Origin of the sequence: Carnobacterium sp. CP1, assembly GCF_001483965.1 — a bacterium.
In the GTDB taxonomy this organism is placed as follows: domain Bacteria; phylum Bacillota; class Bacilli; order Lactobacillales; family Carnobacteriaceae; genus Carnobacterium_A; species Carnobacterium_A antarcticum.
Genome location: NZ_CP010796.1, coordinates 1093429 through 1324114, shown reverse-complemented (window position 1 = coordinate 1324114; position 230686 = coordinate 1093429). Strand labels below are relative to the sequence as shown.

Genomic DNA, 230686 nt, shown 5'->3' with positions numbered 1-230686 from the left:
GACTGGTTATTACGGTCTGTAAAAGGAAATTTTAATGCACCAGCCTTGTACGAAAAACTTGGCATTTTATACCGTAAACAAAAACGTTATAATGATGAAGTAGAAATTTTGAAAATCGGAATAACAAATGTTGGATTTAATCCAAAATTAAACGAACGACTTGCTAAAGCAATAGAAATCAATGAGAAAAATAAACTCAAATCAAAAAAATAGGTCACAATGACTATTGAAATAATAATCTATTCTCATTGTGACAATCGAAGCTAGTCTTAATTGACTGTTTTTTTTATTATCTTACTGGCAATTTTGTATATTGCCCTTTGGAAAAGCTGGAAGTAACCAGTTAAACATAAATCCGTTGTGGCCTTAGCCGCCGTCTAAATACGAGAAAAGCGACTTACTCTTTATTGAGCAGGTCGCTTATTTTTATACACTGAACTAGTAAATCTTCTTTCTCTTTAGGAGATAGCTGTTTAACTTTCTCGATCTCGTTATCTTCATCAATATCAAATTAAAAAAATTCTGTGTATGACATACTAAAACCCTCAATTAACTTATCCAATGTTGGAACTGAAAGATTAAACTTTCCATTTTCAACTTATTAACATACCTAAAATTTAAAATAAGTGGTCGACTGAACAAACATTCAAAACAAAACAAGAGCTACTTGATTCATCAAATGCATTATTCGGAGGTGCTTAAAATGGGACAGTTATGGAAAACTGCTTCTGATGAAATATCTCGTAGGTCTAATCGTTCCGAAACTTCTGAGCATTTTGAATTTAAAGAACTATTTTTATTAAGTCCTCACTCACTGCTTGAACTTCAAAAAGTTAAAAAATGGCGACAAGAGAAGTTTCCACGTGAGAAAGGACGACCTACAGTTGGTCATGAATCACATAAAAAATTTTATGACAGATATAAGCTGAATTTCAAAAACTAGTTGACCCTCGCCACTCGCTTGATAAAATGCCATAAAGGAGCTAATTATTATGACCAAAAAAAATATACAGAACAACAGGAACACCGGGGATTTACATTTATGATGTTAAGGCAAAAGTGAAAAGATACTATATTCAGTTCCATTACGGTAAGAACACTCGTACTGATGAGCCTATTGTAATCAAACGAATGATCGACAGAGACAAGTCACCCATCACTTCTATTTCAAGAGCAAAAGAATACATGAAAGAGTTAAAAGAGGACGCTGAAAAAGATTTAAAGTTAAAGTATGATAATCACATGAGCTACACATGATTACATGAACAATATTTACATTCCCGCATACAAAACTGAAGTACAATCTAGTACTTTTGATACCAGACTAAAAAATCTAGAAAATATACGAGATAGATTCGGTCATTTAGCACTAAAAGACATCACTGCTCAACATACTCAAGATTTTAGAACCTATCTCTTAACTTTAAAAAAAGATGGTGGTTCTGGCTATTCACAGGTTACTTCTAGTTTAGTGTTCGGAATTTTCAGGAAAACGCTAGATAAAGCTGTCGAGTTAGACTATTTAGATGCAAATGTCTCAATGAAAATTAAAGCCGTTCCCAAAGGCAAAGCTAACGTCCCTTACTGGACAAAAGATGAGTTCGAACAAGTTGTTTCTCACATTTATATTGATGACTTCTACCAACATTTAAACTTCGTCATGTTGTGGACTTACTTTACGACTGGCCTCCGCGTAAATGAGGGATGTGCTTTGTACTGGGAAGATATCAATTTTAAAAAGAAAACAATGAGTATTAATCACACCATTGAAATTAAGAACAAAGATAATTGGACTCGTAAAACCGGCACGAAAACAAAAAGTGGCGTACGAATTATTTCACTTGATGATGACACTATCAACATCTTAAAAAAATGAAAAAACGACAAACTCAACAATGTTCCACTAATTTTATCTTTAGTTATAATGGTCATCCTATGCAAAAATCGACAATCGGATGAATCATTGAACGCTATGCAAAACTTGCTGGGGTCCATAGAATTCAAGCTAAAGGTTTAAGACACTCTCATGCATCGTACTTAATCAATGACTTTAATGTGGATATTCTTATGTTAAGTAAAAGACTAGGTCACTCTGGGCCTGAGATAACCCTACGTCATTATTCTCATATGTATCCTAATCGAGATGAAGTAATTGCAGAGAATATTACTGGTCATATTAATATTCAAACGTCTAAAACGAATCAAGTTAAGTTTAACGGGAATCAGTCTATTTAAAAATACATCACAATTAGGACTTACTTCACTCATTGCGTACTAATGTAATAGGAAGTATACTATAATAGTATATTTCTTATTACTTTTTATATTGGAGGATTTAAATATGGCCTTACCTAAAATATTTGTGAGCTCTACATATTATGACTTAATGCATATTAGAAATGATATCGAAACTTTTATTAAAAATCTTGGTTATGAACCTATTCTGCATGAACGAAATAATGTCACATATAACCAAATTGACACATTGGAAGATTCTTGCTATAGAGAGATTGAAAATTGTGAAATATTAGTTTGTATTATCGGAAACAAATTTGGAACTGAATCAAATTCAAATAACTATTCAATTACAATGAAAGAATTACAAACTGCAATAACTCAACAAAAAAAGTATATGCATTCATTCAAAAAGATGTATCTGTCGAAAATAGGGTGTATTTAAAAAATAAAGATAATACTCACTTCGTCCCAGCAGTAGTTGACGATGTCAGAGTTCATGATTTTATTGCTAATTTAAAAAGTACTGTGAAAAATTTTCCAATTACTGATTTTGAAAGCGTTAATGATATCATTAATTCTTTACGTTCGCAGTTCGCTGGGTTATTTCAAAATTTATTGCAGAGAGAAATGACTCTCACTGAGTCAAAAACTTTATATGATTTAAATACTGTTTCTGATAAGATGCATGGTATGATTGATTCAATGTCTTCAACAAACAAAGAAGTATTGGCTATGCTAAGTAGTACACTCTTTGTTACTCATGAGATAACTCAAAAATTAATGGACACTCTTTCAATATCTGATTTTAGAGTCTTAATTCATAATAAAATAGGAATGATACGTTTCATTGAATCTCTCGGTTTTACCGGAGATGATGATCCTTTCTCAGATGAATATCAAAGAACTCTACAAACATCTAAACAATATTTAAAAATATCACAAGATATATTTGATGAACATGGTAATCTCATAAGATATCCAGATAGCGAAACTATAAATAGTGCTTTTGAATTTCGAGTAGTAAAAACTCAGGAATCTATTGGACAAATTGATATAAACGATGATGATTTACCTTTTAATTACTTAACACGATATCAATACTAAATTAAAAACTCAATAAATACTATTAACATCCAAAATTAAACTAGTCTAAATATTATGGGGGGAAATATAATTGAAATTTGATTTAAACATAACGGATATACTCAACTTGCCTGTAAAAATAATGTCTGCTCTTGCTTTAGCAAGCGGATTAATGCTTTTATTACCAGCAAAGTTTTTAAAGGCACTTTATCTAACACCTTTCATTAACAAATACGGTTTCATAATTGGATTAATTTTTATTGTATCTTTTTCTATTTTGATAGTTACTTTATTTATCCAAATATTTAACTTCATATCAAAAAAAAGAAAATTGAAACTGTTCTACAAAAATGCTGAAAAGCGTTTAAGAAAGTTAAGTCCTTATGAAATTTGCATTGTACTAAGTTTATTTGAAAATGAAAATTACACAAACTTATTACCTTTAAATGATGGTGCTGTAAGAAAAATAGAAAGCGAAATGATTATCGGGAAAGCAACTAATCAATATATGATATCTGATCTAAATACTGCTAAATTCCCTTACCTGTTGCAACCTTGGGTAGTAGACGAGTTAAAAGGAAAATCTGAACTTCTTGATTTTTTTGAAAATACAGTGGAAGACTTTTTGAAAAGCGAAGACAATCAAAAACTAGTTTTCAATGCTCTTGTTAAACAATCAGATTACTATTAACAGCGCATTTAAGATTCAGAATAGATTAGTTGATGAAACGTAACCCTTGGTGTGTGACCTAGAATACTGTGGCAGCATCTTGTTAAATCATTTCAAACAAACTATATGAACACAAATGTTATTTATGCTGTTGAATAAAACAGACTAGTTCTGAGACCCTTACTATGACCTTCAACTTTTTCAAACTGTTCAAAAGTAGTACTCGATTGTCTTTTAACCTTAACGAATTGATTAGAGTGGGAATAACAAAAAAATCCTGTAAGTATTGGAAACAATACTTACAGGGTTTTTATTTGGAATGATTTCGGTTTATTTACTAATAACCTTTCAAAAATGAAAATAATAACTGTTCAATAAATACGTATTCTCATATTTTGCTGCCATTTTTAATAAGAGGCTTTTTATAGCCTTTATTGAATAGGTTCCTTTTTTAAATGATCCGATATAGGAAGCATACTTTTTCTTTTCGTTTTCTGTGGCTTCATCTTTAAAATAGCCCCATACATGAGAAGCAGCGTTTATCTGTGTTCCTTGGCTGGGTTCTATAGTAAGAGCTTGATCGATAAGCGCATAAAATTCTATCACAGGATAGCCTTCTTTACCTTTTAAAAGGCTCCTGATCTCTTGATAACGATTTGGATCGTGTTCGAGTATATTGTATTTATATCTAGCCCATTCTTTTTCTAAATTGCTTATCTTTTTATTACCGTCAATCAGATTATTAACTTTAACGGCAGAAAGGTTTTTATCTTTTACTTCAAGCATGATGTCGACGTCAGGAATAGCGTTCAAAAACTCATTAAACACTTCTAAATTGATTGTTTTAGAATGGCTGCCCGCTCTTTTTAAATGAGCCCCTTGGGAGTAGTGGATCTTTTGGACCCCGTCATCGGCTTTCCAAGTGTTATTTACTAAGGATATAAAATAATGATCATCTTTAGATCTATCAAATGGAAGGAGCTCATTATGAAGATTATCATACACTACAGGAATACGGTTAGCTGTGCCAATTTGTAATACATCGCCTATATTGTAAGATTTATCATCATTTTCAATGACGAGTCTATTTTTGACTCCTTGGCTCAACAGCTGATAGTTTTTTCCAAATCTTACAATAGCTGCTTTTTTATCGCCGTATACGCCTCCAATGTGCAAAATAATTTTACTGGATTTGCCTGTCCCAAGTGCATTTAAAAATCGATTATGATAGTTTAAGTCTTCTACAGCTCTTTTCACAACGTCTTCATTGGGGGAGTTTAAAACAGTGTATTGTCCAGGGTGCATAGATACTCTGATATTTTCCAGCTTTAATTTTTCGCCGATTAAACGAAATTTTTCTTTAAAGATTTCATCCCAAGGAAGGCTATTGACAGGGCTTGATCCGAACGGAATGATATCTGAACTGATTCTAAAAAGCGTAATGCCCATTTTTATGTTGTAATCTATAATTCTATCTAATGTTTCTAAGTTGTGTTCTGTAATGTTCAACAGATTTTCTTTCGTCGCGGTCTTAAGTGTACATGTTCTAAAGTTTGTGTTGTATACGCCAAGTGTTAAGCATGCATATCCGATTTTCATAAGCATCTCCTTTTAAACAATATACTATTCTATGGAAAGTTGTAAAAAAGCTTTTGGTAATAGGAACTATTTACTGCTCACTGATTTTATGAAAAAGGCTTAAAAAAGTTTCTTTTTCTTTTGACGAAAGAACGTTCAACAGGTTGGTATTGATTTTTGCTTCGGTAGCACGAGCTTCTTTTAATAATTCTAAGCCCTGTTCAGTAATCGCTAATCGTGTAATGCGACGGTCTTTATCGTCATAAATACGTTGTGCATAATTTTCTTTTACGATCATGGTAGCTATATTAGTCATTGCACCAGGCGTTACTTTTAAAAAGTTAGCCAGTGTAACTTGTTTTAGCGGTCCTTTTGTTTTTAATTCACCTAAGACTAACAATGCAGAAATACTAATTCGGTGAGGAAAAGAAGCTGACCATTGGTTCATGACCGTTTGTGTATACTGATTGACTGAGTAGAGCAATTCCAAATTTTGATGCATCATCCATTTCCTCCATCTGTTTAATATAGTAGGTTAAGTTTAATTCTTTTTAGTTTACTTATCAATAGTTTAGCGCTAAACTAATTATGGAGTTTTTCATGAATAGAAGGGTGGAAGTTTACATGTTACTAGAGAATAAGGTCGCCATTATTACAGGCGGTGCTGGCGGTATTGGAGCGGGTATATCAAGAGCGTTAGCTGCAGAAGGCGCCAATATTGCGATTATCGATTTGAATGAAGAAAAAGGTGCAGAACTTGTCAAAGAATTAGAAGGCGTGGGCGTTCAGGCATTATTTTTAAAAAAAGATATCTCATTAGAAGAAAATGCAAAAGAAATAAGAGCGGCTGTTATTAAGAAATTCGGCAAAATCGATGTTTTGATTAATAATGCGCATGCATCTCGACAAGCTGCTTTTATGGAGACTACAAACGAGATGTTTGAATTATCTTTTAAAACTGGCTTTTTAGCCACGTTATTTCTAATGCGTGCTTGTTATGAAGATTTAAAAGCAACAAAAGGCGCGGTGATCAACTTTGGATCAGGTTCAGCTATGAAGGGAATGGAAACACAAGCTTCATACGCAGCAAGTAAAGAAGCCATACGTGGTTTGTCTCGTGTAGTTGCAAATGAGTGGGCACCAGAAGGCATTCGAGTGAATATCATTTCTCCCATTGCAGAAACTGAAGGTGTAAAAGATTGGAAAGAGAAGTTCCCAGCTGAATTTGAAGCGATGATTGACCGAATTCCTCTTAAACGTTTGGGCGATCCGCAAAAAGATATCGGACAAGCAGCTGTTTTCTTAGCTAGTGATATGAGCAGTTTTATGACCGGTCAAACATTGATGGTCGACGGCGGTTCTATTCAACTTTATTAAATAAAACGATACCGAGATAGACGAAAAAAAAGATTCGCCAAAGCTAAAAATTTGGCGAATCTTTTTTTATTGAGAGTAGCTTTTTAAGCGAACCAAATAGAACGTTCTCTTGCAGCACTTTCTGGCGAATCAGAAGCATGTACTGTGTTTTCGGATAAACTAAGACCGTAAAGGGCTCGAATCGTATTATCCCCAGATTCTTCAGGGTCTGTTGTTCCATTCAACGTTCGAACCCGGTTAACCACATCTTCTCCTTCTAAAACAAGGGCAACCAATGGGCTTCTTGTAAGATAAGAAACCAATCTGTTAAAGAAAGGTTGGCCTTTATGTTCTACATAATGTTCTTCTGCCATTTCTGAAGAAGCTTGCAGTAACTTCATATCAGTGACTTTCAAATCATTTCTTTCGTATTCGGTTAAAATATTTCCAATCAGATTTCGTTCCACCGCATCCGGTTTCAACAATACAAGCGTTTTTTCTGTCATCTTTAAGCTCCCCCTAAAAGTAGTCTTAGAATGATATTAACATGTTCAGACTCTTTAGTGTAGAAGAGAATCGTATATTGAGTAAAAAAATAAAAACGCTTCCTTCTTATTTTTTTGCTCATAGAAAAAGCTTAGACATTTCACTTATTTTACAGCCCAGTTAGACACATCATGAATCAAAATGTGTCTAAGAAGGGGCGGACAAACGTAAGAGCAGCGCCTGTAGCAACAGCTTCGTTTTTGAGTTTTCCAATAAAAATAAGATTTTCTGATTCAGGAAATGCATTTTTCTCTTGAACTAAATGACGTAAATCAACTAGATCCTCTTCTGTAAAGTAGTGAAGGATCTCTCCGCCAAGGATAATTTTATTGTCCAGAAACATATGAAAGTTGTTTAAAGCGATAGCAAGTGAATTTAAATAAGTTGACCATTGTTTTATTGCTTGAATATCCCCAGATCTTAGTAAGGACATAAAAGAGTCTAGTTGTTGATTGCTCATTACCGTTAAAGTGTGCAGCGAACAAAAAACTTCTACACAGCCTTTTTTTCCACAATAACACATAGGACCTTTAGGATCGATAACAGTGTGTTCAATCGTTCCACTTCTTCTATTTGCACCGTTGTAGAGCTGCCCATCAATAATTAAGGCTCCGCCAAGGTGTTCACCAATAGAAAGAATCAATGCATCTTTTAAGGAGCTATCTTTCCATTGTTCAGCTAAAGCGACACTCTCGGCATCGTGTACGAAACGACATGGAAATTCAAAATAGTGAGAAATGACATCAATAGATAAGCCAGTGTTTTGCAAAATTGTGCCATAGATAATGTCGGTTCCTTCAGCAGAGACAAGCCCTTGAATGCCGAAACCCATTCCCAAAATATTTTTTTCATTTAACTCTTCTTTTTTTATGAATTCTGAAGTAATGGTTGCGATTCTTTGGTAATAGTCTGGGTCGTTTTGATAAGCAATCGTTCTTTTTTCTTTTGCAAAGGCTGTCCCTAATAAATCAATGGCAACGATTGTAATCGAGTCTCTGAAGATCTCGATGCCTAAAGCAATTTTAGCGAATCGATTGAGGGAATAAGCGACAGCTTTCCTTCCTCCTTTTGAAGAGAATTTGCCATCTTCTATAATAAGCGTTTTATCTAATAGTTTTTTTAAATTCTGTGTCACTGTAGGCAAACTCAAATTTGTTTGTAAAGCGATTTCTTGTTTGGACAGTTTTTCGTTCAATTGCTCCATTTGATAAATTAAATGGAAAATTTTTGAGTAATTATTTTTTTTGATAGCGCTCATTGGGAAAGTGGTCATTTTATCACTCCGTTTTATAAAAGTCGTTGGTTTAATTAGTTAAGTTGAAGATATCACTTACGTTGAAAAAAAGCAATGCAGCTGAAACGATTGACAAATAAATGTAAGCGTTATATAGTTAAATCAGTTTTATAAAACGATTTAACAAAACTATTTTATGAAAGAGGAGATAATGATGGGAATTATTGAGAAAATGAGATTAGACGGGAAAAAAGCTTATGTTACAGGAGGAGCTCGAGGAATCGGAAAAAGCATTGCGATAGCTTTAGCTGAAGCAGGAGCTGACGTAGCAATAGTGGATGTTGACATTAAAGAAGCTGAAAAGACAGCATCAGAAATTTCTGAATTAACGGCTGTAAAAACACTGGCTGTGAAAACAGATGTTACAAAGGAAGACGAAGTACAAAAAATGGTCGAAACGATTGTCAAACATTTCGGAAAAATCGATATCGCTTTCAATAATGCGGGCATTTGTTTAAACATCCCTGCAGCAGAAATGACCCTAGCTCAGTGGCAAAAAGTAATCGATATTAATTTAACAGGTGTATTTCTTACTTCACAAGCAGCCGGTAAAGTCATGCTTAAGCAAGGCGGAGGGTCTATTATTAATACAGCCTCGATGTCCGCTCACATCGTCAACTATCCGCAACCGCAAGTTTCTTATAATGCTTCAAAAGCAGCAGTTATTCAAATGAGTAAATCCTTAGCGATTGAATGGGCAAAATCTGGTGTACGCGTAAATACAATCAGTCCAGGTTATATGGGCACTGAATTAACATTGAATTCTCCAGAACTGAAACCGCTTATCCAACAATGGGAAAGCATGTCTCCATTAGGAAGAATTGGACGCCCGGAAGAATTACAAGCGATTGCTGTTTATTTAGCCGGCGATACTAGTCCATTCACAACAGGATCTGACTTTGTCATTGATGGAGCATTTACAGCTATTTAAAGGAGGATAACAATGAATTATTTAATAGGAACAGATATCGGTACTTCAGGAACTAAAAGTATTTTGATGGATACAAAAGGGAATTTGCTGGCACAAGATTTAATTGAATACGATGTATTGACTCCAAAAGCGTTATGGGCAGAACAATGGCCAGATGTCTGGTCAGAAGCAGTAAAAAAAACCATTCGTAATGTGGTGTTAAAAGCAAATGTTGATTCGAAAAATGTAAAAGGAATCGGAATCAGCGGATTGTATGGCGGATCTGGTATTCCATTAGACAAAGAAATGAAACCTGTCCGTCCATGCTTGATCTGGATGGATCGCAGAGCAACAAAAGAAACAGAATGGGTTGCTGAAACTATTGGTAAAGAGCGATTGCAAAAAATCACTGCAAATGGAGTAGATCCTTATTATGGGTTTACGAAAATGCTATGGATCAAAAATAATGAACCCGAAAATTGGGAGAAAATTGATTTATTTCTGCCGCCCAATCATTATGCTATTTATGAATTAACTGGTGAAATTGCAATTGATTATTCTTCAGCCGGAAACATTGGCGGAATTTTTGACATGAACGCTCATACATGGTCAGAAGAGTTAATGCAAGATATGGGAATACCGCTTGAAATGATGCCGCAAAGACTAGTCGATTCTACAGAAATTGTTGGCGGATTGACTTCAGAAATTGCAGCTGAATTAGGACTGGAACCGGATACTCCGGTTATCAGCGGCGGTGTAGATGCTGGAGCTGCTAATATCGGGATGGGGATTTTCGAACCAGGGGTGTATGCAGCGGCTATTGGTACATCTATGTGTGCCGCCCTAGTAGAAGAGGAAGTTATCAAAAATCAAGACTTGATCGTTTGGCCATACCCGTATAACTCTAAAAAGCTAAGTTACAATTTTAGTGGCGGAGCAACTGCCGGCGGAATTACAAAATGGTTTAGAGACAACTTTGCACAATTAGAAATGGAAGTTGAAAAAAACGGCGGAACCAACGCCTATGAACTTTTGAATAGAGGCGCAGAAAAAATCCCGGCTGGAAGCGAAGGATTAATCGTTTTACCTTATTTTATGGGAGAACGCAGTCCCGTTTGGAATCAAGATGCTAAAGGAACTATTTTTGGTCTATCGTTAGCTCATACGAAAGCGCACATTTATAGAGCCTTTATGGAAGCCGTGGCTTACTCATTAAGACATACAATTGAAAGCGTCGGGCGTGACCTCGGGGAGTACATTATTATTGCTGGTGGTGTAACCAAATCAGCCTTATGGAAACAAATTTTTGCAGATGTAACGGGTTATCCTATTGTCACGCCTATCAATGATACTGAAGCCAATTTAGGAGATGTAATGATGGCGGGCATCGCCACAGGAGAAGTAGGTATTGAAGATGTCAAGAAGTGGCAAGTGCTAAATGAAAAAATCATGCCGAATCCTGATAACAAACGTTTATACGATGAGTATTATGGACTGTATAGAAAACTTTATACGGATTTAGAAGAGGATATGAGCATTTTATCAGATTTGGCAGATCGTTACTAAGAATCGATAATAAGAAGAAAAGGAGCGATTAAAAGGAGTGAATATCGTTAATGAGAGTGTCTCCATAAATGAATACGAGTATCTTATTGAACAAATTGGCGGTAAGGAAAATATTCAAGCTTTCCATGAGGATGGGAGCAGAGTGATCATAGAGCTCGCCAACAAATTAGACGCTCAGAATCTTAAAAAGTTAAAAGAGTCGGATGGTATTCCGTCCTTTATTCAAATTAACAGCCAATTGGAATTTGTTCCAGATAAGGACTCTCCTAAAGAATTTGTGAACCTGTTAAAAACACTGAGCATAAAAACAGAACGAAAAAAGTTTTTAGATCAAGCCATTGAATTTGTTAGTTCTGTTTTCACTCCATTATTGCCTTTGTTTGCAGGTTCAGGGATCCTTAAAGGCCTTCTAATTCTTCTGATAACGTTTGGATGGATTTCTGAAACAAGCGGCACGTATATTGTTTTGTCAAGTGCTGCAAATGCGGTCTTTCAATTTCTACCGATTTTAGTGGCTTTTTCAACTGCCAGAAAGCTGAAGGTAAATCCATTTATAGCTGCTCTTTTAAGTGCAGCTTTAATGGAACCGGGAATCGTTGGTTTACTAAACGGGAATACTAGTGAAACAATTTCTTTTATTGGGCTTCCTATGGTATTAATGGAGTATTCATCGACCGTCATTCCAGCTATTTTAGCAACCAGTTTTTATGCTTTAGTTGAAAAGCAAATTAAAAAAATTGTTGGAGAGAGTTTTCAGTTAATTGTAGTTCCTTTAGTGGCGTTGACTATTGTTGTTCCTTTTACTCTAATTGTTTTTGGACCATTTGGTATCTACTTAGGAAACTTTTTAGGGTATATCGTGAACGGACTTTTGTCTTTTAACGGAATGATCAGCGGTGCGCTGATTGCAAGCGGCTGGTTAGTTTTCGTGATCTTCGGCTTACATTGGGCACTCTATCCGATTATTATTGGCAATATCGCTTCAGTAGGGTTCGATACCATTTTGCCATTAACCGGAGTAGCTAACTTTGCTTTAGCAGGAGCAACCTTAGCAGTGTTATTAAAAACTAAGAATAAGAACCGCAAATCGATTGCTACTTCTGGTTTAATGTCTTTGTTTCTGGCGGGAATTGGTGAGCCAAGTATCTACGGTGTCACACTGCCTTTGAAAAAACCCTTTATTGCTACGTGTATAGGCAGTGCTGTTGGTGGAGCAGTCGCAGGTTTCTTTCACACTAAAGCGTTGGCATTAGTTTTTGTTGGTATTCCAACTTTACCAGCTTTTTTAACAGATACCTTTATCTACTTCATTATCAGTATTTCTGTAGGTTTCCTGGTAGCCTTTTTGACAACTTGGATGATTGGCTTTGATGAAGAAATCTAATAGCAAAATCCAAATTATCAGCAATCGTTATCCAGAATCAGGGAAAAGGAAATGGAGAGATAAAAAAGGCATCTACAATAGGCAACTGAGATAATCCGGCTTGTCAGTTTTAGTGCTGAAGGCCGGATTTTTAGTACTAATTATATTTCCATTACAAGGTAGAGTAGTGCCATTCCAGTAGCTGATAATGGCATTTCCCTTTCTCTTTCTAGATAAGTCCAGTTAGTGGCAAATTCATACAGTCTATGGTAAAACGTATTTGAAAGGGAGGTTTTACGGATGGAAAAAGCATTTGATGTAATCGTTATCGGCAGCGGTGTTGGCGGAACAGCAATAGCAAACGGGTTGGCAGCAACTGGGGAAAAAGTAGCTGTCGTAGAAAACGACTTATGGGGCGGAACTTGTCCCAACCGTGGTTGTGACCCTAAAAAAGTATTGGTATCAGCTGTAGAAGCTAAAGATGCCGTCACTCAATTAGCAGGCAAAGGTTTTTCTGTTACTCCTCAAGTCAATTGGCCTGAACTAATGGCATTTAAAGAAACCTTTACTAAGCCAGTACCCAAAACAAGTCAAGAAAGTTTGCAGTCAGCTGGTGTAGAAACCTTTACTGGTAGTGCTCAGTTTACGGATGAAAAAACACTTCAAGTAAATGAGGATACACTGACGGCGGAACGTTTTGTTATTGCTGCAGGCGCTAAACCCTCTATTTTACCGATTGAAGGAAAAGAGCACTTCTTAACCAGTAATGATTTTCTATCTTTACCTGAAATGCCTGAAACTATTACTTTTGTCGGTGGAGGATATATTGCTTTTGAGTTGGCAGCTATCGCTAATGCTGCAGGAGCTAACGTTCATTTGGTTCATCACAATGGTCGTCCCCTGAAAGCTTTTGACGAAGAATATGTAAAAGAAATTGTGCATCAATTAGAAACAAAAGGCGTGACGTTTCATTTCAATATAGATATTAATAAAATCGAAAAAAAAGCCGACTCTTTCATTTTGACAGATGGTAAAGAATTTCATTTGACCAGCGATCTGGTATTTTGTTCAACCGGCCGGGTTCCAAATATAGATGAATTGAAATTAGAAAATGCCGGAGTAGCATTTGATAAAAAAGGCATCACAGTCAATGAGTATTTGCAAACCAGCAATGCTGCCATTTTTGCTTGTGGCGATGTGTTGTCGAAAACCCAGCCCAAACTGACACCCGTCTCTACTTTTGAGGGAAGTTATTTGGTTCATTATCTGACAGGCGAAGCAACAGAAAAAATTGCCTATCCAAGTATTCCGACCACAATCTTTTCCAGTCCTAAATTAGCTCAAACTGGAATGACAGCAGCACAAGCGTCTGAGCAAGAAGAGGATTATGACGTTTCTGACATTGATGCAACTTCTTGGTTCAGCTACCATCGGGTAAACGAGCCTGTTTCAAAAATCAAAATCATTACAGAACGTAAAACAGGATTATTAGTCGGAGCAACGTGTATCAACAAAAGAGCCGATGATTTGATCAACTTCTTTAGTCTGTTGATTGATCAAAAAACACCAGCAGAAGATGTAGCGCAATTGATTTTGGCTTACCCAACGATTGCTAGTGATTTAACGTCGATTTATGCTTAATTTTATTCTGTTTGAATCACACTAAACTAAAAAACCTCCAGCAACGGTTTTTAGACCGATTGTTGGAGGTTTTTAACAGAATAGGATATTATAAAAAATTAACGAAAAGAAGCTTATTTCTTCAACTGTTCACCTATTTGTTTTTTGTTTCACGGAGGATATAATAAAGGTATGAATAAGAATATTCTTCACGTATCTTTTTTGACGTAATGATAGGTGAAATAAACATAAAGCATAGAGGGTAGAGGGTTCCAATCCTTTTAAGGACCTTAAGTCATTTAAATCTCTAGCGATAAGGTCGTAAACTCTTTTGCGTGCCCTAAGTGTGAGAAATGCTATCACTTAAGGCACGCAAATTTTTTTGAATACGATAAAGGATGTCATCCCCTGCCAATTTTCGACTGAACCAATAGAATTCCTGCTATTAGCAAAAAACGACCTCTTTTTCCTGTTTTATTCAGGAGAAAGGGGCCATTTTTAACTGTCTTGGTTTAAACGGATTTTCTTTTAGTCAATTTTTAACAGCATAGCGTTTACGGCTACGATCACTGTGCTAAAGGACATGATAATGGCTCCTACTGCAGGGCTTAAGAGGATTCCCGCAAAAGCCAGCACTCCTGCTGCTAAAGGAATAGCGACGATATTGTAGCCAGCTCCCCACCATAAATTTTGAACCATCTTTTTAGAAGTATTTTTAGCTAGAGATAAGAAATGGAGAATATCTGCCGGATCGCTTTTGACCAGGATCACATCAGCTGAATCTACGGCTACATCGGTTCCGGCCCCAATCGCAACACCGACATTCGCTCTGACTAGGCTTGGAGCATCATTGACCCCATCTCCGACCATCATGACAACTAAACCGTTATTTTTGTATTCCTTAACGAGTTTTTCTTTGTCTTCAGGCAGTAATTCTGCATGGACATCATCAATTCCGAGTTGTTGAGCAACGGCAGCAGCTGCTTGCTGATTGTCGCCAGTCAACATGACCGGCTTGATGTTTTGATCTTTTAGGGCTTGGATCATGGTTTTGGCTTCAGGCTTGATTTGATCGCCTTGTGCGACTAAGCCGATATTTTTGTCATTGACTAGCAAGAAACTAACCGAATTGCCTTTAGTGGACAATTCAGAAAAAAGTTGCTGATCGTAAGAGATACCTTTTTTAGTCAGATAAGCGACGCTGACGATTTTAACCGTTTGGTGTTCAATGGTTCCTTCGATTCCCACGCCTGGTATGGTTGAAGTGTCTGTTGCTGCCGGAGTGGTTAAGTTTAATTCTTCCAATTTTTTTAGCACACCCACGGAAAGCGGGTGACTGGAGTCTTTTTCTAAAGCTCCCATATATTCCAAAACGTCATTTTCAGTATAGTCCGTTGAAAAAGATTTAAAGGCCGAGACTGCGAAATTGCCTTCTGTTAAGGTTCCAGTTTTGTCCATCATAACGACATCCACTTTTTTGGCAACTTCTAAAGCTTGTCTGTTTTTGACGAGTAATCCATTTTGAGCGCCTAAAGAAGTAGACCGGGCTGTTGCTAGCGGAATAGCTAAACCAAGGGCATGTGGACAAGCAATAATAAAGACCGTTACCATCCGTTCTAAAGCAATGTTCATATCTTTTGTAACCACGAGCCAGATAATAAAGGCTAAAATACCAACAGCTAAAGCTACATAGAAAAGCAGTTTAGCGACTTTGTCTGAAAGCGACTCTACTTTTGATTTTTCTTGTTGAGCACTGCTAACAAGTGCCATGACTTGCGACAAGTAGCCGGATTCGCCTGTTCCTGTCACATCGACGGAAATGGTTCCTGATCCGTTGATGGAACCTCCGATGACTTTGTCCTGCTCTTTTTTTGAAACATCTTTTGCTTCGCCAGTGACCATGGATTCATTAACGGTTGTTTGTCCATTAATAATGATTCCATCAGTCGGAATCTTTCCGCCGGCTTTTACAACGATTTTGTCTCCGATATGCACTTCTTTTAGAGCAACTTCAGTAGTGTTTCCTTCTTCATCAAGTACATTAGCTGTTCCGGGCAATAATTCGGCCATCTTTTGCAGAGCATTGCCCGCATTGCTAACAGCATTCATTTCAATCCAATGCCCAAGCAGCATAATTAAAATAAGCGTGGCTAGTTCCCAGAAGAAATCCATCACGTGATTTTGAGTGTGAAGGAGGTTATTCGCAATGAATGCATAAACACTGTAGAAATAAGAAACCGAGATTCCTAAGGAAATCAAGGTCATCATCGCTGGATTTTTTCCTTGAAGCTCCATCTTGGCTCCTTGTAAGAAAGGCATACCACCGTAAAAGAATAAAATAGAGGCTAAGATTAAAACGACCCAATCCGAACCATTAAATGAAAATTGAAAAGGCAAGGTAACGCCCATCATTGGCGAAAGCAAAATAATCGGAATGGCCAGAATCAAAGAAATAAAAAATTTCTGTTTTAAGTTTCCCATATGCATAGAATGGTCCATCGAACCGTGATCCATTGAGCCATGCTCCATTTTACTATGGTCCATCGCTTCGTGTTCCATCTTGGGATGATCTTGCTGGTGTTTGTCGGACATTTTAATTCCTCCTTGTAAGATTAACCTACTTATATAGTAATGACGTTTTTCGTTTACACACGTAAACGTTTGTTATCAGTAGCTTACAATGTTCAGTAATGAATGTCAAATGATTTGCAGCAGTACTGTTTTATTCTTATTTCCTCATCAAGACAATCATTTCGTGTGCATTTGCTTACGTGCAAGGTGTACAATCAAGGTGCAGACTAAACAGCGAGGGTAGGGATAATGATGAGAAGAATTATATTTGTGCGTCATGGATTAAGCGAATGGAATGCATTGAACCAATTTACCGGCTGGGTCGATGTAGATTTGAGTGATGCAGGATTGAAAGAAGCTCACGAAGCCGGGCGTAAATTAAAAGAAGCCGGGATCGAATTAGATATGGCTTTTACATCTGTTTTAAAACGGGCAATCAAAACTTGTCACATTGTTTTAGAAGAATCCGATCAGCTTTGGGTGCCGGAAATCAAAACGTGGCGCTTAAATGAACGCCATTACGGAGCGTTGCAGGGGTTAAACAAAAAAGCAACGGCGGATAAATACGGCATCGAGCAAGTTCAATTATGGCGTCGTTCTTATGATACGTTGCCGCCATTATTAAAACCAGATGACCCAAATTCAGCTTTAAACGATCGACGGTATGCGAACTTGCAAAAACGAGTGGTACCGATGGGAGAAGATTTAAAAAGCACATTAGCTCGTGTTATTCCATTTTGGGAAGATCAAATCGCACCAGCTATCTTAGAAGGGAAAACCGTTTTAGTAGCAGCACACGGCAACTCTTTACGGGCTTTAGCGAAGTACATTGAAGAAATCTCAGACGATGATATCATGGAATTAGAAATCCCGACTGGGCAACCGTTAGTATACGAATTAGATGATGAATTAGCGGTCATTAAAAAATATTATCTTTAAGCTAAAGGACTCGTGTAAAGGTGTATTCTGTCACTTTTGCACGAGCTCTTTTGTTTGGATCTATCATTTTTGATGTTGGGAAGCCAAATAAGTATATGTTTATTCTACAACTTTACAAAGAGCCTTTTTGTTTTTGATAAAAGAGAAAACTGTATTATAAAGTAACAGAATAGACGACTGTTTTTTAAAAGGTTATACTAGAATTAATCCAGTAATTTTAGTAGGCTTAATTAAATCAGGAAGGGTTGGATGCAATGAAAACCATTACGATATTAATTCCTGCCTATAATGAAGAAGCGGTCATTGTACCAATGTACGAAAGATTGAAGATAGTCTGTGCAACGTTACCCGATTACGCTTTTCAATTTTTGTTTGTTAATGACGGCAGTTCTGATGGTACTATAAACAAAATCAAACAATTCAAGCAGGTAGACCAGCGCGTTCAATATATTGATTTGTCTCGAAATTTTGGCAAAGAGATCGCGATGTTAGCGGGATTCGACCATGCCGCTGGCGATGCGACGATTATTATTGATGCTGATTTACAGCAGCCGCCAGAACTGTTCAGTGAAATGTTAGAATGGTGGGAAGCTGGTTACGATGATGTGTATGCTATACGCAAAGCGCGAGAAGGAGAAACTTGGTTTAAAAAGTGGGCTTCCAAAAAGTATTACCAGCTGTTGCAGAAAATAGCGAAAGAAAAAATTCACCCTCAAGCAGGCGATTTTCGCTTGTTGGATAAAAAGTGTGTTCAAGCGTTGATAACATTGCGCGAACAAGAGCGTTACACAAAAGGCATGTATGGCTGGATCGGTTTTAAAAAGAAAGAAATTGCTTATGTGGCTGAACCAAGAGGCGCCGGTGAAAGCAAATGGAAATTTTCCGAATTGGTCAAATTAGCTTTGGATGGGATCACTTCCTACAGTACAGTCCCTTTAAAAATCTGGTCGATTATCGGTTTTGTCATTTCGTTCTTTGCATTCGCATACTTATTATTTGAGTTAGTAAAAACGTTATTGTTTGGCATCGAAACGGCAGGATATGCTTCCATTATTGCTGGTGTTTTATTTATCGGAGGCATCCAGTTGATTTCTTTGGGAGTCATTGGCGAGTACTTAGGACGCGTATTTATTGAAACAAAAGAACGGCCCTTGTATTTTATACAAGAATATTCAGAAGAAAAAGAGGAAGAAGAAGAAGAAAAGAACCAGAAACAGTCTCACGCAGACTGATCGATCGAGTTCGCTAAAAGAATGAAAGTGGTGTTAAGTATCAATGTCAGCCTTGAAAAGATTTTATCAAAAAAATGAAGAAGTCCTCAGTTATTTAATTTTCGGTGGATTAACAACGCTAGTCAATATAATCGTGTTTTTTCTCTTTGATTCTGTTTTAGGGATTCAATATTTAATTGCAAACGCCATTTCAATTGGAGTGTCGATTCTTTTTGCATTTTTCACGAATAAAAAATTCGTATTTAAATCAGAAACGGAGACGGTTAATGCCTGGCTAAAAGAATTTCTTTTATTCTGCAGTTTCCGTTTGATCTCAGCGGGCTTTGACATGTTGAGCATGTGGCTGCTGATAGGCGGACTTCACTTAGAAGCGAATTTAGCCAAATTGGCTACACAGCTGATTGTTGTGTTATTAAACTATTTCTTTAGCAAATGGTTTATCTTTAAATAGAAAGGAATGACGCTATGTCTGTTTCCAACAAAAAAAGAGCAGCTTATCCTTTCTACTGGTATACTTTCTTATTTGCCCTTATGGTGTTAGTGATCTATGGTTATTTTTTTGTAGCACAAAAATCTTTTATCTGGGAAAGAGATGGGTTTAGCCAGCATTATTTAATTTTTAAAGAATACTTAGAAATCGTCCGTGATTTTTTACAGCAGCCATCGCTAGGTTTTAAATTATGGGATTGGAACATCGGGTTAGGGGCAGATACGATTCATTCGTACGGCTACTATGTCGTCGGGGACCCCTTTGTTTACTTAGGGTTGCTGTTTCCGGCAAGCCAAACGGAACTGGCTTTTCATGTCTTGATTCTTTTGCGTCTGTACGCTATCGGCGCAGTTTTTTTAATTTTTTGTCGAAAAATAGGAATAGCAATGCCTGGTGCACTGGTAGGATCGTTAATTTATACCTTTACTTATTACGTTATAATGAATGCCACACGCCATCCTTTCTTTCTGTTGCCGATGGTTCTGTTTCCGCTATTTTGCTTAGGGATAGAACGGATTTTACAACGTCAATCCAATACTCTTTTTATCATAGCTGTTTTTTTGGGAGCTTTTAGCAATTTTTACTTTTTTTATATGCTGACAGTATTGGTCTTTATTTACGCCTTAGTCCGTTATTTTTATATTTATGGAAAAAAAGACATAACCAAAATAGTCGGCTTTATCTGGACTGCTGTCTATTCTTATATCATTGGAGTATTGTTGTCGGGTATTTTGTTCTTTCCAGTTGTTGGAGGCTTTTTACAGTCTTCCAGAGAAGCTTCGAGCAAATTTGCCCAAGGGCTGCTAGTGTATCCGATAGAGTATTACATTGCTTTAATACGCAACCTTTTCATACCTGGAAGTTATTTATGGTCCACAATGGGCTTTTCAGCTTTCGTGATATTGTTGCTGCCGTGTCTTTTTTTGCATAAGAAAAGATATGGTTTTATCAAGATCATGCTGCTGATTTTTGGTGTTATGTTGCTGTTGCCTGCATTTGGATCAGTGATGAATGGTTTTTCTGGACCATACAATCGTTGGACTTTTGTTTTGCCTTTTTTCCTTGCGTGGGGCTCAGCACAGTTGTACAATTATCGATTTCAATTGTCCAAGCGCGACTTATCTGCTATGGCGGGTTCACTTATATTCTTTAGTTTGATTACGGGAGCTTCGGTATGGGTTACTGGTTACCGCTTTGCCTATGTGGCTCCGGTATTTTTTGCTTGGCTGATGTGGGGCGTTTTTTATATTGGCCATATTAAACAGCAAAATAGAACTTTGGGAACAATTGATAAAAAAGGCTTGTCTTTTTTATTAACTGCTTTAGTAATGGGCAATTTAGCCTATAATGCTATGGATTATTACTATCCATGGGGACAAAATACAGTATCTTCTTTACTGGATTACGGTACAGTAGATAAACTGTACACAGAGACTTTTGAGGGTGCAGAAAAACTGATCCAACCTCAAAAGGCAGAAGAAATTTACCGGATAGGAGTCACGTCTCAAGATAGAGAAGTCAAAAACCAGCTGGTTTTATTGGATAGGATGGGATTATCCTCTTATTTGTCTATTACAAATGGCGAAGTGGCAAATTTCGCTCGGAAACTGGAAAGCGGTCAATTTCAATTGATTCAACCCATTCGAAATGGTGTTGATGACCGCAGTATCATCAACCATTTCTTGAACGTACAAGCAATCGTGACAGAAGAAAAAAACGAAAAATACTTGCCTTATGGTTATCAAGTGACGGAAAAAAAATCAGGAAAAGAGCGTTCGTTTATTGTAGCTGAAACAACGTTAGCGTATCCTTTTGCTTACGCGGAAGATGTTTACTTGCCTGAATCAACCTTTGAAAAAATGAACCCGGTTGAAAAAGAAGCTTTCTTATCTTACGGTATCGTATTGGATGAGAAACAAGCACAAACGGAAGGGTTAAGCTTATTTGATAAAGAAACCGAATCGAAAAAATTAACCATTGATATTTTTTCAGAAGATGAAAACAAACTAACCATCGAAAACCAAACCATTAAAGTCCATGGTACATCTGGAAAATTGACGATTAAACTAAAAAATAAAAATGAAATGGAACAGTCAGCCATTTATGTTTACTTAGAGGGATTGCATTTTGAACCGGTTAAAAGCCAGGGTTGGAAGCGAGATCCCATCAATTATACAGCTGTGATGAAGATGGGGAAACAGCGGAAAAGCATTTACCAATCGGATCTATTAAGTTTCAGTGCCTACATGCCGCGAGACAAAATGCTGTTTCACTTAGGGTATCAATCAGAGGCAGCGGCTAGTGATACGATAAGTTTGCAGTTTGATCGGGAAGGGAGTTACACTGTTTCTGACATCAATGTGCTAGCTCTGCCCTTAAATCAGGACTATCAAGAAAGAGTAAGACAGAAACAGAAACAAGCTTTAGAAATCACGGCATTTACCAATCAGAAAGTTAGCGGGACGATCGAGCAAGAAAAAGCTAGTATCTTAACAACGACCATTCCTTATACGAGCGGCTGGCAAGCTGAAGTGAATGGAAAGGCTATCGAAACCTTGCGAGTCAATGAAGGATTCGTAGGGATTCCCTTAGAGGCGGGAAAATCAAAAATAGTCCTAACGTATCAGACGCCTCTATTGAAAGCTGGAATAGCCGCCAGTTCCTTAGGTGTTCTTTTATTAGCAGCAAATCAAATCATTCATCGGAAAAAAAGGAACGACCATTAAAAAAGCCCTCGAACCGCAATCTAAAAGATTGCGAGTCGAGAGCTTTTTTTGCTTAAATCAATCAGACGATTGTTTGTTCGATTGCTGCTGTTAATTGGATACTGACACCATAATGATCTGAGATGACCGGGTTGTTTTTGCCATCAAAAAAGACTTTTGAGGTATCAACTCCAATCGGATGATTCGTAAATATGAAATCGATTCTTAATTTATCATTGTTTTCAGCCCATCCGTCAATATTTTTTTCGACAGTGTGGCCTTTATCTCGTTTCATAGCTAGATGGAAAGTATCAAACCATTCTTTGGTTACCAATTCATAACCTTCGTTAGTCGCTTGCGCCGGATTATTGAAATCTCCCATTAAATAAATTGGTCCGGATAACGTTTGGAAAACAGCTGTACACACTGCCCATTGTTCTTTGAATGAATCGTCTTTATCTGTCCACCAGCCTAAATGGAGGTTAAAATACCAACTGTCTTCAATTTGAACGCCCAACACAGGACGCGTTTTATAATTCTCATAAGCTTTGCTTTTGGAAGCGTAAAAGGTTTTGATCTCTTGGATCGGATGAAGGCTCAAAAATGCTAAACCTTCATCATAAATATCGTAACCAATATGAGCCGGCAGCCAGGTCCAAGCATACCGCAACCCGGCTTGTTCCAATTTTTGCTGCACGAGGAAAGCAAAATTGTTTCGTTTGATTTGAATAGTAGGATCAGCAGCTTGATAAGCAAACTGATCCGATACATCTATAACGGATTCAGCAATGGATTGGTTTACTTCTTGGAAAGCAATCACATCAAATTGATTGGTTAGTATGGTTTCGACAAGCGTATCTAATTTATCATACGGCTGTTCTTCTAACCAGCTGTGAGTGTTTAAAGTCAATAATTTCAACTGTTTATTCTCCTAAAGCATCCAGGATATCTGATTTCAAAACGTCCGCTTTCGGACCATAGACAGCTTGGATACCGTTATTTTTTTTGATCAACCCTAAAGCGCCTAATTTTTTCCAAGCAGATTCATCGCCGACGATTGCCGGGTCTTTTACTGTGACCCGTAAACGAGTCATACAAGCATCGACATCAGAAATGTTTGTCGGGCCTCCCAAAAGAGTGATGATGTCTTGAACCTGTGCACTTGCTGCTGGAACGGTTTTTCCTGTTGAAACAGCAGCTGAATCAGTGGTGTCTTCAGTCGAAGATTCATCAATATAGTTGCCTAAACGACCAGGTGTGGCAATTTTGAAACGGCCGATCAAGTAATAAGAAACAAAATAAGCAAGTCCAAAGAAAACGATACTGCTAAGGACAAAGTTGATGACATCCCATGTTAGGCCAGCATTGACCGACATTGGAACACGAGTTAGGAATTCCAAGTTTCCAAACGAATGAACACGTAATGGAATAAGGTCAGCTAAAGCAAAAGACATTCCTTGAAGCACTGCGTAAACAACGTATAAGAGAGGTGCTGCAAACATAAACATGAATTCAAGCGGTTCAGTAACACCGGTTAAGAAGACCGCAATAGCTGCTGAGAAAAAGATGGATTTGTATTTTTTGCGTTTATCAGCATCTGTTCGGCGGTACATAGCCAAAGCTACACCCATTAATGTTCCGCTGGCACCAATCATTTGTCCAACTTTGAAACGGGCTGGGATAATAGACGTTAATAAATCTTTATAAGCAGTCATATCGCCGCCATTTTTCAAATTGACTAAATCGCTTACCCAAGCCAACCACAATGGGTCTTGACCAAATACTTGAGAGCCTGCGTTTGCACCCGTCAAAATCGTATATGTTCCGCCAAGAGCTGTATAGTTCACCGGAATGGTCAACATATGATGCAGACCAAAAGGCAGCAAGAGGCGTTCTAGCGTTCCGTAAACGAATGGTGCTAAAACAGGAGCGGTATCAGCAGAAGTTGCGATCCATTGACCAAAATTATTGATCCCTGTTTGAACGACTGGCCAAACAAGAGCTAAGCCGATAGAAACGATCACAGACCATAGGATGACTACGAAAGGAACAAAGCGTTTTCCATTAAAAAAGGAAAGAGCTTCCGGCAATTTCCGGTAGTTGTAGTATTTGTTAAAAACGATAGCTCCCACAAAACCTGAAATGATCCCTACAAAAACGCCCATGTTTAAAGCAGGAGCGCCAAGGACAGACGTGAAGTAGCCGTCGACTAAAATTTCTGAACCAAATAATGTTTTGGTTGTAGCGCCTTCAGTAACCAGCATTTCTGCCGAGATACCAAAAAGAGAACCGGTAGTGACATTGATTAAAATAAAAGCTAACAATGCTGCAAAAGCTCCGCCGGCCCGTTCTTTAGCCCAAGAGCCTCCAATAGCAGCGGCAAAAAGAATATGCAAATTCCCAATGACACCCCAACCTAAACTTTCCATCACATTTCCTATGACGGCTAATAATTGAATATCGCCTCCGAACATGACGATCATTTTACCGATACTAATCATTAAACCTGCAGCAGGCATAACAGCAATAACGACCATTAAAGCCTTTCCAAGTTTTTGCCAAAAATCAAATGAAAACATTTTTTTCATTTTTGTTCATCTCCTCAAATAGAATAAATAATGCAAACGATTGCTTTAATTATAAGCACTAAAAAATAAAGTTGCAAGCGATTTCCGGAGAAGCGAATGAAATGTTAAAGTTGTTACCGGTAACAGATTATCTCATTAATTCGCCATTTTTGAAAGTTTTCTCTATAGTACTCTAGGGTAGTTAGAGATGGAATTTGAATTGAAATGAAATTGACAACGCAATCGTTTGCGTTTATGATTGCGGTAGAACATTAAAAAGTCTGCTGTACAGTTTAAGGTATATGAATAAAGCAGTTTGAGGAGGAAGAAAATGGAAAACAAACGATTATTTGAATTAGACGAATGGAAAATCAAAACACAAACTTTGGATAAAGAACAAAGACGGTTACAAGAAAGTTTGACCAGTATTGGAAACGGTTATATGGGGATGCGAGGGAACTTTGAAGAGCGCTATTCAGGAGATCATCATCAAGGCAGCTACTTAGCTGGTGTTTGGTATCCAGATAAAACGCGTGTCGGCTGGTGGAAGAACGGTTATCCCGATTACTTTGGCAAAGTCATCAATTCCATGAACTTTATCCAATTGGATTTGTTTATAGATGGAGAGCCAGTAGATCTATATAGCGACACCATTCATGAATTTGAAATGGAGCTTGATATGCAGACAGGAATTTTATCGCGTCGTTACATCGTTGAGAAGAACGGAAAGCAAGTACAAGTTGAAGTTGAACGATTTGTCAGTCTGGCTCAAAAAGAATTGTGTGCGATTCGAATGAATGTGACGAGTTTGAATGAAGCTGTTGACGTACGTTTTGTGCCAGGTCTAGACGGAAACGTGACAAATGAAGATTCAAATTACGAAGAAAAATTCTGGCTGCCGGTAACGGCAATGAAAAACACGTTGATTGTTGAAACAAAACCAAATGATTTTGGGATCGAGCAGTTTACAGTAGCTGCCACGATGTTAAATCGTACCTTTGGCGTTGAAAAAATCTGCGATACTGTATCGGACATGTGCGTCAATGAGGAATTTGTTGGAAAACTAGCAGCAGGCGAACAAGCGTCTATTGAAAAGCTGATCATTTTGACGACTTCACGGGATAGTTCAAAAGAAGAAGTAGGAACACGCAGCCAGGCGATGAGTGCTGGTTTGGATTCTATCTCTTTTGCAGAATTGAGAAAACAGCACGCTGACTTATGGCAAGAGCGTTGGGCGAAAGCGGATGTGGTCATTGGAGGCGATAGTGCTGCGCAACAAGGGATTCGCTACAATCTATTCCAATTATTTTCAACTTACTATGGTGAAGATGAGCGTTTAAACATTGGTCCGAAAGGCTTTACAGGCGAAAAATATGGTGGAGCAACGTACTGGGATACAGAAGCGTATGCTGTCCCATTGTACTTAGCGTTGACCGATCAACAAGTGACTAAAAATTTACTGACTTATCGCCACAATCAATTGCCGCAAGCTGAACACAACGCGCGCCAACAAGGATTAAACGGAGCACTTTACCCAATGGTAACGTTCACTGGAGTTGAATGCCACAACGAATGGGAAATCACATTCGAGGAAATTCACCGCAATGGAGCGATGGCTTATGCTATTTACAATTATACAAATTATACCGGCGATGAAAGTTACTTGGTAGATAAAGGGCTGGATGTTTTGGTTGGAATCAGCCGGTTCTGGGCAGACCGTGTCCACTATCACCAAGGAAAAGATCAATATATGATGCATGGAGTTACCGGTCCCAATGAGTATGAAAATAATGTCAATAACAATTGGTACACGAACACGATCGCGGTTTGGACACTGAACTACACATTGACAGCTTTAAAAAAAGCACCAAACAAAAAAGAGGCCTTAAATGTAACGAAAGCTGAAGTAAAAGAATGGAAAGCCATTATTGAAAAAATGTATTATCCGTATGATGCTGAAAAAGGTGTCTTTATCCAGCACGATACTTTTATGGACAAAGAATTGCGTCCGGTTACTGAGCTCGCTCCAAGCGAATTGCCTTTGAGTCAAAATTGGTCGTGGGATAAAATCTTACGGTCGCCTTTTATCAAACAAGCCGATGTTTTGCAAGGGATTTATTTCTTTAAAGAAGAATTTTCTCAAGAAGAAAAACAACGGAATTTTGATTTCTATGAACCGATGACCGTTCATGAATCGAGTCTTTCACCAAGTATCCATGCGATTTTGGCAGCCGATTTACACCGAATGGACAAAGCGGTTGAATTGTATGGCCGCACAGCTCGATTGGATCTAGACAACTACAATAACGATACGGAAGATGGGCTGCACATTACATCAATGACCGGCAGCTGGTTAACGATCGTAGAGGGCTTTGCTGGTATGCGCACAGCGAATGAAACATTAGCGTTTGCTCCATTATTGCCGACAAACTGGACTCATTATGAATTTCATATCAATTACCGGGGGCGTTTATTGAAAATCACAGTGACCCAAACTGCTACAACGATTGAATTAGTGACCGGTGCTCCGTTAGAGATGAAAATCTACGAAGAAACTATTTTGTTGACCAGCCAATACAGTTGTGCAACAAAAGCTGCAAAAGTAGCAGTACAGTAGGATAGGAAGGCGGAGAAAAGATGAAAGCTGTATTATTTGATTTAGACGGTATCTTGACAGACACAGCCGATTACCATTATCAAGCATGGAAGAAGCTAGGTGCAGAATTAGGAATTGAATTAGATGAAGCCTTTAATGAACAACTGAAAGGCATCAGCCGTACAGAGTCTTTAGCTTTGATCTTAGCTAAAGGCGGTTTGGAAGCACAGTTTACGGTTGCAGAAAAAGAGGCATTGGCAACGAAGAAAAATGAGGTCTACAAAAAAATGATCGAGCAAATGTCTGCTAAAGATATCTTGCCCGGAATCAAAACTCTATTATATGAACTAAAAGAAAAAGGCGTTTTGTTGGGATTGGCTTCAGCGAGCCAAAACGGTCCCGTTATTTTAGAAAAGTTAGGACTAGAAGAATTATTTGATACGATCGTGGATCCGGCTAAATTATCCGCTGGAAAACCTCACCCGGAAATATTTGAAACAGGGGCTGAGCAATTGAATGTGTCGGTTCAAGAATGCATCGGAATCGAAGATGCAGCGGCAGGAGTTCAATCCATCAATAGTGCCGGTATGGCAGCAATAGCTGTTGGAGATGAAACAACGTTGGGGGCGGCTGCTAAAGTCGTTGCCTCGACGAATGAGTTGACTGTGGATTTGTTGACCGCTGTCTGGGCTGAGTCTGTTGGAGTTCACTAAACGACGATTCGGTTGGATAGGCGATCAAGAAATAACAGAATACCAGCTGACAACTACTAAAGGGGCCATTTTTCGGTGTTTAAATTACGGAGCGGTCGTGACCGGTATTGAAGTGCCCGATCGAAATGGAAACTATGAAAACGTCGTGTTAGGTTTTGACACACTCGAAGAGTACATTCAGGACTCACCTTATTTTGGTGCGCTAGTCGGGCGTGTAGCTGGACGGATCAAAAATGGCACATGGGGACCGCATCAATTGACTCAAAATGAAGGACCGCATCATATTCATGGAGGACAATCCAATTTCAGTCAAATTGTATGGGATGCTGAAGTGAATGAAACTGCTGACTTTATCGATATTAATTTTACTCATACGAGTCCAGCAGGAGACAACGGGTATCCCGGAAATTTAACGGTAAAAGTAACTTATCGATGGACTGAAAATGCCGTTTGGGATATGGTCATTCAAGCAGAAACGGATACAAAGACATTGTTTAACCCAACGAATCATACGTATTTCAACTTGAGCGGGACAGTAAAACGAACTATTTTAGACCATAAACTACAAATTTCCAGTGATGTTTATGCTGAAGTTGGTACTGACAAATGTCCAACGGGAAGGTTGTACCCAGTTGATGGAACACCTTATGATTTCCGGAAGCCTATTTTTATGCGCGAAGCATTTAAAAAACAGCCTGCTGGTTATGATACACCCTTTAAGTTGACGACAGGAGACATACGGCTTAGCGAACCGGAAAGCGGCCGGAAAGTAGCGATTCGTACGACTCGAGAAGCAGTCGTTGTTTTCTCAACAACAGGAATGGATGAAGACTATCTGGTGATGGGCAAAAAAATGTGCAGTCATCTGGGAATTGCTTTAGAAACCCAAGAGCTGCCGGATGCTGTTCATCATCCTCATTTTCAATCGATCGTTCTGAAACCCGGGGAACGGTACTTTTCACAAACAACCTATCATTTTTCTGCTTGAAAAGGCTTGCCAGTCACTAGTTTCTAACTTATGATAAGAGAAAGAAACAAAGACAATAGAGGTTGAAGGAGTGAGCAGATGGCGATCACGATTAAAGATGTTGCAAAAAAAGCAGGTGTGGCGACTTCAACTGTTTCTCGAACGATTCAAGATCATCCCAGTATTAGCGAAAAAACGAAAAAAAAAGTTCGCTTAATAATGAAAGAACTTGGGTATCAACCTAATTTGGCAGCACGAGGCTTGGTAAATAAAAATACTCGAACGATTGGAGTTGTTTTGCCTGTATCTGACGGAGCGGCCTTTCAAAATCCTTTCTTCTTAGAAATGATCCGCGGCATCAGCAAGACCTGTAATGAGAAGAAATACATGGTGGCGATCGCTTCAGGAACAACGGAAGAAGAATTACTGGAAAGTATCCGAATGATGGCAAAAGGCGGTCGGGCAGACGGTTTTATCGTCTTGTATTCTAAAAAAGAAGACCAAGTGATCGATTATCTGCACCAAGAGAATTTGCATTACGCCATTATTGGAAAACCGTATCAGTATGAAAATGAAATCTTATATGTTGATAACGATAACCAACTAGCAGGAAAAGATGCAGCAAATTATTTGATTGGATTAAATCATCAAAAAATTGCTTATATTTGCAGCGATATAGATGAAATGGTTACAGCTGAACGGCTATCTGGTTACCAACAGGCCCTTTCGGCAGCGAATATAGTCAATGACCCAACTTATATTGTGGCAGAAGCTTTTAAAGACACAGAGCATAAGCAGCAGCTGGCTTCGTTATTTCTGGCTGACGAACACCCAACAGCAGTAGTGGCGAGCGATGATATAGTAGCCATGAGTCTGACACATTTATTGAAAGATATCGGATTATCAGTTCCAAATGATATTTCAATCATCAGTTTCAATAATTCTATTTTTGCCGAAATGATCCAACCAGCCTTAACTTCTATCGATGTCCATATCGACTACTTGAGCAGTCAAGTAGTGGAGAAATTGGTTGAATTCATTGAAGGCAGACAAACAATAGCGATGAAAGTTATCTTGCCGCATAAAATCATTGAACGAGATTCGTGCAAAAGCAGAATAGACTAAGTTCTAACATTTCCATCAAAGAACATTCTTATCCAAAAGAATGTTCTTTTTTCTATCCTGAATGAACAACTAACGGTATACTAATGAAACAGGGTTCTTTGTCAAATCATGTTGGTAATTATTAAGGGAGTGAACTATCCTCCGGAATTTACGTGTTTGCTTGTAAAAAGGCATGGGACTCGCCTGGATCCTCTTAGGGTCTCCAGGATTTCAAGCCTCAAACGAAGCGTAAACGCTTCGTAATTCGCATTGAATCCTCTACATGGCTACAAGCAAACCCTATCCCTCTGAAAATTTCAAAATTGTAGAATAGGAATACATTTATTTGGCTGATCCATGCCAAAAAGGATAGAACTTGAAAAAGATGCATAAGGAGGAAAAGAAAATGAGCCATGGGCCAAAACGAATAAAAATTGGGATGAGCTTGCTTTTCTTAGCGTTATTCTTAATGAGTTGTTCCAAACCGTTAGAGAAAACCCCATTGGACGATAAACAAATTAATCAACGGGCAGGTGTGAGCATGTCTGCCGAGCAGGAGGCTTATCCTGTTGGAACGGATCAGATAACCGTTTTACTAAAAAATAAGTCTGTGGAAGACTATTATTACGGAAAAGCTTTTTCGCTTGAAAAAGAAGTGGACGATCAATGGTTCGTGGTGCCATTTGAAGAAGACGTTGCTTTTATCGAAATTGCCATTCTTTTAGAATCAGGAGAAGAAACAACGGAATCGATTGATTTGTCTTTATTTAAAGGGAAACTTGCAGCTGGAAAGTACCGAGTGCTTAAAGAAATTGCTGGAGAAACCTTAACAGCAGAATTTTTGATTGAAGACAATTAATTAAGTAGAAAAAGCGAAAGAAAGCAGAGGATCAAAAGATGATAACGTTTAGCCAGATTGACCATCCCGGCCGATTAGTAAAAGAGTGTGACTTATACCAGCATTTCCATAATCGACAAGCTCGGTTTATGTACGATTATAATTTTATTCGTTTTAAAAAAATGCCGACAGTACAAGAGTTTAAAGCGATTGAAGATCAGTTTAAACAGTTTCATGCAGAACGAAAGCAAGAATTTATTAAGTTCTATTGGCCTGAAAACGAGCCTTTCCCAACAGATCTTGAACATTATTTACAGCAAGAGAATTATGAACAAGGCGTCCTTGAATTGTTTTTATTAGAACCGCAAGACTTTAAAGCTGGAAAGTTGAATTCAGCGGTAACGGTTGAATTTGTTGATGACGGTACTTTTGGCGATTACTTGCAGCTTCAATACCAGCAAGATATTGAAATCAGCACCGCTTTTGCTTCTCAAAAAAGCCAATTGCATCGGACGCGTTTTGAATCTAAAACGACGAAACAAGTTATCGCTTATTTGAAAGGCGAACCTGTAGGAGCCGTTGATTTGATAGAGGGTGCAGCAACCATTGAAATAGACAATTTTTTCGTTAAAACACACTATCAAAAACAAGGCGTAGGAACAAAAATACAACAATTTGTGATGCAGCAGGCAGAGGGAAAAACGGTTGTTTTAGTAGCTGATGCGGAAGACACACCAAGAGAAATGTACCTTAAACAAAACTACCAATACAATGGGTTTCAATTAGAGTCTTTAAAAGATTTTACGCAAACTAAAAAATAATCAGTTTAAAGCAAAAAGCTCTCTTTTTTAGAGAGCTTTTTGCTTTAATTGTCTTTTATTGTACGTATTCCGACAATCGTACTCACATCAGTTAAGTTTTCCACGATAGCAGTAGTAGTCAATTCATCGGGCAGACTGAGCGTGTATACCATTAAATAGACGTTTTTATCTTCTTTATGGGAATCGACGGAATAATCTAAATCCATTATGCTGACTTTGTTTTGATCAAAATAGTCTTTGATTTTTTTTTCGGTCTCTTGGCGTTTGAAATAACGGATTTCGATTTTTTTGAAGTCTTGCACGCGAAACAACTTTCTGATCAATCGTAAAACCAATAACATGATGATGCATCCTGTAAAAGCAATAAAATAATACCCCATTCCAACAGCGATTCCCAAGCTGGCAATCGCCCAAATGGAAGCGGCCGTTGTTAAACCGGTCACACTTTTCTTGGTAACGATAATCGTTCCGGCTCCTAAGAAGCCAATACCGCTGACGATCTGAGCGGTCATACGAGTGAGATCGGTATTTAAAATTTGAAGCAGATCCGGATTTTCTAAAGCCATTTTGACTGTTGTATACGTTGCTTGCGTTTGAATTAAAGCGAAGAGCGTGGAACCTACACAAACTAAAATATGCGTTCGAAGGCCCGCATGATGGCCCTTGGTTTCTCGTTCATAACCAATAGCACTTCCAAAAAGAATAGAAGCAAGCAATCGGCCGATAACTTCAAAATGATCTAATTCGAACATCGCTGTACACCGACCTTTCAAAATCGTTAAAGGATTTATTGGGTTGTCATTACTAAAGAATGAGTGGTTATGCTTTCATTATAAGTGGAAGAAAAAATTAGCACCAGTAAAAACGCTTTTTAAGGTGTCGGAAACCAATCGAAAAAGCGTAAAAGCAGTTTCTGAAATCATTCAGCTGCATAGATTTTGGCCGTTTTTGAAAAATCACCCATGTGTGAATAAAGAGTTTCTCGTAATGCAGCTAAACTATAGCGGATCAATCGTTTATTTCGAACGACTGCCTCGCCATTGATAAAGACATCTCTCACATTGCTCGCATTAGCGGAATACACTAGAACAGCATACGGATCAAACAACGGGAACATATTGACCGAATCAGTTTCAACTAAAACCAAATCGGCTTTTTTGCCAGGTTCCAATGAACCAACTGTATCATCCAATTTTAAAGCCCGTGCACCGCCCATGGTTGCTAAATCGACGATCTCTGCTGCCGGAAATGCCCCTCGATCTTTTAAGGTCGTTTTATGGAAATTTGCAAACAATTTCATTTGGGTAAACAAATCTAATGTGTTGCCGCTGCTGGGCCCATCTGTGCCAAGTCCAACACGAATGTTATGAGCCAACATGTCGTGGATGCGAGCAACTCCTTTAGCTGACTTTGTATTAGCTCCAATGCAATGGGCTACTGCAACATCAAATTTTTCCAACAATTCGATATCCAGATCCGTTAGATGAATACAATGAGCAGCAATCAAACGGCTATTTTCTTTTAAGAAACCGATGCTTTCAAGAAATTCTACAGGAGTCGTTTTATAGTGTTCGTTAAAATACTGCATTTCATAATCCATTTCACTCAAGTGCATTGTGATAGGAACATTGTATTTTTCAGAGAGACGGCAAGCTTCTAATAAAGCTTCTGGGCTATTTGTATTAGGGGCATGAGGTGCAATGGCTGGTGTGATCAATTTATGGTTCAACCATTTAGGAATAAATTCTTCCGCAACTTTTAGCCCGCCATAAACTTCAGTTGTATCGCATGTTTCGAAGTCAATAACGGTTTCGCCTAATAGTGCTCGGGAGCCCATTTCATCTGTCGCTACAGCCAGTTCGTTTTCAAAATAATACATATCCATAAAAGTAGTGACACCGGCTAACTGCATTTCCGCAATAGCGTATTTAGCACTATGGTAGGCTAACTCTTTGGTCATGCAGGCTTTTTCTAAAGGAAAGAGAAAGCGGCGCAAACGGTCAGGGGAATCGTCGCCTAATGAACGAAAAGGGATCATCCCAATATGAGTATGGCTATTGATCATTCCTGGCATAGCGATGGCGTGTCCACCTTCAATGATTTTATCGTAAGCTGCTTCTTTAGTTAAATCTTGCATTGAACCTACTGCTAGAATCTGATCGTCTTCTAAGAGAACGTAGCCGTTTTTGTACACGTCTTTTTTGTTGTTCATGGTTAAGACATAAACGTCTTTAATAAGTGTCTTCATTATTTAACCCTCCATTAATGGTATCAATTCTTGGGTTCGTACATCCATCATACCCACGTCTGTAATTTTAATATTTGGTGAAACGGGTAAGGAAAGGGTAGAAAAGGACATAATTTCATTAGCATTTTTGTATCCTAAAGCAACCATCCCTTGCCGTACTTCTTTTAATTGGCGGCCTAATTCTTGAATAGGCTTATCGCTTAAGATACCGCCGATAGGCAACGGGCAGGATCCACTCACTTGTTTGTCTTGGATGACCACATAACCGCCTTCCATTTCTAATAACTGGTGTTGAGCAAGCATCATATCTTCAGCGGCCGTCCCCATAACCATCAAATTATGATGGTCATGAGCCCAAGTGGTAGCAATGGCTCCTTTTTTGCTAATCGTATTCTCTACTAGAGCGTAAGCGATATTCCCATTTTTCCCATAGCGCTCCATGACCATTAATAAAGCCAGTCCGCTTGTTTCCCAATCCAAGTATCCGTCTTTAACAGGAATTTCGCGTTGAACATGTTCTGTAAACGTACTGGTTTCCTGAATGCGGATCACATTGCATAATACAGCATCGGAAGTTGAATTTACTGGTATTTTGAAGTCTTCCAGCGTTGTTTTTTTACAATGTAGTGAATGATAAAAGTTTTCAGGAAATTGCGGTTTTATTTCAGGATAGCCTATTTGTTCTCCTTTAGTATGGACTAATTTTCCTGCTTTGTAGACCGCCGAAATATCCAGAGACTTAACATCGTCCAACAAAATAAAGTCGGCGATAAAGCCAGAGGCAATAGCTCCGCGATCTTGGAATCCCATTCTTCTAGCTGGCGTATAGGTACTCGTATAAATTGCTTGTTCGACGGGCATGCCACATTCAATAGCCAGCTTAACATTTGCGTTTAAGTGACCTTCCAGTAAATCATCAGCCATAATGTCATCTGTAATAATAGCTAGGTACTCATAAAAGTTGTACTTGGCAATCAACGCTAGATTTTCTTTAGTGAGCGACTTCTTTTGCAATTCAATAAACATCCCCGAGCTGATTTTTTCATAAATCGATTCAGGGGTTTGGTGAGTGTGGTCGGCTGTGATGCCTGTAAACATAAACTTAGCCAAATCGATTCCTGATACTCTAGGAATATGACCTTCAAGAGGAAGGAAAGGTTTTAAAGTCTGGGTTTCACGCAATATTTGTCGAATCAGAGAGTCGGGTTCGCTGGTGATGCCTTTAAAATTCATGGCTTCCCCCAGAGCGATCACTCGCGGGTCAGCAAGCAGTTCGCGAACTTCTTCAATACCAATAGTGCCGCCGGTTGTTTCTAGTTTGGAAGTAGTTGAAGGAACAGAAGAAGGAATGGCATAAAAGATATCCATTTCTGTTTCTTCAGCAAGGAAAGCTTGGATCCCTTTGATTCCGAACACATTAGCGATTTCATGCGAATCAGCAACAATAGTCGTTACGCCATGTGTCAAGCCAACTTTCGAAAAAATTGAAGGAGGAATCATTGAACTTTCAATATGCAAATGAATATCGATTAGGCCAGGAATCATTGTTTTTCCTTTAGCATCTAGTTGTTCGAGAAAATCAAAATCCATTTCAGAAACTGGACTCAAATAAAAAAACTTACCATCTTGAATAGCAACATTTTTAAGTTCAAATGTTTTTAAAAAGGTATTGAATACATTGGCATTAGTTATCAGTAAATCAATCGTCATGGATAACAAGTCTCCATTCTAAGCGTTTTTTTGCTTTAGTTTACAATAGTTTTAAAGGAGAAAAAAAGATAACCCTGCAAAAGATTATCTTTTTAATCCTTATTGATTTAGTGTGTGGTTCCATTCACTGATCCAGTCTGCTAGATTAGCATTAACGAAATCAAAATTGAGGGATGTTGTGCGCTCAGCAACTTCACCATATGTTTTGTGTTGAGCTGTTTCTTCATCTAAGACAACAGAAGTATTCGTAGGAGCTTCGTTTAGCGACTCAGCTGTTTTTTCTTGCAACTCTTGGCTAATTCTCCAGTTGATAAACTCATAAGCCAATTCTTTGTTTTTCGAGTTAGTATTCACGTTGATCGTATTGTAGTTAGCGTACGTACCGGATTCTGGAAAAACATATTGAACAGTTGGATTCGCTTGAGAAATCAGCGGGTAAGCAAAGTCTCCGACTACTGCCGCTACAATTTCACCAGATTGGAATAAATTCGCTAAATCGGAAGACTTGCTATACGTTTTTAAAACATTCGGTGCTAATTCAGTTAAGCCTTTAAAAGCTCCTTTGCCTTTATCTGTTTCAATGTCTGCTTTTTTGTAATCATTTGCTACATACATCATGGCGGGTCCATAAGTAGTCGTGATATCTGGAATAGATATTTTTCCTGCTAGTGAAGGGTCCCATAAATCTGACCAATTCTCGATTTTCATACCAGCTGCTTCTTCATTGTAAATGATGCCGATACTATTGACGGTCGTTGCCGGACCAGAACCATCTGCCGATAGTTCTTTTGCCTTTTCACTTAATTCGTCCATATTTGGAACTTTTTCAGCATCGATTTCAGCAAACAGCCCTTTTTCATAGCCTTTAGCAGCATTGGATTGCGACAATTCGATTACATCTACTGTTGAATTCGGATTGTTTTCAAATTTTGTATACCGCTCTGAGCTGGTTCCAGTTTCCATAACGATTTTTACGTCGTGTGCTTCTTCAAAAGGTTTTATAATATCGGCTTCAATAATATCTTCGCTTAAAGCAAATGTTGAGACTACCAATTCTTTTGATTTGTTATCTGCGCTCTCGTTGTTGCTGCAAGCAGCCAGCAAACCTACACTCAAAAACGTTAACCCTACTAAACTCCATTTTTTCTTCATGATCAATTGAACTCCTTTTGTTTTTTTTAGTTAGACCAGTATCAATTTGTCTTCAGGTATGTGAAGCAGCAGAGTGTCTCCTGCTTGATAAGGAATGGTATGTGTGCCATTCACTAATAACTTTCCGAATGCTGTTTCAACTTCATATTGGTAGCTTTTTCCTAAAAAGGTTCGAACTAAAACTGTGCCGAGGACCGTATTTTCCGGCGGATGGTTTTGCGTAGGCAAAATGCCAATGTCTTCAGGTCGAATCGTGCCGGTTTGTTTGTTTTTTTCCCATTGGCGAGAGCTGTGAAAAAGACTGCCGTCATTGGTTGTATAAGTTTGACCATCGTATTTATGTAAATCAAAGAAATTTTCAAACCCAATAAAGCGTGCGACAAATTCAGATTTTGGATGGTTGTAAATAACTTCTGGTGTATCGTATTGCTCGATGACGCCTTTATTCATGACAGCCACTTTATCAGAAATCGAAAAACATTCTTCTTGATCATGAGTAACGAAAACCGTTGTGATCCCTAATTGTCGCTGAATGCGTTTGATCTCGATGCGCATGTTGATTCGTAATTTAGCATCTAAATTGCTTAAGGGCTCATCCAGCAACAATAGTTTTGGTTCGATAACGAGAGCACGAGCCAAGGCAACACGTTGTCTTTGGCCGCCCGATAATTGTTTGGGGTAACGGTCGGAAAGCTCTGCTAAGCCGGTTACTTCTAACATGTCCATTACTTTTTGTTCAATAACGGCTTTTTTTTCTTTCCGCAGTTTTAAACCGAAACCAACATTTTCTTTAATCGTAAGGTGTGGAAAAAGAGCATAACTTTGAAAAACCATGCCAAAATTCCTTTTATGAACAGGAACTTTAGTCAATTCAGCCTGATCAACAATGAAACTGCCATCATTAGGCTCGATTAATCCGGCGATAACCCGAAGAGTTGTTGTTTTACCACATCCTGAAGGCCCCAAAAGAGAAACCAGTTCTCCTTTTTCCAAAGAAAGGTTTAAATCTTTTAAAATATTGTCTTTTCCATCGTAACTAACCCGAATATCTTTTAATTCAACGAATGACATCGTTTTATGATTCCTCCTTATTAAATACAAATAAACTTTTTGACGAATTTTATAGGGTTTAGGTAACGCTCGCAAGACCTAATGTCTTTTCAATCAAATACATCAACAAAATCGTGCCGATCATTAAAAGAACAGATAAAGCCGAAACAGTTGGATCGTAGTTGTATTCAATATAATTCATTAAAGACGTCGGTAATGTAGAGATTCCTGGACCTGACAAAAACTGAGAAACTGGAATGTTGTTAAAAGAGTTAATGAAAGCTAACATGAAGGAAGCGAAAATACCTGAAGTAATATTCGGCAACACGATTTTGATAAATGCAGTGATTTTAGTACAGCCTAATGTCCATGCTACTTCTTCGATAGAAAAATCTAGCTGTTCCAAACTGCCTCCCACTACACGGATAATATAAGGCAAACTGATCAGGAAATGTCCTAACAATAACCCTTGAAAAACGGGCAGTTGCCAGCGAATGACAATGAATTGAAAAAGAGAGTAGCCAACAACGACTCCTGGAACAATGGTTGGCGAAAGAAAGAAACTTTTGATCCATTTACGCCCTCGAACAGAGTAACGAGCCAAGGCGTAAGCTGCAGGAATACCCACGATCAAAGCGAGTCCAGTAGCCATTAGAGATAGTTGTAGACTTAAAAAGAAACTAGCCGTAAATGTTCCATTGGCAAAAATAGCCGTATACCATTTGAAAGTAAACCCTTCAATAGGGAATTGGATAGAGGGGTTTTCTCCAAATGAAGTAACAACAATAATGATTAATGGAATAAAAAGAAAAGCAAAAATAAAAGCCACTAAAGCAGTCAAACCTGTTTTTTTACGCATGTGTTTCACCTCGTTTATCTAACAATGCAGCAATACCATTGAAAACTTTCATAACTAAGAGAGTGGTGATGATCATAATTAACGCTATGACGCTTGCATCTTTCCAATTTCCAAGGGTCATAGCATTTTGGTAAAGGAACGTAGACAACATCATTTTTTTGTTTCCGCCTAATAATTGAGGAGTTGTATAAGCGGTCAAAGTCCCAGTAAAGACTAAAATACTGCCAACAATAATTCCTGGAATAGCTAAGGGTAAAATGACTTTCGTGAAAGCTGTCAGCGGACTGGCTCCTAATGTTTCCGCGGCTTCTGTTATTTCAGTATCAATATTCTCAATGATGCCGACTAAAGTGATGATCATTAGAGGCAAAAATAAATAAATAGAGCCGATAATAATAGAAAATTCTGTATACAAGAAAGTGAGTGGTTCATTGATAAGGTTAAATTTTAAGAGTATCATATTTAAAACCCCATTTTTACCTAGAATATTGATCCAAGCAAAACTTCGCACAACAGAATTGGTTAATAAAGGGAAAAGAGTCATCGACATCAACAAGCTGCGCCACTTTTTAGGACTGCGAGCGATATAATAAGCTGCTGGAACCCCAAACAAAATACAAATCAAGGTCACAATAAGTGAAACTCGTACGGTTCGAACAAAGATTCCTACGTTATAGGGGTCTTTAAAAAAAGATAAATAAGAACTGAACGATAAACCGCCGTCATAAAAAGTCGGCCAAATGATAGAAATCAATGGAAGAATTAAAAAGACGAACAAGAGAATAAATCCCGGTGCTAAAATGATATACGGGATTTTTTTATGCATAACCAACTACCTCCTTTTGAATGAATGGCATAAAAAAAGCTGGACAATTAAAAATATGGATGACTGAATTCAATCAGTGCTTCCCATACAGTCCAACACATAAATTTTTCATGGCAAATAATGATGTACAATGGAAGTATAATGAAAAAGTACTCAGAATTCAACATGAAAACGAATGAAGTTTTTATTTGTGATTAAATAGTTCGGTTATATGCGGTTATGATGTTGTTTTAACTGGTTTTATCCTAATTATAAGGAAAATGATAAGTTCCGTTCTCATTTTAATTTTTGGTATAAATAAAAAACGCCCTTAAAATTAGATTTGGTCTAATTTTAAGGGCGTATAGTATAAAAAGGTTATAGTTATTAAACAAGCGGAGTGAAGAGGTGTAAAAGCACTCCTAAAAATCCGGCGAATAGCATAATGTAAATAGGGTTCAATTTGAATTTTCTTAAAATAAACAAACTTAATAAAAATAAAACCAATGCAACCCAATTTAAATCAGCAAACTGAACCGGAAATGTTTCTTTATTGAACAAAGCAGTCAATAAGATAGACAGACCTGCGGAAGCAATCAAAGCAACGACAGCTGGCCGTAATCCTTTAATAACGCCTTGTACCATACTCAGTCCTTTGTATTTGTAATACAGAGTAGCTAAAGTCAAGACGAGGATAGCAGAAGGCGTCACACAACCGATTGTGGCAATTAAAGCTCCGGGAAGTCCCGCTATTTTTGTTCCGACAAAAGTTGAGGCATTGATCGCGATCGGACCAGGCGTCATTTGTGAAATAGTCAAAATATCAATAAATTCAGTTGAAGAGAGCCACGGGTGGACTTCGATCACTTGCTCTTGAATAAGAGGAAGCGCAGCATATCCGCCACCAAAACTAAACAGTCCAACTTGAAAGAAACTCCAAAATAATTGCAAATAAATCAATTTACTTCTCCTCCTTTTTAGCTAGAAGGTTGACGCGGTAAGTCGTATAAGCACCAATCAAGCCGCAAATGAATAAGATAAGGATAATGTTAACATCGAAGATAGCTGTAGCGATAAAAGCTAAAATCATAACAACAATGGGCAAAACATATTTGGCTTTAATAATAGCAGAACTCATATTGATGACCACATCCACGATAACGGCAGCTACTCCAGCTTGCATTCCAAATAAAAGAGCATTGATAAGGGGGTTATCGCGGAAAGCAATGTAAAAGTAAGAAATAATGGTAATGATGATCAAAGGGGGCAGAACCGTTCCAAATGTTGCTAAAAGAGCTCCAGGAATTCCGGCCATACGATACCCGATAATGATGGAGGTATTCACAGCGATCGGCCCCGGTGCGGATTGTCCGATAGCCACTAAATCCAGCATTTCTTCTTCGTCTATCCACTTTAATTCTTTAACAAATCGTTTTTGCATTAAAGGAACAATGACGTAACCTCCACCGAAAGTAAACGCACTTAACGTAAATGTGGATAAAAATAAAGTCCAATAAAATTGCTTGTCTTTTTTCAAGAAAATCCTCCTCCAGTTGATGTTTACTTATTTTCTTGTTTCCAGTATACCTTAAAAATCTGCCGACTAAGAGAGATTTGCTGTTTTTAGAATAAAATCCCTTTTGGCAAGGGTCTTTTGGTTACAAATAAGGTATCTGATTTGCAAAAAAAAAGCGGCTGCTTAATAATGAAGAGATAGAGGATGAGATAAATCAACTAAATTGAGAACTTAGGGTAATTATACGACTGATAATTAGAATGGAGAGTGGAAACATGGGAACGTGGGAAGTTTTTTTAATTATTGGTACCATTTCATTCGCACTGCAAGGCGGATTGATTGCTATGGAGAAAAAATATGATTTATTTGGCGTTTATTTATTTGGGATCTTAACGGCTTTTGGCGGCGGAGCTATCCGGAATACATTGATTGATGCCCCAGATTATGAATTGTGGAAACAAGGGTCGCTTTTTTATAGTGCTGTTATTGCCATCACCTTGATTTTACTGTTTCCTAAACCTTTTCTAGCAAGCAGAGAACTATGGGGCAATTTTTTAGATGCTGTTGGTTTAATAGCTTTTTCAATCCATGGTGCAACGGTTGCTGTAAAATTAGATTTGCCGGTAAGTGCTGTGGTCGTCTCTGCGTTATTAACAGCTACTGGTGGTGGAGTTATGCGAGACTTGCTTTCGCAAAGGCAGCCGATTGTATTAGGAGAAGTGGTTTACGGCTTATGGGTGTGTCTGATCGGTTTGATTATCGGAATGGGATGGGCGACGGAAACATGGCATTTGTATTTGTTGTTTATCGTTTTTACGGTATTGCGAGTGTTATCTTATCTCTATGACTGGAAAGTTCCGGTCCGCAGGTATTCAGAGTAACTTGAACTTCCGGTGAAAACCCCAGAAGAGTCAGAGATTTTTTCTTTTTTTATGAAACGGCCATTAAATTCAAGTAAAGCGAGCACCTTCCGCTTTCTTTTTAGGAGAATATTAACTATACTTAAATAAGTAATTTGGAGAAAGTAGGAGATGGAATAGTGAAACAGTATGATTATATAGCTATCGGCGGCGGGAGCGGCGGAATCGCTTCTATTAACCGTGCGGGAATGCATGGAGCTAAAGGAGCTTTGATAGAAGGAAATGCTATCGGAGGCACATGTGTGAATGTAGGGTGTGTTCCTAAAAAAATCATGTGGCACGGAGCGCAAATGATGGATGAAATGAACTTATACGCGTCAGGTTACGGCATTGACATTCCTTCAAAAAATTTGAATTTCGCCAAATTAGTTGAAAATAGAGAAACATTTATTGAACGGCTGCATGGCAGCTATCAAAACGGCTTAGCTAGTAATGAAGTGGATCTCATCCATGGATATGCTAAGTTTGTAGACAATAAAACTGTTGAAGTTAATGGTGAACAATATACAGCCGATCATATTTTGATTGCTACCGGCGGAAAACCGGTCTTTCCAGATATCCCGGGTGCTGAATATGGATTGGATTCAGATGGCTTCTTTGAAATGACGGAGTTGCCGAAACGGACAGCCGTCGTTGGAGCCGGTTATATCGCGGTAGAATTAGCAGGTGTTTTGCATGGACTAGGTTCCGACACACACTTATTCGTCCGCCAACATGCTCCTTTACGAAACTTTGATTCTATCATTGTGGAAGGACTAGTTGAAACAATGGAACGCGAAGGTGCAACATTGCATACGTATGCGGTCCCTGAAAAAGTTGAAAAAAACGAAGACGGCAGCTTGACGCTTTACTTGAAAGATGGAACAGCGCACGAAACCGATGCTGTTATTTGGGCAATCGGCCGGGAACCAAACACAGACAGTTTGAATTTGGCAGCAACGGATGTAGCAGTGAATGATGGAGGCTATATCAAAGTAGATGAATTCCAAAACACTTCTGTCAAAGGCATATACGCTGTCGGCGATGTCACCGGGCATATTGAATTGACACCTGTTGCAATTGCAGCTGGACGGCGCTTATCGGAGCGTTTATTTAACAATAAACCAATGGAACACTTAGATTACAATAATGTTCCAACAGTTGTCTTCACCCATCCGCCAATTGGAACAGTTGGAATGACGGAAGAACAAGCGGTCGATGTATACGGCAAAGCGCAAATTAAAACATATGAAACGCGTTTTACAGCCATGCACAGTTCTATTACTGAAAATCGGCAAAAGACTTATATGAAGCTGGTTTGTTGCGGACCGGAAGAAAAAGTTGTCGGCTTGCATGGAATGGGATCCGGCATGGACGAAATGCTGCAAGGCTTTGCAGTAGCGATTAAAATGGGGGCGACTAAAGCTGACTTTGATGACACCGTAGCTATTCACCCAACAGGAGCAGAAGAATTCGTAACCATGAGATAACAAGATGCGGAGTGCAGCAAGAGAGCATCGATTCAAAATTAGGAATTTTGATGGAAATGTTCCATTTCCTGAAAGATTATCTATTTTGGCACGCAGCTCAATTAACCAAGATGCGGAGAACGTAACTTAATTAAAAAGAGATGCTCTCAAAAGAGTCAATTATTTAGAAAAAACGTAGAAAGCCCCAAAATCATTTGGTAGCTTTCTACGTTTTTTTACTATTTATAGCTTTTGGGATCAGCTTCTTATATAAATCAGAGCGCTTGTCTCTCATTGTTTAAAAAAGAGCATTAAGTGCCTGTCTGATTCTTTTTTCCGCAACAGCTTCTGTTTGCATTATAAGGTATTCAAACAAAGTGGATCAAACAGATTTAAACCATTCTCCTTCAGGGGTATAGTTGATTACATCGCCATTTTTAAAATAAAGAGCCAGTGAATGTTGCTCTTGATTGCGTTTGATTTCGAGAATGTTTTCTTTAGCATATGCAGCGGGATCATCTAACGTATCCATATGGCGTGCATATACTAGACTGAGCCGTTCAATTTGATCTTCGTCTAATTGATCGTATCCTGGGATTTGATTCCATTCCATCTCTATTCCACCTCCTGTTTTCTTTCTGTACGTTTAGTATACAGGTATTGAGAAGAAAGAAAAAATAAAACGAATAGTGCAAAAAACAGGGCAGATGAGTCGATTCATTGTGTATAAAAATAGAAAACCAATAGTTGTACACAAACTGTTGATAACTATGTGCATAACCTGTGGTTAAACGGTCACTAAAATAAAAATAGTGTATTTTCGCTAATGTTAAAAAACTAAAAAGCTTAAAAAAACAGTTATCCACAAATGTTAGTGGATAACTTATCTCAACTTACGATGAAAAAAATGCATGTTATGCTTAGTTTTGTATAAAAATAACTATTATTGTAAAAAACAGTTTTGAAATAGATTTAATCGAAAAACAGGGAAAAAAGACCGCGACGAGACTCTATATAGAATCAGTTGAGAGGCTTCTGCTGGTGAACAGCTTCTTTCAAAGCTTTTTGCATCAGGCCGATTCCGCCAAGACCGATCAAAGGAAAAATAACGTTACGGTCAGTAATTTCATCCATTAAATGAATGAACTTCTTGCCGCCCAATAGAGTGATTTGATCGTCTTCTTCTATAGCCAGTTCAATCCACTGTTCCTTCAGCTTGCTCACTGGTATCGTATCTGGACCGACGCCTTTTACGGTAAATCGAACATCGTAAGAGTGTGAAACAAGATCATCGGGTCTTAAAAAACCGTAATAAGGTGAAAGAATCAGATAATTAGGACCAAACGTTGTGGCGTAATCTGTGCAAAGTTTGTGGAAAGTTCCTGTATAAGCCGTTTTTGCTGAAACGGCACCCGCATCCGGTACTTTATCCCATATTTTGGGTTTGCCGCTAGGGATAATAAACATTTTTCACCTGCTTTCAATTTAAGTATTATTATTAGTTTACCAAATAATCAGAGGAAAGCGATCGAATTCAAGAATGAATCTGGTAAACACGAACAATTATTCATGTTTTTATGCTAATATCTATATTTAACTTGTGTTTGTAAAAAGTCTCATTTATACTGATGAAGACAAATAAATACAATCTAATATAATCTAAGCGATATGGGCTTTAAGTTTCTACCGGACACCGTAAAACGTTCGACTATTAGTGAGATGAGTTTTTTGACTTGTCCATAAATAGGCGAATGATGACAACGAGTTGCATCATCCGTTTTTTTTGCTTGAAAAACAATGTAATTGCATTTATTTAAAACAACTCATACTAGTAGAATAAATAAAGCCCCATGAAACTTAGTATATATAGATAAAAGAAGGAAAAGTTCCTGTATTTCTTTGCAAATACTATCAGGGTGGGGAATAAAAAGATGGAAAATTTTTTCAAATTAAAAGAACATGGGACAACCGTTTCAACAGAGGTCATGGCAGGGATAACGACCTTTTTTGCCATGTCTTACATCATTTTTGTCAATCCAGCAATTTTATCTTTGACCGGCATGCCTTCGCAAGCAGTCTTTTTGGCCACACTTATTGCTTCAGCTATCGGGACGTTGGTGATGGGCTTATTCGCTAATGTGCCCTATGCACAAGCACCGGGTATGGGACTAAATGCCTTCTTTACTTATACAGTTGTTTTCGCTTTAGGTTTTACTTGGCAAGAAGCTTTGGCGATGGTTTTCCTATGCGGGATTTTTAATATTTTCATTACCGTAACCAAAATCCGTAAAATGATTATTAAATCGATTCCAGAACTCATTCAACACGCTATTGGAGGCGGGATCGGCGTTTTTGTTGCTTATATCGGGATCAAGAATGCAGGTTTTTTGCAATTCACTTCTGAAACAGCCAATATTCAAGCTATCAATAATGCGCCGTTTGATCCAAGTGCTGCGAATTATGACAGTGGAATAAATAGTGTACTAACAGATGGTGGGATTATTCCGGGATTAGTTGATTTTACAAGCAGCGGTGCTTTACTTGCTTTGATTGGTTTGATTATCACAGTCATATTGGTGGTATTAAATGTACGAGGAGCGGTTCTTATCGGCATTATCGCCACAACGATCATTGGAATTCCGATGGGCATTGTTGATTTGTCTGTCATCTCAAATCCAGAAAATTCATTAGGCCATGCTATCTCAGAGTTGCGTGTAACATTTGGAGCTGCATTAGGTTCTCAAGGAATGATCTCGTTATTTTCAGATGCATCTCGTTTGCCGCTAGTATTAATGACGATCTTTGCCTTTAGTTTATCTGATATTTTCGATACTATTGGGACCTTTATTGGCACAGGCCGCAAAACAGGTATCTTCACTGCCGAAGATGAAGCAGCTTTGGACAATAGTTCTGGAATCAAATCGAAAATGGATAAAGCCTTATTTGCAGATGCGATTGCTACGTCTGTTGGCGCTATTTTTGGAACGTCTAATACCACGACGTTTGTCGAAAGTGCTGCTGGAATCGGTGCAGGAGGAAGAACAGGGCTGACCAGTGTAGTGGTAGCTATTCTTTTCTTGTTGGCCAGTTTATTTTCTTCTTTGATTGCTATTGTTCCTGTTCAAGCTACAGCACCTTCATTGATTATTGTGGGAGTAATGATGATGTCGTCCTTTTTAGAAATTCAATGGGACGATTTAGAAGAAGCTATCCCAGCCTTTTTCACGTCTATTTTTATGGGATTAGCGTATAGCATTTCTTATGGAATTGCTGCTGGTTTTATCTTTTTCGTCATCGTTAAAGTAGCTAAAAAGAAAACCAATGAGATTCATCCGGTTTTATGGGTTTCGACAGGGCTTTTCATTTTAAACTTTATTGTACTTGCGTTTATTTAAAAGCTGAAAAAGATAAAAAATTCTCTATACTAGATGGTATAGAGAATTTTTTTGTTCATTAGAATAAGTACAAGAAAGAAGGAATACTATGACACCATTTACTGAGAAGACCATCAACGTGCTAAAACAAATTCCTGCTGGCAAAGTCATGACTTACGGTCAAGTTGCTGCTTTAGCTGGAAATCCGCGAGGCGCACGGCAAGTTGTGCGTATTCTGCATTCCATGAGCAAAAATCATCATTTGCCTTGGCATCGAGTTATTAACGCTAAAGGCGAGATTGGTTTAACAGATGAAGAAGGACGGTTCACTCAAAGGGAAAAATTAATGGCCGAAGGAGTTGAAACAAATGCTCAAGGGAAAGTCGATTTAACCATTTACCGCTATTGCCCCGTAAGATTTGAAGAAAAGAACGAAGATCAACTGTACTAAAAGATGATTGAATCTATTTAATGAAATGAGCTTATTTTAACAAATCGATTTTTCAGACTATCGAATCCTTTGCTTTGCTGAAACGAGAAAGATATAATCAACTTAATAAGTCTTGTGAACGCCTACAGATAAAAATAAGTTCTATTCGGCTTATTTTATTTACGGCGGAAAGAAAGCTTTTTAATTTATGTTTTGTACTTATTTACTAGGAAGGGAAGGAAGCAGTCATGGATAACGAGAAAAAAGAACAAGTAAAAGAACCGTTTTTTACCCAAGATGAAGCCGCTGTCTTAAAACAGATGCAGACTTCTGAAGAAGGCCTGACCAGTCAAGAAGCAGAAAAAAGAATAGCAGAGTATGGTCCCAATCAATTAGACGAGGGGAAAACCAAGAGTTTGCTAATGAAATTCTTGGATCAATTCAAAGACTTCATGATTATCGTTTTACTCGTTGCAGCAGTAGTATCAGGTGTTTTTGGAGACATATCTGATGCAGTCATTATTTTAGTTGTTGTTATTTTAAATGCTGTTCTAGGGGTAGTTCAAGAAGCAAAAGCTGAAGAAGCTATCAATGCTTTGAGAGAAATGTCTTCTCCTGAAGCAAAAGTTAGGCGAGACGGAACAGTTGTCTCACTAAAAAGCGATCAATTGGTTCCGGGAGACATTGTTTTATTAGAAGCTGGGAATATTGTTCCGGCTGATTTGCGGTTGATTGAAATTGCTTCGTTGCAGATAGAAGAAGCAGGACTGACCGGAGAATCTGTTCCAGTTGATAAAGAACTTACGATCCTTGAAGACGTCAAAGCAGGGATTGGCGATCGAACGAATATGGCCTTTATGAACAGCAATGTTACGTATGGTCGTGGCGAAGGGATCGTCGTTGGAACCGGAATGAGCACAGAAGTAGGGCACATCGCAGAGATGCTGGCTTCAACGGAAGAGACCATGACGCCCTTGCAAAATAATTTGAATCGTTTAGGAAAATATTTAACAGTGGCTATTTTGGTCATTGCTGTTGTAATGTTTGTAGTCGGAATGTTGAATGGCCGAGAGTGGTTAGATATGCTGCTGACGTCTATCTCTTTAGCGGTTGCCGCTATTCCGGAAGGGTTGCCAGCTATTGTAACCATTATATTAGCTTTAGGTACACAGAAAATGGCAAAACGAAAAGCTTTGGTACGTAAATTACCAGCAGTTGAAACGCTGGGCAGTACCGATATCATTTGTTCTGATAAAACTGGAACGCTCACAATGAATAAAATGACTGTTGAAAAGATGTATTTCAATGGGCAGATCCAAGATAATGAAGAACCGATAGATATGCAAACGCCTGTCTTACGGTCAATGGTTTACGCAAATGATACTCAAATCTCTGGAGATGGAACATTGATCGGAGATCCAACAGAGACGGCTTTGATCCAATTTGCACTTAATAAAGGAGTAGATGTTGTTGCAGCGCTCAAAAAAGAACCTCGAGTGGCAGAAGTTCCTTTTGATTCTGAGCGGAAATTGATGTCTACTGTTCACAAACAAGAAGACGGAAAATTTTTGATAGCTGCCAAAGGCGCTCCTGATGAATTGTTAAAACGGTGTACGCAAATTGACCGAAATGGCACAATTGAGCCATTAGATGAAGAAACAAAACAAGCCATTTTGGATATGAATCATGATTTAGCGACACAAGCATTGCGCGTATTGTCGATGGCTTACAAAGTAGTCGATAACATGCCGACGGACATCAGTTCAGCAGGATTGGAACAAGAGTTGGTATATGCTGGTATGACGGGAATGATTGATCCAGAACGTGAAGAAGCGAAAGATGCTGTTCGCGTGGCACGCGAAGCTGGAATCCGGCCGATCATGATCACCGGAGATCACCGCGATACGGCCGAAGCTATTGCGAAGAGATTAGGAATTTTAGAAGAGCAGCAAAAAGACGGTGTTATCACAGGAGCTGAATTAGATGAAATCAGCGATGCCGATTTTGCTACTAGAGTAAAAGATTATTCAGTTTATGCTCGAGTATCTCCGCAACACAAAGTACGGATCGTTAAAGCATGGCAAAAAGCAGGGAAAATCGTTGCCATGACTGGTGATGGTGTTAATGATGCACCTGCATTGAAAACAGCAGATATCGGAATTGGTATGGGGATAACGGGAACAGAAGTATCTAAAGGCGCCAGTGACATGGTTTTAGCCGATGATAACTTTTCAACAATTGTTGTAGCCGTGGAAGAAGGACGGAAAGTCTTCTCGAACATCCAAAAATCGATCCAATATCTATTATCTGCGAATTTAGGCGAAGTATTGACACTGTTCATTGCGACACTTCTTGGCTGGAGTATTTTAGCTCCTGTCCATATTTTATGGATCAACTTAGTAACAGACACTTTCCCGGCAATTGCTTTGGGATTAGAGCCGGCAGAAGCAGACAGTATGAAGCAACCGCCACGCGGCAAAAAAGCGACGTTCTTTTCAAATGGTGTACTGAGCAGTATCATTTATCAAGGGATTCTGGAAGGTGGAATCACGTTGTTCGTTTACTGGTGGGCAACGCATAACCCTGTACACGTTGGAAACAACGAACTGATTCATAGCGATGCTTTGACGATGGCTTTTATTACACTAGGCTTGCTGCAGTTGTTCCATGCCTTTAACGTTAAATCCGTTGAGAAATCTCTTTTCACAGTCGGATTTTTCAAAAATAAAATGTTTAATTTAGCGATTCTTGTTTCTGGAGCATTGCTGGCAGTTGTAGTGCTGGTACCAGGTCTAAACGATGCCTTTAAAGTTAGCCATTTGGACTTACAACAATGGTTGCTGGTATTGGGCGCTTCATTTTCCATCATTCCAATAGTAGAAATTATCAAAATAGGATTGCGTGCTGTTCACAAAAAAGGCTGATCCTTACAAATTGATGAAAAAAGAGAGTTTTGCTGATGGCTTACTGGGCCTAAGCAAAACTCTTTTTATTTTCATGCTTGCAAGGACCAATCATTTCTATTGAACTTCTTACAAAAATAAAGTAAAATGAGGAATCACTAAAATTGACTAGCTTTTCCTCATTTTTAGGGCCGTTGTTAGGAAAAAGCAGCGGTCTGAGACCTTTAATCTTATGATACACTCGCTTTCCCTGTCATAGGAGAGCAAAATAAAGGGAGGATCATCATGACAAATCTTTATATTATTATTGCACTACTTTTATTTGCGGCTGTCATTTACAGTTTTTGGCGTTTGCAAAAGAAACATGTTAAATTTTCAACACGTGTTTTTATCGCTTTGGGTTCTGGGATCGTATTTGGAGCTTTGCTTCAATTGCTTTTTGGAGCAACAGGAGATGTTACAACAGGAGCTATTGAGTGGATCAATATAGTCGGAACAGGGTATGTGCGCTTTTTACAAATGCTGATCATGCCGCTGATTTTTGTTTCAATCGTAGGAGCATTCACGAAAATTGAAGGCACCAAAGATTTGGGGAAAATCAGTATCACGGTTTTAACTACATTGTTAGCGACGACTGCTATTGCAGCATTAGTCGGGATTTCGAGCGTGATGCTTTTTAATTTGGACGGAGCAGAATTTGTACAAGGAGATGCTGAAACGGCACAGATCGCAGCATTGGACGAGCGTCAAGAAGCAGTAGCGGACTTGTCTATTCCAGAACAAGTAGTGAACTTCATTCCATCGAATGTCTTTGCGGACTTATCCAATTCTCGTTCAACAAGTACCATTGCAGTTGTGATCTTTTCAGCTTTCGTAGGAGTTGCTTATCTAGGAGTAAATAAAAAAGATCCGGAAAATGGCGCTTTTTTTGAAAAAATCATTAAAAGCTTATATGCAATCGTCATGCGGATCGTAACACTGGTATTAAGATTAACACCATACGGAGTTTTTGCGTTAATGACAAAAGCTTTAGCAACAAGTGACTTTAATGCTTTATTGAATCTAGGAAAATTTGTAATTGCTTCTTATGCGGCCATTATTGTGATGTTCCTGATCCATATGTTGATTTTACTAGGCGTGAAAGTAAGTCCAATCCAATACTTGAAGAAAACTTGGACGGTCTTAAGCTTTGCCTTTACTTCACGTTCAAGTGCCGGTGCGTTGCCGTTGAATATCGAAACGCAAACAAAAGCTTTAGGAGTTGACGATGCTTCTGCAAACTTTTCTGGTACATTTGGCATGTCGATCGGACAAAATGGTTGTGCAGGAGTTTACCCTGCCATGTTGGCGGCAATCGTTGCCCCAACGATGGGCATTGATCTTTTCAGCCCAACCTATATCTTGACGATTGTGGCTGTTGTGACCATTAGTTCGTTTGGGGTTGCCGGAGTCGGCGGCGGTGCTACATTTGCTGCTTTAATCGTTTTAGGCGCTTTAGACTTGCCAGTAGCTATTGTTGGTTTAGTTATTTCAGTTGAACCAGTCATCGATATGGCTCGGACTATGCTGAATGTAAATGATAGCATCTTAGCTGGAATCATCTCATCAAAACGAATCAATCGTTTTGATGCGGCAGTGTTCAATGATGATGAAGCAATCGTTAAGTCGGATATGTAATAAAATAAACAGCAAAAAGCTGAGGGTTCTCCTTTTTAAAAGAGAACCTTCAGCTTTTTTATTTGCGATTGTATGTGTTGATTGCAAATAAAAGAAAACCTAATCGAAACCAAGTAAGAAGAATTTAAAGTGACAGTAGAAAAATTTCCTTAACTTGATGGCGGTCAATTCCAAATGACCCAAGCCGCGATAAGATAAGAATGTAAAAGAAAGAAATGAGAAATTAAGAAAAAGAAGGAAACGAATGTGGTTGCTTATATAACTAAACATAAAAATCTTATTACTGTTTTATCAGGAATTTTGATTGCGATCGGTTTTGCTTCTGGTTTTATAGGGAGCGAAAACCTGCAAGATATCGCTTTGATCAGTGCGACTATTATTGCCAGCACCCCTATCTTTATTAAAGCTATCCAATCTTTGAGGATGAAAGCTTTCAGTATCGATCTTCTCGTTAGTATTGCCGTTCTCGGGGCTGTGTATATTGGTGAATACACAGAATCATCGATTGTTACATTTTTGTTCTTACTAGGAGATTATCTGGAAATGAGAACGCTGGAAAAAACTCGTTCTTCTTTGAGAGAGTTAGTAGACATGGCACCTCAAGAAGCAACGATTCTAAAAGCAGAAGGGAAAACGGAGACGATTCCGGTGGAAGAGGTCGAGAAAGGCAACCGAGTCATTATTCGTCCCGGCGGAAAAGTTCCGGTTGATGGTGTAATCATCTCTGGAAAAGCCTCTATTAACGAGGCCGCTATCACAGGCGAATCGGTGCCGGCTTTTAAAACGATCAACGATAAAGTCTTTAGCGGAACCATTTTGGATAATGGGTATATTGAAATCATTGCTGAAAGAGTGGGAGACGACACGACGTTTGCTAAAATCATTGAATTAGTAGAAGAAGCCCAAGAGACGAAATCTAAAGCCGAAAAGTTCTTGGACCGATTTGCAAATGTGTATACTCCCGCTGTAGTGGTTTTATCTATCTTGATCTATGCTGTCACACGCGACTTGTATTTGGCGATCACCTTTTTAGTGATTGCTTGTCCTGGCGCACTTGTTCTCGGAGCTCCTGTTTCTAATGTAGCGGGAATCGGAAATGGCGCAAAAAACGGCGTGTTGATCAAAGGTGGAGAGATCATGGATAAATTTGCTAAAGTCGATACACTCGTTTTTGATAAAACCGGAACGTTGACGAAAGGCAAGCCAGAGGTAACCGATATTCGAACTTTTAACAACTACAATTTGCAAACACTTTTAGGCTTAGCAGCCAAAGCTGAAACGATCTCGGAACACCACCTAGGTCAAACGATTGTCAAAGAAGCAAAAGCACAAGGAATGGATCTAACGTCTATTGAGTTGCAAGAAGGAGAAGCGATCAAAGGCAATGGCATAAAAGCTGTCGTGAATCACCAACGATTGGTTGCCGGAAATCGCAAATTGATGCTGGCTGAACGAATCAACTTGCCAGGACAAATCGAAAACTATGCTGTTGGCCGTGAAAAGGCTGGAAACTCGGCTATCTTTAGTGCAATAGATGGTGAAATCGCTGGAGTGATTTCTATCGCTGACCAAATCCGAGAAGATGCAAAAACGGCATTGGCACAAATGAGAGGAAACGGCGTCAAAAAAATTGTGATGCTGACGGGAGACAACGAACACACGGCTGAAGCTGTAGCTGCTGAATTAGGGATCGACGAATTTTATGCAGAACTTCTTCCAGAAAACAAAGTTGAATATGTAAAAAGGTTGAAAGAAAGCGGCCATGTCGTTGCTATGGCAGGCGATGGAATCAATGATGCTCCAGCTATTGCCACCGCCGATATTGGTTTAGCGATGGGTGAAGGGGGGACAGATATTTCGATGGAAACGGCTGATGTTGTTTTGATGGCAGATAAATTGATGCAATTTTCTCATGCTTATTCTTTAGCAAAAGCTACGACCCGCAATATGCAGCAAAATATCTTTATCGCAGTGGGAGTTGTTTTCTTTCTGTTAACAGGAGTACTGATGGGCGATGTGCACTTAGCCTCGGGAATGTTTATTCACGAAGCGAGTGTATTGATTGTTATCCTGAATGCCATGCGCTTGATCCGATTCAATCGCAAACAAACTAAACAAGCAGAAGAAGAAATCCAAGGGGCCGTGATGAAAGCTTAGATTTTACTAGGCAGAAACGATTATGTTTTAACAGAAGTAATAAACAATAGCAGATATAAAGTGATTTTTTCACTGTTATATCTGCTGTTGTTTTTTATTCGTATCGAAGAGCTTCAATAGGATCAAGTTTTGCGGCTTTTCGAGCTGGATAAATGCCGAAGAAGACTCCGACTGCAGTTGAAAAGACGAGTACTAAGACAATGGCACTAAGGGTGACGCTAGGTACAATGTTCAAAGCACCAGCAATCCCGTTGGCCAACAGAATGCCTAGAATCAAACCAATGATTCCTCCGATCAAACTTAAAATGACGGCTTCCATTAAAAATTGCATTAAAATGGTTCCAGTCGTTGCGCCCAGTGCTTTACGGGTCCCGATTTCACGTGTTCTTTCAGTGACGGAGACCAACATAATATTCATGACACCGATTCCTCCAACTAGAAGAGCAATCGCTGCGACTGCGGCAATAAAGTTAACGAATAAACTTAAAACGGAATTGACTTGATCTAAAGCTTGTAAGAAATTGGTTGCGGTATAGTAATCTTTGCCTAGAGCATCATGTCTGGTTTCCAATAAACGAACCATTTGATTGGAAGCTGATTCGATAGCTTCTTTATCGGCTACTTGAACGGTTAAACTGTCCATAGTGACGACGCTGGAATTTAATTTTTCCATCGTAGTTAAAGGTAAAGCCAGGTATACCGGTATTTGGCTTAAATCAAATGAACCTTGCAGCTGTTCAAAAGTTCCTTTGACAACTCCAACAATCTGCAAGCGGATGCTGTTGCCGGCATCTCCGCTGAGTTGCAATGACTCGCCGACCACGTTTGTGCGGTCATTAAACAATGCTTTAGCCGTGTCTTCACTGACGACCGCTACATTTTTAGCATCTTGATAATCTGTTTGATTAAAGTAGCGGCCATAAACGAGAGAACTATCCATCGTTTGGTTAGTGTATTGCATATCAGGAGTTCCGCTTAAAGCGAGAGCTGTTCGTTTATCAAATTCGGATTCGACTGAAGCGCCAATCGTTTTATCTGGAGAAATATGGGTTATCGCAGGGATAGCGGCTTTTAACGCTTTAATGTCCTCATCTGTAAATGCGTCTTGGCTGGTTGCTTCTTCGCTCAAAGTGACTGAGATGGTAGAAGCGCCTAAATCATCAAACGTTCCGGTGATTTCAGATGTCGCACCGTTGCCGACTGCTAAAATGGCAATTACTGCAGCGATCCCGATAATGATTCCCAACATCGTAAGAAATGACCGCATTTTATTCGCAAAAATACTGTCGATCGCCATCTTAAAATTTTCTTTAATATTCAAAGTCTTAGCTCCTTTCTACAAGATTTCTGGTTTTTGAAGACGGTCATCTTGAAGCGAACCATCAAAAAATGAAACGATGCGTTTCGTATAGATAGCGACTTCTGGTTCATGAGTTACCATGACGATCGTTGTGCCTTCCGCGTTAAGTTCTTGGAAAATACGCAAAATGTCGATGGTCGTTTTAGAATCCAAGTTGCCTGTTGGCTCATCGGCCATTAAAACAGAAGGGTTATTAACAATAGCTCGGGCAATGGCCACGCGCTGTTTCTGTCCTCCTGAAATTTCATTCGGTTTGTGTTTGACGCGGTCGCCTAGTCCCACGCGTTCTAAAGCTTTCAAAGCGCGTTTTTTCCGTTCTTTTGCTGGGACACCAGCATAAACCATCGGCAATTCAACGTTTTCTAAAATCGTCATGCGGGGCATTAGATTGAAAGACTGAAAAACAAAACCGATTTCTTTGTTGCGGACACGAGCACTTTCATTGTCTCGTAAATCACTGACATCTTTTCCATTCAACTGGTATGTCCCGGAATCGAAACGATCCAGCAGCCCAAGAATATTCATCATTGTGGATTTACCCGAACCGCTGGGTCCCATGATAGCTGTGAATTCGCCTTTTTCGATTTTTAAAGAGATATCATTTAATGCGATAAGTGTTTCGTCACCTGTTTGATACGTTTTGACGATATGGTTTAATTCAATCATCTTTTTGCCGCCTTTCTATTTCGCCGTTACTGCAACGCCATTTTTCACTTTTTCATCTGGTGATAAAATGACCGTTTGGCCTGCTGACAAACCTTCTTTTACCTCAACTGCTGAATCCGATTGAATGCCGGTTTCAATTGTTTGTGCATGAGCTTTGCCGTTTTCAACCGTATAAACAAAGGGTTGATTTTCTTCATTGTAAAGCAAAGCTTCAATCGGCAAAGAAATTGCCTGTTCAGCGGTATTGGTCGTAATGGCTACATCAATATCAAACCCTGCATATAGACCTTCGGGCGGAGTATCAAATTCAACCGTAGCAGCTAAGGCTGTTGTATTCCCAGTTTGAGCCGTTGTTGTTGTAGCAATCGGATCAATATGAGCCACTGTTCCGTCAAATGTTTTTGATCCATTTGTCAAGGTAACCGATTGACCTTCTTTAACAATAGGAGCATCTGATTTAGTCAACTGAATGCCCACTTTCAAATGGGACAAGTCAGCTACTGTAATGGCGGCTTCTCCGGTTTGTGAGCTTAAATCAACTTCGTCCGGTGTGATGGTGACGGCTGTCACGGTTCCATCAAAGTGAGCTGTTTGAGCAGTACCGTCTTGATACAGAACCAAACGGTCATCTTCTTCAACTTGATCGCCTACAGCGACATCAAGTTCAGAAACGACTCCTTGGCCGTAAACGTCTTGTGTTTTATCTGCTTCCAATATTCCGGTAGTCGTAAGAGTTTCGACAATTGTTTCTTCTGTTGCTTCATCGGTTCTGACGGAAAGTGTTTCTTCCTTATTAGAAGAGCTATAGACGGTGTATCCAATAAAAACGACAACAACTACAGCAGCAAGCAGGCCGATTATTTTCTTTGTGTTCATAAGTTAACGCATCCTTTCTGAATTCATCTAACGAGAAAATAACCTCTCGCGTAAGATTGTGACAGATTGTCACCTGTTTAGTATAGCGGTTTTGTTTTTCAACGTCTAGTGGAGAGCTTTATAGAAGCAAAAGCTTTCAAAATAAAAATAGAGTGAGCAAATGACTCAAATATTTTCAAAATAAAGTGTATAGTAAGAGCAAATGAATCAAAAGGTTATCAGACAAAAAAAGAGAGATAATGAGGAGGATTCTTATGAAATCGGAGTTGTTTGTGATCGGAGACATCCATGGTCAAATCACCCTTTTTAAAGAGATGTTGACCCATTGGAATGAATCTTCTCAGCAATTGCTTTTCATTGGAGATTTAGGTGATCGTGGAGAAAACCCAAAAGCTTGTTTCTTATTGGCTAAAGAACTGATCGAGCAAAAAGGTGCTATCTGTTTAAGAGGCAATCACGAAGAAATGTTGTTAAATTTCTTGAAAGAACCCGAAGAAAATTATGCTCTTTACCGTTTAAATGGAGGAATGCATACACTAGAAACTTTGCTGCATCCAGGATTGGATGAAGAATATTCTCCAACGGAAATGGTCATGATGATCAACAGCCGCTATCCGGAATTAAAATCATTTTTAGAAAGCTTGCCATTGTATTATGAATGGGGCGATTACCTTTTTGTTCATGCAGGCGTTGATTTAACTAAAAAAGATTGGAAAGATACTTCTGCAAAAGATTTTGTGTGGATTCGTGAACCGTTTCATCGGCTGAAAAATAAGACAGGAAAAATAATTGTTTTTGGGCACACTGTTACACCAGCTCTTTATGGAGACAACCAAACGACTGATTTGTGGATGCAAGACGGCAAAATTGGAATTGACGGCGGCGCCGTTTATGGCGGTGCTTTGCATGGGGTTGTTTTTACTTCAACTGAATTGCTTAAAGACTATAAACTGCCGAACAAAGGATATGTTTGGGACGGAATGAGTTAGTCATTCAGAAAAATACGCGGCATTAGGAGAATGAATATGATTGAGTTTAAAGATGTATCGAAAGCCTATACACCGGGTCAACCGGTCGTATCAAACCTGAATTTAGAAATAAGAGACGGCGAGTTTTTTGTGCTGATTGGTCCCAGCGGCTGCGGCAAGACCACGACGTTAAAAATGATCAACCGGTTGATCACGTTAACGACTGGGTATATTTATGTGGACAACAAACCCATCAGCAATTACAATATCCAAGAATTGCGTTGGAATATGGGATACGTTTTACAGCAAATTGCCTTATTTCCAAATATGACGGTCGAAGAAAATATAACGGTCGTACCAGAGATGAAAAAGTGGAGCAAAGAACAAATGCATGATCGTGTGACGGAACTGCTTGAAAGCATTGGGTTAGACGAAGACGATTACCGACAGCGTAAGATATCCGAGTTATCCGGTGGGGAACAACAACGCATTGGCGTAGTCCGGGCATTAGCAGCCGATCCTGATATTATTTTAATGGATGAGCCTTTTAGTGCATTGGATCCCATCAGTCGGCATAATCTTCAAAAAGATGTCGCCGATTTGCAAAAGAAATGGAAAAAAACAGTAGTGTTTGTAACGCATGACATGCAAGAAGCATTAACATTGGGCGATCGCATTTGTTTGATGAATGAAGGACAGATCGTACAAGTCGGCACACCTGATGAGATTCGAAACCATCCTAAAAACGACTTTGTTCGAGACTTTTTGAGATCCGGAAATATTGAAGCTGTTGAGACACAAACGATTGAACAACTAATTAAAATTGGTTATTTGTCAGCTATTAAACCAAATGCCGGTACTGTACAAGGATCTTTTTTAAGAAACAACGATACGATCGATCAATTGGTCCTTGCATTAGCAAAAGAATCTGAGGTTTTTATCAAAGATAAAAACGACCAAGTAATCGGTAAAGTAACCCAAGCACATCTGCTCAGTTATTTAGCTGAAACGATCGCGATTAGAGGTGAAGCTGAATGACGGAATTTATTGCTACCTTCCAGAACCGAAAAGAAGCACTGTGGACCGCATTGATCGAACATATGCAATTATCCTTTATTTCACTTTTGATTGCTGTCGTTATTGCAGTGCCTCTGGCTATTTATTTGACCAATCATAAAAAAATCGCCAGTCCGATTATTCAAGTAACAGCTATTTTTCAGACGATACCTTCTTTGGCTCTGCTTGGATTAATGATCCCATTAGTGGGAATCGGTTCTGTCCCAGCTATTATTGCTTTAGTTATTTATGCTTTGCTGCCTATTTTAAGAAACACTTATACAGGGTTAATGGAAATTGACCCTTCTCTAAATGAAGCAGCTGATGCGATGGGTATGGACCGATGGCGGAAATTGATGAAAGTGCAAATACCGATTGCAATGCCCATTATTATGGCAGGGATCCGTAACGCAATGGTTTTGATTATCGGAACTGGAACGATTGCTGCTCTGATTGGTGCTGGTGGTCTCGGAAGCTTGATTTTATTAGGGATCGACCGCGGAAATAATTATTTGATCTTAATGGGAGCTATCCCGGCAGCCATTTTGGCTGTAGGATTTGATTACTTGCTGAGTTATTTTGAGAAAGTTTCTTTTGAAAAAACCATTAAGATCCTTGGTGCTGTGACTGTTATCATTTTAGGATTATTGATTATTCCTTTGGTCACTGGCAAAGATAAAGAAATCGTTATTGCTGGCAAGCTGGGGGCAGAACCCGAGATCATCATGAATATGTACAAACAATTAATTGAAGAACAAACCGATTTGACAGTTAGTTTAGAACCCAATATGGGAAAAACGACATTTGTCTTTAACGCATTAGAAGCCGGAAATATTGATATTTATACGGAATACACCGGAACGATTCTGGCGACTTTTTTAAACGAAGAAGCCGTTTCAACGGATGAAAAAGAAGTATTCGAACAAGCCAAAACAGGTTTAACCGAACAATACGAAATGACCTTGTTGGAACCGATGGATTTTAATAATACTTATGCACTAGCAGTTACTAAAGACTTAGCAGAAGACTTCCAATTGAAGACGATTTCTGATCTGCTTCCGGTCGCCGATGAAGTAAAAGCCGGGTTCACACTGGAATTTGCTGACCGACAAGATGGGTACTTGGGGATTCAAGACTTATATGGTTTAACGTTTAATGATCTGCAGACGATGGAACCTAAGTTGCGCTATGCAGCCATTGAAACAGGCGACATCAATTTAGTAGATGCTTATTCGACGGATAGTGAATTAGCAGAATACGATTTGACCGTTTTGGAAGACGATAAAGGCTTATTTCCTCCTTATCAAGGAGCGCCGCTGCTGTTAACCGAGACGTTAGAGGAACACCCAGAGCTGGCAGAAATTCTAAATCAGTTGGGCGGTAAAATCACAGACGATGAAATGCGTCAAATGAATTATGAAGTGAATAAAAACAGTGTGCCGCCCCAAAAAGTTGCACATGATTATCTGCTCGAACATGAATTAATAGAAAATTAAAGGAACAAGACGTCCTAGCATATCGTTAGGACGTCTTGTTGATTAACTTGAGAAAAAAATGTATGGTAAACTAAGAAATTAATGAAAGAAACGGAGCGATTCAATGAAAATTGGCGTATTATCGGATTTGCATATTGATACTAACGGCAAACACTTGCCAGAAGGCGAAACGTTTGCAAGTTTGTTAAACAAACAAATAAAAAAACAAAATATTGAACTTTTTTTGATTGCTGGAGATATCAGCAGCGATTATCGGGAATCCCAAGCTTTTTTGGACGAACTGAAACAGTTAAGCGGGATCCAAATTTTATTTGTTCCAGGAAACCACGATTATTGGTCAAGAAACAATGGAGAAACCGATACGAAAAAGATTTATGACTTTTTAAAAAATCAGCCAGAAAGTGTTTTAGAACGCCCTTATATTATTAATGATGAGTGGGCAGTGGTTGGAAATTCAGGCTGGTATGATTATGGTTTTGCTGATCATGAGCAATACAATGAATTGGATTTTGAAAAAATGAAATTGCGTGTAGGAACATGGCAAGATAAACGCTATTGTGACTGGGGACAAACAGATCTGGAAGTAGCGCAGTGGATGCTCGATAAAATTGAAGAAGACATCGAAAAAGTAGGCGACAGAAAAATCATCTTGATGACCCATGTCGTAACCCATCCTAAATTTGTTGTCACATTGCCTCATAGAATTTATGATTACTTTAATGCTTTTTTAGGCAGCTCTTCTTATGGCAAACTATACGAAGAGCATCCTAATATCGTCTACAGTGTTATGGGGCATGTCCATTTCCGGAAAACTTTTTTTGCAGACCGTGTGCAGTTTATTTGTGCTTGTTTAGGCGGGAAAAAACACTGGCCAACAAAAAGTGTCGAATCTGAACTATTGAATTCGATGTTTACGTTTCAGCTGCCAGAAAAGGCAACAGCCGATTAATAAAAAGCGACGATGTCCTTATCGTCGCTTTTTATTGTTTTAAATGTGTAGGAAAAAGGACGGTGATTCCTTTGAAACATTTTTTTGTCCTAGAAGCGTGAAAACGGGACTCTAGCTCATTATTGGACAAGAAAGCGGAAGAGAATCGTTAGCTAGAGCTTATCTAGCTAATAAATGATCCGAGAAACAGATACCAATTCGTCGTTAGAAGGTGTTTATCTCATCATCGTGCTCAAAAATAAATTGGCATTATGAAGTAGTTTGTTGTCCAATCGGAAAATTTTCAAATTCGAAAATTTCACTGTCTTGAATTTGGCAAGGTTTGGTTAAATGCGCCTACTTATGCTAAAATAGAACGAGTAATGCGGAACGAGAGAGGAAGAAACGAATGACTGAAACAAATGATAAAATGATCTTAGATCTATTAAAAAAAGAACTAAAAACGTATTCAACTAAACAATTGACAACCGTTTTAGACTTACTGGCTGAAGGCAATACTGTGCCTTTTATTGCACGGTATCGAAAAGAAATGACGGGTACATTAGATGAAGTTCAAATTCGAGAGATTGAAGAACGCCACACATACTTACAAACATTAGAAAAACGAAAAAGCGATGTTATTCGAACGATTGAAGAACAAGGGAAGCTAACTCCAGAGTTAAAACAAAGCATTGAAAAAGCGGGTAAAATGCAGCTGGTAGAAGACTTATACCGTCCATACAAACAAAAGCGCCGTACGAAAGCAACAATTGCAAAAGAAAACGGCTTGGAACCTTTTGCAGAATGGCTGCTGACTTTTCCACATGCAGATATTTTAGCAGAAGCAGCCAATTATGTTGTTGAGGAAGAAGTCAAATCCGCAGAAGAAGTCCTTGCGGGAGCTCACGAAATTATTGCTGAAACGATCAGCGACGAGCCGCGTTATCGAATTTGGCTTCGAGAATTTACTGCCAAAAACGGAATCATGACTACGACCGTGAAAAAACAAGAAAAAGATGAAAAAGGCGTCTTTGAAATGTATTATGATTACAGCGAACCGGTTCATAAAATGGTTTCTCACCGGATATTGGCGATGAACCGAGGCGAAAAAGAAGACGTCTTGAAAGTGGCTTTGCTTATCGATGAAGCACGTGTTTTCAGTTATCTTCATAAGGAACTTATTAAAGATGAAGCTTCTCCAGCAACACCTTATGTGACTGCTGCTTATGAGGATAGCTACAAACGGTTTATTGGTCCATCAATTGAACGTGAGATTCGTTCAGAGTTGACAGAACAAGCAGGCGAACAGGCCATTAATATCTTTGGTGAGAATCTGCGCAATTTATTGCTGCAACCGCCATTAAAAGGCAAAATGGTGCTTGGTCTGGACCCTGCTTATCGGACCGGTTGTAAACTGGCAGTTATTGATCCAACAGGTAAAGTAAGTGCTATTGATGTTATTTATCCGCATAAACCAGCTGGGAATGAAGCTCGCGCACAAGCGGCTAAAAAATTCAAAGAGATGGTTGAACAATTCGGTATTGAGATGATTGCCATTGGAAACGGAACAGCGAGTCGTGAATCAGAGACTTTTGTAGCTGAGAACTTGAAAGAAATCGAACGAAAAGTTTATTACGTAATCGTTAATGAAGCAGGGGCATCTGTTTATTCTGCTAGCGATGTTGCACGTCAAGAGTTCCCTGACTTACAAGTGGAGCAACGAAGTGCGGTCAGCATTGCCCGGCGTTTACAAGATCCATTGGCTGAATTGGTTAAAATCGATCCTAAATCTGTCGGCGTTGGGCAATACCAACACGACGTATCGCAAAAACAGTTAGAAGGACGATTGGATTTTGTTGTGGAAACAGCTGTTAACCAAGTTGGAGTTAATGTTAACACTGCAAGTGCGCAATTGCTGCAGCACGTTGCGGGTCTAAATAAAACAACTGCTAATAATGTTGTAACCTATCGCGAAGAAAATGGACGTTTTGAAAGTCGAGCGCAATTAAAAAAAGTTCCGCGTTTAGGACCGAAAGCTTACGAGCAATCGATTGGGTTTATGCGTATTGTAGATGGAAAAAACATCTTAGACAATACCGGAATCCATCCTGAAACCTATAAAGAAGCAAAAGAAATTCTTGAAACAGCGGGGTTGACGTTGAAAGATGTCGGCAGTATGGAAGCGAAAAAAGCGTTGGAAAAACTTGATATTAATGAGTTAGCTGAAAAAATTGGTTTGGGTAAAGAAACCTTAAAAGATATGCTGGCAGCTTTATCTATACCAGGCCGTGATTTGCGTGATGAAATGCCCGCACCGCTATTGCGTACCGACGTATTGGGAATGGAAGACTTGCAAGAAGGTATGGAAATGGAAGGTACGGTTCGGAACGTTGTCGATTTTGGCGCTTTTGTTGATATCGGTGTTAAACAAGATGGCCTAGTCCACATTTCGAAATTAAGCAAAGGCTATGTGCAGCATCCGACAAATGTGGTCGCTGTTGGCGATGTTGTGACCGTTTGGGTAGAGGATATCGATGTGAAAAAAGGGCGAATTGCCTTGACCATGTTGCCGCCTAAAAAGAAAGACTAAACGAGCAAGCTAACAAGTAGATAGGGAAAAAGAATAGGGCAAGAAAAGCGGTTGATAATGACTGCTTTTCTTGCCTTATTTTGGTTGCAGTGGACGCTTGCAAGATTATATAGAGTATAAAGCCGTTTAGAAGAGCCGAAACTATTTAATTTTTAGAAAAATTGTATAATGTAGCTATACACTATATCTAGTTATTTTTAACACTTAACGAAAGAATTCTTTTAAGTTAGAGATTGATTTTAGTGGGAGGTATAGACCATGACAAGAGCGATCCAGTTTATTAAAGAGAAACAAGGTCTGTTGAAAAAGCTGCTTTCGATCCTTATATTGATTGCAATTATTGTACTGACCCGGCTTGAATTTAAAAGCATCGATATTCTTTCGTTAAGGAGTTTGCTGCGAAGCCTTTCGCTTACTGAACAAGCTATAATTCTCTTATTAGGTTTGGCTGCTTTTTCGTTCACTGCTGTTTACGATATCATTTTGTCAAAGTATTTTAAGCTGGCATTGCCATTAAAAGAAACCTTTAAAATCGGCTGGACTGCTCAAGCATTTAATAATTTTATCGGTTTTGGCGGATTGACCGGAACTTCCCTAAGATTTAGTTTATATAAAAAAAAACAAGTGTCCGATGCAATAGCTTTAAAGATTGGATTATCTGCACTCGTTTCTCCTATTGTTGGGGTATTTATGTTAGTACTATTAACAATTGGAAATCTGGGAAAATTACAGGGACATAAATACGGTTCGTTGTTACTGCTCATTTGTTTATATGTTCCCTTTTATCTGTTTTCTGGGAAGTTGAAATTAGGGCGTTTTATCGATGAACATTCGCCGTTTGTTTATTTAACCTTGAAGGTGAAATCGTTCATTCTATTGGTCTCTACTATCGATTGGTTAGCCGCTGCCCTGTTTTTTACCTACCTAGTAAAACTATATGAATCTTCATTAACTTACCCCATAGGCATTTTGATTTACGCTATTTCAACGATTGCCGGCATTGCTAGTTTCTTGCCGGGAGGAATCGGGACGTTTGATGTGGCTTGTATTTATTTATTCAGCCAACTAAATTACGATACAAATGGCGTCATATTGAGTATCCTGATTTACCGGATCGTCTATTACGTTGTTCCTTGGCTCGTTGCCCTTTTTATTATGCTAATTGATTTTTTACGTGAAAAGACCTCTTTGATCTCGCGCAATGTTATGATGCAAATCGAAGTAAAAGCGTTGTCGTTCAGTGTGTTGTTTGGTGGGGTAGTCCTGATTTTATCGGTTGATACACCTGATTTGGTTTCACGCGTGCACCTTTTGGAAGAAATCGTTCCTAAAGACGCACAAAATTTTTCGAGGATCACAACGTTAATAATCGGTATTTTGTTGATCGTGTTATCCAAAGGTTTGCGCGAAAGAGTGAAGACGATACATCATATTTCGATTGGTTTATTGCTTATCGGAGCAGTAACCTGTCTGATCAAAGGTCTAGATTATGAAGAAACTTTACTGATGGTTTTTTTCGCCGGATTTTTATTCTTCGCTCGAGACTATTTTACAAATCAAAGTATGGAACACACGAAAAGCAGTATCGCTGCAACGATTGGATTGGTTACAGGATTGCCGTTGATCTATGCAGGAATATACAATGCCACACATGGTATTTCTTTCTTACATGATACGGGTGCCTACAGTTTTGTTTATTTGAAAGAAAATAGTTGGAAGTTTCTGGTTTATGAGATCGTTGCGGTTTCAATTGCTCTGCTGTTACAATATAGCCAATCGAAAAGAATCGTATTTACACCGGTAAGCGAAGAAGATGTCACTAAATTCGAAGTGTTTATCAAAAAATACCCAGCGAATGAATACACCCATTTATTTTATTTAAAGGATAAAAATGTTTTCTACAATAGCTTGAACGACGTTTTGTTCCTTTATCGGCCAACGGGCAAATATCTGTTGGTCTTAGGAGACCCAATCGGCAATCCAGAACACTTTGAGGATGCTGTTGATGAACTGCTTAGAACCGCGCAAAAGTATAATATGTCTGTTAATTTTTACGAAGTAGAAGGAAAAAACTTGGAATTGTACAGCAACCAAGGATTTAGCTTTTTAAAAATAGGAGAAAATGCTAAAGTTGATTTATCGGATTTTTCATTTAAAGGGAAAAAAAACAGTGATTTACGCCATATCAGGAATCTTTACACAACAAAAAACTTTCAGTTTGAAGTAGTCTATCCACCGTACACTGAATCCTTTCAACAAACGTTAAAAACCATTTCTGATGAATGGCTAAAAGGCAGAAAGGAACATCAATTTTCGCTAGGTTTTTTTGATCTAGAGTATTTATCAAGAGAACCGGTGGCTATTTTGAGCAACGAAAAAGGCATTCAGGCGTTTGCCAGTATCTTGCCGATTGCCAATTCACAGTCTATTTCAATTGATTTGATGCGGTTTAGAAATAAAGCACCTAGTGGAACAATGGATGTGTTATTTATATCATTGTTTGAATGGTCTAAGAAAAGCGGGTATCATTCTTTTAATTTAGGTATGGCGCCCCTTTCAAATGTAGGAAATGAAGCTTATTCTCATAAAAAAGAAAAATTAGTCAAATATGCGTATGATTTTGGCAATAATATTTATCGTTTTCATGGATTGCGTTCTTATAAAGAAAAGTTTCATCCAGAATGGAGCAATGTGTACATTGCTTATCGAGAAGAATACAAACTGATCAGTGTATTACTAGCGTTGATCAAAATATCAAACTAAAGAGAGAACAGCAGGGAGAGAATCGGTTGGATCAAAAAGAATTACAATCATTAGTAGAAGAACTGTCTCTGACCTATTTTGGACGAGCTTTCAATCATCAAGCAACGTTTAATGCACGGTTGCGGACAACCGGCGGACGTTATCATTTGTTGACCCATAATTTAGATTTTAATTTAAAAATATTAACAACATTTGGTCTGCCCGAATTCATCGGTGTGATCAAACATGAGTTGTGCCATTATCATCTTCATTTGACTGGAAAAGGATACCAACACAAAGATGCCGATTTTAAGCAATTACTGAAACAAGTAGGAGGAACACGTTACGTTCAATCACTGGCGCCAGTAAAAAAGCCAAAATCTTTTTGGGTTTACCACTGTCTAAAGTGTCAGAATGCTATTTATAGGCAACGACGTTTTGACACGAAACGCTATGTTTGCGGAAAATGCCAAGGAAAATTGGTTTTACTAAACGAAACTCAGAAAGTAAAGCTCGAAAGCTAAATGGATTTAAAGAGGAAAAGGAAATAGAAAAAGTAGCGTAAATCAACTATCTAATACTCAATAATATATTATTAACCTATTATTTATAGAAGAGAGGCGAATCCATGAATCAAGCAGCTGTTATTCAAGAATTGATAGCGGAAACTTTTCCAGATTACCAAAACAATTCAGCAAAACAACAAGCGATCGGTGAGACGGAATCACTGTTTTCTCTCTTAAAAGGGATTAGCCCCCCAAAAAAATCCAGCGATAGGTTTTTTAGCAGATCCCTATTGTCGAAAGCGAAAAGAGATTTTACCGTCGATCCTCCAGTTTCAGTAGACAGTAACGGACAAATTTATCCCTATTGGAAAAAACAGTTGGATCATGCACTACGTCAGTTGAGTGAACGAGTCCAAACAGTCTCGCTGCTGGATTTCGGTGCGATTGGAGATGGGAAATTTGATTGTACCCAAGCTTTTAAAAAGGCTATCTCCAGTGGAAAACGCCGGGTCTTGGTTCCGCCTGGTGTTTACCGCACAAGAGGACTCAAATTGCCTTCTTATACCGAGTTGATCGGAAGCGGAACGGCTAAAACCAAGTTGATTTTAGTAGAAACAGCGCCCAAAAGAGAACGGTTGATTACCAACCAGCAGTATTTAAAAGGCAATCATCATATTCGCATCGAAGGAATGGAATTGGATTGGAATGTGAACCGACTATCTGAAAAAGAACGGACAGCTTCAGGCGGAACTGCTTCTAGTGGAATCACGCTAGCTCATGTGAAGTATGCCGTTATTCGCAACATCACCATTACGGATCCAGGGCTTCATGGCGTTGATGTGACTTCAGCTATTTACGATTATTCTGGCGATGGTCAACGAGCACGGCTGGGCAGCCGGTATATTTGGGTAGACCAAGTAGAAGTTAAGGGATTCGGTGATGACGGCATTACCACTCATCATAGCGATGATATTCTAATTTCAAACTGTTTTTTGCACCATCCAAGCGGACGGGCACATAAAGCAGGATTTTCTAATTCAAATGGAATAGAAGTTGATGATGGTTCTCAACATGTCACCTTAACGAATAATCTCACAGCGTATTGTTTCGGCGGTGTCGAAATTAAAGCTCATGAAACCAGCTCAGCAGCCTCAGATACACAATTGTTTGGGCATTATTCTTACCATGATAATCGCTCTTATAATTTCAGACATATTGGCCATCATCAAAAGGCTGATGCACAGACTCAATCAGCTTTTGGCATTCGTGGAACATATTTGGCTGCTTATTTTCCAAAGAAAACAGATCTCTACCTGGCTTCAACGCCAAGGGCTTTAGTGATATCAGCCTATCAAAAAGTAGCGATCAATCACTTCTTAGCGAAAACAACAGCAGAAACAGCTCCGGAAAAAATTGCCTTGTCAGTTCAATACCGTGCTGGAGAAGTTTATTTGAAAAATGTTCAATTGGAAAATTACGAAACAGCTAAAAAACCTCTACGGATCAGTCGAGAAACTGGAAGAGTAAGGATAGGCTAATATCAGAATAAAGAGGTGTCTATAGTTGTGTTGCTTAACTGGAGAACATCCTTCTGAACAATCGGCGGTGTTAAGTGAGATACACCGCCGTTTTTGTTGAATTCATCGATTGACAGAGTAGATACGGATTTGTATACTTGATTAGTAAGAGAAAAGTGCTTAAAAATCATAATAACGATTGTAATAAGCTGTAACTGTTGATACAATAAGGATGTTAAGCGGTCGTGGCGGAATTGGTAGACGCGCCAGCTTGAGGGGCTGGTCGAGAAATTCTTGGTGGGGGTTCGAGTCCCCCCGACCGCATATTGAGAATAGCAAGTTAATAGGGTTTTACCCTTACAGGTACTTTTTTCTCTTTTATTAAAAGGGAGAAAAGTACCTGTTTCTTTGTGAAGAGAGAAATGCAGGACCCTTTTTAGCAACTTGTTTTTGATTTTCTAAAAAGGAAGAGTGCTCGTTCAGAATTTGAACGAGCACTCTTATTTTATTAAAAGTTTAATTTTTCGATTCGATCAAAAGCTTCTTTCAATAATACAAGATTTTGTGTTGCTGCAAGTCGAATATATTGAGCGCCAGATTCGCCAAAAGCTTTGCCTGGAATTACGAGGACTTGAGTTTCTTTTAATAATTTTTCTGTAAAAGCAACAGAATCCAAATTGGTTTTTGAGATATTAATAAAAGCATACATACTGCCTTTAACTGGATGCAATGACAAAAACGAAATTTCAGCGACACGCTCAGCAATATATTCAAGACGTTCTTGGAAAACAGAGGTCACTTTAGGCACCAATTCATCTGCATGGTCTAAAGCATAAATTCCAGCACGTTGAGAGAGAGTTGGTGCCGAGTAAGTAATGCTTTCGTTGATAAGTTTGGCGGCTTCATTTAAATAGTCTGGGGCAATCATATACCCAATTCGCCAACCTGTCATCGCAAATGCTTTTGAAAAACTGCTGAAGGTAATTGTATGTTCAGGCGCGAATGTTGCCATAGGGACAAAATCATCATAAAAAGTAAAAGCTTCATACACTTCATCAGATAAAATATAAAAATTGTGTTCGATAGCCAAGTCAGCAATTTGTTTGAAGAGTTCCGGACTAAAAACGGCGCCCGTTGGATTATTTGGCGAATTGATGATGATAGCTTTGGTTTTATCTGTAATAGCAGATTTTAAAAGTTCGATATCAATTTGAAAACCATCTTTTTCATAAGTTGGCATGAAGACTGGAATCCCACCAGAAAAAATTACTTGATCCTTGTAAGGAGAGAAGTAGGGCTCGTGAATAATGACTTCATCACCAGGATTTAAAATAGTTTTCAACGTCAAATACATACCATGAAGTGCGCCGACTGTAGCCCGAACTTGATTCGGTTTGAACGTTAATTGGTAATGTTTTTCATAAAAATCAATCACTGCTTGTAAAAAGTCTTGGCTGCCGCCAGAAGCCGTATACTTCGTATGTCCTTGTTTTGCTGCTTCGAAGGCAGCATCAATGATAGCTTCATCGGTGATTAAATCTGGATCACCGATCGATAGATCAATGAGGTTTTCTGTTTCACTTGCGAGTGTCGCAATTTCCATCAGAATGTTTTCATCAGGAAACTGGTGAGCTAAGGCTGTATATGTTTTATCCACTTTTAAAACTCCTTTTCGATTTGCTTCTGCTTTATAGTACTTTGCTTAGAAAATCCTGTGTTCGGGCATGCTGCGGATTAGAAAAAACATCTTTTGGTTTTCCTTGCTCAACAATCATTCCGTCATCCATAAAAATCACTCGGTCAGCTACTTCACGGGCAAAGCCCATTTCATGCGTAACAACGACCATAGTCATACCGCCTTCAGCTAAGTTCTTCATTACAGCTAATACTTCGCCAACCATTTCTGGATCCAACGCTGAAGTCGGTTCATCAAACAACATGACGTCAGGTCCCATCGCAAGCGCACGAGCAATCGCTACCCGTTGCTGCTGACCACCAGATAATTGGACAGGAAAGCTGTCGCTTTTATCGCTTAGGCCAACTTTATTCAATAATTCTAAAGCATTTTTTTTGGCTTCTTCAGGATTTTGCCCTTTAACTTTAAGTGGACTGATGGTTAAATTTTCTACAACCGTTTTATGTGGAAATAAGTTGAAGCTTTGGAAAACCATTCCCATTTTTTGACGCAATTCATTGATGTCGGCATTCTTTTCTAACAGATTTTTACCTTCAAATTCAACGCTGCCCTCAGTTGGCTGCTCTAATAAATTTAAACAACGGAGGAAAGTACTTTTCCCGCTGCCAGAAGGGCCAATGATAACAACGACTTCACCAGTTTTGACTTCTAAATCAATGCCTTTTAATACTTCATTTTTACCAAAATTTTTCTTTAAGTTTTTAATATTAATCACTAGTATTCATGCCCCTTTCAGCAAAACCTAATAGACGAGATAAAGTAAAAGTCAAAATGAAATAAATGACCGAAGCAATCAAAATAGGTAAGAAGGGCTTGAAACTAGCACCGGTTACCACACCTGCTTGGAACATTAATTCAGATACTCCAATGACAGAAACAACAGAAGATTCTTTGATAACAGAGACAAATTCATTTCCTAACGCAGGTAAAATATTTTTAATGGCTTGTGGAAAAATAATATAGCGCATGGCTTGTGTATGGTTCATGCCTAGAGAACGAGCAGCTTCTAGTTGGCCTTTGTCCACAGCATTGATTCCAGAACGGATAATTTCGGCCACATAGGCACCGCTATTTAAAGCAATCGCGATACAACCAGCAGTGAATGCTGAAAGATCTAGACCTAGAAATGGCGAACCAAAGTAAACTAAGAAGATTTGAACTAAAAGTGGTGTGCCACGAACGTATTCAATATAAGCAACGGAAATAGCTTTTAAGGGAAGCTTCTTCGATAATTTCATTAAAGCCAGCGCACTGCCGATTATGGAACCGAAAAGTACCCCGATGAAGGCTAAGACTACTGTATAACCAGTTCCTTTAAGGTAATACGAACCGTATTTCTGGAAGAATGGACGATCGTCTCCCATATGAGTCGCAGCTTCTTCAATATAACCTGGTAAAAGATTTTCGTCACGAATGACTTTGATGGTTGAATTGATTTTTTCTAATAAATAAGGTGCTTCTTTAGAAATGGCGACAGCTGTTTGTTTATCCGCATCCTCAAATTGGACATCGGCAAACATAATATCATTATTTTGAGAAATATAAGCTTCCGCAACAGGTCCTTCTAAAATAATCGCATCAACTTTCTTTTGTTGCAGGTTAACGATAACGTCAGGTACTTTTTGAAGTGAGACAACAGTTGAACCGATTAGTTCGCTATGAGCTAATTCTTCTTGTGTGGATTGTTTTTGTGCACCTACTTTAACACCGTTGAAATCATCGACACTTGTAAAGCGATCTTTATCGGTTTTCCGAACGACAACTCTTTGCTGTACATCCATATAGGCGTCAGAGAAGTTAACTTCTTTTAATCGTTCAGGTGTTGGCGACATTCCTGAAATAATAATATCGATTTTGCCAGTTTCCATAGCCCCTAACAAACCATCGAATCCTAATTCTTCAATTTTTAATTCTACGCCTAAATCATCAGCGATCTTTTGGGCAATTGAAATATCGAAGCCAACGATTTTATCTTGCCCATCTACGGTAGCATGAAATTCATAAGGAGCATAATCGGCAGATAAACCAACAATCAACGAACCTCGTTCTTGAATTTTTTCATAGACTGGATCAGTATCCGCTGCAGAAACGGATGTGAGAGGTACTAAAGTTAATAGTAGTGTCATAACAGAAAACAGGATAGCAACTAAGGTGTTTTTTTTATTTTTCATTTATCTTTCGCTCCTTTTTTTATCTTGTTTCATACTATAAATGAAAGTGTGATAATATACAATCTTTATTCTTAATAAACATTATTTATGCATGGTTAAATACAATTCGAACGATTGTATTGATGAGTTAAATATCTTAATAATGCTTTTATTTATGCATTGTTAGGTTTTTTTTGTTTGGTTGAACTAAAAAAACACAAAATATAATATTCATTAAAATATTCATTTTAAAAAAGTTGTTATTTAGAAAGACTCATTACTAGAAGCTTAAAAGAAATTAAAGGCTAAAAAACAGCTGAATAAAGGCAGCAACTATGAAAAAATCAGAAGAATAACTTGATTGGTATTGAATAAATGAAACCGTTTACGTAGAATGGGTTTATAAGCTCTAAAAAGGGGGAAGCAGGGTTGTATTCAATTATGCTAGTAGATGATGAACAGGATATTCGTCAATCCATTATTGAACTCGTTCAATGGGAAAAAATGGGATTCCAGATTATTGGAGAAGCCAGTAATGGAGAAGAAGCATTAGAAGTGATGGAAAGCAACGTTCCCGATATATTGATCACGGATATTAAAATGCCGATTATGGATGGTATTGAGTTGTCTAAACGAGTAAGGGACGAAAACCCTTCTGTTAAAATTGTATTTTTAAGTGGATATGAGGATTTTGAGTATGCAGTCAGCGGCATAAAATTAACGATCCTTGAGTATTTATTAAAGCCGGTTTCCATTAGTGATTTAGAGAATATGCTTAGAAAAGTACGTAGGAAATTAGATGAAGAAAAACGGTCAGCAAATGATTTAGTGACTATTGAAAAAGATTTTTTGAAAAAATTTGATGTTAGTAAAATGTCGTTTTTGATTTCCTTGATTACTGATAATTACAGCGACGTATCAGAAAGTGAATTCAAAAAGCTGCTTCAAACTTATCAGTTAAATCTTACTGGAGAAAGGCAAGTCTTGCTAAATATCACTATTGATAAATCTTCTTTTTCAAAAAGTACTATCGGAAACCAAAACTTAGAACTTACGAAGTTTTCATTAACCAATACTGTCAGGAAAATAGTGGATAAGTATGTGCAAAGCGAAGTCTTTACTTTCACGTCAAACAGTGTTGTTATTTTATCTGATACAAAAGAAAATATCGAAATGTATACGGATATTCTTGTGAAAGAAATTAACGAAAGCGTACAAAAAATATTTGGATTTTCTATCGGTATTGGAGTTAGTGAAGAATATGTACGGATTTCAGATACAAAACGTGCTTTTCAATCTTCTGTTTCAGCTTTAAATTACCAGACAGCGCTTGGAGGAGACAAAGGAATTTATATTTCTGACATTGAAACCGTTCAGCAAAATGAAATAGTTTTTGATGAAGTTAACGAAGCGAAATTGGTTTCACTGATTAAAATAGGATCTAAAGATGAATTAGAGACTTTTATAGATCATCTATTCCAACGATTTTATTCCGGAATGAATAGTCAAGAACACCTTAAAATTTTTTTGATGGAATTATATGTATCAGTCTTAAAAGCCTATAAAACAACGATTTCAAAATACGATTCAGATATGCTTCAACAGGTGGAAGTTATTTCTGAGATTCATCACTATCAAGACAATCAAGTCATTAAAGAATGGTTTAAAAACTTTTGCTTGTCGACCATTGCAATCATCCAAGAGCAGCGTAAAAAGAAAACGGATTCTTTAGCTAAGCAAAGCTATGATTATTTAGCTGAACATTACTCAGATCCTTCGCTTTCTTTAAAACAAGTCAGTAAGCAGATGTTGATCAGTCCTAGTTATTTCAGTTCACTTTTTAAAAAAGAAAATGGGCTTTCTTTTACAGATGCATTGGTCAAAATACGCATGGAAAAAGCTAAAGAGCATTTATTGACGACTGACCATAAAATATTTGAAATAGCAATAGATTCAGGATATACCGACCAGCATTACTTTTCTTACTGCTTTAAAAAGTATTTTGGCGAATCGCCTAACAAAATCCGAGAAACATTCAAGAAAAATAAGCTTCTGGTCGAAACGAAAAGCTAATGGGAGAAATGAGATGAAATGATTCGAACCATTAAACAGATACTCAAAACAGTAATTGAGAGATTTAAAAGCTTGCGTATTATTTTAGCTTTATCATTAGGCGTCATCTCTATTTTTACGATTCTATTATTTGCCGGTTTTTTATCGGTCACTTTTAAAGAAACGTTGATCAATACCACTAAAACCACTACTCAACAAAGTGTAGTGCAATCCAGTATCACATTAGCTAACGAAATAGACAACATGACCGGAATGGCTTATGGCATCTTGGATGAATTGAAGAGTTCAACGTTACAAAAAAACGAAATAGCAGAGTTATTAGGGATAAGCTACCGTTTAAATCGCAATGTCGTATCGATTGGACTGATAAATGCTACAGGTCAATTAGTAGATTATGCACCGTCGCAATATACACCTAAAAAGGGAGCAAACGTTTATGAACAAGACTGGTTCCAAGAAGACTTGACACCAAACCAATTTTCTTTTTCATCTCCTCACGTACAGAACCTATTTGAAAAAAACGACCATTGGGTTTTATCGGTTACAGCACCGGTCATAGTAGATAAAGAAGAGTATCTGCTCCTAATTGATTTTAATTTTAATTCGTTAGGGAGCTATTTTGATAAAGTATCCATTGGAAAGAGAGGCTATTCTTTTATTGTAGACAGCCAAAATACACTAGTTTATCACCCACAGCAACAAACCAGACAAATAAACGCTAAAGAAGAAAATCTTGATTTTATCATAGATAAGCCGGATGGCGTATACATAACAGCGAATAAAAAAGATACGGTTGCCATTGCGTCAGTATCTTCAACCGGTTGGAAAATCATTGGGGTTTCCTATTTGCAAGAATCAATCAAAGAAGCCATGCAAGAAGTTCAAGGATATATGTTATGGGTCTTTTTTGTGATTGTTAGTTTAATCGTGTTGATCAGCATAGGAGTTTCTAAGTACATTGCACAGCCGATTACCAATATGGTCAAAGTGATGCGGAACTCAGATGAGAACCAATTTGATGTTTACACAGATGAAACCCGCTTCACTGAAGTCCAGCAGCTGTCAGGATCTTATAATCATTTAATTGATCATGTCAAAACGTTGATGCTTCAAGTAAAAGAGGAACAAGAAGAATTAAGGAAAAGTGAAATGAATGTTTTGCAAGCCCAAATCAACCCACATTTTTTGTACAATACATTAGAATCTATATTATGGATGTCAGAACGTGGAAACAATAAAGGAGCTTCTGAAATGGTTGCGGCACTCGGAAAGTTATTGCGCATTTCATTAAGCAAGGGTAATGATTTTATCTCTCTTCGTCATGAGTTAGCACATGCCGAGAGCTATCTAACCATTCAACAAATTAGATATAAGAACCAATTTCAGTATTCATTCGAAGTGGACGACACCATACTGGATTGTCTAACAGTGAAAATCATTCTACAACCGTTTCTTGAAAACGCGTTGTATCATGGCATTGAACGAATGGTTGACGAAGGACACATTGCTATCAAAGTGTTCGATAAACAAACCAAGATTCTGATACAAATCATAGATGATGGTATTGGAATCTTACCAGAGACACTTAATGAAATCGAAGCTGGGAAAAATAGCGGAAAAGTCGGCATTGGCATACGCAATGTTCACCAAAGAATTCAAATTTATTTTGGAAAAGAATATGGAGTAGAAGTTAAAAGCGAAATGGACGAAGGTACAACAATCAATATTTGGTTGCCAAAAATCGTTCGAGAAGAGAAGGGAAAAGAGGAGTAATTCAAAAATCTTTATTGCTTACCCCTAGGCTGATGGGAAGCCAATCATCCGCATCCTATTAGTTTATTTTCTATTAATGGGCAAAGCAAAAAACAACCTAAATTTATCAGTATCCTTTACAATGGGATATATAATAGCAAAAAACGATGATAAAGGGATTTAACGTTAAAGAGATAAAAGATGTGAGGAAGCGATGCAGATGAATAAAATTTTTTTCCTGAGATTAATATTAGCCAGTGTTCTCGGGGGAGCTATTGGAATCAATCGTGAGTTGCGCGCAAAAGAAGCCGGTATAAGAACACATTTTTTAGTTTCATTAGGAAGCGCATTAATAATGATTATTTCTCAACATGGCTTTAATGATGTGATTGATTTAGCTGGGTATGAGCTGGATCCGGCTAGGGTTGCAGCTCAAGTAGTAAGCGGAATCGGTTTTATTGGAGCTGGGATGATCATTATTCAAAAACACACGATCAAAGGACTGACAAGCGCAGCCGGAATATGGACAACAGCTGGAATTGGTTTGACAGTAGGCGGAGGTTTGTACTTTGTAGGAATCAGTGCGACTATTTTAACGCTTATCGGTTTTGAATTGACCACAATCATTTTCAAACAAATTGGCACAAAAACTACTGCTTTTGTCGTTTCGACAACCGAAAAAGAGGCGTTGCAAGAAGTCATCCAGCTGCTTCGAAAAAAGCACAAATATCTTCAAAAATATGAAGTGTCGGATAAAATGACTGGAGATGAAAAAGTATATTCTGCGACTTTTGAAGTGCGATCTAACAGTACGCGAGACGGAACGGTTTTGTTGGAAGAAATACAAGCTATTCCTCATGTGATCGTAGAAAAAGCTGATTTTTCTGTAGGCGAGTAAGCCAATCTTTTGACAGAAAACCGGAACATAGATAAACTGAGCATAGTTTAAAACAGCAACTGTAAGCGTTTAATTCTGTTGAATAGGACGTGAATAGAAAGGAAGAGTGTAATGAAAAAAAGAAAAATTTTAATGGGGTTGGTCACTTTGACTACTCTAACCGTTTTATCTGCTTGTTCATCCGGAGACAATAATGAAAATTCTAGCAGCGAATCAAGTATCGATTCCATCATACCTTCAGTTTCTAGTGAAATGAGTGATGCTGATATGGAAAGTATGGAGAGCATGGAACATGAAGATTCAGGAGAAATTCCAGATGGACTAAAAGAAGCAGAAAACCCTAAATATAAAGTAGGCGATAAAGCGATTATTGAAACAACGCATATGGCCGGTATGAAAGACGCTGAAGCAACGATTGTAGGTGCATTTGACACAATAGCCTATGAAGTCACTTATACTCCGACCAATGGAGGCGAAAGAGTAGAAAACCATAAATGGGTCGTCCAAGAAGAAATTGCGGATGCAGGTCAAGAAATGTTGGAACCTGGCACTGAAGTAGAGTTGGAAGCGAATCATATGGAGGGCATGAAAGGCGCAACAGCAACTATTGAAGACGCAGAACAAACGACAGTTTATATGATCGATTATATGCCGAAAAACGGCGGAAAAGAAGTCAAGAATCATAAATGGGTGACAGAAAGCGAACTTTCGGAAAAATAAGGTTTCAATAAATTAAACGAAAAGAAAAAACCATTCCGATAGGGTTCAGAGAATACTGAGCTCCATCAAGAATGGTTTTTTTATAGAAAATTATAGTTAATTGTTTTTTTAATTTACTTCGTTTAGTTAGTCTCGTCTTAACGATTCAACTGGATCTAATTTCGCAGCCTTAGTAGCTGGCATGACACCGGCAATCATACTGATCACGATACTTAAAACAATTCCAGCAATAGCAAACGTAGGTGTCAATGTAACAATACTGACATCGAATAAGTTATTGGTGGCAATGTTGGCTACTAAAGCCAATAGAGCAGCGATACCAACACCAATTGCTCCACTGAATAAGCCAATCAAAAATGATTCAGAAACGAAGATACGACGAATATCTTTTTTACGGCCGCCGATAGCTTTGATAACTCCAATTTCTTTCGTTCTTTCGACGACACTGATATACAAAACAGTTAAAATCATAATCGCAGAAACAACCAGAGAAATTCCGGCAACACCTGATAAGATGTACGTAAAGATATCTAACATTTCACTAAATGTAGAAGCGAGAGCTTCGGTAGAAGAACCTTCGTAACCCATTTCGCTTACATCGTCCTTTATTCCTTGAGTTGCGTCTTTGTCGTTGGAGATCAAGTAAACGACATTAGGCTCAAGTGACTCACCTTCATCTTCTAAATAGTTAGCTAGGCTAGTGTAATCTAAATAAATACTATCCATTGCTGCAGCAGGACCAGCAGCTGTATCACTGCCATAGATGCCGCTAACGATCAAATCTAATGTAAGAGCTTGTTCGTTTACGATGGTTTCAACAGTGATAGTTTTTCCTATTACTTCATCATCAAACGTTTGAGCTAAGTTATTAGTAATCATGACTTCTCCCTCAGCAGGCAAGGATCCTTCGAGAATATCAGAGCTGGTGATCATGGAAGATACTGTAGTTAAATACATGAAGGGCGCTTTAATATCATTAAATGTTGCATTATTGGTTCCAATTGAAAAACTTGTATACCCTTCTTCCACATCCGAAACGTTTTTGATACCGGCCAATTCGTCAATGTTTTTTTGTTCGAAAGGCGTTTGTTTGGTCATACTCATAATAGGATTGGCTTCCATCATCTCATTAGCAGGCGTGTCTGCTCCAGCTGACTCTTCTGGCGGCATATGCACTTCGCTGACTAACGGGTTGACTTGACTGTTCATTGTACTTGTCAAGTAGCTGTTTACGCCACTACCCAAAGATAACATTAAGATGACACTCATAATGCCGATACTACTGCCTAAAGCAATTAGGAGATTACGCGATAATTTTTCTTTCATATTTAGCAAAGCCAATTTAGCGGCTCCAAATATACTTAAGTTTTTATTGCGATTGGTTTTTTCGGTTTTAAAAACATTTTCTTTAACATGCAATTCGATACCAGGCTGATCGTTGATAACTTTACCATCGTCAATCGTTACCACACGGCTTGAATGAGCAGCTACTTTTTCTGAGTGAGTAACCATAATGACTAATTTGCCGGTTTCAGCAATATCTTTAATGATTTCCAAGACTTGCGCTGCAGTTTCAGAATCTAATGAACCGGTTGGCTCATCGGCAATAATAATATCAGGATCATTTACTAAAGCACGCGCAATGGCCACCCGTTGTTTTTGTCCGCCAGAAATGGCATCGGGTTTTTTATTTAATTGTTCTTGCAAACCAACTAAAGCCAATGTTTCTTTGGCTCTTTTTTCACGTTCAGCTTTGGGAACATTAGAAAGCGTCATGGCTAAAGCAACGTTATCCAAAACGGATAAATGCGAAATTAAATTAAAGCTTTGAAAAACGAAACCGACTTTTTCTTTATGGTATTCGGACAATTCACTTTCAGAATAGTGGCCAATGTTTTTCCCATCCACTAGAATTTCGCCATCAAAAGTAGTATCTAAACCACCGAGCAAATTCATTAAAGTAGATTTCCCACTTCCTGATTCACCAATGATGGAAACCAATTCGCCTTTTTCAAAAGATAAGTTGATGTCTTTTAAAGCGTGAAAGGTTCCTCCGCCGCCTATTTTATAAAATTTGTTGATTTGTTTAAGTTCCATTACTGACATACGTATATTCCCCTTTACCTTTGTAACTTGCTTTTAAGCAACTATTTCTATAAAAATAGCAACAAAATAAAAAAAGTGAGTGAACACTCACTTTTCGCTAAACCAATCGTACACCTCATATAAAAAGAAGTCAAATGAAAAAGGCAAGCAACCGAATTCATTCTAAAAAAAGTTATTCTTAATGACACATTAGTTTTCGTTTTTTTGTAACCCTTTGATAATAAACCGTTCAAGGTAAATGAGTTCTTTAAAGAACTGATCTTCCGATTTTGTTTGAGGAGAGATGTCTTTTTCAGAAATATAACCCATAATAGAAGACATAATAAAACGGAAGATAACAGGATTCGGCCAATCTTCGATTTGCCCATTTTTTTTGTAATGATCCAATATGTTGAAAAGCGAGGTCAAGGTATTATTCGGTACCAACGCCAGCATTTTTTTTCGCATGTCGTCATGATAAATGAGCTCAGTAAAGAAAATTTTTGTCATTTTATAGTGTTGATCAACTACTTGCAGTCGGTCGTAAACGATGTAATGTATAAAATCTTCGAAACTGAGTTCTTTTAAATTAGGTTGTTCAGCTTCTGCTTTTTTGATCATTTCAGGTAAAACGTCGGTCATCATTAAAGGAATAACCGTTGCGTACAACAAGTTTTCTTTATTTCCAAAATGCTTGAAAATCGTACCTTCAGCCACATTAGCTTGTTTGGCGATTTCACTCGTAGATGTATTGGCAAAACCTTTTTGTGAAAAAAGATCGATACTGACGTTTAAAATTTGCTGTTGTTTTAAAGTCATTTTTTTGTTATTGCTTACTTTCTGTTTGAACAATTCAATAAAAGAATCCATCGTTTGTGTCACCCGCTTTAATTGTAATTAGTGATTCATCTCTTACATCCTACTCTATTAAGAATCGTAAATGCAAGAGGTTGGGACAAAAGTCCCAACCTCTTTTGCATATCCGAATATTTATTCTAGAACGTGTTCCAAAAAGCAGACCCGACGTCCACTTCACGAATAATGCTCGATGGTCTGTGACCATACTGCGCTTATTCGTTCCATTGATTCGGGTCTAAACGCTTTTTGTCTCACTCCCTTTAAAACGAAGCTATTCAGTTTGCTTTCTAACTAATTTTCTTCGAAATAATTATTTTCTATTAAAAAGTTTTCTGCAACAATGGAAGGTTCCGTTAAGTTGTTGTCTGCTTGATAATTCAAATTCTGCATGGTTTCTGTTGTGATCTTTCCAGTTAATTTCGATAACGTAGCTTTTAGTCTGGGATATTTATTTAAAATTTCTTCGGTAGCAACTAGGCTGGCATCATAAGAGGGGAAGAACTGGTGATCATCTTCAAGAATCTGCAAATCGTAACTGCCGATTCGCCCATCTGTGGAATATCCTAAAACAACGTCCATCTCGCCAGCAGCTAGAGCATCATAAACCAATCCTATTTGCATTGGATAAACGCGTTTAAAGTCAAAGCCGTACTCTTTAATGAATGCAGGGTAACCATCTGCTTCTCGTTTCAGCCATGTGGCGTCGACAGCTGCTTCTAAGTCGCCTGCGACAGCTTCTAAATCACTTATAGTCGTTAAATCATACTTTTCAGCGGTTTCTTTAGTGACCATAAAAACGAAGTTGTTAGCAAATCCATAAGATGGAAAGTACACATGATGGTAACGTTCATAGAATTCTTTTTGAACTAATGCCATAGCTTTTTCAGGATCCTTTTCAGCAGGAAGTTGAAGCAGCCCGGTCACATCCGTTCCAGTATACCGCGGAGCAGCAATATCGACATCACCGCGTAATAAAGCATTGTGATTGATATTAGCAGAACCCAAATTGCTGACGATTTCAACGGGCAGGTCTAAATCATGCTCGATCATACCGCCTACAATACTTGCTAGGATTTGAGATTCTGATGTAACACCACCGGCTACTTTGATACTGTCTTTACCTGAACCAAGACCTGGTAAGGAACAGCCACTCAACACAAACAACATTAAGGCAAACAAACCAACGATTTTTAATTTCATATTTTAAATTCCTCCAAAAAAATTCTTAACAAAACATTATGACTTTACAGCTTCTTAGACAAGTTCTATTCTTTCCAACCTTTTAAGTATACCATTTTTAGCCTAAAAGATAAGAAATAGTTGCAGCGTATGACATTCCACTTACAGGTCACTTCTGTTATGATGGTAATTAGCATAGAGTTTAAAGAGAAAGAGGATGAGAATGAAGTATTTAGTAGATTTGTTAAAAGGCATGGTTATCGGAGTAGCTAATATTATTCCGGGTGTAAGTGGAGGAACGATGGCCGTTTCATTGGGCATTTATGATCGTTTAATTTCCTCAATCAGTCATTTATTTAAAAATTGGAAAGATAGTTTGAAAACCTTGCTTCCGATTTTAGCAGGAGCAGGCATTGGAATTGTTGCGTTTACCTATACAATTGAATTTTTATTGAGTGCCTATACGTTGCCGACCGCTTTGGCTTTTGTAGGATTGATTTTAGGCGGCGTTCCGATTTTATGGCAATCGCTTCAAGAAGGTCTAAAAAAGCACGGTCAAACCTTCTCGCTTACCCACGGTCTGGCTTTTGTTCTTATGTTTGCGGTAGTTACAGTCCTGCCACTACTGCAAGGGTCGGAAGCTTCTTTTACAGCGATTCAATTAGATCCTTTAAGTTTGCTCAAATTATTTGTTATAGGAATCATTGCATCGGCGACGATGGTGGTACCAGGGATGAGCGGCTCGTTAGTTTTGATGGTCTTAGGTTATTACTATTCGATCATCAATACAATCACAAGTTTCTTAACGGCTTTACGGACAGGTAATATGGATTTGATTCTGCCAAATTTCATTGTTCTGTTTATTTTCGGAATCGGTGTTTTGATTGGGATCTTTTTGATCAGTAAAGCGATAGAGTTTTTATTTGAAAATTATAGCTCGTTAACGTATAGCGGAATTTTAGGTTTGGTATTGGCTTCGCCATTTGCTATCTTGTACAACACACATGCACTGAATGATTTACAGAGTTCCGATGCATTACCGTTTGCTTTGGTGGGTATAGTGCTATTGGTTGGTTGTTTTTATGGAATTTACCAATTAGGCAAAAAAGAAGCTCGTTAAACAAAAAAACATTCATTTAATACAGCAGAACCAATGGTATAACATATTGGTTCTGTTTTTTTCTGCGAAGATCAATAAATATTGTTATCGTATCATTTTGAACAGAAAAAGTATGAAATCACATAGGCGATGAGCTAATAAAATGGTAACGTTTACATGTAAAGCAAATACATCTATTCGGAGGTTTGGAAATGAGTAAATTTAAAAAGTTTTTGTTGGGGTCAGCTGCATTATTAACTATTGGAACATTGAGTGCCTGTGGGGATTCATCCGCAGAAGGCAATGCAACAGGGGATGGAGATAAAATAGGAGTAGCTTTTTATAAATATGATGATACGTATATTTCTTCTGTTCGACAAGCATTAGAAGAGGCTTCAAAAGATAATAAAGATGTGGAGTTATTGATGAATGACTCTAAAGGAGACCAAGCCACACAAAACGATCAAATTGACGTTTTGATTCAAAAAGGCGTAAAAGTTTTATTGGTTAATGTCGTTGATACGGGAGCTGCTCAAACGGTTATTGATAAAGCTTCGGCAGCTGATATTCCGGTTATCTTCTTCAACCGTGAGCCAGATAGTGATGTGTTAAACGGCTATGATAAAGCTCGCTTTGTCGGAACGAAGCCTGAAGAGGCTGGTGTTATTCAAGGCGAAATGGCCGTTGAGTTGTGGAATTCAGATAAAGCTCTCGATAAAAACGGTGATGGTGTTTTGAATTACGTGATGTTAATGGGAGACGCTGATAATCCTGAAGCCATTGCTCGTACACAGTTCTCGGTTTCTACTATTAGAGATGCTGATATTGAAGTAAAAGAGATTGGTCAACAAGTAGCGAATTGGGATGCTGATAAAGCCAATACAGCTGTTTCAGCTTGGTTGTCACGTGAAGGCGACAACATTGAAATGGTTTTAGCTAACAATGACTCAATGGCATCAGGAGCTATTGCAGCTTTACAATCCGGCGGCTATAACAATGATGAGGATAAATTCATCCCGGTTTTTGGTGTTGATGCAACCGATGAAGCAGTGGATTTGATTGCTAAGAATTATATGTCAGGTACCGTTAAGCAAGATGCAGTTGGAATGGCTGACGCAATTTTTGCTTTAGGTGTAAATGCTGCACAAGGCAAAGACTATATTGAAGATACAGATTATGAATACGATGATACAGGTATCTCGATTCGTATTCCTTATCAAGCTTACTCTGGTGAGTAACCAGCTCATTTAGGACTCGGTTTCTTTATTCTCAAGAAAAGCCATCCTTTATATTCTACGAATAGTAGAACGTACTAAAAACTGCATAAGAATTGATAGGATTTTCCGTCTATCAATTCTTATTCTTTTAACAGAAAAAAGTTTGATAAAAGGCGGTGATTTCTATGGCAGCATCCAATTACATCCTGGAAATGCGAGATATTGACAAGGTTTTTCCAGGGGTGAAGGCGTTGGACCAAGCTCAGTTAAAATTAAGACCTGGAACCATCCATGCTTTAATGGGAGAAAACGGGGCGGGAAAGTCAACTTTAATGAAGTGCCTCTTTGGTATTTATATTGAAGACGCAGGAGAAATTTTAATTGATGGTATTCCGACAAACTTCACGAACCCTAAAGATGCATTGGAGCATGGTGTCTCAATGGTCCATCAAGAATTAAATCAAGTGATGCGCAGAAGCATTATGGAAAATATTTGGTTGGGAAGATTTCCAATGAAAGGTTTTTTGGTAGATGAAAAAAAAATGTACGAAGATACCCAAAAAATATTTAAAGAATTAGACATTGATATCAACCCTCGAAAAGAAATCGGTACATTGTCAGTATCCCAACGACAAATGGTAGAGATTGCTAAAGCTGTTAGTTATGGTGCAAAAATTTTAGTATTGGATGAACCGACTTCGTCTCTTTCTGAAAAAGAAGTGAATCATTTGTTCCGAATCATCAATCAATTAAAAGCAGAAGGCTGTGCGGTGGTGTATATCTCTCACAAAATGGAAGAGATTTTGCGAATTTCTGATGAAGTTACTATTATGCGTGACGGACAATGGGTCAGTACGACACCTTCAAAAGAATTAACAATGGGAAAAATCATTAATCTGATGGTTGGACGCGAATTAAACGATCGATTCCCGCCTAAAACGAATGTTCCTGGAGAAGTTGTTATGGAAGTGAAGAACTTAACGGCGACGTATCAACCGTCCATTCAAGGTGTCTCGTTTACTTTACGAAAAGGAGAAGTATTGGGTATCGCTGGTTTGGTTGGCTCAAGAAGAACGGAATTACTCGAAAATATTTTTGGAGTAGCTCGTCATGATAAAGGAGAAATTAAGCTGAATGGGAAAATCATCCATAATAATCATTCACGTGATGCAATTAATAACGGCTTTGCATTTGTCACAGAAGAACGGAGAGCTACCGGTATTTTTGGCGGGCTAAGCATTACATTTAATGCTGTGATCGCTAATTTAAATCAGTATACGAAGTATGGCATGGTCAGTGATAAAATGATGGCTATAGATACAGAACAAGTGATTAAAAGCATGAATGTTAAAACGCCAAGTGCTAAAACACATATTGGAAGTTTATCAGGCGGGAATCAGCAAAAAGTCATCATTGGCAGGTGGTTGCTAACGGATGCAGACATATACTTATTAGATGAACCCACACGTGGGATTGACGTAGGGGCCAAGTATGAAATTTATCAATTGGTTTTAGAATTGGCTAATCGCGGCAAATCAGTTATTGTTGTTTCCAGTGAAATGGCTGAACTGATTGGCATTAGTGACCGAATGCTCGTGATGTCTAATGGACGAGTAGCGGGAATAGATGAAACAAAAAATATGACCCAAGAAGAGATTTTAAGGTTATCAGCGAAGTTTATTTAAATCATCCACTAAGAAAATTCGCATAACTTACAAGATCTTTATAAGAGAGGTGCAACTATGGAAAACACTCGAAAGAGAATGAATCTAAACGATTTTTTACTAAATTATTCTTTGTACATGGTATTAGGAGCTTTAATGTTGGTGGTTATCATCATGGAGCCTTCCTTTATTTCATTGCAAAATATTACGAATATATTAGGACAAGCTTCTACGCGAATCATTATGGCGTTAGGTGCAGCAGGCTTAATTATTTTAAAAGGTACCGACTTATCAGCCGGACGGATTTTAGGTCTTTGTGCAGTAGTCGCTTCTTCGTTAGCACAAAGTACATCGTATGCGTCAAGAATGTACCCTGATTTGCCAGCGCTTCCTCTTATTCTGCCCTTATTAGCGGCTATTGCAGTAGGGATGATGTTTGGTGCTATTAATGGTTTTGGTGTAGCAAAATTAAAAGTACATGCTTTTATTATTACTTTAGGAACTCAGTTGATTGCTTACGGCCTCTCGTGTATTTACATCGATCGTCCGCCAAATGGTGCACAGCCGATTGGCTCACTAGACACACGCTACACCAGCCTAGTTCGTAACACCGTTGATATCGGACCGGTTAAATTACCTTATGTGATTTTTTACGCTGCTATTATCTCTGTAATCATGTGGTTTGTTTGGAACAAGACGAAATTAGGGAAAAATATGTATGCTATCGGTGGGAACACAGAAGCAGCTGAAGTTTCGGGTGTAAATATCGTTAAAAACATTATGATTATTTTCATTATTTCAGGTGTATTATACGGAATTGCTGGTTTCTTAGAAGCCGCTCGTATTGGTTCGACAACGAGTAATACAGGATTGAACTATGACCTTGATGCTATTTCAGCTAGTGTTATTGGCGGAGTTTCTTTCTCAGGCGGAGTTGGAACGATCCCCGGAGTCATTATGGGAGTTGTTATCTTACAGTTTATCAACTATGGTTTGACATTTGTTGGTGTCAGCCCGTATCTTCAATACATTATCAAAGGGTTGATCATTATTTTAGCAGTTTCGATTGACGTTCGTAAATACATTGTTAAAAAATAAGAACTAAAGGAAATGAGAGTGGTTCAATATGGAAGAAATAGAACACGTTGACCTCACACAACCAGAAGATCAAACGAAAGTAAAACAAACACTTGGAAAAGATTCGCTCTATGAAAAAATTGACGTTAGTGTTGAATCAATGAATAAGTTTATTTTGGGGATTGTTGTATCATTGATCGTCGTCTTAGGATTTGCATTATTGAGTTAAGTTATTAATAAAAAATTCGCAGTAGAGGTTAAAAAAACTCTAATGCGAATTTTTTCTGCCTAACAGTCTTCTCAAAATCTTTTTTATGTTAAAGTTAAAAGAAAAAGAACGGTTTATCCAAACATAAAAGAATTTCGTTCAAAAAAAGAGGAGGTCTACAATGCAAAGCAATCAAAACAGAATCAAAACATTTCTCGAAGATTTAAGTTTGTTTACTGCAACACCGGGAACAGGGACCACGCGGTTAACGTATAGTCCTGAAGATCAATTAGCTAGAACCTATCTGAAAGAACAGATGAAACAAGTGGGTTTAAAAGTTCGGGAAGATGCGGTTGGCAATATTTATGGTCGGTTGGAAGGGAAAGATGCATCTTTGCCAGCGGTTATTGTCGGTTCGCATTTTGATAGCGTACCCAATGGCGGTGCATTTGATGGTCCAGCTGGTGTTGTGACCGGATTGGAAGTTGCGGCTTTATTCCAAGAAAATCAACTACAACCGGTCTATCCATTGGAAATTATAGCAATGGTTGAAGAAGAAGGTTCCCGTTTTGGGTCTGGTTTATTAGGTTCCCGAATGCTTGCCGGTCAAGTTTCAGCAGAAAGTTTGATCAGTATGAAAGACGCTTCTGGAGTTTCAGTGAATGAAGCCATGCTTGCATTAGGCTTTAACGGCAATCAATTACCCGAAGCAAGACGGACAGGCAAAGATGTTAAAGCGTTCATTGAATTGCATATTGAGCAAGGGCCTGTTTTAGAAGATGCTGGTGAAGATGTAGGGATCGTAGAGACGATCGTCGGAATGACGGAACTTAAAGTCACCATCACTGGGCGAGCAGGACATGCTGGAACGACACCAATGGATGCTAGACGAGATGCGTTGGCTGCAGCGGTTCAGATACTAGCAGATTTGCCCCAGTTAGCAATAGAGGCTGAAGAAGCTACTGTACTGACAGTTGGCAAATTAACGGTTTACCCGAACGGTGCAAATGTGATTCCGAATATTGTTGTATTCACTGTAGACATCCGCTCTAAATCAGAAGCGTGTGTTCAAGCCGTTGACCAACAAGTTAGAACCATCATTCAAACAAGAACTCCCATGGGGATAACGGCTGAAATCGAAGAGATGTTGTATCAACAGCCGGTTCAATTATCTGGAAAAATTCACCAGCAATTAACGGCCAATTCTGAGGCATTAGGATTAAAATCACGGTCGATGGTTAGTGGTGCTGGACACGATGCTATGGTTTTTGCCGGGTTTACAGAAGTTGGATTAGTATTTGTTCCAAGTAAAGACGGTTTAAGTCATACACCTGAAGAGTGGACAGATTATGAGCAGATACAAAAAGGCATCGAAGTGGTCTATGAAACAGTTAAACAGTTGACAAAAGCGGAAATTTAAAAATACCCTAGAAAGCCCGTCTCAGTAATAGACACTGAGACGGGCTTTTGGTCTTATAATTTAAAAACAAAATCAGATAACATCAGTATCAGCGGCATAGTAATAATAGAGAGCGAAGTAGATAAAATGACTAATCGCGCTCCATACTCATAATCACCGCCGTAAATTTGTGAGAACAGTGCAGTATTAACGGCTATCGGCGCACAGGAAGCAATGGATAAAACCATCAAAATCAAATAATCGTCAATGGGCAGCAGCCAAAGAATGCCTAATCCAACGATTGGCAAAATCACTAAGCGTAAGAGACTCACCCAATAGGCTTTTAATGAAGTGAAAACCTCGAGCAATTTACTGCGGGCTACGTAACTCCCTAATAAAACCATCGCTAAAGGTGTGTTCAAATTTCCTATCGTGTACAATGCTTCAGAAACAACAAAAGGCAATTTTATTTGTAAGACATAGAGTGTTAAGCCGATAATAGCTCCAATCGTTGCAGGATTAAAGATAGCTTTTCGTGGTGTAATCAGGTTGCGGTCTCCTGACAGGGTATAGATGCCGTACGTCCACTGAGAGAGAGTCGTTGCAGTCATATAAGCGGTCATATAAAAAACACCTTCGTAGCCAAGAACAGCCATAACCAAGGGAATACCAACGAAAGCTGAATTCGAAAAAATAGCAGCATAACGGTCAATTCGCTCCTCTTTTTTTAAAACAAGTCGATTGACTGCGATTCTTGATCCAATTAAGAGAAAGCCAGTCCCCATGGTGATGAAGAGCCCTTTTAGTTGTGCCCACTCGTAGTCTTGTTGAAAAGACATGATCAGAATGGTGGGAGTTATGTAAGTTGTTAACATACTAGCGATTTGTTTGGTTACTGAAGTATCTAAGACCTCTTTTTTTACCAGCAAGTACCCAAATAAAATCAGCAGAAACATAATGCCTAATTGTTCTGAAATGATGCCAGAGACATTCACTTATTTTTCACATCCAGTCTTTGAAAAGTTACATAGTACTAGTATACATGATTCTTATTTTAAGAGAGTAAGAAAAAACCAATCGTTTGAACTACAAAACAAACAATGGTTTTCAGCAATATACTGAAAACCATTGTTACAGTAAAGGGTTCTTAGATTGATAACATTAATGGTTGCGGACTGGAATCAATTTTTTAGTGTGTACAAGACGGAAGAAATAAGAAGCAATGAAGAGTGGGAAAACTAAACTAAGAGTGAAAATGAATTTTAACAATAACATTGCATTCAAAGTAGTCATCATTGATCATCCTTTCTACGGCAGTACATCAAGTTTAAATCAAACGACAGTTGACAGAAGCAAGATTCTTTATAGGTTAATTATGTTGTTTAAACAAAGAATAATCAAACGATATGCAAAGCGGACCAAGAAAACCAAAAATCAAAAAATAGGTTCCTGGTCTTTATCTAAATGCAGATTCAATTGCCAATTGACACCGTATTTATCGGCGATCCAGCCGAATTTTTTTGCATACGGCAAAGGAGCAAGAGGCATCATCACAGTGCCGTTGTGTTTCAGTTTAGTAAAAGTCGTTTCCAGCTCTTCTTCGTTAGCACAAGTGACGAACAAAGACATAGCCGGTGAAAAGTGATGAGTATCTCCATTTGTATTATCGATGGCCATAATTTGCTGTCCTTTAATAGAAAAAATAGCGTGAAGCACAATACCGTCATTTTCTTTCATAGAAATCAGGTTGAAATCTTTGAAGACAGAGGAATAAAAGGTTAAAGCTTCTTTTGCATCGCCATTAAACATGAGAAATGGAAAAACAGATTGAGTCATAGAAATCGCTCCTTTTGATAGTAGTACCTTTATTTTCTCTCGAATAAAAAACAGAGTCAATTTTTAACACTCTAAAAAGAAAACTAAATTACTGTCACGAGTTATTAAGAACTTCTGTCTCCTCCAATAGATTGTTTTCTTTAGTTGAAAGCGTTATAATAAAAATGAAAGAGAATAGACCAAAGAACTGGAGTGGTTGAATGTATCAAGCAGCAGAAGATCGTTACAACAATATGATTTACAATCGTGTAGGGAACAGTGGATTAAAATTGCCAGCATTGTCTTTAGGAATGTGGCACAATTTCGGTGACGTGGATTTATTTGAAAACAGCCGTAAAATGGTTCACCGTGCATTCGACTTGGGAATCACGCATTTTGACTTAGCCAATAACTACGGTCCTCCAGCGGGCAGTGCCGAAGAAAATTTTGGCCGTATTTTAAAGAAAGATTTGCTTCCATACCGTGATGAACTGATCATCTCAAGTAAAGCTGGTTATTATATGTGGCCAGGTCCTTATGGCGAGTTTGGTTCTAAAAAGAATTTGACGGCTAGTATTGATCAAAGTTTGACACGGATGGGATTAGATTATGTTGATATTTTTTATTCTCACCGTCCAGACCCGGATACACCTTTTGAAGAAACAGCGCAAGCATTGGACTTAATGGTTCGCCAAGGCAAAGCCTTATATATTGGAATCTCTAATTATTCTGCCGAACAAACAGCTGAAATTTCAAAAATTTTCAAAGAATTAAAAACGCCATTCATTATTCACCAACCCTCTTACAGTATGTATAACCGTTGGATAGAAGATGGTTTACAAGACGTTTTACAAGAAAACCAATTAGGGTCCATTGCGTTTAGTCCTTTAGCGCAAGGTATGTTGACAGACCGTTATTTGAACGGTATACCGAAAGATTCACGAGCTGGTCGGACAACGAGTCAATTCTTAGATGAAGAAAAAGTGAAAGCTACGTTAGAGCAATCAAGAGCGCTAAATGAAGTTGCGAAACGCCGCGGTCAGACATTAGCTGAAATGGCTGTATCTTGGATTTTAAGAGATGGAAAAGTTACGAGCGTTTTGATTGGAGCCAGCAAAGTAAGCCAAATCGAAGATAATGTAAAAGCATTAGATAACCTTGATTTTTCTCTTTCAGAATTAGCAGAAATTGAAAAGATTTTGAAACGTTAGTCAAGTGAACTTTTAATTGGGCCTTTTTGTTCTAGATAACAATAGAATAAGAGGGTTCAATTTTATGGAGAGGTGTTTTAAATGAACTTTAAACGAATTCATCATGTCGCTATCATTGCTTCTGATTATCAAAAATCTAAAGACTTCTATACCAATATTTTGGGATTGGAAATTATTCAAGAAAATTACCGTCCTGAAAGAGACTCTTATAAATTAGATTTAAAAATTGGCGAAAGTGAAATTGAGTTATTTTCTTTTCCTGACCCGCCAGAACGTCCCTCTATGCCGGAAGCTGCTGGCCTGAGACATTTGTGTTTTTACGTTAACGATATTGATGAAGCAGTAGCTGAATTAAACCAAAAAGGAGTCGAAACTGAGCCGATTCGCCGAGACGAATATACAGGCGGGTATTTTACTTTTTTTAAAGATCCAGACGACTTGCCGATCGAGCTACATGAGTAACTTTTGTATAAAAGCGTGAGATACGTTAAAATGAGGATTGTAGGCAATAAAATAAGAGATAGGAGTTTTTGTTAAATGGCTAAAAAAATGTTGCACACTTGTGTGCGTGTAAGAGACTTAGACAAATCGATGGATTTCTATACGTCTGTTTTAGGGTTTAAAGAAGTTCGTCGCTTGGATTATCCAGAGTTTAAATTCACATTGGTTTATCTAGCTATCGAAGAAGGCGGCTATGAATTAGAGTTGACTTATAACTATGGTCAAACAGAACCATATGACTTAGGAAACGGTTATGGTCACATTGCTGTTGGTGTGGATGACTTAAAAGCAACACACGAAGAATATACAGCATTGAAGTGCGACATGACAGATATAAAAGGTTTATCTGACGGCGCAGCAAGTTACTTTTTTGTGATGGACCCAGATGGATATAAAATTGAAGTTATTCAAAACTAAAAAAGTTAAAAAGAAAAAACAGACCATTTTTATGGTCTGTTTTTTCTTTTTAAGAAGCTATTTTTCGGATCCGAATTGTTCAATTAAATGCATCAAGTTTTTGCTGTGCCAAGGAGTGGCGGTATATTCTTGTGGAATAAAATAATGTTCTGCAGGTTTTTGAGTGTTTTTATAATCCACAATCAATTCATTATCAGCTGCCGGCTTTTCAAACCGTATTTTTTCAATCTCACTTAAAGGGATTTGATTGTAAACTCCTTCTTTTAATGAATCAGTTTTTGTATCTAAGGGCATGAGTACGAGTTCATGTTTAGAAAAGTTAATGCAATAGGGTTTGTTTTTCTCCATTCCAAGTAACTTTTTAAACCAATTTTTTTTAGTGGGCAGTTTTTCAGCAAAGATTGTTTGTCCAGGTATGGCTTCTAAACCATGCCGTTTTAAATAATCCAAAATAGTCTTTTCGTTCATATTGTGATGCCTCCTCTTGCTATCTGACGTCACGGTTGAATAAGAAAACCCTAGACTAAGTATAGAGCAGAAAAATAGTAAATACCAATAAAACGCATATCAAAAGGAATAAAAAGATAGAATGTAAGGGTTTTACTTTTGTCTAGCTTTTTTTAAAAGAATAGCTTATTCTTATAGAGAGGAGTGTGACAAAATGACATTATTGACAATCGATATTGGCGGAACGTCTATCAAATATGGCGTTTGGGAAAATGAAGAGTTAAGCCATAAAGGCAATTTAAAGACGCCAGCTACTTGGGAAGAAATGAAAAGCAGTTTAATAAGAATCAAAGAGACAGCAGAAGAAACGTTTACGATCGATGGAGTGGCGTTCAGTTCTCCTGGGGCAGTGAACCAAGAAAAACGCATTATTGAAGGTGCGAGTGCTCTGCCTTATTTACATAACTTTCCAATCTATGATGAACTGGAAACCGTTCTTAACTGTCCCGTAACTTTTGAAAACGATGCCAATTGTGCCGCTTTAGCCGAAATTTGGAAAGGGGCGGCTAAAGGATTAAAAAATGTCTTATTTGTTGTGGTCGGAACAGGAATCGGCGGAGCGGTGATCGTAGACGGTCAAATTCAACACGGCAAGCACCTATTCGGCGGGGAATTTGGGTTTATGTTAATGACAGAAAATGAAACATTCAGTACTTTAGCGACAGCTGTTAATATGGCTAAACGTTATGCGAAAAGAAAAGGCTACGAACCTGAAACGATTTCAGGAAAAAAAATGTTTCAACTTGCAGATGAAGGCGACCAGATAGCGCAAGAGGAAGCAGCGACCTTCTATACCTATTTAGCCCGTGGTATTTATAACTTGCAATATAGCTTTGACCCAGAAGTTATTTTAATTGGAGGCGGAATTTCAAATAAGGCTGGTTTAGTAGAAAAATTAGAAGAAGAATTTGATAAAATTTTAGAAACAGTTAAAATTGCACCATTCAAACCATTGATTAGAACCTGTGAGTTCAAGAATGATGCAAATTTAATTGGCGCAGTAGCTAATTATTTACAGTAAGCGAAAAAACAGTCAGAAGGGTGTATTACATGGAACTAAAGAAAGAAGCGACCATTTTATTTATTGGAGACAGTATAACCGATGCAAATCGCAGACGTGAAGATCCAACAGATTTAGGCTACGGTTATCCTTTACTGGTAGCGGCTGCTTTATTGGAACGTTATCCTGAATTAAATCTGTCGCTAGTAAATCGCGGTATAGACGGCAATAAAATCACTGATTTGGCAAACCGGTGGGAAGAGGATTGTTTAGCTCTGGATCCTGATATTGTCTCGATTTTGATTGGGATCAATGATACCTGGCATAATGTGGGAACGGAAGCGTTTGGAACACAAGAGTCTATCGATAGATTTGAATTCTACTACCGTATCTTATTACAAACTGTTAAAGAACGAACCAACGCCCAAATTATCTTAATGGAACCTTTTGTTTTACCGCATCCCATATATAGAAAGGAATGGCGGATAGATTTAAATTCAAGAATTCAAGTTATTCGCAAACTAGCAAAAGAATATGAAACAGATTTTGTGGCATTAGATGAGAGACTGAATGCGCTGGGGATGAAACAAAGTTATGCTTATTGGACTGGTCAAGATGGCGTTCATCCAACGCTAGCAGGACATGCAGTCATTGCAAAAGCCTGGTTAGAACAACTTGAGAATTAATAGTTCGAAATATTTTGAGAGTTTTTTTAATTTTGTGCTTTTCGGCTACGCCCGAAAAGGTCCGTCTTGATTGGATTGGTGGAGCAATTCTTGTTAAGGACCCTATCAAGGATGGAATAACTGACTTAAGGTCCTTAAAACCAGGATATGGACCTTAACTAGTAGGGAAAACATTGGATAAGGTCCGCAAACTCCTTTTGAGTACTGTAGGATTTTAAATTCACATTTTTAATAAAGAGGTATAAGAAAGAATTTTTTGAAAAAAATTTATCCGCACATTTATTCCTTCTAATTCTATAAAATTTTCTATTGCAGTACGATCCTAAATATCACTCGATATATAAGGGGGATTTGACAAAGCAACAAGCTTCTATGAGCTTTTGAAGTGCTTTTTTGTATTCAAGGTCTCGCCTTGTTAGAACAACTTGGAAATCATTTTAAAAAAAATCAATAAGACTTGTAAATAAAGATATCCTGTGGTATAGTACTATACATGCGATGAGTTGACTCTGACCAGGTGACTTCGGTCATTTCGCTGCGGCGACTAGTGGTTAGAATTAGACAAGGCACACCGTACTTAGGTACAACTGCGAGATGCAGGTGTTTGGACCCCTCTGTTTTGTGGAATTCATGGGACCTATTTATGAAAATAAATATTGTCGGAAAAGGTACTGGCTTTTGTCAGTGCCTTTTTTTTTGCGATAAAAATAACGATTGTAATTAATGTTATTGCGAAATGAATTAAAGAGCAAGTTTAAGGCAATCATAAAAGAGTAGGAAAACCCTTCTTTTGATTGAAAACCATTCGTTGCAATTTGTGATCCACAAGGTAAAATAAAGAGAACAGTATCTGTTATCTTGAAGGGAGTACAAAAGTTGGAAACAAATGCATTAGGAGTTATTTGGTCATTGGTGTATGTGAGAGTCATCTTAAGCGGCGTTTCGCTGATGCAAAAAAATGGCACTTGAAAGAAGAAAGTTCACGCAAACTTATCCATATCCTATTAGGGAATTGGGTTTTTATTGCATTGTATTATTTTACGTCGCCTATAGCAGCAGCAATCGTTCCTATGCTAGCGATCATAATGAATTACCTGTCTGTTGAAAAAGGTTTGATCAAGGCCATGGAACGGTCAGAAAATAAAACATTTGGAACGGTCTGGTACGCAGTATCTTTGTTGCTGCTTATTAGCAGCGCTTTGTATTTGGATAAGCTTTATTTAGCTTTAGGCGGAATCTTGAGTATGGCTTATGGTGATGGTTTAGCAGCAGTCGTAGGAACAAAATGGGGCAAAATTAAATTACCCGCTAAATTTGGCGACAAAACACTAGAAGGTTCAGTAACAGTTTTTAGTGTAGTAGCCGTCATTACTGGTTTTCTTGCTTATATCTATTTACCGGTTCCTTTCATTCTGGTTGGAGTGGCGGCTGGCTTTTGCGGTATGCTTTTAGAGTTATTTACGACTAGGGGTTACGACAATTTAAGTTTTCCAATTGGAATAGCTGTTTTATTGTATTTATTTAGTTTTCCGCTGCTGACCGGTATGATTGTTAACAGTGTTTTGACTGTATTCATTCTATTTGTAGCTTGGTTAGTCGATGCACTAACGGCCAGATCTTGTCTAACAGCTTATCTAGTCGGAACAGTGTTGTATGTGTTCGGCGGGTGGACGGTTTATTCAGCAATGATCCTTTTTGCGGGTCTCGGAAGTGGTTTGAGCAAACTTGGCATAGAGCAAAAAGTTGCAGCGACTCAGTTACACGAACGAAAAGGCACACGTGGTTCTGTACAAGTGATTGCGAATGCTCTTCCAGCTGTTCTTTTTGTACTTATTGCCTGCTTAACTCAAAATGATGCGTTTAAATTGGCAGCGTTGGTTAGTTTTGCTGCAGCTAGTGCCGATACCTTTTCTTCAGAGGTAGGCATGCTGAGCAGCAAGCCGCCGATTTCGATTTTAACGCTGAAGCCTTTACAAACAGGGTTGTCTGGCGGAATAAGTGTGTTGGGTCTGCTTAGTGGTATCGTAGGTTCAGGTATAATCGCTTTATTAGCTTTAGGTCAGTATTCTGTCCAAATTTTTTTGATGGTGTGGTTATTCGGTTTTATTGGAACAGTGATAGACAGTGTATTTGGCAGTACTTTGCAAGCCAAATATAAAAGTGCAAGTGGGATAACAGAACGCAAAACTCAAAATGGTCAACTGCTCGAACAGGTTTCCGGCTTAGGGTTTATTACCAACGATGTGATTAACTTTGTGACCGTAATGGTGACGGGACTTTTATTTGTCTTATTTGTTTGAGTAGTTGCGTTCCATTAACAAGGATGTGTTAAAATAAAAGCAGTTAATGAAAAATGAGGAACCAATAGAAAGTAGGGAAAACGATGAATGTGATCGATTTGCATTGTGATGCATTATTAAAACTACAAGAAGCTAAAGGACAACTAAGTTTTAAAGATTCAAAAGAATTGAATGTCAACCTAAGCCGTCTAAAAGAAGGAAAAGTAAAAATCCAAGCTTTTGCTATTTTTCTTGATCCCGCTATTGTCGTAGAAGAAAAGTACGCAGCAGCTTTGGAACAAATCACTTATTATCAAGAAGAAGTATTAGCTAAGAATCCTGAAATGAAACAAATCAAGCAATGGGAAGATATACATACTCTGCAAGAAAGCGAAATTGGTTCCTTTTTAACGTTAGAAGGAGTTGAAGCGATTGGAAATGATTTGACAAAGCTAGACCACTTGTTAGATTTAGGGGTGTTATCCGTAGGGCTGACATGGAATCCTGCTAACTTAGCCGCAGACGGTATTCAAGAACCAAGAGGCGGGGGGTTAACATCTTTTGGTTTTGAAATCGTTAAACGCTTAAATGAACGAAAAGTCTTTACGGATGTGGCTCATTTAAGTGTCAAGGGTTTTTGGGACGTCATGGAAGCAGCGAAATATCCGATTGCGACACATTCCAATGTGTTGCGTTTATGCCGCCACGTTAGAAATTTAAACGACGATCAAATCAAAGCTTTGGTTAAAAGAGATGCCATGATACACGTCGTTTACAATCCGCCTTTTACAGTTGACGAAGGAGAATTAAAAGGAGCCGCGATACCGGACCTAGTGCGTCATATTGAGGCATTAGTGGATTTAGGAGCGGTTGCTAACATCGGTTTTGGATCTGACTTTGATGGAATCAGTTCGCATATTGAAGGATTGACACATGCAGGCGAAGTACAAAACTTGATTTTGGCTTTGTGCGAAACATTCACTAAAGAAGAAGTTGCAGGTTTTACCGGCCGAAATTTTTTAGAACATTTGCCTAAATAATGAACTGCTGGACTGAACTAGTTGTGATAGTTAAAACAACTGGTTCTTTTTTATCAAAATTATACTGATTTCATAAAGAATGAATTAGAACAAACTTTCACATGGCTGCTTTCTTATCCTTGAATTAATCCTTTTTTTGGCGTATGCTACTAAAAGAGCTGAAAAGAAATAAAGTAGGTGAGGAAGGTTATATGAAACAATTAAAAAAATACAGTTTGATCATCATTGGCTTGGCGTCATTTGTTCTTGGAGCTATTGGCTCGTTCTTACCGTTACTGCCTACTACGCCGTTCTTGCTATTAGCACTTTACTGTTTTACTCGGAGCTCAGAAAAGTTCAACTGGTGGTTGAAATCAACAAAACTTTACCAAAATTATGTGGGGGAATATTTAGAGCACCGCTCTATCTCAATTGATAAAAAAATAAAGATGTTGATCAGCATTTATATTATGGTAGGAATATCTATTTATTTTGTTCCTATTTTATTGATTAAAGTGATGTTGGGCCTGATGCTTGTTACTCAAACCGTTGTTTTATTATTCTTTGTTAAAACAAGAAAAATCAATGAAAACGAATAAATAAAAGGCTCAGTAAGGGTTATTCCCTTTGCTGAGCCTTTTTTAATTTTTTGTTGTTAATAGCCCATCGGCAATTGTTTTTGTAATTCTTGCAGTTCTAACTTCCGGACATCTCGAGGTAAGAACCGGCGAATATCTTCTTCGTTAAACCCGACTTGCAGCCTTTTTTCATCGATTAAGATGGGGCGGCGAATTAAACCTGGGTTTTTCAGAATCAATTCGAGCAATTCTTGTAAAGGCATCTCCTCTAAAGAAATATTTAAACTTTGAAAGACTTGCGAACGAAAAGAAATAATTTCTTCCGTACCATTTTCAGTCAGCCTTAGAATTGATTTAAGTTCAGCGATCGATAACGGTTCATTGAAGATATTCTTTTCTAAGTAATCTATGTGGTTTGCTTCCAACCATGCACGCGCTTTTCGGCAAGACGCACAACTTGGGGATGTATATAAAGTAATCATTTTTATGTCCTCCTTATTAAGTCAAAACAGATGTTGAGCTAAGCAAGTGGAGCGAAGAAGAAAGGATTAAGTAAACCCTTACAATTAATAGTATAAACTAAAAAAAAAAAAATACAATAGGTTTTGCCACATTTCGGCCACAATTTTAAACATTTATCCTAAAAAGAAACATTTGCCACGAACGCAATCTAGTTTCGTTAACTAGTTTGCATAGTTATGTGTTCTATGATAAAATAAAAAAACAAAGAACGTTGCTCTCGAAAGAAGCGCGTTGGAATCAAATGACAGGGAACGGAGGAAGCAAGATGAAAAAAAATGAAGTTTTTTCTAAACGATACTTAATCACAAATGAAGTTCTAAACGCGGTCACTCATGGTATTGGTGTCGGATTGAGTATCGCTGGATTAATCGTCTTACTCTTAAAAGGGGCGCAAACAGGTTCCACGTTGGAGATAGTATCCTATAGTATTTTTGGTGCTTCTTTGATTTTGCTGTACTTATGTTCGACCCTTTACCACAGTTTGATTTTCACGCGCGCCCGAAAATTATTTAAAATTTTTGACCATAGCAGTATCTATGTCTTGATTGCTGGAAGTTATACACCGTTGTGTTTGATCACAATAGGCGGCGCAAAAGGCTGGGCATTATTCTATGTCGTATGGGTCATTGCTATCTTAGGAATTATTTACAAGAGTCTTTGGATTGAAAAGTTTAAAAATTTATCGACAGTGTTGTATATTGGCATGGGTTGGTTGTGTATGGTAGCGATCAAAGAACTTTATGCGGGATTAGGCACGAATGGCTTTGGCCTATTGTTAGCTGGCGGATTGGCTTTTACCATTGGAGCAGCTTTCTACAGCATGCGTTCCGTAAAATTTATGCATGTTTTATGGCATTTGTTTGTAATGACCGGAACTGGATTTATGTATTTTGCAATCTTGTTATATACCTAAACAATAAAAAAACTAAAAAATGATCAACTCAAGTTCCTACATAAAAGAGAAAGGAGCTTGAGTTTTTTTGTCGGTTGGTTTATCTAAATTCTTTCATAAAGTAAGTACTTTAAAATTGACAGTCATAATTTAGAAAGCTAAGCTAAAACTATATGCTGTTAGGTTAGAAAAAGGAATGTTAAGCTCATAAAAGGAGGGTCTTTATGAAAAAGAAGTTGAGGGTTACCAGTTTTTTGATGATGGGGATTTTTATGTTAGCAGCTTGCGGCAATGGGGAAAGTTCAACAGGTTCAGATACTGCTGAAGTTCCGCAAAAAATGGTCGCAACGGCTACAGGAGAATTAGCTACATTAGATAGTGCTTTGTATAGCGATGTTACGAGTTCTGATGCTATTGGGCAAATTTTTGAAGGGCTGTATCGGATTGATGGCAAAAATAATCCCGAGCTAGGATTAGCTGAAAGTGAACCGGATGTAAGTGAAGATGGCAAAACGTATACATTTAAGTTGAGAGAGGCTGTGTGGTCAAATGGAGATGCTGTTACAGCAGAAGACTTTGTTTATGCTTTTCAAAAAGTCGTTGATCCTGAAAATGGTTCACCTAGTTCAAATCAAATGGATATCTTTAAAAATGCTGCAGCTATCCGTAATGGAGAAATGGCTTTAGAGGAATTAGGGGTAAAAGCAGTAGATGAAAAAACACTGGAGTTAACTTTAGAAAACCCGATTACTTATCTGCCAAAATTATTAACAGGCACCCCGTTTTTCCCGCAAAATAAAAATTTTGCTGGCGATCAAGGACAACAGTATGGAACGCATAGCGATAAAGTCGTCACGAATGGACCTTTTACCATTTCCAAATGGAACGGAACCAATTTGAACTGGACCTTTACCAAAAACCCTGAGTATTGGGATGCCGAAAACGTTAAAATGGAACAAATCGATGTTGAAGTTATTAAAGAAACCAGTACCGGCGTGAATTTGTTTGATAGCGGAGATGTTCAATACACCACGTTAGCCAATGAATATGCCAAACAGTACCAAGATTCACCGGATTATCATGATCAATTAAAGTTTTTATACGGATACGTTTCATACAATGAAAAGCGCGAGATCACTGGAAATGTGCACTTGCGAAGAGCTTTATCTTTAGCAGTCGATAAAGAAGTCTTTACCAATACTGTTTTGAATGATGGTTCTCAACCGTTAAATGGAATCATACCAGCGGGTTATGCCAGCAATCCCGAAACCGATGAAGATTTTCGTGCTGAAAACGGGGATTTTTTAGCCTACGATGTTGAAGCCGCACAAGCTGAATGGGAAACAGCAAAAAAAGAGTTGGGACAGACAGAAATACAATTGGAATTATTAACATCGGACACAGAAGCATCTAAAAAAACTGGCGAATTTTTACAAGCACAATTCGAACAGAATCTGCCAGGTTTATCCATTAGTTTGCGAAATGTGCCGTTAAAAAATCGTTTGAATTTAACCGAACAAGGCGAATTTGATATGGCCTTTTCAACTTGGACACCTGATTATGAAGACCCTATTAACTTTTTAGAAATTTATCAATCTACCGGCGGTTTAAATACAAGTGGATATGTGAGTGAAGCCTACGATCAAGGCATTAATGAGGTCAAATCTACATTAGCCATCGACCCATTAAAGCGTTGGGAAAAAATGTTGGAATTAGAAAAACTATTGATCGAGCAAGATGCCGTGATCACGCCTATTTACCAAGGCGCACAAGCTTACTTGTTGGCGCCTGAAGTTAAAAATTTATTAGTTTTGCCGTTAGGACGAACAGTTTCTTATCGCTTAGTCTCAATAGAGGAATAAACTGAAAAGTAAGTTTGATAAGAAAAGAGAGAAAACAGCTTGTTTTCTTTCTTTTTTTTGTTTAGAAAATATTTTCTTTTTAAATGTGTTGACGAAAACATTTTCATGAAGTAGAATAAAGCAACAGAAATGAAAAAGTTAAAGGAGCGAAAAAAATGAAAACATTCTTTGAAAAAGCACAACAATTTGGAAAATCATTTATGTTACCGATTGCAATCTTACCAGCAGCAGGTTTGTTGCTTGGAATTGGTGGCGCTTTATCAAACCCGAACACCGTTAGTGCTTATCCGGTTTTAGATGTGAGTTGGCTGCAAGCTATTTTTACAGTCATGAGCAGTGCCGGAAATATCGTCTTTGCTAATTTACCTGTCATCTTTGCGGTCGGTGTTGCTATTGGACTAGCTCGTAATGATAAAGGTACAGCTGCGTTGGCTGCGTTGATCGGTTACCTCGTAATGCATTCAACAACAAATGCTATTCTAGGGCTTACTGGCCAGTTGGTTACGGAAGATTTAGCTGCTGTTGGTCAAGGCGTTACACTAGGTATTCAAACTCTTGAGTCTGGTGTTTTTGGTGGTTTAGTAGTAGGAATCATGGCTTCTTGGCTGCATAACCGTTATTATAAAATTGAATTGCCGCAGTATCTCGGTTTCTTCGGAGGTTCACGTTTTGTTCCGATCGTCACTTCTTTAGGAGCCATTATTTTAGGTACGATCATGTACTTTGTTTGGCCTTTCTTCCAAGGAATTATTTTTAGTATCGGAGATGTCGTTAATGCAACTGGATACATCGGAACTTTCTTCTACGGCTTTATCTTGCGACTTTTAGGACCCTTTGGACTACACCATATTTTCTACTTGCCTTTCTGGCAAACCGCTTTAGGTGGAACATTGGAAGTTGGTGGCCATCTAGTTCAAGGAACACAAAATATCTTCTTCGCTCAATTGGCCGATCCTTCAACAACACAATTCTTTGAAGGAACTTCACGTTTCATGTCTGGCCGTTTCATCACAATGATGTTTGGTTTGGTAGGAGCTGCTTATGCGATTTACAAAACCGCTAAACCTGAAAATAAAAAAGTTGTCGGCGGGCTGATGTTATCTGCAGCTTTAACTTCTTTTTTAACAGGAATCACTGAACCGCTTGAGTTCTCGTTTTTATTTATTGCACCACCATTATATGTCGTACATGCATTTTTTGATGGCTTAGCCTTTATGATGGCTCACATTTTCGAAATTACCATCGGGCAAACATTCTCTGGCGGATTTATTGACTTTATCCTATTTGGAGTTTTGCAAGGAAATGCCAAAACACATTGGATGTATGTTATCGTTATAGGGATCGTTTGGTTCTTCTTGTATTATTTCACTTTCAAGTTCTTGATTTTAAAATTCAATTTCAAAACGCCTGGACGGACAGATAAACTAGAAGTAGCTGAAAGCAAAGAAAAGCCAGAAGGACGAGCACTTAATATCATCAACGCTTTAGGCGGAGAAGAGAACTTGGTCAATGTAGATAACTGTGCTACTCGTTTACGTGTTACTGTTAAGGATGGGACAAAAGTTAACGAAGCTCAGTTGCAGGAAACCGGCAGCAAAGGCGTCGTGATCAAAGGAAATGGAGTTCAAGTTATTTACGGCCCGCAAGTGACGGTCATCAAAAATGAAGTAACCGAATTATTAGGAGATGAATAAGTAAATGAATATGTTAAAACAAGTAAAATCAAAATTAATCGTTTCATGTCAAGCTTTAGCACACGAACCATTGCACAGTTCATATATTATGGGCCGCATGGCAGTAGCTGTTGAAGAAGGCGGCGCTAGCGGTATCCGTGCCAATTCAAAAGAAGATATCATTGAAATCAAGAAAAATACGAAATTGCCTATCGTTGGAATCGTAAAACGCGATTATGAAGATTCAGAAATTTTCATTACCGCAACAATGAAAGAAATAGACGAGTTAGCGGAAACGGGTTGTGAAATGATTGCGTTGGACGCAACTTGCCGCAAACGTCCCAATGGTGAAAAGTTATCAGATTTTGTTCAAAACATCCGTGTAAAATATCCAGATGTTTTATTGATGGCAGATATTTCAACAATCGAAGAAGCTGTTGAGGCAGAAAAATTAGGTTTCGATTGTGTTTCAACGACATTGATGGGTTATACAAAAGAATCAGAAGGCCACAATATCGCTGATGAAGACTTTGCCAGACTAAAAGAAATTTTAAAAACAGTCAAAATTCCGGTAATTGCAGAAGGACATGTGGATACTCCTGAAAAAGCAAAACGTTGCCAAGAATTAGGCGTTTATTCAATGGTGGTCGGAAGTGCTATCACAAGACCACAATTGATCACAAAAGCATTTGTAGACAAAATGAACAGTTAATAAATAAGCTCACAGCTAGAAGTCAAAACCGACTTCTAGCTGTGAGTTTATTTAGTTGTAAAGAGACGGATTTTTTAAATTGTTTTTTGGTCTTTTTTAAGTGAATGTGCAGACAGCTTCAAGAAATATCTAGAAAAACTGTTGCAAACTATTTGAACAAGTCATAAATTAAGGAAAGATGGCCCATTTTTTATTAAAAGAATCATATAGTTGCGAAAAAAAACTCCATCAGCTATGTTAAGACTAGAATGTTTACCTATAGAGTGATAATATAGCGCATGAATGGTTTTTCTGAAAAGCATTCTGTGACTATTTTGTTTCAATTTAAATAGGAAACAAAACCACATTTTTTATTCTTAAAAAGGATATATATAAATATAAAATAGCTTGGAGGATACAAGGTACTATGAAAATCGTTATTGTAGGTGGAGGGAAAGTTGGAGAATTTCTTTGTACTGCACTTTCCACAGAAGGAAATGATGTGGTCCTCATTGAAGCAAATAGTAGAATTTTAGATCGAATCACAAATAAAACCGATATTATCGGCATTGTTGGCAATGGAGCAAACTATGATGTCCTGATAGAAGCAGCTGTTTCTGAATGTGACATATTTATTGCAGTTACAGAAAAAGATGAAATCAATATGATTTCGTCTATTATAGCCAAGAAGTTAGGGGCTAAAAACACTATTTTAAGGGTCCGGAACCGAGAATACTCCTCTCATATGGATTTTGTACAAAAGAGTCTAGGTTTGACAATGATGATCAATCCGGAACTAGAAGCTGCTAAGCATATGGCTAATTTGATTAAATTTCCTTCAGCTCTAAGCGTCGAATCTTTTGTTAATGGTCGAGTAAGCATGGTAGAAATGGAAATTGGTGAAAATAGCTCATTAATTGATATTAGTTTAATTGATTTTAAAAATCACTATAAAAACATTATGGTTATGATCGTTCTAAGAGGGGAAACGGCTTTTATTCCTTCTGGTGATGCTATTTTAAAGAAGGGTGACCGCATTTATGTAACAGGAGCCCAAAAACACTTGAACAAGTTCTATAAAGCTGTTGGGACTTATAAGGAAAAAATCAAATCAGTTTTGATTATTGGAGGCGGCAGGATCACCTATTACTTGTTAACCTTACTAGCCCCTTCAAACTTAGATATTAAAGTCATTGAGCAAAATGAAGATAAAGCATTTGAATTAAGCAGTCATTTTCCAGAAGTTGTGGTGATCAATGGCGATGGAACCGATCAAAGCTTCCTAGATGAAGAACGAATGGAAATGTATGATTCAGTTATCAGCTTAACAGGTGTCGATGAAGAAAATGTCATTAATTCCATGTATGCTGCTAAAAAAGATATGAAAAAAATCATTACTAAAATCAACCGCATCTCATTGATGAAAATTTTAGGAAGCGTAGGGTTACAGTCTATTGTGACACCAAAACGAATTATCGCAAACAGCATCATTCGTTTTGTTCGTTCACTAGAAAATTCTCAAGGTTCAAATGTTGAAGCACTTTATCGTTTGGCCGATGACCAAGTTGAAGTTCTTCAATTCAGAGTAAAGGAAAATAGCCGCATCATTAACATACCGTTACATGAATTGAATACAAAAAACAATCTTTTGATTGCTTATATCATTAGGAAAAAGAAAGTCATTTTCGCTAGTGGAGAAGATGTAATTAAACCAAAAGATCATGTCATAGTAGTTAGTACACAGCGTACATTTAATGATATTGATGATATCTGGGAATCAAAGAAGGTTAAGAAAAATGAATAATGCTATGGTGAAATACATTATTGGCGGGATACTTAGAATAGAAGCTGTTTTAATGATCATTCCTCTAATTGTCAGTTTTATTTATCGAGAAGACAGTTTATATCAATTAAGTTTTCTGATTCCTATTTTATTTTTAACCGCAACCGGTTATTTGTTATCTAGAAGTAAAATAGAGGAAAGGCAGATTTACGCCAAAGAAGGTTTTGTGATCGTCTCATTATCGTGGGTTCTATTATCCTTTTTTGGTGCTTTCCCTTTCGTTATCAGCGGCGACATACCTTCTCTGATAGATGCTTTTTTTGAAACTACCAGTGGTTTTACTACAACGGGATCAAGTGTTATTCAAAATGTTGAAGCCCTTTCGCATTCCATGTTATTTTGGCGCAGTTTCACTCAACTTGTAGGCGGAATGGGAGTCCTTGTTTTTGCATTGGCTATCATGCCGCAAATCGGTTCGGAATCTGTTCATATCATGAAAGCAGAAGTGTCAGGTCCTGTTTTCGGTAAGTTAGTATCTAAACTTTCTTCTTCAGCAAGGATTTTGTACCTGATTTACCTTTCGATGACCGCTATAATGGTTGTCTTGCTGCTTTTTGGCGGAATGAATCTTTTTGAATCATTGCTGCATGCTTTTGGAGCAGCAGGAACTAGCGGATTTGGCATTCGTAATGGGAGTATAGAACCTTATGACAGCGCCTATATCGAGACAGTATTAAGTGTGGGAATGATTTTATTTGGTGTCAACTTCAACATCTATTACCTTATTTTGGTCCGACATGTCAAAGAAGCCTTCAGCAGTGAAGAATTGCGTTGGTATTTTATGATTATTGGTTCAGCCTTTTTATTGATTTGTTTGAACTTATTCAGTACCTACCATTCATTTGGAAGAATGTTTAGAGATGTATTTTTTTCAGTTTCTTCTGTGATCACTACAACAGGTTTTTTAACTGTAGATTTTGGACACTGGCCTTTATTTTCACGAGTGATTTTATTACTACTGATGTTTGTCGGAGCAAGTGCTGGTTCAACAGCGGGTGGTCTAAAAATTTCACGAGTTATCTTGCTGTTAAAATCGGCTTTTGCAGAATTTAAACGGATTCGTCATCCCAATCGCATTGTTGCTGTGCAATACGATAATAAAACAGTGGATCGCGATATCCTTCGTAGAGTACTAAACTATTTATTGGTTTATTTAGTTATCTTTATTAGTTTGATATTAATCGTTAGTCTAGACTTTTCCGACTTTGAAACAGCTTTTGGTACAGTTGTAGCGACGTTTAATAACATTGGCCTAGGATTTAGTACGTTAGGCTTGACCGGCGATTTTTCAGAATTATCAGGATGGCTAAAAGTGTTATTGTCTTTCGTGATGATTGCTGGAAGATTGGAAATATTTCCGATGATTATTTTATTTTCTCCAAGTACTTGGAAAAAATAAACAAATTGAAAAAAGTACTGCTTTTCGTTTATTCAGCGAAGAGCGGTACTTTTTTTCAATGAGGTATTAATGAATAAAATTAAAAAAGAGGCTTAATCTTCCAAGAATAAGCTGCCTTTTTCTATACCAACTTTTTGAGAAGCATAAATACTTGAGTTTCCCGAGCAAAGATAGCTGATGACACAAATCAAAAATAGATAGACAGCATTTTCAGACCCGAATAATTCAATCCCCATTATAAAACAAGCAATCGGCGTATTGGTAGCTCCTGAAAAAACACCTATAAAACCTAGTCCAGCTAAAAAGCTGATCGGTAAATGAAGCAAAACAGCTAATGAACTTCCCAAAGTAGCACCAATCACAAATAACGGCGTAACTTCTCCACCTTGGTAACCTGTACCAAGTGTAAAAACAGTGAAAATCAATTTTCCTAAAAAATCATAAGGGCCTGAATCACCGGTAAAGGCTTGAGCAAGCAAAGGCAAGTTCAACCCCAGATAAGCGCGGCCGATGACCCAGACGAAAATTAGAATAACACATCCGCCAATGAATGTTCGAACAGTAGGGTTTGGCATCCATTTAGCATAATATTTTTTTATCAAAACAATTGAGCGGCTAAAAATTAACCCAATAAGTCCAAATGCGATTCCTGCCGCAATCAATTTTACCAATAAAGTAGCGCTAGCATCAGGAGCTGCTTCCATTTCATACACTGCATGCGTCACGCCATAACTTTTAGTAACAAGGTTTGCGAAGTAAGCCGAAAAAAAGCTGGGCAGTAAAGCTTCATGTCTAATCAAACCTAAAGCCAATACTTCCAAACCGAATACAGTGCCCGCTATAGGCGTTCCAAAAACGGCACTAAATCCACCGCTGATGCCGCAAATCACAATGATTTTACGGTCAGATTTAGTTAAGCGGATCAGTTTTCCAATAGCTTCTGCCAACGCTCCACCCATTTGAACAGCGGTACCTTCGCGGCCAGCAGACCCGCCAAGCAAATGAGTGGTCAGTGTTCCAAACAAGGTTAGAGGAACCAACCGAAGAGGAATGTTCTCTTCATTTCCATTGGCTTGTTCGATAACCAAATTATTTCCGCGAATAGCATTTTTTCCGACTTTTTTATACAAAAAAGAAATTAAAGCCCCTCCAAAAGGCAATAAGTACAGCAGCCAAGTATAAGTAGTTTGTAGTTGAGTGACCCAATCCAAGCTTATTAAAAAGAAAGCTGAAACAGAGCCGATCAAAAGACTCAACACCCCAGCTATACTGATCCATTTAAAAAGATAAACAGCGATTGCTATAAAGCTGTTTTTTGAAAAAAATTCTTTCGTTACCATTTTTTTCCTCCTTTTTCTTGCTAGCTCGTTCTAATGAAAAAAAATGACGCCTACTTAAAAAAACATACGGACGTACGTTTTCTTAAGTAGGCGTCATTAATCATAAACTTACTATGATAGTTAAGGGCGAACACCATCGCCTATTTACTTTATTGCACTAAGATTAGCATGAAAAAAAATAAAATTCAAGAAATAAACGAATGCAGATGTGCAGCTTTACCCCTGCTTTTTCAAGAAACTAAAACGGTTTGATGAAACTATTCCAAGTTTAGGGAAGCTAATGTTTTTTTGTGCTTCGCTAAATAGGTCTCATTTTCGAGTAAAGCATAACATAAAATATCTAAAATAAAGTGAATAGGCAACTGACTATTGATAAAACGTTGGTCTGTAATGGTCCGGTTATCAGAAGCAAATAAAATACCGGTGGCAATATCGGTTAATTTGGTGTGATTGCGATTGGTTATAGCAAAAATAGTCGCAGCTTCCTTTTTAGCAACTTCACAGGCTTCAACAACAGCATCTGTTTCGCCAGAGTTAGAAATGCCAATGAGCAAATCGCCTTTTTGTAATAAAGTAGCACTCATCAACATCATATGCGGATCCGTGATGGCATCAACGGTCAGTCCCATACGTGTCAACCGGGATTTTAATTCCATGGCGCTCAACCCAGAACTTCCTAAACCACAAATCAAAATTTTATTTGACTGTTGAATGGCATTAACCAATTCTCCGATTTTTGTGTGGTCGATCAATTGAGAAGAAGAGTGAACCAATTGGGTATAATAATCGGTTATTTTCTCTGTTAAGTGAACTGGCGCAGGCGCAACAATGGATTCTTGACTGATAAATGTTTTGAATTCTGAAAAACTGCGGTACCCAAGTTTATGGCAAAATCTAGTGATTGTCGCATTGGAAGTTTCCGTGAGACGAGCTAAGTCTTTAATATTCCAGTGATCAATTTGATCTTGTTGTTCTAATATAAACGTTGCAATTTGTTTATCCTTTTTTGTCAAAAGACTATAATTCTGTGAAACTCGATTTGAAAGATTAAGATTGTTTACCATTTGAACTACCTGCCTATGGATTCATTTTCTTTTAGAATACCATTTAACCAGAGATTACACAAAGCGTGATGAAACGAAGCCGAATAATTATGTTGGTTCAAACAAAGTAATTTACCGCTCTTTTTTAACTTTGGTGCTATACTAAAAGAAAAATAAGCACAAGTGGAGGCGGCATCTGATGAGAGATAAAGTTACGCGAGAAGAATTGGCTCAAATCATTTTAGACGAAGAACTGTTAACCAATGATGCAGCAGAAATCATTGAAATTCTAAAGGATACTAAAGTCTCTAAAGAAGTTAATACAAAACGTACTTCCATGACATTTGGTCAACGCTTAGCCGATCGCATCACTCTTTTTGCTGGCAGTTGGAAATTTATCATTATTTTTTTAGCTACTCTCTTAGGTTGGATCGTATTCAATCAACTTACTGGAAATCATTCATTTGACCCTTATCCATTTATCTTGTTAAACTTGGTTTTGTCTTGTGTAGCAGCGATTCAAGCCCCAGTCATTTTAATGAGTCAGAACAGACAAGCCGAACGCGACCGCAAAACTGCTGAAAATGATTTTAAAGTTAACTTAAAATCTGAAATATTATCAGAAGACATTCATGACAAATTAGACAAGATTCTGATGCAGCAAGCTGATATGCAGAAAAGAATGGACAACTTAGAAAAAAAATACTAAAAATAAGCTGAGCATTGATATGCTCAGCTTATTTTATTGCTTTTCCTTACACGCGCGGATTGTCTTTTCCAACAACAAAAGCTAATGCCAGCATAGCTAAACCAACTAAAATAAAAATAGAGCCGATAATAGGGTCTCCTGATTTAACTGGTCCAAAGTAGCCAAAAATAATTAAAATAAGTCCGATAACGATCATGATCTTTCCAAATATATTAAACATATTCCACCTCCAACAACTGTTGTTTCTTCTTTTTCATTATAGCAAAAAAACTGAAGAAGAGTACTGATATGATTTTGTTCTTCATAAAGAGACGTGTTTATAGATGGAAAATTGCTGCGGTTTTCTAATTTTAAAAAGAGAGAACTATTTTTAAGCGGTCCATGGTAAACTGTTCAATGAAGAAACGCGTAAAGGAGTTAGAAAATGAAAAGAAATCTTGGAAGACTAGGATTATTGCTTGTCACTATTATTTGGGGAGCTGCATATGTTGTCAGTGATGTGGCACTAGATGTATTAAATCCTTACCAGCTTATGACTGGCCGCTTTTTGGTGGCGTTTGTCGTCATGGTGGTATTGTTTTTTAATATGTTAAAAAGAATCACTAAAACAACGTTAGTAAGAGGCGGGATACTAGGTATCTTGTTGTATTTAGCATTTGCTTTTCAAACGGTCGGTTTGACCTACACAACTCCTTCTAAAAATGCTTTTTTAACTGCAATCAGTGTCGTTCTAGTGCCCTTTATTGGTCTGTTGCTATTCAAAAACAAAATTTCTATCAGAGCTTATATTGGCGCTTTTTTATCTATTATCGGTATTGGTTTATTATCATTAGAAGGATTCCATGGTTTTAACATAGGCGACAGTTTAACGTTGATTTGTGCTGTGTTCTTTTCGCTGCAACTTATTTTTACAAGCCGATTTGTCCGCAAAGAAAATATTTTTGCCATTATGATCGTACAAATGGGAGTAGCAACCTTATGCGGCTTGGTTGTTAACGTTTTTAGAGGAGACGCATTTCCATCTCTAACGAATGTGACTGGCAGTTTATCCATTTTGTATTTAGGTGTTTTTTCTACTATGGTTGGATTTATGGTTCAAACAGCTGCACAACGCTTTACCACAGACACCGAAACAGCCATCATTCTTTCGATGGAGTCATTATGGGGCATGTTATTTTCGATGGTCTTATTAAAGGAACAGATAACCCTGCAAATGGCTATCGGGGCAGCAGTGATTTTAATGGGGGTTTTGGTTTCTGAAGTTGATTTTAAAAAAATGAAGCATAGAAAAACGACACATTATGAAAGAGATTAAGAATTTATTTGGAGGAAGGACCATAAAAACTGGCAAGGATGCACGTTAGAAACTCTCGGCTAATTGTAGTTCGTCCTTATCTTAGTTATAATTAAAACAGTTAGATCAAGCTGGGAAGAGTAGGAGCGGATAAAATTGATTGATGTCAGCAAATTGATTCAAGGAAAAAACCTAACTGAATTAGATATCAAAATTTTAAAGTACATCCTCGAAAATATTGACGATGTTTTACAAATGGGGGTTCGAGAGATTGCGAAAGAAAACTATACCTCTCCGTCCACTGTTATTCGGTTAGCTCAAAAATTAGGGTATACGGGTTTTATTGACCTTTATTACCAATTGCTGCCAATGGTGAAAAAAGCAGCAGTTGATCTCAATGATTACACAGATGGGCTATTTAGTATTAACCAACAAGATTTATTAAAAGATCAGACTTTACAAGATGTTGAATTGTTTATCTCCAACGTTTTATCTTTGCCGCAAAAACATATTTTTATTTATGCAACAGGTTTTTCCGCTATTGCTGGAGAATACTTATATAAAAAGTTATTGGTATTAGGAAGAAAAGCGACTATTGCAACAGGAACCGACTCAATAGGTGTTTTTGAAAACAATCTACAAGATATCGGTGCATTAGTCGTTATTTCAAAATCTGGGGAAACACAGCAAGTTATTGAAAAGTTGACGATTGCTAACGAAAGCAATATTTTTACGGTCTCCTTTACTAAGGAAACAAAGAACAGGGTTGCAGAATTGTCCGATCTCAATTTTAAAATAATGGACAACAATAAGTTAGACGATCGCAATATGTTGCCGACGGTCTTTTTTCCAAGATTGCTCATGTTGTTCGAGTACTTAATGAAAGAATACCTACAGCTATTAAATTCAGATAAAAATAAAATTGAGTTGTGAAACGTGTTTCAGTTTACTGGAACACGTTTTTTTAATGCCAAAAACGCTATACAACGAAGCGCTTACACGATAAACTGAAACCATAAAAGATAACAGGGGGGAAAAAATAATGAAGACAAAATTGATGGACGGCATGCAGCGATTTTCAAAAGCGATGTTCATTCCAGTACTGATTCTGCCGATTGCAGGGATTCTGATTGCACTCGGAAATTTGTTTACCAATGCAAAACTCATTGAAACAGTTCCGTTTTTTGACAATCCAATCACAACAGGATTTGGAATGATATTATCTGGATCATTGGTGTCGATCTTAAATAACTTAGGGCTGATATTTTGTGTTGGTTTAGCTGTAGGATTGGCTAAAAAGAAAAAATCAGAAGCAGGGTTTACCTCTTTGCTGGGTTACTTGGTATTTATCAATGCAATGAACAAATTTATGGAACTAAAAGGAATTTTAGTTGAAGCAGACTCATTACAAGGAACTGGACAATCATTAGTTATGGGTGTTCAAGTACTGGATATGGGTGTTTTCTTGGGGATCATCTTAGGAATCGTGACCGCATTCGTTCATAATAAATTTGCGGATAAAGAATTTAACAACGCTTTCCAAATCTATGGCGGTTCTCGATTTGTCTTTATTGTCTTGATTCCAGTTGTGGTCTTATTAGCAATTGCGTTTACTTATATTTGGCCCTTCTTCCAAAACGGAATTAACAGTTTAGGAACATTGATCAATCAAAGTGGAAACTTCGGTATTTTCTTATACGGTACATTAGAACGCTTGTTGATCCCAACGGGTTTGCATCATTTAGTGTACACACCGTTCTTGTATACTTCGTTAGGCGGAATTCAGGAAGTGGGAGGACAACTGCTAGAAGGAGCAAGAAATATTTATTATGCTGAAATTGCTGATCCAAGTGTAAGCGTTCTTTCTCCAAGCGTTATCTGGGATGCGCGTGGTATTTCTAAAATGTTTGGTTTGATCGGTGCCTGTTTAGCCATGTACCAAACAGCTAGTCCTGAAAATAAAGGAAAAGCTAAAGCCATTTTGATACCAGCTGTTGTGACGTCATTTATTGCTGGTGTTACAGAACCAATTGAATTCTCGTTCATGTTTATCGCACCTCTTTTATTTGTTATTCATGCGGTGTTTAGCGGACTAAGTATGGTCGTTCTGAATCTCTTAAATGTTAGAGCTATCGGGCCGAATGGGTTTATTGATTTCTTATTATACAATTTGCCATTGGGAATCGAAAAGACCGGCTGGCCAATGTATATTTTAGTTGGACTTCTGTTCTTTGTTCTTTACTATGTTACTTTCCGCTTTTTGATTTTGAAATTCAATTTTAAAACGATCGGACGCGAAGAAGCCGGCCAGGAAACAAAATTGTACTCTAAAAAAGAATACAATGAAGTAAAAGGCAAAAAAACTGCTGGTGTTCAACCTCAAGAAGGAACCGGCATGGCCAGTATTATTGTCAATGCCTTAGGAGGCGCGGGAAATATCAATACAGTAACCAACTGTTATACGAGGTTAAGGCTAACGCTGAATGAGCCTGGGATGGTTGATGAAGCTATTTTGAAAAATGAAACGGGAGCTAGCGGGGTCATCATTAAAGACCAAAATGTTCAAGTGGTTTATGGACTGCAAGTCAATAGTGTTAGAAAATCTGTAGACCAGTACTTAGGCAGAGAAGAAGACGATGAATAGAAATTAGAAAGGAAGATATAAATGAAGAATTTTTCAGTAGTGATTGCAGGAGGCGGAAGTACATTTACGCCAGGAATCGTCATGATGATGTTGGATAATTTAGATAGATTCCCAATCAGAACATTAAAATTATACGATAATGATGAAGCAAGACAAGCTGTTTTAGGAGAAGCGTTGGCAATCTTATTAAAAGAACAAGCACCAGAAATCGACTTTTCTTATACAACGGACCCTGAAGAAGCCTTTACGGATATGGACTTTTGTATGGCTCATATTCGGGTAGGAAAATACGCGATGCGTGAACAAGATGAAAAAATACCATTAAAACATGGGGTTGTCGGACAAGAAACATGTGGTCCTGGAGGCATTGCTTACGGAATGCGAAGCATAGGCGGCATGCTGGAAATTATTGATTACATGGAAAGGTATTCGCCAGATTGCTGGATGTTGAACTATTCTAATCCAGCAGCTATTGTTGCTGAAGCATGTCGTGTGCTTCGTCCAACGGCTAAAGTATTGAATATTTGTGATATGCCGGTTGGAACATTAAGAAGAATGTCTCAAATCATTGGCAAACAACCTGAAGATCTAGAAGTTCGGTACTTTGGATTAAATCATTTTGGCTGGTGGACAAGTGTGAAAGACAAGGAAGGGCATGAATATTTGCCGCAAATCCGCGAGTATGTTGCAGAGAATGGTTATTTGACTCAGGTAGAAGTTGATACGCAACACATGGATCAAAGCTGGCAAGAGACCCATAAAAAAGCCAAAGACCTCTTAGCTGTTAATCCAAGGTACTTGCCAAACACTTATTTAAAATATTACCTTTACCCTGATTACGAAGTAGAACATTCAGATTGCACGTATACTCGGGCGAATGAAGTAATGGATGGACGAGAAAAAACGGTCTTTACAGCTGCTAAAAACATTATTGAAAAGGGAACAGCTGAAAATAGCGGCTTTACAATTGATAGCCACGCTTCGTTTATCGTGGATTTAGCAAGAGCGATTGCGTTTAATACGCATGAAAGAATGCTGATGATCGTAGAAAATAATGGAGCGATTGCAAACTTTGATGACGACGCTATGGTAGAAGTACCTTGTATTGTAGGCACTGACGGACCAGAGCCGTTAGCTCAAGGGAAAATCCCACCATTTGAAAAAGCTTTGATGCATCAACAAGTAACCGTAGAAAAGCTAGTTGTAGCAGCCTATATCGAAGGCAGTTATCAAAAACTATGGCAAGCTCTAACGCTATCCAAAATGATCCCTAGTGCAAAAGTAGCAAAAGATGTACTGGATGATTTAATTGAAGCCAACAAAGGATTTTGGCCAGAACTAAAATAAGATAATTAGTTAAGACAAGAAAAGCGGGTTTGCTCCGCTTTTCTTGTCTTTTTCAATTTATAAAGTACTCACGAGCAATGAAACTGTGTTCCTATTTATAATCCTATTTAATTGGAAACCTTGGAGCAAAACTTATACAATAGAAGCAGGAGAAAATACTGGAGACAATTAAGGCAACTTGGACAAAAAAGGGGTACAATCAAATGGATATGAGAGATGTGAAAAAAGCGACTAGTGTATTGACCAGCGTAGTAGGTGTAACGATCGTTGCATATGGTATTTTCTTATTGACTGAAAGAAAAGATCCTCCACTAGAACCAAAACCGCCGTCTTCAATAGAATCCTTTAGGGAAGAAAGCAGAGAAAAAGCAGCATCTGAAAAAAATGATAAAGCATCTTCAACGAATTGAAAAATAGCGAGGCATAAAAGCGTTCTTTAAAGGGAATTTAAAAGGAAGACCAATCCTAATTTTAAATAGGTTAATTCAACGATAACCTTTAATAAACCGAAGATTTGAATTATAATTTACTTGAAGAACAAAATGTGTCTTGCTATTGATGTTTAAGTTACATAGTAAATTTTTTAACTAACGGAAGGAGCGAAATAATGTCTTCAGAAACCACATTAAAACAAACGCCAATGTTTGAATACTATAAGAAACAAGGGGTTAAATTAATTGATTTTGGTGGCTGGGCGATGCCAATCCAGTTTACAGGTATTATTGAAGAACATAAGGCAGTGCGCAGTCATGCCGGTTTATTTGATGCTTCTCATATGGGAGAGTTTTTAATTGAAGGAAAAGATGCAGAGTCTTATTTGAACCATCTCTTGACTAATGATGTAACCCAAGTAGCACTAAACCAAGCACAATACCATGCGATGTGTTATCCGGACGGAGGAACGATTGATGATTTGATTCTTTCAAAACTAGCAGAAAACCGTTATTTGATCACAACCAACGCCGGCAATACTGAAAAAGATTTCAAATGGATGCAAGAGCATTTGACGGGTGACGTGAAACTTGAAGACTATTCTGATTCGATTGGGTTACTGGCATTGCAAGGACCGTCTGCCGAAAGTATTTTACAAAAATTAACAGATGTTGATTTAGGTGTCATAGGTTCCTTTCGTTTTGTCCAACAAGCAACGGTAGCAGGGATCGAAAATGTTTTAATTTCTCGAACAGGGTACACTGGCGAAGAAGGATTTGAGTTGTATGTAGAAGCTGTTCAAACAGAGAATCTGTGGCGCCAATTGGTTGAGGTGGGAGAAGTTGAAGGATTAAAACCATGCGGACTGGGTTCTCGAGATACATTGCGTTTGGAAGCGGCGCTTTCGCTTTACGGACATGAATTATCAGCAGAAATCACACCACTGCAAGCTGGCATCGGTTTTGCTGTGAAAATCAAAAAGGACAGTGATTTTATTGGGAAAACGGTTCTTGCAGTTCAACGAGAGAGCGGAGTGAAGAAAAAAATCAGAGGATTTGAATTGACAGGTAAAGGAATTGCACGTGAAGGCTGCAAAGTTTATACTGAATCCGGCAAAGAAATTGGCGTAGTGACTTCCGGAACACGGTCTCCTTCTTTAGGGAAAAGCATTGGATTAGCGTTGTTGGATGCCGCTGAAAGCAACTTTGGAACATCTATAAAAGTTGAAGTGCGCAATAAACTGGTAGATGCACTAGTAATGAAAACGCCTTTTTATCGCAGATAGAACAATAAAATAAATTGTTTTTGAGTAGAGATAAAACATTGACTAAAATTTGATAATAAAAGAGGAGAAATGAAAATGACTGAAAACGATATGAAAAGATACTATACAGAAGAACACGAATGGGTGATGCCGATCGGAAAAGATAAAATACGTTTAGGTATCACTGAATATGCGGCGAAAGAGTTAGGGGACGTTGTTTATGTAGAGTTGCCTGAAGCAGACAGCAGCGTTAGTGCAGGAGACGAAGTGGGGACTGTTGAATCAACAAAATCGGCTTCCGTTATCTTCTCGCCTGTTTCTGGAAAAATTGTAGCTGTTAATGAAGAACTAGAAGATGCTCCTGAATTAGTCAACGAAGGACCGTTTAAAGAAGGCTGGATGTCTGAAATTGAATTGTCTGATGCAAGTGAACTTGAGGAACTGCTGAGTGAAGAAGACTATGCTGCATTAATTGCTGAATTGGCAGAAGATGAAGCGAACGCAGAGGAGGAATAACTGTGGGAAATGATTTTAGATACCTGCCGGATACGCAGCAAGATCAAGAAGAGATGCTGGCAGCCCTAGAGATTTCATCAATTGCTGAACTGTTTGCTGATGTCCCTGCTGATATTCGCCTAACAGAAGATCTAGCTATTCCAGCAGCTGTTCATGAATCTGCTTTAATGAAAAAAATGGAGCAGCTCGCGAATAAAAACAGCCATACGAATGGTTTTTCGCTGTTTTTAGGAGCTGGAACTTATGACCACTATATTCCAAGCGTAGTCGATCATGTGATTTCACGATCTGAATTTTATACAGCTTACACCCCTTATCAAGCAGAAGCCAGTCAAGGAGAACTGCAAGCTATTTTTGAATTCCAAACAATGGTCTGTGAATTGACGGGAATGGATGCTGCTAACTCATCATTATACGATGGGTTCACATCGATCGGAGAAGCGGCAACACTGGCTGTTCGAACAACTAAGCGTTCTAAAGTGGTCATTTCGAGAGGTGTCCATCCACAAGGCCGTGAAGTACTAAAAACCGTCTCTGGAGGATTCGATTATCAAATGGAAGAAGCTGTGTTAAGCAATGATATAACCGATTTAACTGCATTGAAAGCACAAGTGACTTCAGATACAGCCGCTATTATTGTGCAATACCCGAACTTTTTTGGTTCAGTTGAAGATTTAGCAGAGATCAAAGCTATTGCTGAAACGCAAAAAGCGTTATTGATCGTTGTTGCAAACCCATTAGCATTGGCTTTATTGGAAGCACCCGGAAATTTAGGAGCCGATATTGTTGTGGGGGACATGCAGCCAATGGGCTTAGCCATGTCATTTGGAGGACCGCATTGCGGTTATTTTGCTGTCAAGAAAAAATACATTCGCAAACTGCCTGGACGTATTGTCGGGCAATCGGTAGATAAAGAGGGCAAACGCGGATTTGTCTTGACCTTGCAAACACGAGAACAACACATCAAACGCGAAAAAGCAACGTCGAATATGAGTTCCAACCAAGCTTTGAATGCATTAGCTTCAGCTGTATTTATGTCAGCATTAGGAAAAGAAGGCATTCAAAAAATGGCTCAGTTGAATATCGAAAAAGCTGATTATATGGCAAAACGGCTACAAGAAAAAGGCTTTGCCATTAATAACCAGGCTCCATTTTTCAATGAATTCGTCGTTGAATTGCCTTTTTCAGTACGGCAAACCAATGAAAAACTGCTTGAACACAAAATGATCGGCGGATATGATTTAGAATCAGAGTATGGATTCAAAAATCATATGTTGGTAGCTGTGACGGAACAACGAACCAAAGAAGAAATAGATGGATTTGTTGAGGTACTGGAAGGGATGATAAATTGATGGACTACAATGACTTGATTTTTGAAATTAGCCAACCGGGTCGAATCGCTTCTAGTCTTCCTGAAAGCGATGTAGCTTCAATTGATTTGACAGCTAAATTTCCCGCGCATTTGGTTCGCAAAGCGCCTGCAGAATTGCCGGAAGTTTCAGAACCGCAATTGATGCGCCACTATACGGCTTTATCGAATAAAAATTTTGGTGTAGATAATGGTTTCTATCCTTTAGGCTCTTGTACAATGAAGTACAATCCGAAGATTAATGAAGACGTCGCACGTTTAGCTGGGTTTGCCAAGATCCACCCGTTCCAACCGGCTGAAACGGTGCAAGGCGCCTTTGAATTGATGTATGAGCTACAAGAAGATTTAAAAGTTATTTCTGGTATGGATGCCATCTCATTGCAGCCTGCTGCCGGAGCACAGGGCGAGTGGACTGGGTTGATCATGATGAAAGCCTTTCATCAAAAAAATGGAGATGGGGAGACGAGAACAAAAATTTTGGTGCCTGATTCGGCTCATGGAACCAATCCGTCTAGTGCTTTTATTGCTGGTTTTGATGTGATCGAAATTCCATCTAATAAAGAAGGTACAGTTGATTTGGAAGAACTGAAGAAACAGGTTGGACCGGATACTGCTGGACTGATGTTGACCAATCCAAATACTCTGGGGATATTTGAAAAAGATATTTTAGCGATGTCTGAAATCGTCCATGAAGCAGGCGGCTTGTTGTATTATGACGGAGCAAACTTAAATGCGATCATGGGAAAAGTAACGCCTGGAGCAATGGGATTCGATATCGTTCATTTGAATCTGCATAAATCTTTTAGTACACCTCATGGCGGCGGCGGTCCTGGTTCGGGTCCAGTTGGAGTCAAAGCCTTTTTAGAACCGTACTTGCCGATTCCTCGCATTGAAAGAAAAGGTGAACAATTTGGCTTAGCAGAAAATTATCCTCTGTCAATCGGACGTGTTAAAGGCTATTTTGGCAACTTTGGAGTGAATGTTCGTGCTTATACGTATATCCGTACAATGGGGCCTGTTGGGCTGCGTCAAGTAGCGGAAAGCGCTGTGCTGCACGCTAATTACTTGCGCAAACGACTAGAGCCGTATTTTGATGTCTCGCATAAACAGTTTTGCAAACACGAATTTGTTTTGTCTGGTTTAAGACAAAAGAAACTCGGAGTTCGCACGATGGATATGGCAAAACGTTTATTGGACTTTGGGTACTATGCTCCGACAGTCTACTTCCCATTGATTGTAGAAGAAGCGATGATGATCGAACCAACTGAAACTGAAACCAAAGAAACGTTGGATGCTTTTGCAGATACGCTGATCCAAATTGCTAAAGAAGTTGAAGAAACGCCGGAAGTTGTTTTGGAAGCTCCGCATCAAACATTTGTTAAACGGATGGATGAAGTACAAGCTGCTAGAAAATTAATCTTAACGTATAAAAAAGAATAAAGAATAGAGCTCTCTCAAACTAAAAGTTGAGAGAGCTCTATTCTGTTTAAATCACTTTAGATGGGTTCAAGCGCCCATCTGGATCGAAGACTTTTTTGATTTGGCGCATAAAATTCAAATAATTAGGATCGAACATTTTTTCGAAATGGCGTTTTTTGATAATACCAATGCCGTGTTCAGCAGAAGGCAAGCCGCCAAGTTCTTTTATTTTAGCGTACAACAAGTCCAAGACCTCATCGCGTTTGGTTTCCCATTCTGTTTGGTCAGTGATATCGCCACGTGTTACACACGTATGCAAATTCCCGTCACCAGCATGTCCAAAGCTGATCATTTTCAAGCCGCTATTTGCTTCAAGGTCTTTGGTGTACTGGTAAAGAGTTGAAATGTGGTTGATCGGAACCGATTCATCAAGAGTTACTTGTTCCGTATAGTTCACTACGGCAGTCAACAGTTTATCTCGCAACAACCAAGCCGTTTCTTCCAGCAGCGGATCCGTTAAAGAAATAAGTTCTACCGCATTATGCGGCAAAATACTGGCTTCGAGCAACGTTACACGGCGCTGGATCGATTCAAAATCATCGCCATCTAATGTGATCAATAAATAGGATTGACCTTTTTGGCTAGGAAATTTAAGGTTATTTTCTTTTTCGCTTAATTCAATGACATCGCGTTCAAAAAATTCTAATGCAGTGGGATCAACGCCGTTTTTCAAAATGGTCAAGACAGCATCTGTAGCTTCTCTTAAAGAAGGAAAAGCAGCTACCAAAGATAAGCTGGTTTTAGGCAGTGGAATCAGCTTCAATTTGATTTGAGTCGTGATGCCAAGTGTTCCTTCAGAACCAATGAATAAATCTTTCAAATCATAGCCTGAACTGTTTTTGATGTTCAAACTGCCTAAACTCAGCTCCTCGCCATTCGCTAAAATGACCTCTAATGCACGGACGTAATCTCTGGTCACGCCGTATTTGACAGCACGCATACCGCCAGCATTAGTCGCGACATTTCCGCCAATTGACGAATGTTTAGAACCAGGATCAGGAGGATAGAAGTATCCGCGGCTCTCAACGTATTCTTGAATATCTTGCAATAAAACTCCAGGTTCTACAGTCAACGTCATCGTTTCTGTATCTAAGTCAAGAATCCGGTTCATTAAGTGTAAATCAATGATCAATTCGCCTTTTACAGGAGAAGTTGCTCCAGATAACCCCGTTCCAGCACCGCGCGCAATAATCGGTAAATCTTCTTTATTAGCAAATTTAACTAATTCAAGAACTTCTTCTTTTGTTTTAGGCAATGCCACAGCATAAATCGCATCCGTTAAGCCGACGTATTCATCGTAACGGTAAGTATCGGGTATAGCCTTTCCAGTGAAAATTCGTTCTTCATCTTGAATGATGTCTGTTAATAACATATAAAAAACCTCCTTTAGTAACTAGGGAATGTGAAAAAGAAACCCTTTACATTCAGTGTGCACCATAAAAAAGCAAACTTCAAGAAAAAAGTAAGTTTCATTTTTATTTTTTGAAAACGAGCAGCTTAAAATAACATTGCGATGCAACGAACTAGCTAAATCTACAGTGGCTGGAGAACTAAACTCTATACAAAATAGATTAGGACCTTAAGAACTTTTTCAAAAAGAAGAGTGAATAGATTAAGTTTTTTTAATGTTTCTTTTTTTTTCTTGATTTCTTTTCTGAAAAGGAGTAAATTCAATCATAGACATTGAAAGTCCATAATGGATATTGAATGTATTTGAATATGAAGTGAAAATGAAAAGGGGCGAGAGTGTGAATTTGACTAAGGGATTGGAACAAGCAGTTTGTATCATCACTTTGTTGGCGACTCAAGACAAAAAATTTCCAATTGCTTCACATATTATTAACCAAAGACTAGAAGGAGCATCGCCTTCTTATGTAAAAAAAATTATTCGGAAATTAGTTGTGAATGGACTAGTAACATCTGTTTCTGGCAGCAATGGAGGCTTTCTGCTTGCGAAGAAGCCGGAAGAAGTAAACTTGTTAGAAGTCGTTGAAGCGCTGGAAGGACCGATTGTGACGTACCCCAATACAGGCATGATCAACCAGGTTTTTTCAGATATGGGGCCAACAGCAAACCAAGGAGAAAAAGTGCTGACAGAAGTTTTTAGACAAGCTGATGAGCAGTACACAAATCTTCTTCGTCAACAAACAGTGGCGCATTTGATTTACGAGTCTCTCGGACGTCGAGAAATTCCAGTAATAAATTGGAACGAAGTGATTGAAAGTTAACACACGTTAAGAAAGGCGTTGAATGGTTTTGATAGAAATGATAAAAAGCGAATGGAAAAAAATAACCAGCAACAAAATGTTGCTGATTTCTTGTTTGGTGATTTTATTTATCCCCATCTTATATGCCGGTTTCTTCTTGAAATCGAACTGGGACCCTTATGGCAATACGGACAAATTGTCAGTAGCAGTTGTGAATTTGGATGAAGCGGTCGACTACGAAGGCAAAGAATTGGATGTCGGTCATGAAATGGTGGATAATTTAAAAAACAATGACGCATTAGATTGGCATTTTGTTTCAGAAAGCGAAGCACAAAAGGGCTTGGCAGATCGTGATTACTATATGGTAATGACATTGCCCAAGGATTTCTCTAAAAATGCTGCTACATTGATGGACACCAAACCTGAAAAGATGAACATTACTTATGAAACAAACGGCTCATTGAACTTCATCGGTGAAGTTATCAGTAAATCGGCTGTTAAAGAGATTCAAACTGAAGTTTCAGCCAATGTGACCAAGGCTTATACTGAAGCTGTATTTGACCAAATCGGAACGATCGGTGAAGGGTTTTCAGAAGCTGCTGATGGTTCTAGTGAACTAGACGAAGGGGCAGATAAATTAAGTACAGGTAATGGAGAAATTACTGAAAACTTAAAAAAATTAGCGTCAAGTACACTGACCTTCAGTGAAGGAGCTGAAACGTTAGAAGTCGGTTTAGAACAATACACAGATGGTGTAGCCCAACTTAGTACAGGAGCTGCCCAATTGAATGAAGGGACCGGACAACTAGCTTCTAATGTCGGACCATTAAAAGACGGCGTTACTCAATTGAATAACGGCGCATCTGATTTGGCAGGTGGTTTAACGGCTTATACAGCAGGTGTCAGTCAGCTAGACGCTGGAGCAAGCCAACTAACGGCTAACAACGCTAAACTCCAAAATGGCGTTGCTAGTCTCAGCGGTGGAGTAGGTCAAGTCAAAGCAGGCAGCGACCAATTGTTGGCCGGCTTGAATCAACTATCAACACAAATCGGAAGCAGTATGTCTGATGAGAACCAAGATAATTTAGATGCTTTGACTGCTGGTTTGCCGCAGATCAATGCCGGTATTCAAGAATTAAATGCTGCTCTAAATGGAGAAGAAAGTTCAATAGATACCGAATCGATTACTGGATCGTTAACCAATGTCGGTGCAAATTTGGAAGGTATGAAAGCTGATTTGACAACAGCTGGTACAAACCTAACAGGTATGAAAGATAATTTAACGACTGCCGGCGCCAATCTGGCAGGCATTGGAACAGATACAGCAGCACTAGGAGAAAAAGCTCAAACGGATGCAGCCAGTACACTTAGTACCATTCAAAGTACTGCAGCGTTTCAAAGCTTAGACGAAACTCAACAAGCAGAATTGTTGGGAGCTTTACAAGAAGAACTGCAGGCACAAGGAACAGCTACTGCTGCTTCACTTGAAAGTATCGGTGAAAAAACAGCAGCAGCAGCTGAACATGTGTCAGCTGTAGGGAAACAAGCAGCAACAACTGGAGAGAGTGTTGCTGCAGTCGGAGAAAAAGCTACCAATGCAGGAGCGGCGGCTACCGAACTAGCAAATCAAATGACAAGTCTAAAGAAATTGACTGAAGAATTGCCTACGTTAATGGCTTCGGTCAATGAATTAGCTGAAAGCTCAAATGTTGCTTTACCTGGCGCAGCTCAAGCTATTACAGAATTGCGTGGCGGATTAACAGCTGTTCAGACGGCTTTAAACCAAACTGGTGAAGGATCTAATAAAGGCGTCATTCAAGGGATGTCTGAATTGAATCAAGGCCTAGCAACCCTTCAAAGCGGATTGCAAGGCGACAATGGCTTAGTATCAGGAATTACTGAATACACAAATGGCGTCAGCACATTGCAAAATGGTGCGGATCAGTTAATAGCCAACTCTGGAGCTCTAAATTCAGGAGCAACAGAATTAAGCGGCGGCATCAACCAAATAGCTGGTAAATTGCCAACACTGATTGATGGAGTCAACCAATTAAATGCTGGTTCGGCTCAATTGGCGCAAGGAACCAATCAATTAACTCAAAATTCTGGAGCCTTGCTTAGCGGGGCCGGTCAATTAGCAAATGGAGCAGACCAAATCAATGATGGTTCTACTCAATTAGCCGATGGATCAGAAACCTTAGGTGAAGGATTGGATACATTGAAAGATGGCACCCACACCTTAGCCACTAGTTTACTAGACGGGGCAGAAACAGTGAATGACATCAATCCAACAGATGCTAATTTTACGATGTTCTCAGACCCGACTAAATTAACACACAAAGAATACAGTCATGTACCAAATTATGGTGCAGCGCTGGCTCCTTACATTATGTCAATGGCCTTGTATGTCGGCGCAGTGGTGTTTAATACGATTTACCCTGTTCGTAAAAAAGCCGTCGCTGGTAAATCTGGATTGGCATGGTGGGCTAGTAAAATGTCAGTTGCACTGCCAGTCGCTGTCTTAATGGCTTTGATCGAAGGTGGCATTCTATTGCTGCTTGGTTTACAAGTACAAGCAGTAGGGCAATTTTTTGTAATGGCTGTGTTAGCAGGATTAGCGTTCATGTCGATCGTCTTATTCCTGACCATCACATTAGATAACGTTGGACGCTTTATCGCCATGTTATTATTGATTGTTCAACTGGGCGGTTCGGGTGGAACATTCCCGATGCCGTTGACAAATAGCTTCTTTAACGCGATTCATCCTTTCTTGCCGATGTCTTACTCTATTTATGGTTTCAGACAAGCCATCACTGGAGGAATGGGTCAAAACTTATACATGCAAAGTATCTTGATTTTACTGAGTGTATTTGTAGTATTCAGCGGTTTATTGTTGCTGTTTATGACCGTTTCTCAAAAGAAAAATGTTGAGACAACAGAGAACGAAGAAACGTTAACAGCATAAAAAAACAAGCGGTCTGCTTTTCTCATTGAGAAGAGCAGACCGCTTTTATTTATTCAAAACCTAAGATGAAGATCCCGACCATAATACCTGCAATAACTAAGTATTGGCTTCTGGTTAATTTTTCTTTTAAGAAAATGCGGGAAAGAATGACTGAAACGATACTGTAACAAGAAATCAGGGGTGTGACAATAATAGCATTGCCCGCGATAGCATAGACGTAGAAAAATTGTCCGAACGTTTCAAACAAGGCTGCATAGCCTTTTGTTCTTTCTTCAAAAAGATTAAACGATTGTTTTTTTATACCAATCAGGTAAATACCAGCTAAAATAGCACAAATCAGAAATGTAAGCTCATAAGAAGTGTTGGCTTGGTTTTCACTCATAACTTTATCTAAGATAAAAGCATCAGCAAAAGTCCCAACACCGTCGATAATGGCATATAAGATGGGTAAAATAATGGCAAGTGCACCAATTTGATATTTTCGATCAATTTTTTCTTTGTGTCTCATTCTGTCCAAATCAGCTTCTCTTTTTTCAAAGATGGACAACAACAAGATACCCACTGAAATAAGAGCAACAGCAAAAAACTGCAGACCGGTCATGACTTGCCCTAGAAAAATGAATGTCAGCAAAGAGGCAATAGCTCCGGATGAGTTCATCACAGGGGATGAAACGGATAGTTCGATATAACGCAATCCAATATATCCAATCGTCATCGAAAGGATGTACATGCTGGAAACCGGTAAGTAACGAATGATATTCATGGGATCATAAGAAATATCGGTAAATAAAATCGTCCAAAAGGCATGAATACCCATAACTAGACCGACCATCATCACAATTCTTAAATGGCTGTAAGGGTCTTTTGGATTTGTTCCTTTCTTATAAAATAAATCTGCTGCTCCCCAAGAGAAAATAGAGATCAATGTAAAAACAAACCACATACTCTTCACCTTTTCATATTTATAAATTTGCGAATAACTTATGTAGAACAGACAATGGAATGAATGCTAAAACGTCTGTTAATTTCGCCTTATTTATAGTAGCACAAAATGATCGTAAAATAATAGAAATAAAAAAATCTATGAAAAAAAATTAAAACATAAGATTAAGGGTTGCCTATCTAGGCAATAGCATAATGGATAAGCATCCCAACCCTTTTAAGTACCTTAAGTCTTTGAAATTTCTATCAATAAGGTAGGCAAATTCCTTTTAAGTACCTTAAGTCTTTTGAATTTCTACCGATAAGGTAGGCAAACTTCTTTTAAGCACCTTAAGTCTTTGGAATTTCTATCAATAAGGTAGGCAAACTTCTTTTGAATATAATAAAGAGTTTAAATCCCTACCTATTTAAAAAAATCGATAGTATCCTTCTTTTTCCATATGGTCCCATTACTTGATTAATAGGAGAAGAGCAACTATACTAAATTTGAGTTTAGAATTTAGGAAAGCATAGGTAAGGAAGCTGTGAAGTAATTCACTTTAAAGCAGAAAATTTTAACGACCAAATAACAAAAGAAAAGCTGATCTGGCTTTATTTGGTATGAATAAAAACATCTGAAAGTGGATTGATTTCAATGAGCTGTAGTTGCCTAAACCTTATCCTAATGCGGTTAGGTTTATTAAGAATAGCCCAAGAAACGATCTTCTTCAGAGTTGAAGGAGGTTTTTTTGTGTTAATTGAAGTACACAATTGTGAAAAACCAGCTTTTTGCTATCCCTGAATAGTATGTTTATGAAAATGGTCGAATTGAAATCATAGGGCGAAACGGCTCTTGTAAAACAACCTTATTGAATGTCTTAGCTGAACGTTATGCACAAACGAGGTTTATCGAACAACTGCTGAAAACAATGAAGCAGTTAAAAACGACTGAGAAATGAGAGGATGTTGGAGATGAACCAAAAGGTGGTTTTCGAAAAACTAGCGGTCAAGGAGCGCACGCAGTATCTAGAGCTTTTCTTACTGGCTGATGAAAGCGAAGCGATGGTTGATCGCTACCTTAATAAGGGCGAAGCGTATTTGATCCAAATAGAAAAAAAAACAATTGGAGTCATCTTGTTTACCTTTTCCGATCCGCAAACGGTCGAAATAAAAAACATCGCTATCGAACCACGTTATCAAGAACAAGGCATCGGAAAGCAGACACTAGCACTTGCAGAAAGCCATTATGCTGCAAAAGGGTTTAACACGATGGTCGTTGGTACGGCTAACTCTAGCATCTCAGCTATCGTTTTTTATCAAAAAGCAGGATTCAGAATAAATAGTATAAAAAAAGATTTCTTTCTTCATTATCCAGAACCAATCGTGGAAGATGGTATTCCAGCTATCGATATGCTCATCTTTGAAAAAAAGTTAAAAGTCTAACGTCTAACCGATAGACAATCAAAACCTTTTAGTAGTGAGCTTAAAGTGGCAAACAATATCTTATAGCTTTATAATGGGGGGACGATAGAGGATAACTAAAAGAAAGCTGGTGTAATGATGAAACTATTTATTAAGGAAAAACGTTTTTCATGGCGCGATACTTTGATTGTTCGAGACGAGCAGGATAACGTTGTTTACGAGGTTAAAAGCGAGTTGCTTTCGATTGGAAATAAAGTCCATATTCAAGATCAGGAAGGCAAAGAAGTAGCTTCTATTGAGGAAAATAAAATGGGGTTTTCACCTAAATATACGGTTTACCAAATGGATAAAAAGGTAGCGGTGCTTAAAAAAGATAAAAACTTGATTGGTTCGGATTACACGATTGAAAAATTAGATTGGAAAATCACCGGACATGTAGAAAAAGATGACTTCCATATTAAAAAAGGTTTTGGCACCATTGCTACGTTCAAGAAAAAATTCCTTTCTATTGGAGATGTTTTTGTCTTAGATGTGGATCATGAAGAAGATACTGTAATGGCGTTAACCGTTGTTATAGCCATTTGGTGTCTGAAGCTGGATGCTGAAGAAGCTGAAAAAAAGGAATAGAGTCACGCTCTAAGCCGACCTCAAATTTGAATGTAAAAAAAACGTGCATTGCCTATTGTTATTGCAATAGGCAGAGCACGTTTTCTATTAGAACGGCCGCAAAGCAACTCTTTAAAAAGAGTCCTTAATTCTTATTCTGAAGGGACTGGTTCAGTTGTATCGTATTTTTGCAAAGAGTGGGAGGCCATTTTAAAGGCGACCATAGCAATGACGCTGACCGAAAAGAAAAAACTTAATGCCGGCCAAAATACATTTACGCCAATAACAACTGCTACAGTAAGCAGCATAGACAAGGTCACGAAAGGCTGCGTGAGACCAATAGTCAGTGCTAAAAAATAAACTTTGTAAATCGGCAATTTGTATTGAACAAAAATAGGGAAACTGTAAAGAACCATAATACTAAATAAAAGGGTCAAAGTGTAAATGGCATAGCGCAGGATAAGTAATCCATCAGATGTTTGTCCTGCCGTGTAATAGATATCTACGATCAAGACGACACTGATAAGAAGTAAAGGCAATCCTACTTTATAACTATGCCAAAAGCTTTTTCGAAATTCGTAAAAAAATGTTTTGAAAATCGGGATTTTTTTATTCCCTTTTTCCCAACTCCGAATGACTTCGAATAAAGCCACCAACGAGGGAATCAATGTGATCAGCGGAATTGAAAATAAGATAAAAACAAGGTTCAATGTAGCTAATCGGGCTGCCCATTCAGTACCGACAATAATGGCTTCTGAGAATTTCTTTTTTTCCATAATTTGAACCTCCTAACGAAAACTCTGGAACTAAAGGTAAATTTGTCATCTACCCTTTAGAACCAGCCGTTAAATCCATACCTTCGATAAAGTAACGTTGTGCAAAGAAGAAGAGCAAGACAGTAGGCAGCAAGACTAAGGTTGCACCAGCCATCAAATAATTCCATTGCGCAGTAGCTTGACTTTGGAAAGTCTTCAATCCAATTTGAAGTGTGTACATTGATTCCTCATGAATATAAAGCAAAGGCCCTAGAAAGTCATTCCATGCTCCGTTAAAAGCACCAATAGCAATCGTAATGATTGCAGGCTTTGTTAAAGGAATCATCAGACGGCTCCAAATATAAATGTGATTCGCTCCATCTATTTTAGCTGCTTCAACTAATTCGTTGCTGATGGACATATAAAATTGCCGCATAATAAAAATACTAAAGGCATTTCCAAAAAACGAGGGTACGATTAACGGCAAATACGTTCCGACCCAGCCGATTTTTGAAAATAAGACGTATTGCGGAATCATGGTAACAAATCCTGGAATCATCATAGTTGTTAAGACAAGTGAAAACAAGAGATTGCGCCCAGGAAAACTGATTTTTGCAAAACCATAAGCAATAAAAGAATTAGATAACACATTTCCAATAACAACAAAGAAAGTGATAAATAAAGTATTCAAAGCATAACGGAAGAACGGGAAAGTTTTAATGGTTTCAACATAGTTTTCCCAATGAATTTCTTTAGGAAACAGTGTTGGAGGAATACGGACTATTTCCGACATCGGCTTCAATGAAGTTGAAATCATCCAAACAATAGGAGACATCAAAACGATGCTCACAGTAATCAATAAGATAAAAATAATTATCTTTAATGTTCTTTCTGATTTTTTCTTACTTTTAAAATGATTCTTTTTTACAGTTATTTTGGCTTCCGTTGCTGCAACAGTTTTTTCCATTAACTATTCCCTCCTTCATACCGTACCCAGAGAGGCGCAAGTTTAAGGTTGATGAGTGTTAAAATAAAGACAATGAAGAATAATCCCCAAGACATCGCCATAGCGTAGCCCATATCAAAAGCTACAAAGGCTTTATTCCACATATGCAAATTATAGAAAAGCAGAGAGTTGGCAGGTCCGCCTGTTCCACTATCGGTCATAATGTAAGCCTCTTGGAAAATTTGAAAAGATCCGATGATCGATGTGACCACGTTATAAAAAATAATCGGGGTGATCATCGGCAGTGTGATATGCCAAAAGCGTTTGAAAGTATTCGCTCCATCTAATTCTGCAGATTCATAAAGTTGCGTGGGGACGTTCTGCAATGTAGCTAAGAAAAGCAGCATTGAACCGCCTACGCTCCACAAGCTCATAATAATAAGTGCTGGTTTTGTCCATTGGGGATCAAACAGCCAGGCAGGTCCTGTAATACCAATGTAACTTAAAACAGTATTGATCAATCCGGTGGAAGGGGCCAGCAATTGCATCCATAATACATAAACAGCAACTCCTGATAGAATAGCGGGCATATAAAAAATAGTTCTAAAAAATTTTATTCCCCGCATTTTTTGATTCAATAATACGGCCATTAAAACCGCTCCAACTGCATTTAGAGGGACACTGAACACAACGTAATAAAGAGTATTGTAAAGGGATTTCCAGAACAAACCATCTTGTGTAAACATTCTTTTATAATTGTTGAACCCAATCAAATCCATCTTAGAAGTTAGGTTGTAGTTTGTAAAACTTCCATATAAAGAAAAAAGCATCGGTCCCATTAAAAAGGCAACAAAACCAATAATAAAAGGAGAAACAAAAAGAAGTCCCCATAAAGCTTCTTGTCGTTTTAATTTAGTCCATTTTGTTTTATTCTTATTTTGTTTTCGAGATAGCATCGAATTCACCACATTTCTTTTTTTTGAAAGCGACGTTTGAAACGCTAAGAGCTAAGTATGTTTAGTAAAAAAATAAAAGCTAGGACAAGCTTGAAAGGCAACTTTTTAATTAAGCTACCTTTCAAGTTTGCTGCCATAGCTTTTTTTGCAAGTTTGTTTATACAGTGGAAGAACTAGTTGTTTTGTTCAACAAGATTTTCTACAGATTTTTGTGCATCATCCAAAGCTTCTTTGGCTGATTTGTTTCCTAACATAGCCGCATCGATTTCTGTATTGACTAAAGGTAAATAGTCAGGTGCAGAAAGGGGGACAGGCGTGATGACAGTTGTTTCAAGAGCCTCATTAGCTATTTCATAAATCATTTGTCCATTCTCGTCAAGTTCAGAACTTTTTGCTAAGCTTTCATTAGCAGACTGGTTAGCCATAATATCAAAACCTTGTGAGCCCCAGTATTCTTGAACATCATCACTAGTTAAATATTTAATGAATTCCCATGAAGCATCTGGGTTTTTAGCACCGTAAGGAATCTCGGCTGTAAAGCCTCCACCCCAACTATAGTGACCAGATCCTTCTGTTTTTTCTGGTAAAAGAGCAACGCCAAAATTGACGTCTTGGTCCAATTGCTGCAGTTCAACAAAGTAATTGATATTCTGACCTCTCATAGCCACAAGTTCCGAAACAAATGGATCGGCTATACCAGCTCCAAATTCAGCTTCATAAGATTCTACAGTGCTTTTACCGATATGATTTTGCCAATCTAACACCCACTGTAACGATTCGACTTTATTAGGTGTGTTGATTTTTACTTCATCTTTACTATCAAACCAGCTGGTACCATTATCAGCGTTGATAGCCCAGACATCCTCGCCAGTACTCCAAAGCGGATAAAACCCGATAGTTTTCCATTTGTCGCCGTCTTTTTCTTCTAGAGCTGAAGCATATTCTTCTAAGTCAGCCCAAGTTGCAGGAGGGGTTTCTGGATCTAAACCAGCTTTTTCAAATAAGTCTTTATTATAAAATAGGACCTGAGTATCTGTGTTGAAAGGAAGACCATAAACTTCATCTTCATAGGTGGCTGCATCTAAAAGCTGAGGATAAAAGCGCGATTCGATTTCTTCATCTTCTTTGTCAATATATGGTTGAAGATTGATGGCTTGATTTGCGTCTGCACGTTGTTTTACAGAGTTGATGTCTTGAATGATTACATCTGGCGGATTTCCTGCAGCTACTGAAGCAAGAGATTTTGTCCAAATGTCCCCCCAAGGCTGATAAACATGTTTTACCACAATGTCGTCTTGTTTTTCATTAAAATCAGTAATAATTTTGTTGACTGCTTCGCTCCGTGGGCCGGATCCCCAGAAACTCCAAAATTCAATTTCAACTGGTCCATCACCAGCATTGGTGCCTGGTTTTCCAGTAGCGGAATCGTTATTGCTGCCGCATCCTGCTAACAGCAATACAGCTCCTACAGACAAAACGAGTGACACTAAAGAACGCTTAGTAAATTTTTTCATGCTTTTCCCATCCCATCTTTTTTATTAGTTGTCTGTTAAAATAATGATTTAAAAAGTTCATTTATAATGACATAAACCATTGATAGCTTTTATGGGATCACCTCCTGCTAGTTCCTTTTTTATGTATAAAAGGTTGCTTTATCAAAATTGGAAAGCTAGAAAAAGCAAGCCCTTACATTTAAGCATTTCTCAATAATCAGTTTGCTAAAAACCTACTTCAACTACTTTCAGAGATCATGCCGAGAACCTCCAAATAATCAATAGAGAACCAAATCAACCCTTTTTTCGTAGAAGCGCTTCTCTTCTCTAAAAGTATACCATTAAAGATTTTTTGTCAATTTAAACGGCCATTAATCCTTCAACAAAGCTGTTTTGTATTAGATTTAACAGAACGGAAATTATTTACTGAAATCCAGTAGAATTTTAATTTGAATTGTGGTAGTATTGTATAATTACAAAAAAATACAAAAAAGAAAAAGGAGACAATGATAGATGGACTCAGACCCCGATAGTCAGTCGTTAGCAGTACAGATTCTGATCATAGTAATATTGACCGCACTTAATGCATTTTTTGCAGCAGCAGAAATGGCATTTGTTTCATTAGATCAACGCAAAATAAAGGAGACTGCTTTACAAGGAGATAAAAAATCGCTTAACATTCTAAAATTATTAGGCAACCCAGATAATTTTTTAGCCACTATCCAAGTAGCTATTACGTTAGCTGGATTCTTCTCAAGTGCATCCGCAGCAACTAGTTTTGCTGTTCGCTTAAAACCGATTTTAACGAATGTTCCTGGTGGGGAACAAATTGCTGTTGTAATAGTGACCATCGCACTTTCTTATATTACGCTCGTATTTGGTGAATTGTATCCAAAACAAGTAGCCTTGCAAAAAGCTGAAGAAATTGCAAAGTTAACTGTGGGCCCTATATTACTCGTTCAAACGTTTGCTATGCCTTTCGTGAAACTACTGTCATTCTCAACCAGCATTTTGAAAAGAATGACTCCGATTGATTTTAACAATGAAGAAGAGAAGATGACTCGTGATGAATTTCGTGCTTACTTAGAAAATAGTCAAAAAGAAGGAGCCATCGACCTTAACGAATTCTCGATGTTAAGAGGCGTCATGTCAATGGATACGAAAATGGCCAAAGAGATCATGGTACCTCGAACCGATACTTTTATGATCGACTATAAGGATGGAAATAAAAAAAACATTCCACTATTATTGGATTGCAGATATTCACGTGTTCCTGTGTATGAAACTGACAAAGATAACATTATCGGTGTCTTGCACGTAAAAAGCTTATTGCAAGCTTCTAGGACAACAAACCTTGATGAAATTAATATTAGAGAAATTATGAATACCCCATTATCTGTTCCGGAAACCATCTATATGAATGATTTGCTGTATGAAATGAAACATACGCGTAATCAGATTGCTATTTTAAATGATGAGTATGGAGGAACAGTAGGAATCGTAACATTAGAAGATTTATTGGAAGAAATCGTAGGCGATATTGACGACGAATACGATGAAACGCATCAATTAGTCGAACAGTTAACTGAAAATCGTTACTTAGTAGCTGGATCAACGCCTCTTTCCAAGTTCAATGAATTTTTTGATACCAACATTAAATCAAACAATGTAGATTCTATTGCCGGATACTTTATAACTGAATATGGAAATATTCCGCAAAAAGGAGAAAAAATCAGTATAAAGCATAAAAATTATGTTTTTACAGCTAATGAAATTGAAGGTTCAAGGGTAATGAGTCTGTTTATTGAACGAAATGCAGACAGTGTTGACAATAAGGCAGCTGTCCAGAAAATAGTATCAAATGACCAGCTTCAACTGCAATAAAAGGATCAGACAATCACTGAACCCTTAAAACGTATGACAGTATAAAGCTGTTATGCGTTTTTTTGTGGTTCGAACATTATTGATGTTAATAAATGAAATGTATGTAGTCCACAATCTTGATAGTTCTGCTTGTTGGGACTTAATTAAGCATATTAACTAAAGTAATAAGAACAAAACGTTAGATAAGGCAAACAATCATTGATCTAAAGAGTCAGTGTAATGAAGCCGATTGTTGGTAGTCGGTAAAAAGAACAAAGGAACAAAAGTGTAGTTAATTGTTATTTAATTTTAAGGAGGGTATACTTAACTTGTAGCAAAATTACTTTTTAGGAGGAATTTATAATGAGTTATATGACTGAGTCAGATGTAACAAGTTTATTGAATGAATCAAAAAAAGAATTGGATCGCCTTACGACAAAGCGTACGGAAGATTTAGGGAATTCAATTAATTACATTGAAAATGAACTTGAGATCCAACGCACACAAGGTAAAATTACAGCTTATGAATATGTCTTGAATGCAGATGCTAACTAAGCAATATACCAAATTGATTTTAATCTTCCAATAAGAAAAAGAAGCAGGTTTTAGACTGCTTCTTTTTCTATCTAAAAATCGTCTAACGAGAAGAAGTAAAAAAAGAAAAAATATCTCAAGTGAAGCGGTTTCATGGTATACTAATGAGAATAACAACACCTCTAGAGAATCCATCTTCTAACTGCTAACGACACGAAACAGGATAGCTGTTGATAAAAATACAAGGAGGAAAAAAACAATGGATGAATTTAAAAAAATAATCTTAGCTGGTATTGGCGGAGCATCTGTAACGTATGAAAAAATGGAAGACACCCTTAACAAACTGGTTGTTAAAGGCAGGCTGACAGTTGATCAAGGGAAGTTATTAAGTCAAGAATTAGTCCGGAAGAAAAAAGAGAAAAACTCAGAGGAAGAATTGAGTCGAGAAGATGTGCAAGAATTATTGATGGCTATGAATGTTGCACAACGAAAAGATATTGAAGAATTAGAGAAGAAGGTTGATCAATTAAACGAAACGATTGATAAACTGATCAACAAATAATAATAAGACTTAAAAAGCAGGAGGTGGAGAGCATCTGTGAGAGATCGTGATCGATTTAGAGAAATTGTTGGGGTATTGACGGCTTATGGTTTTGGACATATTTACAATACAAAAATTCGGACTCAAAAAAAAGAGTTGGACCCGAAAAATTTACGTAAAGCTTTTGAAGAATTGGGTCCCAGTTTTATTAAAATAGGACAAATCATTTCAACAAGAAGAGATATCTTGCCGAAAGAATACATTGATGAATTGTCTAAACTGCAAGATGCTGCTCCACCCTTTCCATTTGAAGATGTTCGAAGAATTTTTAGAGAAGAATTTAACCAAGAATTAGAAGATGTTTTTGAAAGTGTAGCAAGAAAACCCATTGCTAGTGCTTCAATTGCGCAGGTTCACCGCGGTCGGTTATTGAATGGGAAAGAAGTGGTTTTAAAAGTTCAACGGCCTAGTATAGAAGAAAGCTTTTTAAGAGATATCGATTTATTCATTAGAATTGTATCTAAAGCTGAAAACATGTTGAAAGAAATTGTGGTCGATCCAGTTGCGGCATTTAAAGAGATTCGGGAAACGACTAAAGTTGAATTAGATTTTCGCAACGAAGTACATTACATGCTTAAATTTAAAGAATTAAACGCTGATATTGCCTGTGTTGGTGCTCCCGCAGTGTTTACAGAACTTAGTTCAAAACGAGTGATCGTCCAAGAATATATCGAAGGATTGAAAGTAACACATACAGAAGCATTGCTTGATGCAGGATATGATTTGGACGATATTGGCCAAAAATTACTGTTATCTTATCTATCTCAAGTTTTTCACGATGGTTTTTTCCATGGAGATCCTCATCCAGGAAATTTGATTATCAAAGAAGGAAAGATTTACTACATTGATTTTGGTATTATGGGAGAATTATCTAAACCGAATAAAGAAGTATTGAACCAATTATTGAAAGCTATTGTTTTAAAAGATATCAATTTATTGATTCATTTGATTTTGCAGATGGGCATTCAAAAAGGCCGAGTGGATCGCAATGAATTATATGAAGATTTGTCTTATCTGTTTGATACGTATTTTTCGACTAATTTGAGCAATATCCATATTGCCAGTGTCTTAACCGATATGTTCGAAATGACCAGCAGGCACAATTTGGCAATGCCCAGTGATCTAATTACCTTGGTAAAATCAATGACTATCTTAGAAGGAGTCATTACCGATTTATCGCCAGAAGCTAATTTGATACAGATCACAAAAAGTTACCTGAAAACAAGCGGAACGTTTAGTGCACGTGATTTATTAGATACGGAAGAAGCATTGTTGCGAACGTATCAATTTGTTAGTCATTCAGCTAAATTGCCAAGTCAGCTATCGACTTTTTTAGATGACTTGATCAATGGACGCAGCAAATTTACAATCGACTTGGCAGGTATGGACGAAAAATGGATAGGTATCAATAAAATGGTGAATCGTTTAGTTTTTGCTCTCATTGTTTCTGCTTTAATCATTGCATCCGCTTTTGTTGTCATAGCCACAAAAGGTACACAGCTGTCTATTATTGGAGTAGCAGGCTTTTTAGCTGCTGGCTTTTTAGGATTGTGGCTTTTGATTTCCATTATTCGATCCGGCAATCTCTAGAACAAAAACCCCTATAAGTCGTTAGAGCAGAGAATCTCTCATGACTTACAGGGGTTTTATTTAGTATTAGTTGGTTTTTTCAGTTTTTTTTCTTTTGAAGAACCAAATGATAAAAGCAATTGCAGCAATGGCAATCACAGCGTAAGCGATGTGCGAATAGATGTCCATATAATGGACGATAACTTCCCATTGTGAACCTACAGCGGCGCCTAAATAAATCAAAATGGTATTCCAAATCAATGTACCGATAGTTGTCAAAGTAATAAATAGTCCGAAGTTCATATTGGACATTCCGGCTGGGATTGAAATCAAACTTCTGATCAGCGGAATGAAACGGCAAAAGAAAACAGTCCATACGCCATGCTTATCAAACCAGCGATCGGCTTTATGAATATCCTTTCTAGTTAAACGTAAGATATGACCCCAACGGTCTACGATTTTTTCTAACCGTGCAACATCTAACAACAACCCAATACCATAAAGAATCACAGCACCGATCACAGCACCAATGGTTGAAGCAATAATCATTCCCAGAATATTTAAACTAGTGCCTGTCGTCATAAAACCGCCAAAGGTTAAAATAACTTCTGATGGAATCGGCGGAAAAACATTCTCGATCATAATTAAAAATGCTACCCCGATATAACCAAATTGTTCCATAATACCTTGAATCCAAGCTTCCATAATTAATCTCCTTAGTGTTAAAATCATTTTTTTACTTCATGCATTAAAGAATAATAGTCTAATATATTACAAGTTGTTTTTTGCTTTATCTAGTAAAGCTTTAGCAGTTTCCAAGTTCATATGAGGTGCTTTTTTTAACTCATCGGCAACTGCTTCAATCCAATGATCCGTTGCTCCAGCACTGATTGCCAAAGACTTAGCGTGCAGTCCCATATGCCCTTTTTGGATGCCTTCCGTTACTAAAGCTTTAAGAGCTGAAAAATTTTGTGCTAGTCCAATGGAAACAATCACTGATTCTAATTCTTTAGCATTTTTAACACCTAGTAAACGCTGACTGAATTGAGCAGTGGGGTGAATGGAGATTGATCCTCCAACAAAACCAATGGGCATGGGCAAGGTCAAACTGCCGAGTAGATCTCCATTATCAGCTTTTTTCCAAGTGGAAAGAGCCCGGTATTGTCCTGATTTAGCAGCATAGGCATGAGCACTTGCTTCAATTGCCCGCCAGTCATTGCCGCTTGCTAAAACAACCGCATCAATGCCGTTCATGATCCCTTTGTTGTGGGTTACAGCTCGATAAGGATCAGCATAGGCAAATTGAGCAGCTTCGATTAAACGATCGCGGACTGCTTCACCTGACAAATCACCACGCTTTAATAAGTTTAACGGAACTCTGCAAGTAGCAGTCGCTAAGCATTCTGTAGCGTAGTTTGAAAGGATGCTCATTAAAACCTTTCCTTCGGTCAATAGTTCTAAATAAGGAGCAATAGCCTCCATCATAGTATTGACGATATTAGCTCCCATTGCTTCTTGAACATCGATATAAACATGAACGACTAAGAATTCAGGAGACTCTTCAGTCGCTTCAATCAAACGAATCGCGATATCGTCTGCTCCGCCGCCACGTTTTACGATAGAAGGATGAGCTTGATTAGCTTTGTTAAGGATGTCTTTTTTATGTAGCTTTAATTGTTTTTGAGCGTGTGTTGTATCTGGAACTGCTTTTAACGCCACTTGTCCGATCATCCGCCGTTTTGTTATGCAGGTTTCAAATCCGCCTGCTTGAGCAATAAGTTTGGCAGCAGAGCTGGCTGCAGCAACTACAGAAGGTTCTTCAGTAACCATCGGGACAGCATATTCTTTGTCATCCACTATTAAATTCAGCGCCACACCTAAGGGCAAAGCATATTGTGTCAATTGGTTTTCTACCATACTATTAGCCAATCCGTCAGATAAAAGAGGAGTTTCTTTTAAAAACTGTTCATCCTCTGATGTAAGGATTTGTGCCTCTAAAAGTGCTTGGACTTTTTCTTGTTTGGATTTTTTATAAAACTTTGAAAAATAAGCAGCAGCCATTTTTTAAACCTCTTTCTATATATAAAGTAGAAAATTAGCTCGTTTATTATCTTAGCATAGAACGATGCCCAGCTCTAGCTTAAAGTTATTATCTTAAGAGAAACCTTAACTATTAAATCAACGCTAATGGTTGATAAGGAACTGACAAAGCGATAATCCTATATAACCTGCATACTGAAAAATAATCGGCTAAACTTGATCAGCATCAATGTTTGTTAGAAGAGCAGCCGGTATACTAACAGTAGAAATAAGAACAAGAGCAAATCAGAAACAATAAAGCGAAAAGCTCGATTTGCATCCTGCTTTTTATTTACTAGCTTTAAAAATACAAATAAAGTATAGGAGGAAACAAACATGAGTAAAGCCGTTTATCAATTAGAACCGTTAACTTGTCCATCTTGTATCAAAAAAATTGAAACAACTCTAAGCAAAACAGCAGGTGTTGAATCTGCAAAATTGATGTTCAATTCCAGCAAAGTCAGAACCGAATTTGATGAAAACGAAATTAAAGCGGATAAAATTGAAGAAACCATTACAAAACTAGGTTATCCAGTTTTGTCTGTCAAGGTATCTTAATAGCCAGCAAAAAGATTCTGACGTTGTTTCGTTAGAATCTTTTTCAATTTGTAAATGAAGTGCTGTAAGCAGCTAGCTTTAGAGTTATAATGACAGAAGACAGTTTGAAAAATTGGCAAATAGAGTTATATTAGGTTACCGGAGGGGAAAAAAATGAGAAAAGAAGATACCGGTGCTGGTCATAATCCGCACCATCATTCACATTCACATAAATCGTGCGTTTCTTTGGTTCCAATTTTTAACCACTTAGAAGAAGAACAAATGAACGAAATAACAAAAACCATCCATTCTATAAACTATAAAAAAAGCGAAACTGTTTACCACGCCGGAGAACAGTCCGATTCTTTGTTTATTGTCAATAAGGGGAAAATCCGAGTTTATCGTTTATCAGAAAGCGGAAAAGAACAGTTAGTTCGCATTTTAATGCCGGGAGATTTTACAGGAGAATTGGCATTATTCACTGAAACCACCTATGTATCGTTTGCCGAAGCCATGGTAGAGACTAGTGTTTGTAGGATCAAACGTACTGATTTTCAAAATTTATTGTTACAATATCCAACGATTTCTTTAAAAGTGCTAACGGAATTTTCTAAGCGGCTGGCGCAATCGGAAAAACAATCCATGCGCTTCGCCACTGAAAAAGTAGAGACACGCATCGCATTATTTTTAGCTGAATGTTTCGATAGTGAAAATCAAACGGATACTATCGAATTGCCTATGAGCAAAAAAGACCTAGCTTCTTATCTAGGAACTACTCCAGAAACAATCAGTCGAAAGTTTACAGAATTAGAAGCACAAGGTCTGATCGAACAAAAAACACATAAATTAATCAAAGTGTTGGACTTGGATGGCTTATTGTTAAATTGAATTGAAACAATTAGTAAAGGACAAAAATAAACTAGAAAGTTACTATTCTAGTTCATTTTTGTCCTTCTTTTTAATGATTAGTTTAGTATAAGAATAAGTACATAAATATCAAAACATTTAAAAGTATTGAATTGCCATTCCAATAGTGTTACATTGTTTTATAACCTTAATTTAACCTTATTCTAATATTTGGTTAATTAATAAAAAAGGAATGAAATTATTTTAAGAGGAGGATTTAATATGACAGTCAAAAGAAAGATAGCCGGAAGTACACTAGTAGCTTTAACCAGCTTATTAATGGCATGCGAAAACGCAGAGACAGATGGGACAGCAGCATCTAGTTCTCAAAAAAATTCGACTGAACAAACAATTAGTTTAATGGCTGTCCAAGAAATCGGCTCCATGAACAGTCTTTTGTCACAAGATTCTGATGGCTTTACCGCGCAAAGCCAAGTTTTTGAAGGATTATATCGGTTAGATGAAGAAGACAATGTAGTTCCTGCTTTAGCAGCGGGCATGCCGGACATTTCTGAAGATGGCTTAACCTATACGATTAAAATGCGAGAAGATTCTAAGTGGTCTAATGGCACAAAAGTGACAGCACATGATTTTGTGTATGCTTGGAAAAAACTGGCGGATCCTGATACAGCAGCCAACTACGCCTTTCTTCTAGATGGAACTATTTTAAACGGCAGTGAAATTACGTTAGGCAAAAAGTCCGTTGATGAACTTGGAGTAAAAGCAGTAGATGACTATACTTTAGAGGTTAAATTACAAAATCCAACGACTTATTTCTTATCTCTTTTAGCATTTAATCCTTTCTATCCGCAAAATGAAGAGTATGTTGAGTCAGAAGGAGATGCTTATGCCTCAACGAGCGATCATATGATTTACAACGGACCTTTTACAATGACAGATTGGTCAAATGCTGGGTCAAGTTGGTCATTAGTCAAAAATAAAGATTATTGGGATGCAGAAAATGTTAAAGCAGATGAAATTGATTTCCAAGTTATTAAAGAAACTGGAACAGCATTGAATCTATATGATGCAGGCGAACTGGATCAAGCCGTTATTTCGGGAGAATACGTAAACCAAAGAAAAAATGATCCGGAATACCTTTCAACACCGAATGCTTATGTTTCTTATTTTAGAATGAACCAATTACGAAATGGTTCAGATACTATTTTTGCCAATGAGAATGTCCGAAAAGCTGTAGGGTATGCAGTAGACAAGGAAGCATTGGTAAACAACGTGTTACAAGATGGTTCGGTAGCTACTTATGGATTTGTGCCGCATGGCTTTGTTAAAAATCCAGAAACGGGAGAAGATTTCCGCGAAGAAGCAGGAGATTTCCTGGTAACGGATAAAGACCAAGCGTTAAGTTATTGGAAAGAAGCACAAAAGGAGATAGGCGAAACCATTAAAATTGAATTATTAACAAGTGACGGAGAAGCAGATAAGAAAGTTGCCGAATATTTGCAAAGTCAATTACAAGACACACTACCTGGTTTAAACTTAACAATTCGAGCAGTTCCGTTGCAAAACTCTATTCAACTAACAAGAAATTCTGATTACGATTTAGCATTTGGTCGCTGGGGTCCTGATTACCAAGATCCAATGACTTTCTTAGCTAATCATTTAAGTGGCGGAAATGCCAATTACAGCAATTCAGAATATGATGGCTTATTGGAGGAAGCTTCAACAACCCTGGCGAATGAGCCAGAAGCTCGTTGGGAAGCTTTGATTAAGGCAGAAACGATTCTTATTGAAGAAGATGCGGGTATTGTACCGGTTTATCAACAATCTACAACCGTGCTGCAAAAAGATAATCTAAAAGGAATTGTACAACATAACTTTGGCAGTCCTTATGACTACAAAGGTGCGTATAAAGAGTAAAGAGGTGTTTCTCATTGGAAAAGTATCATTTGTATCAGACAGGAATTAAAGTGGCCACTTTTTCTATTGAAGCAGAAGTGAAAATCAAATTATGGGATATTTTTGCCGGAAAGTGGCAGCCAGAGATAGTATTTAATCAAGAACATGAAGAGTTTTTAAAACGCTATGTTCGTGCAGATATTGGCTTTATATTAGAGCATTTAGAGAATTATAAAGCTTTTGTTTCCGAGCAAAGTCATCCCGAATGGGTCAAAACAAGTTGGGGAAGTATCTATTCAGAATGGACCCTGAATCTTTGGGCAGAACGACAAAAAAATGAGCCGCTGGATATTGTTATTCAAGATCAGCAATTTGTTGGTTTGGTAACGACCAATAGAGAATTCACAACTGTTTTTATTAAAGAAGGTCATGAAGATGCGACTATTCTAAAAGAATGGAAAGAACATCAGCTGATGGTAGATCAGCCGTATGGAGTAAAGAAAATGGATAATGCTATGGTCAAAATGCGCGATGGCGTTCATTTATCGACCGAAATCTGGCTGCCTGACTCAGAAAAGACTTCTTATCCCGTTATCATGGCCAGAACTCCTTATGGAAAAGAACGGTATTCTGAAAGCCATTATCGCTTTGTACAGCGAGGGTATGCAGTCGTACTCCAAGATGTACGCGGTCGGAATGATTCAGAAGGAAACTATACCAGCATGGCTCATGAACGTGAAGATGGGGACGATACACTTAACTGGCTGGTTCAGCAAGAATGGTGTGATGGAGAGATTGGAATGCTAGGCGGTTCATATGGCGGTTTTGTTCAATGGGCTGCAGCATCTTCTGGAAATCCGCATTTAAAAGCATTGGTCAGTATTGTGACAGCTGGGAGCCCATTTGTGGATATGCGTCGTAAAGGCGGAGCCCTTATTTCTGGTGGAATTCCTTTAGGTTTTGCTTTATCAGAGAAAAAATTTAATCCAGACTTGATGATACGCGAGGACTGGGCTGAATTAATGAAAATCCGGCCATTAGAAAAAATAGCTGAAGTTGGTCTTGGGCACCCGCTTGAAAGCTTCAATGAAGCACTTAAACACAAATCTTATGATGAGTATTGGGATACAATGAACTGGTTTGCGCGTAAAGAAGCCATTAACGTACCAGCCTTAATTATTTCAGGTTGGTACGATGACAATGGTGCTGGCACAACAGAAGCTATTCAGGTAACAACTGCTTATCCAAAGAATAAACGTAAAATCATCTTAGGACCTTGGCTGCACAAAGGCAATGCTAATCGCGATTTGGGAGAGATTGCTTTAGGCAATGCTGCATTAAGGCATGATATTGATTTACAGCATCTCTTGTGGTTTGAACGCTTTTTGAAAAATAACGACAATGGTGTAGACACTAGACCTGCCATTGAATACTATACTGTTAATGAAAATAAATGGAAAACTGCCACCCAGTGGCCTCCTGAATTTACCCAAGAAGAGACTTATTATTTAACCAGTACACATGACGCGAGAAGCTCATCTGGAGATGGCAAGCTGATCAAAGCGAAATCTGAAAAAGAAAAAGAAGATTATTTCACCTACGATCCCGATCATCCTGTACCGCATTTGATTAATTTATCAGAAAATGAGATTTGTTTTCCAAATGATTATCATGCAGTTGAAAAACGCCAAGATGTTCTTTGTTATACAACGGAACCTTTTGTTTCTGAAACGACCATTACAGGTCAAATCAAAGTAGGCTTTTACGCTAAAAGTACAGCAGTCGATACAGATTGGGTAGTTCGCTTAACAGATGTTTCTACTAATGGAACTTCAACCAACTTAGCAGAGGGAATATTATGTGCCCGTTTTAGAGAAAGTTTTAGCCAGCCCTCTTATCTTGTTCCAAATGAAGTCTATTATTATGAGATCGAAACATCTAAAATTTCTAACCAATTCTTTTCTGGTCACCAATTAAGATTGGATATTACAAGTAGCGCGGAGAATTATATTTTCCCGCACAGCAATACGAAAAAAGGTCCAAATGCAGTTAAAACGATTCCTGCTGATCAGACCATTCTTTCGGGAGGAAAATACCCTTCTAAACTCACTCTGATGGTAGAAAAATAAATGTTAAAGAAGTTCGAATTCTTACTTGTTGGTAGCAGCTAGTTAAAATTTGAACTTCTTTTCTTTTTAGCTAAAAAGAAATAAAAACACATTATGTAGTGGTTGAAAATGAAATCAATATGATATATAGTGATTTAGAGAGAAAGGGTAAAAAGAAAGAGGTGAACATTAAATGCAAATCTATACAAAAAGAGGCGACTACGGAAATACAAATATCATTGGCGGCCGTACCGTCAAAAAAGATTCTGTACGAGTAGAAGCCTATGGGACGATTGATGAAGCCAATTCTTTGATCGGATACATAATCAGTCAGATGAGCGAACAAGACGAATCTTTAAAAAGTGAACTAATTGAACTGCAGCACAGTTTATTTGATTGCGGGACAGATTTGGCGACCCCCCACGGGAAAAAAGACTATAAGGTAACAGAAGAAATGATCAAATGGATTGAATCGCGAATCGATGTTTATGCAGAAATTCCAGATGCAATCGAATCTTTTGTTTTGCCAGGCGGTCATCCCGTTGCGAGTTTACTGCATTTGGCTAGGACGACCGTTAGAAGAGCTGAACGGCGCATTGTCAGTTTAGCAGCAGTAGAAGAAATAAATCTTCATGTCGGCATTTTTATCAATCGTTTGTCAGATTATTTGTTTGCTGCAGCACGGTTGGTCAACCATCAAGCAAGCGTAAAAGAAACCTTGTATGAAAGAGGCGGAAAAGTTTTCCATACATCTTTAACAAAAAAAGATATCCGCTAAAATTGAATAAGCTATTGAAAACTGGAAGTTGGTGAAAATCCAACACGGTCCCGCCACTGTAAAAAGCAGCCGCTTTGAGTCAGGTCTTTTTTCAATTGCTTTTGAACCGACTGTTTCGAGGCAGAACAGACGGGTGTCCAACAAGATTCTGCCTTGTTGTTTTTTTTGTCTCAAAAAGCTTACTATTATTGATTTGGAGGAAGAAAAAATGAAATTAAAATTAAAATTAAAATTAGGTTTGGTTGTTGCAGCTTCATTAGCATTGGTGGCTTGCAGCGATACCAATCAACCAGCAGGAAATGAAAGCAGTTCAGTCGCTTCAAGTGAGATGACCGCCACAAGTTCGGCTGTAGAAACAGTAGCGGTATCGATCAATGTCCAAGAAGCAGGCGAAGATCTACCTGATGCAAATAAAGAAATAAAAGCAGAAGCAGGCGAAACCTTGCTAGAAGCCATGGAAAAGAACTATGACATTACCGAAAAAGAAGGGTTTATTTCTGCTGTTGAAGGACATGAACAGGACGATAAAGCAGGGAAATACTGGCTATACACTGTCAATGGCGAACAAGCTGCTGTAGGGGCAGCAGACTATATTTTAGAAGATGGCGACACTATCGTGTGGAACTTAGATGGCATGTAAATCTAAACCATTGTCTATTCAACGAATGACGTTACTCGCCATGATGACGACACTTTGCCAAGTGAGCCGGTTAGTATTTCAATTCTTGCCAAATGTCCAACCCGTGACCGTTATCTTAATCATTTTGACCCTTTCATTGGGAATCAGCGACGGCATGATCGTAGCTGTTTTATCTATTTTTATTTCCAATATTACATTAGGCATGGGGGTATGGACACTTGCTCAAATGATTTCATTTGTTTTTCTTGTCTTGCTGACAGGACTAGTCGTCAAACCGTTTTTTACACGCATTCCGTTTGTGTTCATGGTTTTTTACGCCACGTTGTCTGGGTATCTGTATGGTTTTATTATTTCACTTGTACAAGCGCCTTTCTTTGGCATTCAAAACATCTGGGTCTATTATATTTCTGGTCTGCCGTTCGACACCCTGCATGCTATAGGGAATGGAGGATTTTACCTGATATTAGCTCCGATTTTATTTCCATTGCTGAAAAGATTCACTGAAAAGTATTTTGCTGAAAAGAATTGATGAGTTTAAGTAACAGCAGTTTAAAGAGGAAACTAACTTTAAACTGCTGTTACTTTTTTCATTTAAACATATGGTAGACTATAGGAGTAAGAGCAATAGGGCTCGTAGATGAAAAATGTTAGCGATACCATGTTATAATGTTGGCATAGGAAAAGCTAGGGCAATCAAATCCCTAGCAGCTAAATGACAGTAGGGAAGGTGAAGAGATGACTCAGTATTTAGGAATGGATATTGGCGGAACGGAAATTAAGTATGGTCTTATCAATCATGACGGAGAAATCAATGAAACTCAAAGAAAAAAAACGCCCATGGATTCATTAGACCATTTTATTGAAGAAATTGGAGACATTTACGATGCTTTTGCGGATGAAATCGAAGGAATGGCCATTAGCATGCCAGGGATCATTCATTCAAAAACGGGCTATGCTGTTCATGGCGGAACATTGGAATACATTAAAAATATGAATATGGTGGAATTACTCGAAAGTCGGTGTCCAACCACTATTCATATAGAAAATGATGGCAAAGCAGCGGCTTTAGGGGAGTTATGGAAAGGCTATTTTCAAGGGATTCAAAATGGTGTGATCTTAGTTTTAGGAACAGGCATTGGAGGCGGAATCTTGATCAACGGGCAAGTGTTGAAAGGAACCCATCACTCAGCTGGAGAATTTTCTTTTATAAAAACCAATGTGGATAAAAGCGATGATCAAGATTACATGTTTGGTTTTCAAAATGGGTTAAGAAAATTATTTAAAACTGTTTCAAAACGAAAAGATACTCTGCTAGAAGAAATCGATGGCCATTTAGTCTTTCAACTTGCTGAAGAAGGCGATCCCGTTATTTTAGAATGCTTAAATGCCTATTGCCGAACGTTAGCAGTACAAATTTTTAATTTTCAGACCATCTTAGATCCTGAAAAAATATTGATCAGCGGTGGAATCAGTAAAGCACCGTTACTGATCGAGTTGATCAAAAAAAATGTTGCCGAAGTTTTTCAAGAAAAAAACACAGAATTATTTTATGCACCAATTATTGAAAAAAGTAAAAACGGCAACAGAGCCAACATTATTGGAGCTTTGTACAATTACAAATTAAATGAAGGACTTTCTTTTTGATAGTTATTCTTACCTATATTAATAAAAACAGCTTCAAACCCAAGGATTTAATCTTTGGTTTGAAGCTGTTTTTGTTAACGATAAGGGCGCATAGCACGTGGTTTATCAATGATCTCTTTGTAAACCACAGCTTTCAATAGTTCTTTTTGAAAAGGCACTTGTTTTTTTTGCTTATTTACGCGTTTTTCTGATTGAACAAAAGCTTTAGCTTTTTGCTGCATATCTTTTGAGACGGTTTTTGCAATCCGTTCCCTATCTTGTGCTTCAGTCTGCAGTTGATGTTGCGTGACTAAGGGCTGAGCACTTTTACGGTGGCTTTGCTTAGTGGTGATATGTTGATCGTAATTACGCGCTGGACGTTGTGTTCGCGTTGTTTGTTGCTTAACAGCACGTGTCTCTTTTTGAACAGCCTTATTCCGTTGTTGCGCCGGCGTATTTCTTAACCGACGTGTTTCTTGTTCTACTTCAGTCTTAAGTGTTTGGTATTTTGCCAAAACTTCTTTTGACCGCGGCTTATTTCCTTGGGTTTTTGAATTGGAAGCCTGCTGTTTAAGAAGCGCACCTCCGATTGACTGTATTACTGAAATAATGAGAATGATAGGAACTAAAAGACTTAATAAACCAATAATTGTGTCCATTATTGATCACGATCACTTTCGCCTAACCCAGAAATGGAATCTCTCATAGAGGTATCCGCATTGATGTTTTTCATATTGTAATAATCCATCACGCCTAATTTACCAGCTTTTAAAGCTTCCGCTAATGCCAATGGAACTTCCGCTTCCGCTTCAACTACACGAGCACGCATTTTTTGAACTTCAGCAAGCATTTCTTGTTCTTGTGCAATGGCCATTGAACGTCTTTCTTCCGCTTTTGCTTGAGCAATGTTTTTATCTGCTTCGGCTTGTTCCATTTGCAGGCTGGCACCAATATTACGTCCAACATCGATATCTGCGATATCGATAGACAAGATTTCAAAGGCAGTACCTGAGTCTAACCCTTTTCTCAAGACAGTTTTTGAGATAGAATCAGGATTTTCTAAAACGTCTGTGTGTTTCGCAGCACTACCGACTGTGGTAACAATTCCTTCGCCAACACGAGCGATGATAGTTTCTTCACCGGCTCCTCCAACTAATCGTTCAATGTTCGCACGAACGGTTACTTTAGCACGGGCTTTGACTTCAATTCCGTTCATTGCCATAGCAGCAATTTGCGGTGTTTCGATAACTTTTGGATTAACACTGACTTGAACCGCTTCGAATACGTTCCGACCAGCTAAATCAATAGCTGCTGCTTGTTTAAAAACTAAATCAATATTAGCACGTTGAGCAGCAATCAGGGCATCGATAACTTGGTTGATATCCCCGCCGGCTAAATAGTGAGCTTCCAATTCATTGATATCAATGTCTAAGCCAGCTTTAGTAGCTTTGATCAAAGGACGAATAATATTTTGGGGAGCAACTCTTCTTAAACGCATCCCTACTAATGTTCCGATAGAAACTTTCACTCCAGAAAAATAAGCTGTTACCCATAACCCCACTGGAACAAATCGGAAAAACATACTTAAAATGACAATAACGATAATTGCAATAATCCCAATACCGATTAAACTACTTGTTTCATTTTCCATACTGATTACACTCTCCTAACAATTATTTTAGAACCTTCAACTTTGATCACTTCAACAGGTGTATCAAATTCAATTTGTTCCCCGGAACTTAACACATCTAGTTCTTTGTCGTCAAACTTAACTTTACCTGTAGGTCTTAAAGTCGTCGTTGTGACACCTTTTTTCCCTAGGTATTCAGAATAATCTTTGCTGCTGGAATAACCGCTGATTCGATCCAAATTATTTTCCAGTACCAATTTATTTAAATTTCCAAAAGAATATCCATTTTTTAACAACACGATAGCTAAAATGACAGCCACTAAACCGGCCACACTTAAATCAATCAAACTTTTTCCGATATTTTGGTCATAAGTGAGATAAATACCGCCAAAAAGCAAGATGCCGCCTAAAATGCCTGCAACTCCAAAATTTGGAATGAACACTTCAAGTATCATTAATAGGATACCTAAAATAAATATAGTGATGGGAAACCATTCGCCGCTTCCATTCAATAAAAAGTACCCCGCAAAACTCCCGAGTGCCAATATGCCGCCTAATACATAATGAGGAGTTAAACCGACAACCACTAAACCAACAAAACCTAGACTTAAGAGCAAGATATTCAAATTTTTCACCTCCTTCAAAAACAGACATGTCTTTTTTTATAATGAATTCACTCATCCACTGAAAGTTACCGTAACTAATTTTCTGAATCTTGCTATTTAAGAGTGAAGGACAAAAAAACAATAGCATTTTAAGCCTCAAACAGCCTGTGTATTTCTTTTGCAAGAAATGTCTATAGTTTATTTTACCATTCTTAAGACATTTACGCACTTATGAATAAAAAAACATTGTTTTGATTTTACGTAACTACATAAATCAAAAAATAGAACCGTTAGTTTGGATGGCCGAGTAAGACAAGCGCCAAACAAATAGCTAACTTTCAATATTTTAAGTTAAATAAAGATTGAAAGGCTTTAAAAAAGGAATTTTTGAGTAGAAAGGATCAGTTGTTTTTTATTTAAGGAGGTATTTAGCAGAGATACTAAAAATAGCAGAATCTTTTTTTATAAAGAGAAAAAAAGATTGTTCTCTTTACGAATTAAAGGTATAATTGTTGTGACAACAGTTGTTAGGACAACCAATTTCAGGGCTTGATTTTAGCAAGAGTTTAAACACATTTATTCAAAATACCAATGAACACAATAAAAACAAACGAAGAAGGAAGTGGAACCTATACGCACGAATTTAGAAGCATTCAAAAAAAAGATGTTTGATACGTTGCCTTATCTTTGCTTAGGAATCATTTTATTTGCGACGATTATTTTATTTTTTGGCAGCGCCAATGCGGTAATCGGAATAATCTTTTTGTTTTTCGCAAAAGGAGCAGTCCATTCTGCGTTTACTATAGAAAGTCATTTGACAAGCGGCTTTTTATTTTTATTAATGGCCGTACTCGGTACTTTTGCAACGATGGGTTACTTAACGTCTATCGTGTTAAATTTTTTGGTTTTCTTTTTGTTGATTTTCGTTTATTCAGATGATTTTGCACCAAAAAATTATTTTTTATTCGGATTAGAATTTGTGTTAATGCAAATGAATCCGGGAACTTTTGACATGTTATTAAATAGAAGCTTTGCAGTATTATATGGTTTTGCTGTCACAACCTTATTTATCATTGTTGCGAAACGGTTGAAAAAAGAACCGGCAGAAAATCCATTGATAAAGAAAGGGTTTGCTGTCATTTCCAATCAGCTGAACAGCTTATCAAAAGGGGAATTATCTCAGCTGCATGCTGGGGAAATCTTTGACATTGCCTCAAAATATTGTGCGGTAGAATACAATACTGTTTTTAAACAGAATGGTTTGATGTCTGGAAAAGAGAAAAACAGATTTCAGTTAGTGCTTTGTTTGGAACAACTTGGACAATTAATCAATGAAGCAAAGCTTCATTATGAAGAGTTGGATCAAGCCGACCGGTCATATTTTTATGATCTAAGCAAACTTTTTGAAAATAGTATGACCCGAGACAAATTAATATCACAATTGGAACATTTTTTGAAGAACTCTCATTTACAAGATTCGCATCTGAATTCAGATTGGAGATTACTGCTTCAGAGTTTGATCAAAACACTCCATGCAAAAACTGAAAAAGTAAACCACACAGCAACCGTTAAAAATAAATTAGCGTATAAAGGCAGTCAGTTAAAGCAACATTGGGGATTTCACTATTTTCAATTTCGTTTTGCAATACAAAAATCCTTGATCTTAGCTTTTTCTTTTGCTTTAGCAAACGCATTGCCTTTTTCTAATAGTTATTGGATTCCAATTATGGTTTATACAACCATTGGCGCTTATCCTGATGAAGCCTTTAAAAGTGCTGTGACACGTGTGGGAGGAACACTGGCGGGTCTCGCTTGTTTCGTTCTGGTGACCCAATTTATTCCAGTAAATATTCGCTTATTCGTTGTTTTATTCATCGGATTAACGATTATATTATCGACAACCAATGTTTTTATTACCATGATAGCAGGGACTCAAATGGCGGTATCCAGTATTGCACCTGTTTTTGATACCATTCCTTCCATTTTATTACGTTTTGCGTGCGTTATTGTGGGCGCAGTGATAGCTGTTGTTGGCGGAAGACTTATTTTACGTGCCAATCGTGATGATAATTACCAAGCTAAGTTAAATGAACTGTTGCAGATTGATAACCAGCTGGTGACGGAATTAAATCACGCACTGGAACAGGGCATGAGAGGCAACCATGTTAGCGAGCTGATTTTATCGTTGCATTTAACAACCAATGAGCTCCTCAAAGCTATGCCTCGTCGAAAAATGATTGATAAAGTACAATTAGCTAAATTAATTATCTATAACCGAAGCTTTTTGAAAGAAGTTTTGCTTATCTTTATGAGTTTAGATTTATCGAAAACGGACAAAGAGAATTCTGAAACTATTCAAGAAGCCCTTATTGTGCTCGAGCACTTGCTGGCAACTAAGACTGAAGTCCAAAAAGAGTCAGAAATTTATTCAGCTTATATTGAAAAAGCCAAATCAAAAACAAACTTAGATTACAGAATCGCTAAATGCAGTCTTGCTTTTCAGCAAATCAGGGGAAAAGTACATTTGTCTGGTGATTAATCTAAGAAAATTGCCGTTTTATGAAGCGAAAAGAAAACAAGAGCAGTGTCTAATGCTGCTAAGCCTAAAGGAGGCAAAGAGGTGAATACCAACAATTATTTTTTATCGTTTCGTACAGCAGTCGTTTCTAAAAAAATGCATCTTTTTGTAATGCGTCAATTGGCACCATTAGATATCACGCCCGAACAATGGGCCGTTCTTAGTGCGATCAAAGAAACAGAAAATACATCCCAAAGGATATTAGCAGAATTGACTGAGAAAGATCGGCCAACAGTGAACCGAATCATGGATGTTTTATTAAGGAAAGAATTAGTGAAAAAATGTGTTGATGAAAAAGACCGACGTAAAACCATTATTTCACTGACAGAGTTAGGTATTAAAAAAATTGAAGCCATTTCTCTCGTTATTAAAAAAGCATTAACCGAAATGTTTAAAGGTTTGACGGAAAGCGAAATCGAACATTTTTTAAGTACGCTGCAATTAATAGAAAAAAATATCGAAGAATAGTTAGAATATGGAAGAGGGGAATTGATGAAGAAAACAGTAATAGAACTATGGAAAATGAAAAAAACCAATGACCCCATCTTGCGTGTCATCGGGGCAGGGTTTTGTATGGGGATCCCCTTGTTTTTGGGACTGTATTTAGGCAACATGCAGATTGGAACGTTCGGTTGTTTTGGGGCATTTGCTTTTTTATCTTATCAGCCTTTGCCGTTAAAAAAATTGATTCAACGTATTGTAACGGTGGGGCTAGCTATTTTAACAGCTTTTTTCTTCGGTATGTTGGCGACTCTGATTCCTTGGACGATTCCGATCGTGATCAGTTTGGTGAGTTTGATTGGATTTATGGTTTGCCGGGCTTTTAAAATACCCAATCCAGGCCCTTTTTTTGTGATTATGGTTTGCTCAATGGGAACAGGTATGAAGTTGCATTTTCCAGAAATTTTGCAAGCTGTTGCTTATGCTGGTATCGGTGTTTTGTCAGCAGTTGTAATGGCAGCAATCGTTGGTTATATCAATCAGAATTGGTTGCATCGCGAGGTAATAGTTATTACTGCAACCAAGCATGAATTGATACTAGACACTGTTGAAAATGATTCTAGAATGTTATTGTCAGCAATACACGATGCTGGAATTATTTTCTTTGCGGCTTATATCGGCCAGTCGCTTGATTTGGGAAACCCTTATTGGATCACGATTTCTTGTGCGGCCGTATTGCAGGGAAGAGATTTAAAGATGGTGTTTCACCGCAATATCCAACGAATCGTTGGCGGGATGGTCGGTTTGTTTATCGGAGCCCTTTTGTTGAATCTGCATTTGCCGGTCTGGCAAGTCGTTCCGATCATCGTACTATTAAATCTGTTCGTAGAATTCTGTATGGGTCGTAATTATGGCATTGCTAATTTTTTTACAACACCGTTGTCTTTATTGTTAGCTAATCTGTCACGCGAACAGTTTGCGATGGACCTAGTTGAGTACCGGTTTTGGGGAATCGTATTGGGAAGTTTAATTGGTCTTGCCGGAGCTTTTTTAATTACTTACAGTCTTAAAATGTATGATAAAGAATTGTCGATCATCCAACTAATGAATAAAAAAGACTAAAGAGATTTCCAAGCATAGGGATTTATGTTTGGAATTTTTTTTAGTTGAAAATAAAAAGAAAGCGTTATCAATAAAAATGCGGTATACTAATAGTATAGAAAAGAAACAACGGGAATTATTCTTTAGGAGCTTTTTTTACGATTCCATACAAAAGTAGTATCTTTTCTGGTATCATTAAAATATAGTGATAATATGATGAGTATAGTTCTTTTTTTGTTCAATATATTGAAAGGGGTCCTGTAAATGGTTAAACAAGTTAGTAAGGAAACATATGAAGCAGCTTTAGCTAAAGAGTTGTATTTATTTAATATAGGACAGCATTTCGACAGCTATTTAGTTTTGGGATGTACAGCTGAAGTTTTTGATCACGTTGCAGGTTTTCGTTTTACTGTTTGGGCACCACATGCACAAAGCGTTGCTGTAGTAGCAGATTTTTGTGATTGGACAGAAGGTTTGCCAATGGAGAAAGTAGATGAAACAGGGGTTTGGACCCTGTTTAGTCAAAATGCTCAAGAAGGACAATGTTATAAATACCGTATTGAACAAGCAAATGGCGAAGTGAAACTTAAAATCGATCCATACGCTCATGAATTTGAAGTACGTCCAAAAGATGCTTCGATCGTAAAAGCTTTACCAGAAAAAAAATGGAAAGACCATTTATGGATGGCCAATAAAAAACGGCGCACAGCAACAGAAAGGCCGTTAAATATCTATGAGGTGCATTTAAGTTCATGGAAATGCCATGCAGATGGATCCTGGTATAGCCTACCGGAATTACAAGACGAATTGATTCCTTATGTTAAAGAAATGGGGTATACCCATATTGAGTTTATGCCGTTGATGGAACACCCGCTAGATGCTTCGTGGGGATATCAACTGACTGGGTATTACGCTGTATCTTCTAAGTTTGGGAAAATGGAAGAGCTGCAAAACTTTGTTGAAGCAGCTCATCAAGCAAATGTCGGCGTTATTATGGACTGGGTTCCAGGACACTTTAACCGCAATGATTATGGCATGGCTTACTTTGACGGTACTCCGCAGTTTGAATACACCGATAGCAACAAAGCCCAAAATTTCAGATGGGGTACAATGAATTTTGATTTAGGCAAAGCACAAGTTCACAGTTTTTTGATTTCCAATGCTTTGTTTTGGTTAGAACAGTTTCACTTAGACGGTTTACGTGTAGATGCTGTTTCCAGCATGTTGTATCTAGATTATGATGAAGGCCCATGGATTCCGAATGAAGATGGCAGCAACCATAACCGTGAAGGAGTCAGTTTTATCCAAAAATTAACGACAACCGTTTTTGAACGCCATCCGGAAACGCTTATGATTGCGGAAGAAAGTACTGCATGGGCCAAAGTAACCGCACCAGCCGCTCAAGGCGGTCTAGGCTTTAATTACAAATGGAATATGGGCTGGATGAACGACACCTTAAAATTCTTCGAAATGGATCCACTTTTGCGAAAACACCACTTTAACTTAATTACTTTTTCGTTTATGTATGCGTTTAATGAAAAATTTATTTTGCCTTTCTCACATGATGAAGTTGTCCATGGGAAAAAATCTCTGATGCATAAAATGCCTGGCGATCGCTACAATCAATTTGCTGGTTTACGGACAATGGAAGCTTACAAGATGGCTCATCCCGGGAAAAAGTTAGATTTTATGGGAAATGAGTTTGGTCAATTTTTAGAATGGCGAGTTCATTCAGAATTGGAATGGAGCAGTCTGGAAGATGAAATGAACCGCAAACACCGCTATTTTATGCAGACACTCAATGAACTGTATAAAAAAGAACGAGCTTTTTGGGAAATAGACCACGAAGCTTCAGGTATAGAAATTTTGGATGCGGATAACGCAGAAGAAACAATTTTGACATTCTTGCGCAAAGGCAAAAAAGCTCGTGATTTCTTAATCGTTATTTGTAACTTTGTTCCTATTGAACGACGCCATATGAAGGTTGGCGTACCTTACGAAGGTCAATATGAAGAGGTGCTGAATACAGAGATGATTGAGTTTGGCGGCGTTTGGACAAAGGGGCAAGGAACCTTAAAAACGGCTAAAGAGCCCATGAATGGTTATGACTATTCAGTAGAACTGATTTTACCAGCGATGAGTGTGGTGATTTTACGGCCTAAACGAGTGATGGGAGTACCAAAAATGAACTAGAAAAATAGAAGCAATGGTTGGATTGCACCAATGGTTAATTATAGAAGAAAACATAAAAGGAGGGATGAGGAAGAATAAGGTTTTTCTATTCTTCCGACCATTATTATGAGAACAGAAACGTTAGCTATGATTCTAGCAGGTGGACAAGGAACGCGTTTAGGAAAATTGACGAAAGAAATTGCAAAACCAGCAGTACCGTTTGGAGGAAAGTATCGGATCATTGATTTTGCTTTAAGCAATTGCGTTAACTCAGGTATTAAAAATGTCGGAGTAGTGACACAATATCAGCCAAGAGAACTAAACAGCCACGTTGGCAATGGAGCTGCTTGGGGTCTGAATATTCATAATGGAGGCGCAACGATCCTTCAACCCTATTCTAGTGTAGAAGGAGAAAAGTGGTTCAAAGGAACAGCTCATGCTATTTACCAAAACATTGATTTTATCGATCGTCACAATCCAGAATACGTATTGATTCTTTCAGGAGACCACATTTATAAAATGGATTACCAAGAAATGCTGGCTTTCCATAAAATGAAGAAAGCGGCTTTAACAGTCGGCGTGATCCCTGTTCCAATCGAAGAAGCGCCGCGTTTTGGTATTATGAATACCGACCAAACAGGACGGATCATTGAATTTGAAGAAAAACCCAAAGAGCCAAAAAGCAATTTAGCTTCCATGGGAGTCTATATTTTTGATTGGGCCATGTTGAAAAAATACCTGATCGATAACCAAGCTAAAGAGCGGACGATGGAAGATTTTGGACAACACGTTATTCCTGCTTACTTAAGAAATAACGAAAATGTCTTTGCATATGCCTTTAGAGATTATTGGAAAGACGTAGGGACCATTGAAAGTCTCTGGGAAGCGAATATGGAATTTTTAGATCCGACGCATGCTTTGAATATCCGGAATTCAGACTGGCGCATTTATTCACAGAACCCTTCTGCACCGCCGCAATTTTTAACAGCTGCTTCCAACGTCACGAATGCGATGATTGTTGACGGATGTTATGTAGCGGGAGAAGTGGCGCATTCCATTTTGTCTCATAACGTCAAAATCGGAAAAGGGTCGGTTGTGAAAGACAGTTTTATAATGGCAGATGTGACTATTGGGGAAAACGTTACAATAGAGTACGCTATTGTTGGCGAACATGCCAGAATTCATGATGGAGCTCAGATCATTGGAAAAGAAAAAGAAATTGCGGTTGTTGGATACAGTGAAGAGATCGGGGGACTAAAAGATGAAGAAGCATAAAGTATGTGCTATTTTAAATTTAAATGAAGACGGTTCAAGGTTGGCGCCCTTAACCGATACACGGCCGATTACCTCATTGCCCTTCGGCTGCCGGTATCGATTAATTGATTTTCCTTTTACAAGTTTACACAGTGCTGAAATCGAATCAGCTGCTTTTTTCTTGACGGGAAATGGACGTTCTTTGCACGATCATATTCGCAGCGGAGCTTCTTGGGGATTAGATTCTTCTATTGGCGGAGGATTGTTTCCTCATACGGAGATTGATATAAAAGAAGCTGTGGAAACTCATCAACCGAACCAGCTAAGCAGTTTTTATCATGACCAAATCCATTATGTTGTCCGTTCAAAAGCAGATTATGTTGTTGTGATGGGCAGCAAGATGTTGTGCAATATTGACATTCAACCGCTCTTGCATTACCACCAAGAAAAAGGATCCGATGTGACGATCATGTATAAAAATGTGCCAAAAGAAACGTGCACAGCAAGTGCTGCAGAATCTCATTTTTCTTTTGATGCTGAAGGAACGGATAGAATTACTGGCATCAACTTGGTTAGTCACACTCCTGAAGAAGTGGGGAGAGTTGCTTTGAGCATGGGAATTGCCATTATGCGTTCTGAGAAATTCATTGAATTGACGACTGAAGCTGGCAAACAAAACTTAAAAGGGGATACGTTGCTGTTGGTGAAAAACCAATTGGAACACAATAAAGTTTACGGATATGAGTACACTGGGTATTTAAAAGACATCGATGATATTCAAAGTTACTTTGATGCAAACATGGACATGTTAAATGAAGATAACTACAACGCATTGTTTAACCGTGGCGATGCTATCATTACAAAAGTTAAAAATGGTGCGCCAACCTTTTATTCTAAAGAAGCTGAAGTTAAGAATGCTCAATTCGCGAGTGACTGTTTCATTGAAGGAAAAGTAGAAAACTCATTGATTTTCCGTAAAGTGAAAGTGGCTAAAGGAGCTGTGATCGATCACTCAGTCGTGATGCAAGGCAGCGAGATTGGCGAAGGATCTCACTTAGAATACGTGATCTTAGATAAAGGAGTAAAAGTCGGCGCGGGGGTCAGTCTTAAAGGAACTCCTGAAGACGTTTTAGTGATCAAGAAAAATGCAGTGATCGAAGCAGAGAAAGGGGCTTAAGCTCTGATGAAAGTATTATTTGCAGCAGCTGAATGTGCACCTTTTTTTAAAACAGGGGGCTTAGGCGATGTAGCCGGTGCGCTGCCGAAAGAATTAAAAAAACAAGGAATTGATGTAGCCGTCGTTTTGCCATTTTATACGACGATGCCGCAACTATATAAAGACCAATTAGAAGATGTCATGCAGTTTGAAGTGAAAGTCGGCTGGCGTAATCAGTTTTGCGGCATAAAAAAATTAATAAAAGATAATGTAACATATTATTTTATTGATAATCTTTATTACTTTGATCGTCCTAGTATTTATGGTTTTGACGACGACGGCGAGCGGTATGCTTTTTTCGCACAAGCTATTTGTGAAATGATGGAAAAAATTGAGTTTATACCAGATGTATTGCACGTAAATGACTGGCACACTGCCATTATTCCGGTCTTGTTGAAAGATAAATACCACTGGATCAAGCAATACAAAGAGATCAAAACGATGTTGACCATTCATAATCTTCAATTTCAAGGTATTTACAATCAAGCTGTTTTATCTGATTGGTATGGAATTGGTTATAATGCCTTTCACGAACAGGGGCTGAAGTATTATGAAGATGTCAATTGTTTAAAAGGCGGTATATTTTTTGCAGATCATGTCACTACTGTTAGTCCAACATATGCTCAAGAAATTCAAACCGCTTATTTTGGCGAAGGTTTAGATGGTGTTTTACGCCAAAATAATTACAAATTAAGCGGCATTTTAAACGGAATTGATTACGATGTTTTCAATCCAGCAACGGATGACAAGATTGAAGCTCACTTTTCGATCGATGATCGAAGCGGTAAAGCTTTGGATAAAGCTTTACTGCAAGAGCGCGTTGGTTTGCCAATTGAACCTGAAGTGCCTTTGATGTCGATGGTGAGTCGTTTGACAACGCAAAAAGGATGCCATTTATTGCAAGAAAAAATGGATGAACTGATGCAGCGAGATATCCAAGTCTTGATTTTGGGTACAGGAGAAACGGAATACGAAGAAAGTTTCCGTTACTTTACTTGGCGTTATCCGGATAAGTTTAAAGTCATCGTTGATTTTGATACGACGTTAGCACAGCAGATTTATGCCGGCAGCGATTTGTTTATAATGCCTTCAGCTTTTGAACCCTGCGGCTTGTCTCAGCTTTATTCGCTTCGTTATGGAACATTGCCTATCGTGCATGAAACAGGCGGCTTAAAAGACACTGTTGAGCCGTACAATGCTGTTACAGGCAAAGGAACAGGTTTTAGTTTCTACGATTATCGAGGTCATGTAATGCTCAAGACCATTGATCAAGCCTTAACCGTTTACTATGATGAACCTGATCAGTGGGACAGTTTGATCGAACAAGCAATGCAGCAGGATTTCAGTTGGGAAAAATCAACTGAAAGCTATATTGAACAGTACAAAGCATTGTAACAGCTGGAAATGCTGTTACTGCGAATTTCGTAGCAATTGAAAGAGCCCTGATTATTGAATAGCCGAAGGAGAAAATCTGACTGTGTTCAAAATTGGGGCTATTTTTATCTTTGCACAACGTTGCTGTGAATCGATTCTGAAGTTAAGAAAAGAGGGGTTTTTATGGTTTTAACGACAAAAGAATTTAGAGAAGACTTTAGTAAGACATTTGAAGGGTTGTATGCTTTTGATCTTTCAGAAGCTTCGCCGATCCAATACTATACAGCATTAGGAAATTATTTGAAAGTTTATAGTGCAGACAACTGGAGTCACACGAATCAAGCTTACTTAGAACATCAAGTGAAGCAAGTGTACTATTTTTCGATGGAGTTTTTACCAGGACGTATGCTGAAAAGCAACTTGCTTAATTTAGGAATCTTGGATACTGTTCGTGATGGTCTAAGAGAAATGGGCTTAGATTTTGAAGTTATCGCACGTGCAGAAGTAGACCCGGCGTTAGGAAACGGCGGATTAGGAAGGTTGGCTTCTTGTTTTATGGATTCGATTGCTTCACTAGGTATTCCAGGCAACGGCAACGGCATTCGGTACCGTTACGGCTTATTCCAACAAAAATTTGTTGATGGATATCAAGTTGAGCTGCCCGAAAACTGGCTGCGTGACGGCAATGTATGGGAAGTGCGTAAAGAAAATAAAGCCGTGATGGTTCGGTTTGGCGGGCAAGCAATCTTAAGCGAAGATCCTGATGGCCGCTTAAAACCGATTTACTCTCAAACACAAAACATTTTAGCGGTCCCTTATGATACAGGGATGATTGGGTACCAAAATGAAGTTGTGAATAATTTGCGGCTATGGTCGGCTGAAATTCCACCTGAAGAAGAAATCCATTACCATACGATTGCTGATCGTGAGAAGGTGAACCAAATCACTGAAGTTTTGTATCCAGATGATTCAAATTATGAAGGACAGATTCTGCGTTTAAGGCAAGAATATTTCTTTACTTCGGCAGGGGTTCAAAGTATTGTCCGTTATTACAAACAAATGGTATTAACTTGGCAGCATTTTCCAGATAAAGTTGCTATCCACATCAACGATACTCACCCGGCTTTATGCATTCCAGAATTAATGAGGATTCTTTTGGATGAAGAAGGACTAAGCTGGGAACAAGCCTGGGAAATCACTCAAAAAACGATGAGTTATACTAACCATACTATTTTACAAGAAGCGATGGAAAAATGGCCAGTGCGTATGGTTCAAGAATTAGTGCCGCGTATTTACCAAATCATTGAAGAAATCAACCAACGGCATATCGATAAAAAACTGCCATTATATACTCCAGAATTAACGTATCGGACAACGATCATTGCCGACGGGAATGTGAAAATGGCTCATTTGGCTATTATTGGAAGCCATAGCGTCAATGGTGTAGCTAAATTGCATACCGAAATTTTGATGCATGAAGTCTTACGAGATTTCTATCAAATGTACCCAGCTAAATTCAATAATAAAACGAATGGTATCACGCAGCGGCGTTGGTTGCACTTAGCTAACGAAGGATTAACAAAATTGATCGACAACAAAATCGGAACCGCATGGAAAACTAATCCGTCTGAGTTAAAACTGTTTAAATCTTTTGCCAATAATGAAGATACATTAGCTCAGCTTGCTGAAATCAAATTAGAAAACAAGAAACAATTCGCTGCATATGCAGAAAAAGAAATGGGAATAGAGTTGGATCCGACTGCATTGTTCGATGTACAGATCAAACGTTTGCATGCCTATAAACGTCAACTGTTAAATGCATTGCATATTCTGGATCGCTATCTAAAAATCAAAGATGATCCTGATTTAGATATCCAACCGCGTGTTTTTATTTTTGGAGCAAAAGCTGCTCCCAGTTATGTTTATGCGAAACAAATCATCAAGTTAATTAATACTATTGCTGATATGGTCAATAACGACCCAGCTATCGGCAACAAAATCAAAGTCGTTTTTGTGGAAAACTATGGCGTTTCATTAGCTGAATTGATCATTCCAGCTGCAGAAGTGAGCGAGCAGATTTCATTGGCTGGCAAAGAAGCCTCTGGAACGAGCAATATGAAACTGATGCTGAACGGTGCCTTGACAGTGGCAACATTAGATGGAGCCAATGTGGAGATCCGCGATTTTGTTGGAGAGGATAATATTTTCTTGTTTGGGTTGAACGATCAAGAAGTCTATGCTTTTTACGAAAATGGCACTTATCATTCGCGGGATATTTACGACTCAAATCCTCGATTGCAACGTGTTTTAAATACTTTTATTGACGGGACTATTCCAGGGATCGAAACAGAAGGTCGAGTTATTTTCGATTCATTAGTACAGTACAATGATGAATATTTTGTGCTGAAAGACTTTGAAAGTTACGTTGAAGTTCAAGAAAAAGTTGATCAATTGTATCAGGATCCAATGGCTTGGAACCAAAAGTCTCTTTTGAACATAGCTAGTTCAGGTCCGTTTTCAGCCGATTTTACGATCAAACGCTACGCAGAAGAAATTTGGAAAACCGATTCTCAATTGCCCGCGATACAACAATACATTCATTTAACGGAACCCATTTAAAAAATCGTGTTCAGATGGAAAGATTCTATCATCTGTGTATCTGAATCAAAGCAGATTAAGGAAGGTTTTTATATTGGAAAAGATAACCTATAATTCATGGTCAAACAACTATAAAACACCATTTGGGGCTTTAAAAGTGGATAGCCAAGTGGTGTTTACCATCAACTGCCAATTGCCCGCTATCCATGCAGTCTATCTTATGATCCACAAAGATTTTGGACAGAGCTTTCAAATTGAAATGGAGGCAGTAAAAGAAGGGAATTATCAGACTACCTTTGAATTAAGCGAAGGCAATGGGTTGTATTTTTATTACTTTAAAATCGATTATCCCTTAAACAATCATGTTGAAACTCTTTACTATGGCAATAATCGATACCAATTGGGCGGTCTAGGAGAAACGTATTATGAAATTGAAGACATCAAACAATATCAGCTAACTAGTTATTTATATGATGACCCAGCTCCTGAATGGTATCGGTCAGGAGTAGCTTATCAAATATTTGTTGACCGATTTTATAATGGAAACGAGAAAGGAATTGTTTCCCATCCTAAGAAAAATTCATTTATTTATGCTTCACCAGAAGATGATCCTGTCTATTTAAAAGATGAAATAGGCGACATTATGCGTTGGGAATTTTTTGGCGGGAATTTAAAAGGCATTATTCAAAAGCTGCCATATCTAGCTAACTTAGGAATCACGATCCTTTATTTAAATCCTATATTTGAAGCTCGCAGCAATCATAAATACGACACGGGAGATTTTTTGAAAATCGACCCCATGTTTGGCGATGAAGCCATTTTTAAAGAGTTAATCGAACAAGCTCGAACATTGGGTATCCATATTATTTTAGACGGCGTCTTTAATCATACAGGAGCGGATAGCCGGTATTTTAATCGTTACGGAACGTATGATGACCTTGGAGCTTACCAGTCGCGCGAAAGCGAGTACGCTGATTGGTACACCTTTGATCAATTTCCTGAGGAGTACCAATCATGGTGGGGTATCAAGGATGTACCGACTCTTAATAAAGAAACGCCAGCAGTTCAAAACTTTATTTACGCTGGTAAGGACAGTGTGATCCGAACCTGGTCTAAATTAGGGTTAGGAGGGTGGCGTATTGACGTGGCTGATGAGTTGAGCGACTCTTTTTTAGCCGGTATCCGAAAGGCGTTAGAGGAAACGATTGCTGAACCGGTGTTGATCGGAGAAGTCTGGGAAGATGCGTCCAACAAAATTGCGTATGAGCAGCGTCGCCATTATCTTGAAGGCGGTATGTTGCACGGCGCCATGAATTACCCTTTTCGAGAAATCATTATCGGGGTATTAAACCATACCATTACAACGAAAGAAGCAGCTTTGCGAAGCATGCATCTAAAAGAAAATTATCCTCCAGAAGCCTTTAAAAATAATTTTAACAACATAGGAACCCATGATACAGCAAGAATCTTAACGGCTGTTCAAAATAATGTACCGGCCTTAAAGCAAGCTTTAGCATTATTGTTCGCTTTGCCAGGAATACCTTGCCTTTATTATGGAGACGAAGCGGGGGTAGAAGGTGGAGAAGATCCTGCGAATCGCAAAATGTTTCCATGGGGGCGAGAAAACAAAACGATCCAGTCTTATGCTTATGAATGGATAGCTTTAAGAAGAGAAGAAGCTGCCTTACAAGAAGGAGACTATTACGCTTTTTCAACTAGAAAAGTCTTAGGAATCGTACGCTACTTAAGCGAAGAAGAATACCTCGTTCTTTTGATAAACGTATCAGACCAAGAAGTAACGTTCACTACAAAAGAAACCACAACAGACTATTCTTTTGATATCCAAGCTTTTTTAACTAAACAAGGTTTGGCTGAAAAAACTATTCCAGCTCAAGGAATTCAAGTGATCAAAAAATCAAGATGATCTGTGTTTAACAGAAAGTAAAAGGAGAAGTTGGGGTGCCATTCCAGCTTCTCTTTTTAAATGAGAAAAAAATAAAAAAAGTATGTATCTTAGAAAAAAGCTGATATAATGGACTGTTGGGGCGTGTAAAGGAAGCTTGCTTTCTTTTATGCTGCTTTGGATGAACGATTCAGCGGCCCATGACTCCACATTTAATGTCTGCCTGATAAAGGCAAACAATTAAAAAAGGAGAAGATAAAGTGAAACTTTTTAATTTAGAAGAAAAAAATACAAGTGTCAAACAAGAAATGATGGCAGGGTTCACCTCGTTTTTTGCGATTTCGTACATTATTGTCGTCAATCCTTTGATTTTAGCTGATGCGGGTATGCCGGCACAATTGAGTGTCTTTGCGACCATATTTGTTTCAGCTATCGGAAGCATTTTGATGGGTATTTGGGGAAAAGCACCCTTAGTGATGACCCCTGGTATGGGAGTCAACGCGTTTTTCACTTATACTATTGTGGGTTCCATGGGATTGAGCTGGCAAGAAGCACTGGCCGTGGTGGTAACCTCAAGTTTTATTTTTATTATCATTGGCTACACGAATATCAGTACTTTACTGGTACAAGCCATTCCGGATTCATTAAAACATGGCATCACAGCTGGGATCGGGTTGTTTTTAGTGATGATCGGTTTGGAGAATGGCGGGATTATTGTTGACGGGGGAGCTAACTCATTTGTTGTATTAGGAGATTTAACGAATCCCTTAACCCTTTTGGCTTTATTGGGAATTACGCTCTCTGCTGTTTTATATCTTAGAAGAGTAAGAGGCAGCTTTTTCATCGGAATTGTTGTTGTAACGCTCCTTTCATTAGTGCTAGGGGCTCACACGCCGGGAGATTCATCATTTTCTTTGAGCAACTTGACTGAATACCCTGCTTTGATCGGAGCGTTTGATTTCTCCAGTGCATTCACTATTCCCTTTATATTAGCAGTATTCTCATTGACGATGATTTTGATTTTTGAATCGATTGGACTGTTTGAAGGGATGTTAGAAGACAAGAGCCGTTTCAAGAATGCCTTTCGTGTTAGTGGTGTAATGACGCTGCTATCAGGACTGCTGGGAACTAGCCCAACTATTCCTGCTGCTGAAAGTGCTTCAGGAATCAAAGAGGGTGGAAAGACCGGGCTTACCGCTGTGACGGCTGGAGTATTGTTCCTGCTTTCTTTAGCATTTACACCGTTATTGGCTTACATTCCGAATGCGGCTTTAGCTCCGGTTATTGTGATCACTGGAGCAATTATGATGGAAAATTTACAGCACATTCCATTTGATGATTTTAGTGAATGGCTGCCGGCTTTCTTTATTGTCGTGATGATTCCGTTGACTTCAAGCATTGTAGATGGCTTGGCCTTTGGTTTTATTGCTTACCCTATTTTAAAATTAGCAATAGGCGAGATTGGAACAGTCAAAAAAGAAATGCGAATCGTTTCTTTCTTATTTCTATTGACGATGATTGCCATCGCGGTGCTTTAACATACACATTTGAATAATACAAAGAGGAGGTTGGGATTTTTGTCCCAACCTCCTCTTTGTGTTTTGTTTAGGATTCTTCTTTCTCGATATCAGCGATCACTTCTTTAAATGTAGCAACGGGTTGTGCGCCGCTGATGCCATATTTTTCATTGATCACGAAGAACGGAACGCCTTGCACACCTATTTCAGCTGCTTCTGCTTGATCTATCCGAACAGCGGAAAGAAATTCTTCAGAGGAAAGTATTTCGCGGACTTTATCTTCGGCTAAGCCTAATGAAACTGCAAGCCTAACCAACACGTCAGTATCGTTTAAGGATTGGCTCTCAATAAAGTAAGCTTTTTTTCCGAGTTCGATAAATTCATTGCCTTTGCCTTGTTCTTTAGCGTATTGAAACAAACGATGAGCTTTTAAACTGTTTCCGTGCTGAATGGTTTCATAATGGTAATCTAAGCCGGTTTCGTGAGCCATTTGCGTCACTTGTTTGATCATCTCTTGAGCTTGGGATTCTTCCATACCTTTTTTTTCTTTGAAATATTCTTCGATTGATCCTTCATATTTTTCAGGAGCAGTTGGATCTAATTCATAACTATGGTACTCGATTTCAACATCTTGTCGATCCCCTAATGCTTCTTCCAAATGTCTTTTTCCAATATAACAAAAAGGACAAACAAAATCTGTCCAGATATCAATTTTCATCCATCATTCTCCTATCTCTATTTGCTTACTATTTGATAGTTCATTCTTTAGCATACCGAAAATCTGATTCTTTTGTCAATGAAAACTGTTCCCAATATTCTTTTTTTAATCCTCTGCACGTTTATCCCCTCTAATCCAATAAGGCGGATAAAATATATGAGGAATTTAATAAAAAAGTTAAGTACTTATGGAGTTTTGAGGTATTTTTTGTATCCTCGTGTCAAATTTTCGTATCGTAAAAGGGATTCCTGATCTATTTAAAAAAAGTAAAATTTTAAAAGTAGTTGCATTATGAAATTTTTATGTGTATATTATTAACATGTTCTCATTTAATTGGGATTTGATTTCAATACGATTAAAAATGAGCAAAAAGGAGAATGGGCATAATGAAAAATAAAAAGTGGTGGCAATTGAGTGCTGTGGTATTAACAGCAGGTTTATTAGCGGCATGTGGAAACAGTACTGAAACAGATGCGGAAACAAGTTCAAAAGATAAAACAAAAGGCGAGAATTTAGCAGAAGAACAAGTCTTAAACTTAGTGGAAATTGCTGAGTTGCCGACAGGAGATACTGCACTTGCGACCGATACAGTTAGTTTTACTGTTTTTAACCAAGTAAATGAAGGGCTTTATCGTTTGGATAAAGATAGCCAGCCTATTCCTGCTTTAGCAACAGAAGAAGCAACGGTTTCAGAAGACGGATTAGAGTATACCTTTAAATTACGGGAAGGGGCAACCTGGTCTAATGGCGATCCTGTAACAGCGAAAGATTTTGTTTATGCTTGGCAACGGGTAGTGAATCCTGATACAGCCGCTTCTTATTCTTATTTATTTGAAGGAATCAAAAATGCTGCTGCCATCATGGCTGGCGAAGCAGAACCAGAAACGCTGGGAGCTGAGGCCGTTAATGACTATGAGTTTAAAGTAACCATGGAAAAGCCCGTCCCATACTTTATTTCTTTAATGGCTTTTCCGACGTTCTTCCCTCAAAACCAAGCGTTTGTTGAAGAACAAGGCGAACGTTATGGTACTTCTGCAGAAACAATGATTTTCAATGGACCTTTTACATTTAGTGAATGGGACGGAACGAATTTGAACTGGACATACGAAAAGAATGAAGATTACTGGGATGTTGAAAATGTTATCTTAGATGAAATCAATGTAGAAGTTATCAAAGAAACTTCTACAGCGCTAAATTTATATGATTCTGGACAATTGGATCGTGTTAATTTAACAGGAGAATTTGCGAAACAATTCCAAGGGAACGAAGATTATGTTGTTGAAACTGAAGCAAGATCTTCTTACTTGCAGTTTAACCAAGAACGTGACGGCCAAAAGACCGATTTAGCTAACGAAAACTTGCGTAAAGCTCTTGCCGTTTCTTATGACCATGAATTGTTAGTCAATGAAATCTTAGCAAATGGTTCTCAAGAATTAGGAGGATTAGTTCCTGCCGATTTAGCAGCGAATCCGACAACCGGAAAAGATTTCCGCGAAGAGTCTGGAGATTATCTAGCTTATGATAAAGAAGCGGCTGTTGAGTATTGGGAGAAAGCAAAAGCTGAATTAGGCGTCGACAGTCTAGAGTTAGAATTACTTGGCGACGATGATGAATCCAATAAAAAAATTGCTGCTTATATGAAAGATCAGATTGAAAGCAATTTACCAGGTGTAACCATAAAAGTTAGAAACGTACCTTTCAAAGTCCGTTTAGAAGCACAGACTAAACAAGATTACGATTTTGCTTTAGGCGGTTGGGGAGCAGACTTTGCTGACCCGGTAAACTTTATTGATTTGTTAATGACAGACAGCCCGTATAACCGTTCTAGCTACAGCAATGAAGAATTTGATAAATTAGTCGACTTGTCTAAAGGCGAAAATGCAACCGATGTAGATGCTCGTTGGAAAAACTTATTGGATGCAGAAAAAATCCTATTAGATGAAGCAGGCGTGGCACCACTTTTCCAAAGAGCTGCTGCCACTTTGCAAAAAACATATGTTAAAGACATTTACAATCACCAAGTAGGAGCAAAATACACTTACAAGAATGCTTATATCGAAGCTCATTAAACTGAGTTAATTAAAAAGCCAACATGAAAAGGAAAGCTTTCATGTTGGCTTTTTGTATCGCCTAGTGCATTAAAGTCTTGGAACTTAGGATACAGATAAGAATCATGAGGACTGGTAATAGAACTGCCAAAAAAACACTCATGCTTTTTGCATGAATGCTTCAATCGTGTTGGCGCAGCAACAGGTAATCTTTTTCGTCTGCTTCATCGAACAAATTCAATGAATCAGGTGTCAATTTGGACACGATCAATTCGTATCCATAATGGTCTTTGAAAACCAGTTTTTGTTCAGTAATGGTGGTTAACTGGCCGTTCATTATTTGTTCATTTAGATAAATTTTTTCATCATCAGTGATTTGGATCGATAGCGCGATAAAAGAGTTAGGCTCAGATATGGTCCATTTTCCAACAAAAAAGGTTAAAGGTTTTTGTGTAGAACGCGTCTTTTTAGCCTTAGCAGCCGAACAAGTGAGACCGGTTAAGATTGAAAAAGCGATAAGAAGTTTTAAAATAATTTTTCTATACATGTGCGTATCTCCTTAGAAAATAAGTGCATCCTATGCAACTCAATTCAGATGAACTGAATTAGGAAGCCCGTAATCAACTATTCTATTATACCGCTCTTGAAAGACGATAGACAGGGCAGTAAGATATCATTTTGATGACAGAATGAAGATGATTTAATGACTGTCCTAAAAAAGGACAACAATGATGAAACAAGTTGTTTTCAGAAAATATGCATGAAAGACTTGATTCTTTTCATAAAAAAAGGGAAAATGAAACAAGCTATTTAAACTGAGAAGGAAGTGGATTTGATGAACGTGGTAAAATTTGGCGGAAGCTCTCTGGCTTCAGGAAGCCAGTTAAAAAAGGTGCTTCAAATTGTCAAAGGAGATAAAGCACGTAAAGTGGTGGTTGTTTCAGCACCGGGCAAGCGTTCATCGGATGACGAGAAAGTGACGGATCTGCTGATCGACTTAGGAATGAAAGCTTTAGCGAAACAAGATTATCAAGCTGTTTTAAGCAGTGTTATTGCTCGCTACTCGAGCATAGCAGAAGAATTAAACTTAGGAAACGAGATTATCGATGAGATTGAACTAAATCTGGCAGCCTTAGTAGCTGGAAATAAACAAGAACCAGATTATTATTTAGATGCTTTCAAGGCTAGTGGAGAAGATAACAATGCTAAGCTAGTGGCCGCTTATTTCAATCACGAAGGCCTTCCTGCTCGTTACGTCAATCCCCAAGAAGCTGGGTTGATCGTAACCAATGAACCTGGAAATGCTCGTGTGTTGCCGGAAGCTTATGAAAAGCTGCAGCAGTTGCGTGCATCTGAAGAAGTAATTATTTTCCCTGGTTTCTTTGGATACACTAAAGACGGAAAAGTTTGTACCTTTTCACGGGGAGGCTCAGACATTACCGGTGCCATTTTAGCAAATGGAACCCAAGCGGATCTATATGAAAATTTTACAGATGTAGATGCGATTTACGTGGCTAATCCTAATGTTGTGGAAAATCCGAAGGGGATAAAAACATTAACGTATCGTGAAATGCGTGAACTATCGTATGCTGGTTTTTCTGTTTTGCATGATGAAGCTTTGCAGCCAGCTTTTAAGCAAGGGATTCCAGTACAGATTAAAAATACGAATAACCCTGAAGCTCCTGGAACCAGCATTGTCAAAGAACGGCATTCTGCAGATCAAGGAGTGGTCGGGATTGCCAGTTCACATGGATTTTGCAGTATTTACATTGAAAAATATTTAATGAACCGTGAGATTGGATTTGGCCGGCGTGTATTAGAAATACTAGAAGACCAAAAACTTAGTTACGAACATATGCCTTCAGGAATCGATGATTTAACGATCATCTTAAGAGACCACCAACTGTCTGACGAAGGAGAAGCGGCCCTTTTAGAACGGTTAAGAATAGAACTAGAAGCCGACAGTGTTGTCGTAGAACGGAATCTGGCGTTGATCATGATCGTTGGAGAAGGTATGCGCCGCAAAATCGGGACGATGTCCAAAGCAGCTACAGCTTTTGCAGAAAGCAATATTAATATCGATATGATCAACCAGGGAGCATCAGAGGTCAGCGTTATGTTCGGTATTGCTGCTGATCAAGAAGATAAAGCGATCCAAGCGTTGTACAAAGCATTTTTTGAATAAGAAACTAGGTAGAACGTATAAGGATCCTGGAAAAGCGATATTGTCGCTTTTCCAGGATCCTTTTTTAATCTCTGATCAATCCTCGTTTTGAAAAACTCAATCATCAATCTTACTAGTTGTGCGAAGCAATCTTAACCCATTTAAAATGACTAGTAGAGTACTGCCTTCATGGCCAATGACGCCTAAAGGCAATGTAATCACTTGAAATAAGTTGCTTAGAATCAAAAGAACGATGACCGTAATGGCAAAAATGATATTTTGCAGCGTAATTTTTTTCAACTGGTTTGATAGTCGGAAACTAGCAGGCAATTGATTCAAGTCGTCTTTCATCAATACCACATCAGCCACATCAATGGCAATATCTGTGCCCGCTCCCATGGCAATACCAATCGATGCATTCGCTAAAGCGGGGGCATCGTTGATCCCATCTCCTACCATTGCAATGGTTCCGTATTGTTTTTTCAGCTGCATAATGAGCTCAGCTTTCTCATGAGGCAAACAATTCGCTTTGACTTCATCCACTCCCAGCATCTGCCCAATCGTTTCCCCTGTTGCTGAATTATCACCGGTGATCATAACAGTATGGATGCCGTGAGCTTTGAAGTAAGCAACCATAGATTGAGCGTCTTTTTTAGGCATATCCAGCAAACCGAAGTAAGCGACTACTTGACCATCGCGGCTGACATAAATCACTGTTTTTCCTTCTTTTTGGATTTTATCAGCATGGCGGATAAAAGGGGAGTCAGCTTCATTGACGATGTATTCTTTTTTACCGATCCTCCATTCACTGCCCAAAGCAGTTCCAGTCAAACCATATCCAGTATGATCGTTAATATTTTCTATCAAAAGCGAAGTATGGCTGCTTTTACTGAAAGCTTGAACGATGGCTTTAGCGATAGGGTGTGTGGAGGTCTTTTCTAAAGCCGCACAAATGCTCATAATTGTCTGTTCGTTCTCACCAGATTTGAAGCAGGTATCGGTAACTACAGGCTTTCCTTCAGTTAAAGTACCGGTTTTATCAAATGCGATAGCGTTTATTTGACCAAAGTTTTCAAGATAAGAGCCGCCTTTGAACAAAATGCCTTTACGAGCTCCATTTGAAATAGCAGCGAGAGTCGCAGGGGCAGCTGAAGCAACTAAGGCACAAGGAGAAGCAACCGTCAGTAAAACCATACCGCGATAGAACGATTCATTCCAATCCCATTGTAAGACAAAATAAAAAATAGCAATCATCACTGGAACAAAAATCAGTACGATCAGTACATATTTATTTTCAATCGCTTCAATCATGGTTGCTGTTTTAGAAGGTGTACTTTGTGCTTCATCAACCATTCGCAGAACCTTAGCAAACAACGTATCAGAGCTGTCTTTAGTGACTTGCATCATGATGGCTTCGCTTAAATTGATCGTCCCTCCGATAAGTTCATCGCCATCCGTTTTTTCAATTGGAATAGCTTCTCCTGAAATCGCAGATTCATCGATCAAACCGTTTTTAGTCAGCAGTACTCCGTCAATCGGGATGTTGGCGCCTTTTGGGATCATCAGTTGATCACCGATAGACAAGGAAGCGGTCGGCACTTCTGTGATCGAACCATCCTTGTGAACCAAGTGAGCTGTTTCAGGAGTCAAATTTATTAAGTCTGTAATGGCTTTAGTACTTTTATTCGTTGCATAAACTTCAAGTGAACCGCTAAGTGAAAAAATAAAGATCAATAAGGCGCCTTCCATCCAAAATCCAATGATAGATGCACCGATAGCAGCTAAAATCATTAAAATATCGACATTCAGCTGCTTATTTTCAACAGTATTCTTTAGACCTTCTTTAGCTTGATAGAAGCCGCCTATCATAAAAGAAAGAATGTAAATTAACGCCGCAGCTTCATAATTAGCCTTTACGCTTAAAAATAGACCTAAAGCAATGAGCAGACCACTTAAAATGGTTGCGACCATAGGCTTATTGTCTTTAATTAACCCTCTCATAAGTTTTCCTCCTTTTTTGTTCGTTGACCATTCGTTAAGTTAAATATATCACAAATAGTTATCAAATGATAATGATTCTAATGAAGTGAGAATGATAATTGTTCTCAACGTTCATTAATTTGTTTAAATAGGAATAGATAGAAAAAAGGATCAAACAACTAGGGGAATGTTGTTTGATCCTTTTTTAACGTAGATGGCTGATTTGATTCCAGCCTTCTAATGAAAACTGATCATCTTGATGCAGTAAAATTGAAATACTCGTATTTTCCAAAGGAATTTGGGAACGAATTTGTTTAAGGTCTTTTCCTAGCAAAGACAACAAGGTGGCAGTCGTGGTAATGCTGTGGCCAACAAACAATAAATCTTGATTAGGAAATTGTTCAATAGCTTGGTGGACGGTTTTGGTGCCTCTCACAATCAATTGACTGTATGTTTCTCCATTGAAATCAGTTGGATCGTATAAGTCTGGTCGATTGCGCAAATGATAAAAAGTTTCTGGTTTCTCTTTTTCAAAATGGGGAATATAAGCACCTTCCCATTCACCGTATCCGAATTCTTTGAAATCTTCATTGTAGTGTATATCATAAGAATGCTGAAATTGAGAGGCAATCAACTGAGCTGTATCGACGACACGTTTTTGCGGACTGGCAATAATTTGTTTAATGGCATACGGGTTTAAAACTATCCCCGTTTTGACAGCATCTTTTTTACTTTGTTCTAATAAAGGAGAATCAATATCTCCACCTTGTACTCGATCCGCTAAATTATACTCTGTTTTTCCGTGCCGGACAAAAAATAGTCGTTGCATAGTAAAAAGCTCCTTATCAATTTGAAATTTTATTTCATTTTAACACATAAAATAAATGGCGAGTAGTGCTTTATGAAAAATAAACAGTAAGAAATGACACTGATAAAAAAGTGAGTGTTGAACTTTAATTATGTGGTATAGGTTGTTAATAGCTTTACCTAAAAGGAATTTATAGGCTTCAATAGACAATTGGTCCAAAATTTATTTTTTGATAGAAAAAACTTGAAATATTATTTCAACATGGTATGATGGATTTATCAAATAAAACGTTTTCAAAGGAGGGGTTCTATGCTAGGTGTTTCAGTCTTCCTTGGAGAAGATTTAAGCGAGGAGACAAAAGACTATCTCGTCACAATGAAAAACATCGGATTTAAAGGTATTTTTTCTTCGCTGCATATTCCAGAAGACGACAGCACACAGTACCTAAAACGATTGATCACATTAGGAGAGTGGTCTAAAAAATTAGGTATGGAATTGATGGTGGATATTTCAGGATCTGCTTTAACCAAAATTGGTTTGTCTTTTGATGATCCGGCAGAAATAACCGCGACAGGTATCACAGGTTTACGAATAGATTATGGCATTTCGAATCGAGTTATTGCTGATTTATCAAAAGTCATGAAGATCTCGCTGAACGCTAGTACGATCACCGATAAAGATGTGGCAGAGCTAAGAGCCGCTGAAGCTGATTTTCAACAATTGGAAGCATGGCATAATTATTATCCAAGGCCGGAAACAGGATTGGCTAAAGTTGATTTTATTGCTAAAAACAGTTGGCTGAAACAATTAGGATTTCGTGTAATGGCTTTTGTTCCTGGAAATGCAGAATTAAGAGGGCCTTTGTTTGAGAGTTTGCCGACGCTCGAGAAACAACGTCATATGCACCCGTTGGCAGCAACACTTGAATTGCTTAGGGACTGTTTAGTAGAGGATGTCTATATCGGCGATCCAAAAATAGACGATAAAACACAACGGCAATTTGAGGCTTATTTTAATAAGGATCATTTGCTGCTGTTTGCCGCACCTGAAAAAGACTCTGCTTACACACAGGCTGTTTTAGGCCACCATCAGAATCGTTGGGATCCAGCACGAGATGTATTGCGTAGTGCGGATGCTCGATTCAAGAAAATAAGCACGGTTCTACCTGAAGATCCGAAGCCTCGGCCCAAAGGCAGTATTACTTTGGATAACCAGCTTTACGGCCGCTACATGGGTGAAATTCAAGTAGTGGTTCGTCAGTTATCGGCCGATGAGAAAGTAAATGTTGTGGCTCAGATTATTCCAGAGGATACATCATTATTGGATTGGTGTACTGCTGGCCAACAGTTCGAGATTCAATTGAGTGAGAATTAAAAAGAGGAGTTTATGAGAATGGATTTAGGTAAATTAGCAACAGAAACAAGAAATGAGCAAACGATGGAGTTAGATAAATTATCCACAGCAGAATTTTTGCAGGTCATGAACCGAGAGGACCAAACGGTTGCCAAGGCAGTCTCGCTTGAAATTCCGCAAATCACTAAAGTAGTAGATGCTATTATACAATCATTTAATCAAGAAGGACGTTTAATTTATATGGGAGCCGGAACGAGCGGCCGTTTAGGGGTACTGGATGCAGCTGAATGCGTACCGACGTTCAGTGTGGACCCGAGCATGGTGCAAGGATTGATTGCCGGTGGAATGAAAGCGATGACAGTAGCTGTGGAAGGTGCTGAAGATTCAAAAGAATTAGGAGCACAAGATTTGAAAGCGATTGATTTAACTGAGAGAGATGTTGTTGTCGGGATCGCAGCTAGCGGTCGAACGCCTTATGTGATCGGCGGATTGGAGTATGCGGATCAAATTGGAGCAATGACGGCTACGATTTCATGTAATAAAGATGCTGAGATCAGTGCATTTGCTAAGCTGCCTATTGAGGTTGAAGTTGGACCAGAAATTCTGACAGGGTCCACACGCTTGAAATCAGGAACAGCCCAAAAATTAGTATTAAATATGCTATCGACAGGTGCTATGGTGGGAATCGGAAAAGTTTACCAGAATTTAATGGTAGATGTAAAGCCGTCTAATAAAAAATTAGAAGAACGTGCCAAGCGTATAATTATGGAAGCGACGGAGTGTTCTTATGACGTCGCAAGCGAAATGTTTGAAGCAGCAAATCATCAAGTAAAATTAGCAATCGTTATGATTTTGACTGACTCATCCAAGGAAGAAGCCAGTGAAAAGTTAACGACTGCCAAAGGATTTATCCGTAAAACAATTGCATAAGAATGCTAACCTAGGAGGATATAAAAATGGCTGAAACAAAAGTACAGCGTTTAGCTAGAGAAATCTATGCGCAAGTTGGCGGTATGGGAAATGTTAATAAAGTGATTCACTGTATGACACGAGTACGAATGGACATCAAAGACAATGAAAGCGTTGATCTAGACGGATTAAAAAAAATAGACGGCGTCATGGGAGTTGTTGAAGATGATACATTGCAAGTTGTATTAGGCCCAGGCATTGTTAATAAAGTTGCCAATGAAATGGTCAGTATGGCCGGTGTACGTTTAGGCGAAACGATTCCGACTCAAGCAGCATCCAGCGGTCCTTTGTCTGGCCGCGAAGAAGCAGAAAGAAAAGCCGCAATCACGAAAGCCGATCAGAAGAAAAAGAACAATACCCCTTTTAAACGAGCACTAAAGTCGATCGCTAACATCTTTGTTCCGTTAATTCCAGCATTTGTTGGTGCGGGGATCATCGGCGGAATCGCCTCTGTCATGCAAAACATGCTGACAGCGGAGACGTTGAGCGGAGAAACATGGGTAACCATGGTTGTTGTATTAAACATTATTAAAAATGGGCTGTTTGCTTATTTAAATATCTATGTCGGGATCAATGCTGCAAAAGTATTTGGAGCAACCGAAGGACTCGGAGGAGTCGTGGCTGGAATCATCTATCTAACCGGGATGGACCCAGAACTGCCTTTGCCAAATATTTTTACAGGCGGCGATTTAGCTGCAGGTCAAGGTGGAATCATTGGCGTTATCTTTGCAGTCTTTCTTTTAGCGATTGTTGAAAAATGGTTGCGTAAATTCATTCCTGATTCAATTGATGTTATTGTGACACCAACGATTGCTTTATTAGTTATTGGACTTGTAACGATTTTCTTGATCATGCCGATTGCGGGTGTTATCTCATCTAGCCTAGTTGGAGCGATCACTTGGGTCTTGAATGTTGGCGGCGCATTTGCCGGATTTGTTTTAGGGGCAACGTTCTTACCGATGGTTATGTTCGGACTTCATCAGATATTGACACCGATTCATATCGAAATGATTTCGACACAAGGCATGACATTGCTTTTGCCGATTCTGGCAATGGCAGGCGGCGGACAAGTTGGAGCAGCAGTAGCTCTTTGGGTAAAATGCCGTAAAAATAAACAGTTGACGAATATGATCAAAGGATCTTTGCCTGTTGGGATTTTAGGGATTGGAGAACCGCTGATTTATGCAGTAACATTGCCATTAGGTCGTCCGTTTATCACTGCTTGTATTGGTGGAGGTATCGGTGGAGCTGTGATTGGCGCAATTGGCGGAATTGGAGCAACAGCGATTGGACCATCAGGTGTGGCTTTATTGCCGTTGATTGCTAATAACTTATGGTGGGGTTATGCACTAGGATTAGCAGCGGCTTATGCTGGAGGATTTGTGGCGACCTATTTATTCGGAGTTCCTAAAGAAGCAATGGAACCGTCAGAATTGCCTTCAACTGAAACAGCAAACCCAGAGATGGTTGACCTGGAAGAAACAAGTGTTGTAAGATAAGACAGTTAAAAGAATCGATAAAAGGCCTCTAAGTCTGTTGATTTAGAGGTCCTTCTTTTTACTGAAATGAAAGGAGAGGTCTTATGCAGAGCAATCTTTTATTTAGGATCAAAGAAAAAATGGCTGATCTGCCTCAATCAGAAAAAAAAATTGCGGCTACGATCTTAGCTGATCCAGCAGCTGTGATTCAAATGAATGCCACGAGTTTAGCCTTGCAAGCCGGTTCCAGCTCTGCAGCGGTTATCCGCTTTTGTCATTCGATCGGGTTAAAAGGGTTTACTCAGTTAAAGTTAAATTTATCAGCGGATACTCAAGGGATCCAAGAAAAATTGTACAGTGAAATTCAACCGAATGAAGAGTTGGATCAAATCAAAAAGAAGTTTTTAATGCAGACTCATCATGTTTTTAAAGAAACCAACCAGACTCTAAAGGCCGATTGCGTAGCGCAAGTCACCCAATGGTTTAATGAGAGCAAAGTAATCTATACTTATGGAATCGGGGCTTCTCATTTAGTGGCTTTGGACTTGCAGCAAAAGTTCAGCCGGATCGGTAAATCGATCATCTGCTCGCAAGATCAGCATCTGCTTGTGACATCTATGTCGGTGACGGAAGAAAATGCAGTATTTTTAGGCGTTTCTAATAGCGGCGAGAAACAAGAGGTTATCGCTTTGATGAAAACGGCTAAGAAACTCGGAATAAAAACCATTTCATTAACGAAAGAAACGACGAATACATTAAGTCAATTAGCAGACATTTCGTTAAAGACAGCTAACAGTCATGAAGCGCCTTTGCGAAGCGGCGCCACTGTTTCATTATTAGCACAAATGTATGCTGTTGATTTATTGTTCTACGATTTTGCCACCAAGTATTATGATACAACGATTGAGAACTTAGAAAAATCAAAAGAAGCTATTCGGAGTTTGTCTCATGATTTAGAAGCATAAAAAAAGAGGTTCTCCATTTGCTGAAAAAGCAAATGAGGAACCTCTTTTTTATTAACCAAATAAAGCAAAGTAACCAATAACTAATATCCCTAAGACAATTCGATACCAACCAAATGCTTTGAAGTCATTATTTTTAATGTACCCCAACAAGAATTTGATAGCCAAAACTGAAACAAGGAAGGCTACGACCATCCCGGTCACTAAGATACCGATCTCCATGCCCGTAAAGTTAAAGCCAAATTTAACAAGTTTTAATGCACTGGCACCGAACATAACTGGAATAGATAAGAAGAAAGAATATTCTGCAGCAATGTAACGAGAAGAGCCTAATAAGATAGCACCTAAAATCGTTGCTCCTGAACGTGACGTTCCTGGGATCAACGATAGGACTTGGAACATCCCGATCAAGAAAGCCGTTTTATATGTTAAATCTTTGAAGGTTTTAATAGAACCTTCACGTCCAGCATTCCGGTTTTCAATCACAATAAAGAGTACTCCATAAACGATCAGCATGATGGCAACTGTTAAATAATTGTATAAGTGTTCGTTCAACCAATCATCAAACAATAAGCCTAAAACAGCTGCAGGCAATACTCCAACGATAACTTTATACCAAATAGACATCGTATCTTTTTTTTCTTGTGTTGTTTTTTTTGGTGAAAATGGATTTAGTTTATGGAAGAAAAGCAAAACAACTGCTAAAATAGCTCCTAACTGAATCACAACAAAAAACATTTCTTTAAATGCTGGAGAAGCATCCAACTGAATGAATTCCTCCACTAAAATCATATGGCCGGTACTGCTGATTGGCAGCCATTCAGTAATTCCCTCAACGATTCCTAAGAAAATCGCTTTTAATAATTCAATGAAAACCATGTTGTACTCCTTTCGACTCTTTCATTCTATCAAGACACAAAAATAAGTATACCGAAATTTTATTAAACTTCCAAATGAATTAAGTAAAATATCTCCTTTTTATTAGAATCTTATTCTCTAGAGAGCTCATTTTCTTTTAGTCAGTGAAAAAAGGTTAGAGCTGTCCGTAAATCATTTGAACCAATAAACTGCTGACAGCCACAAAGAACCAGGTGATCAAACCTAATAGAACGGGCTTAGTACCTGTTTTTAGCATATCTTTTACATTAGCTGTTAAACCAATTGATCCTAAAGCCATGGCGATCATAAAGCGAGAAGCCCATTTTGCTGCAGCAATAAACCCAGCCGGTAATATTCCAGTACTGCTGATAATGGAAGCAACTAAAAACCATAGAATAAACCAAGGGAAGATTTGTTTGATCGAAACGGTATCACTGGTTTTCTTTTTCTTGAAAATTTGAATACCCGCAATCACTAAAGAAACGGGAATGATCAGTGTAGCACGTGTCAGTTTAACAATAGTGGCATAATCACCCGCTGTTTCACTAAAACTATACCCAGCAGCAACAACGGAAGAAGTATCATTGATTGCTGTTCCAGCCCATAAACCAAAACCAGCATCAGACAACTGCATTAAATGCCCGAAAAACGGAAACAGAAAAACGGCCAGAATGTTAAATAGAAAAATAGTGGAAACGGAAAGGGCAACTTCATCATCATCCGCCTCAATAATCGGAGCAACGGCAGCAATCGCAGAACCCCCGCAGATAGCTGTGCCTACGCCGACTAAGATTTTTAGATTCGTTGGAATTTTCAACCATTTACCAACTAAAAAAGCGACAATGAAAGCAACAGCAATGGTAACTAGCGTGACACTGATAGAAGTTGCGCCTGTTTTGCCGATATCTTGGATATTCAAACTAAAACCTAGTAAAATAATGGACCACTGCAAAACTTTTTTTGCTGAAAATTTGATTCCGGGTTGAAAATCCTCTCCGACTCCAACCGTGTTTTTGAGCACTAGCCCAATAATGATAGCGAAAACAGCACTGCCGATAATGGGGAAAAAGTTTCCCAATACTGTAGAAACAGCGGCAATCAAGCCAGCTAAGATAAGGCCTTTTGCTTTTTTCATAGATAAGAACTCCTTTCAAAATTTTCCTTATCTAACTATAGCACAATTTTAATAAAGAGCAGCCGAAAAGGGGATAAAAAGAAGACTTGATTTAAGAAGTATCTATAAGCTCAGCCGTTCGATAATAACTGCTAATAGAAAAAGAAAGATGGCTCCGGGTTCCAATAAACAAAAAATGGAAAGGGTGCCGTTTATCTTCAAAAACAAAGAGCTTTATGGTATCATAAAGTGAGCCTTTTCATTGGGATAAATTAATGGGAAGAATTATAGAATTTCTAAGGAGATGGATATACATGGGAATGTTTGATTTTTTAAAGAAAAAAGATACAACACCTGAAAATAGTCCAGTAAAATTATACGCACCAGCAAATGGGAAATTGATCCCAATTGAGGAAGTTGCTGACCCTGTCTTTTCACAAAAAATGATGGGCGATGGTTTTGCGGTTATTCCAACAGATGGAAAAATCACTTCACCAGCAGCAGGTAAAGTACTAAGTGTGTTTCCAACACAACACGCAGTAGGCCTTTTACTTGAAAACGGCGTAGAAATTTTACTCCACATGGGGCTAGACACAGTAGAATTAAGCGGCGGACCTTTTGAAACAGTCGTTAAAGAAGGCGACCAAGTGACACCGGAAACCGTTATATCTACCGTTGACTTAGCTGCATTAGAAGCAGCTGGAAAAGACAATGCAATGGTCGTTGTCTTTACAAATATGGACAAAGTATCTGATTTCAACTTGTCTGCTTCAGGCGATGTTTCAACTGCTGCAGAAATAGGATCGGTTACAGCTAACGCATAAAAATAGAAAAAATAAAAAGGCCAGAGAAAAAGCAACTCTTTTCTCTGGCCTTTTTTTTTATTGGTTCTATCATTTTGGGTGTTGGTAAGTGAAATGACTATATGCTGCAATCTTGAAATTCTTGGAGGAATAGTGGCTGCTTGTAGCCATGAAAAGGATTCAAGCCTCAAACGAAGCGTTTACGCTTCGTTTGAGGCTTGAAAACCTGGAGACCCAAAGGGGCTCCAGGCGGTCCAATGGCTTTCTACAAGCAAACACGTAAGTTCCGAAGGAAATTTCAATCTAAGAGACACCAACACGATTTGATAAAGAGCCTTTTTATTTAGCTGGTCTAACAAGTGTATACTCTTCATTCAATGTTGCATACTGATCACCAGCTAAACGAGCAACAGGATTTAAATTTCCTGTGAGAATATACTCTTTAGCTAAATCAAACACAGTTTCATCAAAGAAGAAATCTGTTACACGAATGATGAAGAGGTCAGTGACCACAGTTCCATGATCATCTTCGATTGGAACATATTGATGCACTGTTCCTTCAAAATGGATTTTAGCTTCTTTGATCGTTGGAACGCTGACCGTGTGGCTGTCTATCAAGGTTAAATTTGTCCGTTCAAGCTCGCTTTCATCAGGGGCTAAAGGAGCAGAGGTCCGATTCATTTCTTCAACCAAATCATAATCTACGATATGAACGACAGCTTCTCCACGGTCTAAAATGTTGCGCGCCGTATCTTTGATTTCGCCTGATTTTCGTAAAATAGCTACAGTTAGTAATGGCAGTTCATTAGAGGCAGCACTGAAAAAACTGAAAGGAGCAGCATTAACGACCTCGCCGTTTTTTGATAAAGTCGTAACCCAAGCAATTGGGCGAGGAATCACACTGCCGCTGATAAACTTGTATTGTTGTTTTTTAGTTAATTGAGCTGATGTAAAATGAAGCACATAAATCCCATCCTTTTTTCCTGTTAAAACAAAATCCGCAGTCTGCTTCTTGAAAAATCAAAAGCATTCGTGACTGCGGAATTCAGTTAATAGTTGTATTTCTGTAAACTAATCCAAGTTACACCTTTTTTGTCTTACAGGTATTCTTTTTCAAAGACTTTGTTGCTGCGAACCGTGTCGATCGGACGCACAAGTTTTTCGATTTCAGCACGCTTATTACGGAAAGCTGGCGGCAAAGCCAATTTTTCGCCAAGGGTTTCATAACTTTCTTCATCATCAATAAAGCCAGGACCGTCGGTTGCAAATTCAAACAAGATGCCTTGTGCAATACGGGCGTAGAGCGATTCAAAATAGAAGCGGTCGACATAGCCAGAAGTTGGGAATCGGAATTGCGCCATTCGTTCGACCCATTCATCTAGAGCAGCCCGATTTTCCACACGGAAAGCTAAGTGATGCACACTGCCATAACCTTGTTGAGCTTGCGGCAAAACTTGGTTGTGTTCAACGATCATTTGCGCTCCGTTACCGCCTTTTCCAACTTCAAATAAATGAAAGTCGCCTTCTTGGGCAATTTCTTTGAAAAGGAGAACTTTTTCGAGAACTTCTTTTAAAAAGTCGAAGTTAGCGATACGTACAAAAACGGGTCCTAAGCCAGTAATAGCAAATTCATCAGGAACGGGACCTTTATGCCAAGGCGCTCCAGAACCGATACCGGTATTGTTTTCATCGGAAATCAATTGATAGTGTTGTTCATCAAAGTCTTCAAAAGATATTGTTTTAACACCAAATTGTTCCTTGATACCGGTATGCTTTACATCATATTTAGCAAAACGCTTGATCCAATAATCCAATGCAGCATCGCTTGGGACACGAAAAGAAGTCTTAGAGATATCATTCGTCCCTTTGATCCCTTTAGGGGTACCCGGAAAATCAAAAAAGGTCATATCGGTTCCGGCACTGCCTTGATCATCTGCAAAAAAGAGATGATAGGTTTGGATATCGTCTTGATTGACGGTTTTTTTGACTAGTCGCAAACTTAAGACAGAGGTAAAGAAATCATAAATTTTTTCTGCACTGCTTGTAATAGCGGTGACGTGGTGAATCCCTTTTAATTCGTTCATATTAAAAATCCTCCAATTGAGCTTCGATTTCTGCTCGTTTATTTTCTAAAAAAGGGGGTAAAGAAAAGCTTTTTCCCAATTCTTCCACTGGCTCATCTAATGTAAAGCCAGGTCCTTCGGTCGCAATCTCTATTCGCAAGTGATTGGGTTCCTTAATGTAAAGACTCTTGAAATAACCCCGTTCAACATACAATTCAATATCTAACTGAGATTCTTCAGCTTTTTGGTGCAGCGTTTCAAGTGCTTCTGAAGAATCAACGGAATACGCAATGTGGTCAATCGTTCCGCGTCCCATTCTAGTAACCGCTGTGCTGCAGCTAGGTTTGACTGTAGTCAGGAAATGAGTAGCAGGATCGGCTACTTGTCCAATAGCTTTAGTTCTTGTTAAACCTAAAAAATTCGTTAAAAAATTTAATGTTTTTTCCGGTTCTTCAACTCGTAATGAAGCTTCAGCTAAACCGATGATTTGATAGGCAACAGGTATATCAGAATGTCGGGTAGCATTTTCAGGTAAAATAGTTTCATCTGTTTCAATGAATGCAAGAGGCAATGAATCATCGTCTTCAAAAGCTAAAGTCTGCTTGCAACTATTGTATTCTGTTACAATTGAATAGTCATTTAACCGTGATTCCCAATACGCTAAACTTCCCTTTGGAACGTTTAAAAAAACAGTAGAAAAATAATTATTTTTATTATAGGCATGCCCAATATTCTTGTATTCAAAAAACGTTAAAAGTGTACCGGGATTGCCTTGATAATCTCCATAGAAAAGATGCCGGATTTTTGTGTCTTGCTGATTAACAGTATTTTTTACAAATCGTAATCCCAAAATTTCTGTATAAAAATGATGGTTCGCAGTTGCTGATTTTGTAAAAGCTGAAATATGATGAATTCCTTTAATCATTGTTAAGTCTCCTTTATTTCAAAATAGGTCAATTGTTGGTTCATCGTTTTGATCTGCGCTAATCTTAGTGTAACATAGAAAAAACGCACTTACAATAAATAAGTTTAATTAGAGATAAATTAAGTCGAAGTAATAAAAAACAATAATAAAAACTCACTAAGAGTTTCTATTATTGTTTTTTATGTCCTGCTTATTCAAAAAATACACAAACACATTCAGGTGCATAAACGTCTTTTTGAATCAACGTTAATTTTCCAGATTCTTCGTTACGTTCAAACAACGTTAAATTATCTGAATCTTGATGTGCGACCACTGCGAATTTTCCAGAAGGGTCTAAATCAAAGTCACGCGGAATTTGTCCTTCAGAAGGAACCCGTTCGATCAGTTTCAATGACCCGTCTTCAGTTGAAACAGCGAAGACAGCGATTGAATCGTGGCCACGGTTAGAAGCATAGACAAAACGGCCGTCATTAGAAATGCGAATAGCTGCTCCGCCATTAAAACCAGTGTATTCAACTGGAATAGTAGAGAGCGTTTGGATATGCGAGAAAGCACCTGTTTCTGGTTCATAACTCACGGTAATGATCTCGCTGCTTAATTCAGCAAAGATATAGGCAAATTTTCCATTGGGATGAAAAACTAAGTGCCGTGGGCCAGCCCCAGGCGCAGTGTCAAAGCGGCTCACTTCAGTTAATTTGCCTTTTTCACTGATGGCATACGTGTATACGGCATCTGTTCCTAAATCGCAAGCAACCAAATAAGTACCGTCAGGTGTTAAATCACTATAGTGAGCATGAGGGCTTTGTTGGTTTTCGTGAATACTAGAACCGGTATGTTTAACCGTATCTAATAACGTTAAATGACCTGCTGCATCAGTTTTTAGAACAGCGATCTCGCCTTTGTGGTAATTAGCGGTATATACAAAAGAACGGTCATCGTCAACACTGACATAGCAAGGAGGAGCTCCTTCAGCCGTTACAGCGTCTACAGGAACAAATTCGTCTCGTTCATTCTTTTTAAAAGAGACCAGTCCGCCTTCGCCGTTTTCTTTTGAAATGGCATATAAAATTTCTTTATTTCCTGATAAAGCGAGGTAAGTAGGGCTGTCAGCTCTAGCAATAAAATGTAAGTTTGTCAGTTCTTTTTTTTCAGTATCCAATTGGATTTGATAAATTCCTTTGCTTTCGCGTTTAGTATAGGTTCCTAAAAAGATAGTTTCTTTCATATGAACTTCCTCCTAATGATTTCGTATTCAGTAATAAATTAAGTATAGCATAGAACGAAAAAACAATGATAATAAAACCTGCAAATTCAAAAAAAGGTTCCCCTTCTAGTAACAAAAACTGGCTCTTTGACAAGTAGTGTTGGTGGGCCAAATAAGTCAGAGCGACTACGTCGCTTTGGCTTTTTATTTTATGCTGCTATTTCATCTTCAAAATACAAAGCTCTAGGTTGATAATTAGAAGTGGTCAATCGGTAAGAAATCAACAGTCGGGCCCGCAGGTTATAGAAATTTCGGTAGCCATACCCTGATCGTTTGATGTTCTTGATTTTATTATTCATTCCTTCAATGGGGCCATTGGAAAGAGTGTACACAAACGCATTTTTAATGGGCTCCAGGTATTTTTCAAACGTTTGAAGAACAGTTCTCGCTTTTCTTGGTAAAGCATATTTTTTTGATTCTTCTAAATATCTTTTGAATCGCTTGAAATCACGGTGTTCCAGTGCCCACTTCAATTGATTGAAAAGCGCATAGACACGTTCAAGTCTGGAATCAAGTTGCACAAGGTAATCCGCCATCATTTTTTCAGTAACAGCCCCTTCATATAACCGGTGGGTAAAATAACGGGAAAAATCTAAATCGTCTTCATTTTTAAGCACCAACTTCCATTGTTTTTTTTATTTTCGATAATCCCTTGGCCTCGTGTAACGCAGTTCATTCATGACCTTGATTCGTTCGCTGTTCAAAGCCCGATTCATATGTTGAACGATGTGGAATCGGTCAATGATGATTTTAGCGTAGGGGAAACAATCTCTCACAAGCTGTGTATAGGGTGAATACATATCCATCGTGACCGTTTTGACTTTGTTTCTTGCTTCTACTGGATACCGCATAAAATAATCCAGCAGGTAAGGCAGTTGTCTATTCTCGACAACATCCGTCAACCGGTGGGTTGACGCATTAATAAACAGGAAGCTCATCGCTCCGGATACATCCTTGACCGACTTGAATTCATCGATGGAAAGATGTTGGGGCAGTTCCTGATTGTTTGGTTCAAGCGTCTCCCCCACTTGGCGCATTACCCGAATCACAGTAGGAGGAGAAACGGACAGGTGCTGGGCGATAAGTGTCATGGATTGTGTCTCTTTCAATTCCATGGCAATAGTTGTCTTGATCGAATTAGAGATGAAGCAATGGCGATCGACCAGGGAGGTTTCCGCTATGAAAGTCGAATCACAGTGCTTACAAAGAAATCGCTGCTTTTTCAATCGGAACAGTACAGGCTGGAAATTGACATGAGTCAGTGTGAGTGTAGAACATTTTGTGCCGTGTTTGATGAGATCCTGGTGAGAGTTGTTTTTGACACCACACACTTTACAGCAGGTAGGCCGATAGGTCAATTTCCCATGCACTACCAGACATTCTTGATCCTTTTTCTTTTCCTTCATAACAGGAACTTCAGATAAATAAATATTTGGGTCTTTAATATTGAGCAGTTTTTTTATAGAATGAGTGTAGGCCATGTGAATTCTCCTATTCTTTTGTGTGGTAACTTAATTATAGGAGTTCACTGGTCTTTTTTCATTTAAAAATAAAAAATAGTGCCAGTGAACCGATTGGTTCACCAACACTAAATATTATAGAGCCCAAAAACTAGAAGAGAAACACAGAAAAAGTTTAGGTCGTTGCATTTCGCGAGTTTAGCAGCTTCATAACCGCTGCATAGATCCGTTCGTTCGATTGAGTATCGCGGTATTCGATCAAAGCATCGGCTTTTTTCCGATTTTTCCGATTCAGTTTGAAAGGAGGTTTACCGAGTTGTTCTAGAAGATAAATAAGATTTTCTTCATTTGAAGTGATCTCACCCGGCAGTTCATTTAAGTAAATTTCACGAGGAGCGATAGGGCTGGTCGTGTCTGATAAAGCCACCTCTGGCTGATAAAAATAAACAGGTTTCGTTAAAAAACTGAAATCAAAAGCAAGCGGATCAGAATCGGTTATAAAAATGCTGCTTTCTTTGACTAACTGCAAAACATCAACATATTCTTGCAGCAGAACCTGACAATTTAAGGCAGAGAAGTCGCTCAAGTAACGCAACATGGCATGCGGCAAAGCGACCACCACTTGTAAATCGCGTTCTGCACTAAATCGTTTAAAGTCAGGGTTGTCTAACAGACTAAGAAAACGCTTGGCCGTTCGGTCGATTGCTTCCGTTTGATAATGCAGTCCAGTTTCTTGTTCCGTCGGGAAAATCAAAAGTTGATGAGTGTTTAAAGCACCTTCTTTTTCTTCTAAAAGAGTATCAAAGCGAGCTAAACCAGTGATGGCTACTTGCTGTTCAGGATAATCCAGCGTTTCAATAGCATAACGCTTTTCGTTTTTGGAACTAACAAGTACTAGGTCTGTCTCGAATTGCTTTGTGTCAAAACCAAGAGAGGCTTTAACTGGCTGCAGTCCTAAAACATTATTTTGTAAAAGAACGCGTTTAGCACCGATGGTATCTATCCATAGCGGGTTGCGCGTTGGATAAATGTGGTAAGGCGCTTCAGAGGTCAAAATGATTTGAGCCATCAATAATGTTCGGATGTATTTCTTCGATTTAAAGGGCAAGACATGATCTTCCCCTAGAGCGCATACTTTTTCATAATCAGGCGAATCTGGATCAAGAACGTAATAAACGTCTAGTTCAGGATAGGTTTCGCGTAAGTAACGGAAGTAGTACCAGCCGTTATTGCGGGCTTCCATTGGTTTTTCGCCGATGATCCAAATCTTTCGGTCGGTATAGAAAGGTTTTATTAAACGAGCAAACGGTTGGATCTCTCGATAATATTCATAAACCTCTTTAGCGTACTTTGTTGCAGCTAAGGTTAACCCGTTATACTGTTCAGTAAAGTTAGGCGCAAAGAGATAAACCCATTTGCCATATGCAACAGCGTAGTCTTTATAAATCTTACGAGACTTTAAATCTTGTGGGTGTGCTATGCGTACCACAGTTGGATCAAACAGACCATTTAAGTAAACTTCAAAGTAAAAGTCGAAATCTTCATCGCCAATGTTGTCAATAAATAATTCCTTGGCAAAGTCATCTAACGCAACGTCGATCTCATAGTCGTAAAAGTAATGATGAGTTCCGTTTTCCAAGCGATTCAATTGATGATTGGAATGGATGGTGCGTTGAGTACCTGATTTGCGGCCCACCATAATCGTATCAACGCGGTTAATGGCTATCGCTGTCGTGATAAGTTCGCCAGCAACGTGTAAGTGGCCTTTTTGGATTTCAACTTTATTGATTTGACTAGCATGGATATAACGAATGCTGCGCACAGGGACATTTACTGTAAAACAAAAGCCATGGGTCTTGCGGCTGAAATAAGGATAAATATTATTGTCTTCATCCTTAAATTGCGATAAACCAAACGAATCAAAATGATCAAATAAATCAAGCGAAAGCGGTTCTTCTTTTTGAATCCACTCGTCATTCACCAAATATTGGATAACGAAATAAAACTCAAAATGTTCTTTTGGATTTTTTGAAGTGTTTTGGCGAATAAATTCGCGGATAGAAACTGTAAAACGGTAGGTCGATTCGCCTGTTTTCTCAGCTAAAAAAGGGTAACGAGTCCCTGTTTCTCTATGCAGGATATAGAATTCCTTTAAGCTGGGCGTTTGCTCTTTCGAAAGGGAAAGAGTGGTCATAATTGTATCGCCTTCTTTGCGTATTGAAAAAGAAGGGTGTTTAATCGTTTTAAGTTGTTGCTCAATGATTTCTTCAGATTGGATGTCTTTGCTGGATGACATAAAATAGTACCCCCAATATCGCATAGTTAGCGATGATTCACTAAATTTATCATACCAGTCCATTCAACAGGTGGCAAACGGTTTCGGTCAAATGTATGGAAAAATTGATTGAAAAACTAAAAAAAGGGCCAAACTTCAAACCTCCCGAGACAAAATGTGTCTTTCTTTACCATTAAAACCCTGAATTATGTTAAAATATAGAGTAACAAGTTAAGTATAGTTTAAGAAGGGAATGGATAGGATGTTAGTTGGAAAAATCACCGCCATTGGCGAACACGCAATCACTCAGAAAGACCCTATTATTATTTTATTTGGAGAACAAGCAACGGAGGATCTTCGAACGGTTTCTATTATTCAGTCTTTTGAAAAAGATAAAGAGAGAGTGGACTTAAAACCAGGTCAAACCATTACATTTGATGAACAAGTTTATACTATTTTAGAAGTAGGCGCTTTAGCCAATGAAAATCTAAATACGATCGGTCACGTAACTTTAAACTTCTCTGAAGTTCCTGAGGAAGATAAATTAGCAAGCGGGATCTACTTAGAACCGTTTACTTTGCCAAAAGTAGCGGTTGGTACTACTATTCATTACGCAAAATAATAAATAAACGCTGGAACCGAGGGGGGAGAACCGGATGGAACAAGAACAAGAAAAAGTCAAAGTCAAAACTGTTGCTACTTGGTTTTGGAGATGGTTTTTAAATAACAAAGTGGTGACTATTTTATTGGTCTCATTGTTGATATTGCTGAATATATTGGTTTTTTCAAAGATCACTTATGTCTTTGATCCCCTTAAAGGTTTTATTGAGGTGATCGGATTGCCTCTTCTAATGGCTGGTATTTTGTATTATTTAGTAAATCCATTGGTTGATTGGATAGAAATGAAAAAAGTTCCACGGGTTGGCGGTATTCTGATTATTTTTGTAGTGATTATTGCTTTGGTTGTTTGGGGCGTGACTACCTTGATCCCGATTATTCAAGAACAAACCTTGAGTATCATCAAAAACTGGCCGCAGTACTGGGAAAGTGTTGTCATCCAAGCCGATGCGTTAGTAAGAAGCGATGTTTTTTCTCAGTTCCAAGAACAACTGACAGATATCAATCAAAACATTATGTCGTCTATTTCTAAACAGGCAACAAATGTAGTGAATTCTACTGTTTCTGGTATAGGAAGCGTGGTAGGAGCTGTAACGAACGTTTTTATAGCGTTGATCACTATGCCGTTCATCTTATTCTACTTATTAAAGGACGGCCGCGATTTGCCGTATCATATGATGAAGTTTATCCCAACAAAAATGCGGTTAAACACCTATAATTTATTAAGCCAAATCAATACACAAATCAGTCAATACATTCGGGGACAACTGCTAGTCGCATTTTTTGTGGCTCTTATGTTTTGGATTGGATTCGCTATTGTGGGTCTTGAATATGCGGTAACATTGGCTGTTATGGCAGGTTTTTTGAATTTGATTCCTTATTTAGGTTCATTTCTGGCGATGGTGCCCGTCGTGATCATCGCATTTGTCGCCTCACCTGTGATGTTAGCAAAAGTTTTGATCGTTTTTGCTATTGAACAGATGATTGAAGGACGAGTTATTCAACCTCAAATTTTAGGCAGCAACTTAGACATTCACCCAGTAACCATTATTGTGGTGTTGTTAACTTCAGGAAAATTGTTCGGTATTCCCGGAGTGATTCTAGGGATTCCTGGATATGCAGTCTTAAAAGTTATTTTTGAGCATTTCTTCCAATGGTACCAACAACATTCCGGCTTATATGAACACGATTATAATCCGGCCTATGAGCCAAGTCTTCCGATTGAAAAAAGGAAGCACTTTAAACGGAAAAAAAAGAAAAAATAATCTAAAAAAAAGAACACCGGAATATTTTTCGGTGTTCTTTTTTTTTTTGAATTATTTGGTTAAAAGGTTTGGCCTAAAGCTGTTGCTTCTGCTACTGCGTCAGCAACGATTTTTGGAGCGTCTTCTGGAGCAAAATCCATTCCTTCTACGAATAGTTCATGAAAATCGGAAACGCCAATAAAATTAAAAATAGTTTTGATGTAGATACTGGCAGGATCTTGACCGGCATAAGTACCGCCGCTGGCTTGAATGTGCAAAACTTTTTTATCTGCAGCCAGACCGATTGGTTGGCCCAACTCATTGTATTTAAAGGTTTTCCCAGAAACGTTGATTGTATCTACCCAGGCTTTTAACCGGGCTGGCACATTTAAGTTCCATAAAGGATTAGCTACGACGACTTTATCGGCAGTTAAAAAATTATCTGTATAATTGCCGAATAAAGTAACTTTTTCCTGTTGAACTTCTGATAATTTATCAAATGGAGTGCCAGAACCAAGAGCAGCCCAAGCGTCAAGCAAGTTGCGGTCAATTTCCGGTACAGCCATATCGTATAAATTAGTATCCTCTATAACATGATCAGGATTTTTCTTTTTATAAGATTCAACAAAAGCATCCGTTACTTTCATTGAACGTGAAACCTCACCGGTTAATGGATGGGCCCTAACAATTAGTAATTTAGTCATTTTGAACATCCTTCTTTCTTTTGTCTTTGTGATGAAAAGGATAACGAACTTTATTCTTTATTATCTTACTAAAGATAAGTAGCGGTTGCAATAAAAAATGACGGTATAAAACGGATTCATGAAAAAACAAGAGAAAAATACTTGATTTTTTTTTCATAGTCTCCTATAATGACAAAGTGTCATATGACGAGGTGTCATTTTTGTACGTTGAAAGGAAGGAAAAACGTGCCAACAAAAACTTATTTTAATCTATCGGAAGGCAAGAAAAGCCGCTTATTAGCAGCAGCAGCAGCAGAGTTTTCTCGAGTTCCTTTAAACGAAGCATCCATCAATAACATTATCAAAAAAGCAGATATTTCACGGGGCAGTTTTTATCAGTACTTTGAAGATAAAGAAGATCTGTACTATTATTATCTGAGTTTATTGAAACAAGATACGCAAGAGATGTTGTTCGACAGCTTCAAGGAAGCGGAAGGCAATCTGTTTGACGGTTATCGCATCTTTTTCCCAAAAACACTCGCTTTGATCATGGACGAAGAACATGTTGAATTTTTTAAGCATTTATTCTTACACATGGATTATCGAACCACTAAAGAAGTTACTCCTGAATCTGTTAGACATTGTGGTCAGAAAAAAAATTTCCACAAAGAAAAACTAAAGGAATACATCAATATCGAGGGAATGAAATTGGAGAAAGAAGAAGATTTTCCTATGCTGATTAAGTTAGTGATGTCTATGTTATTCAATACGATTGGAGAAGGCTTTTACAAACAATATTCGCAAGAAGAAACCATTTTAATATTTAATAAAAAGTTGAAATGGATCGAACAAGGTGTTAAAAAAGATTGAACAATTAGGAGGAAAACAATACTATGATGAAATTAGCTAAACGCATGAACGGTCTTGCGGTATTTGGAGCAATCCTGTTTATGGTCATTCAAGTTATCGGCGATTTATACTTGCCAACTTTAACAGCAGACATTATCGATAACGGAGTAGCGACAGGAGATGTTGACTACATTATTTCAGTCGGTATCAAAATGCTCGGGTTTTCTTTATTAAGTGTGGCGGCAGCGACGGCTAATGTTTACTTGGCTTCACGTCAGTCTCAGTTGCTAGGAAAAAATGTTCGAAGCAGTATTTTTAAGAAAGTATCGTATTTTTCAAATGATGCGATCGATGAGTTAGGAACGTCTTCATTGATCACCAGAACAACGAATGACGTTGTACAAGTTCAAATGGTAGCGATGATGGCTTTAAGAATGATGATCATGGCTCCGATCATGTTAACAGGAGCAGGAGTGATGGCTTACAACCGTGAGCCTAAACTAGCCAGTATTTTTCTTTATGTTCTTCCTATTCTAGCAATATTTATGGTTGCGATTATGTACTTTGCTGTTCCTTACTTTAAGAAAATGCAAAGCAAAACGGACCGGTTGAACTTAGTGTTCCGTGAAGGATTGACTGGTATTCGCGTTATCCGTGCGTTTAACCGTAACGATTCAGAAATCAAACGTTTTGATGCAGCCAATAAAGATTTTGCAGATACTTCGATCAAAGCTAATACAATCATGAGTTTCATGATGCCGGTTATGACGTTGATCATTAGTGCAACCAACATTTCAATTATCTGGTTTGGCGGACATTACATTGGCGATGGCTTGATGGAAGTAGGAAACTTGATTACATTTATGACTTATGCTATGCAGATTCTTATGAGCTTTATGATGTTATCAATGATTTTCATTTTCATTCCCAGAGCACAAGTATCTGCAGCTCGGATAAATGAAGTCTTAGAAACAGAAAGTTCTGTTAAAGACCCAGAAAAACCTGTTAAAGTTCAAATGGCTGATAAAGGAACATTAGAATTTGACCATGTTGATTTTCGTTACACAGGCGCCGAACAACTAGCCCTAGAAGACATTGACTTCAAAGGAAATAAAGGCGAAATGGTGGCTGTTATCGGTGGAACAGGTTCGGGTAAATCTACTCTAGCTAACTTGATTGCGCGTTTTTATGATATTGAATCTGGCAGCATTCGTATCAATAATGTTGATATTCGTGATATGAATCAAAAGGATTTACGCAGTCTGATTGGTTATGCTCCACAAAAAGCAGTGTTGTTTACAGGAACGATCCGTTCAAATATGCAATACGGTAAACCTGATGCAACCGACGAAGAAATTTGGCATGCATTAGAAGTAGCGCAAGCTAAAGACTTTGTATCAGAATTGCCAGATGGCTTAGACAGCAATGTGGAACAAGGAGGAGGCAACTTCTCAGGTGGACAAAAACAACGCTTAAGCATCGCACGTGCGCTTGTTTCTAAAGCCGATATTTTAGTGTTTGATGATTCGTTCTCAGCATTAGACTTTAAAACAGACGCTGCTTTAAGAAATGCTTTAGTGCCTGAAACGAAAGATTCTGTCGTGATGGTCATCGCTCAACGGATCAGTACCGTTATGAACGCCGATACTATCTTAGTAATGGATGGCGGGCGAATCGTTGGTAAAGGAACACACGAAGAATTAAAAGAAACGAATGCAACTTATCAAGAAATCATGAACTCTCAAATGAGAGAGGAGGAAATTTAATGAAAAACGCAGGCTCATCAAAAATGCAGGCACGTAAAGCTAAAAACTTTTGGGGAACACTAAAAAGATTGCTCGGCTATATGTCGAATCGCTTGTTCGCGATTGCTTTAGTATTTGTCTTAGCGATCGTAGCGACTGTTTTACAAACCAAAACACCGAAAATTTTAGGGGAAGCAACGACTGAAATTTTCAAAGGGGTTATGGCTGGAGCTAAAATGCAACAAGCCGGCCAGGTTGTTGACAAGCTGCCCATTGACTTTGATGTGATTAAAAATGTTTTAATAACCGTAGCCATTTTGTACGTTTTATCTGCAGTATTCCAATATTTCCAACAGTTCACGATGACGCGTGTAGCTCAAAGAACGGTTTACGATTTGCGGAAAGAATTAAAAGATAAAATGAATAAAGTACCCATGAGTTATTATGACACACACTCAAACGGAGACATCATGTCACGTGCCGTTAATGATATGGATAACATTGCTAACACATTGCAACAAACTTTAACCCAATTCGTTAATAGTTTTGTATTGTTCTTTGCTGTTTTATATATGATGCTCAGCATCAGCTGGCAAATGACATTGATCGCGTTTATAACAGTCCCATTAAGCGTACTAGTCATTAGTTTAATAGCACCACGATCTCAAAAACTTTTTGCTGCACAACAAAAAAAATTAGGCTTATTAAATGACCAAATTGAAGAAACTTATGCCGGTCATGTTATTGTTAAAACGTACAACCGTGAAGAAGCAGAAATTGAACTGTTTGAAAAACAAAATGAAGAATTATACCAATCTTCATGGAAAGCTCAATTCTTCTCAGGATTTGTTATGCCTTTAATGAACTTTGTTAAAAACTTAGGTTACTTGCTAGTTGCTGTAGTTGGGGGAATTAAGGTTGCCAATGGCGGAATGACACTAGGTGACGTTCAAGCTTTTCTACAATACACCAATCAATTCAGCCAACCCATGAGCCAAATGGCAAACTTGGTAAATACGATCCAAGCTACGATTGCTTCTGCTGAACGGGTTTTTGAAGTGCTGGATGAAGAAGAAATGACAGAAGAAAAATCTAATGTCACTCCTATTCCAAACTCGCCCTATAAGATTTCCTTTGACCATGTTAAATTTGGTTATGGCGATGACAATGAAGAATTGTTGATGAAAGACTTCAATTTGAATGTCAAAGAAGGCCAAATGGTTGCTATCGTTGGACCAACAGGTGCGGGTAAATCGACCTTGATCAACTTGCTAGAACGTTTTTACGATGTTAAAGGCGGAAGTATCAAGTTGGACGGTGTGGATACCAGAGATATGACGCGCGAGGAATTGCGTTCACATTTCAGTATGGTATTGCAAGATACATGGTTATTTAATGGAACGATTCTTGATAATATCAAATACGGTAGTGAAAAGTATGGAAAAGACGAATCTCGTGTTTCTGCAGCAACGAAAGCTGCTCATGTGGATGACTTTGTTCATACATTGCCGCTTGGTTACGATACTATCTTGAATGAAGAAGCCAGCAACATCTCACTTGGACAACGTCAATTGATCACCATTGCTCGGGCTTTCTTAGTTGATCCAGAGATATTGATTCTAGACGAAGCTACTTCAAGTGTAGATACACGAACAGAAGTCTTGATTCAAAAAGCAATGCGTAAATTATTACAAGGTAGAACAAGCTTTGTTGTCGCTCACCGTTTATCAACGATTCGCGATGCAGATAACATTATTGTCATGAATGAAGGAGACGTAATGGAAACCGGCACACACGATGAATTGATGGCAAAAGGCGGTTTCTACGCAGACTTATATAATAGTCAGTTTGCTGAACAACCAGCTATCTAATGAAGTAAAAGGATAAATAAGCCTCTTTTGATAACTTTATTATCAAAAGAGGCTTATTTTTTCACACAAAAAACCACCTTAGCAGGAGTAGCTAAGGTGGAAAGGGTAGGTTTTCTTTTAAACCTGGAGGAGGTAAAAGAAAAAATAAAAAAGTTGGTTGTTATTGGTATGACTTTAGTATAGTGGGAAATTGTGAAGAAGTTGTGATGAAAGTTAAAGCATTTCATGAAGTAAGCTAAAGATGCAAGAGAAATAGAGAGTGTGTTAAACTAAAAGAAAAAAACAAAGAAAATGAGGGAGACAAAATGACCGAGTATAAAACGATGACGCTTGAAAAAAATGAAGAGATGTTAGAGTTAGCCTGCTATGCTTTTAATCTAGAAAAAACAGAAAAGCGTGAAAAAGAATTCAAGGAACTTTGTGCTGTTTCAGCTTGTTATGGTGCCTTTCAAAATGAAACATTAATGAGCCAAATCATTGTCCGTCCAATGGAAGTTTATTTACATGGAAAGCCTTTTTCTATGGGAGGCATCGGTTTCGTATCCAGTTATCCTGAAAATAGAGGGGCCGGAGATATCGCTCAGTTAATGAAGCTGTCATTGGAAAAAATGAATGAACAAGGCCAATTATTGTCTTATTTAGCGCCTTTTTCTTATCCTTTTTACCGAAAATACGGCTATGAACAATGTTTCGATGATATTCAATATACGATTGATGTGAGTGAATTACCGAAAGTTCAGAAGACACCAGGGATGGTTCGCCGTGTCAAATGGGAAGATGTAAAAGAAACGATGAGAACGCTTTATACCGAGCGTTACGAAACCAGTGTTGGTCCGCTTAAGCGCAGTGAGTGGGATTGGGAATTTTTAATGATGTCGCGAGAAGATTCTGCTGTTGCTTTGTATCTGGATGAAGAAGGGGAAGCACAAGGTTATTTGATCTATTCTTTTAAAGGTCAAGCTGTCGGAACTTTTGTATTGCAAGAAATGGTTTATCTGTCTCATGAAGCCTTTAAAGGATTATGGAACTTTGTAGCTTCGCATAAAGCTACTTTTCACACCTATCGTTATAAGACGGGCGAACATGAAAAAATGGCCTACTTGTTAGAGAATCCAAGAATCAAACAAGAGCTGGTTCCTTCTATGATGGCTCGAATCGTAAATATTCAGCAATTTCTCATGGCTTACCCTTTTAAAGAACGGGCTCCTCAAACCTTTTATTTGAAAGTTGAAGATACTGCGGCTTCCTGGAATACAGGCGTTTGGAAAGTGGAATTGCATTTAACAGACAGGAAAGTTACAAAAATAACAGACGAGCAAGAAATATTTCAAGAATCGATCCTATCGGGAACCATTCAAGCTTGGACTCAAGTTTTTATGAACTACCGCACAATTGAAGAATTGCACTTTTTCGAACGAATCCTAGGAGACAAGCACCTACTGGCAGAGTTTGCAGAACGCATACCAGCAGGAGTACCTGTTTTATACGATTATTTTTAATTAAAACCGATTTCCAGTTCTTCTTGCATTCTACGTCTTTTTCATTTACACTTATAAAAAGTAAGTGAAAAAAAGTGTGATAAATGACGTGAACTAAGGAAGGAATTAAAAAATGATGAGCTTAAATGAAAAAACGCATATTGGAGAAGTCGTTTTAAATGTTGAAAACTTAAAGGACATGAAACAGTTCTATCAAACGATTATTGGCATGGATATAAAAACTGAAACATCATCAGCAGTTTCTTTTGGAGCAAAAGAAGATGAAACCATTCTGTTGACACTGCAATCCGTTCCCGCAGGCGATGTTGATGTTCGTTCAACAGGTTTGTATCATTTGGCTTTATTGTTGCCTACTCGACAGGATCTAGGCGAGATGCTGTACCATATTCTCGTTTCTGGTTATCCTTTGACTGGTGCCAGTGATCACGGTTATAGTGAAGCTCTTTATTTGGATGATCCTGAAGGAAATGGGATTGAAATTTACTGGGATAAACCAAAGACTGACTGGGATATACGTGCCGATGGCCAAATTGCGGGCGTAACAGAGCCAATGGATGCAGAAGGTGTGATTGCTGAAGCCAAAAAAGCGTTCAGCGGATTGCCTGTAGGAAGTTTTATGGGGCATGTTCACTTATTTGTAGCTGATTTAGATAGGACCGAAGCTTTTTATAAAAATTTAGTGGGCTTTGATTTGAAATTTGATTTTGGTGCTCAAGCAAAATTCTTCGCGGCAGGTGAGTACCACCACCAAATCGGAGCAAACACTTGGGCTGGAAAAGGAATTCCAGCAGCTGAAAAAGGAACTCGCGGTTTGGCTTATTATACGATCGTAGTCCCTGTTAAAGAGGACTTTACACGTATTCAAGCAACGTTAGATGAACAGCAGTACGCTTACCAATTGGATGAAGCGGCAAACGTTCTTTCATTGGAAGATCCTAATGGAATTACATTAAAAATCGTACAAGGATAATCTAAACACTAGACCCTAAAGGCTGCAGCCTTTAGGGTCTAGTGTTTTTTCTGACCTCTGCAGACGACAGAAATAAAAAACAACATTATCGAAAGAATAAGAATACCATTACTTTGAAAACAGCTTCTATGCTATGATCAAATTAAAGCTAGAAGGTTATTTGTTTGATAGAAGAACGCCTGCTATATAAGGAAAGAGCATTACTCTGAATGACGGAACCAGTAAGTATGAAAAACAAGCACATAATAGTAGCTTCTTCAAGCAAGTGAAAAGCTGCAACAGCATCCATAATGGATATAACATTAGAACAATTTAAAAGAAAGGAAGAGTGCAATGTACAGCAATACTAGAAAATTGATCCAACGCTACATCGAAGATCAGACACTACCTGGAGCGAGTTATGCGTTCATTAAGCAACAGGAAACCAAACAGTATCGTGAGGGTTTGGCAGCGGTGATTCCTCATAAAGAATCGATTATAGAAAACCAACAATACGATGTTGCTTCGTTAACAAAAGTTATCTTGACGACAACCGTTATTCTGCAGTTATGGGAAAGCGGGACAGTGTCACTGGAAGATTCTGTCCAGACCTACTTGCCTGACTTTAGCGCTGGCCAGGTAACCATTCGCCATTTGCTGACGCACACTTCGGCCTTAAATGGGTTTATCCCCAACCGGGATGCTTTATCAGCAAGTGAATTAAAAGCAGCTTTATTGAGAGTGCCAATGGAAGACTCTTTCGGAATAGAAGCGAAGTATACCGATACGAATATGATCTTATTAGGGTATATTATTGAAGTTATTGAAAAGGAAACGCTAAGTGCTGTTTTTGAAAAGCGAGTGATCCAGCCTCTAAATTTGCGGTATTCAACCTTTCATCCAGCAGACCTGGCCCAATGTGCTCCAACAGAAAAACAACCGGATCGCGGTGTGATCAGAGGAGTGGTACATGACCCCAAAGCATTAGTATTAGGCGATCATTGCGGCAGTGCGGGGTTGTTTTCTACGTTGAACGATGTTTCGCGCTTTAGCCAGATGCTGCTTCAAAAAGGGCAGTTAGACGGTATTCGTATCTTGCAGGAATCAACCGTTGATCAATTGTCACAAGATTGGACGCCAAATGGGAAATTAGAACGCTCTTTAGGCTGGGATTTAAAAGTCAGAAAGAAAGACTGCTACCTTTTTCATACTGGTTTTACGGGTACGTTTATTTTACTGGATATAAAAAAACAAGAAGCTTTTGTCTTTTTATCTAACCGCGTTCATCCAACTAGTGATACACCGGTGTATCTCAAGAAACGAGATCAATTGATCGATACGTATTTTTCAGAAAAAGAAGCAGCTATGAATTAAACTTTCGGGAAAAGTAATATAAAATCGTTTTCAACTATGGTAAGATAATAGGGAAGTATGCACATGGGAGGAATTTTAAAAAATGAATGAACCATTGTTTCTGAAAGCTGTTTTACAAGAGAAGATTTGGGGCGGTACAAAATTAAAAGATGTCTTCGGGTATGATTTGCCCAGTGACAAAGTCGGCGAATGTTGGGCTATTAGTGCTCATCCGAACGGACCGAGTACAATACTGAACGGTCCTTACCAAGGAATGACCTTAGCGGAAGTATGGGAAAAGCATCGCGATGTTTTCGGCAATGCCAAAGGAGACGTTTTTCCATTACTAACTAAAATATTAGACGCGAACGATGATTTATCAGTACAAGTTCATCCAGACGATGCTTATGGTTTGGCGCATGAAGGTGAATTAGGGAAAACGGAATGCTGGTATGTGATCGATGCCGATGAAGGAGCAGAAATCATTTACGGGCATCATGCTCAAACAAAAGAAGAATTGGAAACAATGATTCGTGAAGGCAAGTGGAATGATTTGTTGCGCCGCATCAAAGTGAAAAAAGGCGACTTTTTCTTTGTACCAAGTGGAACCATCCATGCCATCGGGGCTGGGATCATGATTCTGGAAACTCAACAATCCAGTGATACGACTTATCGTGTTTATGACTACGACCGTAAAGGCGATGATGGAAAACCAAGAGAATTGCACATTCAACAATCTGTTGATGTGACGACCGTCCCGCATGTCGATGCTGCATCAGACATTAAAACAGAAAAGTTGGAAAATGTTGAAATCACAAGTTATATAAAAACTGATTTTTTTGATGTTTACCAATGGAAAATTACAGGGAAAGCAGCATTTGAAGCTACAGCACCTTATACATTAGTGAGCGTTTTAGAAGGCGAGGGAACGCTGTCAGTTGAAGCAGGCGATTACCCATTACACAAAGGAACGCATTTCATTTTACCAAATGAAATCAAAAACTGGTCAATTGACGGCACTTTGCAAATTATTGCCTCTACACCATGAACGAGCCTTTAACAGAAATTAAAAAACCACCGCTCTAAACGATTTTTTTCGTTTAGAGCGGTGGTTTTTGGTTAAGTGAATAACGTTTCGGCTTCTTGCGGAAAGCGTTTCTTAACAGCTTCTTTTAAAATACGGTCTGTTAAGGTTACGTTGCGCACCAAGAGCGGTCCGTGCAGATAAGAACAATACGTTTGTTTGTAATGAGCACCTTCCGTTTTGTCTTCGCCGTTGTTGCCTTGTCCGATTTCAACGATGCCCAAAGGTTTGACATTCTCACCTAAGAAAGTTCGGCCGTTGTGATTTTCAAAGCCTTTGTACGTTTCACCAAACTCATCGTTTTTAATCACGATATCGCCAATGAAACGATTGTTTTCTTGATTGAGTGTGTAGTGATCTAAAGCACCGGCGCCTTCGATTTTATTGCCGGCAGCATCGACATAATAATGCCCTAACAATTGGAAACCGCCGCAAATGCCGACCATTACGCCATCTTTTTCAATATAAGTTGTGATGTCTTCTTTTTTGTTTTGCAAGTCTTTTGAAACGATACGCTGCTCAAAATCTTGACCGCCGCCAAAGAAAACCAAATCGTATTTAGCTGGATCAAAAGGCTGATCTAAACTAACGATTTCAGTATCAAAAGTAATGCCATGCTGTTTGGCACGGTGTTGGAGCATCAATAAATTGCCGTTATCGCCATATGTGTTCAGTAAATTTCCATAAAGATGACAAACTTTTAATTCAACCATCTTACATGCCTCCTTCAATATAATGCTGATTGGCAAGTTCTTTACGCAGTTGCAAGACAGCTGTATAAGTTGCTAATACATGGATTTTCTTAGTAGGTGCATTTTTGAAACTAGTGATCAAATCAGCAATGCCAGGAACGACCTGTAAATCTTCTTCAGGAACACCCGCGACTTCTAAACGAATTTTGATATCCTCAACACGTTCGCCGCTGACAGTGATTTGTTTGATATTCATATCCGTGATGCTTTCATAATCTGCGTCCCATATCCAGCTAACATCGGTTCCATCTGCAGCGTTTGCGTTTAAAATCGAAACCAATGAAAAAGGTTCAGGATCACGAGCAATCATATCGAGTACTTGGTTCAAACCAACCGGGTTTTTGACTAAGTTGACTGTGATTTCTTTGTCATCGATGTTAATGATCTCTTGACGGCCGAAAACTCGTTTGGCAGATTGAAACCCTGTGCGGATCTCATCAGGCGTGACATCGAAAATGCGTCCAATACTATAAGCTGCTAAAGCATTGTAGATGTTGTACTGACCGCCGATCATAATTTCAAAAGGTTCACCATCGATCACGAAACGAGAAGACTGATGATCCATTTTCATGATATCGGTCATGCGATAAGTTAGTTCTGGACGTTTAAACCCACAATGCGGGCAGTAGTACTTCCCTAAGTTGCTGTAAGAAATAAACTTGTAATGCAAAATATGATGGCATTGAGGACAAAGAACTCCATCAGTATTATAATGAGCCTGCATTTCTCCATCTGGTAAGTGATCAAAGCCAAAATAAACGCGTTTATTAACGGTTTCTTTCGAATTAAAGATAGGTGCGTCGCCGTTGCTGACAATTAAAGCATCTGGCGCTAATGCTGCACCATCTACCATCAATTGATACGTAGTGTAAATTTCTCCATAACGATCCATCTGGTCGCGGAAAACGTTGGTGAAAACGATTGCTTTTGGTTTGACGTATTTAGTGACGTGCACTAAGCTAGCTTCGTCTACTTCCAAAATCGCCACTTTTTTCTTGTCATTTTTAGTGTAAGAATGGTGTTGCAAAAAAGTCGAAATGATTCCTTGCAGCATGTTGGCACCAGTCGGATTTGTAATAATATCTGGGTATTTTTGTTTTAACACTTGATAAGTCAGAGCAGTGGTCAAAGTCTTTCCGTTTGTTCCTGTTACAATAACAACTTCATAGTCTTTTGATAAAGCGCCTAAAACGGTCGGATCAAGTTTTTGAGTGATCATTCCAGGATAACTGCTTCCACCTTTAAAAAATGTGTGGAGACCCCATCTAGTTGTTTTTCCTACCATAATGGCAAATGCGTTACGTATACTCAATCGAGTTTCCTCCAATAAATGAAATTACTTTTTTTATACTACTTTGTCATTCTAGCATAATTTTTTTGAAAAAATATTAAAATTGACTAACTTGTTCTATTCTATAGATAAATTTAAACAATTTACTGGCTTTAAAGCAAGAATAAGAACAGTAAACGAAAGAAGCCAAAACAATAGGAAAACAAAAAGCGGCAAGAGAAAAGCAGTTAAATAAATCTTTTGTAAGCGATCCGATTAAGCAGATTCCGTTTTTCTTTTATAAATTTAATGCAAAGTCAGGGCATTTACCGTATAATTCTAAGAGATTCCTATGAAAGAAAAGAGGATAAGCAAATATGGCACAACTTTTTTTCAAATATGGCGCAATGAATAGTGGTAAAACTATTGAAATTCTTAAAGTTGCCTATAATTATGAAGAGCAAAATAAACCAGTCGTCATTATGACAAGCGGACTGGATAACCGTGATGAAATAGGTGTGGTTTCAAGCCGCATTGGTTTGCGACGTGAAGGCATCGCTATTTTTAACGAAACAGATGTTTTTCAAACGGTTAAAGAACTGGATTTTGAACCGGCTTGTGTTTTGATCGATGAAGCTCAATTTTTATCTAAAGAACACATTTTTCAATTGGCTCATATTGTCGATAACTTAGGCATTCCGGTAATGGCCTTTGGATTGAAAAATGATTTTAAAAATGAATTGTTCGAAGGATCAGAATATCTATTGCTTTACGCAGATAAAATAGAAGAAATGAAAACAATCTGTTGGTACTGCCACCGCAAAGCTATCATGAACATGCGCTTGATTGACGGCAAACCTGTTTATGCAGGAGAACAAATTCAAATCGGTGGAAATGAAAGTTATTTTCCAGTATGCCGAAAACACTATTTCAATCCGCCGTTAGACACCATTGAGGTAAAATAGAGTTCAGAACGCCTTAACTAAAATAGATAGGCAGAAAATCATAAAAATAGAAAAGGAGCATCTAGTTATGTTTGATAGATTAGCAAGCGTTGAAGGACGTTATGAAGAGCTAAACGAATTACTGAGCGATCCTGAAGTCGTGAGTGATACAAAACGTTTAATGAAACTGACCAAAGAAGAAGCAAGTTTGCGCGAAACGGTTGCTACTTACCGTCGCTATAAAGAAGTCGAAAAAGATATTTCGGACACAGAAGAGCTTTTAGGAGAAACTACAGATTCCGAAATGACCGAAATGGCTAAAGAAGAATTAGCCGATTTAAAAACTGAAAAAGTACAAATAGAAGAAAAAATGAAAGTTTTGATGCTTCCTAAAGATGAAAATGATGACCGCAATATCATCATGGAAATTCGAGGAGCAGCTGGCGGCGATGAAGCAGCTTTGTTTGCTGGCGACTTATTCGGGATGTACCAAAAATATGCGGATGCACAAGGCTGGAGAACAGAAGTTTTAGATGCGAATGTAACGGGAATAGGCGGCTATAAAGAAGTTACCTTGATGATCACTGGCGAGAACGTTTATTCGAAATTAAAGTATGAGAATGGCGCACACCGCGTACAACGCGTTCCGTCAACAGAATCTCAAGGCCGTATCCATACTTCAACTGCAACAGTAGTCGTTATGCCTGAAGCCGAAGAAGTAGAATTGAACATTGCAGACAAAGACATTCGGACAGATATTTACCATGCCAGCGGAGCTGGTGGACAACACGTCAACAAAACCGCTTCAGCTGTTCGATTGACGCATTTACCAACTGGGATTACTGTTGCGATGCAAGATGGCCGTTCACAGATCCAAAACCGTGAAAAAGCGATGAAAGTCTTGCGTGCACGTGTATACGATCATATCCATAATATTGCTCAAAATGAAATCGATGCTGAACGAAAATCAGCCATTGGAACCGGAGACCGTTCTGAACGGATTCGGACATACAATTTCCCGCAAAGTCGTGTGACAGATCACCGAATCGGGCTGACCATCCAAAAATTAGAGCAAATTTTAAATGGAAAATTGGATGAAATCATTGATGCTTTGGTATTGCATGACCAAACAGAAAAGATGGAGCAACTGCAACATGAAAATTAATGAAACCTACCGAGAGGTCCTGAAATGGGCTTCTTCTTTTTTAGAAGATTCTGGTCACGAAGGTATTGCAGCTGAGTTGTTGCTGAGAGGACGTTTGGACTGGACAAAAACAGATTTTATTTTACAGTTGAATGAACAAATCCCAGAAGAGATAAAACAACAATTAATAGCAGATGTTACCCAGCATAGCCAAGGGATTCCTATCCAGCATCTTTTAGGCTATGAATCGTTTTATAATTATCGGTTTAAAGTAACCGCGGACACATTGATTCCGCGTCCTGAAACAGAGGAAATCGTCGATATCTTTTTGCACCAAGCACCTGAGCGTCCGTTAAAGGTATTGGATATTGGCACGGGAACGGGAGTTATTGCGATCACAATCAAAAAAGAACGACCGCAAGATGATGTAACAGCTGTTGATTTGTCAGCGAAGGCTTTAGCGGTCGCCAAAGAAAATGCTGTTGCCTTAGGAGCAGATGTCCAGTTATTGACAGGAGATTTAACGGCTCCAGTAAAAAATCAGCAATTTGATGTGGTGATTTCTAATCCGCCGTACATTGCTGAAGAGGAGCAGGTGTATATGGATAAATCCGTTTTAACTCATGAACCTAAAATGGCTTTATTTGCTGAAAATCATGGTCTGGCTATTTATCAAAGATTGGCTGAGGAAATTCCAGCTGTTTTAAAACCTACGGGACAAATTTTTTTAGAAATAGGATTTAGACAAGGAGCAGCAGTCAAAGCTATTTTTAAAACGGCTTTTCCAAATGCGGACATCACGATTAAGAAAGACATGAGTGGTCAAGATCGTTTGGTCCAAGTTCTCTTGGCGTAAAACAGCTAGTTGTCACAGATTGTGCATAATCAATGAGTTGAATTTGGTAAATAAAGGTTTTTAATAAAATAAAAGGAAGTGATCCTGTGGATACTAAAGTTTTTCAGTTGGATGAAATCGAACAAGCGGCTGCCTTATTAAAGCAGGGAGAACTTGTTTCATTCCCTACTGAAACAGTTTACGGGCTTGGAGCAAATGCCCAGAATGAAGCAGCTGTCAAAAAGGTTTATTTAGCTAAAGGAAGACCAAGTGACAATCCCTTGATCGTTCATGTTTCTTCTATTGAAGAAGTGAACGCTTACGTTGAAGAAATTCCCGAAGCAGCCCAAACCTTAATGGAAAAGTTCTGGCCAGGTCCACTTACGTTGATTTTTAAACTAAAACCGGGTGCCTTTGCAGACACTGTGACGGCTGGTTTAGACAGCGTGGCTATTCGGATGCCGGATAATCAAGCGACACTTGCATTGATCAAAGCAGCCGGTATGCCATTGGTTGGTCCAAGCGCGAATACCTCCGGCAAGCCCAGCCCTACAACAGCTCAGCATGTCTACCATGATTTGCAAGGGAAAATCGCTGGTATACTGGATGGTGGCGAAACTGGGGTAGGATTGGAATCAACAGTTTTAGATACGACAAACCCTGAGGCTCCGGTTATCTTAAGACCAGGCGCGTTAACAAAAGAAGCGTTAGAAGCAGTCATTGGAACGGTTTATGTGGATCGTCATTTAGTTTCTGAGGAAGAAAAGCCTAAAGCACCTGGTATGAAATACAAGCACTATGCACCGGATGAACCGGTCATCATTGTCGATGGATCAAGCGAGAGTTGGCAAGCGGCTATTGCTCATTACCAAGATCAAGGAGAAAAAATTGGCTTGCTGGTGAATGAAACGCGTGCCCGACAATTTAAAGGACAAGTAGCAGAAGTATTTTCATTGGGAAAAGAAGGAAGCGTTGCGGAAGCTGCCAAAGCTTTATACGCCGGGCTGCGTTTTTTTGAAAAAACAGATGTAACACTTATTTTAGCAGAAGCTTATCAACGCGATGGAATAGGAGATGCCTATATGAATCGGTTAGAAAAGGCAGCAGGTCACCATTATTTTAACGATTGATTTAGGGAGAAAAGCAGCGGAAGAAATGCTATACTTAAGCTATTCTATTAAAGGGTGTGGGTTAACGGATGGATTATAAAGAATTTGATAAAGAATTATTTGAGGCAATCGATCATGAACGTGAACGTCAAGAAAATAATATCGAATTGATCGCTTCAGAAAACTTTGTTTCGGAAGGTGTGCTGGCAGCTCAAGGCAGCATTTTGACCAATAAATATGCTGAGGGATATCCTGGCAAACGCTACTATGGGGGCTGTGAATACATCGATATTGTTGAAAATCTAGCAATCGACCGCGCTAAAGAACTTTTTGGTGCTGAATATGCGAACGTGCAGCCTCATTCTGGCTCAGGAGCGAATATGGCTGTTTTCAATGCTTTTTTAGCACCTGGCGATGTGGTTTTAGGAATGGATTTGACCCATGGTGGGCACTTAACTCATGGTTCACCGGTTAACTTCAGCGGGAAAACATATGATTTTGTTGCTTATGGGGTGGACAAAGAAGCAGAATACCTTGATTATGATGCAGTACGCCAACAAGCACTGAAACATAAGCCGAAAATGATCATTGCTGGCGGCAGTGCTTATGCCAGAAAAATAGATTTTGCTAAGTTTCGTGAAATAGCAGATGAAGTTGGGGCTTATTTGATGGTTGATATGGCTCATATCGCTGGATTAGTGGCTGCAGGGTTGCACCAAAACCCTGTTCCTTATGCAGATGTTGTGACCACCACAACTCATAAAACCCTGAGAGGTCCGCGCGGCGGATTGATATTAGCTAAAGAACAATATGGAAAAGCGTTAAATAGTGCTATTTTTCCTGGTATTCAAGGCGGTCCATTGGAACACGTGATTGCTGGAAAAGCCGTAGCTTTAAAAGAAGCAATGATGCCAGAGTTTAAAACATACGCAGCACAAATCATTAAAAATGCAAAAGCAATGGAAAGTGTCTTTAATTCATCGGCTGGTCACTTAGTAAGTGGCGGGACCGATAACCATTTATTGCTATTAGAAGTGAGACAATTTGGTTTGAACGGGAAAGAAGCGGAAGCGTTGTTAGATAAAGTCGGAATCACAGTGAACAAAAACACGATTCCGTTTGAAACGTTGAGCCCTTTCAAAACCAGCGGGATTCGTATTGGAACGCCAGCTATTACGACACGTGGTTTTGATGAAGCCGATTCTAAAGCCGTGGCAGAATTGATTGTGGCTGCTTTGAATGCTAAATCCGACCCTGAGAAGCTTGCTGAAATCAAACAGACTGTACGTCAGTTGACAGCAGCTAACCCTTTGTACCTGACAAAATAAAAGACATACTAAAAGTAGATGCCGCTGGTATCTGCTTTTAGTTTTTTTATACTTAAAACTTTTTCGGTTCTTTACTATTTAGTATTGGCAAGTAAAAATAATGACGGACGAAAATCTCCGTTAGAATAAAGAGTTCGATCATAGTGTTGTTTTCTTTCTCATGTACTACTTACCATATGCGATTTCTATTGTTTTTCTAATTAACTGAAGGTAGTGAAATTTTCGGATCCGAAAATTTTCCGATCTAACAACCACCTATTTCATCCTGTAGACTCATTTTGGAGCAGGAAGATGAAGTGCCCTTCTTTTGACAAAAAGCCCTTTTTGCTAGAATCTACTAAAACTCTAGCCTTTAAAGCAAATTTCCATTACAATAGAATTGTTTGAAAATTTATAGAAAATGAGGGTTGAAAATTATGGGCAAATTTCATGTTATAAACCATCCGTTGATCCAACACAAAGTTACGATCCTTCGTAACAAAGAGACCGGGACCAAAGATTTTAGAGAAGCTGTGAATGAAATTGCGCGCTTAATGGCTTATGAAGTTTCAAGAGACATGCCATTACAAGATGTTGAAATCGAAACGCCTTTAGTTAAAACGACTCAAAAACACTTAGCAGGTAAAAAAGTTGCGATTATTCCAATTTTAAGAGCCGGTTTAGGTATGGTCGATGGTATTTTAGATTTGATTCCAGCAGCAAAAGTTGGACACGTAGGAATGTACCGTGATCACGAAACCTTAGAAGCTGTTGAGTACTTTATTAAATTACCAACAGACATTCAAGACCGTCAATTATTTGTTGTCGATCCTATGTTGGCAACCGGTGCTTCTGCCATCGCTGCTATTGAAGCTCTAAAAAAACGCGGAGCAAGCTCGATTAAATTCGTTTGTATTGTTGCCGCTCCAGAAGGCGTGAAAGCTTTAGAAGAAGCTCACCCGGATGTAGACATCTATACAGCAGCATTAGATGAAAAATTAGATGAAAATGGCTATATTTTACCAGGTTTAGGCGATGCTGGTGACCGTTTATTCGGAACGCTATAAGCGTTGTAAGTATAGATAGGAAACTCAAGAAAAAGATTTCTTTTTCTTGGGTTTTTTGTATTTATCTTTATGCAAAAAAACAGTGAGACAACCGCACTCAAATTTTGGGAATGGCAATGAGGCAGACAGAAAAGAAAGCTGCTGAAAGTAATTTTTTTAATAAAAAAAGCTGAAATTACTGTATTTTTTTAATTGAAAACAGAAAAAAAAGGTCCGAAATGGCTTGAAATTAAGGACGAACATTATTATATCAAGGGGTTTATGAAAAATAGTGTTGTTTTTCACAATCCTTTGTATTTTATTTTAAATGGTGGTATGATAGCATCTGTCAGCAAGACTGGAAAACAAAAATTTTAAAATATCCTCTTTTTTCTTTTAAAGAATGCCCGCAGTATCGCTATCGAGGTTCTTCAAAATAGGAAAGAAAACGAAGGTATGTTAAAATTAGCTTTGAGCTTGAGAAAGAAAGGATAACGACTCATTTGATGGCTTGCGACGTTTTGTTGAGATCAATACAGAGTTTAATTATGGAAAAGAGGTGAACGTTGTGGAACACGAGTCCCCGATATTACATTTATTCGGTCTGAGTTTTAATGTAACCAATTTAATTACTACTGTGTCAGCGTGTGCCATTGTTTTTCTTGTCGCTTTCATTTGTACAAGAAATATGAAGTTGAAACCTACAGGTAAGCAAAACTTTATTGAATGGGTTGTCGATTTTGTGCAAAATATTATTTCTAGTTCAATGTCGAAAGAACAAGGGGACAAATTCGGACTATTAGGCTTTACGTTAATTATGTTTGTTTTTGTTTCAAATATGATGGGGCTGCCTCTAATATTGAATGTCAATGGACAACAAATGTGGAAGAGTCCAACGGCTGATCCGATCGTAACGTTGTCGATGGCTTTTATGGTCATTCTTCTATCGAATTACTTTGGGGTACGGGAACAAGGTTTTAAGAATTACTTTATGAATAGTTTTATACGGCCCGTACCATTCTTGTTGCCGATCAAACTATTCGAAGAATTTACAAATACACTGACTTTAGCTTTACGGTTATACGGAAACATTTACGCCGGTGAAATTCTGCTAGGGTTGATCGCCACTTTAGCTCAAAGCTATGGTGTCTTTACGTGGATTGTGGGAATTCCATTAGGTATGGTTTGGCAAGCCTTCTCGATTTTTATCGGAAGTATCCAAGCCTTTGTCTTCACGACTTTAACAATGGTATACATTTCTCATAAAGTAGAGCATTAAAGATAGAGTATCAATGAATTATCAAATATAAAAAAATTAGACGGTCATAGAGAGAATACTTAAAAATTAGGAGGAAATTATTATGGGTTTAATTGGAGCAGCAATCGCAATCGCAGGTGCAGCTATCGGAGCAGCATTTGGTTCAAGTAAAGTTATCGCAAAAACAATCGAATCTATCGCACGTCAACCAGAAATGAAAAGTGAATTACAAACATTAATGTATATCGGTGTTGGGTTAGTTGAAGCGATTCCGATCATGGCTGTTGTTATTGCATTTATCCTTGTATTTAGTTAATCAGGCGAAATGGATTACCGGCTGACATCAATAAAATGCGTTAAAGGCAGCGCTAACAAAAACCTCTGCCTTTTTTCGCGGATAACAAACCTGATATAGTAGAAGGAGTGAAGTAAATGTTCAACCAGTTAGTTTTAGGAGCAACAACTGCCGGGGATACAATTGTTGTACTAGTATCGTTTTTACTCTTGATGATTTTATTAAAGAAATTTGCTTGGAAACCGCTGATGAGCATTATGGAAAAGCGGGAACAAACCATTGCAAGTAACATAGAAAATGCTGAAATTGCCAAAAACGAAGCTGAGCGCCTAGCTGCAGAACGCCAAGAAAAACTAGATAAAACGCGAGCTGAAGCAGCCACGGTCTTAAATAAAGCAAAAGCTAGTGCTGAAAGTACAGAAAAGGAACTGTTAGCAGCTGCTCAACAAGAAGTACTCCGTTTAAAAATGGATGCGAAAAAAGAAATTGAAAATGAACGACAAATGGCTTTAGCAAGTGTACGACACGATGTGAGTTCGCTTTCTATTCAAATTGCTGAAAAACTGATCAACAAAGAATTAACCAATGAAGGGCATGCCGAGTTAATAGATCAGTACATCGAAAGGCTGGCTGATACCAATGAGATTAAATAGAGATATGGATGCAAGCCAGTTAGCTAAAGCCTTTTATCAGGATGCACTTGAAAAAGGAACGGAAGATGAGGCGTTCGATAACTTAATGGATATTCGTCAAATTTATGCAGGAAATAAAAATTTGACGAAGTTTTTCAATAACCGACAAATTGCACAAACAGATAAAGAACAGGTTTTAGAGGATCTAACGAAAACTTTTTCGTCGGATATGCAGAACTTTATCAAAACGATTTACAATTTTAGACGGATGTCTGATTTGTTAGCAATCGTAAATGCATACGAAACGTTATACGACCATGAAAATCGGACAGCTATTGCAAATGTTACGACCACTGTTCCTTTAACAGAATCGCAAGAAAAACGCATCCAAGAAGTATTTATAAAAAAATTAGGTGCCAGAAAAGTTCTGATCAAAACAATCATTGATGAAGAAATATTAGGCGGCGTAATCATTGAAATCGAAAATAAAATTTTTGATGGCAGTATTCGTGCTAATTTAGAGAGTTTAAGGAAACAATTAGTTAAGGAATGAACGATAAGAAATAGCTGAAGAGGTGAAAATTTATGGGGTTAAAAGCTGAAGAGATCAGTTCGCTCATTAAACAACAAATTGAAGGTTTTCGTAATGAGTTGGTTGTTGACGAAGTTGGAACGGTCAGTTATGTCGGAGATGGTATTGCTCGAGCTTACGGGTTAGAGAATGCGATGGCCGGAGAACTACTTGAATTTTCTAACGGCGTTTATGGAATGGCACAAAACTTGGAAACAAATGATGTCGGGATCATTATTCTCGGCCCATTTGAAGGAATCGTTGAAGGCGATACGGTCAAGCGGACTGGACGCATTATGGAAGTTCCAGTAGGCGATGCAATGATTGGACGTGTAGTGAATTCATTAGGTCGGCCTATAGATGGACTAGGTGAGATTCAAACAACGAAAATGCGTCCTGTTGAAGCTGCGGCTCCCGGTGTAATGGACAGACAATCTGTTTTTGAGCCTTTGCAAACAGGGATCAAAGGTATAGACGCATTAGTACCGATCGGACGCGGACAACGGGAACTGGTTATTGGAGACCGTAAAACTGGGAAAACAAGTTTAGCGATCGACACGATCATCAACCAAAAAGGGCAAGATACGATTTGTATCTATGTAGCGATCGGCCAAAAAGAATCAACGGTTCGTTCACAAGTGGAAATTTTGAAGCGATTTGGCGCAATGGATTATTCTATCGTGTTGACTGCAAGTGCATCTCAGCCAGCGCCATTACTCTATTTAGCACCTTATTCAGGTTTAGCCATGGCAGAAGAATTTATGTATAACGGCAAGCACGTGTTGATTGTTTTTGATGATTTAACCAAACAAGCTGCTGCTTACCGTGAACTGTCTCTTTTACTTCGTCGTCCGCCGGGCCGTGAAGCGTATCCCGGAGATGTTTTTTATTTGCATTCAAGGATGCTAGAGCGGGCTGCTAAATTAAATGACGCATTGGGTGGCGGTTCGATTACGGCTATACCATTTGTTGAAACACAAGCAGGAGATATTTCGGCTTACATTCCGACAAACGTTATTTCCATCACTGATGGACAAATCTTTTTAGAAAGCGATTTGTTCTATTCAGGCGTTCGTCCTGCATTGGCTGCCGGATTATCTGTCTCGCGGGTCGGAGGAGCTGCTCAAATAAAAGCGATGAAGAAAGTTTCGGGTACCTTGCGTTTAGACTTAGCAAGTTTCCGTGAATTAGAAGCTTTTACGCAATTTGGGTCAGATTTAGATGCTGCTACTCAAGCGAAACTAAACCGTGGGCACCGAACAGTCGAAATCTTAAAACAAGGGCTGCATGAGGTCATCAGCGTTGAAAATCAAGTGTTGATTTTTTATGCGTTAACTCACGGCTTCTTAGATACCATTTCGATTAGCGAGTTAGGAAGATTTGAAAAAGAATTTTATGAATATGTTGGAAACCAACACCAAGAAATAATAGATGAAATTGCTGAAACGAAAGATTTGCCAGATAGTGAAAAAATTGATGCTGTCATCAATGAATTTATCGACAACTTTTTCACAAGTGCCATCGATCCTGATAATGCAGAGTATATGCCAGGAACTATGTAAAGGCGGTGAATAGGAATGGCTGGTTCTTTAAATGATATTAGTAAAAAAATAGCTTCTACCAAAAAAACGAGTCAAATTACAAATGCTATGCAAATGGTCTCAGGAGCTAAGTTATCTAAAGCGGAACAAAAAGCAAAAGGGTTCCAAATTTACGCTAAAAAAGTTCGAGAAATCGTAACGAATTTAGCGCACACACAGTTAACAATGATTGAAGACAGCGGCTTAATTGGCACAAATTCGCCTTCTAATATTGATTTTCATGATATGTTAGTAGAGCGGCCAGTTAAAAAAACCGGTTATATCGTGATCAGCTCCGACAAAGGATTAGCTGGCGGATACAACAGTTCTATTATTAAAGCTACCGTAGATATGATCCAAAAAGACCATAGCTCGCCAGATGAGTACATCTTTATGGCTGTTGGCAGTACAGCTGGAGATTTCTTTAAATCAAGAGGCATGAACGTTGCTTATGAATTAAATGACATCAGCGACCACCCAACGTTTGATGAAATCCGCGGCATTGCCCGGACAGCAACTGAAATGTATAAAAACGAAGTATTTGATGAGTTGTATGTTTGCTACAACCACCACATTAACACCATAACGTTCCAATTTCGTGCCGATAAAATGTTACCTTTAAGTGATTTGGATCCTTCAGAGACAGTGGAATATGAAAGCGACTATTTATATGAACCTTCAAAAGAAGAAATCTTGGATATTTTATTGCCGCAATATGCAGAAAGTTTGATTTATGGTGCTATTTTAGATGCTAAGGCCGCAGAGCATGCTGCTCGTATGACCGCCATGAAGGGCGCGACCGATAATGCTAAAGATATTATTGATGACTTGACGGTGAATTACAATAGAGCTCGTCAAGCCGCCATCACGGAAGAAATTACGGAAATTATAGGTGGGGCTTCCGCATTAGAATAGTTTAATGAATGGGAGGAAAAATGAATGAGTAGTGGTCAAATTGTTCAAGTTATTGGACCGGTTGTTGATGTGGAATTCCCAGTAAATGGCGATATACCAGAAATCAATCATGCTCTTGTAGTAAAAAAAGTAACAACCGATGATGCTGAAAAAGATGCAAGAAAAGAAAATACGATTGTACTAGAAGTAGCGTTGCAATTAGGAAATGGTGTACTCAGAACCATTGCAATGGAATCAACAGATGGATTGCAGCGGGGAATGGAGGTTTCTGATACTGGAAGCCCGATCACAGTTCCTGTGGGAGAAGATACGTTAGGAAGAATGTTTAATGTTTTAGGCGAGACGATCGACTTAAAAGAACCGTTCGGTGATGACGTACGCCGTGATCCCATTCACCGTTTTGCTCCAGCTTTTGATGAATTAAGCAGCAATACATCAATTCTTGAAACAGGGATCAAAGTAATCGATTTATTAGCACCTTATTTAAAAGGTGGTAAAATCGGATTATTTGGTGGTGCCGGAGTTGGTAAAACCGTTTTGATCCAAGAATTGATTCATAATATTGCTGAAGAACATGGCGGAATATCTGTTTTTGCGGGTGTCGGAGAACGGACCCGTGAAGGAAATGACTTGTATTTCGAGATGCAAGAATCCGGTGTTATTAAACGAACAGCGATGGTCTTTGGTCAAATGAATGAACCGCCTGGTGCACGGATGCGTGTTGCCTTGACTGGTTTAACCATTGCTGAATACTTCCGTGACGACGTTGGTCAAGATGTGCTGCTCTTTATTGACAACATTTTCCGATTTACTCAAGCAGGTTCAGAAGTTTCGGCTTTGCTTGGCCGGATGCCGTCAGCTGTTGGGTACCAACCAACGTTAGCGACTGAAATGGGTCAATTACAAGAACGTATTACTTCAACGAATAAAGGTTCGATCACATCGATCCAAGCGATCTATGTGCCAGCAGATGACTATACGGATCCAGCCCCTGCAACAGTTTTCGCCCATTTGGATGCAACAACCAACCTAGAGCGTAAACTTACAGAGCAAGGGATTTATCCGGCAGTCGATCCGTTAGCGTCTACTTCTAGCGCATTGGCGCCAGAAATCGTCGGTGAAGAACATTACCGTATCGCTAACGAAGTTCAACAACTTTTGCAACGGTACCGTGAATTACAAGATATTATTGCTATTTTAGGGATGGATGAATTATCAGATAGCGAGAAAATCGTTGTTTCGAGAGCTCGTCGTATCCAATTTTTCTTATCGCAAAACTTCCATGTAGCTGAAGCATTTACAGGAATCCCGGGTTCGTATGTTCCGGTTTCTGAAACGGTTCGCGGCTTTAAAGGAATTTTAGAAGGCCGCTATGACGATTTGCCGGAAGATGCTTTCCGTAACGTTGGACGGATCGAAGAAGTTATTGCAAAAGCTGAAGCAGCAGGTTATTAATAAAGGAGGCAGTATAAATGGCGGAATTACATGTACAAATCGTGACTCCAGCTGGTATTGTCTATGACCATCGTGCGAGTATGGTGATTGTAAAAGCCATTGATGGCCAATTAGGAATCATGCCTGAACATACACCTATTATTGTTCCTTTGACAATCAATGGTGTCCGAATCAAACGGGTAACGAATGATGCTGAAGACTTGATTGCTGTAAACGGCGGAATAATGGAAGTACGGAACAATGTCTGTTCCATTATTGCGGATAGTGCTGAAAGATCGAGAGATATTGATGTAGAGCGTGCTTTTGCAGCTAAACACCGCGCTGAAGAGTCGCTTCGTAAAGCTGAAGCTGTTCACAATAATAAACAGCAAAAACGAGCAGAGATTTCATTGCGTAAAGCAATCAATCGTATTTCTGTCTCTAAACACAATCGTTCTTAAACGAGTAAAGGAACTTCCAGTTGCTTAAAGGCAGCTGTGAGGTTCTTTTTTTCTTGTTTTCTCATGGAAGCTATGAGAAACGGCTTAAAACCTGCTGAGATAAAAAGAATAAAACTGTTTTTTTAAAAGGAAGTCCGCTACTATAGAAGAAGGTATTCTTTTATTTAAAAGGAATATTGGTTTGTTTTAGCTAGCAAATCCTAGAAATACCATTTCAAAAAAGTATGTGTTAAACTAAACATAAGAGGAGCAAGACAAAATGAATTTTATAGGAACCCAAGCAGTCATCAGTCTTTTTTCACATGTCTTCTTTATTTTATTAGCATTTTGGGGCTTAAAAGGGTTGTTGATTGAAAAATGGATCAAAAAAAATCATATTGCTCAAGCTCGAGTGCTCTATTTGTTTTTGTCCATTACTATCGGCTATACCGTAAGTTCATTTGTATTGGAATTTATTTTGCAATCGCGTAATTTAATTTTTTTATTTTAATGGTTTTATTAACTGTTAAAGCAATAAAAAAATCTGAAAAATTGAAACTGTGCCTACTTCTATGTTATAATGCTTTAGATTGCTGTAAATTGTTAGAGCAACAGGGAATGGTAGTTGGCAACAGAAATTTCGGAGGGATATAATCATGGAAAAAATGATTGTTCGTGGCGGTAAGCGTCTTGAAGGAACAGTAAAGGTCGAAGGCGCAAAAAATGCTGTTTTACCCATTTTAGCAGCATCCATCTTGGCAAGTGAAGGCCAAAGCAAGTTAAGCAATGTACCCACTTTGTCAGATGTTTTTACGATAAATGAAGTATTGCGTCATCTAAATGTAGCTGTTAATTTTAATGAAACCGATAAAGAAATCACTCTGGATGCTTCAGGAGAATTGAATTTTGAAGCTCCATTTGAATATGTTAGTAAAATGCGCGCATCGATAGTTGTGATGGGCCCGCTGTTAGCACGTTTAGGGCATGCAAAAGTTGCTCTACCAGGCGGCTGTGCCATTGGAACACGCCCGATTGATTTGCATTTAAAAGGATTTGAAGCGATGGGAGCCAAAGTACATATTGAAAATGGCTACATTGAAGCTTTTGCCGATAAGTTAAAAGGCGCTCACATTTATTTAGATTTTCCGAGTGTTGGTGCTACTCAAAATATTATGATGGCTGCTGCATTAGCAGAAGGCACTACAACCATCGAAAATGTTGCACGTGAGCCAGAAATCGTTGACTTAGCTAACTTCTTGAATCGTATGGGAGCAAAAGTCTTTGGTGCTGGAACAGAAAGCATTCGTATCGAAGGTGTAGAAACATTACACGGAACAGAACATAGCATTATTCCAGATCGTATCGAAGCAGGAACTTTCATGGTGGCTGCAGCGGTTACGAAAGGCGATGTCTTCATTGAAGACGCTGTTTCTGAACACAATAAGCCTTTGATTTCTAAATTAAGCGAAATGGGTGTGCGCTTTATTGAAGGGGCTAATGGTCTACGGGTCATTGGACCTGAACAGTTAAAAGCAACGGATGTAAAAACAATGCCGCATCCAGGCTTTCCAACAGATATGCAAGCGCAAATGACGATTGCACAAGTATGTGCTGAGGGCATGAGTACTATGAAAGAAACGGTTTTTGAAAACCGCTACATGCATATGGAAGAGTTGCGTCGTATGAACGGTGAATTTACTGTCGAAAACCAAACGTTGGTTGTTTATGGACCAGCTAAATTGCAAGGAGCTGAAGTAGCCGCTACCGATTTAAGAGCAGCAGCTGCATTGATCATTGCAGGTATGGTGGCTGAAGGCTATACACGAGTCACTCATTTAGAATATTTAGATCGTGGCTATTATAAATTCCACAAAAAATTACAAGCTTTAGGTGCAGATATTGAACGTGTAAATGAAACGACTGAACATAGTTTGAAAACTGAAGAGTTGAATGCTTTATTTAATTAAACGTCTTTTGTGAATTCAAATGAAACTAAACTGGAATCAAATCACTTTAATGGGATTTTATTCCAGTTTTTTTTCTATGAATAAAATACTAAATAAGTTTTTTAAACGTTTTTCAAAAAAGTCAAGCAATGGTTTTAATTTTTTGAAATCACAGTTTCAGATTGTAAAGAGATATGTTATAATTATGAATTAGATGGCTAATGTTTAAAATTAGCCCTAGTTGAACAAGAGTTTAGGAGGAGAACATAGCAATGGCGAAAGACATAGGAATCGATTTAGGAACAGCTAATGTATTGATTCATGTAAAAGGAAAAGGAATCGTTTTAAACGAACCTTCAGTAGTTGCAATCGACACCAAAACCAATCGTGTCTTAGCGGTTGGAGAAGAAGCCTACTTAATGGTCGGGCGTACACCAGGAAATATACGAGCGATTCGTCCTTTAGATGGCGGAGTTATCGCTGACTTTGATATCACTGAAGCTATGTTGACTCACTTTATTAATAAATTGAATGTAAAGGGATTTATGTCTAAACCTAATATTTTGATCTGCTGTCCGACAAATATTACAGCGATTGAACAAAAAGCCATTATTGAAGCTGCTGAAAAAAGTGGTGGAAAAAATGTTTTTCTTGAAGAAGAACCTAAAGTAGCAGCTATCGGAGCTGGAATGGATATTTTTCAACCAAGCGGAAATATGGTCATTGATATAGGCGGTGGTACAACTGATATCGCTGTATTGTCAATGGGTGGAATTGTAACTAGCCGTTCATTGAAAGTAGCGGGAGACCGTATGGACAATGAAATCACTCAATACGTAAAGAAAAAATACAAACTTCTTATCGGGGAACGAACAGCTGAATCGATCAAAATGGAAATCGGAACAGTATTTGCCGATCGCCGTGACGATTCTATGGATGTTAGAGGACGAGATATGGTTAGCGGTTTGCCAAGAACGATAACGATCAAATCTGGTGAAGTTCAAGAAGCAACAGCTGAATCTATGTTGATGATCGTTCAACAAGCGAAAGACGTTTTAGAACAAACACCACCGGAATTGTCTGCTGATATTATTGATCGCGGAATTATATTGACCGGCGGAGGAGCACTATTAGATGGTGTGGATCAACTGTTTGCTGAACAATTAAAAGTACCTGTTTTTGTAGCAGAACTACCTTTAGATTCTGTCGCTTTAGGAACGGGAATCTTATTAGAAAACATGTCCAAGAAAAAATTCAGCCTTTAATTAAAAAAATCCAAAAAAAATGAGGTGACACAATGACAAAAGAAAAAATAGCAACGCAGATCTTAACGTTCATTTTAAAAGTTTTGCTTGTCATTGTTTTGATTGCCATCGCTTTAATTCTTGGAGCAATGGTGGGTTACGGAATCATTGGAGATGGAAACCCATTTGCCATTTTTGAAATGTCTACTTGGGGCCACATTTTCAGTTACTTTACAAAACCAACGATTGTCAATTAAAGAATAGAGAGACAGTACCAATAGAAAATCACTAGAAAAGGTGTGCAAAACTTTTTCGGTGATTTTTTTGTGTTTAAAAATGAATACGCTTTTTTTGACAGACAGTTAAAGTGTAAGACAATTAAAGGAGGAGAAAAAATGAATCAAATGGCTTTAGTCGGTCGATTAGTTAAAGAAGTCGAATTGAAAGAAATCGGAGAAGGAAAAATAGTAACGAACAATACGCTAGCCGTTAAACGCAGATACAAAAATGAACAAGGGCAGCAAACAGACTTTATTCCGGTGGTAGCTTGGGGCCCAGTGGCAAAGTTGCTGCATACGTATTGCGAGAAAGGGCATCTAGTAGGTCTATCAGGCAGAATGCAATCGAGATCCTATGTAAATAAAGAAGAAGAAACGGTCTTTTTAGTAGAGATGGTCATCGATGAACTCCATTTTTTACAAGGAAGAAAAATACAGGATCCTTCTCTTTTGGAAGTAGAAGTTTAAAAGAAGAGAAGAGGCTCGTCCTGCAAGAAAATAAGGTGTAGCGAATGATCAACTAAACAAGTTTGAACAAAAAGAATAGATCAGCCCTCATTGTTTGAAAAAATGAGGGCTGTTTTTAATGAAACAATACAAAATGAGTGAAACAAACAAAAAATTCAGGTTAGCATTCAGTTGCCTTAAAAAAAAGAGTATACTAAACTAGAGTCAGCACAAAAAAGAGTATCAGAAATGTCAGCTCTTTTGCAATTTTTTTAAAACAAGCAAATAAAGGTTTCAGTGCTGCGGTATGGATCAGCACGCGACGGATTTTGAATCCTAGCAAATTAAAAAAGGCTGTTCTATCTAATAAAGCGAAACACCTATTCTACAATACGAAGGGAGGCATAGGTTTTTTTCTTCTGATCAAAGTCACAGAAGGAAAAGCCTATCACTAAATGAAGATAATCATGATTGAAGACAATCATTCGGTTTGCGAAATGATGGAAATGTTTTTTCAAAAAGAACAATGGGAAGCTGCTTTTATTCAAGATGGGAAAGAAGGGTTGGATTTATTTTTAACAGATGTAGCAAGTTGGGATTTAGTTATTCTTGATTTGAACTTACCGAGCATGGATGGTATGCAAATTTGCCGTGAAATGCGCAAAGTTTCTAAGCGCGTTCCGATCATTATGCTGACAGCTAAAGATTCTGAAAGCGATCAAGTGATTGGATTGGAAATGGGAGCTGATGATTACGTCACGAAACCTTTCAGTCCGTTAACGCTTATCGCCCGCATTAAAGCCATAACGAGACGTGCAGAGCTAAGCCATGACGACAGCAGCGGTTCCGTCGAAAGCACATATGAAATTGAAACTAAGCACCTTAAAATCGATAAGAAGACACGTGAAGCCATCCTTTATGAGAAAGAGATCGAAGGCTTAACACCTAAAGAATTTGAATTATTGTATACATTGGCAAAAAGTCCAAAACAAGTCTTTTCAAGAGAACAATTATTGAGCATGATTTGGGACTATGAATATTTTGGCGATGAACGGACAGTAGATGCGCACATCAAAAAGCTGCGTCAAAAAATCGATAAGACTGGTCCGCAAGTTATCCAGACAGTATGGGGCATAGGCTATAAATTTGACGACACTGGAGTCGAATAAAAATGAAATTAAAATATTTTTATCAACAAATGCTGGCATTCTTTACAGTGATTATGACCATGCTGATCATTCTTGGTTTTTCTTTTTTACAATTTGCTAAAAATACGACTTACCGCAATACCGAAACACAATTATATGGGTATGCGGAAGCCTTGATCGAAGGCGATCTTCAAACAGACCAATTGGATACAGGACAAATCATATTGAAGAATCAAGGAGTCACGTTGAGCGTCTTTAACAGTGAAGATCAAATGATTTACCCCCAAGCGGAGTCTAATTACTCAAGCGGTATTTCTGCAGCGGATATGAAAAAATTAGAAGAAGGGCAGCGGATCTCATTGACCGTTCGGCAAAAAGACTTTTATGGCAATAACCGAGAAATTGCTTTAGTGTACCTGCCGTTTTATGTAAAAGCCAGCGGGGTATTTTCTGGTTTTGTAGCCGTCAGCTCGCCGATCAGCGGCATTGAAGCTAATCTCACAGAGTTGCGGGATAACTTATTTAGCGCCTTTTTATTTTCTTCATTAGGAGCGATTGTTATGAGTTTGTTGTTTGCAAAATACCAAGTCAATCGAATCAATCGTTTAAGAAAAGCGACCCATACTGTTGCACAAGGGAAGTTTGATGTCCACTTGGAAAACTACGGGCGCGATGAATTTGACGATTTAGCCAGTGATTTTAACAGTATGGTCGGTTCATTAAAAGATTCTCACGAAGAAATCGAACGTCAAGAAAACCGGCGAAGACAATTTATGGCAGATGCTGCTCATGAAATGCGGACACCGTTGACAACCATCAATGGGTTATTAGAAGGACTAGAACACGATATGATACCAGAGAACCAAAAACAACGCAGTATCGAACTCATGCGCAATGAAACACGCCGTTTGATTCGATTAGTGAATGAAAATTTGGATTATGAAAAAATCCGAACCAATCAAATCATGTTGTACAAACAAAATTTTAATGTTCAAGAAGCTCTTGAAATTATTATCGAACAGCTATCTACTAAAGCAAAAACGGCTAAAAATACGCTTGTTTTAGATTGCCCGTCAGAAATGATGATTTATGCAGATTATGACCGATTTATTCAAATTATGGTCAACCTTATCCAAAATGCGATTCAATTTACTCAAGATGGTGAAATCAAGCTCACAGGGTGGGTAGAAGACAATGCGAGCATTGTCACCATTGAAGATTCGGGAATCGGAATGGATGCTGAAGAAGTGAAAAATATTTGGGAACGTTATTATAAAGCCGATGTTTCTAGAAAAAATACTAAGTATGGAGAATCTGGTTTAGGGTTAGCGATTGTTCAGCAATTGATGAACTTGCATGGCGCTAAGATCAGCGTTGAAAGTACACCAGGAAAAGGTACCTTGTTTACGTTAGTTTTTCCATCAGAATCAAGTCAGTCAGAAAAGCAGACAAAAGATTAAAAAAGGATACAACAATTTTGTTGGCTGCTGAAAAATGACTTCTTATACGTTCAAATAGTCGTTAAGAAAAATACAAAAGCGAGAAAAGGAGATCATCCTTTCTCGCTTTTGTATTTATCCGATTTAGACTTTAAAGCTTAAAGCACCGATTTTGTGGCTTCACACAGACAAACACAGAAATCTGGGGAAAATGGTTCTATTAGAGTAGTTGCTGTATTTTCATTTGGTTTTTCTTAGGTGCTTTTCTTTCACATTCTTGATAAGGGGCTATATTTCTCTTGAACCCTACTGTAACGGATTATTTTCTTCCTTATGTACTATTTATAATATGTTGTCCCTGTCGCTTTTCTATTCAATTGCAAGTAAGATAGTTTGTCTCAAAAACGGGAAATCGAGATAAACTACTGCTAAAAAGAAAGGAGCTTGTCCCCGAATGGCGAAAACTGGTTCTATCATTTTGGGTGTTGGTAAGTGAAATGACTATATGCTACAATCTTGAAATTTTTGGAGGAATAGTGGCTACAAGCAAACACGTAAGTTCCGAAGGTAATTTCAATCTAAGAGACACCAACACGATTTGATAAGGAGCCAAAAAAAAGCCAAAGCGACGAACAGCGCTTTGGCTTTTTAAATTAACAAATACAATTTAGGTTGTACAATATTTGACGTTGGTGAGTGAAAACTTACTAACGTCTTTTTTCGTGAAAATAGAAAACAAGTGAGTTCTCCTGTAGAATTAAAGTCACCACAACTCATTCAAAGGAGAGAACTCACTTGCCTACATCAAATGATATGCGAAAAGTACTAGATATACAAGACAAAAACATTGTTTTTGAAGAGGATTGCGTAGAATACGGTCAATTCAAAGGAAAAAAATGTAAATTTATTAAAGGACGATTGACTTACATTCCGCAGGAATGTATGAAGTGCCATACACCAAACGAGCAGTATACCATCTACTGTAACGGAACACAGACCTCGCGCATTACTTTACCCATGAGTGGTATTCATCCCACCTATTTACTGCTTAAAAAGCAGCGATTCATGTGCAAAGAATGCGAGGCTACATTTACTGCGAAAACGCCTCTATTGAAAGAAAATTGTTTTATTTCAAATCATGTAAAAGCACAAATTTTAGATAAATCGTCTATGGCTCAATCTATAAAAGATATCTCTAGTCAAACGGGAGTTTCTTCAGCAACGACGCAGCGCGTTATTAACGAGCAAGCTAAGAATTACAAACCGCATTACTTCTGGCTTCCTAAACATCTTTCGTTTGACGAGTTTAAGTACGCCAATAGCACAATGGCTTTTGAATACATTGATGCCGAAAAAGGAACGATCATTGATATCTTGCCTTCTCGAGACAGTCGAACAATAAAAGACCATTTCCTTTCACGGTATAGCCTAAAGGCTAGAAAAAAAGTAGAAACCATTACAGTCGATATGAACGCTGGTTACGTCAATTTTATTCCCATTCTTTTTCCAAACGCCAAGATCATTATTGATCGTTTTCATATTGTCCAGCTGATTAATCGTTCACTGAATCGTACAAGGATAACGGTTATGAATCAATTTCATACCTCAAATGGAGAAGATATGAAAAAGTACCGTCGATTAAAACGGTTTTGGAAAAAAATCTTAAAGAAAGAATCTGAACTGTCTTATACAACCTATACTTATTATGCTTTATTTGGTCTACGCTTAGAATCAGCGATCGTCGACGAACTGTTGGGCTACAACACCGTTCTGAAAGAGACTTATGAGGTGTATCAAACGATTCTAAAGGCTCTTGAAGAGAATGACTATGATGAGCTAGTAAAGATTTTAGAAAAAGATTATCCACTTATTTCAAAACCAATGAAGACGAGCCTCAAAACATTGAAAAAACATACGAAGCACATAAAAAATACCGTTACCTATAAGTATTCAAACGGAAAAATTGAAGGAATCAACAATAAGATCAAAGTTCTTAACCGTGTGGCCTACGGCTACCGAAACTTCGTGAACTATAAAAATCGTATTCTTCTGCATTTTAATATGAAACCAGCGGCTATTAAACAGAACGAAAAAACACTTTTCATAGCAGCATAACGCCTACCATGAAAAGTGTTCAAGTTTTTTTAATTAAATAAGGGACTAAAATTCTTTACCAACGTCAGTTGACGTAGAACCACAATTTATATGCTTATTTTATTCTTCTACAGGTTTTGTTTCGTTCAAACCATCAGTAGCGGGTTGGTTTAGGATAGAAGAATCTTCTTCTGTTTGCAATTCAGGAGCATTTGTTTCGTACAATTCAACGGTTGATTGTTTACCGTTTAAATCGTACAAGCTAGTTGCTTGATCGCCTAAACCTTCATTGATAGCTTTCATCCGTTCTAATTGGTTTTGGTAACTATAAGAAGCAGGGTCAGTTTCTAATAAGCCTTCAGGCGTGTAGAAACGCAATAAGTCGCTATGCAAAATACTGTCTGACAAGCTTAGTTGAGTAGAAACAGCTTCTTTTAAAGCTTCTGTTTCAGCAAGTACTTCCTCAGAAGGCTCTTCAATCAATTGGCCGGTTGCGGTGTCGTAAATGTCTGCACCATCAAGAGTGTATTTTGGAGTTACAACATCACCGTTACGGAAAGCAACTGTTTCATCATGATCAGCTGAGAAGAGATCGGTTCCCATCATGATGTTGTCTTTCGTATCGACACCCAACAAATGCATCAATGTTGGCAGCATGTCAACTTGGCCGCCGAATTGTTCGTTGATTTTTCCATTGTCTGTTCCAGGAATATGGTACATCAACGGGATCCGTTGCAACATATCGTTGTCGTAGCCGTTCCAAGTTTCTGGATCTTCGCCAAGTAAAGGCGCCAATGTTTTGTTTCTTGAATTTGAAATACCATAGTGATCCCCGTACAAGACAATAATAGAATTATCGTAGAGACCAGAATCTTTCAGATAAGTGAAGAACTCTTCAATGGCTTGATCCAAATAATGAGCCGTCACAAAATAATTATTGATGGTATCATCTGGCGTTTGGGCCGCTTTGAATTCAACATTCGCTTCATCCAATGGATAAGGGAAATGATTTGAAACGGTAATAAGTTTTGAATAGAAAGGTTGAGGCAATTGTTCGATATACTGAACAGATTCTTGTAAGAATAATTTATCTTTCAAACCGTATTCAAGGGTATTGCCTTCTGACATATCATAAGAATCAGCATCAAAGAAATAATCGATGCCTAATTGTTTATAGGTGTTGTCTCGATTCCAGAATGAGCCAACATTTCCATGTAAGACAGCACTTGTGTAATCTTTTTTAGAACGTAAGATTTGGGCTGCCGATTGGAAAGTATTGCTTCCGCCAACTTGGGTAAATGCGCCGCCTTGAGGCAAACCGAATAATGAGTTTTCTAATAACATTTCAGAATCAGACGTTTTACCTTGTCCTACTTGATGAAAAATATTCGTAAAACTTTGGGTTTGCTGGTCATGGAAAATGCTGTTTAAGAAAGGCGTCACTTCATGCAATTCGCCATTTTCATCTTCTAATTGATAATCGATCAAAAATTGTTGGAAACTTTCTAAGTGCAAATAAATTACATTACGGTCTTCAGCAATTCCAAACATTTCTGAATCAGGAGCAGCATAGTGTTCATTTACATAAGAGAGAACAGCATCCATATCCGACTCATCTGCGTTGGCTTTGATTTGATTGGACTGCGCCGTTTGGTAACCGTCGTAAGCAGTGAAAAAGTTCAAACCGAGGTATTTGACGATATAGTTCCGGTCAAAGGTACGCGCCAAGAGTTGCGGGCGATTGCTTTCTGCTAATGCTAAATTACCTGCAAATAAGGTTACAGCTAAAATGGTTATTGCAGCAGCGGAACGTTTTTTATAGAGACGTTGGTCAAGTTTGACCGTTTTTGTCAATACTAAACCAAGCAAGACAACAAAATCGAGCCAGTAAAAAATATCTCGTGCTTTTAATAAAGCGGTTGTGCTGGCTCCAAGACCGCCAGCAACATTCCCAGCACCAAGAATCGTGGTTACCGAAAGGAAATCAGAAAATTCTCGGTAATATAAGATATTGGCAAAGAGCAACACGCTTAAAAGAAAGTAAACCACGAATAAAACGGTATAAGCTTTCTTGCTTTTTTTAAAGTACAGGGCAATCGAAAGGAACAGCATGGTGGTCGCCACGGGGTTGATCAGCAAAATAAATTGCTGCATAGCTCCGGTAACACCAAGCGAGAATTCTTGTGTATACCCTAAATACGTTTTTGCCCAGAATAAAACGACTGCCAATGAAAAGAAACCGAGCCGTGTATTTAGTATAGATTTTAATTTAGTCACTAGTTAAGTCCTCCTTAAAGATACAAAAAAAATGCCTTTTTTTATCAAAGTGAGCGTCTGCTTATTTAATACGAATAAGCACCAGCTATTAAGACATATCATAGATATTTTACAGCTAATTTACACTAGAGTCAATTTTTTGCCTCATATAATCAGAATGTATTCGGATACAATGGCAAAAGAGCAGGGTTCTCTCATGTAAGGTTAAATTTAAGTAAAGTTTATTCTTTTTAGAGTCAAAAAAAACTAGTGATTAAGGTATAATGGGTAACATCAAGATAAAGGGAGGTTTTGCCTCACCATGTTTTTTTTACAATCTCTTTTTGATTTAACTGAAAATTTATTGGGCGATTCGATCAACCATTTTCCTTTGATTGAACTTATTTTTTACAGCTTAGATCAAGCCCTGTTTTATTTTATTGTTTGGGCCATCGGCCGAAGCTTATATTTGTTCATTCGCAAAAAGAAACAGTTGCCGATTAAAATCCGCCGCGAAGTTATTTTGAATCTGTTTGTTTTTTATTTGATCTTATTGATTCATTTGACCGTTTTCCGAGAAGAAAACAGCATTGGAAATGTTGCAGTAACGCTTCGTTCACTCGATCAAATCAATTGGACGCCATTTGTTCATACCTTTAAATTAACTCAGGGTGTCACTTTATTTGATTATTATTATAATTTATACGGCAATATCCTTTGGTTTATTCCTATGGGATTTGGAGCGGCCTATTTAACGACTAAACGCCATTACTTTTTTAAAACGCTGTTGTTGGGCTCGGTGGTCTCCTTTTCGATTGAAACGATGCAATTCCTGTTTCATACTGGAGTAGCCGATATCGACGATTTGATTTTTAATACTATCGGTACATTAGTAGGATTGATCTTATTTGAAGCCTGTCAATGGATTTTTTATAAAGTAAAAGGAATTAAAAAAAAGAAAAATCAACTCCGTTAACCGCTCTTGAAAAATAAATACCACAAAGAGTATGGTATACTGGGGAGTTGCAAATCAGAAAAAGCATTAAAAAAGGAGAAGTTGAACCGTGGAAAAATATATGTTGAAAAGACGCGCTACTGAGCGTGCACGTCAAGGTTATCCATTATTGGTATTGGAAGATTTTGTTAAAGAACCAAAAGTTTCAGAAGGTACCGTAATAGAATGTATTGATGAACAAAAGAAATTTGTTGCAGTAGCTTATTTAGCCAAACAAAATAAAGGCGACGGCTGGATTTTAACAACCCAAGCCAATGAAAAAATCGGACAAGCTTTTTTTGAAAGAATCTTCCAAGAAGCTTTAGATCAACGTTCAATTTTCCGACTGAATGACGAAACGACTGCTTACCGCGTCTTCAATGGAGAAGGCGATGGTTTAGGCGGGGTGACAGTTGACTTCTATGCCGATTACTACGTCTTCTCATGGTACAGTGCCGGTATTTACAAACACCGCGATCAGATTTTAGCTGCTTTTAAAACGGTAGCACCGGAAATTAAAGGAATTTACGAAAAAATTCGTTTTGAAATGAAAATCAAACCAGCTACCGACCTTATTTTTGGAGAAGCTGCACCTGAGCCGTTGATCGTTCAGGAAAACGGCATTCGCTATGCAACGTATTTGGATGATGGATTAATGACTGGGATTTTCTTAGACCAGCGTGATGTGCGTCAAAGTTTGTTGGAAAATTATGCGATGGGTAAATCTGTTTTAAACACGTTCAGTTATACTGGAGCTTTTTCGGTTGCAGCAGCATTAGGCGGAGCGATTGAAACCACGAGTGTGGATTTAGCTAAACGCAGCTTGCCAAAAACAACAGAACAATTTGAAATAAATGGGTTAAACCCTGCAGACCAAACGATTCGTGTGATGGATGTATTTGATTATTTTAAATATGCTATTCGGCACCAATTAGCCTTTGATGTGGTAGTGGTAGATCCGCCAAGCTTTGCTCGTTCGAAAAAACGGACTTTCAGCGCGGCACAAGATTATACTGGTTTATTGGAAGAGGTCATTCAATTGACTAAACCAAACGGAATCATTATTGCCTCAACCAATGCGGCTAATGTCACGACTAAGAAATTTGAAGGCTTTATCGAAGAAGCTTTTGAAAATCAAGGAGCTGCTTATTCGGTAGAAGAAAAGCATACTTTGCCGGAAGATTTCAAAATCAGTCCTCATTTTCAACAAGGAGATTACTTGAAAGTTTACATTATCCGCAAAAAATAATCTGTCCTTAAAAGATGA

Annotated in this window: 194 protein-coding genes, 1 tRNA gene, 3 pseudogenes and 3 riboswitches (1 of these 201 cut by a window edge); of the genes and pseudogenes, 137 read left to right on the top strand and 61 right to left on the bottom strand. The window is 38.3% G+C overall.

Annotated features, from left to right (window positions below; translation table 11 throughout):
* The 6 genes and pseudogenes from NY10_RS06200 to NY10_RS06175 form a co-directional block, all read left to right on the top strand.
* Positions 1-213 carry the 3' portion of a TerB N-terminal domain-containing protein gene (locus tag NY10_RS06200; protein WP_058919148.1) on the top strand. The gene continues 1119 nt to the left of window position 1, outside the view, so 213 of the gene's 1332 nt are visible here — the last part of the coding sequence; its start codon lies off the left edge, out of view; the stop codon is at positions 211-213.
* 490 nt (positions 214-703) lie between these two features.
* A complete protein-coding gene (locus NY10_RS06195; RefSeq protein WP_058919147.1) occupies positions 704-943 on the top strand; it encodes a hypothetical protein in 240 nt (79 codons plus the stop codon).
* 89 nt (positions 944-1032) lie between these two features.
* Positions 1033-2235, top strand: a pseudogene (locus tag NY10_RS13000) (tyrosine-type recombinase/integrase).
* A gap of 106 nt (positions 2236-2341) precedes the next feature.
* Positions 2342-2680, top strand: coding sequence for a DUF4062 domain-containing protein (locus NY10_RS06185; protein ID WP_058919145.1), 339 nt, complete (start codon positions 2342-2344; stop codon positions 2678-2680).
* Positions 2671-3342, top strand: coding sequence for a hypothetical protein (locus NY10_RS06180; protein ID WP_058919144.1), 672 nt, complete (start codon positions 2671-2673; stop codon positions 3340-3342). Before NY10_RS06185 ends, NY10_RS06180 begins: the two co-directional genes overlap by 10 nt.
* Before the next feature lie 70 nt (positions 3343-3412).
* Positions 3413-4012 carry a superinfection exclusion B family protein gene (locus tag NY10_RS06175; protein ID WP_231726703.1) on the top strand — a complete coding sequence of 200 codons (600 nt, stop codon included), beginning with the start codon at positions 3413-3415 and terminating at the stop codon, positions 4010-4012.
* Positions 4013-4339: 327 nt separating this feature from the next.
* Here NY10_RS06175 and uvsE read toward each other — a convergent pair whose 3' ends face one another.
* Together uvsE and NY10_RS06165 are read right to left on the bottom strand one after the other, a co-directional pair.
* Positions 4340-5590 carry a UV DNA damage repair endonuclease UvsE gene (uvsE, locus tag NY10_RS06170; protein WP_058919143.1) on the bottom strand — a complete coding sequence of 417 codons (1251 nt, stop codon included), beginning with the start codon at positions 5588-5590 and terminating at the stop codon, positions 4340-4342.
* A gap of 70 nt (positions 5591-5660) precedes the next feature.
* The gene (locus NY10_RS06165; protein ID WP_058919142.1) at positions 5661-6074 is read right to left on the bottom strand and encodes a MarR family winged helix-turn-helix transcriptional regulator; all 414 of its coding nucleotides are present in this window, start codon (positions 6072-6074) and stop codon (positions 5661-5663) included.
* A gap of 119 nt (positions 6075-6193) precedes the next feature.
* Here NY10_RS06165 and NY10_RS06160 point away from each other — a divergent pair, with 119 nt between their 5' ends.
* Complete coding sequence (locus NY10_RS06160; RefSeq protein ID WP_058919141.1) at positions 6194-6946, top strand: SDR family NAD(P)-dependent oxidoreductase; 753 nt, start codon at positions 6194-6196, stop codon at positions 6944-6946.
* Positions 6947-7029: 83 nt separating this feature from the next.
* Here NY10_RS06160 and ndk read toward each other — a convergent pair whose 3' ends face one another.
* Both ndk and NY10_RS06150 read right to left on the bottom strand, forming a co-directional pair.
* Positions 7030-7431 carry a nucleoside-diphosphate kinase gene (gene ndk / locus NY10_RS06155; protein ID WP_058919140.1) on the bottom strand — a complete coding sequence of 134 codons (402 nt, stop codon included), beginning with the start codon at positions 7429-7431 and terminating at the stop codon, positions 7030-7032.
* A gap of 176 nt (positions 7432-7607) precedes the next feature.
* Positions 7608-8744: an ROK family transcriptional regulator gene (locus tag NY10_RS06150; RefSeq protein WP_058919139.1), complete on the bottom strand. Its 1137-nt coding sequence runs from the start codon at positions 8742-8744 to the stop codon at positions 7608-7610.
* A 172-nt stretch (positions 8745-8916) separates the two neighbouring features.
* Here NY10_RS06150 and NY10_RS06145 point away from each other — a divergent pair, with 172 nt between their 5' ends.
* From NY10_RS06145 to NY10_RS06130, 4 genes are all read left to right on the top strand, one after another.
* Positions 8917-9696, top strand: coding sequence for an SDR family oxidoreductase (locus NY10_RS06145; RefSeq protein ID WP_231726702.1), 780 nt, complete (start codon positions 8917-8919; stop codon positions 9694-9696).
* Positions 9697-9708: 12 nt separating this feature from the next.
* Positions 9709-11241: an FGGY-family carbohydrate kinase gene (locus tag NY10_RS06140; RefSeq protein WP_058919137.1), complete on the top strand. Its 1533-nt coding sequence runs from the start codon at positions 9709-9711 to the stop codon at positions 11239-11241.
* Positions 11242-11278: 37 nt separating this feature from the next.
* Positions 11279-12625 (top strand): PTS transporter subunit EIIC, encoded by a 1347-nt coding sequence (locus tag NY10_RS06135; protein ID WP_058919136.1) that lies wholly within the window; start codon positions 11279-11281, stop codon positions 12623-12625.
* A 279-nt stretch (positions 12626-12904) separates the two neighbouring features.
* Entirely contained in the window at positions 12905-14245 is a 1341-nt protein-coding gene (locus NY10_RS06130; RefSeq protein WP_058919135.1) for a dihydrolipoyl dehydrogenase family protein, read from the top strand.
* Positions 14246-14752: 507 nt separating this feature from the next.
* Here NY10_RS06130 and NY10_RS06125 read toward each other — a convergent pair.
* Positions 14753-16816 (bottom strand): heavy metal translocating P-type ATPase, encoded by a 2064-nt coding sequence (locus NY10_RS06125; protein ID WP_058919134.1) that lies wholly within the window; start codon positions 16814-16816, stop codon positions 14753-14755.
* Between the two features lie 231 nt (positions 16817-17047).
* Between NY10_RS06125 and gpmA the strand changes: the two genes are divergently transcribed.
* The 4 genes from gpmA (at position 17048) to NY10_RS06105 (ending at position 22182) form a co-directional block, all read left to right on the top strand.
* Entirely contained in the window at positions 17048-17734 is a 687-nt protein-coding gene (gene gpmA, locus NY10_RS06120; RefSeq protein WP_058920265.1) for a 2,3-diphosphoglycerate-dependent phosphoglycerate mutase, read from the top strand.
* 254 nt (positions 17735-17988) lie between these two features.
* Positions 17989-18966, top strand: a complete 978-nt coding sequence (locus NY10_RS06115; protein ID WP_058919133.1) for a glycosyltransferase family 2 protein — start codon at positions 17989-17991, stop codon at positions 18964-18966.
* 52 nt (positions 18967-19018) lie between these two features.
* Positions 19019-19417 carry a GtrA family protein gene (locus tag NY10_RS06110; protein WP_058920264.1) on the top strand — a complete coding sequence of 133 codons (399 nt, stop codon included), beginning with the start codon at positions 19019-19021 and terminating at the stop codon, positions 19415-19417.
* A gap of 14 nt (positions 19418-19431) precedes the next feature.
* Positions 19432-22182 (top strand): YfhO family protein, encoded by a 2751-nt coding sequence (locus NY10_RS06105; protein ID WP_058919132.1) that lies wholly within the window; start codon positions 19432-19434, stop codon positions 22180-22182.
* A 61-nt stretch (positions 22183-22243) separates the two neighbouring features.
* On the opposite strand, the gene NY10_RS06100 is transcribed toward NY10_RS06105, so the two are convergent.
* Positions 22244-23080, bottom strand: coding sequence for an endonuclease/exonuclease/phosphatase family protein (locus NY10_RS06100; protein ID WP_058919131.1), 837 nt, complete (start codon positions 23078-23080; stop codon positions 22244-22246).
* A gap of 13 nt (positions 23081-23093) precedes the next feature.
* Positions 23094-24749 (bottom strand): annotated as a pseudogene (locus tag NY10_RS06095) (PTS transporter subunit IIBC); the annotation flags it as partial.
* Between the two features lie 310 nt (positions 24750-25059).
* On the opposite strand from NY10_RS06095, the gene mdxK reads away from it, so the two are divergent.
* From mdxK to NY10_RS06065, 6 genes are all read left to right on the top strand, one after another.
* Positions 25060-27345, top strand: coding sequence for a maltose phosphorylase MdxK (mdxK, locus tag NY10_RS06090; RefSeq protein ID WP_058919129.1), 2286 nt, complete (start codon positions 25060-25062; stop codon positions 27343-27345).
* A gap of 20 nt (positions 27346-27365) precedes the next feature.
* Entirely contained in the window at positions 27366-28037 is a 672-nt protein-coding gene (gene pgmB, locus NY10_RS06085; RefSeq protein WP_058919128.1) for a beta-phosphoglucomutase, read from the top strand.
* The gene (locus tag NY10_RS06080; protein WP_082664199.1) at positions 28024-29025 is read left to right on the top strand and encodes an aldose epimerase family protein; all 1002 of its coding nucleotides are present in this window, start codon (positions 28024-28026) and stop codon (positions 29023-29025) included. Before pgmB ends, NY10_RS06080 begins: the two co-directional genes overlap by 14 nt.
* Before the next feature lie 78 nt (positions 29026-29103).
* The gene (locus NY10_RS06075) at positions 29104-30129 is read left to right on the top strand and encodes a LacI family DNA-binding transcriptional regulator (protein ID WP_058919127.1); all 1026 of its coding nucleotides are present in this window, start codon (positions 29104-29106) and stop codon (positions 30127-30129) included.
* 385 nt (positions 30130-30514) lie between these two features.
* On the top strand, positions 30515-30967 hold the full coding sequence (locus NY10_RS06070) for an immunoglobulin-like domain-containing protein (protein ID WP_058919126.1): 453 nt from the start codon (positions 30515-30517) through the stop codon (positions 30965-30967).
* A 38-nt stretch (positions 30968-31005) separates the two neighbouring features.
* Positions 31006-31767, top strand: a complete 762-nt coding sequence (locus NY10_RS06065; protein WP_058919125.1) for a GNAT family N-acetyltransferase — start codon at positions 31006-31008, stop codon at positions 31765-31767.
* 44 nt (positions 31768-31811) lie between these two features.
* Here the strand turns inward: NY10_RS06065 and NY10_RS06060 are convergent, their stop codons facing one another.
* The 9 genes from NY10_RS06060 to NY10_RS06020 all read right to left on the bottom strand — a co-directional run bounded on the left by NY10_RS06060 (position 31812) and on the right by NY10_RS06020 (position 41128).
* Positions 31812-32519, bottom strand: a complete 708-nt coding sequence (locus NY10_RS06060; RefSeq protein ID WP_058919124.1) for an MgtC/SapB family protein — start codon at positions 32517-32519, stop codon at positions 31812-31814.
* A 167-nt stretch (positions 32520-32686) separates the two neighbouring features.
* Entirely contained in the window at positions 32687-34015 is a 1329-nt protein-coding gene (locus tag NY10_RS06055; protein ID WP_058919123.1) for an amidohydrolase, read from the bottom strand.
* A 3-nt stretch (positions 34016-34018) separates the two neighbouring features.
* Positions 34019-35725 (bottom strand): adenine deaminase C-terminal domain-containing protein, encoded by a 1707-nt coding sequence (locus tag NY10_RS06050; RefSeq protein ID WP_058919122.1) that lies wholly within the window; start codon positions 35723-35725, stop codon positions 34019-34021.
* 99 nt (positions 35726-35824) lie between these two features.
* Entirely contained in the window at positions 35825-36877 is a 1053-nt protein-coding gene (locus NY10_RS06045; RefSeq protein ID WP_058919121.1) for an ABC transporter substrate-binding protein, read from the bottom strand.
* Positions 36878-36907: 30 nt separating this feature from the next.
* A complete protein-coding gene (locus NY10_RS06040) occupies positions 36908-37948 on the bottom strand; it encodes an ABC transporter ATP-binding protein (protein WP_058919120.1) in 1041 nt (346 codons plus the stop codon).
* Between the two features lie 58 nt (positions 37949-38006).
* Entirely contained in the window at positions 38007-38786 is a 780-nt protein-coding gene (locus tag NY10_RS06035; protein WP_058919119.1) for an ABC transporter permease, read from the bottom strand.
* Positions 38779-39612: an ABC transporter permease gene (locus NY10_RS06030; protein ID WP_058919118.1), complete on the bottom strand. Its 834-nt coding sequence runs from the start codon at positions 39610-39612 to the stop codon at positions 38779-38781. Before NY10_RS06030 ends, NY10_RS06035 begins: the two co-directional genes overlap by 8 nt.
* Before the next feature lie 366 nt (positions 39613-39978).
* Positions 39979-40551 (bottom strand): chromate transporter, encoded by a 573-nt coding sequence (locus NY10_RS06025; RefSeq protein WP_058919117.1) that lies wholly within the window; start codon positions 40549-40551, stop codon positions 39979-39981.
* Between the two features lies 1 nt (position 40552).
* Positions 40553-41128: a chromate transporter gene (locus tag NY10_RS06020; RefSeq protein WP_058919116.1), complete on the bottom strand. Its 576-nt coding sequence runs from the start codon at positions 41126-41128 to the stop codon at positions 40553-40555.
* A 254-nt stretch (positions 41129-41382) separates the two neighbouring features.
* Between NY10_RS06020 and NY10_RS06015 the strand changes: the two genes are divergently transcribed.
* Positions 41383-41988 (top strand): trimeric intracellular cation channel family protein, encoded by a 606-nt coding sequence (locus tag NY10_RS06015; protein ID WP_058919115.1) that lies wholly within the window; start codon positions 41383-41385, stop codon positions 41986-41988.
* A 155-nt stretch (positions 41989-42143) separates the two neighbouring features.
* Complete coding sequence (gene gorA, locus NY10_RS06010) at positions 42144-43496, top strand: glutathione-disulfide reductase (protein WP_058920262.1); 1353 nt, start codon at positions 42144-42146, stop codon at positions 43494-43496.
* A 361-nt stretch (positions 43497-43857) separates the two neighbouring features.
* Here the strand turns inward: gorA and NY10_RS06005 are convergent, their stop codons facing one another.
* Together NY10_RS06005 and NY10_RS06000 are read right to left on the bottom strand one after the other, a co-directional pair.
* Positions 43858-44088, bottom strand: coding sequence for a hypothetical protein (locus NY10_RS06005; RefSeq protein WP_058919114.1), 231 nt, complete (start codon positions 44086-44088; stop codon positions 43858-43860).
* A 407-nt stretch (positions 44089-44495) separates the two neighbouring features.
* Positions 44496-44942 (bottom strand): DUF6884 domain-containing protein, encoded by a 447-nt coding sequence (locus NY10_RS06000; protein WP_058919113.1) that lies wholly within the window; start codon positions 44940-44942, stop codon positions 44496-44498.
* 163 nt (positions 44943-45105) lie between these two features.
* Positions 45106-45206: riboswitch (purine riboswitch) on the top strand.
* A gap of 200 nt (positions 45207-45406) precedes the next feature.
* On the opposite strand from NY10_RS06000, the gene NY10_RS05995 reads away from it, so the two are divergent.
* The 5 genes from NY10_RS05995 (at position 45407) to NY10_RS05975 (ending at position 54016) form a co-directional block, all read left to right on the top strand.
* Complete coding sequence (locus tag NY10_RS05995; RefSeq protein WP_058919112.1) at positions 45407-46870, top strand: NCS2 family permease; 1464 nt, start codon at positions 45407-45409, stop codon at positions 46868-46870.
* Positions 46871-46958: 88 nt separating this feature from the next.
* Positions 46959-47300: an MGMT family protein gene (locus NY10_RS05990; RefSeq protein ID WP_058919111.1), complete on the top strand. Its 342-nt coding sequence runs from the start codon at positions 46959-46961 to the stop codon at positions 47298-47300.
* Positions 47301-47527: 227 nt separating this feature from the next.
* A complete protein-coding gene (locus NY10_RS05985; protein WP_058919110.1) occupies positions 47528-50203 on the top strand; it encodes a cation-translocating P-type ATPase in 2676 nt (891 codons plus the stop codon).
* A gap of 264 nt (positions 50204-50467) precedes the next feature.
* Complete coding sequence (locus NY10_RS05980) at positions 50468-51859, top strand: L-cystine transporter (RefSeq protein WP_058919109.1); 1392 nt, start codon at positions 50468-50470, stop codon at positions 51857-51859.
* Positions 51860-52105: 246 nt separating this feature from the next.
* Positions 52106-54016: a heavy metal translocating P-type ATPase gene (locus NY10_RS05975; protein ID WP_058919108.1), complete on the top strand. Its 1911-nt coding sequence runs from the start codon at positions 52106-52108 to the stop codon at positions 54014-54016.
* A 94-nt stretch (positions 54017-54110) separates the two neighbouring features.
* Here NY10_RS05975 and NY10_RS05970 read toward each other — a convergent pair whose 3' ends face one another.
* The 3 genes from NY10_RS05970 to NY10_RS05960 are packed head-to-tail and all read right to left on the bottom strand — an operon-like array spanning position 54111 to position 56918.
* Positions 54111-55337 (bottom strand): ABC transporter permease, encoded by a 1227-nt coding sequence (locus NY10_RS05970; RefSeq protein ID WP_058919107.1) that lies wholly within the window; start codon positions 55335-55337, stop codon positions 54111-54113.
* Between the two features lie 15 nt (positions 55338-55352).
* Complete coding sequence (locus tag NY10_RS05965) at positions 55353-56042, bottom strand: ABC transporter ATP-binding protein (protein ID WP_058919106.1); 690 nt, start codon at positions 56040-56042, stop codon at positions 55353-55355.
* 15 nt (positions 56043-56057) lie between these two features.
* Positions 56058-56918, bottom strand: coding sequence for an efflux RND transporter periplasmic adaptor subunit (locus tag NY10_RS05960; RefSeq protein WP_058919105.1), 861 nt, complete (start codon positions 56916-56918; stop codon positions 56058-56060).
* A gap of 254 nt (positions 56919-57172) precedes the next feature.
* Here NY10_RS05960 and NY10_RS05955 point away from each other — a divergent pair, with 254 nt between their 5' ends.
* The 9 genes from NY10_RS05955 (at position 57173) to NY10_RS05915 (ending at position 69045) form a co-directional block, all read left to right on the top strand.
* Positions 57173-57907 (top strand): metallophosphoesterase family protein, encoded by a 735-nt coding sequence (locus NY10_RS05955; RefSeq protein ID WP_058919104.1) that lies wholly within the window; start codon positions 57173-57175, stop codon positions 57905-57907.
* A 36-nt stretch (positions 57908-57943) separates the two neighbouring features.
* Complete coding sequence (locus NY10_RS05950) at positions 57944-58924, top strand: ABC transporter ATP-binding protein (protein WP_058919103.1); 981 nt, start codon at positions 57944-57946, stop codon at positions 58922-58924.
* Positions 58921-60438 carry an ABC transporter permease/substrate-binding protein gene (locus NY10_RS05945; protein ID WP_058919102.1) on the top strand — a complete coding sequence of 506 codons (1518 nt, stop codon included), beginning with the start codon at positions 58921-58923 and terminating at the stop codon, positions 60436-60438. Before NY10_RS05950 ends, NY10_RS05945 begins: the two co-directional genes overlap by 4 nt.
* Before the next feature lie 103 nt (positions 60439-60541).
* Entirely contained in the window at positions 60542-61387 is an 846-nt protein-coding gene (locus tag NY10_RS05940; protein WP_058919101.1) for a metallophosphoesterase, read from the top strand.
* Between the two features lie 388 nt (positions 61388-61775).
* A complete protein-coding gene (locus NY10_RS05935; RefSeq protein WP_058919100.1) occupies positions 61776-63956 on the top strand; it encodes a Tex family protein in 2181 nt (726 codons plus the stop codon).
* 258 nt (positions 63957-64214) lie between these two features.
* Complete coding sequence (mprF, locus tag NY10_RS05930) at positions 64215-66719, top strand: bifunctional lysylphosphatidylglycerol flippase/synthetase MprF (protein WP_058919099.1); 2505 nt, start codon at positions 64215-64217, stop codon at positions 66717-66719.
* 26 nt (positions 66720-66745) lie between these two features.
* On the top strand, positions 66746-67222 hold the full coding sequence (locus tag NY10_RS05925; protein WP_058919098.1) for a SprT family protein: 477 nt from the start codon (positions 66746-66748) through the stop codon (positions 67220-67222).
* A 104-nt stretch (positions 67223-67326) separates the two neighbouring features.
* Positions 67327-68742: a glycosyl hydrolase family 28-related protein gene (locus NY10_RS05920; RefSeq protein WP_058919097.1), complete on the top strand. Its 1416-nt coding sequence runs from the start codon at positions 67327-67329 to the stop codon at positions 68740-68742.
* A gap of 218 nt (positions 68743-68960) precedes the next feature.
* A tRNA-Leu gene (locus NY10_RS05915) sits at positions 68961-69045 on the top strand.
* Positions 69046-69229: 184 nt separating this feature from the next.
* On the opposite strand, the gene NY10_RS05910 is transcribed toward NY10_RS05915, so the two are convergent.
* Genes NY10_RS05910 through NY10_RS05900 form a run of 3 tightly spaced genes read right to left on the bottom strand, consistent with a single transcriptional unit; the run spans position 69230 to position 72588 of the window.
* Positions 69230-70378, bottom strand: coding sequence for a pyridoxal phosphate-dependent aminotransferase (locus tag NY10_RS05910; protein ID WP_082664198.1), 1149 nt, complete (start codon positions 70376-70378; stop codon positions 69230-69232).
* A 31-nt stretch (positions 70379-70409) separates the two neighbouring features.
* The gene (locus tag NY10_RS05905) at positions 70410-71132 is read right to left on the bottom strand and encodes an amino acid ABC transporter ATP-binding protein (RefSeq protein ID WP_058919096.1); all 723 of its coding nucleotides are present in this window, start codon (positions 71130-71132) and stop codon (positions 70410-70412) included.
* Entirely contained in the window at positions 71125-72588 is a 1464-nt protein-coding gene (locus NY10_RS05900) for an ABC transporter substrate-binding protein/permease (RefSeq protein ID WP_058919095.1), read from the bottom strand. The genes NY10_RS05905 and NY10_RS05900 overlap by 8 nt, the downstream gene beginning before the upstream one ends.
* 408 nt (positions 72589-72996) lie before the next feature.
* Here NY10_RS05900 and NY10_RS05895 point away from each other — a divergent pair, with 408 nt between their 5' ends.
* The 4 genes from NY10_RS05895 to NY10_RS05880 all read left to right on the top strand — a co-directional run bounded on the left by NY10_RS05895 (position 72997) and on the right by NY10_RS05880 (position 78010).
* On the top strand, positions 72997-74640 hold the full coding sequence (locus NY10_RS05895; protein ID WP_058919094.1) for a response regulator transcription factor: 1644 nt from the start codon (positions 72997-72999) through the stop codon (positions 74638-74640).
* Positions 74641-74658: 18 nt separating this feature from the next.
* Positions 74659-76413 carry a cache domain-containing sensor histidine kinase gene (locus tag NY10_RS05890; protein ID WP_058919093.1) on the top strand — a complete coding sequence of 585 codons (1755 nt, stop codon included), beginning with the start codon at positions 74659-74661 and terminating at the stop codon, positions 76411-76413.
* A gap of 199 nt (positions 76414-76612) precedes the next feature.
* On the top strand, positions 76613-77290 hold the full coding sequence (locus NY10_RS05885) for an MgtC/SapB family protein (RefSeq protein WP_197408983.1): 678 nt from the start codon (positions 76613-76615) through the stop codon (positions 77288-77290).
* A 111-nt stretch (positions 77291-77401) separates the two neighbouring features.
* Positions 77402-78010: a YdhK family protein gene (locus NY10_RS05880; RefSeq protein WP_058919091.1), complete on the top strand. Its 609-nt coding sequence runs from the start codon at positions 77402-77404 to the stop codon at positions 78008-78010.
* 126 nt (positions 78011-78136) lie between these two features.
* Here the strand turns inward: NY10_RS05880 and NY10_RS05875 are convergent, their stop codons facing one another.
* The 3 genes from NY10_RS05875 to NY10_RS05865 all read right to left on the bottom strand — a co-directional run bounded on the left by NY10_RS05875 (position 78137) and on the right by NY10_RS05865 (position 82153).
* Complete coding sequence (locus tag NY10_RS05875) at positions 78137-80116, bottom strand: ABC transporter ATP-binding protein/permease (protein ID WP_058919090.1); 1980 nt, start codon at positions 80114-80116, stop codon at positions 78137-78139.
* Between the two features lie 189 nt (positions 80117-80305).
* The gene (locus NY10_RS05870; RefSeq protein ID WP_058919089.1) at positions 80306-80965 is read right to left on the bottom strand and encodes a TetR/AcrR family transcriptional regulator; all 660 of its coding nucleotides are present in this window, start codon (positions 80963-80965) and stop codon (positions 80306-80308) included.
* Positions 80966-81244: 279 nt separating this feature from the next.
* The gene (locus NY10_RS05865; RefSeq protein WP_058919088.1) at positions 81245-82153 is read right to left on the bottom strand and encodes an osmoprotectant ABC transporter substrate-binding protein; all 909 of its coding nucleotides are present in this window, start codon (positions 82151-82153) and stop codon (positions 81245-81247) included.
* A 202-nt stretch (positions 82154-82355) separates the two neighbouring features.
* On the opposite strand from NY10_RS05865, the gene NY10_RS05860 reads away from it, so the two are divergent.
* From NY10_RS05860 to NY10_RS05835, 6 genes are all read left to right on the top strand, one after another.
* Positions 82356-83252 (top strand): DUF368 domain-containing protein, encoded by an 897-nt coding sequence (locus NY10_RS05860; protein WP_058919087.1) that lies wholly within the window; start codon positions 82356-82358, stop codon positions 83250-83252.
* Between the two features lie 191 nt (positions 83253-83443).
* Positions 83444-84469 (top strand): galactose ABC transporter substrate-binding protein, encoded by a 1026-nt coding sequence (locus tag NY10_RS05855; RefSeq protein ID WP_058919086.1) that lies wholly within the window; start codon positions 83444-83446, stop codon positions 84467-84469.
* Positions 84470-84633: 164 nt separating this feature from the next.
* Complete coding sequence (gene mglA, locus NY10_RS05850; protein WP_058919085.1) at positions 84634-86133, top strand: galactose/methyl galactoside ABC transporter ATP-binding protein MglA; 1500 nt, start codon at positions 84634-84636, stop codon at positions 86131-86133.
* 57 nt (positions 86134-86190) lie between these two features.
* Complete coding sequence (mglC, locus tag NY10_RS05845) at positions 86191-87210, top strand: galactose/methyl galactoside ABC transporter permease MglC (RefSeq protein WP_058919084.1); 1020 nt, start codon at positions 86191-86193, stop codon at positions 87208-87210.
* A 28-nt stretch (positions 87211-87238) separates the two neighbouring features.
* The gene (locus NY10_RS05840) at positions 87239-87418 is read left to right on the top strand and encodes a hypothetical protein (RefSeq protein WP_058919083.1); all 180 of its coding nucleotides are present in this window, start codon (positions 87239-87241) and stop codon (positions 87416-87418) included.
* Between the two features lie 160 nt (positions 87419-87578).
* A complete protein-coding gene (locus NY10_RS05835; RefSeq protein ID WP_058919082.1) occupies positions 87579-88817 on the top strand; it encodes a Zn-dependent hydrolase in 1239 nt (412 codons plus the stop codon).
* A gap of 53 nt (positions 88818-88870) precedes the next feature.
* On the opposite strand, the gene NY10_RS05830 is transcribed toward NY10_RS05835, so the two are convergent.
* Together NY10_RS05830 and NY10_RS05825 are read right to left on the bottom strand one after the other, a co-directional pair.
* Positions 88871-89791 carry an AEC family transporter gene (locus NY10_RS05830; RefSeq protein ID WP_058919081.1) on the bottom strand — a complete coding sequence of 307 codons (921 nt, stop codon included), beginning with the start codon at positions 89789-89791 and terminating at the stop codon, positions 88871-88873.
* 439 nt (positions 89792-90230) lie between these two features.
* Positions 90231-90632, bottom strand: coding sequence for a VOC family protein (locus tag NY10_RS05825; RefSeq protein WP_058919080.1), 402 nt, complete (start codon positions 90630-90632; stop codon positions 90231-90233).
* A 200-nt stretch (positions 90633-90832) separates the two neighbouring features.
* Here NY10_RS05825 and mgrA point away from each other — a divergent pair, with 200 nt between their 5' ends.
* The 3 genes from mgrA to gloA all read left to right on the top strand — a co-directional run bounded on the left by mgrA (position 90833) and on the right by gloA (position 92740).
* On the top strand, positions 90833-91822 hold the full coding sequence (mgrA, locus tag NY10_RS05820; RefSeq protein WP_058919079.1) for an L-glyceraldehyde 3-phosphate reductase: 990 nt from the start codon (positions 90833-90835) through the stop codon (positions 91820-91822).
* Between the two features lie 81 nt (positions 91823-91903).
* Positions 91904-92284, top strand: coding sequence for an SMU1112c/YaeR family gloxylase I-like metalloprotein (gene gloA2, locus NY10_RS05815; protein ID WP_058919078.1), 381 nt, complete (start codon positions 91904-91906; stop codon positions 92282-92284).
* 75 nt (positions 92285-92359) lie between these two features.
* Entirely contained in the window at positions 92360-92740 is a 381-nt protein-coding gene (gene gloA, locus NY10_RS05810) for a lactoylglutathione lyase (protein WP_058919077.1), read from the top strand.
* A gap of 57 nt (positions 92741-92797) precedes the next feature.
* Here the strand turns inward: gloA and NY10_RS05805 are convergent, their stop codons facing one another.
* Positions 92798-93208, bottom strand: coding sequence for a hypothetical protein (locus NY10_RS05805; RefSeq protein WP_058919076.1), 411 nt, complete (start codon positions 93206-93208; stop codon positions 92798-92800).
* A gap of 193 nt (positions 93209-93401) precedes the next feature.
* Here NY10_RS05805 and NY10_RS05800 point away from each other — a divergent pair, with 193 nt between their 5' ends.
* From NY10_RS05800 to NY10_RS05780, 5 genes are all read left to right on the top strand, one after another.
* Positions 93402-94268, top strand: a complete 867-nt coding sequence (locus NY10_RS05800) for an ROK family protein (protein ID WP_058919075.1) — start codon at positions 93402-93404, stop codon at positions 94266-94268.
* Between the two features lie 29 nt (positions 94269-94297).
* Positions 94298-94933 (top strand): SGNH/GDSL hydrolase family protein, encoded by a 636-nt coding sequence (locus tag NY10_RS05795; protein WP_058919074.1) that lies wholly within the window; start codon positions 94298-94300, stop codon positions 94931-94933.
* A gap of 1028 nt (positions 94934-95961) precedes the next feature.
* Positions 95962-97233 carry a DUF92 domain-containing protein gene (locus NY10_RS05790; protein ID WP_231726775.1) on the top strand — a complete coding sequence of 424 codons (1272 nt, stop codon included), beginning with the start codon at positions 95962-95964 and terminating at the stop codon, positions 97231-97233.
* A gap of 83 nt (positions 97234-97316) precedes the next feature.
* Positions 97317-98252: a dipeptidase gene (locus tag NY10_RS05785; protein WP_058919073.1), complete on the top strand. Its 936-nt coding sequence runs from the start codon at positions 97317-97319 to the stop codon at positions 98250-98252.
* Between the two features lie 191 nt (positions 98253-98443).
* Positions 98444-98830 carry a YbaN family protein gene (locus NY10_RS05780; RefSeq protein WP_058919072.1) on the top strand — a complete coding sequence of 129 codons (387 nt, stop codon included), beginning with the start codon at positions 98444-98446 and terminating at the stop codon, positions 98828-98830.
* 56 nt (positions 98831-98886) lie between these two features.
* Here the strand turns inward: NY10_RS05780 and spxA are convergent, their stop codons facing one another.
* A complete protein-coding gene (gene spxA, locus NY10_RS05775; RefSeq protein ID WP_058919071.1) occupies positions 98887-99291 on the bottom strand; it encodes a transcriptional regulator SpxA in 405 nt (134 codons plus the stop codon).
* A gap of 305 nt (positions 99292-99596) precedes the next feature.
* On the opposite strand from spxA, the gene trhA reads away from it, so the two are divergent.
* From trhA to NY10_RS05745, 6 genes are all read left to right on the top strand, one after another.
* The gene (trhA, locus tag NY10_RS05770; protein ID WP_058919070.1) at positions 99597-100244 is read left to right on the top strand and encodes a PAQR family membrane homeostasis protein TrhA; all 648 of its coding nucleotides are present in this window, start codon (positions 99597-99599) and stop codon (positions 100242-100244) included.
* Between the two features lie 203 nt (positions 100245-100447).
* Entirely contained in the window at positions 100448-102085 is a 1638-nt protein-coding gene (locus NY10_RS05765) for a peptide ABC transporter substrate-binding protein (protein ID WP_058919069.1), read from the top strand.
* 155 nt (positions 102086-102240) lie between these two features.
* Positions 102241-103779 (top strand): glucose-specific PTS transporter subunit IIBC, encoded by a 1539-nt coding sequence (ptsG, locus tag NY10_RS05760; protein WP_058919068.1) that lies wholly within the window; start codon positions 102241-102243, stop codon positions 103777-103779.
* A 4-nt stretch (positions 103780-103783) separates the two neighbouring features.
* Positions 103784-104470: an N-acetylmannosamine-6-phosphate 2-epimerase gene (locus NY10_RS05755; RefSeq protein WP_197408981.1), complete on the top strand. Its 687-nt coding sequence runs from the start codon at positions 103784-103786 to the stop codon at positions 104468-104470.
* 406 nt (positions 104471-104876) lie between these two features.
* The gene (trkA, locus tag NY10_RS05750; RefSeq protein WP_058919067.1) at positions 104877-106253 is read left to right on the top strand and encodes a Trk system potassium transporter TrkA; all 1377 of its coding nucleotides are present in this window, start codon (positions 104877-104879) and stop codon (positions 106251-106253) included.
* A complete protein-coding gene (locus tag NY10_RS05745) occupies positions 106246-107691 on the top strand; it encodes a TrkH family potassium uptake protein (protein ID WP_058919066.1) in 1446 nt (481 codons plus the stop codon). The genes trkA and NY10_RS05745 overlap by 8 nt, the downstream gene beginning before the upstream one ends.
* A gap of 92 nt (positions 107692-107783) precedes the next feature.
* Here the strand turns inward: NY10_RS05745 and NY10_RS05740 are convergent, their stop codons facing one another.
* Entirely contained in the window at positions 107784-109031 is a 1248-nt protein-coding gene (locus NY10_RS05740) for a voltage-gated chloride channel family protein (RefSeq protein ID WP_058919065.1), read from the bottom strand.
* 80 nt (positions 109032-109111) lie between these two features.
* Positions 109112-109181: riboswitch (Fluoride riboswitch) on the bottom strand.
* A gap of 107 nt (positions 109182-109288) precedes the next feature.
* Positions 109289-110095, bottom strand: coding sequence for a MurR/RpiR family transcriptional regulator (locus tag NY10_RS05735; protein ID WP_058919064.1), 807 nt, complete (start codon positions 110093-110095; stop codon positions 109289-109291).
* A gap of 178 nt (positions 110096-110273) precedes the next feature.
* Between NY10_RS05735 and NY10_RS05730 the strand changes: the two genes are divergently transcribed.
* The gene (locus NY10_RS05730) at positions 110274-110783 is read left to right on the top strand and encodes a DUF1003 domain-containing protein (protein WP_058919063.1); all 510 of its coding nucleotides are present in this window, start codon (positions 110274-110276) and stop codon (positions 110781-110783) included.
* 46 nt (positions 110784-110829) lie between these two features.
* On the opposite strand, the gene NY10_RS12665 is transcribed toward NY10_RS05730, so the two are convergent.
* The gene (locus NY10_RS12665) at positions 110830-111003 is read right to left on the bottom strand and encodes a hypothetical protein (protein WP_197408980.1); all 174 of its coding nucleotides are present in this window, start codon (positions 111001-111003) and stop codon (positions 110830-110832) included.
* A 204-nt stretch (positions 111004-111207) separates the two neighbouring features.
* On the opposite strand from NY10_RS12665, the gene NY10_RS05725 reads away from it, so the two are divergent.
* The 9 genes from NY10_RS05725 to gcvPB all read left to right on the top strand — a co-directional run bounded on the left by NY10_RS05725 (position 111208) and on the right by gcvPB (position 121089).
* Positions 111208-112098 (top strand): DMT family transporter, encoded by an 891-nt coding sequence (locus tag NY10_RS05725; protein WP_058919062.1) that lies wholly within the window; start codon positions 111208-111210, stop codon positions 112096-112098.
* Positions 112099-112233: 135 nt separating this feature from the next.
* Complete coding sequence (locus NY10_RS05720) at positions 112234-113010, top strand: MurR/RpiR family transcriptional regulator (RefSeq protein ID WP_082664197.1); 777 nt, start codon at positions 112234-112236, stop codon at positions 113008-113010.
* Positions 113011-113119: 109 nt separating this feature from the next.
* On the top strand, positions 113120-114721 hold the full coding sequence (locus NY10_RS05715) for a PTS transporter subunit EIIC (RefSeq protein WP_058919061.1): 1602 nt from the start codon (positions 113120-113122) through the stop codon (positions 114719-114721).
* Positions 114722-114742: 21 nt separating this feature from the next.
* Positions 114743-116068: a 6-phospho-alpha-glucosidase gene (locus tag NY10_RS05710; protein ID WP_058919060.1), complete on the top strand. Its 1326-nt coding sequence runs from the start codon at positions 114743-114745 to the stop codon at positions 116066-116068.
* Between the two features lie 203 nt (positions 116069-116271).
* A complete protein-coding gene (locus tag NY10_RS05705) occupies positions 116272-116478 on the top strand; it encodes a hypothetical protein (protein WP_058919059.1) in 207 nt (68 codons plus the stop codon).
* A 197-nt stretch (positions 116479-116675) separates the two neighbouring features.
* Positions 116676-117785, top strand: a complete 1110-nt coding sequence (gene gcvT, locus NY10_RS05700; protein ID WP_058919058.1) for a glycine cleavage system aminomethyltransferase GcvT — start codon at positions 116676-116678, stop codon at positions 117783-117785.
* A 75-nt stretch (positions 117786-117860) separates the two neighbouring features.
* Positions 117861-118280, top strand: coding sequence for a glycine cleavage system protein GcvH (gene gcvH, locus NY10_RS05695; protein WP_058919057.1), 420 nt, complete (start codon positions 117861-117863; stop codon positions 118278-118280).
* Positions 118281-118282: 2 nt separating this feature from the next.
* Positions 118283-119632, top strand: coding sequence for an aminomethyl-transferring glycine dehydrogenase subunit GcvPA (gcvPA, locus tag NY10_RS05690; RefSeq protein ID WP_082664196.1), 1350 nt, complete (start codon positions 118283-118285; stop codon positions 119630-119632).
* Positions 119632-121089, top strand: a complete 1458-nt coding sequence (gene gcvPB, locus NY10_RS05685; RefSeq protein WP_082664195.1) for an aminomethyl-transferring glycine dehydrogenase subunit GcvPB — start codon at positions 119632-119634, stop codon at positions 121087-121089. Before gcvPA ends, gcvPB begins: the two co-directional genes overlap by 1 nt.
* 46 nt (positions 121090-121135) lie before the next feature.
* Here the strand turns inward: gcvPB and NY10_RS05680 are convergent, their stop codons facing one another.
* Positions 121136-122500, bottom strand: a complete 1365-nt coding sequence (locus NY10_RS05680; protein WP_058919055.1) for an FAD-binding oxidoreductase — start codon at positions 122498-122500, stop codon at positions 121136-121138.
* 376 nt (positions 122501-122876) lie between these two features.
* Here NY10_RS05680 and NY10_RS05675 point away from each other — a divergent pair, with 376 nt between their 5' ends.
* Both NY10_RS05675 and NY10_RS05670 read left to right on the top strand, forming a co-directional pair.
* A complete protein-coding gene (locus NY10_RS05675; RefSeq protein ID WP_058919054.1) occupies positions 122877-123356 on the top strand; it encodes an Rrf2 family transcriptional regulator in 480 nt (159 codons plus the stop codon).
* A 22-nt stretch (positions 123357-123378) separates the two neighbouring features.
* Positions 123379-126300 (top strand): YhgE/Pip domain-containing protein, encoded by a 2922-nt coding sequence (locus NY10_RS05670; protein ID WP_058919053.1) that lies wholly within the window; start codon positions 123379-123381, stop codon positions 126298-126300.
* A 49-nt stretch (positions 126301-126349) separates the two neighbouring features.
* Here NY10_RS05670 and NY10_RS05665 read toward each other — a convergent pair whose 3' ends face one another.
* Entirely contained in the window at positions 126350-127243 is an 894-nt protein-coding gene (locus NY10_RS05665; RefSeq protein WP_058919052.1) for a DMT family transporter, read from the bottom strand.
* A gap of 950 nt (positions 127244-128193) precedes the next feature.
* On the opposite strand from NY10_RS05665, the gene NY10_RS05660 reads away from it, so the two are divergent.
* Together NY10_RS05660 and NY10_RS05655 are read left to right on the top strand one after the other, a co-directional pair.
* Positions 128194-128664, top strand: coding sequence for a GNAT family N-acetyltransferase (locus NY10_RS05660; protein ID WP_058919051.1), 471 nt, complete (start codon positions 128194-128196; stop codon positions 128662-128664).
* A 114-nt stretch (positions 128665-128778) separates the two neighbouring features.
* On the top strand, positions 128779-129270 hold the full coding sequence (locus NY10_RS05655; RefSeq protein ID WP_231726774.1) for an LURP-one-related/scramblase family protein: 492 nt from the start codon (positions 128779-128781) through the stop codon (positions 129268-129270).
* A 131-nt stretch (positions 129271-129401) separates the two neighbouring features.
* On the opposite strand, the gene NY10_RS05650 is transcribed toward NY10_RS05655, so the two are convergent.
* The 4 genes from NY10_RS05650 to NY10_RS05635 all read right to left on the bottom strand — a co-directional run bounded on the left by NY10_RS05650 (position 129402) and on the right by NY10_RS05635 (position 133420).
* Positions 129402-130025 (bottom strand): YesL family protein, encoded by a 624-nt coding sequence (locus NY10_RS05650; protein WP_058919050.1) that lies wholly within the window; start codon positions 130023-130025, stop codon positions 129402-129404.
* 49 nt (positions 130026-130074) lie between these two features.
* A complete protein-coding gene (locus NY10_RS05645; RefSeq protein WP_376821397.1) occupies positions 130075-130839 on the bottom strand; it encodes a carbohydrate ABC transporter permease in 765 nt (254 codons plus the stop codon).
* Between the two features lie 131 nt (positions 130840-130970).
* Entirely contained in the window at positions 130971-131906 is a 936-nt protein-coding gene (locus NY10_RS05640) for a carbohydrate ABC transporter permease (RefSeq protein ID WP_058919048.1), read from the bottom strand.
* A 173-nt stretch (positions 131907-132079) separates the two neighbouring features.
* On the bottom strand, positions 132080-133420 hold the full coding sequence (locus NY10_RS05635) for an ABC transporter substrate-binding protein (protein ID WP_058919047.1): 1341 nt from the start codon (positions 133418-133420) through the stop codon (positions 132080-132082).
* A gap of 492 nt (positions 133421-133912) precedes the next feature.
* Here NY10_RS05635 and NY10_RS05630 point away from each other — a divergent pair, with 492 nt between their 5' ends.
* The 4 genes from NY10_RS05630 (at position 133913) to NY10_RS05615 (ending at position 137987) form a co-directional block, all read left to right on the top strand.
* Positions 133913-135283, top strand: coding sequence for a hemolysin family protein (locus NY10_RS05630; RefSeq protein ID WP_058919046.1), 1371 nt, complete (start codon positions 133913-133915; stop codon positions 135281-135283).
* Positions 135284-135634: 351 nt separating this feature from the next.
* Positions 135635-135817 carry a hypothetical protein gene (locus NY10_RS05625; RefSeq protein ID WP_058920256.1) on the top strand — a complete coding sequence of 61 codons (183 nt, stop codon included), beginning with the start codon at positions 135635-135637 and terminating at the stop codon, positions 135815-135817.
* Between the two features lie 238 nt (positions 135818-136055).
* Positions 136056-136358, top strand: a complete 303-nt coding sequence (locus tag NY10_RS05620; RefSeq protein WP_058919045.1) for a phasin family protein — start codon at positions 136056-136058, stop codon at positions 136356-136358.
* Between the two features lie 36 nt (positions 136359-136394).
* Positions 136395-137987: an ABC1 kinase family protein gene (locus NY10_RS05615; RefSeq protein WP_058919044.1), complete on the top strand. Its 1593-nt coding sequence runs from the start codon at positions 136395-136397 to the stop codon at positions 137985-137987.
* Between the two features lie 66 nt (positions 137988-138053).
* On the opposite strand, the gene NY10_RS05610 is transcribed toward NY10_RS05615, so the two are convergent.
* Both NY10_RS05610 and NY10_RS05605 read right to left on the bottom strand, forming a co-directional pair.
* A complete protein-coding gene (locus NY10_RS05610) occupies positions 138054-138671 on the bottom strand; it encodes a DedA family protein (protein WP_058919043.1) in 618 nt (205 codons plus the stop codon).
* A 66-nt stretch (positions 138672-138737) separates the two neighbouring features.
* Entirely contained in the window at positions 138738-140027 is a 1290-nt protein-coding gene (locus NY10_RS05605) for a hydroxymethylglutaryl-CoA reductase, degradative (protein WP_058919042.1), read from the bottom strand.
* 354 nt (positions 140028-140381) lie between these two features.
* On the opposite strand from NY10_RS05605, the gene NY10_RS05600 reads away from it, so the two are divergent.
* The 8 genes from NY10_RS05600 (at position 140382) to NY10_RS05565 (ending at position 148515) form a co-directional block, all read left to right on the top strand.
* Positions 140382-140603: a heavy-metal-associated domain-containing protein gene (locus NY10_RS05600; protein ID WP_058919041.1), complete on the top strand. Its 222-nt coding sequence runs from the start codon at positions 140382-140384 to the stop codon at positions 140601-140603.
* 153 nt (positions 140604-140756) lie between these two features.
* Positions 140757-141470 (top strand): Crp/Fnr family transcriptional regulator, encoded by a 714-nt coding sequence (locus NY10_RS05595; protein WP_058919040.1) that lies wholly within the window; start codon positions 140757-140759, stop codon positions 141468-141470.
* A gap of 240 nt (positions 141471-141710) precedes the next feature.
* Positions 141711-143366: a peptide ABC transporter substrate-binding protein gene (locus NY10_RS05590; protein WP_058919039.1), complete on the top strand. Its 1656-nt coding sequence runs from the start codon at positions 141711-141713 to the stop codon at positions 143364-143366.
* Between the two features lie 14 nt (positions 143367-143380).
* The gene (locus tag NY10_RS05585) at positions 143381-145474 is read left to right on the top strand and encodes a CocE/NonD family hydrolase (RefSeq protein ID WP_156413275.1); all 2094 of its coding nucleotides are present in this window, start codon (positions 143381-143383) and stop codon (positions 145472-145474) included.
* 172 nt (positions 145475-145646) lie between these two features.
* Positions 145647-146231 (top strand): cob(I)yrinic acid a,c-diamide adenosyltransferase, encoded by a 585-nt coding sequence (locus NY10_RS05580; protein ID WP_058919038.1) that lies wholly within the window; start codon positions 145647-145649, stop codon positions 146229-146231.
* Positions 146227-146367, top strand: a riboswitch (adenosylcobalamin (AdoCbl) riboswitch). It overlaps the preceding gene by 5 nt.
* A 72-nt stretch (positions 146368-146439) precedes the next feature.
* Complete coding sequence (locus tag NY10_RS05575) at positions 146440-146871, top strand: DUF4430 domain-containing protein (RefSeq protein ID WP_058919037.1); 432 nt, start codon at positions 146440-146442, stop codon at positions 146869-146871.
* Entirely contained in the window at positions 146861-147400 is a 540-nt protein-coding gene (locus tag NY10_RS05570; protein ID WP_058919036.1) for an ECF transporter S component, read from the top strand. The genes NY10_RS05575 and NY10_RS05570 overlap by 11 nt, the downstream gene beginning before the upstream one ends.
* A gap of 206 nt (positions 147401-147606) precedes the next feature.
* A complete protein-coding gene (locus NY10_RS05565; protein ID WP_058919035.1) occupies positions 147607-148515 on the top strand; it encodes an ROK family protein in 909 nt (302 codons plus the stop codon).
* Between the two features lie 74 nt (positions 148516-148589).
* Here NY10_RS05565 and NY10_RS05560 read toward each other — a convergent pair whose 3' ends face one another.
* Genes NY10_RS05560 through NY10_RS05550 form a run of 3 tightly spaced genes read right to left on the bottom strand, consistent with a single transcriptional unit; the run spans position 148590 to position 150750 of the window.
* The gene (locus NY10_RS05560) at positions 148590-149153 is read right to left on the bottom strand and encodes a hypothetical protein (protein WP_058919034.1); all 564 of its coding nucleotides are present in this window, start codon (positions 149151-149153) and stop codon (positions 148590-148592) included.
* The gene (gene floA / locus NY10_RS05555; RefSeq protein WP_156413274.1) at positions 149153-150145 is read right to left on the bottom strand and encodes a flotillin-like protein FloA; all 993 of its coding nucleotides are present in this window, start codon (positions 150143-150145) and stop codon (positions 149153-149155) included. Before floA ends, NY10_RS05560 begins: the two co-directional genes overlap by 1 nt.
* A 5-nt stretch (positions 150146-150150) precedes the next feature.
* Positions 150151-150750 carry an NfeD family protein gene (locus NY10_RS05550; RefSeq protein WP_058919032.1) on the bottom strand — a complete coding sequence of 200 codons (600 nt, stop codon included), beginning with the start codon at positions 150748-150750 and terminating at the stop codon, positions 150151-150153.
* Between the two features lie 601 nt (positions 150751-151351).
* Between NY10_RS05550 and NY10_RS05545 the strand changes: the two genes are divergently transcribed.
* The 10 genes from NY10_RS05545 (at position 151352) to NY10_RS05500 (ending at position 166904) form a co-directional block, all read left to right on the top strand.
* Positions 151352-153268 (top strand): FUSC family protein, encoded by a 1917-nt coding sequence (locus tag NY10_RS05545; protein WP_058919031.1) that lies wholly within the window; start codon positions 151352-151354, stop codon positions 153266-153268.
* An 81-nt stretch (positions 153269-153349) separates the two neighbouring features.
* On the top strand, positions 153350-153775 hold the full coding sequence (locus NY10_RS05540) for a MarR family winged helix-turn-helix transcriptional regulator (RefSeq protein WP_058919030.1): 426 nt from the start codon (positions 153350-153352) through the stop codon (positions 153773-153775).
* 24 nt (positions 153776-153799) lie between these two features.
* On the top strand, positions 153800-154870 hold the full coding sequence (locus NY10_RS05535) for an FUSC family protein (protein ID WP_058919029.1): 1071 nt from the start codon (positions 153800-153802) through the stop codon (positions 154868-154870).
* Positions 154871-155113: 243 nt separating this feature from the next.
* Positions 155114-157042 (top strand): 1,4-alpha-glucan branching protein GlgB, encoded by a 1929-nt coding sequence (gene glgB, locus NY10_RS05530; RefSeq protein ID WP_082664194.1) that lies wholly within the window; start codon positions 155114-155116, stop codon positions 157040-157042.
* A 105-nt stretch (positions 157043-157147) separates the two neighbouring features.
* Positions 157148-158296, top strand: coding sequence for a glucose-1-phosphate adenylyltransferase (locus NY10_RS05525; protein WP_058919028.1), 1149 nt, complete (start codon positions 157148-157150; stop codon positions 158294-158296).
* On the top strand, positions 158283-159452 hold the full coding sequence (gene glgD, locus NY10_RS05520) for a glucose-1-phosphate adenylyltransferase subunit GlgD (protein WP_058919027.1): 1170 nt from the start codon (positions 158283-158285) through the stop codon (positions 159450-159452). The genes NY10_RS05525 and glgD overlap by 14 nt, the downstream gene beginning before the upstream one ends.
* Before the next feature lie 6 nt (positions 159453-159458).
* A complete protein-coding gene (glgA, locus tag NY10_RS05515) occupies positions 159459-160886 on the top strand; it encodes a glycogen synthase GlgA (protein WP_058919026.1) in 1428 nt (475 codons plus the stop codon).
* Positions 160887-161048: 162 nt separating this feature from the next.
* A complete protein-coding gene (locus NY10_RS05510) occupies positions 161049-163484 on the top strand; it encodes a glycogen/starch/alpha-glucan phosphorylase (RefSeq protein ID WP_058919025.1) in 2436 nt (811 codons plus the stop codon).
* 73 nt (positions 163485-163557) lie between these two features.
* A complete protein-coding gene (locus NY10_RS05505; RefSeq protein WP_231726773.1) occupies positions 163558-165387 on the top strand; it encodes a glycoside hydrolase family 13 protein in 1830 nt (609 codons plus the stop codon).
* A gap of 239 nt (positions 165388-165626) precedes the next feature.
* On the top strand, positions 165627-166904 hold the full coding sequence (locus NY10_RS05500) for an NCS2 family permease (RefSeq protein WP_058919024.1): 1278 nt from the start codon (positions 165627-165629) through the stop codon (positions 166902-166904).
* 67 nt (positions 166905-166971) lie between these two features.
* Here the strand turns inward: NY10_RS05500 and NY10_RS05495 are convergent, their stop codons facing one another.
* Entirely contained in the window at positions 166972-167601 is a 630-nt protein-coding gene (locus tag NY10_RS05495; RefSeq protein WP_058919023.1) for a DsbA family oxidoreductase, read from the bottom strand.
* 386 nt (positions 167602-167987) lie between these two features.
* Here NY10_RS05495 and NY10_RS05490 point away from each other — a divergent pair, with 386 nt between their 5' ends.
* Positions 167988-169670 carry a peptide ABC transporter substrate-binding protein gene (locus NY10_RS05490; protein ID WP_058919022.1) on the top strand — a complete coding sequence of 561 codons (1683 nt, stop codon included), beginning with the start codon at positions 167988-167990 and terminating at the stop codon, positions 169668-169670.
* Positions 169671-169830: 160 nt separating this feature from the next.
* On the opposite strand, the gene NY10_RS05485 is transcribed toward NY10_RS05490, so the two are convergent.
* Positions 169831-170196: a DUF4828 domain-containing protein gene (locus NY10_RS05485; protein ID WP_058919021.1), complete on the bottom strand. Its 366-nt coding sequence runs from the start codon at positions 170194-170196 to the stop codon at positions 169831-169833.
* Positions 170197-170484: 288 nt separating this feature from the next.
* Here NY10_RS05485 and NY10_RS05480 point away from each other — a divergent pair, with 288 nt between their 5' ends.
* On the top strand, positions 170485-171834 hold the full coding sequence (locus tag NY10_RS05480) for an aspartate kinase (RefSeq protein WP_058919020.1): 1350 nt from the start codon (positions 170485-170487) through the stop codon (positions 171832-171834).
* A 96-nt stretch (positions 171835-171930) separates the two neighbouring features.
* On the opposite strand, the gene NY10_RS05475 is transcribed toward NY10_RS05480, so the two are convergent.
* Positions 171931-173814 (bottom strand): heavy metal translocating P-type ATPase, encoded by a 1884-nt coding sequence (locus NY10_RS05475; RefSeq protein WP_058919019.1) that lies wholly within the window; start codon positions 173812-173814, stop codon positions 171931-171933.
* A 184-nt stretch (positions 173815-173998) separates the two neighbouring features.
* The gene (locus NY10_RS05470; RefSeq protein WP_058919018.1) at positions 173999-174622 is read right to left on the bottom strand and encodes a histidine phosphatase family protein; all 624 of its coding nucleotides are present in this window, start codon (positions 174620-174622) and stop codon (positions 173999-174001) included.
* 288 nt (positions 174623-174910) lie between these two features.
* On the opposite strand from NY10_RS05470, the gene NY10_RS05465 reads away from it, so the two are divergent.
* The 4 genes from NY10_RS05465 to NY10_RS05450 all read left to right on the top strand — a co-directional run bounded on the left by NY10_RS05465 (position 174911) and on the right by NY10_RS05450 (position 179366).
* On the top strand, positions 174911-175975 hold the full coding sequence (locus NY10_RS05465) for a DUF871 domain-containing protein (protein WP_058919017.1): 1065 nt from the start codon (positions 174911-174913) through the stop codon (positions 175973-175975).
* Positions 175976-175993: 18 nt separating this feature from the next.
* A complete protein-coding gene (gene murQ / locus NY10_RS05460) occupies positions 175994-176884 on the top strand; it encodes an N-acetylmuramic acid 6-phosphate etherase (RefSeq protein ID WP_058919016.1) in 891 nt (296 codons plus the stop codon).
* Between the two features lie 26 nt (positions 176885-176910).
* Complete coding sequence (locus NY10_RS05455; protein WP_058919015.1) at positions 176911-178422, top strand: PTS transporter subunit EIIC; 1512 nt, start codon at positions 176911-176913, stop codon at positions 178420-178422.
* Positions 178423-178505: 83 nt separating this feature from the next.
* Positions 178506-179366, top strand: a complete 861-nt coding sequence (locus NY10_RS05450) for a MurR/RpiR family transcriptional regulator (RefSeq protein WP_058919014.1) — start codon at positions 178506-178508, stop codon at positions 179364-179366.
* Between the two features lie 51 nt (positions 179367-179417).
* On the opposite strand, the gene NY10_RS05445 is transcribed toward NY10_RS05450, so the two are convergent.
* Together NY10_RS05445 and NY10_RS05440 are read right to left on the bottom strand one after the other, a co-directional pair.
* Positions 179418-180242, bottom strand: a complete 825-nt coding sequence (locus tag NY10_RS05445; RefSeq protein WP_058919013.1) for an undecaprenyl-diphosphate phosphatase — start codon at positions 180240-180242, stop codon at positions 179418-179420.
* 154 nt (positions 180243-180396) lie between these two features.
* Positions 180397-181377 carry a YeiH family protein gene (locus NY10_RS05440; RefSeq protein ID WP_058919012.1) on the bottom strand — a complete coding sequence of 327 codons (981 nt, stop codon included), beginning with the start codon at positions 181375-181377 and terminating at the stop codon, positions 180397-180399.
* Between the two features lie 299 nt (positions 181378-181676).
* On the opposite strand from NY10_RS05440, the gene NY10_RS05435 reads away from it, so the two are divergent.
* Positions 181677-182180: a PTS sugar transporter subunit IIA gene (locus NY10_RS05435; protein WP_058920252.1), complete on the top strand. Its 504-nt coding sequence runs from the start codon at positions 181677-181679 to the stop codon at positions 182178-182180.
* A 318-nt stretch (positions 182181-182498) separates the two neighbouring features.
* On the opposite strand, the gene NY10_RS05430 is transcribed toward NY10_RS05435, so the two are convergent.
* The 6 genes and pseudogenes from NY10_RS05430 to NY10_RS05400 all read right to left on the bottom strand — a co-directional run bounded on the left by NY10_RS05430 (position 182499) and on the right by NY10_RS05400 (position 190167).
* On the bottom strand, positions 182499-183122 hold the full coding sequence (locus NY10_RS05430; RefSeq protein ID WP_058919011.1) for a flavin reductase family protein: 624 nt from the start codon (positions 183120-183122) through the stop codon (positions 182499-182501).
* 134 nt (positions 183123-183256) lie between these two features.
* Complete coding sequence (locus NY10_RS05425) at positions 183257-184243, bottom strand: ring-cleaving dioxygenase (protein ID WP_058919010.1); 987 nt, start codon at positions 184241-184243, stop codon at positions 183257-183259.
* A 1-nt stretch (position 184244) separates the two neighbouring features.
* A complete protein-coding gene (locus NY10_RS05420) occupies positions 184245-185147 on the bottom strand; it encodes a VOC family protein (RefSeq protein WP_058919009.1) in 903 nt (300 codons plus the stop codon).
* A gap of 190 nt (positions 185148-185337) precedes the next feature.
* Positions 185338-186372 (bottom strand): lactonase family protein, encoded by a 1035-nt coding sequence (locus NY10_RS05415; RefSeq protein ID WP_058919008.1) that lies wholly within the window; start codon positions 186370-186372, stop codon positions 185338-185340.
* 188 nt (positions 186373-186560) lie between these two features.
* A pseudogene (locus tag NY10_RS12415) lies at positions 186561-187817 on the bottom strand (ISL3 family transposase).
* Positions 187818-188046: 229 nt separating this feature from the next.
* Complete coding sequence (locus NY10_RS05400; RefSeq protein ID WP_058919006.1) at positions 188047-190167, bottom strand: CDP-glycerol glycerophosphotransferase family protein; 2121 nt, start codon at positions 190165-190167, stop codon at positions 188047-188049.
* Between the two features lie 232 nt (positions 190168-190399).
* Here NY10_RS05400 and NY10_RS05395 point away from each other — a divergent pair, with 232 nt between their 5' ends.
* Positions 190400-190768 carry a PTS glucitol/sorbitol transporter subunit IIA gene (locus tag NY10_RS05395; RefSeq protein ID WP_376821374.1) on the top strand — a complete coding sequence of 123 codons (369 nt, stop codon included), beginning with the start codon at positions 190400-190402 and terminating at the stop codon, positions 190766-190768.
* A 34-nt stretch (positions 190769-190802) separates the two neighbouring features.
* The gene (locus tag NY10_RS05390) at positions 190803-192029 is read left to right on the top strand and encodes an AI-2E family transporter (protein ID WP_058919004.1); all 1227 of its coding nucleotides are present in this window, start codon (positions 190803-190805) and stop codon (positions 192027-192029) included.
* A gap of 59 nt (positions 192030-192088) precedes the next feature.
* Here the strand turns inward: NY10_RS05390 and NY10_RS05385 are convergent, their stop codons facing one another.
* Positions 192089-192712, bottom strand: coding sequence for an FMN-dependent NADH-azoreductase (locus NY10_RS05385; RefSeq protein WP_058919003.1), 624 nt, complete (start codon positions 192710-192712; stop codon positions 192089-192091).
* Between the two features lie 225 nt (positions 192713-192937).
* Between NY10_RS05385 and NY10_RS05380 the strand changes: the two genes are divergently transcribed.
* The 7 genes from NY10_RS05380 (at position 192938) to manA (ending at position 202005) form a co-directional block, all read left to right on the top strand.
* Positions 192938-193561, top strand: a complete 624-nt coding sequence (locus NY10_RS05380) for a TetR/AcrR family transcriptional regulator (RefSeq protein ID WP_058919002.1) — start codon at positions 192938-192940, stop codon at positions 193559-193561.
* 23 nt (positions 193562-193584) lie between these two features.
* The gene (locus tag NY10_RS05375) at positions 193585-195306 is read left to right on the top strand and encodes an ABC transporter ATP-binding protein (RefSeq protein ID WP_058919001.1); all 1722 of its coding nucleotides are present in this window, start codon (positions 193585-193587) and stop codon (positions 195304-195306) included.
* Positions 195306-197156, top strand: a complete 1851-nt coding sequence (locus tag NY10_RS05370; protein ID WP_058919000.1) for an ABC transporter ATP-binding protein — start codon at positions 195306-195308, stop codon at positions 197154-197156. The genes NY10_RS05375 and NY10_RS05370 overlap by 1 nt, the downstream gene beginning before the upstream one ends.
* A gap of 305 nt (positions 197157-197461) precedes the next feature.
* Complete coding sequence (locus NY10_RS05365; protein ID WP_058918999.1) at positions 197462-198655, top strand: GNAT family N-acetyltransferase; 1194 nt, start codon at positions 197462-197464, stop codon at positions 198653-198655.
* 115 nt (positions 198656-198770) lie between these two features.
* Positions 198771-199625, top strand: a complete 855-nt coding sequence (locus NY10_RS05360; RefSeq protein WP_197408995.1) for a VOC family protein — start codon at positions 198771-198773, stop codon at positions 199623-199625.
* Between the two features lie 333 nt (positions 199626-199958).
* On the top strand, positions 199959-200978 hold the full coding sequence (locus tag NY10_RS05355) for a serine hydrolase domain-containing protein (protein WP_058918997.1): 1020 nt from the start codon (positions 199959-199961) through the stop codon (positions 200976-200978).
* An 82-nt stretch (positions 200979-201060) separates the two neighbouring features.
* Positions 201061-202005, top strand: a complete 945-nt coding sequence (gene manA, locus NY10_RS05350) for a mannose-6-phosphate isomerase, class I (protein ID WP_058918996.1) — start codon at positions 201061-201063, stop codon at positions 202003-202005.
* A gap of 71 nt (positions 202006-202076) precedes the next feature.
* On the opposite strand, the gene NY10_RS05345 is transcribed toward manA, so the two are convergent.
* Complete coding sequence (locus NY10_RS05345; RefSeq protein WP_058918995.1) at positions 202077-202754, bottom strand: type 1 glutamine amidotransferase; 678 nt, start codon at positions 202752-202754, stop codon at positions 202077-202079.
* A gap of 1 nt (position 202755) precedes the next feature.
* Positions 202756-204105, bottom strand: coding sequence for a Mur ligase family protein (locus tag NY10_RS05340; protein ID WP_058918994.1), 1350 nt, complete (start codon positions 204103-204105; stop codon positions 202756-202758).
* Between the two features lie 335 nt (positions 204106-204440).
* Between NY10_RS05340 and NY10_RS05335 the strand changes: the two genes are divergently transcribed.
* The 22 genes from NY10_RS05335 to NY10_RS05230 all read left to right on the top strand — a co-directional run bounded on the left by NY10_RS05335 (position 204441) and on the right by NY10_RS05230 (position 226190).
* Complete coding sequence (locus NY10_RS05335) at positions 204441-205028, top strand: thymidine kinase (RefSeq protein WP_058918993.1); 588 nt, start codon at positions 204441-204443, stop codon at positions 205026-205028.
* 67 nt (positions 205029-205095) lie between these two features.
* Positions 205096-206172, top strand: coding sequence for a peptide chain release factor 1 (gene prfA / locus NY10_RS05330; RefSeq protein WP_058918992.1), 1077 nt, complete (start codon positions 205096-205098; stop codon positions 206170-206172).
* The gene (gene prmC / locus NY10_RS05325; RefSeq protein ID WP_058918991.1) at positions 206162-207007 is read left to right on the top strand and encodes a peptide chain release factor N(5)-glutamine methyltransferase; all 846 of its coding nucleotides are present in this window, start codon (positions 206162-206164) and stop codon (positions 207005-207007) included. The genes prfA and prmC overlap by 11 nt, the downstream gene beginning before the upstream one ends.
* Before the next feature lie 86 nt (positions 207008-207093).
* The gene (locus NY10_RS05320) at positions 207094-208116 is read left to right on the top strand and encodes an L-threonylcarbamoyladenylate synthase (protein ID WP_058918990.1); all 1023 of its coding nucleotides are present in this window, start codon (positions 207094-207096) and stop codon (positions 208114-208116) included.
* A 68-nt stretch (positions 208117-208184) separates the two neighbouring features.
* The gene (glyA, locus tag NY10_RS05315) at positions 208185-209423 is read left to right on the top strand and encodes a serine hydroxymethyltransferase (RefSeq protein WP_058918989.1); all 1239 of its coding nucleotides are present in this window, start codon (positions 208185-208187) and stop codon (positions 209421-209423) included.
* 416 nt (positions 209424-209839) lie between these two features.
* Complete coding sequence (gene upp / locus NY10_RS05310) at positions 209840-210469, top strand: uracil phosphoribosyltransferase (RefSeq protein WP_058918988.1); 630 nt, start codon at positions 209840-209842, stop codon at positions 210467-210469.
* 547 nt (positions 210470-211016) lie between these two features.
* Entirely contained in the window at positions 211017-211727 is a 711-nt protein-coding gene (gene atpB / locus NY10_RS05305; protein WP_058918987.1) for a F0F1 ATP synthase subunit A, read from the top strand.
* 82 nt (positions 211728-211809) lie between these two features.
* Positions 211810-212022, top strand: a complete 213-nt coding sequence (gene atpE, locus NY10_RS05300) for a F0F1 ATP synthase subunit C (RefSeq protein WP_058918986.1) — start codon at positions 211810-211812, stop codon at positions 212020-212022.
* A 116-nt stretch (positions 212023-212138) separates the two neighbouring features.
* A complete protein-coding gene (gene atpF, locus NY10_RS05295; protein ID WP_058918985.1) occupies positions 212139-212654 on the top strand; it encodes a F0F1 ATP synthase subunit B in 516 nt (171 codons plus the stop codon).
* Positions 212641-213186, top strand: a complete 546-nt coding sequence (atpH, locus tag NY10_RS05290) for an ATP synthase F1 subunit delta (RefSeq protein WP_082664192.1) — start codon at positions 212641-212643, stop codon at positions 213184-213186. Before atpF ends, atpH begins: the two co-directional genes overlap by 14 nt.
* Before the next feature lie 32 nt (positions 213187-213218).
* Positions 213219-214766: a F0F1 ATP synthase subunit alpha gene (gene atpA, locus NY10_RS05285; RefSeq protein WP_058918983.1), complete on the top strand. Its 1548-nt coding sequence runs from the start codon at positions 213219-213221 to the stop codon at positions 214764-214766.
* Between the two features lie 15 nt (positions 214767-214781).
* Positions 214782-215699 (top strand): F0F1 ATP synthase subunit gamma, encoded by a 918-nt coding sequence (locus tag NY10_RS05280; protein WP_058918982.1) that lies wholly within the window; start codon positions 214782-214784, stop codon positions 215697-215699.
* A 24-nt stretch (positions 215700-215723) separates the two neighbouring features.
* A complete protein-coding gene (atpD, locus tag NY10_RS05275; RefSeq protein WP_058918981.1) occupies positions 215724-217154 on the top strand; it encodes a F0F1 ATP synthase subunit beta in 1431 nt (476 codons plus the stop codon).
* Positions 217155-217171: 17 nt separating this feature from the next.
* Positions 217172-217594 carry a F0F1 ATP synthase subunit epsilon gene (locus NY10_RS05270; RefSeq protein WP_058918980.1) on the top strand — a complete coding sequence of 141 codons (423 nt, stop codon included), beginning with the start codon at positions 217172-217174 and terminating at the stop codon, positions 217592-217594.
* 259 nt (positions 217595-217853) lie between these two features.
* Positions 217854-218084 (top strand): DUF1146 family protein, encoded by a 231-nt coding sequence (locus NY10_RS05265; RefSeq protein ID WP_058918979.1) that lies wholly within the window; start codon positions 217854-217856, stop codon positions 218082-218084.
* 145 nt (positions 218085-218229) lie between these two features.
* A complete protein-coding gene (gene murA, locus NY10_RS05260) occupies positions 218230-219540 on the top strand; it encodes a UDP-N-acetylglucosamine 1-carboxyvinyltransferase (protein WP_058918978.1) in 1311 nt (436 codons plus the stop codon).
* Between the two features lie 251 nt (positions 219541-219791).
* Positions 219792-220784, top strand: coding sequence for a rod shape-determining protein MreB (gene mreB / locus NY10_RS05255; RefSeq protein WP_058918977.1), 993 nt, complete (start codon positions 219792-219794; stop codon positions 220782-220784).
* Positions 220785-220816: 32 nt separating this feature from the next.
* The gene (locus tag NY10_RS05250; protein WP_058918976.1) at positions 220817-221020 is read left to right on the top strand and encodes a DNA-directed RNA polymerase subunit beta; all 204 of its coding nucleotides are present in this window, start codon (positions 220817-220819) and stop codon (positions 221018-221020) included.
* Between the two features lie 138 nt (positions 221021-221158).
* The gene (locus tag NY10_RS05245; RefSeq protein WP_058918975.1) at positions 221159-221509 is read left to right on the top strand and encodes a single-stranded DNA-binding protein; all 351 of its coding nucleotides are present in this window, start codon (positions 221159-221161) and stop codon (positions 221507-221509) included.
* A gap of 434 nt (positions 221510-221943) precedes the next feature.
* The gene (locus NY10_RS05240; RefSeq protein WP_058918974.1) at positions 221944-222657 is read left to right on the top strand and encodes a response regulator transcription factor; all 714 of its coding nucleotides are present in this window, start codon (positions 221944-221946) and stop codon (positions 222655-222657) included.
* Between the two features lie 2 nt (positions 222658-222659).
* On the top strand, positions 222660-224096 hold the full coding sequence (locus tag NY10_RS05235; RefSeq protein ID WP_058918973.1) for an ATP-binding protein: 1437 nt from the start codon (positions 222660-222662) through the stop codon (positions 224094-224096).
* Positions 224097-224870: 774 nt separating this feature from the next.
* Positions 224871-226190 (top strand): ISL3 family transposase, encoded by a 1320-nt coding sequence (locus tag NY10_RS05230; RefSeq protein WP_156413272.1) that lies wholly within the window; start codon positions 224871-224873, stop codon positions 226188-226190.
* 99 nt (positions 226191-226289) lie between these two features.
* On the opposite strand, the gene NY10_RS05225 is transcribed toward NY10_RS05230, so the two are convergent.
* Complete coding sequence (locus tag NY10_RS05225) at positions 226290-228446, bottom strand: LTA synthase family protein (RefSeq protein ID WP_058918972.1); 2157 nt, start codon at positions 228444-228446, stop codon at positions 226290-226292.
* Positions 228447-228747: 301 nt separating this feature from the next.
* On the opposite strand from NY10_RS05225, the gene NY10_RS05220 reads away from it, so the two are divergent.
* Complete coding sequence (locus NY10_RS05220; RefSeq protein WP_058918971.1) at positions 228748-229401, top strand: VanZ family protein; 654 nt, start codon at positions 228748-228750, stop codon at positions 229399-229401.
* Between the two features lie 88 nt (positions 229402-229489).
* On the top strand, positions 229490-230668 hold the full coding sequence (locus tag NY10_RS05215; protein WP_082664191.1) for a class I SAM-dependent rRNA methyltransferase: 1179 nt from the start codon (positions 229490-229492) through the stop codon (positions 230666-230668).
* Positions 230669-230686: the final 18 nt, after the last annotated feature.

Coding starts and splice junctions, on each gene's coding strand:
- NY10_RS05645 (WP_376821397.1), bottom strand. CDS start 130,839: ATGTCTCCTATTGTTTGGATGATTTCAACTTCATTGAAGCCGATGTCG.
- NY10_RS06070 (WP_058919126.1), top strand. CDS start 30,515: ATGAGCCATGGGCCAAAACGAATAAAAATTGGGATGAGCTTGCTTTTC.
- NY10_RS05395 (WP_376821374.1), top strand. CDS start 190,400: ATGGATAGGATGTTAGTTGGAAAAATCACCGCCATTGGCGAACACGCA.
- uvsE (WP_058919143.1), bottom strand. CDS start 5,590: ATGAAAATCGGATATGCATGCTTAACACTTGGCGTATACAACACAAAC.
- NY10_RS05580 (WP_058919038.1), top strand. CDS start 145,647: ATGCAAATCTATACAAAAAGAGGCGACTACGGAAATACAAATATCATT.
- glgD (WP_058919027.1), top strand. CDS start 158,283: ATGAAGAAGCATAAAGTATGTGCTATTTTAAATTTAAATGAAGACGGT.
- NY10_RS06150 (WP_058919139.1), bottom strand. CDS start 8,744: ATGACCACTTTCCCAATGAGCGCTATCAAAAAAAATAATTACTCAAAA.
- NY10_RS05595 (WP_058919040.1), top strand. CDS start 140,757: ATGAGAAAAGAAGATACCGGTGCTGGTCATAATCCGCACCATCATTCA.
- NY10_RS06040 (WP_058919120.1), bottom strand. CDS start 37,948: ATGTCATTCGTTGAATTAAAAGATATTCGGGTTAGTTACGATGGAAAA.
- NY10_RS05705 (WP_058919059.1), top strand. CDS start 116,272: ATGGATATGAGAGATGTGAAAAAAGCGACTAGTGTATTGACCAGCGTA.
- NY10_RS05590 (WP_058919039.1), top strand. CDS start 141,711: ATGACAGTCAAAAGAAAGATAGCCGGAAGTACACTAGTAGCTTTAACC.
- NY10_RS05835 (WP_058919082.1), top strand. CDS start 87,579: ATGCAAAGCAATCAAAACAGAATCAAAACATTTCTCGAAGATTTAAGT.
- NY10_RS05495 (WP_058919023.1), bottom strand. CDS start 167,601: ATGAAAATTGATATCTGGACAGATTTTGTTTGTCCTTTTTGTTATATT.
- NY10_RS05450 (WP_058919014.1), top strand. CDS start 178,506: ATGCAGAGCAATCTTTTATTTAGGATCAAAGAAAAAATGGCTGATCTG.
- NY10_RS05470 (WP_058919018.1), bottom strand. CDS start 174,622: ATGCAACGACTATTTTTTGTCCGGCACGGAAAAACAGAGTATAATTTA.
- NY10_RS05740 (WP_058919065.1), bottom strand. CDS start 109,031: ATGGTAACGAAAGAATTTTTTTCAAAAAACAGCTTTATAGCAATCGCT.
- pgmB (WP_058919128.1), top strand. CDS start 27,366: ATGAAAGCTGTATTATTTGATTTAGACGGTATCTTGACAGACACAGCC.
- NY10_RS05945 (WP_058919102.1), top strand. CDS start 58,921: ATGACGGAATTTATTGCTACCTTCCAGAACCGAAAAGAAGCACTGTGG.
- NY10_RS05725 (WP_058919062.1), top strand. CDS start 111,208: ATGAAAAGAAATCTTGGAAGACTAGGATTATTGCTTGTCACTATTATT.
- NY10_RS05245 (WP_058918975.1), top strand. CDS start 221,159: ATGAATCAAATGGCTTTAGTCGGTCGATTAGTTAAAGAAGTCGAATTG.
- gcvPB (WP_082664195.1), top strand. CDS start 119,632: ATGGACTACAATGACTTGATTTTTGAAATTAGCCAACCGGGTCGAATC.
- NY10_RS06075 (WP_058919127.1), top strand. CDS start 29,104: ATGGCGATCACGATTAAAGATGTTGCAAAAAAAGCAGGTGTGGCGACT.
- NY10_RS05990 (WP_058919111.1), top strand. CDS start 46,959: ATGACACCATTTACTGAGAAGACCATCAACGTGCTAAAACAAATTCCT.
- NY10_RS05660 (WP_058919051.1), top strand. CDS start 128,194: ATGAACCAAAAGGTGGTTTTCGAAAAACTAGCGGTCAAGGAGCGCACG.
- NY10_RS05765 (WP_058919069.1), top strand. CDS start 100,448: ATGAAAAAGAAGTTGAGGGTTACCAGTTTTTTGATGATGGGGATTTTT.
- murA (WP_058918978.1), top strand. CDS start 218,230: ATGGAAAAAATGATTGTTCGTGGCGGTAAGCGTCTTGAAGGAACAGTA.
- NY10_RS05960 (WP_058919105.1), bottom strand. CDS start 56,918: ATGAACACAAAGAAAATAATCGGCCTGCTTGCTGCTGTAGTTGTTGTC.
- NY10_RS05385 (WP_058919003.1), bottom strand. CDS start 192,712: ATGACTAAATTACTAATTGTTAGGGCCCATCCATTAACCGGTGAGGTT.
- NY10_RS05635 (WP_058919047.1), bottom strand. CDS start 133,420: ATGAAAAAATTTACTAAGCGTTCTTTAGTGTCACTCGTTTTGTCTGTA.
- NY10_RS05570 (WP_058919036.1), top strand. CDS start 146,861: ATGGCATGTAAATCTAAACCATTGTCTATTCAACGAATGACGTTACTC.
- NY10_RS05860 (WP_058919087.1), top strand. CDS start 82,356: ATGAAGTATTTAGTAGATTTGTTAAAAGGCATGGTTATCGGAGTAGCT.
- NY10_RS05800 (WP_058919075.1), top strand. CDS start 93,402: ATGACATTATTGACAATCGATATTGGCGGAACGTCTATCAAATATGGC.
- NY10_RS06060 (WP_058919124.1), bottom strand. CDS start 32,519: ATGTTCGAATTAGATCATTTTGAAGTTATCGGCCGATTGCTTGCTTCT.
- NY10_RS05885 (WP_197408983.1), top strand. CDS start 76,613: ATGAATAAAATTTTTTTCCTGAGATTAATATTAGCCAGTGTTCTCGGG.
- NY10_RS05280 (WP_058918982.1), top strand. CDS start 214,782: ATGGCTGGTTCTTTAAATGATATTAGTAAAAAAATAGCTTCTACCAAA.
- NY10_RS06195 (WP_058919147.1), top strand. CDS start 704: ATGGGACAGTTATGGAAAACTGCTTCTGATGAAATATCTCGTAGGTCT.
- atpA (WP_058918983.1), top strand. CDS start 213,219: ATGGGGTTAAAAGCTGAAGAGATCAGTTCGCTCATTAAACAACAAATT.
- NY10_RS06030 (WP_058919118.1), bottom strand. CDS start 39,612: ATGCATAAAAAAATCCCGTATATCATTTTAGCACCGGGATTTATTCTC.
- NY10_RS06115 (WP_058919133.1), top strand. CDS start 17,989: ATGAAAACCATTACGATATTAATTCCTGCCTATAATGAAGAAGCGGTC.
- NY10_RS06065 (WP_058919125.1), top strand. CDS start 31,006: ATGATAACGTTTAGCCAGATTGACCATCCCGGCCGATTAGTAAAAGAG.
- NY10_RS05755 (WP_197408981.1), top strand. CDS start 103,784: ATGAATATGTTAAAACAAGTAAAATCAAAATTAATCGTTTCATGTCAA.
- floA (WP_156413274.1), bottom strand. CDS start 150,145: ATGGAAAATGAAACAAGTAGTTTAATCGGTATTGGGATTATTGCAATT.
- NY10_RS05640 (WP_058919048.1), bottom strand. CDS start 131,906: ATGCTATCTCGAAAACAAAATAAGAATAAAACAAAATGGACTAAATTA.
- NY10_RS05920 (WP_058919097.1), top strand. CDS start 67,327: ATGAATCAAGCAGCTGTTATTCAAGAATTGATAGCGGAAACTTTTCCA.
- NY10_RS05440 (WP_058919012.1), bottom strand. CDS start 181,377: ATGAAAAAAGCAAAAGGCCTTATCTTAGCTGGCTTGATTGCCGCTGTT.
- NY10_RS05565 (WP_058919035.1), top strand. CDS start 147,607: ATGACTCAGTATTTAGGAATGGATATTGGCGGAACGGAAATTAAGTAT.
- gloA2 (WP_058919078.1), top strand. CDS start 91,904: ATGAACTTTAAACGAATTCATCATGTCGCTATCATTGCTTCTGATTAT.
- spxA (WP_058919071.1), bottom strand. CDS start 99,291: ATGATTACTTTATATACATCCCCAAGTTGTGCGTCTTGCCGAAAAGCG.
- NY10_RS05620 (WP_058919045.1), top strand. CDS start 136,056: ATGGATGAATTTAAAAAAATAATCTTAGCTGGTATTGGCGGAGCATCT.
- NY10_RS05710 (WP_058919060.1), top strand. CDS start 114,743: ATGAAGAATTTTTCAGTAGTGATTGCAGGAGGCGGAAGTACATTTACG.
- NY10_RS05345 (WP_058918995.1), bottom strand. CDS start 202,754: ATGGTTGAATTAAAAGTTTGTCATCTTTATGGAAATTTACTGAACACA.
- NY10_RS05730 (WP_058919063.1), top strand. CDS start 110,274: ATGAGAGATAAAGTTACGCGAGAAGAATTGGCTCAAATCATTTTAGAC.
- trkA (WP_058919067.1), top strand. CDS start 104,877: ATGAAAATCGTTATTGTAGGTGGAGGGAAAGTTGGAGAATTTCTTTGT.
- NY10_RS05650 (WP_058919050.1), bottom strand. CDS start 130,025: ATGGAAAAAAAGAAATTCTCAGAAGCCATTATTGTCGGTACTGAATGG.
- NY10_RS05950 (WP_058919103.1), top strand. CDS start 57,944: ATGATTGAGTTTAAAGATGTATCGAAAGCCTATACACCGGGTCAACCG.
- gcvT (WP_058919058.1), top strand. CDS start 116,676: ATGTCTTCAGAAACCACATTAAAACAAACGCCAATGTTTGAATACTAT.
- NY10_RS05900 (WP_058919095.1), bottom strand. CDS start 72,588: ATGAAAAATAAAAAAAACACCTTAGTTGCTATCCTGTTTTCTGTTATG.
- NY10_RS05780 (WP_058919072.1), top strand. CDS start 98,444: ATGAAACAATTAAAAAAATACAGTTTGATCATCATTGGCTTGGCGTCA.
- NY10_RS05825 (WP_058919080.1), bottom strand. CDS start 90,632: ATGACTCAATCTGTTTTTCCATTTCTCATGTTTAATGGCGATGCAAAA.
- NY10_RS05375 (WP_058919001.1), top strand. CDS start 193,585: ATGATGAAATTAGCTAAACGCATGAACGGTCTTGCGGTATTTGGAGCA.
- ptsG (WP_058919068.1), top strand. CDS start 102,241: ATGAAAACATTCTTTGAAAAAGCACAACAATTTGGAAAATCATTTATG.
- atpF (WP_058918985.1), top strand. CDS start 212,139: ATGTTCAACCAGTTAGTTTTAGGAGCAACAACTGCCGGGGATACAATT.
- mdxK (WP_058919129.1), top strand. CDS start 25,060: ATGGAAAACAAACGATTATTTGAATTAGACGAATGGAAAATCAAAACA.
- glyA (WP_058918989.1), top strand. CDS start 208,185: ATGGATTATAAAGAATTTGATAAAGAATTATTTGAGGCAATCGATCAT.
- gpmA (WP_058920265.1), top strand. CDS start 17,048: ATGAGAAGAATTATATTTGTGCGTCATGGATTAAGCGAATGGAATGCA.
- NY10_RS05805 (WP_058919076.1), bottom strand. CDS start 93,208: ATGAACGAAAAGACTATTTTGGATTATTTAAAACGGCATGGTTTAGAA.
- NY10_RS05965 (WP_058919106.1), bottom strand. CDS start 56,042: ATGATTGAATTAAACCATATCGTCAAAACGTATCAAACAGGTGACGAA.
- NY10_RS06045 (WP_058919121.1), bottom strand. CDS start 36,877: ATGAAGAAAAAATGGAGTTTAGTAGGGTTAACGTTTTTGAGTGTAGGT.
- NY10_RS05475 (WP_058919019.1), bottom strand. CDS start 173,814: ATGAGAGGGTTAATTAAAGACAATAAGCCTATGGTCGCAACCATTTTA.
- NY10_RS05785 (WP_058919073.1), top strand. CDS start 97,317: ATGAATGTGATCGATTTGCATTGTGATGCATTATTAAAACTACAAGAA.
- NY10_RS05360 (WP_197408995.1), top strand. CDS start 198,771: ATGAGCTTAAATGAAAAAACGCATATTGGAGAAGTCGTTTTAAATGTT.
- NY10_RS05445 (WP_058919013.1), bottom strand. CDS start 180,242: ATGGTTTTCATTGAATTATTAAAAGCGATTTTCTTAGGAATCGTTGAG.
- prmC (WP_058918991.1), top strand. CDS start 206,162: ATGAAAATTAATGAAACCTACCGAGAGGTCCTGAAATGGGCTTCTTCT.
- NY10_RS05455 (WP_058919015.1), top strand. CDS start 176,911: ATGGCTGAAACAAAAGTACAGCGTTTAGCTAGAGAAATCTATGCGCAA.
- NY10_RS05855 (WP_058919086.1), top strand. CDS start 83,444: ATGAGTAAATTTAAAAAGTTTTTGTTGGGGTCAGCTGCATTATTAACT.
- NY10_RS06050 (WP_058919122.1), bottom strand. CDS start 35,725: ATGACGATTGATTTACTGATAACTAATGCCAATGTATTCAATACCTTT.
- NY10_RS05985 (WP_058919110.1), top strand. CDS start 47,528: ATGGATAACGAGAAAAAAGAACAAGTAAAAGAACCGTTTTTTACCCAA.
- NY10_RS05890 (WP_058919093.1), top strand. CDS start 74,659: ATGATTCGAACCATTAAACAGATACTCAAAACAGTAATTGAGAGATTT.
- NY10_RS05365 (WP_058918999.1), top strand. CDS start 197,462: ATGACCGAGTATAAAACGATGACGCTTGAAAAAAATGAAGAGATGTTA.
- NY10_RS05335 (WP_058918993.1), top strand. CDS start 204,441: ATGGCACAACTTTTTTTCAAATATGGCGCAATGAATAGTGGTAAAACT.
- NY10_RS05575 (WP_058919037.1), top strand. CDS start 146,440: ATGAAATTAAAATTAAAATTAAAATTAGGTTTGGTTGTTGCAGCTTCA.
- prfA (WP_058918992.1), top strand. CDS start 205,096: ATGTTTGATAGATTAGCAAGCGTTGAAGGACGTTATGAAGAGCTAAAC.
- NY10_RS05465 (WP_058919017.1), top strand. CDS start 174,911: ATGCTAGGTGTTTCAGTCTTCCTTGGAGAAGATTTAAGCGAGGAGACA.
- NY10_RS06185 (WP_058919145.1), top strand. CDS start 2,342: ATGGCCTTACCTAAAATATTTGTGAGCTCTACATATTATGACTTAATG.
- NY10_RS05420 (WP_058919009.1), bottom strand. CDS start 185,147: ATGATTAAAGGAATTCATCATATTTCAGCTTTTACAAAATCAGCAACT.
- NY10_RS05935 (WP_058919100.1), top strand. CDS start 61,776: ATGACTGAAACAAATGATAAAATGATCTTAGATCTATTAAAAAAAGAA.
- atpE (WP_058918986.1), top strand. CDS start 211,810: ATGGGTTTAATTGGAGCAGCAATCGCAATCGCAGGTGCAGCTATCGGA.
- NY10_RS05980 (WP_058919109.1), top strand. CDS start 50,468: ATGACAAATCTTTATATTATTATTGCACTACTTTTATTTGCGGCTGTC.
- NY10_RS05490 (WP_058919022.1), top strand. CDS start 167,988: ATGAAAAATAAAAAGTGGTGGCAATTGAGTGCTGTGGTATTAACAGCA.
- NY10_RS05745 (WP_058919066.1), top strand. CDS start 106,246: ATGAATAATGCTATGGTGAAATACATTATTGGCGGGATACTTAGAATA.
- mglC (WP_058919084.1), top strand. CDS start 86,191: ATGGAAAACACTCGAAAGAGAATGAATCTAAACGATTTTTTACTAAAT.
- NY10_RS05680 (WP_058919055.1), bottom strand. CDS start 122,500: ATGTTATTAACAGACATCATTCAAGATGAAGAACGAATTTTCACTGGA.
- NY10_RS05995 (WP_058919112.1), top strand. CDS start 45,407: ATGGAAAATTTTTTCAAATTAAAAGAACATGGGACAACCGTTTCAACA.
- NY10_RS05870 (WP_058919089.1), bottom strand. CDS start 80,965: ATGGATTCTTTTATTGAATTGTTCAAACAGAAAGTAAGCAATAACAAA.
- NY10_RS05715 (WP_058919061.1), top strand. CDS start 113,120: ATGAAGACAAAATTGATGGACGGCATGCAGCGATTTTCAAAAGCGATG.
- glgA (WP_058919026.1), top strand. CDS start 159,459: ATGAAAGTATTATTTGCAGCAGCTGAATGTGCACCTTTTTTTAAAACA.
- upp (WP_058918988.1), top strand. CDS start 209,840: ATGGGCAAATTTCATGTTATAAACCATCCGTTGATCCAACACAAAGTT.
- NY10_RS06015 (WP_058919115.1), top strand. CDS start 41,383: ATGGGAACGTGGGAAGTTTTTTTAATTATTGGTACCATTTCATTCGCA.
- gcvH (WP_058919057.1), top strand. CDS start 117,861: ATGACTGAAAACGATATGAAAAGATACTATACAGAAGAACACGAATGG.
- NY10_RS05665 (WP_058919052.1), bottom strand. CDS start 127,243: ATGTGGTTTGTTTTTACATTGATCTCTATTTTCTCTTGGGGAGCAGCA.
- NY10_RS05605 (WP_058919042.1), bottom strand. CDS start 140,027: ATGGCTGCTGCTTATTTTTCAAAGTTTTATAAAAAATCCAAACAAGAA.
- NY10_RS05560 (WP_058919034.1), bottom strand. CDS start 149,153: ATGGACACAATTATTGGTTTATTAAGTCTTTTAGTTCCTATCATTCTC.
- NY10_RS05435 (WP_058920252.1), top strand. CDS start 181,677: ATGTTTGATTTTTTAAAGAAAAAAGATACAACACCTGAAAATAGTCCA.
- NY10_RS06160 (WP_058919141.1), top strand. CDS start 6,194: ATGTTACTAGAGAATAAGGTCGCCATTATTACAGGCGGTGCTGGCGGT.
- NY10_RS12665 (WP_197408980.1), bottom strand. CDS start 111,003: ATGTTTAATATATTTGGAAAGATCATGATCGTTATCGGACTTATTTTA.
- NY10_RS05355 (WP_058918997.1), top strand. CDS start 199,959: ATGTACAGCAATACTAGAAAATTGATCCAACGCTACATCGAAGATCAG.
- NY10_RS05510 (WP_058919025.1), top strand. CDS start 161,049: ATGGTTTTAACGACAAAAGAATTTAGAGAAGACTTTAGTAAGACATTT.
- NY10_RS06165 (WP_058919142.1), bottom strand. CDS start 6,074: ATGATGCATCAAAATTTGGAATTGCTCTACTCAGTCAATCAGTATACA.
- NY10_RS06055 (WP_058919123.1), bottom strand. CDS start 34,015: ATGAAGACACTTATTAAAGACGTTTATGTCTTAACCATGAACAACAAA.
- NY10_RS05220 (WP_058918971.1), top strand. CDS start 228,748: ATGTTTTTTTTACAATCTCTTTTTGATTTAACTGAAAATTTATTGGGC.
- NY10_RS06005 (WP_058919114.1), bottom strand. CDS start 44,088: ATGGAATGGAATCAAATCCCAGGATACGATCAATTAGACGAAGATCAA.
- NY10_RS05485 (WP_058919021.1), bottom strand. CDS start 170,196: ATGTATAGAAAAATTATTTTAAAACTTCTTATCGCTTTTTCAATCTTA.
- NY10_RS05735 (WP_058919064.1), bottom strand. CDS start 110,095: ATGGTAAACAATCTTAATCTTTCAAATCGAGTTTCACAGAATTATAGT.
- murQ (WP_058919016.1), top strand. CDS start 175,994: ATGGATTTAGGTAAATTAGCAACAGAAACAAGAAATGAGCAAACGATG.
- ndk (WP_058919140.1), bottom strand. CDS start 7,431: ATGACAGAAAAAACGCTTGTATTGTTGAAACCGGATGCGGTGGAACGA.
- mgrA (WP_058919079.1), top strand. CDS start 90,833: ATGTATCAAGCAGCAGAAGATCGTTACAACAATATGATTTACAATCGT.
- NY10_RS05390 (WP_058919004.1), top strand. CDS start 190,803: ATGGAACAAGAACAAGAAAAAGTCAAAGTCAAAACTGTTGCTACTTGG.
- NY10_RS05400 (WP_058919006.1), bottom strand. CDS start 190,167: ATGTCATCCAGCAAAGACATCCAATCTGAAGAAATCATTGAGCAACAA.
- NY10_RS05370 (WP_058919000.1), top strand. CDS start 195,306: ATGAAAAACGCAGGCTCATCAAAAATGCAGGCACGTAAAGCTAAAAAC.
- NY10_RS05795 (WP_058919074.1), top strand. CDS start 94,298: ATGGAACTAAAGAAAGAAGCGACCATTTTATTTATTGGAGACAGTATA.
- NY10_RS05655 (WP_231726774.1), top strand. CDS start 128,779: ATGATGAAACTATTTATTAAGGAAAAACGTTTTTCATGGCGCGATACT.
- NY10_RS05425 (WP_058919010.1), bottom strand. CDS start 184,243: ATGAACGAATTAAAAGGGATTCACCACGTCACCGCTATTACAAGCAGT.
- NY10_RS05865 (WP_058919088.1), bottom strand. CDS start 82,153: ATGAAATTAAAAATCGTTGGTTTGTTTGCCTTAATGTTGTTTGTGTTG.
- NY10_RS05480 (WP_058919020.1), top strand. CDS start 170,485: ATGAACGTGGTAAAATTTGGCGGAAGCTCTCTGGCTTCAGGAAGCCAG.
- NY10_RS06105 (WP_058919132.1), top strand. CDS start 19,432: ATGTCTGTTTCCAACAAAAAAAGAGCAGCTTATCCTTTCTACTGGTAT.
- NY10_RS05630 (WP_058919046.1), top strand. CDS start 133,913: ATGGACTCAGACCCCGATAGTCAGTCGTTAGCAGTACAGATTCTGATC.
- NY10_RS05610 (WP_058919043.1), bottom strand. CDS start 138,671: ATGGAAGCTTGGATTCAAGGTATTATGGAACAATTTGGTTATATCGGG.
- NY10_RS05840 (WP_058919083.1), top strand. CDS start 87,239: ATGGAAGAAATAGAACACGTTGACCTCACACAACCAGAAGATCAAACG.
- NY10_RS05270 (WP_058918980.1), top strand. CDS start 217,172: ATGGCGGAATTACATGTACAAATCGTGACTCCAGCTGGTATTGTCTAT.
- NY10_RS05415 (WP_058919008.1), bottom strand. CDS start 186,372: ATGAAAGAAACTATCTTTTTAGGAACCTATACTAAACGCGAAAGCAAA.
- NY10_RS06140 (WP_058919137.1), top strand. CDS start 9,709: ATGAATTATTTAATAGGAACAGATATCGGTACTTCAGGAACTAAAAGT.
- NY10_RS06000 (WP_058919113.1), bottom strand. CDS start 44,942: ATGTTTATTATCCCTAGCGGCAAACCCAAAATATGGGATAAAGTACCG.
- NY10_RS05600 (WP_058919041.1), top strand. CDS start 140,382: ATGAGTAAAGCCGTTTATCAATTAGAACCGTTAACTTGTCCATCTTGT.
- NY10_RS05955 (WP_058919104.1), top strand. CDS start 57,173: ATGAAATCGGAGTTGTTTGTGATCGGAGACATCCATGGTCAAATCACC.
- NY10_RS05250 (WP_058918976.1), top strand. CDS start 220,817: ATGACAAAAGAAAAAATAGCAACGCAGATCTTAACGTTCATTTTAAAA.
- atpH (WP_082664192.1), top strand. CDS start 212,641: ATGAGATTAAATAGAGATATGGATGCAAGCCAGTTAGCTAAAGCCTTT.
- trhA (WP_058919070.1), top strand. CDS start 99,597: ATGAAAAAAAATGAAGTTTTTTCTAAACGATACTTAATCACAAATGAA.
- NY10_RS06035 (WP_058919119.1), bottom strand. CDS start 38,786: ATGCGTAAAAAAACAGGTTTGACTGCTTTAGTGGCTTTTATTTTTGCT.
- NY10_RS05670 (WP_058919053.1), top strand. CDS start 123,379: ATGGTTTTGATAGAAATGATAAAAAGCGAATGGAAAAAAATAACCAGC.
- NY10_RS05875 (WP_058919090.1), bottom strand. CDS start 80,116: ATGTCAGTAATGGAACTTAAACAAATCAACAAATTTTATAAAATAGGC.
- glgB (WP_082664194.1), top strand. CDS start 155,114: ATGGTTAAACAAGTTAGTAAGGAAACATATGAAGCAGCTTTAGCTAAA.
- NY10_RS06145 (WP_231726702.1), top strand. CDS start 8,917: ATGATGGGAATTATTGAGAAAATGAGATTAGACGGGAAAAAAGCTTAT.
- NY10_RS05625 (WP_058920256.1), top strand. CDS start 135,635: ATGACTGAGTCAGATGTAACAAGTTTATTGAATGAATCAAAAAAAGAA.
- NY10_RS05940 (WP_058919101.1), top strand. CDS start 60,542: ATGAAAATTGGCGTATTATCGGATTTGCATATTGATACTAACGGCAAA.
- NY10_RS06125 (WP_058919134.1), bottom strand. CDS start 16,816: ATGTCCGACAAACACCAGCAAGATCATCCCAAGATGGAACACGAAGCG.
- NY10_RS05525 (WP_058919028.1), top strand. CDS start 157,148: ATGAGAACAGAAACGTTAGCTATGATTCTAGCAGGTGGACAAGGAACG.
- NY10_RS05880 (WP_058919091.1), top strand. CDS start 77,402: ATGAAAAAAAGAAAAATTTTAATGGGGTTGGTCACTTTGACTACTCTA.
- atpD (WP_058918981.1), top strand. CDS start 215,724: ATGAGTAGTGGTCAAATTGTTCAAGTTATTGGACCGGTTGTTGATGTG.
- mglA (WP_058919085.1), top strand. CDS start 84,634: ATGGCAGCATCCAATTACATCCTGGAAATGCGAGATATTGACAAGGTT.
- gloA (WP_058919077.1), top strand. CDS start 92,360: ATGGCTAAAAAAATGTTGCACACTTGTGTGCGTGTAAGAGACTTAGAC.
- NY10_RS05235 (WP_058918973.1), top strand. CDS start 222,660: ATGAAATTAAAATATTTTTATCAACAAATGCTGGCATTCTTTACAGTG.
- mprF (WP_058919099.1), top strand. CDS start 64,215: ATGACAAGAGCGATCCAGTTTATTAAAGAGAAACAAGGTCTGTTGAAA.
- NY10_RS05265 (WP_058918979.1), top strand. CDS start 217,854: ATGAATTTTATAGGAACCCAAGCAGTCATCAGTCTTTTTTCACATGTC.
- NY10_RS05240 (WP_058918974.1), top strand. CDS start 221,944: ATGAAGATAATCATGATTGAAGACAATCATTCGGTTTGCGAAATGATG.
- manA (WP_058918996.1), top strand. CDS start 201,061: ATGAATGAACCATTGTTTCTGAAAGCTGTTTTACAAGAGAAGATTTGG.
- mreB (WP_058918977.1), top strand. CDS start 219,792: ATGGCGAAAGACATAGGAATCGATTTAGGAACAGCTAATGTATTGATT.
- NY10_RS06130 (WP_058919135.1), top strand. CDS start 12,905: ATGGAAAAAGCATTTGATGTAATCGTTATCGGCAGCGGTGTTGGCGGA.
- NY10_RS05535 (WP_058919029.1), top strand. CDS start 153,800: ATGAAGAAAACAGTAATAGAACTATGGAAAATGAAAAAAACCAATGAC.